The organism is Streptomyces sp. NPDC048258 (assembly GCF_043201995.1).
In the GTDB taxonomy this organism is placed as follows: domain Bacteria; phylum Actinomycetota; class Actinomycetes; order Streptomycetales; family Streptomycetaceae; genus Streptomyces.
In genome coordinates this window covers 343,032-570,884 of sequence record NZ_JBICZH010000002.1, presented here as the reverse complement: position 1 = coordinate 570,884, position 227,853 = coordinate 343,032, and the positions used below count along the sequence as shown (strand labels likewise).

Below are 227,853 nucleotides of genomic sequence, written 5' to 3'. Positions count from 1 at the left end.
CTGACGTCGGTCATGGCGGTGGCGCCGAGCCCGGCGGCCGCGGGGCCGGCGTGGTACGGCGGTTCGGGGCGCCGGTGGGCCTCCACGAAGGCCCGCGGGGAGCGGAAGCCGCGCGAGAGCACGGCGAAGCCCGCCGCGGACCAGCCCAGCCAGCCGGTGACGGCGACGACGTCGCCGGGCTGGGCGCCGGAGCGCAGGACGGGTTCGTGGTTGCGCAGGTCGCCGAGGGCGGTGATGGCGACGGTGATGGTGTCGCCGCGTACGACGTCTCCCCCGACCACGGCCGCGCCGGCGACCTGGCACTCGTCGCGGATGCCGTCCATCAGCTCGGTGGGCCAGGTGACCGGGAGTTCGGCGGGGACGACGAGGCCGAGGAGCAGCGCGGTCGGCACCGCGCCCATGGCGGCGATGTCGGCGAGGTTCTGGGCGGCGGCCTTGCGGCCGACGTCGTAGGCCGTGGACCAGTCGCGCCGGAAGTGCCTGCCCTCCAGCAGGATGTCGGTGCTCGCCACGACCCGCCGGTCGGGGGCCGACACCACCGCGGCGTCGTCGCCCGGACCGAGCCGGACCGCCGGGGTGGTGGTGAGCCGTGAGGTGAGCTCCCGAATGAGCCCGAACTCCCCCAGCTCGCCCACAGTGCCCTTCATCGCTGTGCCCCTTCTTGCCCAGTCCGCTTGCGGTCGCGAGCCGTCACAGCTCTGGGTACCGTCAACAGATACGTCAACTTCTGCTCTCCGTACGCCCCGCTGTGCGTGGCGCCGGGCCCGCAGGTCTCCCCGCGGCGCACGGCGACGCGGTACCGTGGCGTCTCTTCTTCCCCCGGGAGTCCCACCCGAAGGTTAGGGGAAATGATCCTCGTGGCCGCCCTGGAGGTTCCGTGGTACAGGCGTACATCCTTATCCAGACCGAAGTGGGCAAGGCGTCGTTCGTCGCCGAGTCCATCGGCCAGATCCCGGGGGTGATCCAGGCCGAGGACGTGACGGGCCCGTACGACGTGATCGTGCGCGCCCAGGCCGACACCGTGGACGACCTCGGCCGCATGGTCGTGGCCAAGGTCCAGCAGGTGGAGGGGATCACCCGCACCTTGACCTGCCCGGTGGTCCATCTGTAGCCCCCGTCTACTCTTGGCCGGTGATGTCCCTCCACCGCCGGCCCGTCCGTCTGCCCGCTCTGCTGGCCCTGCTGGCCCTCGCGGGCTGTACCCCGGGCGATTCCGAGGCCCGGGTGGACCCGCCGCCCACGCCGCCCGCCGACGTCGCGGGGTTCTGTGCAGCACTGCACAAGGAGCTCCCGGAGACGGTGGCCGGCCTGGCGCGGACCCCGACCGAGCCGGAGTCCGGTCTGACCGCCGCGTGGGGCGGCTCGGCGATCGTACTGCGGTGCGGTATCCCCAAGCCCCCCAAGATGGCTGATCCGAAGCAGGAGGGCGTCCACGTGAACGGGGTGGCCTGGCTGCTGGAGAAGCTCCCGGACGGCGGTTTCCGGTTCACCACCGGGCTGCGGCTGGCGTACACGGAGGTCCGGGTCGACAAGGAGCATGCCACGGACGCGGGGATGCTGGTCGGGCTGTCCGCCGCCGTCGCCGGGACCGTGCCCGAGGGCATCTCGTCCTACTGAGCTCCTGCCGAGCGCACCGCCGCCCGCCGAACCGTGCTTTTGAGGGCGGGCTCGGCGGGCGGTCGGCTGTACGGGCGTCCCGGGCGGCTAGCGCAGCCCGGTGGAGCGGCGCAGAGCGGCCTGGATCAGCAGGTCCACGAGCTCCTGGTACTCGATGCCCGACTCCTGCCACATCCGCGGGTACATCGAGATCGGGGTGAAGCCCGGCATCGTGTTGATCTCGTTGATGACGAACTCGCCGTCCTCGGTGAGGAAGAAGTCGGCGCGCACCAGGCCCTCGCAGGACGCGGCCTCGAAGGCCTCGATCGCGAGCCGCTGCACCTCGGCGGTCTGTTCCGGGGTGAGCGGGGCGGGCACGATCCCGGAGGCGGAGTCGATGTACTTCGCCTCGAAGTCGTAGAAGTCGTGGCTGGAGACCGGCGGGATCTCGGCGGGCGCGCTCGCGCGCGGACCGTCCTCGAATTCCAGGACGCCGCACTCGATCTCGCGGCCGCGCAGCAGCGCCTCCACGATGATCTTCGGGTCGTGGCGCCGGGCCTCGCGGACCGCCGCGTCCAGGCCGGAGGCGTCGTCGACCTTGGTGATGCCGATGGAGGAGCCGGCCCGGGCGGGCTTGATGAACAGCGGCCAGCCGTGCTCGGCGGCGAAGTCCAGGATCTTCGCCTCGGCGGCGTCCCGGTCGGCTTCCCACTCGCGGGGGCGGATGGTCACGTACGGGCCGACGCGCAGCCCGAAGGACGTGAACACCCGCTTCATGTAGTCCTTGTCCTGGCCGACGGCCGAGGCGAGGACGCCCGAGCCGACGTACGGGACCCCGGAGAGCTCCAGGAGGCCCTGCAGGGTGCCGTCCTCGCCGTACGGGCCGTGCAGGACGGGGAAGACGACGTCGACCTCGCCCAGGGCCTTGGGGACGGCGCCCGGCTCGGTGTAGAGGACCTCGCGGCTGGCGGGGTCGACCGAGAGCACGACGGCGCCGTCGTCGGAGTCGGCGAGCTCCTCGACACTCGGGAGCTTGCGGTCGGCGATGGCCATCCGCGCGGGCTCGTCGGCGGTCAGTGCCCACCGGCCGTCCGTGGTGATGCCGATGGGCAGCACCTCGTACTTGGAGCGGTCGATGGAGCGCAGCACCGCGCCCGCCGTGACGACCGAGATGGCGTGTTCCGAGCTGCGGCCGCCGAACACGACGGCCACGCGGGGCTTGCGGCCCTGCTGCTCAGGGGTCTGGGGGAGGTTCTCGCTGCTCATATCGCCACGAGGGTACCCGCTCAGACGTCCGGAATGGAGTCAGCGGCGTTCCGGTTTGGCGCTGCGTCCCATCAGTTCCTTCAGCGCGACCAGGGTCGGCTTGCCGTGGTGGACGATGTCCACGACCGTCTCGGTGATGGGCATGTCCACTCCGTACCGGTGGGCCAGATCGGCCACGGACTGGCAGGACTTGACTCCCTCGGCGGTCTGCTTGGTGACCGCGATGGCCTCCTCCAGGGTCATCCCGCGGCCGAGGTTGGTGCCGAAGGTGTGGTTCCGGGAGAGCGGCGAGGAGCAGGTGGCGACCAGGTCGCCGAGGCCCGCGAGGCCGGAGAAGGTGAGCGGGTCGGCGCCCATCGCCAGGCCCAGCCGGGTCGTTTCGGCGAGGCCGCGGGTGATGAGCGAGCCCTTGGTGTTGTCGCCCAGGCCCATGCCGTCCGCGATGCCGACGGCGAGGCCGATGACGTTCTTGACGGCGCCGCCGAGCTCGCAGCCGACGACGTCGGTGTTGGTGTACGGGCGGAAGTACGGGGTGTGGCAGGCGGCCTGAAGGCGCTGCGCCACGGCCTCGTCCACGCAGGCGACGACGGAGGCGGCGGGCTGCCGGGCGGCGATCTCGCGGGCCAGGTTGGGGCCGGTGACTACGGCGACGCGCGCCGAGGGGACCTTGGCCACCTCTTCGATGACCTCGCTCATCCGCTTGGCGGTGCCGAGTTCGATGCCCTTCATCAGGGAGACGAGCACGGTGTCGGGGGCCAGCAGGGGCGCCCATTCGGCGAGGTTTCCGCGCAGGGTCTGGGAGGGGACGGCGAGGACGGTGAAGTCGGCGCCGCGCGCGGCCTCGGCCGGGTCGGTGGTGGCGCGGAGGTTCTCGGGGAGTTCGATCCCCGGGAGGTAGTCGGGGTTGGTCCGGCCGGTGTTGACGGCGTCGGCCAGCTCCTGGCGGCGGCCCCACAGGGTCACCTCGCAGCCGGCGTCGGCGAGCACCATGCCGAAGGCCGTGCCCCAGGAGCCGGTTCCGAATACGGCTGCCTTCACGGGACGTGTCACTTCTTGCCCTCCCCCGCGGCCTTGCGCCGCTGTTCCGCCCTGGCCTTGCGATGGTCGTACGGCCGCTCGGGCGCGGTCTCTCCCCGCACCTCCTCCAGCAGCCCGGTGATGGCCGCCATGATGACCTCGGTGACCTCCTTGAGCACTTCCGGGGTGGGTTCCCGGTCGTAGTAGGCGGAAAGGTCGACGGGCGGTCCGGCCAGCACCTGGAGGGTCTTGCGGGGGAAGAACTGGACCTTGTTCTCCCGCGCGTAGGGCGGCATCGCGAGATTGGCGCCCCACTGGGCCACCGGAATGACGGGAGCCCTGGTGATCAGCGCGACCCGGGCGGCGCCGGTCTTGCCGGCCATCGGCCACATGTCGGGGTCGCGGGTGAGGGTGCCCTCCGGGTAAAAGGCCACGCATTCGCCGCGCTCGATCGCGTCCACCGCGGCCCGGAATGCGTCCAGGGCGTTGGTGCTCTCCCGGTAGACCGGGATCTGCCCGCTGCCGCGCAGGATCGCGCCGACAATGGGGACCTTGAAGAGGGCCGCCTTGGCGAGCAATCGGGGTACCCGGCCGGTGTTGTACTGGAAGTGCGCGTAGGAGAGCGGGTCCAGATACGAGTTGTGATTGACGGCGGTGATAAATCCGCCCTCGGCCGGAATGTGATCCATTCCCCGCCAGTCCCGCTTGAAGAGCACTACCAGCGGCGGTTTTGCGATGACCGCCGCCAGGCGGTACCAGAAGCCGATTCTGCGGCGGGACACTCGGACACCTTCCTCTAGGACCGGTGCGCAGCTTGGGCACCTCGTCGGCCGGACAAGTGTCGCCCCAGGCCCGGTCTCTGTCGAGAACACCGTACGCCCCGCTCAGGCCACCGGACCCCCGGGCTGCCGGGGCGGAGGGGACAATGGGCCGACGCATGACCCGGCCATGACCTGACCATGGGCTGTGGTTGTGCCGGAGCTCGCCGGAGGGAAGGGGTCGGTCACGAACGCCGTCTGGAGCCTGGTGGTCCCGCTGAAGCCTCTGGCGGTGGCCAAGAGCCGTCTCGCGACGGCCGTGGGCGCCTCCCGCCCGGGGCTCGCGCTCGCCTTCGCCCAGGACACCGTGGCGGGGGCGCTGGCCTGCGCCGCGGTCGCGGATGTGGTGGTCGTCACGGACGACGCCGAGGCCGGTGCGGAACTGGCCCGCCTCGGCGCGCGGATCGTCGCGGACTCCCCGGGGGCCGGGCTCAACGCGGCGCTGGCCCACGGGGCGCGGGCGATACGGGCGGGCCGGCCCCGGGCGGCGGTGGCCGCGATGAACGCGGACCTGCCGGCGCTGCGGCCGCCCGAATTGCTACGCGTGCTCGAAACCGCCTCGGCATTTCCCCGGGCATTTCTGGCGGATGCGGCCGGAATCGGTACGACCTTGCTTTCCGCTGCTCCGGACGTGGAATTGGCACCCTCGTTCGGCGGTCCCTCACGGGCCAGGCATTCGGCGTCGGGAGCGGTGGAAATCGCCCTGTCGGGAGTGGACAGCGTGCGCCGGGACGTGGACACGGGGCGGGATCTGCGGACGGCGCTCGCCCTCGGGGTGGGGCCCCACACGGCCCGATACAGTGCCGGTATGCAGGCGACCGCGTACACGTACGACTCCCAGACCCGCAGCGGCAGTGTGCTGCTGGACGACGGCACCCCGGTGCCCTTCGAGGCCCCGGCCTTCGACGCGGGCGGCCTGCGGCTGCTGCGACCCGGGCAGCGGGTGCGGATCGAGACGGACGGCGAGGGCGCGAGCCTGCGGATCACCCTGGTCACGCTGCAGACCTTCTGACGTCTGGCCTTCTGCCCCTCTGGCCTTCTGACCTGCGAAGAACGCACCGCGGGCCGGTTTCCCCCGGCGGGGAAACCGGCCCGGCGTGTGTGACTCGTGCCCTTACTTCTTGCGGGCGGTGGTCTTCTTCGCGGTGGCCTTGCGCGTCGCCGTCTTCTTGGCGGGCGCCTTCGTCGCTGCGGTGGCCTTCTTGGCGGCCGGAGCGGTCTTCTTCGCGGTGGCGGTGGTCTTCTTCGCCGCCGGGGTGGCCTTCTTGGCGGTGGCGGCCTTCTTCGCCGTGGCCGTCGCCTTCTTGGCGGTGGCCGTGCTCTTCACCGCCGCCTTCTTGGCGGTCGCGGTGGTCTTCTTGGCGACGGCCTTCTTCGCGACCGTGGTCTTCGCCGCCGCCTTCTTGGCGGTGGTGGCCTTCTTCGCGGCGGCCTTCTTGACCGTCGCGGAAGCGCCACCGGTGAGGCTGCCCTTGGGCGCCTTCTTCACCGACACCTCGCCGCCCTTGGGCAGCTTCTTGGTGCCGCTGACCAGGTCCTTGAACCCCTGGCCCGCACGGAAGCGGGGCACCGAGGTCTTCTTGACCCGGACGCGTTCTCCGGTCTGCGGGTTGCGGGCGTAACGGGCCGGACGGTCGACCTTCTCGAACGAGCCGAAGCCCGTGACCGAGACCCGGTCGCCCGCGACGGTAGCGCGGACAATGGCGTCCAGTACCGCGTCGACAGCGTCCGCGGCCTGCTGACGGCCGCCCAGCTTGTCGGCAATCGCTTCTACGAGCTGCGCCTTGTTCAACGTCTTCCCCTTCGGAGACTTCGCCAGAACGAATGTGTTCAAGCTTATTTCGCACGTTAGGCGGATATATACCGCAAATCAAACACGAAACGGGCTAATCACCCTAGTGCCGCAACGCTGTAGGCCGTTACGGAGTTCCTTCGCATCAGTCGCCTTCAGGGAATCGACCCTCGTCGAGGTCCTTCATCAACCTGTCCAGGCGCCTTGCCGCATCGGCGAGATCGTGCTTCGCCACGGCCGTGACGACCAACAGCTTCCGGGACAGCGCCATCCTTACGCCCTCCGGGACTTGCAGTGAGCGAACCCTTGTGTGTGCTTCTTTCAACCGGTCCGCGACGAGTTCGTAGAGCTCAAGTTGACTGTCGCGTTCCATGCACAGATTGTGCCATCTGGGGCGAGTTGTCGCCTCACGGGGCCTCAACACACAGCTGTGCCCCCCACCATCCGGTGGGGGGCACAGTGTTGTCGATGTGATCACCCAAAGGTGAATAAGCGCTGATCAGGCTGGAATCAGGCCTGAATCGTGCGCGGCTTGAAGCCCGGTCGGGCGCTTTCGTACGTGGCGATGTCCGCTTCGTTCTGAAGGGTGAGCGAGATGTCGTCCAGCCCCTCCAGCAGCCTCCATCGGGCGTTGTCGTCGAGTTCGAACTCCGCCTCGATGCCTTCCGCCCGCACCTGGCGGTCGACCAGGTCGACGGTGATCTCGGCGGTGGGGTCGGCCTCGGTCAGCTTCCACAGCCGGTCGACGGTCTCCTGGGGCAGGAGGACGGTCAGCAGGCCGTTCTTCAGCGAGTTCCCGCGGAAGATGTCGGCGAAGCGGGAGGAGATGACCGCCTTGAAGCCGAAGTTCTGCAGGGCCCAGACGGCGTGCTCGCGCGAGGAACCGGTGCCGAAGTCGGGGCCGGCGACCAGTACGGTCGCGCCGGCGCGCTCCGGGCGGTTGGTGATGAACTCCGGGTCCTTGCGCCAGGCCTCGAAGAGTCCGTCCTCGAACCCGTCGCGGGTGATCTTCTTCAGCCAGTGGGCCGGGATGATCTGGTCGGTGTCGACGTTGCTGCGGCGCAGCGGTACGGCCCGGCCGGTGTGGGTGGTGAAGGCTTCCATGGTTCTCAGACTCCGGCGGTCGCGTGGGCGGCGGACAGGTCGGCGGGCGAGGCCAGATGGCCCAGTACCGCGGTGGCGGCGGCCACCTGCGGGGAGACCAGGTGCGTGCGCCCGCCCTTGCCCTGGCGGCCCTCGAAGTTGCGGTTGGAGGTGGACGCGGAGCGCTCACCAGGGGCCAGTTGGTCGGGGTTCATGCCCAGACACATCGAGCAGCCCGCGTGCCGCCATTCGGCGCCGGCCTCCGTGAAGACCTTGTCCAGGCCCTCTGCCACGGCCTGCAGGGCGACCCGGACCGAGCCGGGGACGACCAGCATCCGTACGCCGTCGGCGACTTTGCGGCCCTCGATGATCCCGGCGACGGCGCGCAGGTCCTCGATGCGGCCGTTGGTGCAGGAACCTACGAAGACGGTGTCGACCTTGATGTCGCGCAGCGGCTGTCCGGCGGTCAACCCCATGTACTCCAGGGCCTTTTCGGCGGCGTGGCGCTCCGAAGCGTCCTCGTACGAAGCGGGGTCGGGGACGTTGGCCGAGAGCGGCGCGCCCTGGCCCGGGTTGGTGCCCCAGGTGACGAACGGGGCCAGCGTCGTACCGTCGATGACGACCTCGGCGTCGAAGACCGCGTCGTCGTCGGTGCGCAGCGTCTTCCAGTACGCGACCGCCGCGTCCCACTCCTCGCCCTTCGGGGCGTGGTCACGGCCCTCCAGGTAGTCGAAGGTGGTCTGGTCGGGGGCGATCATGCCCGCGCGGGCGCCGGCCTCGATCGACATGTTGCAGATGGTCATGCGGGCTTCCATCGACAGCTGCTCGACGGCCTCGCCGCGGTATTCCAGGATGTACCCCTGGCCGCCGCCGGTACCGATCTTGGCGATGATCGCCAGGATCAGGTCCTTCGCGGTGACACCCTCGGCCAGCGCGCCGGTAACGGTGATCGCCATCGTCTTCGGGCGGGCCAGCGGCAGCGTCTGGGTGGCCAGCACGTGCTCGACCTGGCTGGTGCCGATGCCGAAGGCCAGCGCGCCGAAGGCGCCGTGCGTGGAGGTGTGGGAGTCACCGCAGACCACGGTGGTGCCGGGCTGGGTCAGGCCCAGCTGCGGTCCCACGACGTGGACGACGCCCTGCTCGACGTCGCCGAGCGAGTGCAGCCGTACGCCGAACTCGGAGCAGTTCTTGCGCAGCGTCTCAAGCTGGGCCCGGGAGACCGGGTCCGCGATCGGCTTGTCGATGTCCAGGGTGGGGGTGTTGTGGTCCTCGGTCGCGATGGTGAGATCGAGGCGTCGGACCTTGCGGCCGGCCTGGCGCAGGCCCTCGAAGGCCTGGGGGCTGGTCACCTCGTGCAGCAGGTGCAGATCGATGAAGAGGAGGTCGGGCTCGCCTTCGGCGCGCCGGACGACATGGTCGTCCCAGACCTTCTCCGCGAGTGTCCTACCCATCGCTTTCCCTCCGGCTCACCGTCCCGGACCCATTGGTTCGTGGACCCGTACATACAGACTCGCTGTTTCTTGGAAAATTTGAACTTGCGTTTCACAGTGTGAGACGTGAATATCGTTTCATGGACAACTCTAGCGGCGTCGGCGTTCTCGACAAGGCAGCTCTGGTATTGAGCGCACTGGAGTCCGGTCCGGCCACCCTCGCCGGGCTGGTCGCGGCGACAGGGCTCGCACGACCCACGGCACATCGCCTTGCCGTGGCACTGGAACACCACCGGATGGTGGCGAGGGACATGCAGGGCCGGTTCATCCTCGGACCGCGGCTGGCGGAGCTCGCCGCCGCGGCCGGCGAGGACCGCCTGCTGGCCACGGCCGGACCGGTGCTCACCCACCTCCGTGACGTGACGGGCGAGAGCGCGCAGCTCTACCGCCGTCAGGGCGACATGCGTATCTGCGTGGCGGCCGCCGAGCGGCTGTCGGGCCTCCGGGACACCGTCCCGGTGGGCTCCACGCTGCCCATGAAGGCGGGCTCGGCCGCGCAGATCCTGATGGCCTGGGAGGAGCCCGAGCGGCTCCACCGCGGCCTGCAGGGCGCGCGCTTCACGGCGACGGCGCTCTCGGGCGTACGGCGCCGCGGCTGGGCGCAGTCGATCGGCGAGCGGGAGCCCGGTGTGGCCTCCGTCTCGGCGCCGGTGCGCGGGCCGTCGAACCGCGTGGTGGCCTCGGTGTCGGTCTCCGGGCCGATCGAGCGCCTGACCCGCCACCCGGGCCGGATGCACGCCCAGGCCGTCATCGACGCGGCCGCCCGCCTCACGGAGGCGCTGCGCCGCTCCGGCTGACCTGACCTGCCCCTTTCTCAACCCCCGGGCCCGGGGGCGCGTACGACGCCGCACACGTCCGAACACGCGCCTCCGGGCCCGTACTTACGTCGCCGCAAACGCCTGCGCCCACGTCGGCGCGAACGACGAAGAGGCCCTCCGCGATGAACGCGGAGGGCCTCTTCGATGCGTACCCCCGACCGGATTCGAACCGGCGCTACCGCCTTGAGAGGGCGGCGTGCTAGGCCGCTACACAACGGGGGCTAGCTGGTGCTGCTGTTACTGCGCTGGGCTACCAGGACTCGAACCTAGAATAAGGGAACCAGAAACCCTCGTGTTGCCAATTACACTATAGCCCAAAGTGGTCTAGACCAGACCAACAGTACCCCCGACCGGATTCGAACCGGCGCTACCGCCTTGAGAGGGCGGCGTGCTAGGCCGCTACACAACGGGGGCCCTAGCGATCCTGCATCAAGACGTCCGGGTGCGACCCTGGAGATCTCGCGGGAAGGATCTGTACCCCCGACCGGATTCGAACCGGCGCTACCGCCTTGAGAGGGCGGCGTGCTAGGCCGCTACACAACGGGGGCAAAGCACTGCGTTACTACTGCACTGCGCTGGGGTACCAGGACTCGAACCTAGAATAAGGGAACCAGAAACCCTCGTGTTGCCAATTACACTATACCCCACCAAAAGTCAACCCCCTGCGGGGTTTTCTTTCTTTGGTGTTGCCCCCGTCCGGCCTTTCGGCCCGCTCCGGCGGCGCAGAAAGAACATTACCGGATGCCTGACCGTGCTCCAAAACGGGTATCCCGTGCCAGCAGCTCCGGGAGTCCCTCAAGTCCGGCGATGCGGTGCACGCCGTCGGGCCCGTCCCCACGGCGGCCGTCGCGGTCGAGCCAGATCGCCAGCAGTCCGGCGTCCCGTGCCCCGCGCGCGTCGATCTCCGGCTGGTCACCCACGTACGCCACCTCGCCCGGCGGCAGCGCCATCGCCTCGCAGGCGGCCAGGAAGGCCCCGGCCTCGGGCTTGCTGACCCCGAGCTCGACGGCGCAGACCAGCACTTCGAAGCGGTCGCGCAGGCCGAGGTCACGCAGCTTGGGGTCCTGGTTGACGGTGGAGGAGTTGGAGAGCACCCCGTGCCGGTAGTCGGCGGCGAGGGCGTCCAGCGCGGGCACCACGTCGGGGAAGACGGACCAGGCGGTCTTGTAGTGCTCGATGTACCGGTCGAACCAGGCGTCCGCCTCGTCGGCCGTCATCCCGGGCTCCCCGAGGAACTCCCGCACCCGCTCCTGGCGCTGCCCCTGGAAGGTGCCCTCGCCGGCGGCGAAGCGCGCCCAGTGCCGGTCGGTGATCCGCCGCCACAGCGCCAGCGCCTGCGCGGCGGTCCCGTACCGCTTTGCGATCCCGTCGGACTCCAGCTGGCGCGCGAGCCCGGCGGCGTCGGCCCCCGTGTAGTCGAAGAGGGTGTCGTCGATGTCCCACAGCACGGCGCGGATCGGCATGGGGCCGAGCCTACGCCGGACGTCCGTCCCCCGTGGGCGGGACGGGAAAGAAAGATCGCGAACTGCCGCCGGGAACGCCGCAGGGGGCGGCGGCCGGAGATCCGGCCGCCGCCCCCTGCGGGACTACGGGTACTGGTGCCGCCTAAGCGGCGAGCCTGGCCAGGGCCGCGTCGATGCGGGCCAGGGACCTCTCCTTGCCCAGGATCTCCAGGGACTCGAAGAGCGGCAGGCCGACGGTGCGGCCGGTGACGGCCACGCGCACCGGAGCCTGGGCCTTGCCGAGCTTGAGGCCGTGGGCCTCGCCGGCGGTCAGGACGGCCTGCTTGAGGGACTCCGGGTCCGACCAGTCGGCGGCCTGGAGGGTCTCGCGCGCGGTGGTGAGCAGCGCCGCCGGCTCGCCCTTCATCGCCTTGTCCCACGAGGGCTGGTCGAAGACCGGCTCCTTCAGGAACAGGAAGTCGACGTTGGCCGTGATGTCCGACAGGACGGTCACACGGGTCTGGGCGTACGGGGCGATGCGCGCCCAGGCCTCGGCGTCGAAGTCCTCGGGCGCCCAGTTGGCGTGCGGGGCCCGGAGCCACGGGGTGCAGGCGTCCGCGAAGGCCTTCGGGTCGAGCAGGCGGATGTGGTCGGCGTTGATCGCCTCCGCCTTCTTGATGTCGAAGCGGGCCGGGTTCGCGTTGACGTCCGGGATGTCGAACTTCGCCACCATCTCCTCGATCGAGAAGATGTCCTGGTCCTTGGAGAAGGACCAGCCGAGGAGCGAGAGGTAGTTCAGCAGGCCCTCGGGGAGGAAGCCGCGCTCGCGGTACAGGTTGAGCGAGGACTCGGGGTCCCGCTTGGAGAGCTTCTTGTTGCCCTCGCCCATCACGTACGGCAGGTGGCCGAACTCCGGGACGCCGGTGGCGATGCCGAGCTCCATCAGCGCCTTGTAGAGCGCGATCTGGCGCGGGGTGGAGGACAGCAGGTCCTCGCCGCGCAGCACGTGCGTGATCTGCATCAGCGCGTCGTCGACCGGGTTGACCAGCGTGTACAGGGGGGCGCCGTTGGCCCGCAGGATGCCGAAGTCCGGCACGTTCTCCGGGGTGAAGGTCAGCTCGCCGCGGACCAGGTCGGTGAAGGTGATCGGCTCGTCGGGCATCCGGAAGCGGACGATCGAGGGGCGGTGCTCGCCCTGGTACGCCTCCAGCTGCACGGTGGTCAGCTCGCGGCAGTGGCCGTCGTAACCGGAGGGCTTGCCGGCCGCGCGGGCGGCGGCGCGGCGCGCGTCCAGCTCCTCGGTGGTGCAGTAGCAGTCGTACGCGTAACCGCCATCGCGCAGCCGCTGGGCGACGTCCGCGTAGATGTCCATGCGCTGGGACTGGCGGTACGGGGCGTGCGGGCCGCCGACCTCGGGGCCCTCGTCCCAGGTGAAGCCGAGCCAGCGCAGCGAGTCGAGCAGCTGCTCGTACGACTCCTCGGAGTCGCGGGCCGCGTCGGTGTCCTCGATGCGGAAGACGAACGTACCGCCGTGGTGGCGGGCGAACGCCCAGTTGAAGAGGGCCGTCCGGACCAGGCCCACGTGGGGGTTGCCGGTCGGGGAGGGACAGAAACGTACGCGGACGTTCGCGTTAGCCACGCTTGATCACCTTGTTGGTGAGAGTGCCGATGCCTTCGATGGTGACGGCGACCTCGTCGCCGACGTTGAGGGGGCCGACTCCGGCCGGGGTCCCCGTGAGGATGACGTCGCCCGGGAGCAGCGTCATGGCCTCGGTGATGTGGACGATCAGGTCCTCGATGGAGCGGACCATGTCACTGGTGCGGCCCAGCTGACGCTGTTCGCCGTTGACCGTGCACTGGATGGCGAGGTCGCTCGGGTCCAGGTCGGTCTCGATCCAGGGGCCGAGGGGGCAGGAGCTGTCGAAGCCCTTGGCGCGGGCCCACTGCTTCTCCCGCTGCTGGACGTCGCGCGCGGTGACGTCGTTGGCGCAGGTGTAGCCGAGGATCACGTCCTTGACGCGCTCCTTCGGGACCTCGCGGCACATGCGGCCGATGACCACGGCGAGCTCCGCCTCGTGGTGGAGGTCCTGGGAGAAGGAGGGGTACGTGATCGGGTCGCCCGGGCCGACCACCGAGGTGGAGGGCTTGAAGAAGGTGATGGGGGCCTCGGGGACCTCGTTGCCGAGCTCCGCCGCGTGCTCCGCGTAGTTGCGGCCGATGGCCACGACCTTGTTCGGGAGCACGGGCGGCAGCAGCCGGACCTTGCTGAGCGGGACCTTCGTACCGGAGAGCTCGAAGTCCGCGAACGGGATGCCCTTGATGATGTCGAGGACGAGCTCTCCCTCGGCGCCGGGGGCGGCGTTGCCCTCGACCGCGCCGAAGGCGACATTGCCGTCGATCGAGAACCTGGCGATGCGCACGTGTTGCGTCTGCCCCTCTGTATTTCCGCTGGCTGGAGTCTGCGGCTCCAGGCTAACGCGGCGGGCAGTGGCGCTTCGCTCTCTTTTGGCCGGGGCTACTGCGCGGCGGCCGCCACGGGCGCGTCCATCAGGATCGTGCGCCGCGGGTTGGCGGTCTGCGTCGGCAGCTCGACGGCGTGCTCCGGGGTGGCCGGGGCCGCCTGCAGGTCCTCCGCGTCCTTGAGGTGCGCGAGGGTCGTGCGGCGGGGGTTGGCTATGTTGCGGAACATCGTCGTCGTCTTCATCGGAGTTTCGGGCCCTCGGCTCGCTCGTGGTGTGGTCGGTCGGCGACGTGCGCCAACCCTTTAAGGGGCAAGGCTAAACATCTGAATCCCCCACCGAACCGGGAAGTAATGGCCACGGCTATGTGAGTTTGCTCACCACTGACCAGGCATTACCGGCATAACGGACAGCCAACTTCACCTCGCGAAACGGACATTGCGCCACTGAATGCGCCATTCCGCTCCTGATCATCTCGACTGGGACACCTTGCCAGCCGCGGTGTTTGGATGATGTAAGTCCGGTTTACCCCGAAAGCAGTCGCACGTGCTGTAGCGCCCCCGTCACGAGCCGTAGCCGACTCTCCGAGCCGGTGCTCGCACCTTGTTGGAGATCCCCCACTGTGCTGGAATTCGCGGGACCGCCGCGGGAATCAGCCGGCGCGCAGGTGGCGCGACACAGCGCCGAGCGCGGTGGCAAGGAGAGGGAGACGCGCCGGTCACCGACGACCACCATGGGGCCGTTAGTGCCCCACGACTCGACACCGTCCCACCGGTCGCCCGGCGGGACGCCTGGTCCAGAGGTTGCGACGCTAGTGCAGGGACGATTCAAGAGGGATGGCAGCGCTGCGGCGGAGCAGGAGCCGCGCGGCGGGACCGACCGTGGCTCCTCGCCCCAGCACGCCCAGAACCGCGGGCCGGCTGTCGAAGGCGCAGGCCCCGACTCCTCCGCCACGGTGAAGGCGAAGGGCCGAGGGAAGTCCGTCAAGGCCGCCAAGGCCAAGGCCGGGTCGGTCGAGCAGGACGTGGCGATACCGAAGGCCCCCAGTGGGCCCGGTTCCCGTCTCGCCATGCAGAACTGGCGCATCAGCACGCGACTGGTGTCGCTGCTGACCCTGCCGGTCGTCGCCGCCACCACGCTCGGTGGCGTCCGCATCAACGACTCGCTCAACGACATCGCGCAGCTGGAGCACATGCAGCTGCTGACGACGATGACCCGGCAGGCCACCAACCTGGCCGCCGCGCTCCAGGAGGAGCGCGACAAGTCCGCGGGTCCTCTGTCGGTCCCGGGTGCGGCGGGAAAGCCCAACAGCACCGTCACGAACGTCCGTGACACCACCGACGCCGCCGCCAAGGCCTTCACCGCCGCGACCGACAAGGTCGACAGCACGGAGGACAAGGACGAGACGCTCAAGTCGATCCGCAACAACATCCTGCAGATCGGCCGCCAGCTCACCCTCATCGAGGACATCCGCAGCAAGGCGTACGCGAACGGCGCCCAGCAGACGGTCACCGAGTACAACAGCCTGATCGTCTCGCTGCTCTCGCTCTCCCAGGACATGGCGCAGGCCACCTCCAGCCCGGAGATGATCAAGCGCACGCGCGCCCTGGCGGCCTTCTCCGCCGCCAAGGAGTACGCGTCCGTCCAGCGCGCGATCATCGCCGCCTCGCTCCCCGACAGCGCCGAGAGGCAGGGCGAGCTGAAGGAGAACGACCGTCTGTACGCCCTGTCCGCGCTCAAGGGCGAGCAGCAGTCCAAGAAGACCTTCGAACTCGTCTACCAGGGCAAGTCCGAGGAGCTCCTCGCGTCGCTCGGCGACGGCAACACGGAGATCGGCACCGCCGACCACTACGCGCGCCGCGTCCTGAGCACCAAGGACCAGTTCCTCAAGGAGAAGAACCGGTCCTGGATGGACTGGTACGACGCCGACGACACCAAGCTCCAGGCGATGAAGGTCATCGAGCTGACCCTGCTCGAGGACATGGAGCAGAAGGCCCGCGAGCTCAAGAACGAGTCGCAGCAGGACGCCATCATCAACGGTGCCCTGATCCTCCTCGTCCTCGGTGTCTCCCTCGTCGGCGCCTTCGTCATGGCCCGCTCGATGATCCGCTCGCTGCGCCGCCTGCAGGACACCGCGACGCGCGTCGCCCAGGACCGGCTCCCCGAGCTCGTCAAGCAGCTGTCCGAGTCCGACCCGCAGGACGTGGACACGTCCGTGGAGTCCGTCGGCCTGCACACCCGCGACGAGATCGGCCAGGTGGCCGCGGCCTTCGACGACGTGCACCGCGAGGCCGTCCGCCTCGCCGCCGAGCAGGCCCTCCTCCGGGGCAACGTCAACGCGATGTTCACCAACCTCTCGCGCCGCTCGCAGGGCCTCATCCAGCGCCAGCTCTCGCTCATCTCCGAGCTGGAGTCGCGCGAGGCCGACCCGGACCAGCTGTCCTCCCTCTTCCGGCTCGACCACCTCGCGACCCGCATGCGCCGTAACGGCGAAAACCTCCTCGTCCTCGCGGGCGAGGAGCCGGGCCGCCGGTGGACCCGCCCCGTCCCGCTCGTCGACGTGCTCCGTGCCGCCGCGTCCGAGGTGGAGCAGTACGAGCGCATCGAGCTGGCGTCGGTGCCCGGCACCGATGTCGCCGGCCGCGTCGTCAACGACCTCGTGCACCTCCTCGCCGAGCTGCTGGAGAACGCCACCTCGTTCTCCTCCCCGCAGACCAAGGTCAAGGTCACCGGTCACGCGCTGCCCGACGGCCGCGTGCTCGTCGAGATCCACGACACCGGTATCGGCCTCTCCCCCGAGGACCTCGCCGCGATCAACGAGCGGCTCGCGTCGCCGCCGACCGTGGACGTCTCCGTCTCCCGACGCATGGGCCTGTTCGTGGTCGGCCGCCTGTCCCTGCGACACGGCATCCGCATCCAGCTGCGTCCCTCCGACTCGGGCGGCACCACGGCCCTCGTCATGCTTCCGGTGGATGTCGCCCAGGGCGGCAAGAAGCCGGCTCCGATGGCGGGCCAGGGCGGTCAGGGCGGCCCCGGTGGCGCTCAGGGCGGCCCGGGCGGTGGCCAGGCTTCCGGGCCGGGTGCGGGCGCACGTCCGCCCGTCGGCGCGGCTCCGCAGCGCGGCCAGGTCTCCGGCAGCGGTCAGCGTGCCGCCCTGCCGGGACGCGACGGCGGCCCCGGCCAGCAGCGCCCGCAGGGCGGCCCGGGTGCTCCCGGCGGCCGCCCGCAGGCGGGTCAGACGACCACGGGTCAGGGCCAGGGCGGCTTCGGCGGCGGTGCTCCGCTGCCGGGCCGCGGCCCGCAGGCCCGTCCGGTGTCCGCGCCCTCCGCTTCCGGGCCGTCCGCTTCCGGGCAGGGCGGACTCCCGCAGGGCAACGGCTTCGAGCGTCCCCAGCAGAACCAGCAGCCCCAGCAGGCTCCGCAGAACCAGCAGGCTCCGCAGCAGCGTCAGCAGCCGCCGGCCGCCCCCGCGGCTCCGGCTTCCCGCGGCGCGCGGCCGCAGCTGCCGCCGCGCGGTGGCGCCCCCCGCCCCGAGCTCCCCGGTCCGCAGACCACCAGCTGGGGCGCCGACCAGGCCCGCGGCCACGACGAGCTCTCGGGCCCCGGCTCGACCTCCGAGTTCCCCCGCCCGGACTTCAACGCCCCGATGCCCCAGGCGGACAACCTGGGCAGCACCACCGGTCAGTTCGAGCGTCCGGACGTACGGGGCCCCCTGGACCCGTCGGCCACCGGGCAGTTCGAGCGCCCCGGCGGCTACCAGCCCCAGCGTCCCGGCGGCCCCGGTGTCGGCGGCTTCGCCCGCCAGCCCCAGGCCCCGCAGCAGCCTCAGCAGCAGCAGTACCAGCAGCCGCAGGCTCCGCAGCAGGGCGGCGGGTACGCCCCCGTACCGCCCCGGCGCACGGAGGCTCCCGGCCTGCCGCAGGCCCACCGGCCCGAGGCGCTGCCGCCGGCGGGGAGCTCCGGCGACGCCCGCAGCCCGATCTTCGACACGCTGGAGTCGAACTGGTTCCGCGAGGAGGGGCAGCAGCCCCCCGCGCAGGCACCGGCAACGGCGACACCCCAGCAGGGCCGGCAGCCGCAGCAGTCCGCCCCGGCTCCGCAGCAGCACCTGCCGCAGCGCGGCCAGGAGCACGCGGCCGAGCCCGCGGCGACCGGCAGCATGCCGACCGTCAGCTGGAAGTCGTCTCCGAACGACGAGCTGATGCGGCAGGCCGAGCGCGTGCGCCAGCCCGCCGCCGGCGGCATCACGACCTCGGGGCTGCCCCGCCGGGTCCCGCGGGCGAACCTCGTGGCCGGCACGGCGCAGCAGCAGGCCGACGCGCAGGCCGGTCCGCAGGTCTCGCGGGCGCCGGACGACGTCCGCGGCCGTCTGACCAACCTCCGACGCGGTATCCAGCAGGGCCGCCAGGCCGGCAACAGTGGTCCGGCAACCGGCAGTTACCACATCGACCCCACTTACCAGCAGGAGCGATAGTTGAGTTCGATGAGCCAGGCGGCACAGAACCTGAACTGGTTGATCACCAACTTCGTGGACAACACCCCTGGGGTGTCCCACACCGTGGTGGTCTCCGCCGACGGACTCCTTCTGGCGATGTCCGAAGGTTTCCCCCGCGACCGCGCCGATCAGCTGGCGGCCGTGGCCTCCGGACTGACCTCGCTGACCGCCGGAGCCTCCCGCATCTTCGAGGGTGGCGCCGTCAACCAGACCGTGGTGGAGATGGACCGGGGATTCCTCTTCCTCATGTCGGTCTCCGACGGGTCCTCCCTCGCCGTACTGGCGCACCCCGAGTGCGACATCGGCCTCGTCGGCTACGAGATGGCCCTCCTCGTGGACCGTGCCGGCAGCGTCCTCACCCCGGACCTGCGCGCGGAACTGCAGGGCAGCCTGCTCAGCTGACTTCCCCACTCCCGGCCGGACGGTACTGCCGGCCGGGGGACCGGGGCCCCGGCCCCGGAACCCAGTACCACCGACAGGCCGTCATACCGTCCCCCCACCGGCCGCCCCGTCAGACGGCACGCTGACCACTGCTGTCCAGCCCGGAGGATCAATGACCCCGCCCCCCGCCTACCCCGATGCGTACGGAGACTCGTACTCGGAAGGCGACCAGCCGCTGGTGCGTCCGTACGCGATGACCGGTGGCCGGACCCGGCCCCGCTACCAGCTCGCCATCGAGGCCCTGGTCAGCACCACCGCCGATCCGATGCACCTGTCCGGCCTGCTCCCCGAGCACCAGCGCATCTGCACCTTGTGCCGCGAGGTCAAGTCGGTCGCCGAGGTCTCCGCACTGCTGTCGATGCCGCTCGGTGTCGCCCGGATCCTCGTCGCCGACCTGGCGGAGGCCGGAATGGTGGCCATCCACCAGCCGGGCAATGGAGAGGCCGGCGGCACGCCGGATGTAACGCTGCTCGAAAGGGTGCTCAGTGGCCTTCGGAACATCTAGCGGTGGAGCGGCTCCCCGCTCCACCACCTCCGCGAAGATCGTGGTGGCGGGCGGCTTCGGCGTGGGCAAGACCACGTTCGTCGGAGCCGTGTCCGAGATCAACCCGCTGCGTACCGAAGCGGTCATGACCTCCGCGAGCGCGGGGATCGACGACCTCACGCACACCGGTGACAAGACGACCACGACCGTCGCGATGGACTTCGGCCGCATCACCCTGGACCAGGACCTGATCCTGTACCTCTTCGGTACGCCGGGCCAGGACCGCTTCTGGTTCATGTGGGACGACCTGGTCCGTGGTGCCATCGGGGCGATCGTGCTCGTGGACACGCGCCGGCTCGCCGACTGCTTCCCCGCCGTCGACTACTTCGAGAACAGCGGCCTGCCTTTCGTCGTGGCCCTCAACGGCTTCGAGGGACACCAGCCGTACACCCCCGAGGAAGTCCGCGAGGCCCTGCAGATCGGCCCTGGCGCCCCCATCATCACCACCGACGCCCGCCACCGCGCGGACGCCAAGAGCGCGCTCATCACGCTCGTCGAGCACGCCCTCATGGCGCGTCTCAAGTAACACCACACCGGCAGCCCGGCTCAAGCGGCACCACTCAAGTCCCACGGGTTCTTCACAACGTGAGAGGGCGGGCTGTGTCATAGGACACGGCCCGCCCTCTTGGTTCATAACGTTTCGACAGACAATTGCCGCCAGTTGGCCACGGGGTGCGTTCGGTTGGTGCCCCTACGCGCACAACTCCCCCTATTTTTGCCGCAGGAAGCTCTTTATGTCCGATTTACGTGGGGCATAAGGCTCTGGGAATGGCCGGTTTCAACTGTTTGGAACACGGCCGTTAACCGTGCTGGAATTCAACGAACTAGCTAGTAGCACCGCCGGAAGGTTGTTGGTCGAGTGAGGCGAAGCATCGCAAGCCCCGCGGATGAACCCGCGCGCGGCAACTTCACCCCGCCGCCGCGAGCGGCCGCGTCGCCCGTAGACGTGCCCGTGGAACCACCCGTGAGCAGTGGGAGCACCAGCAGGTTCTCCCCCCGCAACTGGCGTGTGCCGACCCGTCTGAACGCCATCCTGCTCGTGCCCGCCCTCGTCGGGCTGGTCATGGGCGGCTTCCAGGTGAAGGGATCCGTCGACACCTGGAACGAGGCCAAGGACGCCGAGCAGATAGCCAGGGTCGTCCAGGCCGCCTCGGAATACGGCCAGGCGCTGCTCAACGAGCGTGACCTCACGGCGGAGCCGCTGCTGAGCGGAAACGCCAACAGCGAGATCGTCACCAAGGCCCGCGGCGCGACCGACGCGGCCAAGGTGAAGTTCGACAAGGTCGTCCAGGACATGCCGAAGAACCAGGGCATGGAACGGCGTCTGGACCTCTTCCGCGCGGAGGAGCCGAACCTGAAGCTCGTCCGCGAGAAGGCGTACCTGGCCGCGGCCGAGAGCCCCAAGAAGAACCCCCCCACGGCGTTCGGGCCCATCCCGACCGAAGAGGGCTATGTGCTGGTCCAGCACTACCTCATGCAGTTCGCCAACGAGCTCGGCCTCGGCACCGGCAACGTGACCTCGTACGGCCGCATGGTCTACGCGATCCAGCTGGCCAAGGCGGCGAACTCGCTGCAGCGCTCCGTCGGCACCCACCTGCTGGTCCGCCCGAGCACCAACGAGGACATCCGCAAGGCCCAGCTCGTCGCGTTCTCCTCGTACGCCTACCTCGAAGAGATCGCCCAGGGCGAGTACGTCGCCGCGGGCACCGAGGAGGACGTGAACCGCCTCCGCGAGGTCATGCAGAAGAAGTCCGACGAGGGGGCCGCCAAGCTCGCCGAGGCCAAGCGCCAGGCCGAGCAGGCCGGCGTCCGCTTCGTGCCCCCGCCCGTGGTCAACAAGTCGGCGCTGACCGGCATGACCGAGGCGATAGCCAGCGGCGAGAACAAGACCAAGCTGGCCGCCAACGGCACCACGCCCCAGTTCTGGCAGGCCGCGGCCACCGCGAAGTTCGACGGCTACGACGAGATCGAGAAGGAACTCCTCGACAAGGCCGTCAAGGACGCCGTCGCGGTCTCCGACGAGGCCCGCACGGACGCCATCACCAACGGCGCCATCGTGGTCGTGTCCCTGCTCGCGGCCTTCATCCTGGCCGGTCTCATGGCCCGCCAGATGGGCCGCGCGATGCGCCGCCTGCGCTCCGCCGCCTTCGACATCGCCGAGCAGCGCCTGCCGATGCTCGTCGACCAGCTCTCGCGCACCGACCCGGGCAAGGTGGACACCCGCGTCCACCCGATCCCGATCGACTCCCAGGACGAGATCGGCGAGGTCGCCCGTGCCTTCGACCAGGTCCACCGGGAAGCGGTCCGGCTCGCCGCCGAGCAGGCGCTCCTGCGAGGGAACGTCAACGCGATCTTCACCAACCTCTCGATGCGCAACCAGTCCCTGATCGAGGGCCAGCTGACCCTCATCACCGACCTGGAGAACAACGAGGCGGACCCGGACCAGCTGGAGAACCTCTTCCGCCTGGACCACCTGGCCACCCGTATGCGCCGCAACGGCGAGAACCTCCTCATCCTCGCGGGTGAGGAGCCGGGCCGCCGCTGGGACCAGCCGGTGCCCCTCGTCGACGTCCTGCGCGCCGCCTCCTCCGAGGTGGAGCAGTACGAGCGCATCGAGCTCTCCGGCGTCTCCGACGCCGAGATCCACGGCCAGGCCGTGACCGACCTCGTGCACCTGCTCGCCGAGCTCCTGGAGAACGCCACCACGTTCTCCTCCCCCCAGACCAAGGTCCGCGTCAACGCGACCCGTCTGCCGGACGGCCGCGTGATGGTCGAGATCCACGACAAGGGCATCGGCCTGACCGCCGAGGACTTCGCGGACATCAACCACAAGCTGGCCAACCCGCCGACCGTGGACGCCGCGATCTCGCAGCGCATGGGTCTGTTCGTGGTCGGCCGGCTGGCGGACCGCCACAGCATCCGCGTCCAGCTGCGCCCCTCGGGCGAGGCGGCCGGCACCACCTCGCTGGTCATGCTTCCCGACGCCATCACCCACGGTGGTGGTGGAGAGGGCATACCGGACGACGACTTCACGGTCTCCTCGATCATCCCGGAGCAGAAGGCCCAGCTGCAGGCGCCGCTGCGTACGGCCGCCGAGCTCGGTTTCGACGACTCCCGCTACGACCAGCAGGGCGGCGACGCCCAGCTCGACCCGGTCGGGCGCTCGCTCCTCGCCGAGGAGCGGCGGGCCGCGCTGAAGGCCCAGGCCTCCTACGGGCAGGACGAGCAGGAGTACGCCGACCACGCTGCGCAGGAGTATCCGGAACCTCAGCCTGAGCACGGGTACCAGCCGTACCAGGGCTACGAGCAGCAGCCCGAGCAGGGCTACGACAGCTCGTACGAGGCCCAGCAGGGTCAGCAGGGCTTCGACGCCTACCCGCAGCAGGGCTACGCCTATCCGGAAGCCGGCTACGAGGACGGCCGGCAGACCGGCCAGGGCTACGACAACGGGTACGAATCCCAGTCGGGACAAGCCGAGTGGCCCGGTCAGAACACGTATCCGGCCGGCTACCAGCAGGATTACGGGACCGAATCGGAATCCCCCGCCGTCCCCGAACGGGCCGCGGACCGCGTAGGCTTCGACCGTCCGGGCGCCGCTTCCGACACCGGTCACCAGATGACCGGAGCGGGCCTGCCGCGCCGCGGCAGCCAGCAGCAGTGGCAGCCGGCACAGCAGGAAGCGGAGTCCACCGGATCCCTCTTCGAGCAGCGGCCGCAGCGTCAGCAGCAGCCCGCTGAGACGGAGCGGGCGCCGGAGGCGAAGGAAGGCAGCACGGGCTGGCGTTCGGGCAATGACGAGCGCTGGCAGCAGGCCGCCAAACTCCGTGAGCCGAAGGCGGGCGGGGTCACCCCGTCCGGTCTCCCTCGGCGGGTGCCCAAGGCCAACCTGGTCGAGGGCGCGGCGGAGACGACCCCGCAGGGCGGCCCCCAGGTCTCCCGCGCACCGGAGGACGTCCGCGGCAGGTTGAGCAACCTGCGGCGCGGTGTCCAGCAGGGACGCAGCGCGGGTTCTGAGCAGTCAAGTAACAGCTATGACCAGGAGCGTTAGTGTGAGCCCGATGAGCCAGGCGGCACAGAACCTGAACTGGTTGATCACCAACTTCGTGGACAACACCCCTGGGGTGTCCCACACCGTGGTGGTCTCCGCCGACGGACTCCTTCTGGCGATGTCCGACGGGTTTCCGCGCGACCGCGCCGATCAGCTGGCGGCCGTGGCCTCCGGTCTGACCTCGCTGACCGCCGGAGCCTCCCGCATCTTCGAGGGTGGCGCCGTCAACCAGACCGTGGTCGAGATGGACCGGGGATTCCTTTTCCTCATGTCCGTCTCGGACGGATCTTCGCTCGCGGTGCTCGCGCACCCCGAGTGCGACATCGGCCTCGTAGGCTACGAGATGGCCCTTCTGGTGGATCGCGCGGGCAGTGTCCTCACCCCGGACCTGCGCGCCGAGCTGCAGGGAAGTCTTCTCAACTAGCAGACAGGCAGTGCGTTTCGCGCCATCGCACCATAGGGTGCGGTGGCGCGGTTCCACAGGGAGTACTGCGTACTTGGAGTCGGAGGAGGAAACGTGACAACACCCGGAGGACATCCTTATGGCGGCGCGCAGCAGCCGCAGGGTGGGCACGACCAGAACCGCTTCAACTTCCCCTCCTCCCCCAGCCGGCCCGTGCCGGAGCACAACCCCTACCAGCAGCAGCCGCCGTACGGCCAGCCGCAGCAGCCGTACGGGCAGCCGCACGTGCCTCCGCAGCAGCAGCCTCCGCGTGCCGTGCGGCAGCCGGCGCCGAAGGCGCACAACCCGCTGGTGCGTCCGTACGCGATGACCGGCGGCCGTACTCGGCCGCGCTACCAGCTCGCCATCGAGGCGCTGGTCAGTACCACGGCCGATCCCGCGCGACTGCAAGGGCAATTGCCCGAGCACCAGCGCATCTGCCGTCTGTGCCAGGAGATCAAATCCGTCGCGGAGATCTCGGCACTCCTCTCCATTCCTCTTGGTGTCGCCCGCATCCTCGTCGCCGACCTGGCGGAAGCGGGCCTTGTCGCCATTCACCAGCCCGGCGGCGATGAGTCTGCCGGCGGCCAGCCAGATGTGACACTGCTCGAAAGGGTGCTCAGTGGACTTCGCAAGCTCTAACGGCGGAGCGGCTCCCGCCCGCTCCACCACCTCCGCGAAGATCGTGGTGGCGGGCGGCTTCGGCGTGGGCAAGACCACGTTCGTGGGCGCGGTCTCCGAGATCAACCCGCTGCGCACCGAAGCCGTCATGACCAGCGCCTCCGCCGGCATCGACGACCTCACCCACACCGGTGACAAGACGACCACCACGGTCGCGATGGACTTCGGCCGCATCACGCTGGACCAGGACCTGATCCTGTACCTCTTCGGTACGCCGGGCCAGGACCGCTTCTGGTTCATGTGGGACGACCTGGTGCGCGGTGCCATCGGCGCCGTCGTGCTCGTGGACACGCGCCGGCTCGCCGACTGCTTCCCCGCCGTCGACTACTTCGAGAACAGCGGCCTGCCGTTCGTCGTGGCCCTCAACGGCTTCGACGGGAACCAGGCCTACACCCCGGAGGAAGTCCGCGAGGCCCTGCAGATCGGCCCGGACGCCCCCATCATCACCACCGACGCCCGCCACCGCGCGGACGCCAAGAGCGCGCTCATCACGCTCGTCGAGCACGCCCTCATGGCCCGCCTGCGGTAGCGGCCGCCACCGAACAGCCGTAAGGCCCCCGTGTCCCTGACGCGGGGGCCTTCGCCGTATGCGGTGTGCGGTGTGCGGTGTGCCGCGCGCCGCGCTGCGCGCCGTGTGAGGCGGGGACGCGCGAAGGCCCCGCACCCTGTCGGGTACGGGGCCTTGCGTGGGGCTCGGGGCTCAGCCCTGCCAGCTGTGCGGGGCGCGGAAGCCCGGGGTGCGCTCCAGGCGGCGCCAGCCGGCCTGGGAGCGGCCGGCGGGGACCGCGGTGTCCTCGGGGGCGGCGGCGGCGCGGGCGAGCAGGATCGCGGTGATCGCGGCCAGCTCCTCCGGCTCGGCGTTGCCCTTCTCGACGCGCAGCAGCATGTCGGTGCTCATCGGTGGCTTGTCTCCTTACTGCGGCGGGTTGCCGTGCTTGCGGGACGGCAGGTCGGCGTGCTTGTTGCGGAGCATCGCGAGGGCGCTGACGAGGACCTCGCGGGTCTCGGCGGGGTCGATGACGTCGTCCACGAGGCCGCGCTCGGCCGCGTAGTACGGGTGCATCAGCTCGGCCTTGTACTCCTTGACCATGCGCACGCGCATGGCCTCGGGGTCCTCGGCGTCCGCGATCTGCTTGCGGAAGATGACGTTGGCCGCGCCCTCGGCGCCCATGACGGCGATCTCGTTGGTGGGCCAGGCGTAGGTGAGGTCGGCGCCGATGGACTGGGAGTCCATGACGATGTACGCGCCGCCGTAGGCCTTGCGCAGGATCAGCGAGATCCGCGGGACGGTGGCGTTGCAGTACGCGTACAGCAGCTTGGCGCCGTGGCGGATGATGCCGCCGTGCTCCTGGTCGACGCCCGGCAGGAAGCCGGGGACGTCCAGCAGGGTGACGATCGGGATGTTGAAGGCGTCGCACATCTGGACGAAGCGCGCGGCCTTCTCGGAGGCCTCGATGTCCAGGACACCGGCGAGGTGGCCGGGCTGGTTGGCGACGATGCCGACGACCTGGCCGTTCATCCGGGCCAGGGCGCAGATGATGTTGCGGGCCCAGCGCTCGTGGATCTCCAGGACGTCGCCCTCGTCGACGATCTCCTCGATGACCTTGAGCATGTCGTACGGGCGGTTGCCGTCGGCGGGCACCAGGTCCAGCAGGACCTCGCTGCGGCGGTCCGCCGGGTCGCTCGTCTCGTGGACGGGCGGGTTCTCGCGGTTGTTGGAGGGCAGCATCGAGATGAGGTAGCGGACCTCGGAGATGCAGGTCTCCTCGTCGTCGTACGCGAAGTGCGCGACGCCCGAGGTCTCGGCGTGCACGTCCGCGCCGCCGAGGCCGTTCTGGGTGATCTCCTCGCCGGTCACCGCGCGGACCACGTCCGGGCCGGTGATGAACATCTGCGAGGTGTCCCGGACCATGAACACGAAGTCCGTGAGGGCCGGGGAGTACGCGGCGCCGCCGGCGCACGGGCCCAGCATGACCGAGATCTGCGGGATGACGCCCGAGGCCTTGGTGTTGCGCTGGAAGATGCCGCCGTAGCCGGCGAGGGCGGAGACGCCCTCCTGGATACGGGCGCCGGCGCCGTCGTTCAGGGAGACCAGCGGAGCACCGGCCGCGATGGCCATGTCCATGATCTTGTGGATCTTCGTGGCGTGGGCCTCGCCCAGGGCACCGCCGAAGATGCGGAAGTCGTGCGCGTAGACGAAGACCGTGCGGCCCTCGACCGTGCCCCAGCCGGTGATGACACCGTCGGTGTAGGGCTTCTTGCCCTCCAGGCCGAAGCCCGTGGCGCGGTGGCGGCGGAGCTGCTCGACCTCCTTGAAGGAGCCTTCATCGAGGAGCAGCGCGATGCGCTCGCGGGCGGTCAGCTTGCCCTTGGCGTGCTGGGTCTCGGTCGCGCGGTCACTGGGGCCGCGCCGCGCCTGCTCGCGCAGGGAGTGCAGCTCGGCCACGCGCCCACGGGCGTCCGTCGGCTCGCTCGGGGTCTGGTCCACAACGGTCATGTACCGACCTTACGAAGCGCGGGGTCAAAAACCTCCGTTGATTCCACACAGTCTCCGGTGTCATCAGCTGTCCGGCCCGCACAGAACGGTTCGGGGATGTGCCGAGTCCACCAGCGGGGGCCATCGTCCTTTGTCACTCCTCCACAAATCGGCATGACACCCCGCCTAGAAGTTGAAATTTAAACGGAATGGGTCTAGCGTCAATCTCGTTGAAAGTTCAACGAACATCACTACCGAGGAGGAAGCCATGGGTCTCTTCACCCGCCGCAACCAGACCGCATCCGTCCAGGGGTCCCACGCCGCCGTCGCCACGCTCGAAGTGGACCCGGCCCTCGCCGCCCTCACCGGCGACTACGTCATCGACGCCGGCCACAGCAGCATCGGCTTCACCGTCCGCCACGCCATGGTGACCAACGTCCGCGGCAGCTTCGCCGAGCACGAGGGCACCCTGCACCTGGACGGCGGCGACCCGTCCCGCTCCACCGCCGCCATCGACGTGAAGATCGCCTCGGTCAACACCGGGATCGCCGACCGCGACGCCCACCTGCGGAGCGGCGACTTCTTCGACGCCGAGGCCTTCCCGCTGATGACGTTCCGCTCCACCGGGGCGGCCCGGCTCGGCAGCGACACGTACCGCATCACGGGCGAGCTGACGATCAAGGACGTCACGCGGCCGCTCTCCATCGACCTGGAGTTCGCCGGCTCCGCCACGGACGTCTACGGCAACGAGCGCGTCGGCTTCGAGGGCTCCGCCGAGATCCTGCGCTCCGACTGGGGCCTGACCTGGAACGCGGCGCTGGAGGCCGGCGGTGTCATGGTCAGCGACAAGGTGAAGCTGTCCTTCGACATCTCGGCCATCAAGCAGGCCTGACCGGCCGGGGGCGGAACCCCGGTGGGGGTCCCGCATGGCCCCAGGGCCATGGGGCGAGGTCAGAAGCCGCCCCCGCCGTCGAAGCCGCCACCGCCGCCGAAGTCACCGCCGCCGAAGTCGGACGGGTTGAAGTCGGCCCCCGAGACGTCCCCGCCGTCGTACCCGCCGCCCATGCCGCCGCCGAAGTCCGAGGCGTAGGCGGGGCTGGACATCATCGAACCGAGCATCGTGCCCATGAGCAGGCCGGGCAGGATGCCGCCGCCGAAGTAGCCGCCCGCCCAGGGGCCGTACGCCGGGCCCGCGTCGTAGTACGGGCGCCGGCCGTACTCGGTGTCGACCGTGCGGACCGCCGGGTCCAGGCCGTCCCTCAGCCGGACGGCGTCCGCCGTGCAGACCGGCACGGTACGGGCGGCCCCGCCGGCCGGGGCCCACGCGGCGTCCTCGGTGCTCGGCCCGTGCCGCGGGTCGAAGAAGCAGGGCGAGCGGCGCTCGGGCACCGGCCGCCGCTGCCGGCGCGCGTCCAGGCAGGCCAGGGCGTAGCGGCCGTCCTCCAGCGCCTCGGTCACGCCCTGGACCTCCTCGGGCCGCTGCACGGAGGCCATGATCTGCTTCGCCTTCTCGTACGAGTCGAGCCCCTGCTCGTAGTCCTTGCGCATGGCGTCGTCGGCGCCGGGCTCACCGGGGTGGAAGTCGAGGCGGTCGAGTTCCTCGCCGAAGGCCGTGATGTCCTCGTCGACGACCACGCTGAGCCGCTCGATGGCCTCGCGCCGAACCTCTTCCTTCTTCTTCCGGTTGCGGCGGACCAGCGCGTACGCGCCGCCGCCGCCGACCGCGGCCACCACGCCGAGGGTGATCAGGCCGCCGACCGGGGCGCCCTGCTCGTCACCGACGCTGCCCCAGGAGGCCGGGGCGCTGCCCTTCGCCTGGCTCAGGGCCTGGTCCACGAAGTTGTTGAGCTGCGTGCTCGCGTCCACCGGCGTGCCGGTCTTCACGGCCTCGGTGAGATTGCGTACGGCGTTGGTCGGCATGACCGCCCTGTCGGCGCCGGCGTTGAAACCGTCGCCGAGCCGGATCGCGTAGAGCCCGGTGATCCCGGTCTCGGCGCGGACGGCGCTGAGCACCTTGTCCTGCGGGAACTCGGCAGTGGCCGGCAGCACGGCGACGAAGACCGGCTTCCCGGCGTCCTTGATCTTCTGCGCGAGCGCGTCCGCGTCCGCCTTGGGCAGCTGCGACTCCGCTCGCGGGTCGACGTAGACGGGGCCCTCCTTGAGGGCCTCACCCACGGCGGCGACCCCGGTGGCGGCCGACGCCTGCGGGGCGGCCACCAGGGCGGTCCCCGACAGGGCCAGCAGCAGACCGGCCAGCAGCGATCCACAGCGAACTGAGATAAGCCTGGTCCTCATACCCACGACGCTACCCGAACCAGGATTTTCCTGTGTGAGCTGGACATAAGCCCGTCCGGGCCCGCCGGCGCCCCGCGCCGACACGTGCCGGCGGCCGCGGCTACTCGGCCGGTTCCACGCCCGCGTGGAGGAGGCCGTACGTGAAGGCGTCCTCCAGGGCCTGCCAGGACGCCGCGATCACGTTCGGGGCCACGCCGACCGTGGACCACTCGCGGACGCCGTCCGTCGTGGCGACCAGCACGCGGGTCGTCGACTCCGTGCCGTGCTTGCCCTCCAGGATGCGGACCTTGTAGTCCACCAGCTCGAACTTGGCGAGCTGCGGGTAGAACCGCTCCAGCGCCACCCGCAGCGCCCGGTCCAGCGCGTTGACCGGGCCGTTGCCCTCCGCCGTCGCGACGATCCGCTCGCCCTTGGCCCACAGCTTGACCGTGGCCTCGTTGGCGTGGGTGCCGTCCGGGCGGTCCTCGACGATCGCCCGCCAGGACTCGATGCGGAAGTACTTGCGGGCCCGGCCCTCGGCCTCGGCGCGCAGTAGCAGCTCGAAGGAGGCGTCGGCGGCCTCGTACGTGTAGCCCTGGAGCTCCCGCTCCTTGACCCGCTCCACGACCCGGGAGATCAGCGCCCGGTCCCCGCCCAGCTCGACGCCGAGCTCCTTGCCCTTGAGCTCGATGGAGGCGCGCCCGGCCATGTCGGATACCAGCATCCGCATGGTGTTGCCGACCCGCTCGGGGTCGATGTGCTGGTAGAGGTCCGGGTCGACCTTGATGGCCGAGGCGTGCAGGCCCGCCTTGTGCGCGAAGGCGGAGACGCCGACGTACGGCTGGTGCGTGGAGGGCGTGAGGTTGACGACCTCGGCGATCGCGTGCGAGATCCGGGTCATCTCGGCGAGCGCGCCCTCGGGGAGCACCTTGCGGCCGTACTTGATCTCCAGGGCGGCGACGACGGGGAAGAGGTTGGCGTTGCCCACGCGTTCGCCGTAGCCGTTCGCCGTGCACTGGACGTGGGTGGCGCCCGCGTCCACGGCTGCCAGGGTGTTGGCGACGGCGCAGCCGGTGTCGTCCTGGGCGTGGATGCCCAGGCGCGCGCCGGTGTCGGCGAGGACGGTCGCGACCGTCGCCGTCACCTGGGCGGGCAGCATGCCGCCGTTGGTGTCGCAGAGGATGACGACATCGGCGCCGGCCTCGTGGGCGGCGCGTACGACGGACTTCGCGTACTCGGCGTTGGCGCGGTATCCGTCGAAGAAGTGCTCGCAGTCGACGAAGACCCGGCGGCCCTGGGCGACCAGGTAGGAGACCGTGTCCCGGACCATCTCCAGGTTCTCGTCCAGGGTGGTGCGCAGGGCGAGTTCGACGTGGCGGTCGTGGGACTTGGCGACGAGCGTGATGACCGGGGCGCCGGACTCCAGCAGGGCCCGCACCTGCGGGTCCGCGGCGGCCGAGCCGCCTGCCCGGCGGGTCGCGCCGAAGGCGACCAGCTGCGCGTTCTTGAAGTCGATCTCGGCGCGGGCGCGGGCGAAGAACTCGGTGTCCCGGGGGTTGGCGCCCGGCCAGCCGCCCTCGATGAAACCCACCCCGAACTCGTCCAGGTGACGGGCGATCGTCAGCTTGTCGGCGACCGTGAGGTTGATGCCCTCGCGCTGGGCGCCGTCGCGCAGCGTGGTGTCGAAGACGTGGAAGCTGTCGTCCAGGCCCCCTGAGCGCACAGTTGCCGCCTCTGGTGTCGTCGTCATGCTGATCTGACTCCTGTCGGATGAGTGGTTTCCGGATACCCGGGATCCACTGCCCCCATCATCGCGCGCAGGCCGGTCCCGGCAGGGATGGGCCGGGAAACGAAAAAACCTCTCGCGGGTAGCGAGAGGTCTGCGCGCGGGTCTGAGGCACGGTGGCCGCTTCCGCGAAGTTCTTCCACGGTTCAGCGGCCACTGGGGACCGGCGCGCTGCTGGCGATAATCATGAGCTGAGCAGGCACGCTCGCAGTGTGCCACAACGCTCGCCGCGGATGGACAGGGATCTCAGCATGCGGGCAGCGGCCCGCCATCCGCACGTGGATCGCCGACCGGGTGCGGCACCGTTGGACAGGACCTAGTCGTGCGGGGTGAGGGATTCCGTCAGGAACTCGTGTACGTGGTCCAGGATCGCCTCCCGGTCCAGCGTCGGCAGGCCCACCGCGAGCTGGATGCTGAATCCGTCGAGCAGGGCCCGGATGCGGGCCGCGACGCGGTCGGGGTCCACCCTGCGGAACTCGCCGCGCGAGATGCCCTCCGCGAGCAGCGCCACCAGGTCGCGGTGCCAGGCGCCCTCGATGGCCGCCTGGCGGTCGCGCTCCTGCGGGCCGGCGTTCTGGGAGCGGTTCCAGACCTCCAGCCACAGCGTCCAGTGCGGGTCGCGGGCCTGCGTGGGCACGTACAGGTCGACGTACGCGCGCAGGCGCTCGGTCACCGGGCCGCGCCGGGACAGCAGGGCCCGGCGCTGGGTGCCCAGTTCCGCCTCGCTCCACTCCAGGGTCTGCAGCAGGAGTTCGTCCTTGCTGCGGAAGTAGTAGAGGAGGTGGCCGCTGCTCATGCCGACCTCGCGGCCCAGACCGGCCATGGTCAGGCCTTCCAGGCCCCGCTCGGCGATCGTGGCCATGGCGGCGACGAGTACGTCCTCGCGCGGGGGCGCGTTCTTGCGCGCCGCCCGTACCGGTACTCCACCCGCCACCATGGGCCCACTCCTTGTCCGGATCCCGAAGGTCAGACCTTCGGCTGCTGCTGGGTGATGCAGTGGATTCCGCCACCCCCGGCGAAAATCGTACGTGCGTCAACGAGTGTCACGGTCCGCTCGGGGAACAGTCCGCGGAAGATCTCGGCGGCCTCTTCGTCGCGCGGGTCGTCGAAGGAGCACAGCACGACACCGCCGTTGCACAGGTAGTGGTTGATGTACGAGTAGTCCACCCACTCCCCGTCCTCCTCCAGCACGGTCGGCGCCGGGATCTCCACGACCTCCAGCTGCCGGCCCCGGGCGTCGGTGGACGCCCGCAGGATGGCGGCGATGGTCTTGCAGCGCTCGTGGTCCGGGTGGGCCGGGTCGGGCTGGGTGTGCACCATGACCACGCCGGGGCGGGCGAAGGCGGCGACGATGTCCACGTGGCCCTGGGTGCCGTAGGTGCCGTAGTCGCCGGCCAGGCCGTACGGGAGCCAGATCGCCTTGGTGGTGCCCAGGTGGGCGTGGATCTCGGCCTCCACCTGCTGGCGGGTCCAGCCGGGGTTGCGGCCCTCGCCGAGCTGCACGGTGTCGGTGAGGAGCACGGTGCCCTCGCCGTCGACGTGGATGGCGCCGCCCTCGTTGACGAGCGGGGTGCTGTACGTACGGGTGCCGGCGAGGTCGGAGACGGACCGGGCGATCTTCGAATCGTGGTCCCAGCGGGCCCACTCCTGGGCGCCCCAGCCGTTGAAGGTCCAGTCCACCGCGGCCAGCTCGCCGGCGTCGTTGGTGACGAAGGTCGGACCGATGTCGCGCATCCAGGCATCGTCGAGCTCGCGCTCGACGAGCTGCACGTCGTCGCCGACGACGGCGCGGGCGCTCTCGGCGTCGCCGGGCGAGACCACCAGGGTCACGGGCTCGTACGAGCGGACCGCGCGGGCCACGGCGCCCCAGGCCCCGCGGGCCTCGGCGAGCTCCTGCTCGTTGGTGAAGGTGGGGTTGGGGCTGGGCCAGGCCATCCAGGTGCGCTCGTGCGGCATCCACTCGGCGGGCATCCGGAAGCCGTCGTTCACGGGCTTGGCGGGCTGTGCAGTCATGGCAGGGGTCCTAACGGGCTTACAAGCTGTGCTTGCTCACAAGAAGTACAGGCGGTTGAGGGAGACCGAATCGGCCGCTTCGGAGCGCAGCGGTTCCCCGTCGAGGGAGACGAGGCCGCTGCGCGCGTCCACATCGACCGCGCCCACCCGGGAGTTGAGGAGCAGGTCCTTCGGGCCGATGCCGCGGGTGCCGCGGACGGCCACCCGGCGCCGGCGGGTCGGCATCTCGTCGGAGCCGAGCGCGGCGGCCGCGGCGGAGACGAAGGCGACGGAGATGTCGGCCGCGGTGGCCCCGTACGAGCCGAACTGCGGTCCGAGGACGAGCGGTTCACAGGTGTCGGTGGCGGCGTTGGGGTCGCCGGTGACCCCGTACGCCGGGAAGCCGGACTTGAGGACCAGCTGCGGCTTGGCGCCGAAGAACTGCGGGCGCCACAGGACGATGTCGGCGAGCTTGCCGACCTCGATGGAGCCGATCTCGTGGGCCAGGCCGTGGGCGATGGCGGGGTTGATGGTCAGCTTGGCCATGTAGCGCAGGACGCGGGCGTTGTCGTCGCCCTCGCCGTCGCCGGCCAGCGGGCCCAGCTCGCCCTTCATCTTGGCGGCCATGGCGAAGGTGCGGCGGATGGTCTCGCCCGCGCGGCCCATGCCCTGGGCGTCGGAGGAGGTGATGCCGATCGCGCCCAGGTCGTGCAGGACGTCCTCGGCCCCCATGGTGCCGGCGCGGATCCGGTCGCGGGCCATGGCGGCGTCGCCCGGGAGGTCCGGCTTGAGGTCGTGGACGGAGACGATCATGCCGTAGTGCTCGGCGACCGCGTCCCGGCCGAAGGGCAGGGTGGGGTTGGTGGAGGAGCCGATGACGTTCGGCACGCCCGCCATCTTCAGGACGTTCGGTACGTGCCCGCCACCGCAGCCCTCGATGTGGAAGGCGTGGATGGTGCGGCCGTCCAGGACCCGCAGGGTGTCCTCGACGGAGAGGCACTCGTTGAGGCCGTCGCTGTGCAGGGCGACCTGTACGTCGTACTCCTCTGCCACGCGCAGGGCGGTGTCCAGGGCGCGGGTGTGCGCGCCCATGTCCTCGTGGACCTTGAAGCCGGAGGCGCCGCCCTCGGCCAGGGCCTCGACCAGCGGGGCCGCGTCCGAGGAGGAGCCGCGGGCGAGGAAGCCGATGTTGACGGGCCAGGCGTCGAAGGCGTTGAAGGCGTGCTTCAGCGCCCACGGGGAGTTGACGCCGACGCCCCAGACCGGGCCGAACTCCTGGCCGATGACCGTGGTGACGCCCGCGGCGAGCGAGGCCTCCATGATCCGGGGGGAGAGCAGGTGCACGTGGGTGTCCACGGCGCCGGCGGTGGCGATCAGGCCCTCGCCGGAGACGATGCTCGTGCCGGTTCCGACGACCACGTCGACCCCGTCGAGGGTGTCGGGGTTGCCGGCCCGGCCGATGGCGTGGATGCGGCCCTCGCGGATGCCGACGGAGACCTTCCGGATGCCCAGGACGGCGTCGATGACCAGCACGTTGCTGATGACGACGTCGCAGGTCTCGCGGACGGCGGCGGCCTTCAGGTGCAGGCCGTCGCGGGCGGTCTTGCCGAAGCCGGCCAGGAACTCGTCGCCGGGCTTCTGGGCGTCGGACTCCACCCGCACGGTGAGCCCGGAGTCGCCGAGCCGCACCCGGTCACCGGCGCGGGGGCCGAAGACGGAGGCGTACTCGTGCGGGTCGATGTGCCGGCTGCCGGGCGCGCAGTGATCGCTGTGGGGGGTCTGGCGGCTCACGCCTGTGCTCCTTCGCTACCGGTGTCGCGTACGCCGAGGTAGCCGCAGGCGGCGGCCCGGCGCAGGGCCTCTTCCTTCGCGCCGGGCGCGTCCAGCGGCCCGTCCACCAGGCCCGCGAAGCCGACGGCGATCCGGTCGCCGCCGATCGGGACCAGACCGACCTCGCCCCCGCCGTGCGGGTCGAACCGTACGGACGAGCCCGCCGGCACGCACAGCCGCATGCCGTAGGCCGCGGCGCGGTCGAAGTCGAGGCGCGGGTTGGCCTCGAAGAAGTGGAAGTGGGAGGTGACGCTCACCGGCACGGCGGCGGTGTTGCGCACGCTCAGGTGCAGCACCGGCTCCGGCTGGGGGACGCCGGGTCCGGGGACGACCGCCCCGGGGGCGTCGTCGCCGAGCGGTACCGCGCCCCGGATGGGGGACGAGACCACCGCGAGCCGGGAGCCGTCGTCGAAGACGGCCTCGACGTGCACCTCGGTGACCACGTCGGCCACGCCGGGCAGGACGTCGTCGGGGCCCAGCACGCCGCGGGCCTCCTCGATGGCCTCCGCGAGCCGCTTGCCGTCGCGCGCGGCCTCGCAGACCGTGTCCGCGATCAGCGCGGTGGCCTCCGGGACGTTGAGCTTCAGGCCCCGGGCCCGCCGGGCCCTGGCCAGTTCCGCAGCGCTGCGGAGCAGCAGCCGGTCGCGCTCCGTAGGGGTCAGCCGCACGCCGATCCACCACCTCTTGAGTCGATGGGTTAGAGCATCACTCTAACTCTTCATTTCGTTGCAGGGAATCATTGACCTGGGAGCAGGGCTTGAGTCACATTGAGTGTCGCTCAAACAAATGCGCAACCATCCCCCGCCCTGCCAAGGGAGTCCCCCCATGCCCATCGAACAGCGCGGAGTCGACACCATCCCCGAGGAGGAGCGGACGAGCGGTCCCCGTGACCTGATCTCGATCCTGCTCGGCTCCAACCTCTGCCTCGGCGTGATCGTGTTCGGCTGGCTCCCCCCGTCCTTCGGGCTGGGTCTGTGGCCGTCGGTCACCGCCATCGTGACCGGCACCCTCGTCGGCATCGCCTTCACCGCGCCGCTGGCGCTGGTCTCCCTGCGGACCGCCACCAACCTCTCCACCTCCAGCGGCGCGCAGTTCGGCGTCCGCGGCCGTCTCGTCGGCTCGGTGGTCGGCCTGCTGCTCTCGCTCGGCTACACCGCGCTGACCCTGTGGATCGGCGGCGACGTGATGGTCGGCGTCCTGTCCCGGCTCACCGGGCTCCCGGACACCGGCGTGTCGCGGGCCGTGATGTACGGCGTACTGGCCGCGTGTACCGTCGTCGGGGCCGTCTTCGGCTACCGGCTGCTGCTGCGCATGAGCAAGATCCTGTCCATCGGCATGGTGGTCCTGCTGGCCGTCGGGCTCTTCGCCTACGCCCCGGACTTCACCGCCGTCGCGCCGCCGGACACCGAGTACCTGCTCGGCTCCTTCTGGTCGACCTGGCTGCTCGCCGCCGTCGCCGCCGGGCTCAGCGGGCCCGTCGCCTTCATCACCCTGCTCGGCGACTACACCCGCTACATCTCCCCCCGCAGGAACAGCTCCCGCAAGGTGTTCTGGGCCACCGGCCTCGGCCTGCTGGTCGGCCTGCTGATACCGCAGCTCTTCGGCACCTACACCGCGCTCGCCGCCAAGGCCGGCGCCGAGTACGCCGGGCCGCTGGTCGAGGCCGCGCCGTTCTGGTACCTGGTGCCGCTGCTCGCCGCCGCCGCGGCCGGTTCGGTGGGCAACGCCGGCCTGATGCTCTACTCCATGGGCCTCGACCTCGACGCGATCGTCCCCAGGGCCACCCGCACCACGGCCACCGTCATCGCCGCGGCCGTTGCCACCGCCTTCGTCTTCGTCGGCTCCTTCGAGTGGGACGTGCAGTCGGCGATGACCTCGTTCGTCCTGCTGCTGACCGCGATCGGCACCCCGTGGGCCGTGATCACCCTGATCGGGTACGTGCGCTGCCGCGGGCAGTACGACGCCGACGCCCTCCAGGTCTTCAACCGCCGCTCGGTGGGCGGGGTCTACTGGTACCGCGGCGGCTGGAACGTGGCCGCCACCGCCTCCTGGGCCGTCGGCGCGGGCGTCGGCCTGCTCGCCGTGACCACCCCGTTCTACGAGGGCCCGCTGCTCGCCCTGACCGGCGGCCTGGACTGCTCCTTCGTCCTCTCCGGCCTGACCGGCGGGCTGGTCTACACGGCCCTGACCGCCCGCTCCGCACCGGCGGCCGTTCCCGCCGAGGAGCCGGAGCCGGTGGCCGCGGCCGCCTGAATCGCCCCGTACGTACGCAGGGCCCGCCTCCCTTGATCGGGAGGCGGGCCCTGCGTACGTACGAGCGTCTACGCGTCCACCGCTCGCGCCAGTGCGAAGCCGCCGCCCTGCATGTCCTCGCACAGGGCGCGGCAGCCGCCGAAGTGCTCGGCGAACTCGGGCTTGTCCTGCCAGGCCTTCATCGCGTCCACGTCGCGCCAGGAGGCGAAGGACACGTAGTGGCCCGGGTTGCCCAGGTCACGGATCAGGCGGGCGAACAGGAAGCCCTCGTTCGCTTCCTTGGTCCAGGTCAGGAAAGCCGTCCAGCGGTCGGCGAACTCGTCTTCCTTGCCCTCGGAGACCTTCCAGTTCCCGGAAGCCCAGTAGCTGCTTGCCTCGGACATCGCACACCACCTCGGTACGGGCCCCACTCCAGGTTAGGCCCGTACCGATCGGTCGCATCCGGGCTCAGCCCAGCGGGTGCATCCAGCCGTGGTGGTCGGCCGCGTGGCCGGTCTGGAGTTCCAGCAGGGCCTTGCGCAGCCGCATGGTGACCTGGCCCGGCTGACCGTCGCCCTGGGTCCAGTCGGCGCGCTCGGACTTGACCGAGCCGACCGGGGTGATGACGGCGGCGGTGCCGCAGGCGAACACCTCGGTGAGGGTGCCGTTCTCGTTGTCGCGCTTCCAGTCCTCGGTGGTGATCCGGCCCTCCTCGGCGGTGTAGCCGAGGTCGCGGGCGATGGTGAGGAGGGAGTCGCGGGTGATGCCGGGAAGCAGCGAGCCGGTGAGCTCCGGGGTGACGATGCGGTCGCCGTACACGAAGTACAGGTTCATCCCGCCCATCTCCTCGATCCAGCGGTGCTCGACGGCGTCGAGCCAGACCACCTGGTCGCAGCCGTGCGAGGCGGCCTGGGCCTGCGCGACGAGGGAGGCCGCGTAGTTGCCGCCGGTCTTGGCGGCGCCGGTGCCGCCCTTGACGGCGCGGACGTACTCCTCGGAGAGCCAGACGGAGACCGGCTTGACGCCGCCGGGGAAGTACGCGCCGGCGGGCGAGGCGATGACGATGAAGAGGAACTCGTTGGCCGGGCGGACGCCGAGGCCGACCTCGGAGGCGAACATGAACGGCCGCAGGTACAGGGAGGCCTCGCCGGAGTCCGGCACCCAGGCGCGGTCCTGCTGGATGAGGGCGTCGCAGGCCTCGATGAACAGCTCGGTGGGCAGCTCCGGCATGGCCATGCGGCGGGCGGAGGCCTGGAAGCGTTCGGCGTTGGCCTGCGGGCGGAAGGTCGCGACGGTGCCGTCGGGCTGGCGGTAGGCCTTGAGGCCCTCGAAGATCGTCTGCGCGTAGTGCAGCGTCATGTTCGCCGGGTCGATCGCCAGGGGCGCGTACGGGACCAGCTCGGCATCGTGCCAGCCGCGGCCCTCGGTCCACTTGATCGTCACCATGTGGTCGGTGAAGTGGCGGCCGAAGCCGGGGCTGGCCAGGATCGCCTCGCGCTCCGCGTCGGACAGCGGGTTCGAGGAGGGCTTGAGCTCGATCGTGGGCGTCGTCATGAGTGCTTGTCCTTCACCGGTTGTGTATGGCGGACCGCGCTCACGGCGTACTAGGACGTCCGAGCTTCCCCGCATTCCGCGGCCTCGCGTTCGATTATCGCGCGCACGGAGGCTTCGGAGAAGCGGGGGTTGCGGCCCAGGGGAGATGGTGGCACCCGGGGCCGCACAGGGAAAGCCGCCGGGTCCCCTATCCGACCCGACGGCTTCCTGGAGTGGTGCTGCCGGGTCAGCCGGCTACGCGCGCGGCAAGGGCGTCGCCGATGGCGTCGGTGGAGCGGAAGGTGCCGTCACGCTCCGCGAGGTCGGCGGAGACCGCGTCCTCGATGCGGACGGCCTGGGCCTCGTACCCCAGGTGGCGCAGCAGGAGGGCGACCGAGAGGATCGTCGCGGTCGGGTCGGCCTTGCCGGTGCCGGCGATGTCCGGGGCAGAGCCGTGTACGGGCTCGAACATGGACGGGAAGGCGCCGGTCGGGTTGATGTTCCCGGAGGCGGCCAGGCCGATTCCGCCGGTCACGGCGGCGGCCAGGTCGGTGAGGATGTCACCGAAAAGGTTGTCCGTGACGATGACGTCGAAGCGCTCGGGCTGGGTGACGAAGAAGATCGTCGCGGCGTCGACGTGCAGGTAGTCGGTGGTGACCTCGGGGTACTCCTGGCCGACCTTGTCGAAGATGTTCTTCCACAGGTGGCCGGCGTACACGAGGACGTTGTTCTTGTGGACCAGCGTCAGCTTCTTGCGGGGGCGTGCGTTGGCCCGCTCGTACGCGTCACGGACCACGCGCTCCACGCCGTAGGCGGTGTTGAGGCTGACCTCGGTGGCCACCTCGGCGGGGGTGCCGGTGCGCAGCGAGCCGCCGTTGCCGGTGTAGGGGCCTTCGGTGCCTTCGCGGACCACGACGAAGTCGATCTCCGGACGGCCGGCCAGCGGGGTGGCGGTGTTCGGGAAGAGCTTCGACGGGCGCAGGTTGATGAAGTGGTCGAAGGCGAAGCGGAGCTTGAGCAGCAGCCCGCGCTCCAGCACGCCCGACGGGACCGACGGGTCGCCGATGGCGCCCAGCAGGATCGCGTCGTGGTGCTTGAGGGCTTCGAGCTCCGCCTCCGGGAGGGTCTCACCGGTGCGGTGCCAGCGCTGGGCGCCGAGGTCGTACTCCTTGGTCTCCAGCTTCACATCCTGGGGCAGGACCGCGGTAAGGACCTTGAGTCCCTGAGCCACGACTTCCTGGCCGATGCCATCACCGGGGATCACTGCGAGATTGATGCTGGTCGACATGGCGAAACCGTACTCCCTGTCCCAGCCCTCAGACATATTGCGTCCAGCATTTGGACCAACGCGAACGCAACACGTCCGGGCCGGGCGTCGGCTCAGTGGCCGGTCGAGCCGCCGTTGTCACGGCGGTCGAGGGCCCGCTGGAGGGCCGCGGCGGCGTTCTTGCGGTCGGCGTCGGCGGAGGAGGAGTGGCGGACGCGGCGGACGGCAGCGGTGGTGGGGGTCATGTGGATCGACTCCTTGAGATCACGGCGTGGCGAAGCCACGGATGAGGGGTTCCTTCAAGGCGCCGGAAGAGGCGGGGAGCGGTGCGCCGCAGGGGTTGCCTGCCAGGGGCGCGCGCTCTCGACCGCCATTCGCCTGATCGGCGAGACGTTCGGCTTCTACAAAGCTAGGGCAGGTCCCGCTGTATGTCTCCGCAATTACTCGGACTTCCTACTATCTGAGACGCCGAACCCACCGGAAAGCGGCTCACATGGCTCCGTTTTCAGCTGCCCTCGGAACGAAGTTCCCTGATCAGAGCCCGGACAACGAGGGTCGAAGCGGATTCCGGTGTGGTGACGTAGCCCACGCGCCTCATCGGCCCCCGCGGACCCAGACCGGTGATGTCGACGGCTTCGGTCGCCTCCCGGAGGGACAGCTCGGGCATGATCGCCATGCCGAGGCCGCGGCCGACCATGGTCAGCACCATCGCGTCGTCCTCCGCCTTCACGGTCGCCCGCGGGATCCAGTCCTGCGCCTGCCACCAGGTGCGCGTGTAGGAGCCGCAGTTCTCGTCCCAGTCCATCAGGGGCAGCGCCTTCGGGTCGGGATGCCCGGCCGGGTGCACCAGGGAGTACGCCTCCTCCACGAGCACCCCGCTCAGCAGGCCGGGCGGTATCCCCTGCGCCACGCCCAGGGTGGCGATGCCCAGGTCGGCGCGGCCGGCCGCCACCTCCCCGGCCGTACCGGGGCCGATCTCGCGCACCACCCGGACCTCGGGGCGGATGCCGGGGTGGCGGGCCGTGAGCCGGTCCAGCGCGGGCGGCAGCAGGTGCAGGGCCGCGCTGCGGAAGGCGGCGATCCGGAGCACGCCCTCGACCGTGTCCCGATGCGGCGCGCCCCGGCCGGCGCCGCGCACCTCCGCGCCCATGACCTCGTACAGCCGAAGGATCCTGCGCGCGTGGCCGACGGCCCGCTCCCCCGCCGGGGTGGGCGAGGCCCCGGTCCGGCCGCGCTCGAAGAGGACCGCGCCCATCTTGGCCTCGCTGCCGCGCACGGAGTGCGAGACGGCCGACTGGGTGACGCCGAGCGCGGCGGCCGCCGCGGAGAAGCCGCCGGACTCGGCGACGGCGACCAGGATCCGCAGTTCCTGCGGGAGGAGTTCGGACATCGGGGCCCCCACCTCGTTCTATGAGCGTCGTTCATGGATGTGCGGCTTTCATGAGCGCAACCCCCTGCCCGGCCCCGGGATTCCTTCCTAACGTCTGGGACATGACCACGAACACCGCTTACGCCGTCCACCAGATCGCCCGCCCCAGCGGCTTCCCCGCCGCCACCGACTTCGCCTACGCCTCGTATCCGGTCCCGGAGCCGGGACCCGGCACCGCCCTGGTGGAGAACCTGCTGCTCTCGGTGGACCCGTACCACCGCGGGCTGATGGACGGCGGCGAGGACGGCTTCGAGCTGGGCACCCCGCTCGAAGGCCGCTCGGTGGGCCGCGTGATCGCCTCCCGCGACCCCGGCCTGGCGGAGGGCGACCTCGTCTTCCACCGCGAGGGCTGGCGTACGCACTCCCTCGTCACCCTCGGCGCGGCCGGAACGCGCAAGCTGCGCGGCCACGGGGGCGTCCCGCTGGAGGCCCACCTCTCCATCCTCGGCGGCACCGGCCTCACCGCGTACGCCGCCCTGACCCGGACCGCGGCCCTGCGCGAGGGCGAGGACCTGTTCGTCTCGGCCGCCGCGGGCGGGGTCGGGGTGGCGACCGGCCACATCGCCCGTCTGCTCGGCGCCCGCCGGATCATCGGCAGCGCGGGCTCGGCGGCCAAGGTCCGCCACCTGACCGGGAACCTCGGCTTCGACGCGGCCTTCGACTACCACGACGGCCCGGTCGGCGAGCAGCTCGCGAAGGCGGCTCCCGAGGGCATCGACGTGTACGTGGACAACGTGGGCGGCGACCACCTGGAGGGCGCGATCGACGTGCTGCGCGAGTACGGGCGGATCGCCTGGGTGGGGGCGATCTCGATGTACAACGGCGACCGGTCCCCCGCCGCGCCCCGCAACCTCTTCGAGGTCGTGCACAAGTCGCTGCGCCTGGAAGGGGTATTGGTTCGCAACCACACCAATCTGCAGGACGAGCTTGAGGACTTCCTCGTCCCTCATCTGCGCAGTGGCCGGATCGGCACGGATACCACCGTTGTGCAGGGATTCGACCACACCGTGGACGCCTTCCTGGGCATGCTCCGGGGCGACAATCTGGGCAAGATGCTCGTCCGGGTCGACGGCTGATTCCAGCCACCCGGATGTTCACCGATTTCTTACTGCACGGATGTAGACCTTTGGCGCCCCTCCCGCCACTCTTGCCGACAATGTGCCAGCGGGGCACTTGAGTTGGAGGCGAGGGTCCAGTGACACCGATCAGCCGAAGAGGATTCGTGGGAATCGGCGCCGGGCTCGTGGCGGGGGCGGCCCTGCCCGCCGTCGCGCCGACGACAGCGGCCGCGGCCGCCGCGACCGGCACGATCACCGATGTGAAGCACGTGGTGATCCTGATGCAGGAGAACCGCAGCTTCGACCACTACTTCGGAAGGCTGAAGGGTGTCCGCGGCTTCGGCGACCGCGCCGCCGGCAACATCCCCGGCGGCTGGGGCATGTTCAACCAGCCCAACTGGGGCGGCCGCCAGTACCCGTGGAAGCTCTCCGCCACCCCGCCGGCGGGCGGGGTCGACGGCGAGACCCTGGCCCAGTGCAACGGCGACCTCCCGCACAGCTGGACCTCGCAGCACGCCGCCTGGAACAAGGGCCGGATGGACAACTGGGTCACCGGCGTCGGCAACACCCGCACCCTCGGCTACCTGGACCGCGGGGACATACCCTTCCACTACGGGCTCGCAGACAACTACACGATCTGCGACGCGTACTTCTGCTCCACGCTCAGCGCCACCGGCCCGAACCGCACCTTCCTGTGGAGCGGCAAGATCGACGCCTCCAGCAAGGACGGCGGCGACGAGTCCGGGCTGACCTGGGAGACGTACGCGGAGGCCCTCCAGCGCGCCGGCATGAGCTGGAAGGTCTACCAGAACGCCCAGGACAACTACGGCGACAACGGTCTGGCCTACTTCAAGAAGTTCACGGACGCGGCCCCCGGCAACCCGCTGTGGGACCGGGGCATGGGCTCGGTGCCCAAGGTCACCGGATCCACCCCGGACGACATCGCGGCCGCCATCCGCGCGGACGTCGTCGCCGGCACCCTCCCCCAGGTCTCCTGGGTCGTGGCGAACGAGGCCTTCTCGGAGCACCCGTACGCCCCTCCGGGCGACGGCGCGCACTTCGTGGACCTGGTCTACCGCGCGCTCGCCGCCGATCCCGAGGTCTTCGACTCCACCGTCCTCTTCCTCAACTACGACGAGAACGACGGCTTCTTCGACCACGTGCCGCCGCCGGTCGCCCCGCCCGGCACGCCGGGCGAGTACCTCGACGGCACCCCGATCGGCCTCGGCTTCCGCGTCCCGATGATCGTGATGTCGCCGTGGACGCGCGGCGGCTGGGTGAGCTCCGAGGTCTTCGACCACACCTCGGTCCTGCGGTTCATGGAGAAGTGGACGGCCGCCCTCGGCACGCCCGCCACCTGCCCGAACATCAGCGCGTGGCGCCGCAAGGTGACCGGCGACCTGACCGGCGTCTTCGACTTCGCGCACCCGGTCTACGGCGTCCCCGCGGGCCTCCCCTCCACGGCCAAGGTGATCGGCCAGGCGACCTGCGGCCCGCTGCCCAACCCGGCGCCGCAGGACAACGCCCTCCCGGCGCAGGAGCCCGGCACGCGCCCGGCGCGGGCCCTTCCGTACCAGGTCAACGGCAACCTGGACCGCTTGGAGTTCGGCGCGGCCGGCAAGATCCTGGCCTGGTTCTCGATGACCAACCAGGGCGCCGAGGCGAAGCAGGCCGCGCACTTCTCGATCCACCCGCACCAGTACCGGGACACGGCGGCCTGGCAGTACACGGTGGACGCCGGTGCCACGTCGACGGACTACTTCAACATCGGCACGGGCTACGGGTCCGGCAAGTACGACATCTCGATGTACGGCCCGAACCGTTTCCTGCGCCGCTTCCTCGGCGACGCCACGAAGCCCGGCAAGGACCTGGAGGTGGCGGCCCGCTTCGCGGTCGAGCCGGGCACGGGCAAGACGGCGGTCTACTTCAAGATGACCAACGCGTCCGCCGCGGCGGTCACCTTCACGATCCGCTCCAACGCCTACCGTACCGACGGCCCGTGGACGTACACGGTCCCGGCGAACTCCTCGCGCGAGGACTACTTCAACGCGGTGGCGTACAACAACGGCTGGTACGACTTCACGGTCCTGGCCGGCTCCGACGGCACCTGGTCCCGCCGCTACACGGGCCACATCGAGTCGGGCGCGGCGAGCATCTCGGGGTCGTAGCTACAGGACGTCCCCGTTCCGCCAGTCGAAGTCGAGCCGCCCGGCCGGGTCCGGAAGGGCCCCGCCGGGCGGCACCCACACGTAGGTGCTGCCCTCCTCCTCGGGGAGCCGCTCGGGTCCCTGCGGGCCGAGCACCCCGATCGGCCCTCCCCACACCGCCCACCCACGGCGCTCGTACAAGGAGGCTCCGTCCTCGGACGCCGACAGCGCGCCGAGCACATAGGCCCGTCCGATGACCGCCTCCAGCCCGGCCATGACGGCGCTCCCGATCCCGCGCCGGCGCCGGTCGGCCCGTACGCCCACCCCCTCGACGTACCCGACCCGCAGCGCCCGCCCCCGGTGCACGACCCGCCGCTGCACGACGCTCCCGTGTCCGACGAGTTCCCCGCCCTCGCGGACCAGCACGTGCATCCCCCCGAGCCCGTGCTCGAAGTCCTCGTCGGAGAAGTCCCCCTCGAACGCGCCGTCGAGGAGGGCCCGGATCTCCCCGAGCTCCCCCTGCTCCAACTGCGAGGTGTGCGCGGTCCGCGTGCCCATCACTGCTCCAGCCAGTCGGTGTACCAGGTGCGGAAGTCCGGACTCTCGGGCACGCGGCTGCGGCTGCCGGTCCTCCTGCCACTCCGCCTCCGCGGCCCCGTCCTCATCGGCGTCCGCACGCGGGGTGATCGGGGGCATCAGCCCGTACCCGGGACCGTACCAACGCACGCATTGCGGACGCGAGGTGGCCTGGGCCGCCGGGAATCGGCCGACGTGGCTCTGGCGGTCTGGACCATTGCCTCGGCAGACTCGACGCATGTCGCCCGATACCCAGCAGTGGACCCCCATCCACGGCCTGCCGTACCGACCCGCCGCCTACCGGCCCGCGCGGATGCCGAGCGGGGAATCCCTCGCCCGCGCCGCCGAGTTGCGCGCCCGGATGGACGAGCGGCGGACCGTGCGCCACTTCTCCCCCGACCCCGTGCCCGAGCAGGTCGTCCGGGACGCCGTCGCGTGCGCCGCGACCGCCCCTTCCGGTGCGCACCAGCAGCCGTGGACGTTCGTCCTCGTCAAGGATCCCGCGGTACGGCAGCAGATCCGCGCCGCCGCCGAGCAGGAGGAGGCGCTCTCCTACGACGGCCGCCTCGGCGACGAGTGGCTGGCGGCCCTGCGCCCCCTCGGCACGGACGCCGTGAAGACCCACCTCACGGACGCCCCGGCCCTGATCGTGGTCTTCCAGCAGCGCTACTGGCTCGGCCCGGACGGCACGAAGCGCAAGCACTACTACGTCGACGAGTCGGTCGGGATCGCGGTGGGCATGCTCCTGTCCGCGCTCCACCTGTCCGGCCTGGCGGCCCTGATCCACACGCCGAGCCCGATGCGCTTCCTCTCCCACGTCCTGGACCGCCCGGAGAACGAGAAGGCCTTCGCGGTGATCCCGGTCGGCTACCCGGCGGACGACTGCGAGGTCCCGGACCTGCGCCGCAAGTCCCTGGACCAGGTCATCGTCGAGGTCTGAGGGGCTACCGTGGGGTCTTCCACAAGATCGACAACGGGAGGTCCCCTTGCTCCGCATCCGCTACGAGGTCAACGGCGGCCCCGAGGTCCTCTTCGCCGAGCAGGCAGCCGTGCCCGAACCCGGGGCCGGGGAGCTGCTGGTCCGGGTCGAGGCGATCGGGGTCACCCTGCCTTCGGTGCGGAAGGTGCGGGAGGGCAGCGAGCCCATACCGCTCGGCGGGGAGGTGGCGGGGACCGTGGCCGCGCTCGGCGAAGGGGCCGAGGGCTTCGGCCTCGGCGACCGCGTCACCGGACTCTGCTTCGCGCACGCCTACGCCGAACACGCCGTCGTGCACACCGCCATGGCCTCCCGGATCCCCGACGGGGCGAGCGCCGTCGAAGCCGTCGCGCTGGTCCGCAGCGGGCTGGTGGCGCGCGGTGCGTACGAGGCGGGGTGCGTCCGGCCCGGCGAGTCGGTCCTGGTGACGGCGGCGGCCAGCGCGGTCGGCACGTACGCGCTCCAGTACGCCAGGGCAGGCGGGGCGGGGCGGGTGGTCGCCGCCGTCGGGAGCGCCGGCAAGGCCGGCTTCGTACGCGGCCTCGGCGCCGACGAGGTCGTGCTGTACGAGGACGCCGATCGGGGTGCCCCGTACGACGTGATCCTCGACGGCGTCGGCGGTGACCTGCTCGCCCCGGCCGTGCGGACGCTGGCGACCCGGGGTCGGCTGGTGGCCTTCAGCTCCGGCGGCGGCACCGTCGAGGCGTACGAACTCCTGGTCCGCGGCGCGTCGGTGATCGGCTTCCAGATGCGGGCCCTCGCCCTGGGCGAGCCCGAGCTGTACGACCGCTGGCTGCGCGAGCAGTGGGACCTCCACCGCTCGGGGTCGCTGCGGATCGCCGTGCACGGGGAGATCCCGCTCGCCGAGGCCGGGCGCGCGCACGAGCTCATCGAGAACCGGCGCAACCTCGGCAAGGTCGTCCTGGTGCCGTAGCGCGCCGGAAACTGGAACCGCCCCCGCTCCGGACTTGGGGGTACCGGAGCGGGGGCGGGGTTCAGCCGGGCTGGGATCAGCCCATGTGGGGGTAGCCGTACTCGGTCGGCGCGACCAGGGTCTCCTTGATGGAGCGGGTCGAGGTCCAGCGCTGCAGGTTGGTCGCGGCGCCCGCCTTGTCGTTCGTGCCCGAGGCACGGCCGCCGCCGAAGGGCTGCTGGCCGACCACGGCGCCGGTGGACTTGTCGTTGATGTAGAAGTTGCCCGCCGCGAAGCGGAGCTTCTCCATCGCGTCCGCGGCCGCGTACCGGTCCGCCGCGATGATCGAGCCGGTCAGGGCGTACGCCGAGACGGACTCCATCTGGGCGAGCATCGCGTCGAAATCGGCGTCCTCGTAGACGTGCACGGCGAGGATCGGGCCGAAGTACTCGGTCGTGAAGACCTCGTTCTCCGGGTCGGTGCACGCGATGACGGTCGGGCGGACGAAGAAGCCCTCCGAGTCGTCGTACGTGCCGCCCGCGACGACCTCGCAGGTCGGGTCGGCCTTCGCCCGGTCGATCGCGGCCTTGTTCTTCGCGAACGAGCGCTCGTCGATGACGGCGCCGATGAAGTTGGTCAGGTCGCGGACGTCACCCATGGCGATGCCGTCGACCTCGGCCGCGAAGGCCTCCTTGAAGCCGTCGTTCCAGATCGAGGCCGGAACGTAGGCACGCGAGGAAGCCGAGCACTTCTGGCCCTGGAACTCGAAGGAGCCGCGGGTCAGCGCGGTCTTCAGGATCGCGCGGTCCGCGGACGGGTGCGCGACGACGAAGTCCTTGCCGCCGGTCTCGCCGACCAGGCGCGGGTAGGACTTGTACTTCTCGATGTTGTTGCCGACCGTCTTCCACAGGTACTGGAAGGTCTTGGTCGAGCCGGTGAAGTGGATGCCGGCCAGCTCGGGGTGGTTGAGGGCCACCTCGGAGACGGCGATGCCGTCGCCCGTCACCAGGTTGATGACGCCCTTCGGCAGGCCGGCCTCCTCCAGGAGCTCCATCAGGAGGACCGCGGAGTGGGTCTGCGTCGGGGACGGCTTCCACAGGACCACGTTGCCCATCAGGGCGGGGGCGGTCGGCAGGTTGCCGGCGATGGCCGTGAAGTTGAACGGCGTGATCGCGTAGACGAAGCCTTCGAGCGGGCGGTGGTCGCTGCGGTTCCACACGCCGGCGGAGTTCGCGACCGGCTGCTCGGCCAGGATCTGGCGGGCGAAGTGGACGTTGAAGCGCCAGAAGTCGACGAGCTCGCACGGGGTGTCGATCTCGGCCTGCTGCGCGGTCTTCGACTGGCCCAGCATGGTGGAGGCGGCGAGCTTCTCGCGCCACGGGCCGGACAGCAGCTCGGCGGCGCGCAGGATGATCGCGGCGCGGTCGTCGAAGGACATCGAGCGCCAGGCCGGGGCGGCGGCGAGGGCGGCGTCGATGGCCTCCTGCGCGTCGGCCTGGGTGGCGTTGGCGTAGGTGCCGAGCACCGACTTGTGGTCGTGCGGCTGGACCACGTCGAAACGCTCGCCGCCGCCCATCCGCTTGACGCCGTTGATCGTCATCGGGAGGTCGATCGGGTTCTCGGACAGCTGCTTGAGCTGCGTTTCGAGCCGCGCGCGCTCCGGGGTGCCGGGGGCGTACGAGTGGACCGGCTCGTTGACCGGAGCGGGGACCTGGGTCACAGCATCCATGGGGCTGGTAACTCCTTGACCTAGTTCTTGGCTAGTTCTTGGTGATCATCGAGCGGAGGAAGAACAGCAGGTTGGCCGGCTTCTCCGCGAGGCGGCGCATGAAGTAGCCGTACCAGTCGGTGCCGTACGCGGTGTAGACCCGCATCCGGTGGCCCTCGGCGGCCAGCCGCAGGTGCTCTTCGCTGCGGATGCCGTACAGCATCTGGAATTCGTACTCGTCCAGTTTGCGCCCGGCCTGGCGGGCGAGCTCCTGGCCGATGGCGATGAGCCGCGGGTCGTGGGACCCGATCATCGGGTAGCCCTCGCCCTCCATCAGGATCTTCATGATCCGGACGTACGCCTTGTCGATCTCGCCCTTGTCCTGGTACGCGACCTCGGCGGGCTCCTTGTAGGCGCCCTTCACGATCCGGACGCGGCTGCCGGCGGCTGCCAGGCGGCGGGCGTCGGCCTCGGTGCGGAACAGGTAGGCCTGGATCACGCAGCCGGTCTGCGGGAAGTCCCGGCGCAGTTCCTCGTGGATGGCGAACATCGAGTCGAGGGTGGTGTGGTCCTCGGCGTCGAGCGTCACCGTGGTGCCGATGGCGGCGGCGGCCTCGACGACGGGGCGGACGTTGGCGAGGGCGAGCTCGTGGCCGCCGGGGAGGGCCTGGCCGAACATCGACAGCTTGACCGACATCTCGACGGTCTCGCCGAGGCCGAGCTCCGCGAGGCGCTCGATGAGCTGGAGGTAGGCGTCACGGGCGGCGTGCGACTGCGCCACCTCGGTGATGTCCTCGCCCACGACGTCGAGGGTGACCTCCAGGCCCTTCCGCGTGAGGTCCTCGACGATCGGGATGACCTGGTCGACGGTCTCGCCGGGGATGAACCGGTTCACCACGGGCTTGGTCACCGGGGCGGCAGAGACGATACGACGCATCTTGTCGCTGCGCGAAGCGGCGAGGATCACGGGACCCAGCACGGGGGCACCTCCAGCGGGTGGCAGAAGAAAAGCGCAAGTAAAACCACCGTGAAACCTAAGGATCGGTTTGATCCTCTGCCATCGACAGCTGTCACGCATCCGTGGCCCCGATCTCATACATCTGTCTGAAGAGCCGGTGCCGGGGTGGGAGAATGCTCGGGTGAAGGGCGATTACCAGGACCTGGTGGACGAGATCTCGGCGCTGCTCGGCGCCCCGGCGACCCTGGAGAACCGGGACTTCCGGCTCATCGCCTTCGGCGCCCACGACAGCGACGACGATCAGGCGATGGACCCGGTACGGACCCGCTCGATCCTGACCCGCCAGTCGACCGCGGCCGTCCGCTCCTGGTTCGAGGGCTTCGGCATCGCCCGCGCCACCGGTCCGGTCCACATCCCGGCGGCGCCCGAGGCCGGGGTGTTCCGGGGGCGGATCTGCCTTCCGGTGCGGTTCCGGGGCATCGTGCAGGGCTACGTGTGGCTCCTCGACCAGGAGCCGGGCCCGGGTCCGGCGGAGCTGGCCGCGGCCATGGAGGTGGCCCAGCGGATCGGGGTCCTGCTCGCCGAGGAGGCGAAGGCGGGGGCGGACCTGTCGCGGGAGTTCCTGGCGGTGCTCACGGCCGGGCGGGGCTGGCAGCAGGACATGGCGGTGGCCGCACTGCGGGTCGCCCTGGGCCCGGGCGGGGACGGTCTGCACGCGGCGGTGTGCGTGGCGCCGTGGTCCGGGGAGGCTCCGGCGTCGGTGCCGGGCGCGGCGGCGCTGTGCGTCGTACCGCGGCACGGCGGCGATGCCGCGGGCGGGGTGGCGGGCGCGGGCGGCGACGCGGGCGGAGGCGGCCTGGCGCTGGCGGTCCTGCTCCGGCTGCGCTCGACGGACGCGCTGGCTCCGGCCCTGACGGCGGTGGCCCGGCTGCTGCCGCGCGCGACGGGACCCGCCACGGACAGCGGGGCGGCGGCCCCGAGGACCGTGACCGCCGGGGTCGCCGATCCCTTCCGGACCCTCGCGGCACTGCCCGACGCCTGGGAGCAGGCCGTCGCGGCGGCCCGGGCGGCCGCCGCGCAGCCCCGGTTCGGCCCGGTCGCCCAGTGGTCGGCGATCGGCCCGTACCGGCTGCTGGCGGCCCTGGCCGCCGACCCGGTGGACGATCCGGCGACGCGCGCCCTGCTGGGCCCGGCCCACCGCGAACTCGCCCGTACCGCCGAGGTGTTCCTGGACTGCGCCGGCCAGGCGGGCCGCGCCGCGGCGGCCCTGGGCATCCACCGCCAGACGCTGTACTACCGCCTCGCCCGGGTGGAGCAGCTCACCGGCCTCGACCTGGACGAGGGCGAGGACCGGCTGCTGCTCCACATGGCCCTGAAGGCCGCCCGCCTGGGCTGACCGCGGCCCGATCCCGGGCCGTCACGGTCTGACGGACCGCCGGACCGCCGGACCGACGGACCGACGGCGCCGACGCGCCGCTGGTCACGCGATCTGCCCGGCGGCGAAGGCGAGTTTGCCGGGGTTGAGGACCGTGCGGACCCCGACGACCAGGCCCTCCCGGACCTCCGGTACGACGACGCCGACCAGCGCCCCGTCCGCGAGGAGGAGGGCCGCCGGCTCGCCGTTCGCCTCGCCCGACTCGATGCTGAGGAGTGCCGCCTCCGGCCGGGCCCCCAGGCCCAGCAGGAAACGGAGCACCTTCGCACGTCCGGTGACCGGCCGGCGTGCCGCGGACACCTGGCCGCCTCCGTCGGACCAGGCGACCACCTCGTCGGCGAGCAGCCGCTCGAGGCCGGCCACATCGCCTCCGAGGGCGGCGGCGAAGAAGCGCTCGACGATCTTCGCGCGCTGTCCGTCGTCGACGTCGAAGCGCCTTCGCGGGTGGCCGAGCCGTTCGCGGGCCCGGCGGTGCAGCTGCCGCGAGTTGGCCTCCTCGATGCCCACGGCCTCGGCGACCTCCCGGTGGCTGTGACCGAACGCCTCACGCAGGACGAACACCGCCCGTTCGGCCGGAGTGAGCCGCTCCATGAGGGTGAGCAGCGCGAGCGACACCGACTCGCGCTGTACGACGCTCTCCAGCGGGCCGAGCGGTTCCGCGGCGCCGGCGCCGGCGTGGGTGAGCACCGGCTCGGGCAGCCAGGGCCCGACGTACGTCTCCCGGCGGGCGCGGGCGGAGGTGAGCCGGTTGACGCAGAGGTTCGTCATGACCTTGGTCAGCCAGGCGACCGGGACGAGGACGGAGCCGGGCTCGGCGGCGTTCCAGCGCAGGTACGTGTCCTGCACGACGTCCTCGGCCTCGCTCGCCGACCCGAGCATCCGGTACGCGAGCGAGAAGAGCCGGGGCCGGTGCGCTTCGAACTCCGCGGCGGATTCCGCGGCTTCGGCGGCTTCCGTAGTCATGTCCGTAGCATGCCACGCGCATCAGGGGGCTTCGCCAGGCGGCAGCGGGGGCGCCCGTCGCCGCGTCGAGGAGGATCCTGCCGCCCACCGGCCGGGGCAGCGTGACCGGGACGCTCTGCGGGCACAGGACGGCCACGCAGCCCTCGCCCGGCCCCAGTTGGCCGCCGGGCCTCCCCCGCGCTCAGCAGCGGCAGTTCGAGCTCGCCGCCGTCGGACCGGCGGATCGGGGTGGCCGGCGCCGCCGGACCGCACGCCGCTCGCCTGACGTTCGATGCCATAGCTCTCGCCATCGCGACTCCCCCTCGTCCCGGGCCGATCCGGGGGTGGGACGGGCGGCGCCCGGCGGCGGTTCGGGCTCCGCTTACTCCGGCCCCCCGGCCGGCTCCGGCCGCGAGTGCTTCAGTCCTTCGGCCGCCGCCCGCATGCCCTCGGTGAACTCCTCCGCGCTCGCCGCCGTCTTCGGGTCGAACAGCCACTGGATCATCAGGCCGTTCAGCAGCGCCTGGTAGAAGGCCCCCAGCGTCCGCTCCTCCCGCTCGGTGATCTCCTCCTCCGGGGTGCCGGTCAGCATCGCGATCAGGCCGCGGCGCCCCTCGGCCTGCGAGGCCGCGAGCATCGCCCGCAGGTCCGGCATCCGGTCACGGCTCAGCGCGACCTCCAGGCTGGCCGACCAGACCGGACCGGCCTCCTCGCGATGGGTGAGGAAGCCCTCCCAGACCGCGCGGAACCGTTCCAGCGAGCCGCCCTCCCCCTGGACGCCGTCCTGGAAGACGGCGCCCAACTCCTGCATCAGAGCGATGAAGGCTTCGGTGAGCAGGGCGTCCTTCGAGCCGTAGTGGTAGCCGATGGAGGCCAGGTTCGCGCCCGAGGCCTTCACGATGTCGCGCGCCGTGGTGCGCACGAATCCCTTCTCGACCAGGCACTTCTTGGCGCCTTCGAGCAGATCTTCACGATGTCCCATGGCGCCACGGTAGCAAGACGCATGTCATAGACGGAAGTTTCAGACGCATGTTCCATACGATCGTCATAGACAAACGTTTATGACGTCTGTACATTGCTTCTCATGACGAACCCCGCCGCCACAGCGCGCCTCGCCGGCCGCCGCGAATGGACCGCCTTCACCGTCCTCGTGCTGCCGCTGCTCCTGGTCTCGATGGACGTCTCCGTCCTCTACTTCGCCATCCCCGCCATCACCGAGCAGCTCGACCCGAGCGCCACCCAGCAGCTCTGGATCTTCGACAGCTACGCCTTCGCCCTCTCCGGCCTGCTGATCACGATGGGCTCGCTCGGTGACCGGATCGGCCGCCGCAAGCTGCTGCTGATCGGCGCGACCGCCTTCGGCCTCGCCTCGGTCGGCGCCGCCTACGCCACCAGCGCCGAGATGCTCATCGCCTGCCGCGTCCTGCTCGGCATCGGCGGCGCGACCCTGATGCCCTCCACGCTGGCCCTGGTACGGAACCTCTTCCAGGACGCCAAGCAGCGCGGCCAGGCCATCGCCATCTGGTCCGGGGCCATGACCGGCGGTATCGCCCTCGGCTCGGTCATGAGCGGAGTGATGCTGAATCACTTCTACTGGGGCTCGGTCTTCCTCATCAACGTGCCCGCGATGCTGCTCCTGCTGGTGCTGGTCCCGGTCCTGGTCCCCGAGTTCAAGGACCCGGCCCCCGGCCGCTTCGACCTGCTGAGCGTGCCGCTGTCCATGGCCGCCGTGCTGCCGGTCGTCTACGGGCTCAAGGAGATCGCCGCCGAGGGCTTCGAGCCCCTCTACCTCGGCTGCCTCGTCGTCGGCCTGGCCTTCGGGTTCGTCTTCGTCCGCCGCCAGCGCACCCGTGAGGACGCCATGGTCAGCCGGGCGCTGTTCCAGGGCCGCGGGTTCGGCGCGGGCGTCGGCCTCAACACGATCGCCGCCTTCGCCATGATGGGCTCGGCCTACTTCACCACCCAGTACCTCCAGTCCGTGCTCGGCATGGGCACCCTGGAAGCCGCCCTGTGGAGCCTCGCCCCCTCGGTCGTCATCGGCGCCGCGGCGCCGATCTCCGCCGCCCTGGCCCAGAAGGTGGAGCGGGCCTACGTCATCGCCGGCGGGTTCGTCCTCGCCGCCGCCGGATTCGCCCTGGTCAGCATGGTCGACACCGACTCCCTGTGGCTTCTCCTGACCGGCGCCGGCGTACTGGCCTCGGGCATCGTCACCGTCATGTCCCTGGTCTCGGACATGGCCCTCGCCTCGGCCCCCGCCGAGAAGGCCGGTTCCGCCGCCTCCCTGCTGGAGACGGGCCAGGAGTTCGGCGGCGCGCTCGGCATGGCGGTACTGGGCAGCCTGGGCACCGCGGTCTACCGCAGCGACCTGGCCGGCTCCGAGCCCGCCGTACGGGAGACCCTGGGCGGGGCCGTGGCCACCGCCCACCAGCTCGGCGGGGCGGCCGGCGAGCAGGTCCTCACCCTGGCCCGCGAGGCCTTCGTCCACGGAATGCAGTACGCGGCCTGGGGCGGTACGGCGCTGCTGCTCGCGGCGGCGGTGCTCGCCGCGGCTCTGATGCGGGGTGTCGAAGCCCCTGCCCCGCCCGCGGCGGAGCGGGCCCCGGCTCCCGGAAACGGCGTGCAGGAGCCGACGTACAACTGATTCCGGCGTACGGGGTGAGCGGTGGAACGCGAAAGGGCCCGGGGGTCTCCCCCCGGGCCCTTCCCCTGTGTCCTGCGGGTCAGCCGAGGCTGACCGTGCGCGCCGAGACGGCGCCGATCTCGGTGGCGATGTCCGCGAGGACGTTCGCCGGGACCTCGGCGTCGACGGTCAGGACGGCGAGCGCCTCGCCGTGCTCCTCGGCGCGGGCGACCTGCATGCCCGCGATGTTCAGACCGGCCTCGCCGAGCAGCTGCCCGACCTTGCCGACCACGCCCGGGCGGTCGGTGTAGCGCAGCACGACCATGTAGTCGGCGAGCGCCAGGTCCACGTCGTACTCGCCGATGCCGACGATCTTCTGCAGGTGCTTCGGGCCCGCGAGCGTGCCGGAGACCGAGACCTCCTGGCCGTCGGACAGGGTGCCGCGGACGGTCACCACGTTGCGGTGGTCCGGGGACTCCGAGCTGGTGGTCAGGCGGACCTCGACGCCGCGCTCCTGCGCGAACAGCGGGGCGTTGACGTAGGAGACCGTCTCGTCGACGACGTCCTCGAAGACACCCTTGAGCGCGGAGAGTTCGAGCACCTTGACGTCGTGCTGGGTGATCTCGCCGCAGACCTCGACGTCGAGGCGGACCGCGACCTCGCCCGCGAGGGCGGTGAAGATGCGGCCGAGCTTCTCGGCGAGCGGCAGGCCCGGACGTACGTCCTCGGCGATGACGCCGCCCTGGACGTTGACCGCGTCCGGCACGAGCTCACCGGCGAGCGCGAGGCGCACCGACTTGGCGACCGAGACGCCGGCCTTCTCCTGGGCCTCGTCCGTGGACGCGCCGAGGTGCGGGGTGCAGACGACCTGGTCGAGCTCGAAGAGCGGGGAGTCCGTGCAGGGCTCCTTCGCGTACACGTCGAGGCCGGCGCCGGCGACGCGGCCCTCCTTGATGGCCGAATACAGCGCGGCCTCGTCCACGATCCCGCCGCGGGCGGCGTTGACGATGCGGACGGACGGCTTCACCTTGTGCAGGGCCTCGTCCCCGATGAGACCGAGGGTCTCGGGGGTCTTGGGGAGGTGCACGGTGATGAAGTCGGCGACCTCCAGCAGCTCGTCCAGCGTCAGCATCTTGACGCCCATCTGGGCGGCGCGCGCGGGCTGGACGTAGGGGTCGTACGCGACGACCTTCATGCCGAAGGCCGACATGCGCTGGGCGACCAGGACGCCGATGCGGCCGAGGCCGACGACGCCGAGGGTCTTCTCGCTGAGCTCGACACCCGTGTACTTGTTCCGCTTCCACTCGCCGTTCTTCAGGGCGGTGTTGGCCTGCGGGATGTTGCGGGCGGTGGCGACGAGCAGGCCGCAGGCGAGCTCGGCGGCGGTGACGATGTTGGAGGTCGGGGCGTTCACGACCATCACGCCGGCCTTGGTGGCGGCGGAGACATCGACGTTGTCCAGGCCGACACCGGCGCGGGCGACGACCCTCAGCTTCTTGGCGGCGGCGATGGCCTCGGCGTCCACCTTGGTGGCGGAGCGGACGAGGATCGCGTCGACGTCGACGATCGCGGGGAGCAGCTCGGCGCGGTCGGCGCCGTTGCAGTGCCGGATCTCGAAGTCCGGGCCGAGCGCCTCGACGGTGGCAGGCGACAGCTCTTCGGCGATGAGTACGACAGGTTTCGAGCTCACGTGGGTCCTCACAAGTCCAGTGCGGACGGCCGTCCCGACGGCCGCAGGCGGTGGAGGGGGTAGCCGCGTGGAAGACGCACGACACTGTGGGCCTGACGCGTATGTGTTGAGCAGTGTAGTGGCGCCGACGGGCCGGATTTCCGCCTGTACGGAAGGATCACCCTTCCGTGGTTGGCCGGGTTGGACAACCCGGGCTCGCAGATGCCGCGCGCCCGGCCTTCCCGGCCGTCCGTGATGTACGGCGGGGCCCGGTGCGGCGGGGGCCGGGACGCACCGTCCCGGCCCCCGCCGCACACGCGATCAGCTCTCGCTGCTGTCGACCCAGCTCATCAGCTTGCGCAGCTTCTTGCCGGTGGTCTCCAGCAGGTGCGCCTCGTCGGCCTTCTTGTACTCGTTGTACTTCGGCAGACCGGCCTTGTACTCGGCCATCCAGGTGTTGGCGAACTCGCCGCTCTGGATCTCCGCGAGGACCTTCTTCATCTCGGCCTTGGTGGCGTCGGTGATGACGCGGGGGCCGGTGATGTAGTCGCCCCACTCGGCGGTCTCGGAGACCGACCAGCGCATCTTCTCCAGGCCGCCCTCGTACATGAGGTCCACGATGAGCTTCAGCTCGTGCAGGCACTCGAAGTACGCGATCTCCGGCTGGTAGCCGGCCTCGGTCAGGGTCTCGAAACCGGCCTTGACGAGGGCGGAGGCGCCACCGCAGAGGACGGCCTGCTCACCGAACAGATCGGTCTCGGTCTCCTCGGTGAAGGTGGTCTTGATGACGCCGGCGCGGGTGCCGCCGATGCCGGCCGCGTACGAGAGCGCGAGGGCGAAGGCGTTGCCCGAGTGGTCCTGCTCGACGGCCGCGATGCAGGGAACGCCGCGGCCCTCCTCGTACTGGCGGCGGACCAGGTGGCCCGGGCCCTTCGGGGCGACCAGGGCGACGTCCACGTTGGCCGGGGGCTTGATGAAGCCGTAGCGGACGTTGAAGCCGTGGCCGAAGAAGAGCGCGTCGCCGTCCTTGAGGTGGTCCTTGATGGACTCCTCGTAGATCTCGGCCTGCAGCGGGTCCGGGGTCAGGATCATGATGACGTCGGCCCACTCGGCGGCCTCCGACACGGAAACGACCTTCAGGCCCTGCTCCTCGGCCTTGGCCTTGGACTTCGAGCCCTCCTTCAGGCCGACGACGACGTCGACGCCGGAGTCACGGAGCGACAGCGCGTGGGCGTGGCCCTGGCTGCCGTAACCGATGACCGCGACCTTGCGGCCCTGGATGATGGACAGGTCGGCGTCGTTCTCGTAGAACAGCTCGGCCACTGGGATATCTCCTTGGTGCGCTGGTGTTGCACCCACCGTACGGCGGGGAACGGAATCTGAGTCTGTCGGTCTCGCCATGCGAGCGTGAGCGTGTCCGACGTGTCTTGCGTGTCTTTTGCGTGAGGCGGTGTCAGGCCCGTCAGGCGCTGCGGTCGAGCGCCCGCAGGCTGCGGTCCGTGATGGACCGTCCGCCACGCCCTATGGCGATCGTGCCGGACTGCACGAGCTCCTTGATGCCGAAGGGCTCCAGCATCTTGAGCATCGCGCCGAGCTTGTCGGTGCCGCCGGTGGCCTCGATGGTGACGGCCTCCGGGGAGACGTCGACCGTCTTGGCGCGGAACAGCTGGACGATCTCGACGATCTGCGACCGCGTCTCGTTGTCGGCGCGGACCTTCACCAGGACGAGTTCGCGCTCGATCGCGTTGTGCGACTCCAGCTCGACGATCTTGAGCACGTTGACCAGCTTGTTGAGCTGCTTGGTCACCTGCTCCAGCGGGAGGTCCTCGACGTTCACGACGATGGTGATGCGGGAGATGTCGGGGTGCTCCGTGACACCGACCGCGAGGGAGTCGATGTTGAACCCGCGGCGGGAGAACAGCGCGGCGATCCGGGCGAGGATGCCGGGCGTGTTCTCGACCAGGACGGAGAGCGTGTGCTTGGACATGTGAGGCGTTCTCTCTCTCGGCTCTCTCGGCTCAGTCGTCTTCGTTGTCGCCGAAGTCGGGACGGACGCCCCGGGCTGCCATGACCTCGTCGTTGGAGGTGCCGGCGGCGACCATCGGCCACACCATGGCGTCCTCGTGGACGATGAAGTCGATGACCACCGTACGGTCGTTGATCGCGTTGGCCTCGGCGATGACCTTGTCCAGGTCGGCCGGGTCCTCGCAGCGCAGGGCGACACAGCCCATGGCCTCGGACAGCTTGACGAAGTCCGGGACGCGGGTGCCCTTGCGGGGGGCGATCGACTCGCCCAGCTGGGAGCCGACCGCGTCGTGGCCGGTCTCGTCCGCGTGCAGCACCGTGCTGGAGTACCGCTGGTTGTAGAACAGCGTCTGCCACTGGCGGACCATGCCCAGCGCACCGTTGTTGATGATCGCGACCTTGATCGGGATGTTGTTCAGCGCGCAGGTGACCAGTTCCTGATTGGTCATCTGGAAGCAGCCGTCGCCGTCGATCGCCCAGACCGTGCGCTCGGGCATGCCGACCTTGGCGCCCATCGCGGCCGGGACCGCGTAGCCCATGGTTCCGGCGCCGCCGGAGTTCAGCCAGGTGCGGGGCTCCTCGTACTTCACGAAGTGCGAGGCCCACATCTGGTGCTGGCCGACGCCCGCCGCGAAGATCGTGCTCTTCGGCGCGAGCGCGCCGATCCGCTCGATGACCTGCTGCGGCGAGAGGCTGCCGTCCGCGGGCAGGTCGTAGCCCAGCGGGTACGTGTCGCGCCAGCGGCTGAGGTCCTTCCACCAGGCGGTGTAGTCGCCCGCGTTGCCCTCGGTGTGCTCGGCCTGGACGGCCTGGATCAGGTCGGCGATGACCTCGCGGGCGTCGCCCACGATCGGGACGTCGACCTCGCGGTTCTTGCCGATCTCGGCCGGGTCGATGTCCGCGTGGATGACCTTCGCGAAGGGGGCGAAGCTGTCCAGCTTGCCGGTGACGCGGTCGTCGAAGCGGGTGCCGAGAGCGATCAGCAGGTCCGACTTCTGCAGCGCGGTGACGCCGGTGACCGAACCGTGCATGCCGGGCATGCCGACGTGCAGCGGGTGGCTGTCGGGGAAGGAGCCGAGCGCCATCAGGGTGGTCGTGACCGGAACCCCGGTCAGCTCGGCGAGGACCTTCAGCTCGGCGGTCGCGCCGGACTTCATGACGCCGCCGCCGACGTAGAGCACCGGGCGCTTGGCCTGGCAGATGAGCTTGGCGGCCTCGCGGATCTGCTTGGCGTGCGGCTTGGTGACCGGCCGGTAGCCGGGGAGGTCCATGGCGGGCGGCCACGTGAAGGTGGTCTTCGCCTGCAGGGCGTCCTTGGCGATGTCGACCAGGACCGGGCCCGGGCGGCCGGTGGCGGCGATGTGGAACGCCTCGGCGATCGTCCGGGGGATGTCCTCGGCCTTGGTGACCAGGAAGTTGTGCTTGGTGATCGGCATCGTGATGCCGACGATGTCCGCCTCCTGGAAGGCGTCGGTACCGATCGCCTTGGAGGAGACCTGGCCGGTGATCGCGACGAGCGGGACGGAGTCCATGTGCGCGTCGGCGATCGGGGTGACCAGGTTCGTGGCGCCCGGGCCGGACGTGGCCATACAGACGCCGACCTTGCCGGTGGCCTGCGCGTAGCCGGTGGCGGCGTGGCCGGCCCCCTGCTCGTGGCGGACCAGGATGTGACGGACCTTCTTGGAGTCCATCATCGGGTCGTACGCGGGAAGGATGGCGCCGCCCGGAATGCCGAAGACGGTGTCGCACCCCACCTCTTCGAGAGAGCGGATGAGGGACTGCGCACCCGTGACGTGCTCAACGACGGCGGACTGCTGTCCGCCGGAACGGGGCCGCGGCTGCGGATGGTGGGCCCCGGTGGCCTGCTCGGTCATCGGCATTCTCTTCTCGAAGCTGAGGGTTTTACGAGGATTCGACTCTGTGCCAGTGCAACAAAAAACCCCTCGTGCCTGGAGGCAAGCGAGGGGAGCGCGTCGGGTGCGTTGAGCGGGGACATGCTGGTCCCGGCTTCAGCCGACGCGCTTTCCAAGTACGAGAATTCGGGTGCGCATGGCATTGACCCTCCCTCCGGCGGGAGGGTGATGTCAAGTAGGTGGGACGGGCGTCTCATTATGTGAGCCCCTATGGATGGCCATCGATCCCCCTGGCGAACCACCGGCCAGGGCGGGCTGCACCGCTCCACCCGGTACTGGGAAACTACCGCGCACGAGGGCACGCCGCAGCCTGTATTCGTCGAGTGGCCCGGAGAAGGCCATTCCCTGGCCATGGGTGCACCCCATGGCGCGCAGGGCCATGACCTGCTCGGGGAGATCCACCCCGTCGGCCACCGACTGCATGCCCAGGTCGTTTGCGATCCGCAACAGACCTGCGGTGATCTTGTGCAGCCGGGCGGACTCGACGACGCCCTCCACGAGCCCCCGGTCCAGCTTGAGCATGTCCACCGGGAGGCGGCGCAGGGCGCTGATCGCCGCGTAGCCGCTCCCGAAGCCGTCCAGCGCGATTCCCACCCCGAGCCGGTGCAGGGCCGTGAGGCGGCGCTCCAGGTCGTCGAAGGGCACTCTGGGGTCGGAAACGGCGAGCTCCAGGACCAGGGCCCCGGAGGGCAGCCCGTGCCGGGTCAGCAGGGCCTCCACGGAGCCCACGGGGACGGCCCGGTCGAGGAGCCGCTGGGCGGTCATCCGGACGGCCACGGGCACGTCGTGCCCGGCTCGGTGCCGGTCGGCGGCCTGCTCCACGGCCTGCTCCAGCAGCCAGCGCCCCAGCTCGGCGGTCCGCGACGCCTCCTTGCCGGCCGTGGCCGCGGATCCCTCGCTGCACTCCGCCACCCGGAGGAACTCGGCCGGGGTGAAGAGGATCCCCTTGGCCGAACGCCAGCGTGCCTGCGCGGCCACGGCGGAGACCTCTCCGGTGGCCAGTGAGACGACGGGCTGGTGCAGCAGGGCGAACTCGCCCTCGTGCAGTGCGGTCCGCAGCCGCCCCGCCAGCTCGGCCTTGCGGACGACCTCGGCCTGCATCTGCGGCGCGTACATCTCGACGCGGTCCTTGCCTCCCGCCTTGGCCCGGTACATCGCGAGATCCGCGTTGCGCATCAGGTCCGAAGGGGTGATGCCGGGGTCGGCGAAGGCCACGCCGATGCTGGCGGCGACCCGGACCTCGTTGCCCGCGATCCGGTACGGCTGGGAGAGGGTGGTGCGCAGCCGGTCGGCGATCTCGCGGGCATGGTACTCGCGGGCGCTGCGGTCGCGGCTGCCGTCGCCCAGGATCAGCGCGGCGAACTCGTCGCCGCCGAGGCGGGCCGCGGTGTCCCCGGCCCGGACCGAGTCCTGGAGCCTGCGCGCGGCCTCGATGAGCAGCTCGTCGCCGGCCTGGTGGCCGATGGTGTCGTTGACCGCCTTGAAGCCGTCGAGGTCGATGAAGAGCACGGCGGTGCTGTGGTCGCCGGCGCGCCGGCCGGTCAGGGCCTGGCGGACGCGTCGGGTGAACAGGGCCCGGTTGGGCAGGTCGGTCAGCGGATCGTGCTCGGCGCTGTGCTGGAGCTGCGCCTGGAGGCGGACCCGCTCGGTGACGTCCCGGCTGTTGAGGATGAGCCCGCCCTGGTGCCGGTTGACGGTGGACTCCACGTTGAGCCACTCCCCGTCGCCCGACTTGAAGCGGCATTCGATACGGGTGGTGGGCTCCTCGGCCGGCGGCGCGGCGAGGAAGCGGCGGACCTCGTGGACCACCCTGCCGAGGTCGTCGGGGTGGATCAGGGTGGCGAGCTCGGTGCCGACCAGCTCCTCCGCCTCGCGGCCGTAGACCCCGGCGGCGGCGGGGCTCACGTAGCGCAGGGTCCCGGTGGGTGCGGCGATCATGATGACGTCGCTGGAGCCCTGGACCAGGGAGCGGAAGTGGTTCTCCTTCTGGGCCAGTTCCTGCGTCAGCGCGATGTTGTCGAGGAGCATGATGCCCTGGCGGATGACGAGGGCGAGCACGACGGTGCAGCCGGTGAAGACGACCATCCGGTCGACCTTCCGGCCGTCCACGACGTTGTAGAGGATGCCCAGGGTGCACACGGCGGCCGCGAGGTACGGGGTGAGGGCGGTCAGCGAGCCGGTGATCGGGCGGCTGTGCGGGCGTTCCACGCGCGGGGGGCCGACGGGCTCCGGTCCCGGGTGGATGCGCCGGGCGCCCCAGGGCGCGTACGCGAGGAGCAGCGAGCCCGCGAACCAGCCGGCGTCGAGCAGCTGTCCGGACTGGTACTCCGCGCTCAGCAGCGGCGAGGTGAACAGGGCGTCGCTGAGGACGGTCAGGGCGAGCGCGGCGATGGCGGTGTTGACGGCGGAGCGGTTGGTCTCGGACCGCCGGAAGTGCAGGACCAGGACCATCGAGACCAGCGCGATGTCCAGGAGCGGGTAGGCGAGGGAGAGTGCGGCGCGCGGCACGCTGCCGGGAGCGCCGGACTGGGCGGTCCGCGCCGCGTGGGCCAGGGCCAGGCTCCAGGAGAGGGTGAGCAGGGAACCGCCGATGAGCCAGGAGTCGAGCCCGAGGCACACCCAGCCGGCGCGGGTGACCGGGCGTTTGGCGAGGACGAGGAGGCCCACGATGGCCGGCGGGGCGAAGCAGAGGAAGGCGAAGTCGGCGAGCGAGGGCTTCGGCACGGCTTGGCCGAGGACCACCTCGTACCAGCCCCAGACCGCGTTGCCGCCGGCCCCCATGAGGGAGGAGAAGGCGAAGAGCAGCCAGGCGGGCCGTTCACGGCTGTCGATCGCCCGTGCGTAGGAGTAGCAGGAAACCGCGGCGAGCAGTCCGGCGGCACTGAGCCCGAAGTCACCCATGATCTCGGCGACTTCCTCCGATCCCCAGTTGAGGGCCGCGCCGACGGCGTACCCGCCGCAGACCACCGCGAGGAGCAGCTGTATGGCCAGGCACTTGCCGCCGCCCGAAAGGGACGGACGGTTCAGGAGCGCCGCCCCCGGGGCACTCACCGGCCCCCCTTGCGGGCTGGTTCCGGCGCACCCCATCGTCGCCTCCGGCGGCTGTACCGCGTCGGATCCTTCGTCCATTGGCCGTGCATCGCCCGTCGCCCCCCAAAGTGTCCGATCACTCCCCAGCGCCAGACGTTCGTGGCGCAGCCCCTTCTTCCGGACGATACACCACTTTCGTCACTCAGCGACATACCTTCTCTACGCTCCGTTACCACGAGAAGGGGTGTACCCACGGGGTGCATTCGAGTGACTTCGGAGCGTGCGCAGCGTGCGTCACTCGGTGATCAACACCGTGTGTTCCACGGGCTCTCCGGCGGCGAACCGGGTGAGCTGGCGCGCCAGCAGGCGCTTGGCACGCGGCTCGAAAGCCGAGCTGCTGCCGCCCACATGAGGCGTGATCAGGACATTCGGAGCATGCCAGAGCGGGTGGCCCGCGGGCAGCGGCTCCGGGTCGGTGACGTCCAGCGCCGCGCGCAGCCGGCCCGATTCGACCTCCGCCAGGAGGGACTTGGTGTCGACGACGGGGCCGCGCGCAACGTTCACGAGCAGGGCGCCGTCCTTCATGCGGCTCAGGAATTCGGCTCCGGCCAGGCCGCGGGTGGCTTCGGTCAGCGGCGTCGTGAGGATCACCACGTCGGCCCGCGGCAGGAGTTCGGGCAGGTCGGCCAGGGCGTGGACGGGCCCGCGCGGCGACGTCCGCGCCGAGCGGGCGACGCGGGCGACCGGGCCGCACTCGAAGGGCACGAGCCGGTCCTCGACGGCCGAGCCGATCGATCCGTAGCCGACGATCAGGACGGACTTGTCGGCGAGGGCGTCGTAGAAGCCCCCGCGCCACTCCTCGCGGTCCTGGCCGCGGACCATGCCGGGAATGCCGCGCAGGGAGGCGAGGACCAGGGCGAGGGCGAGCTCGGCGGTGCTGGCCGTGTGAACCCCGACGGCGTTGCACAGCCGTACGCCGGGGCGCAGGGCGCCGAGGCCGCCGAGGACGTGATCGATGCCGGCGGTCAGGGTCTGGACGACCTCGACGACGGGCATGGCCGCCAGCGGGCGCACGGTGACCTCGGGGGACCCCATGTAGGGGGGCACGTAGAAGACGCAGTCGGCGGGATCGGCGGGGAAGGCGTCCTCGCCGTCCCAGAGGCGGTACCGGAAGGAGTCGGGCAGGCCCTCGATCTCCGCGGCGGGGAAGGGGAGCCAGACGTCCCGGTTCTTTGCAGTCATGATCACGAGGCTATGCCAAGCCATCGCGATCAAGCCGTTACTTTGTTTGCCGGACCGGGAGGGGCGGGAGGGGACGCGGGAGTGGAGCGCAGGTCGATCGGGGCGGGAGCGCTGACGGTGGGCGCCGTCGGGCTCGGCTGCATGCCGATGAGCTGGGCGTACGCGCCTTCGCGCCGGCGGGGGCAGGAGTCGGAGGCGGCGGTGCACACGGCCCTGGACCTGGGGTCGAACCTGCTGGACACGGCCGATGTGTACGGGCCGTTCACCAATGAGCTGCTGCTGGGGCGGGTCCTGCGGGAGCGGCGGTCCGAGGCGTTCGTCTCGGCCAAGGTCGGGCTGCGGGCGGGCGACCAGCACGTGGTGGCCGACGGCCGGCCCGGCTATCTGCGGCGGGCCTGCGACGCCTCGCTGCGGCGGCTGCGGACCGATGTCATAGACCTCTACCAGCTGCACCGGGTGGATCCGGAGGTGCCGGTGGAGGAGACCTGGGGGGCGATGGCGGAGCTGGTGGGCGCGGGGAAGGTGCGGGCGCTCGGGTTCTGCGCGCTGGGGGCGGGGGCCGGGCCGGGGGCCGGCCGGCGCGGGGACCGGGCGTACGGGACGACCGTGCGGCACCTGGAGCGGGCGCAGCAGGTGTTCCCGGTGAGCGCGGTGCAGGCGGAGCTGTCTGTGTGGTCGCCGGAGGCGGCGTGGCAGCTCCTGCCGTGGTGTGAGGCGCGCGGGGTGGGCTTCCTGGCGGCGATGCCGCTGGGCAGCGGGTTCCTGACCGGGACGCTCACCCCGGGCGAGGGCTTCGAGTCGGAGGACGTGCGGGCCAGGCATCCGCGGTTCACGGCGCACGCGATGGCGTCGAACCAGGCGCTGGTGGCGGGGCTGCGGCGGGTGGCGGGGCGGCACGGGCCCGAGGTCACGGTCGCACAGGTGGCGCTGGCGTGGGTGCTGGCGCAGGGGCCCCAGGTGGTTCCGGTGCCGGGGGCCGACCGGGCGCGGTGGGCCGCGGAGAACGCGCGGGCCGCGGAGGTGCGGCTCACGGCCGGGGACCTGGCCGAGATCGCTGCCCTTCCGGTCGCGGTGGGGGCCTGGGACTGACCGGGAGGGGGGCAAGGGTCGGGTCGGGGGCGAGGGTCGGGTCGGGGACCCGGGCGGGGCCCGGCCCACAACCACTCGATCGGGTGTACGAGTGGTGGAACTTCGGGAACCTCTGCGGCTGTTGAGACGGGTGAAGGGGCAGGATCGGAGCACGGGAAGGGAGCAGGCGATGCGTTACGGAAGTTCTCGCGGGCGGCAGGTGGGGTACGAGGGCCCGGGCGCGCGGCGTCGGAGCGTGTTGACGGCGGTCGCGCTGGCGGGGTGCGGCGCCCTGCTGGCGGCGGGATGCTCGCCGGCGGGCGGCCCCGGCGCGGTGCCGGGCAGCTCTCCACCGGGCACGGCCCCGGCCGGCTCCGGATCACCCGGCCCGTCGGGGAGCCCGTCCGCCTCACCGGAGGCATCGGGCCCGCCGGCCAAGGGCGCGGTGACGGTGACGGGCGAGGTCGCCAAGGGCTTGGAGTCCCCATGGGGGGTGGCCCCGCTGCCCGGCGGGGACCTGCTGGTCGCCTCCCGGGACAAGGGGACGATCAGCAGGGTCGCGGCGGGCTCGGGCGCGGTGACGCAGATCGGCAAGGTGCCGGGGGTGGCCCCCGGCGGGGAGGGCGGGCTGCTGGGTCTCGCCCTGTCGCCGTCCTTCGCCTCGGACCGGCTGGTGTACGTGTACTTCACGACGGAGTCCGACAACCGCATCGCCCGGATGCGCTATGACGAACAGAGACCTGCCGGGCAGCAACTGGGCGCTCCGGACACGGTGTTCCGGGGCATCCCCAAGGGTCTCGTCCACAACGGCGGCCGGATCGCCTTCGGTCCGGACAAGATGCTCTACGCGGGGACGGGCGAGACCGGTGACAAGGGGCTCGCGCAGGACAAGAAGTCGCTGGGCGGCAAGATCCTGCGGATGACCCCGGACGGGGATCCGGTGCACGGCAATCCCGAGGCCGATTCGGTCGTCTACTCGTACGGGCACCGCAATGTGCAAGGCCTCGCGTGGGACAAGGACAAACGGCTGTGGGCGGCCGAGTTCGGCCAGAACACCTGGGACGAGCTGAATCTGATCGAGCCCGGCGCGAACTACGGCTGGCCGGAGGCCGAGGGAAAGGCGGGCAGACCGGGCATGCGGGACCCGGTGGCCGTGTGGAAGACCGACGAGGCCTCCCCGAGCGGGATCGCCTGGGCCGAGGGGTCGGTGTGGATGGCCGGGCTGAAGGGCCAACGGCTGTGGCGGATCCCGCTGGCCGGGGCGGAACTCGCGGCGGAGCCCGAAGCGTTCCTGGAGGGGAAGTACGGGCGGCTGCGCACGGTGCTGGCGCTCGGCGGGGACAAATTGCTGCTGGTCACGAGCGAGACGGATGGGCGCGGGTCGCCGGAAGCGGGCGACGACAGGATCCTGACACTGACGGTGCGATAGCCGGCCCGGACAGGGCCTTGGCCCCCGCGGGGGACGAAAGGCACGGTGGACGCGGTGTTCAACATGATCGAGGAGCTTTTCAACCCGGGACGCAAGCACACGGACGACGAGAAGAAGCGGCTGGAGCTGTCCCGGGTCGACGTCAATGACGGGGACCCGGGACGGGGGCCCATAGACCTGGACTCCGGCCAGGCGCTCATACGCCTCGGCGAGCGGCCTCCGGCCGGGGAGCGGCCGACCCGGTCGGGGTGAAGAGGCGCAGCCGGTGGGCGAGGGCGGCCGCCTCGCCGCGGCCGGCGACGCCCAGCTTCGCCAGGATGTTCGAGACGTGCACGCTCGCCGTCTTCGGGGAGATGAAGAGCTCCTCGGCGATCTTGCGGTTGGTGCTGCCGGCCGCCACCAGGCGCAGGACCTCCCGTTCGCGGCCGGTCAGGCCCAGCGCCTCCACGGGATCGGCCTGCGGTACGGGCGGGGCCTCGGGTGTAGTGGCGGTGGACAGCGGGAGGCGGGCGCGCTGCGCGAGCAGGGCCAGGTCCTCACGCAGCCGGCGTGAGCCGAGCCGGTCGGCGGTGGCATAGGCCTCGCGGAGCAGGTTGGCGGCGGGCGCGCGATCGGCGCCGGCGGCCAGCATGGACTCGGCGAGCCGGTGGCGGGCCCGGGCCAGCAGGTACGGGCGCTCCAGCGGGCGGACGGCCTGCTCCACGGCGCTCCAGTCGGCGACGGTGTCCCGACCCTCGGCCCGCAGCAGCTCGGCCCGGAGGTACTCGGCGTGGGCGGTCCACACCGGTACCGGGGTGGCGAGGTGGCGGGCGGCGGTGCGCAGGACATCCAGGGCGGCGTCCCGGCCGGCCTCGGCGGCGGGGAGCCCCCGGGCGTCCGCCTCGGCCGTGGCAGCGGCGAGCAGCAGCGGCCAGGCGTAGCGGTGCTGGCCGAGGGGGAACCCGTGGTCGACGGCGGCGGCGGTCTCGGCGCGGACGTCGGCGATCCGGCCCTCCCCCGCGGCGATCCCGATCGCGAGGCGGTACAGCGGTATCCGGTGCTGGGGCTGGGTCTCGTGGGTGCCGAAGTGGGTGTGGGCGGCGGCGAGCTGGTGGGCCGCCTCGGTCAGCTCGCCCCGGGCCAGGGCCACATAGGCCAGCCGCGCGGAGGCGGAGCCGCGCGGGGAAGTGCTCTGGCCGACGAGCAGGGTGCGGCGGGCCTGTTCGGCGGCCTCGTCCCAGCGGCCGAGGCTGTAGAGACTCTCCGCCATGTTGCCGCGCACCCATGCCTCCGTGTCCAACAGTCGTGACTTGCTGACCAGTTCGACTCCTTCCACGGCCAGCTCCACGGCTTCCCGTGAACGTCCCATGCTTTCCAGCTGAGAGGTGAGATTGATATGCGCACGTCCCGCGAGCATCGTGAGTCCGAGTTCGGTCGCCCGGTCCTTGACCTTGTGCAGCTCGGCGAAACCGGCCTCGCCGGTGCCGGAGTCGGTGAGCAGGCAGCCGACGGTGATCCGGGCGTTGAGCTCCGTGTCCTCGGCGCCGACCATCTGCGCGTAGGCGACGGCTCGTTCGGCGGCGACGAGGTTGCCGGGCCCCGGGTTGTGGAGCATGCCCCAGCCCGCGGCCCTGACGAGGACCTCGGCGTGCACATGGGACGGGGGCAGCCCCTGGACCAGTTCCTGGGCCTTGGCGATCTCCTCCCAGCCGTCACCGCGGCCGAGGCCGGCCACCAGCCGGGAGCGCTCGGTCCAGAACCAGGCGGCCCGCAGCGGGTCGGAGTCCTCCTCCAGCAGCCGCAGCGCCGTCTTGGTGATCTTCAGGGCGCGTTCCCGCTCCCCGCCGTAGCGGGCCGCGACGGTGGCCTCGGCCAGCAGGTCGAGCCGCTGCAGCGGGGTGGTGGCCGGGTCGCAGCCGCACGGCGGGTACACATCGGTGTAGTCCGCCGGGCGCAGCGCGTCGCGGACGTCCTCCGGGGCGCTCTCCCACAGGTCCATGGCCCGTTCCAGCAGGCGCAGCTGCTCGGAGTACGCGTGCCGGCGGCGGGCGGCCACGGAGGCGGCGAGCACGGCGGGCAGCGCCTTGGACGTGTCGTTCGCGTGGTACCAGTAGCTGGCCAGCCGGATGACCCGCTCCCCGGCGCGGATCAGGGACTCGTCGGCCTCCAGGGCCTCGGCGTAGCGGCGGTTGACGCGGGAGCGCTCGCCGGGCAGCAGGTCGTCGCTCACGGCCTCGCGGACCAGCGAGTGGCGGAAGCGGTAGCCGTCCCCGTCGGTGGTGGCGAGCAGGATGTTGGCGCCGACGGCGGCCCGGAGGGCCTCGATGAGCTCGTCCTCGCCGAGCCCGGCGACGGCACGCAGGAGCGGGTACTCGACGGTGGAGCCGCCCTCGGCGACCAGGCGTACGACGCCCTGGGCCCGTTCGGGGAGGACTTCGACACGGACGAGGAGCAGATCGCGCAGGGATTCGGTGAGTCCGGCGAGGCAGCCGCTCGCCCGGGAGGCGACGAGTTCCTCGACGAAGAAGGCGTTGCCGTCGGACCGGTCGAAGACGGAGTCCACGAAGTCCTCGTCGGGCTGCGAGGCGAGGATGCCGGCGAGCTGGCGGCGCACCTCGGCCCGGTTGAAGCGGGGCAGCTCGATGCGCTGGACGGTGCGGAGCCGGTCCAGCTCGGCGAGGAGGGGCCGCAGCGGGTGGCGGCGGTGGACGTCGTCCGCGCGGTAGGTGGCGACGACGACGAGCCGGCCGCTGGAGAGGGTGCGGAAGAGGTAGGAGAGCAGGTGCCGGGTGGAGGTGTCCGCCCAGTGCAGGTCCTCCAGGACGAGGACGACGGTGCGGTCGGCGGCGAGCCGCTCCAGCATCCGGGCCGTCAGTTCGAAGAGCCGGGCGGTGCTCTCCTCGTCGTGCGGGCCGCGCGGGGTGTCGCCGAGTTCGGGGAGGATCCGGGCGAGTTCGTCCTCCTGGCCCGCGGCCGCGGCGGCGAGCTCCTCGGGGAGCCGGCGGTGCAGGGTGCGCAGGGCAGTCGAAAACGGGGCGAAGGGAAGTCCCTCCGCCCCGATCTCCATACAGCCTCCGACGGCGACCACGGCCCCGCGGCGGGCCGCTTCGCCGAGGAACTCCTCGGTGAGGCGGGTCTTGCCGACCCCGGCCTCTCCCCCGATGAGCATCGCCTGCGGCTCACGGCCGGCGGCGCGGGTCAGTGCGTCGGTGAGTACGGCCAGTTCGTCGGCTCGGCCGACGAACACCGGGCTGACAGATCTGGTCTCCACGTCGCCGAGCATCGCACAGACGTCCTGTCCGGCGGCACTCGTTATCGCTGCGCTTCTCATCACGTGTCAGTTCACGCGGCCTGCGCGGGTTACGCGGCGCGGGCGAAGCGGCTCCGGTGCCCCCTCACCGCCCCTTCGGGTTCCTGGGTGCGCGAGTTGGCGCGGCGCGCCTTCTCGGCCACCCGCACCAGGCGGTACGCGTCGGCCTCGCGGATGAGGTCGGCGTTGCGGGCGGCTGCGATCTCGTACTCGAACATCTCGTACTCCCTGGTTGCGTTTCTCGGGCACCTCGTTCGGTGTGATCCAAGATTCGCGTCCCAGGGGGGTACCGGCACATCGGTCGCATGCCGCATCTGCCGGGGGCAGGGGGCCTTAGTCCAGGGCCGAAGGTTCCTGAGCAGAGCCGAGGAGGCCTAAGGCAGTGCCTAGCCGGCTGCCTTCGGGATGGTGAGGAGGAGGTCGAAGTACATGAGGACGAAGAGCAGGATGCCGAGGGCGCCCAGCGCGATGGCCGCCCAGGAGACGGACCGCACCCAGGCGGGGAGGGTGCGCTCGGGGGTGCCGAAGGCGGGGAGGGCCAGCACGAAGACGGCGATGATCAGAGCCAGGGTGGCGAAGATGCCGTTGACCAGGGCGGTGGAGTGCCACGGGCCGATGAACTGGGCGGCGATCTGCGCGTTGGCGTCGGCGGCCTGGGTCAGCTCGAGGCGGCCGGTGATGCTCTTGCGCTCGGACACGATGCCGGCGACCCAGCTGCCGCTGAGCGCGACGACGGAGAGACCGGCGGCGACGATCGCGGAGGCCGCGGCGCCGACGTGGCTCGGCTGCTCGTCGCCGGCCAGGTCCTCGGCGAACGTGTCGTCGTCGAGGTCCGCGTCGGTGAGTGCGGCGTCGGCCTCGGCCTCGGCGGGCTGGGGGATCTCGGCCTTCTTGAGGTCGGCCGGGGTGGTGTCCGCCTCGGGGGCGTTCGGGGCGGGGGTCTTCGTGGTGTCCATGCGGGGCACCGTAAGCGGCGAGTCTGAGAGGTTCATGAGAATTACGGCGGGCCCCGCTGCCGCGGGGCCCGGACAGGGCTCAGGCGGGACGGGCCGCGGACCACTCGTGGGCGAGGACCGCCCAGATCTCGGTGCTCTGGCGCACGCCGCGGTGCAGGTGGTTCTCGCGCATCACGCCCTCGCGGGTCAGGCCGAGGCGCTCGGCGACCGCGATGCTCTTCTTGTTCTCGGTGGCGACGTGCCACTCCACGCGGTGCATGCCGCGCCCGTTGAAGGCCCAGTCGATGAGCACCCGGCAGGCGGCCGTGACCAGCCCGCGTCCGGCGGCGGCGGGCTCCAGCCAGCAGCCGACCTCGCAGTTGCCGCCCGCGGCGTCGAAGGCCGGGTAGAGGACTCCGCCGACGAGCGTGCCCTCGACCCAGATGCCGAAGAAGCGGGTGCCGTCGTTCGCGGCCTTCTCGGCGTTCGAACGGAGCAGCTCGCGCGCCGAGTCCAGGTCGGTGGCGCGGTCGGGGAAGCCGACGTACTGGCCGATGAACTCGCGGCCGCGGTCCATGTGGGCGAGGAATTCCTCGGCGTGCCACACCTCCAGCGGCTTGAGCTGGGCGTCTTCGGCCAGGTCTATCGCGAACATGCGTTGAGTCCTTACAGCTGGTCAGCGGGACACGGGTACGGAGTCAGCCGGCTCCGCGCTGTGTTCGCTCGGCCGCCGTGCCGGAAGTTTCGCATGCGGGCGGCTTTCCGGGGGCTCGATGCTGATCCGGGGCAGCCGCCGGTCGAGCCAGCCGGGCAGCCACCAGTTCGCCCCGCCGAGCATGTGCATCAGGGCCGGGACGAGGAGGGTGCGCAGCACGAAGGCGTCGAGGGCCACGGCCGCGGCGAGCGCGATGCCGAACATCGCGATGATCCGGTCGCCGCTGAGGACGAAGGCCAGGAAGACGGAGATCATGATGACGGCGGCCGAGTTGATGACCCGGCTGGTCTCGGCGAGGCCCACGCGGACGGCCCGCCTGTTGTCGCCGGTCTCCAGCCATTCCTCGTACATCCGGCTGACGAGGAACACCTGGTAGTCCATCGACAGTCCGAACAGGACGGACACCATGATCACGGGCAGGAAGGGTTCGATCGGCCCGGCGCTGCCCAGGCCCAGCAGCTCGCTGCCCCAGCCCCATTGGAAGACCGCCACGACGACGCCGAAGGAGGAGGCGACGGCGGCGACGTTCATGACCGCCGCCTTGACGGGGATGCCGATGGACCGGAAGGCCAGCAGGAGGAGCACGCAGCCGAGGGTGATGACCACTCCGACGAAGAGCGGCAGTTTCCCGATGATGACGTCGGCGAAGTCGTCGTAGCCGGCCGTCACGCCGCCGACGTGGACCTCCATGGAGTTGCCGTGCCCGGCGCGCGGGATGACGTCCTCGCGGAGCCTGTCGACGAGGTCGCTCGTGGCCCGGGACTGGGGGGCGGAGTCCGGTACGACGGTGAGGACGGCGGTGTCCCCACTGCGGTTGAGGACGGCCGGGCCGGTGGAGGCGACGCCCTTCGTCGTACGGAGCGCCTCGGCCAGGCGGTCGACGGCGAGCCGGTCGCCGGCGCCGTCCAGGCGGGCGACCACCGCGAGCGGGCCGTTCGTGCCGGGCCCGAAGCCCTCGGCCAGCAGGTCGTAGGCCTGCCGGGTGGTGGAGCCGGCCGGGTTGTTGCCCTGGTCGGAGGTGCCGAGGTGGAGGAAGAGCGTGGGCATTGCCAGCACCAGCATGACCGCGGTGGCGACGCCGCCCAGCAGCTTCGGGTGCCGCTCCACGAAGGCGGACCAGCGGGCGGCGAAGCCCGTGGTGTGCTCGGGCCGCGGACCGTCGACGGCGAGTCTGCGGCGCTCGCGACGCGAGAGGGCGCGCGTGCCGATGTACGAGAGGAGGGCGGGCAGCAGCGTGACCGAGGCGGCGACCGTCAGGACCACCGTCACGGAGGCGGCTATCGCGACGCCGCCCAGGAAGTTGAGCCGCAGCACCAGCATGCCGAGCAGTGCGATGCAGACGGTGGCTCCGGCGAAGACGACGGCCCGGCCGGTGGTGGCGACGGCGTTCTCGGCCGCCTCCTCGACGGGGAGTCCGCGCGCGAGGCCCTTGCGGTGCCGGGTGACGATGAACAGCGCGTAGTCGATGCCGACGCCGAGACCGACGAGGGTGCCGAGCATCGGGGCGAAGTCGGCGACCGGCATCGCGTGGCCGAGCAGGGTGATGCCGAAATAGGCCGTGCCGACGCTGACCAGAGCGGTCGCGATGGGCAGCAGGCTCGCGGCGAGCGAGCCGAAGGCCAGGAAGAGGACCAGGGCCGCGACGGCGACGCCGATGACCTCGGCGAGGTGCGCGGTGGGCGCCTCGGTGAGCTGGATGGCGCGCCCGCCGAGTTCGACCTGGAGGCCGTCGGTCTCGGTGGCCGGGTTCTTCGCCGCGTCGACGACCGCCTCGGCCTGGGCCTTGGGTACGGCATCGGCCGGCCGGTCGAAGGTCACCACGGCGTAGGCGGTGCGCCCGTCGGGGCTGATCCGGGCGGCGCTCTCGGCGCCGGGGCCGTAGGGGCCGGCGACCGATCCGACGCCGGGCAGCGCGGCCACGGCGTCGAGGGCCCGGGTCATGCGCTGCTGGACGTCCGGGGTGCGGGCGCTCTGATGCTCCGGGGCCCGCCACACGATGGTGTCGGTGTCTCCGCCCTGGCCGTGGAAGCCCTCCCGCAGGAGGTCGCCCGCGTGGCCGGATTCGGTGCCGGGGACCTCGTAGTCGTTGGAGAACGCCGTCCCGGCGGTCCCCGCGGCCGCGGCAGTGCCCCCGAGGGCCAGCAGCCAGATCATGACGGCGAGGAGTCGGTGCCGCATGCACCAGCGTGCGAGTGCTGCCAACGGACGTGCTCCCTGGTGGTTCGGATCTTTACCGGGAGACAGCCCGTCGCAAGGATCGCTTGAACTCGTGAAGGCCCGGCCGACTGCCCGGGGGGTCACCCCAGGGGTCCGGCCAAGATGGTCTACACCTCGACGATCTCAGCGTTTCGTGATCGTTGGCCCCTTTCGTGTGCATCATCACAGGGGACCGGGAGGTGCGGAACGCCGGTCACCCCGAGAGGTGGCCGGACGGCTCGGGGCGGTGCCGGTCATCCGGTTCGTCGACCCGGTAGCCGGGGATCGAGGGCCAGCGGACGGTGAGGACCACCGCGTCCTCCTCGGCATACCAGGAGTGGTCGACGCCGCGCCCCCAGAGCACGTAGTCGCCCTGCTCCGCGAGGACGACGGTCCGCCCCGGGAACTCCAGCCGGAAACGGCCGCTGATCAGCACCAGCAGCGCGGTCCGCTTCTCCGCGGTCGCCCAGCGCTCCCGCTCGTCGCCCTTCGGGTGGACACCCCATTTGATCTCCACGTCCTCACTGTGGCGGGGGTCGGCGGGGTCCTTGAAGTGGCCGAGGAGCCAGCCGCGGTCGGCCGCGGCATCGGGGGTGGCCTTGCCGGTGTAGATGGTGGAGTCGTCGTTCACGGGGTGAGGTTAATGCAGTTGTCGGACCGGTCGGCCACTGATGAGCTGGTCGGATGACGATGCAGACGGATCTTGACGAACTCCGCCGGGTACGGGCCGAGTACGACGCCCAGATGCGCCGCGGCGCGCAGCCGGACGCGGCGTCGGCCCGCGTGGAGCGGGTCGGTGCGGTGGTCCGGCAGACCGTGCCCGGGGCCGGCTGGAACGGCGTGCTCTGGTCGGACCTCGACGAGGAGACGGCGGACGCGGAGATCGCGGCGCAGGTCGCGCACTTCTCGGCGCTGGGGACGCCCGAGTTCGAGTGGAAGCTCTACGACTACGACCGGCCGGCGGACCTCGGGGACCGGCTGCGGGCGGCGGGCTTCGTGCCGGAGCCGGCCGAGACGCTGATGGTCGGGCGCACGGAAGATCTCGCCGCGCTCCCGGCGGAGCCGCCGGAGGGCATCACCCTGCGGGTGGTGACGGACGAGGCGGGCGTGGACCTGATGATGGACGTCCACACGCGGGCCTTCGGAACCGAGCGGCCGCAGATCCGGGAGCAGATGCTGAGCCTGCTCCGGGACGAGCCGGACCGCATCGAGGCCGTCCTGGCGATGGCGGGCGACACCGCGGTGAGCGCAGCCCGGATGGAGATGCCGCCGGGTGCCTCGTTCGCCGGTCTGTGGGGCGGCGGTACGGACCCGCGGTGGCGCGGCCGCGGCATCTACCGGCTGCTGGTCGCCCACCGGGCCCGTGTGGCGGCCGCGCGCGGGATCCCGTACCTCCAGGTGGACGCCTCCTCCGACAGCCGCCCGATCCTGGAGCGGCTGGGCTTCGGCGTGCTGGGCGTGACGGTGCCGTACATGTGGACGCGCGGGTGAGGCCCGCGCCGCCGATCACCGCGGCCTCGTCGCCGGGCTTCCGGCCCGCGGGAGCAGCGGGCATGATCACCGGCATGGAACGCATCGACCCGCCCCTCACCGGCAGCGAGCGCGAGACCCTCCGGGCCTACCTCGACTACCACCGGGCCACCCTCACACGGAAATGCGAGGGCCTCGACGACGAGCAGCTGCGCCGCACCTCGATGCCGCCATCCACCCTGTCCCTGCTGGGGCTGGTCCGGCACATGGCCGAGGTGGAGCGGCACTGGTTCCGCCGCGTCCTGAGCGGCGAGGAGCTCCCCCACCTGTGGTCGGACACCCACGACTTCCAGGCCGCCTACGACGCCTCCGGGGCGGGCCGTGCCGAGGCGTTCGCCGCCTGGGAGGCCGAGGTGGCCCACGCCCGCCGCATCGAGGCCGCCGCCGAGTCCCTGGACGTGACGGCGTACGTGCCGAGCTGGAAGGAGGAGGCCTCGCTGCGCCTGCTCATGCTCCACCTCATCCACGAGTACGCGCGCCACAACGGCCATGCCGACCTCCTCCGCGAGGCGATCGACGGCGCCACCGGCGCCTGAGCCCGCCCCTGGCCCGGCCCGTCCGGCCCGTCCGGCCCCCTGCCCCCTGCCCCCGGCTCGGAGCGACTCGGGGACCGAGCTCTTCCCCGGCACCTCTATAGTTAGGCCAGCCTAACCTAATGCACCGTGGGGGAAGAGTGTGAGCAGCGTGAGCAGTGTGAGCGGCGAGAGCATCGGCGCGGGCGAGCGGTACGGGGAGTTCGGGGAACACGAGGTCTACCGCGATCCCTGGGGCATCCCCCACCTCCGCGCCGCCGACGACCTCGCCCTCGCCTACGCCCAGGGACGCGTCACCGCCTTCGACCGCGCCTGGCAGCTGGAGGTCGAACGCCACCGCGCCCAGGGCTCCAGCGCCTCCTTCCTCGGCGCGGACTCCGTGGCCTGGGACCGGTTCGCCCGCCAGTGCCGGATCGAGGACACCGCCCGGCGCTGCCACGAGGCCCTCGACGCGCAGACCGCCGCCTGGGTCGGCGCGTACGTCGACGGCGTCAACGACGGGCTGACCGCCGGCGCCGCCCGCGACGAGCGCTTCGCCCGCACCGGCCTCGCCCCCACCCCCTGGGAGCCGTGGGTGCCGCTCGCCGTCTGGACCGCCACCCACGTCCTGTTCGCCGGTTTCGCCACCAAGCTGTGGCGCGAGCGCGTGGCCCGCGCCCTGGGCGAGGACGCGGTCACCCTCTTCGCCACCGACGGCCCCGGCACCGCCGGCAGCAACGGCTGGCTGGTGCCGGGCGACCGCACCGCCACCGGCGCCGCGATCATCGCGGGCGACCCGCACCGGTTCATCGAGGACCCGGGCGTCTACCAGCAGATACGTATCTCCTGCCCGGAGTACGACGTCCTCGGTCTGGCCGTCCCCGGTGTCCCGGGCCTCGCCCACTTCGGGCACACCGGCACCGCCGCCTGGGCCATCACCAACGCGATGGCCGACTACCAGGACCTGTACGCCGAGCAGCTGCGCGGGGAGGGCCCCGCCCTGGAGGCGCTGGGCCCGGACGGCGTCTGGGAGGCCGTCGCCCGCCACATCGAGACCATCGCCGTGGCCGGCGGCGAGGACGTCGAGGTCGAGGTCCTGGAGACGGCCCGCGGTCCGGTCGTCGTCCGCGAAGGCGAGGACACCCTCTCCCTGCGCTACCCGCCCCGCGTCCGCCGCGACCTCGGCTTCGCCGCGCTCCCCGCCCTGCTGCGCGCCCGCACCGTCGCCGACATCGACCGCGCCCTCGACGGCTGGGCCGAGCCCGTCAACGTCGTCCACGCCGCCGACTCCGCGGGCGGCCTGCTGCACCGCGTCGCGGGCGCCGTGCCGCTGCGCCACCCCGCCAACCGGCTGCGCCCCGTACCCGCGTGGGACCAGCGGTACGCCTGGCAGGACTGGGCCCCGACCCCCGCCGAGCCCGTGCAGGGCTTCGCCGTCATGGCGAACGCCCGCGGGATCGCCTCCCCGCTCGGCGTGGAGTTCGCGCCCCCGCACCGCGCCGACCGCATCCGCGAGCTGCTCAGCGGCTCCACGGACTGGTCCCCGAAGGCGATGGCCGACATCCACGCGGACACGCACCTGGCCTCCGCCGAGCCGCTGCTCGCCCTGCTGCCCGCGCTCGACGGACTGTCCCGCGCGGCGCAGGCCCTGCGCGCCCGGCTGCTGGCCTGGGACCGGCACATGGCGGCCGACAGCACCGACGCCACCGTCTTCTCGGCCCTGCGGACCGCGACCGTACGCCGCCTCGCCGCCGATCCCGTCTTCGCGGACCTGGCGGGCGCCCCCACCGGCCCTGAGGTGTTCCACCCCTGGCTGTACCTGGTCCCCCGGGTCGGCTACGCCCTCGAAGGCCTGCTCACCACCTCCCTCCTCCCGGACCTCGACCGCGCCGCGCACGTCCGCGCCGCCCTGGAGGAGACGGCGGCGAACGGCGCGCCCGACACCCCCTGGGCGGAGGTCCACCGCCTCGCCCCCTGGTCGGCGCTGCCGGACCCGGAGGCACAGTGGCCCGGCCTCGGCGGCGACCACGACTGCGTGAACGCCACCTCCTCCGTCCCCGGCTTCACCGACCTCACCGCCCGCGCCTCGGCGGCCCGTTACGTCTGGGACCTCGCCCGCCGCGAGGACAGCCTCTGGGCGGTGCCGCTCGGCGCGGACGGCGTCACCGGCTCACCCCACCACCGCGACCAGCTCCCGCTGTGGGCGCGATGCGAACTCGTCCCGGTCGTCACCGACTGGGCCCGGCTCACCAAGGAATCCGCATGACCGCCACCACCCCTGCCTCCACCCCCGCTTCGGCCCCCGCGTCCACCCGGCAGCCCGTGTACACCCACCTCGTCGAGGGCTTCGGCACGGTCACCATCACGCCGGTCGACCCGGCCGCCGACTCCGCCCTCATCCACAGCTGGGTCACCCAGGAGCGCGCCCGCTTCTGGGGCATGGGCGAGGCCAGCCGCGAGCTGGTCCAGGAGATCTACGAGGACGTCGACCGCCGCACCACCCACCACGCGTTCATGATCGCGCGGGAGGGCGAGCAGGTCGCGCTGTTCCAGACGTACGACTGCGCCGAGGACCGGGTCAGCGAGTGCTACGAGGTCCAGCCCGGGGACGTCGGCGTGCACCTGCTGATCGGCCCGACCAAGGGCGAGGCCCAGCGCGGCTTCACCGCAGGCCTGTTGAGCGCCTTCGTCTCCTACCTGTTCTCCGACGGCGGTGCCCGGCGCGCCGTCGCCGAGCCGGACGCCAGCAACGCCAAGGCCATCGCCCTCCTGGAGCGCACCGGCTTCGTACTCGGCCCGGAGATCGAACTCCCGGAGATCGACCTGCCCGAGGTCTACCTCCCGGCCAAGGCGGCCCGCCTGGCCTTCCTCGACGCACCGGCGCCACTGCCGGAAACCCGGTGACGGTGGCCGCGGGTCCGATCGTCACCCTAAAGGGATGACCATTCCCATTGACCCCGCGTGTCCGGCGGCTCGAAGCTGATCCCCACTCAAATCATTGGCGCTGGGGGGAAATTGACCAGCCAGAATCTGCACATCGGGCCGGACGCGGCGGCGGACCGCTACCGGTTGCTCCGGTCGATCGGGCGCGGCGGGGAGGCCGTGCTCTATCTCGCGGAGATAGAGCTCGCCGGCGGATCCGAGCCGGTGGTCGTCAAGGTGCTCGACTCCAAGACGACCATCACGCCCGAGATCTTCGACCGGATCAGCCAGAAGTGGAACGAGCAGGCCGAGCTGCTGCGCTTCGTCCACCGGCCCGGCGTGGTGGGCGTACGCGAGCACTTCGAGGGACCGCCGATCCACCGGCCCGGCGAGTCCTCGACCCTGACCGGGCGGGCGCTCGTCCTCGTCATGAACCACGTCGACGGGCTCGACCTGCGGGACTGGCGGGCGGAGCGGACGCTCGCCACCGCCGCCGAGCGGCGCGAGGTGATGCGCACGCTGGAGCAGCTGGCCGACGTACTGGACTGGCTGCACTCGGGGAAGGCCACCCCGTCCGGGCGCCAGGTGATCCACGGTGATCTCTCCCCCGGCAATGTGATGGTCGACGCGCACGGGCAGGCCACGCTGGTGGACTTCGGCCTCAGCAAGCTGACCGCCGACCACCAGACGGCGGAGGTCTGGTTCACGCCGGGCTACGCGGCGCCCGAGGTCTTCGACGGGAAGCGGACGCCGGGTACGGACCGGTACGCGTTCGGTGCCATCGCGTACTTCCTGCTGAGCGGGCAGTCGCCGCCCGCCACTCCGGAGCAGCTGTCCCAGGCCCTGACGGCGCTGCCGCAGATCGCCGTGCTGGACGCCGAACAGCGGGCGCGGATCGCCTCGATCTACTCGGCAGATCCGGGGAACCGGCCGGTGAGCCTGGCCGGCTGGATGAAGGACGTCCGCCACGCGGTGGTGTCCACGACCACCTCCACCTCGCAGCGGGTGGTGGAGGACGCGGCCCCGACCTCGGCCCCGGCGGCCCCGACCTCGGCCCCGGCGGCCCCGGCCCCGGTCCCGGCGAAGCCGGTGACCCCGCCCCCGCCCGCGACCCCGCCGCCACCGGTCCACACGCCGGCCTTCGGCCCTCCCCCGCAGCCGGAACCGGAGCCGGAGCCCCAGCCCGTGCCCGTGCCCGTGCCCCAACCCGTACCGCAGCCCGTGCCCGCCGCGTACGCGCCGACGTACCCCTTGCAGGCGACCCCGCCTCCGGAGCCCCGGAAGAAGCGCCGGACCGGGCTGGTGCTGGGCAGTGTCGCCGCCGTCGTGGTCATCGCCGCGCTCGCGGTGGTCGGCGTACGGCTGCTGCAGGACAAGGAGGACAAGGCAACGGACCGGACCGCGAGCGACAAGCCCGCTGCTTCCGCCTCCGACAGCCCCGGACCGGAGTCCCCGAGCCCGACGCCCACGCCGTCGGACAGCGAGAGCGCGGACACGACGGCGGAGCCCACGGCCGGCGGTTCCAGGCCCGCGGGCATCGCGCCGGACATCAAGGCCGCCGACCTGACCGTGATGACGCCGGTGTCGGGGCTGGGCAACTTCAAGATCGGTTCGGCGAAGATCAACACCAAGCAGTACGGGGCCGCCTTCATCGCGCAGCCCGACTGCAACGACGAGGCGATCACCGAGTTCGATCTCAACCGCGAGTGGAAGCACCTGGAGTTCACCGCCGGCATCGACGACGGCTCCACGCACGAGAAGGGGCGGGTCAGCATCTCGGTGGACGGCAAGCCCGCGGCCTTCTCCGAACTCGTCGAACTCGGCAAGCCGGCCACCCAATCGGTGGACGTGACCGGCGCCCTGCGGCTGCGCGTCAAGGTGGACATGGGCTGCGACAACGGCACGGTGGTCATCGCCGCCCCGCAGCTCACCCGCTGACGGGAACGCACGGCGGCCCCGCACCGGACTTCCGGTGCGGGGCCGCCGTCGTACGCGTTACTCGGAGACGCCCAGCTTCTCCAGGATGAGCTCCTTGACGCGCGCCGCGTCGGCCTGGCCGCGGGTGGTCTTCATGACCGCGCCGACCAGGGCGCCGACGGCCGCGACCTTGCCGCCGCGGATCTTGTCCGCGATGGCCGCGTTGCCCGCGATGGCCTCGTCCACGGCCGCGCCGAGCGCGCCCTCGTCCGAGACGACCTTCAGGCCGCGCTTCTCGACGACCTCGTCCGGGGTGCCCTCGCCGGCGAGGACGCCCTCGATGACCTGGCGGGCCAGCTTGTCGTTGAGGGAACCGTCCGCGACCAGGGCCGCGACCCGGGCCACCTGGGCCGGGGTGATCGGCAGCTCGTCGACGACGACGCCCTGCTCGTTGGCGTTGCGGGCCAGCTCGCCCATCCACCACTTGCGTGCGGCGGCCGAGTCGGCACCCGCCTCGGTCGTGGCGACGATGGAGTCCACCGCGCCCGCGTTGAGGATCGACTGCATGTCGTGCTCGGTGACGCCCCACTCCTCGCGGAGCCGGTTGCGGCGCACGCGCGGCATCTCGGGCAGGCCCCCGCGCAGCTCCTCGACCCAGTCGCGGGCCGGGGCCACGGGCACCAGGTCCGGCTCCGGGAAGTACCGGTAGTCCTCGGCGTTGTCCTTGATGCGGCCGGCCGTGGTGGAGCCGTCCTCCTCGTGGAAGTGCCGGGTCTCCTGCACGATCGTCCCGCCCGACGAGAGCACCGCCGCGTGGCGCTGGATCTCGAAGCGTGCCGCGCGCTCGACGGAGCGCAGCGAGTTGACGTTCTTGGTCTCGCTGCGGGTGCCGAACTCGGACTCGGGCGTCGGACGCAGCGACAGGTTCACGTCGCAGCGCATCTGGCCCTTGTCCATGCGGGCCTCGGAGACGCCGAGCGCCTTGATGACCTCGCGCAGCTCGGCGACGTACGCCTTGGCGACCTCGGGAGCGCGCTCGCCCGCGCCCTCGATCGGCTTGGTGACGATCTCGATGAGCGGGATGCCGGCGCGGTTGTAGTCCAGCAGGGAGTGGGACGCGCCGTGGATACGGCCGGTGGCGCCGCCGACGTGCAGCGACTTGCCGGTGTCCTCCTCCATGTGGGCGCGCTCGATCTCCACGCGGAAGATCTCGCCGTCCTCCAGCTGGACGTCCAGGAAGCCGTTGAAGGCGATGGGCTCGTCGTACTGGGAGGTCTGGAAGTTCTTCGGCATGTCCGGATAGAAGTAGTTCTTCCGGGCGAAGCGGCACCACTCGGCGATCTCGCAGTTCAGCGCGAGACCGATCTTGATGGCGGACTCGACGCCGATCGCGTTGACGACCGGCAGGGAGCCGGGCAGACCGAGGCAGGTCGGGCAGGTCTGCGAGTTGGGCTCGGCGCCCAGCTCGGTGGAACAGCCGCAGAACATCTTGGTCTTGGTGCCGAGCTCGACATGGACCTCAAGGCCCATGACGGGGTCGTACGAGGCGAGAGCGTCCTCGTACGACATCAGTTCGGTGAAGGTGGTCACGGTGAAACTTCCCTCTCAGCCCAGCAGGACGTCGTCGTCGCCCAGGCGCTTCAGCTCGCGGTACAGGATCGCGAGGCCGGTGACGATGGCGGCGGCGGACACGACGGCATCGACCAGCTTCAGCGTGTCGTTCTCGCTGCGGGCCTTCTTGGCCTGCTTGATCACGCTGAGGGCGCCGAAGGCGGTGGTGCCGATCGACAGGTAGGTGCCGGTCTTGGACTTCTTGAAGCCCTTGGCCTTGGACAGTGCACTGGTGCTCACAGCGACGGTGCCTCCTCAAGCAGCGGGTGACCCCAGCGCGCGACGAAGGCGGCCTCGACGGCCGCGCCGACCTTGTACAGCCGGTCGTCCTTCATCGCCGGGGCGATGATCTGCAGCCCGACCGGGAGGCCGTCCTCCGGCGCCAGGCCGCAGGGCAGCGACATGGCGGAGTTGCCGGCCAGGTTGGTCGGGATGGTGCACAGGTCCGCGAGGTACATCGCCAGCGGGTCGTCGGTGCGCTCACCGATCGGGAAGGCGGTGGTCGGGGTCGTCGGGGAGACGATCACGTCGACCTGCTCGAAGGACTTCTCGAAGTCCTTGGTGATGAGCGTGCGGACCTTCTGGGCGGAGCCGTAGTACGCGTCGTAGTAGCCGGAGCTGAGCGCGTACGTGCCGAGGATGATGCGACGCTTGACCTCGTCGCCGAAGCCCGCTTCGCGGGTCAGGGCGGTGACGTCCTCGGCGGACTTGGTGCCGTCGTCGCCGACGCGCAGGCCGTAGCGCATGGCGTCGAAGCGGGCCAGGTTCGAGGAGCACTCGGACGGCGCGATCAGGTAGTACGCGGCCATCGCGAGGTCGAAGGACGGGCAGTCCAGCTCGACGATCTCGGCGCCGAGCTCCTTGAGGAGCTCCACCGACTCGTTGAAGCGCTGGACGACGCCTGCCTGGTAGCCCTCGCCGGCGAACTGCTTGACCACGCCGACGCGCATACCGGCGACCGAGCCGTTGCGGGCGGCCTCGACGACCGGCGGGACCGGGGCGTCGATGGAGGTGGAGTCGAGCGGGTCGTGCCCGGCGATGACCTCGTGGAGGAGGGCCGCGTCCAGGACCGTACGGGCGCAGGGACCGCCCTGGTCGAGGGAGGAGGAGAAGGCCACCATGCCGTAGCGGGAGACACCGCCGTACGTGGGCTTCACGCCGACCGTGCCGGTGACGGCGGCGGGCTGGCGGATGGAACCGCCGGTGTCCGTGCCGATGGCGAGCGGGGCCTGGAAGGCCGCCAGCGCGGCCGCGGAGCCGCCGCCGGAGCCGCCGGGGATCCGGGTGAGGTCCCAGGGGTTGCCGGTGGGGCCGTAGGCGCTGTTCTCGGTGGAGGACCCCATGGCGAACTCGTCCATGTTGGTCTTGCCGAGGATGACGACGTCGGCTTCCTTGAGCTTGCGCGTCAGGGTGGCGTCGTACGGCGGGATCCAGCCTTCGAGGATCTTCGAACCGACGGTGGTCGGGACCCCGACGGTCGTGAAGATGTCCTTGAGGGCGAGGGGCACGCCGGCCAGCGGGCCGAGCTTCTCGCCGCGCTCGCGCTTGGCATCGACGGCTGCCGCCTGGGCGAGGGCGCCTTCGCGGTCGACGTGCAGGAAGGCGTGGACCTTCTCGTCGGTCGCGTCGATGCGGGCCAGGTGGGCCTCGGTGACCTCGACGGCCGTGAGCTCGCCGGAGGCGATCTTCTCGGCGGTCTGTGCGGCCGTGAGCTTGATGATGTCGGTCATGGTTGTTAGTCCTCCCCCAGGATCTGCGGCACCTTGAATCGCTGCTGCTCCTGGGCGGGAGCGCCGGAGAGCGCCTGCTCGGGGGTGAGCGAGGGACGGACCTCGTCCGCGCGCATGACGTTCGTCAGGGGCAGCGGGTGGGAGGTCGGCGGAACGTCTTGGTCGGCGACCTCGGATACGCGGGCGACCGCGCCGATGATGTCGTCGAGCTGTCCGGCGAAGTGGTCGAGCTCTTCGGCCTTGAGTTCCAGACGTGCCAGCCGAGCGAGGTGGGCGACCTCCTCGCGCGTGATGCCAGGCATGCAGCGATCCTCTGGGGGTGGTGAGTGTGTAGGTTTCGGGCCCAATCCTATGGGGCCGGGCCCGCTCACCACGAAACGGTTTGCCGCCGCCCGTCCGGGAGCCGCTGTACGGGGCCCCGCCCGGGCCCGCTGCGCGGCGCCTCCGGGCTCCGCCCGACCCCGCGCCTCAAGCGCCGGCGGGGCTTGATCGTGGTGCGGCCGAGTGGGCCCGCGCCCCTCAAAGATCCGGGGCTCCGCCCCGCACCCCGCGCCTCAAACGCCGGCGGGGCTGGCGGGCGGCAGCAGCCGAATCCAGCCTCGCCGGCGTTTGAGGCGCGGGGTCTGGGGCGGAGCCCCGGGAGCGGCGCCGCAGCGGCCGGATCAGCGCTCACCGACGGAGTCACACGGCGTCGGCTTCGGCGGCGGCCAGTTCCGCCGAGATGTCGGCCGGGCGGCGCCAGCCGCGCTCGCCGCGGGCCAGCAGCCAGGCCGTGGCCTCCTGCGGCGGCATGGCGGCGGCGACCAGCCACCCCTGCACCGCGTCGCAGCCCAGGTCCCGCAGCCGCTCCCAGGTCTCGTCGTCCTCGACGCCCTCCGCGACGACCAGCAGGCCGAGCGAGTGCGCCAGGTCCACCGTGCAGCGGACGATCTCCGCGTCCTGCGCGTCGACCGCCAGCCGGCCCACGAACGAGCGGTCGATCTTCAGCTCGCTGACCGGCAGGCGGCGCAGGTGGACGAGTGAGGAGTAGCCGGTGCCGAAGTCGTCCAGGGACATCTTCACGCCGTGGCCGGTGAGCCCGGCCATGGTGTCCGCCGCCCGCTGCGGGTCCTCCAGAAGCACGTGTTCCGTTATCTCCAGCTGGAGGCCGCTCGCCGGGACCCCGTGCCGGGCCAGCCTCGCGGCCACCGCACCCGCGAAGCCCGGGGTGTGGACGTCGCGCGGCGAGACGTTGACGGCCACCGGGACCTTCAGGCCCTGGGCGCGCCACCGCGCCGCCTGGGCGAGGGCCGTCTCCAGCACGTACTCCGTCAGGTGCGGCATCAGGCCGGAGGTCTCGGCGATCGCGATGAACTCGTCCGGGGACACCCGTCCCCGCTCCGGATGCACCCAGCGCACCAGGGCTTCGAGCCCGGCGACCTGGCCGTCGAAGCGGACCTTCGGCTGGTAGTGGAGTTCCACTTCACCGGCGTCGAGGGCCCGGCGGAGATCACCCAGGAGGCCCAGGCGGTCGGGAGTGTTGCTGTCCCGCTTGGACTCGTACACCTCCACGCCCGTGCGGTCGCGCTTCGCCTGGTACATCGCCACGTCCGCGCGCCGCAGCAGCCCCTCCGCGTCCAGCGCGTGGTCGGGGAAGACGGCGAGGCCGGCGCTGGCCTCCAGGACGAGGGTGAGGCCGTCCAGGTCCAGTGGGGAGCTGAGCTCCGCGACCAGGTGGCGGGCGATCCGCTGGGCGCTGGTGGTGGAGTCGGCGACAGGGAGCAGGACGGCGAACTCGTCGCCGCCGAGCCGGGCCGCCTCGGCGTCCTCGGGCAGGGCCTGACGCAGCCGGTCGGCGATCTGGAGGAGCAGCCGGTCGCCCGCCAGGTGGCCCAGGGTGTCGTTGACCGCCCGGAAGCGGTCCAGGTCGATCAGCACAAGAGCTGCCCGGGTGCCCAAACGTTCAGCCTCGTCCAGGGCGCTCCAGGCGCGTTCCAGCAGCCACTGCCGGTTCGGCAGCCCGGTCAGCGGATCCCGCAGCTGCTCCTCGGCGCGCGCCCGGGCGATCCACAGGGTGGAGTCCAATGCGATCAGCGGTACGGCGAACAGCGGCAGCAGCACCGGCTGTGAGACCGCGACGACGCAGATCAGCGGGGCGATGCCGAGCAGGGCGACGGCCACTAACGCCTGCCGGAGCAGGGCCGTACGGGCGACCGTGGGCAGGCCGCCGCCGCGCGGGACCAGCGCGATCCACAGCAGGACCCGGGTGGCGAGCAGGTAGGCGACGGCGACGAGGACGACCTCGGGCACCGCGTCCAGGCCCCAGGTGGTGGGGTTCCACGGGGTCTCGACGGACGGGGCTTCGCCGAAGGCGGCGAGTACGAGAGCCCCCGCGCCGATGCCGAGGATGTCCACGGAGCCGTGCAGCAGGCCCTGCCGCCAGCGGTGCCGGCGTGCGGCCCCGACCAGCGAGACGACCGCCAGCGAGACGAGGCCGGCGGGCACCCACCCGTAGAGGATGAGCACGCCCAGGGTGAGCGCGGCGCCCGATCCGGTGCCGCCCCACCAGCGGTCGCGGCCGAGTGCGACGAGGTGGCCGACGATGATGCCGGTGAGCAGGGCGAGCGCCCAGCCCACCGCGCCGCCGGGGAACAGGGCGTGACGGTCGGTCAGGGCAGAAACGATCCCGGCGGCGAGCACCACGACGGACAGGCCCACGACGGCGAAGGACAGCACGCCGCGCCGCCCCGCTCCGGGGCCGCCGGTCGCGAGCGGCCGGGTCTCCGGTGTCCTGGCCCCCAGGACACCCATCCGCCCCGCCCGCATGGACGGGATGTCCCCGCCGAATTCATGTGACGGGTCGGCGCTTTCGGTGGGTTTCATGCCCGTCCCTCTCACAGCCGGCGATGCCGATGTCACGCAATGGCCCCGATGTCGTGCCATCACGGCTGGAATCGCATCCTGCAGCCGTGCACGAGGGGCGCACCCCTCAACAGTAGGACGCGAGAGGGGCCCAGGGGCAGCGGTCGGCGGTGGTTGCCCGAATGCGACCCAGCCATCCTCATCAGTACGGTATCCGCCGAACGGGTGAGTTTGAACCAGGGCCCCCTGGTCACCCATCCGATGATCCGACAGGTCACCGCCCTGCCACCAGCCTTGTACCGGCCGTTTACCACCGTCCGCCGCGCCTGGCGTGCGCCCGCCCGTACGGCCGCACGCCACGCATCCGTTCGCCTTCGCTACTCCCGTCGGGCCTGTCCCGCGATCGCCTGTAGGGGTCTTACTCCGTTCCGCCGTCGCCGTCCACCGGAAGCGCGGCCTCCCGTGCCGCGTCCGGGCCCTGCTCCAGCAGCACCTCGAACCCGGCGTCGTCGAGGATGGAGAGCTTCAACTGCACGGCCTTGTCGTACTTCGAGCCGGGGTTGTCGCCGACCACGACGAAGGAGGTCTTCTTCGAGACGGAACCGGTGACCTTGGCGCCGCGGCTCTGCAGGGCCTCCTTCGCGCCGTCCCGGGTGTGGCTCTGCAAAGTGCCGGTGACGACGACGGTCAGCCCCTCCAGCGGGCGCGGCCCCGCCTCCTCGGCGGAACCTTCCTCCTCCATCCGGACCCCGGCCGCCCGCCACTTGCGCAGGATCTCCTGGTGCCACGGCTCCTTGAACCACTCCTTGAGGGAGGCCGCGATGATCGCGCCGACCCCGTCGGTGGCCGTCAGCTCCTCCTCGGTGGCCTTCTCGATGGCCTCGATCGACCGGAACTCGCGGGCGAGGGCTTCCGCCGCGACCGGACCGACATGACGGATCGACAGGCCGTTGATGATGCGGGCCAGCGGGCGGGACTTGGCGGCGGCGATGTTCTCCAGCATCGCCAGGGCGTTCTTCTTCGGCTCGCCCTTCTGGTTGGCGAAGACCGTGACGATCTTCTCCTCGCCCGTCTTCGGGTCCCGCTTGGGCAGTCCGCTGTCCTGGTCCAGGACGTACGCCTTGATGGGCAGCAGCTGCTCGATGGTGAGGTCGAAGAGGTCGCCCTCGTCCAGCAGCGGCGGCTGGGCCGGCTCCAGCGGACCGGTCAGCGCGGCCGCCGCCACCATGCCGAAGTTCTCGATGTCCAGGCTCTGCCGGCCGGCGAGGTAGAAGAGCCGCTCGCGCAGCTGGGCGGGGCAGGTCTGCGCGTTGGGGCACCGGACGTCGATGTCCCCCTCCTTCATCGGCCGCAGCGCCGTCCCGCACTCGGGGCACTCGGCGGGCATCACGAACTCCCGCTCACTGCCGTCCCGCAGGTCCACCACCGGGCCGAGGATCTCGGGGATGACGTCGCCCGCCTTGCGCAGTACGACGGTGTCCCCGATCAGCACGCCCTTGGCCTTGACGACCTCCTGGTTGTGCAGCGTCGCGAACTCGACCTCCGAGCCCGCCACCGTCACCGGCTCCACCTGCGCGTACGGGGTCACGCGCCCGGTCCGGCCGACGCCGACCTTGATGTCGATCAGCTTGGTGTTGACCTCTTCGGGGGCGTACTTCCAGGCGATCGCCCAGCGCGGGGCGCGGGCGGTGGAACCGAGGCGGCCCTGGAGCGCGATCTCGTCGAGCTTGACGACGACGCCATCGATCTCGTGCTCCACCGAGTGCCGGTTCTCACCGAAGTACGCGATGAACTCCCGGACCTCGCCGAGCGTCGAGACCACCTTGTTGTGCCGGGCGGTGGGCAGACCCCACTCGCGCAGCAGCTCGTACGCCTGCGACTGGTGCTCGATCTCGAAGCCCTCGCGGGCGCCGATGCCGTGCACGACCATGTGCAGCGGGCGGCTCGCGGTGACCTTCGGGTCCTTCTGGCGCAGCGAACCGGCCGCCGCGTTGCGCGGGTTGGCGAAGGGCTTGCCCTCGGTCTCGACGAGCCGCGCGTTGAGCTCCTCGAACTTCTCCATCGGGAAGAAGACCTCGCCGCGGATCTCGACGAGCGCCGGGATCCGGTCGCCCTTCAGCCGGTCCGGGATCTCGGCGATGGTGCGGACGTTGGGCGTGATGTCCTCACCGGCGCGGCCGTCGCCGCGGGTGGCGGCACGGGTCAGCCGGCCGTTCTCGTAGGTGAGGTTGACGGCGAGGCCGTCCACCTTCAGCTCGCACAGGTAGTGGTAGTCCGAGGTGTTCACGTCCCGGGCCACCCGCTCGGCCCAGGCGGCCAGTTCCTCGTCGTCGAAGGCGTTGTCGAGGGAGAGCATCCGCTCCCGGTGCTCGACGGAGGCGAAGTCCGTCTCGTACGCCCCGGCCACCTTCTGGGTCGGCGAGTCGGGGGTGCGCAGCTCCGGGTACTGCTCCTCCAGCGCCTCCAGCGAGCGCAGCAGCTTGTCGAACTCGGCGTCGCTGACGACCGGCTGGTCGTTCACGTAGTACCGGAAGCGGTGCTCCTCGACCTGCTCGGCCAGCAGCGCGTGCTGCTCACGCACCGCCGCCGGTGCTGCCGTGTCCTGCTGTTCGGCTGCCATGCCGTTTCCTCCCGTGCCCCGTCTCGACCGTCACTCAGGGTTGTCGGCGAGCGACCTCGCCGCCCTGACGCAATGCGCCTGCACCGCACGCGCGTAGGCGGGTGAAGCACCCGCCAGACCGCACGACGGGGTGACCACGACGGACTCCGCCAGAGTCCCCGGGGCCAGCCCCAGCCTGCGCCAAAGCTTCCTGACACCCATGACGCTACCGGCAGGGTCTGACAACGGGACGTCGGTGCCCGGCACCACTCCGGCGAAGAGTTTCGTACCGCCTTCGACGGCCTCTCCGATGGCGTCGTCCTCGCGCTCGGTGAGCAAGGAGAAATCGAACGACACCCCCGCGGCGCCGGCGCGCCGCAGCAGCCCGAAGGGGACCTCGGGCGCGCAGGAGTGGACGACGACCTCCCCGTCGTGGACGGCGAACAGGTCCCGCAGGGTGCCCTCGACGACCTGCCGGTCCACGGCGCGGTAGGTGCGGTAGCCGCTGGCGGAGCGGACCCGGCCGAGCAGTACGGCGGTCAGGGACGGCTCGTCGAACTGCAGCACGACCTCGGCGCCGGGGATGCGCTTGCGGACGTCGGCCAGGTGCCCGCGCAGGCCCTCGGCCAGCGATCCGGCCAGGTCCCGGCAGGCGCCCGCGTCCTGGAGCATCGCCTCGCCGCCGTGCAGCTCCAGGGCGGCGGCCAGCGTCCACGGACCGACGGCCTGGACCTTGAGCTTGCCGGTGTACCCCTGGGTGAACTCCTCCAGGGCGTCCAGGTCCTCGCCGAGCCAGGACCGGGCCCTGCGCGTGTCGCGCCCGGGGCGGTCGCTGATCCGCCAGCCACTGGGTTCCACGTGCGCGTACATCTCGACCAGCAGCCCGAGGGAGCGGCCGATCATGTCGGCGCCGGGCCCGCGGGCGGGCAGCTCGGCGAGGTACGGGAACTCCTCGAAGGACCCGGTGACGGTCTTCGCGGCCTCGCGGGCGTCGCCGCCGGGCAGCGAGCCGACGCCGGTGGCGCTCGCGCTCATCGGCCGGGCCTCACGCTCAGGTCGTTCACCTCGGCGTCGCGCGGCAGGTCGATGGCCATGACGATGGTGGTCGCCACGGACTCGGGGTCGATCCAGTCGGCGGGGTCGTACTCCTTGCCCTCCTGCGAGTGCACCTTGGCCTGCATCGGGCTGGCGGTGCGGCCGGGGTAGACGGAGGTCACGCGGATGCCGTGGGGCTTCTCCTCCTCCCTGAGGGAGTCGGCGAGCGCCTTGAGGCCGTGCTTGGAGGCGGCGTACGCGCTCCAGTCGGCGTGGGCGTGGAGCCCGGCGCCGGAGTTCACGAAGACGATGTCGGCGTGCGAGGCGCGCAGGGTGGGCAGCAGCAGCCGGGTCACCTCGGCGGGGGCGATCAGGTTCACGTTGAGCTGCTGGTGCCAGGTCTTGGGCCGCAGATCGCCCACCGGTCCCAGGTCCACGATCCCGGCGACGTGCAGGAGCGAGTCGATCCGCTCGGGAATCGGCTGCTTGGAGAAGGCCCACGAGAGGCGGTCGGGGTCGGCGAGGTCGCCGACGAGGGCCCGCGCCCCGGGGTACCGCTCGACGAGCTGCTTGCCGCGGCCGGCGTCGCGGGCGAGGAGGACGAGGTCGTCGCCGCGGGCGTGCAGGCGGGCCGCGACGGCGGCGCCGATGCCGGACCCGGCACCGGTGATCAGGTGAGTAGCCATACCGCCCATGCTCGCACCCGCCAGACGCCGACGGCCTCGCGGTACGCCGCCTCGCTCACGGCGAGCGCGTGGGCGACGTGGTACGTCAGAGCCCGGCGGCCGCGCGCAGGGCGGCGGCCGTCTTCGAGGCGTCGTAGTCGGCCGGGACACCCTCGACCAGGATGACCTCTCCCTGGATGTGGTCGGTGCGCAGCGGGAGGAGCTCCTGATAGGCGGGCGAGTCGTACCAGGCGCGGGCCTTCTCGATGTCCGGGAAGCCGATGACGACGACCGTGCCGGGCCAGGGGCCCTCCTTGACCTCGACCTCCTTGCCGTGGACCAGGAAGCGGCCGCCGAAGGGGTCCATGGTGGACTGGATCTCCTCGATGTAGCGGAGGACGTCCTCGTTCATCGTGTCGGGGCGGATGTGGCCGATGGCGTAGGCGGTCATGACGATCTCCCCTCCAACCGGCCCGCCGGTTCGGGCCGTTGACCAGATCCTTTCAGCCGCGGCCTCGGGGGGCGATTACTCCGGAGGTCATGCCGGGACGGGACTCTGCGGCTGGAAGGTGCGGCGGTAGGCGATCGGGGAGATCCCGAGGGCGGTCCGCATGTGCTGGCGCAGGGAGTTGGCGGAGCCGAAGCCGGCCCGGTGGGCGACCAGGTCGACGGGGAGGTCGCTGGACTCCAGCAAGTGGCGGGCGATCTCCAGCCGTTGGGCGGTGAGCCACTGGACCGGGGTCATGCCGACCTCGTCACGGAAGCGCCGGGTGAAGGTGCGCAGACTCATCCGGGCGTGGGCGGCCAGCTCGCTCAGGGTGACCGGCTCGTCGAGGCGTTCCAGGGCCCAGGCGCGGGTGGCGGTGGTGGTGGCGACGGTGGGTTCGGGGACGGGCCGGTCGATGTACTGGGCCTGCCCGCCGTCGCGCCAGGGCGGTACGACGCACATGCGGGCGGCGCGGTTGGTGACGGCGGCTCCGTGGTCGCGGCGGATCAGGTGCAGGCAGAGGTCGACGCCGGCGGAGACCCCGGCGGAGGTCAGGATGTCGCCGTCGTCGACGAAGAGGACCTCTTCGTCGAGGAGGACCCGGGGGTAGGCCCTGCGGAATTCGGGGGCGAGGTTCCAGTGCGTCGTCGCGGGGCGGTCGTCGAGGAGTCCGGCGGCGGCGAGGACGTAGGAGCCGGTACAGATCGAGACCAGGCGGACGCCGGGGCGGATGCCGGCGATGGCCGCCGCCACCTCGGGCGGCAGCGGCCCCCCGAGGGCCAGCTCGGGCATGGCGTGTGTGGGCGGGATGATCACGGTGTCGGCAGCGGCGAGGGCCTCGGGCCCGGCGGCGGGCTGGAGGGTGAAACCGGAGTCGCTCATCACCGGGCCGCCGTCGGCGGTGCAGACGACGACCTCGTAGAGGGCCTCGCCGTGCTCGTCCACGGCGCTGCCGAAGACCCGGGAGGGGATCCCGAGCTCGAACGGCGGGAAGCCGGGCAGGGCGAGCACCGCGATCCGGTGCCGGTCGTGGGCGCCACTGCCCCGGGCTGCCGTCATGCTTGCCGTCGTCCCTGCCGCACTCACCTCGGTCATGGCCAGATCCTGTCACATAGTGGCCATCCGGCCAACACCACGCCCGGCGCGCCCGGCCGATGCTGGAGGCACATCAGCGGTCGGAACCGACCGGGAACTGCGGAAACCGTTCGAGGAGAAGAAGAAATGCGTGCTGTCGTCGTAAGCGAGTGGGGCGGCCCCGAGGTCCTGACCGAGACCGAGATCGAGCGGCAGGAGCCGGGCCTGAACGAGATCCTGGTGCGCGTCCACGCGGCAGGCGTGAACCCTGTCGACTGGAAGACGCGGGCCAGCGGCGGACTGATCGCCTGGGGCGAGACCCCGATCGTCGGCTGGGACGTCTCGGGCACCGTCGAGGCGGTCGGCCCCGGCGTGACCCTGTACCGCGCGGGCGACGAGGTGTACGGGATGCCGCTCTTCCCGCGGCAGGCGGGCGGCTACGCCGAGTACGTGACGGCTCCCGCCCGGCACTTCGCCCGCAAGCCCGCCTCGCTGGACCACGTGCAGGCGGCCGCGCTGCCGCTGGCGGCGCTGACCGCCTGGCAGGCGCTGGTGGACACCGCCGGGGTCTCGGCCGGACAGCGCGTGCTGGTGCACGCCGCGGCCGGCGGGGTCGGTCACCTGGCCGTGCAGATCGCCAAGGCCCGGGGCGCGTACGTGATCGGCACCGCGAGTGCGGGCAAGCACGACCTGCTGCGCGACCTCGGCGCCGACGAGGTGATCGACTACCGCACCACGGACTTCGAGGACGCCGTCACGGACGTGGACGTCGTGATCGACGCCATCGGCGGGGACTACGGGCAGCGCTCGCTGAAGGTGCTGAAGCCGGGCGGCCACCTGGTGACCCTGCCCGGCCCGGACGGCATCCCGGCCGACACGCAGGGCGTGCAGGCCTCCTGGGTCCTCGTGGAGCCGGACCTGAAGGGCCTGGAGGAGATCGCGGCCCTGGTCGAGCAGGGCCTGCTGAAGCCGCTGGTCGACACCGTGCTGCCCCTGGAGCAGGCCGCGAAGGCCCACGAGATCGGCGAGCAGGGCCGGACGACCGGCAAGATCGTCCTGACGGTCGCCTAGGCCTGGGCCTGGGCCTGGGCGGAGGCAGCGGCCGCGCGGGTGGTCGTGGCGATGGTGGCGGAGCCGACCACGCGCGTGCCGTCGTAGAGCACGATCGCCTGGCCGGGAGCCACGCCGCGGACCGGCTCGGTGAAGGAGACGCGCAGCTCGCCGTCCACCAGCTCGGCGAAGACCTCGGTCTCGCCGCCGTGGGCGCGCAGCTGGGCGGTGTACGTGCCGGGGGCGGCGGCCGTGGAGCCGCACCAGCGGGGGCGGATCGCGGTCAGGGCGGTGACGTCGAGGGCCTCGACGGGGCCGACGGTGACGGTGTTGTTCACCGGGGAGATGTCGAGGACGTAGCGCGGCTTGCCGTCGGCGGCCGGGTGGCCGATCCGCAGGCCCTTGCGCTGGCCGATGGTGAAGCCGAAGGCGCCCTCGTGGGTGCCGACCTTCTCGCCGGTCTCGTCGACGATGTCGCCCTCGGCCTTGCCGAGGCGGTGCGCGAGGAAGCCCTGGGTGTCGCCGTCGGCGATGAAGCAGATGTCGTGGCTGTCGGGCTTCTTGGCCACGGCGAGGCCCCGCTCCTCCGCTTCGGCGCGGATCTCTTCCTTGGTGGTGAGGGTGTCACCGAGCGGGAAGAGGGCGTGGGCGAGCTGCTTCTCGTCGAGGACGCCGAGGACGTACGACTGGTCCTTGGCCATGTCGGAGGCGCGGTGAAGCTCCCGGGAGCCGTCCTCGTTCAGTACGACGGTGGCGTAGTGGCCGGTGCAGACGGCGTCGAAGCCGAGGGCCAGGGCCTTGTCGAGCAGCGCGGCGAACTTGATCTTCTCGTTGCAGCGCAGGCAGGGGTTCGGGGTGCGCCCGGCCTCGTACTCGGAGATGAAGTCCTCGACCACGTCCTCGCGGAAGCGCTCGGCGAGGTCCCAGACGTAGAAGGGGATGCCGATGACGTCGGCGGCGCGGCGGGCGTCGCGGGAGTCCTCGATGGTGCAGCAGCCGCGGGCGCCGGTCCGGAAGGACTGCGGGTTCGCGGAGAGCGCGAGGTGGACACCGGTCACGTCGTGCCCGGCTTCGACCGCGCGGGCGGCGGCGACGGCGGAGTCCACGCCGCCGGACATGGCGGCCAGGACGCGAAGGGGACGGGCGGTACGCGGCAGGTTCTCAGTCATAGCACCGTCCAGAGTACGGGGGAACCGAGCGGGGTCACAGCGCGTTATCGGGTACGGGGGGTGGATCACATCGTCAAGCAGGGGAACAAGGAGAAGAAGCCGCCGGGCCGGACCCGCAGGGCCGTGCTGTTCGGCGGGCTCGGGGTCCTCGCGGTGGCGGCGGTCGCCGGGCGGGACGAGATCGGGCGCGCGTGGTGGCTGCTGCCGGGGGTGGCCAAGCCGCGCAAGGAGGGCGAGATCGACCACGCGGGCGCGAGCTGGACCGCGGCCTCGCCGGCGAACTGGCGGCTGGCGGACCGGCCGGACGACTACCGGGTGGACCGGATCGTCGTCCATGTCACGCAGGGCGGCTTCGAATCCTCGGTGGACGCCTTCAGGAACCCGTGGCACAAGGCGTCGGCTCACTACATAGTCCGCGGGGACGGCCATGTGGAGCAGATGGTGCGCGAGCTGGACGTGGCCTTCCACGCGGGCAACCGCTCGATGAACGAGCGCAGCGTCGGCATCGAGCACGTGGGCTTCGTGGACCGCCCGCAGGACTTCACGGACGCGATGTACGCGGCCTCGGCCCGGCTCGCGGCCGACGTCTGCCGCCGGTACGGCATACGGGCGGACCGCACCCACATACTCGGGCACTCCGAGGTGCCGGGCGCCGACCACACGGATCCCGGCCGCCACTGGGACTGGGACCGGTACCTACGCATGATCCGGGCAGAGCTCGACGGAACGGGGCCCGGCGCGGGCAAGGCATGATCCGAAGGAGACGGCCCGGTCACGGCCCGGACAGGGCCTAGCTGAGGCCCGCCGTGCGAGCGCGTTCCACCGCCGGGCCGATGGCCGCGGCCACGGCTGCGACGTCCTCCTTGGTGGAGGTGTGGCCGAGGGAGAAGCGCAGCGTGCCGCGGGCCAGCTGCGGGTCGGTGCCGGTGGCCAGCAGGACGTGGCTCGGCTGGGCCACTCCGGCGGTGCAGGCCGAGCCGGTGGAGCACTCGATGCCCTGGGCGTCGAGCAGGAGCAGCAGGGAGTCGCCCTCGCAGCCGGGGAAGCTGAAGTGGGCGTTGGCCGGGAGCCGGTCGTCGGGGTCTCCGCCGAGGACGGCGTCCGGCACGGCGGCGCGGACGGCGGCGACCAGCTCGTCCCGCAGGGCGCCGATCTCGCCGGCGAACCGCTCGCGCCGCTCGGCGGCGAGGACGGCGGCGACCGCGAAGGCGGCGATGGCCGGCACGTCGAGGGTGCCGGAGCGGACGTGCCGCTCCTGGCCGCCGCCGTGCAGTACGGGTACGGGGCTCTGGTCGCGGCCCAGCAGCAGCGCGCCGATGCCGTACGGGCCGCCGACCTTGTGGCCGCTGACGGTCATCGCGGCGAGGCCGCTGTCGCCGAAGGCGACGTCGAGCTGCCCGAAGGCCTGGACGGCGTCGGAGTGCAGCGGGATCCCGTACTCCCCCGCCACGGCGGCCAGTTCGCGGACCGGCATGACGGTGCCGATCTCGTTGTTGGCCCACATCACCGTGGCCAGGGCCACGTCGTCGGGGTTCCGCTCGACGGCCTCGCGGAAGGCGTCGGCGTGCACGCGCCCGTAGTGGTCCACCGGCAGGTATTCGACCTGGGCGCCCTCGTGCTCGGCGAGCCAGTGGACCGCGTCGAGCACGGCGTGGTGTTCGACGGGGCTGGTCAGGACCCGGGTCCGGGCGGGGTCGGCGTCGCGGCGGGCCCAGTAGAGGCCCTTGACGGCGAGGTTGTCGGCCTCGGTGCCGCCGGCGGTGAAGACCACCTCGCTCGGGCGGGCACCGATCGCGTCGGCGAAGGCCTCGCGGGCCTCCTCGACGGTGCGGCGGGCCCGGCGGCCGGCGGCGTGCAGGGAGGACGCGTTCCCCGTGGCGGCGAACTGCGCGGTCATCGCCGCGGCGGCCTCCGGCAGCATCGGGGTGGTGGCGGCGTGGTCGAGGTAGGCCATGATCCCCCGATTCTACGAGTGCCCTGACGCGCTGCTGCGCCGCGGTCCCGGCAAGTAGGCCCCTCCGGGGCCCCAGGAGCTTCGCCCCGGACCGCGCGCCTCGGACTCCGCCGGGGCTGGAGGTGCCCTGCGGGCACCGTCCGGCCCCGGCCGGGGATCGGCGGACGGGGTACGACGCGCGGTGCGAGCCACGCGTCGAGAGGGGGTCAGGACCGGCGCGGGGCGCTGGCCAGTTGGCGGGACTGGGCGACCAGGTGGTCCGCCGAGTCCCAGACCTCGGCGTCCTCCTCCAGGAAGCCGCCGGCCAGGTTGCGGGTGGTGATGGCGACCCGCAGCGGGCCCGGGGCCGGGCGGCGGCGGATGTGGGTGGTGAGTTCCACGGTCGGGGCCCAGCCGATCAGGCCCAGGTCGAAGGCGGTGGGGGGCAGCGCGTCCACGGCGAGGAGCATGGACAGCGGGTCGGCGTCGCGGCCGTCGGCCAGGCCGAACCAGGCCCGCATCTCACCCTTGCCCGAGGGCGCGCCGACGGCCCAGCCCGCGGTCGCGGGGTCCAGCCGCAGCCGGAGCCGGTCGACGATCGCGGAGCTCCCGGGGATGGGAGCCGGGCCGGCCTCGGCGCCGAGGCAGTCCTCGTAGGCCGGCATGGCGGGCGGCACGGCCACCGTCCGCACGTCGTCCGGCAGGGACGAGAGGTCGCCGTAGGAGGCGAGGACGCGGATGCGCTCGACCTCGGCGCCGCTCTCGTCGTACTGGAACAGCGAGGCCTGACCGGTGGAAAGGGTGCGGCCGACCCGTACGACCTGCGTGCGGATCACGGCGGGGCCGGGCACGGAGGAGGTCAGGTAGTGCGCGGAGACGGTGAAGGGGTCCGGGTGCGGGAGGGCCGCCGACAGGGCCCGGCCGACCAGGGCCAGCAGGTAGCCACCGTTGACGGCGGTGATGATCGTCCACCCGGCGGAGAGCTCCGCGTCGTACACCCCGGGCTCGCCCGCGCGCGCGGTGATCGTGGTGTCGCGGTCGAACTCGCTGTCGCCGATGGTTGCCTGGGCAGCTGCGTTTGACATGAAAACGACGGTACACCGCGAAGCTACTAAGCGGTAGCTTTCTCTTGTTACGGCTCTTCGGCCACCGACGACCGCCGGTTCCAGGCCAGCGGCGCCCGCCAGTGGTAGCGCATGGCGAGGAGGCGCAGAACGAAGGTGGTGACGATCGCCAGGCCGGTGGTGACGGCGTTGAGGGAGTCCAGGGCGATGAAGACGGCGACCATCGCGGCGCCGACGGTGGCGGGCACGGCGTACATCTCGCGGTCGCGCAGCAGCGAGGGCACCTCGTTGACGAGCACGTCGCGCAGAACGCCCCCGCCGACGGCCGTGGCCAGGCCGAGCGCGGCGGACGCGGTGAGGCCGAGGCCGTACTCGTACGCCTTGGTGGTGCCCGTCACGCAGAACAGCGCGAGGCCGGCGGCGTCGAAGACGTTGATGGCCCGGTTGATCCGCTGGACCTCGGGGTGCAGGAAGAAGACGAGCGCGGCGGCGATCAGCGGCGTGACGAAGAAGCTGAGCTCGCCGAAGGCGGCCGGCGGGACGGCGCCGATGACGAGGTCGCGGAAGAGGCCGCCGCCGAGGGCGGTGACCAGGGCGAGGACGGCGATGCCGAAGACGTCGAAGTTCTTGCGGACGGCGAGCAGCGCGCCCGCGGTGGCGAAGACGAAGATGCCGGCGAGGTCCAGGGCATGCTGGATCCCGGGCGGGAAGAGATCGTGGAGCACCGGGCCATTGTCGCCTGCGGCGGGCTCGGCGGAGTCCGGGGCTCGGCCCCGGCCCGGACCGCGTCGGCTGTGGCTCCGCCATAGGACCGGGCTGCGCCCGGTCCCTGGGGCTCCGCCCCAGACCCCGCGCCTCAAACGCCGGCGGGGCTGAGGTTGCCCCGCCGGCGTTTCAGCACTTACTCCGAGACCGTGACCACCGCGTCCGCCGCGCCCGGGAGGGGCTGGTCGCCCGGGGCCTGGTCGGGGGCGTTCTCCGGGTGATGGCAGGCCACCTGGTGGCCGGTCTTCAGCGCCAGCATCGGCGGTTCCTGCGTCGTGCAGACCTGCGTCGCCTTCCAGCACCGCGTGTGGAAGCGGCAGCCGCTCGGCGGGGAGATCGGCGACGGCACGTCGCCCTTGAGCAGGATGCGGCCGGTCGCCGCGCCCCGCCGCCTCGGGTCGGGCACCGGTACGGCCGACAGCAGGGCCTTGGTGTACGGGTGCATCGGGTTCTCGTAGAGCGACTTGCGGTCGGTCAGCTCCACGATCTTGCCGAGGTACATCACCGCGATGCGGTCGGAGACGTGCCGGATGACCGACAGGTCGTGCGCGATGATCACGTACGTCAGGCCCAGCTCCTCCTGGAGGTCGTCCAGCAGGTTCACCACCTGGGCCTGGATCGACACGTCCAGCGCCGAGACCGGCTCGTCTGCGACGACCAGCTTCGGCTTCAGGGCCAGGGCCCGGGCGATGCCGATGCGCTGGCGCTGGCCGCCGGAGAACTCGTGCGGATAGCGGTTGTAGTGCTCCGGGTTCAGGCCGACCAGCGACAGCAGCCGCTGCACCTCGGCCTTGAGGCCGCCCTCCGGGTTCACCCCCTGCAGCTTGAAGGGGGCACCGACGATCGTGCCGACCGTGTGCCGCGGATTCAGCGAGCCGTACGGGTCCTGGAAGATCATCTGCACATCCCGGCGCAGCGGCCGCATGCCCGCCACACCCAGGTGCGTGATGTCCTTGCCCTCGAACTCCACCGTTCCGCCGGTCGGTTCGAGCAGCCGCGTGATCAGTCGGCCCATGGTCGACTTGCCGCAGCCGGACTCGCCGACCACGCCCAGCGTCTCACCGCGCCGGACCTCGAAGTCGATCCCGTCCACGGCCTTGACGGCCCCGACCTGCCGGCGCAGCAGCCCCTTGTTGATGGGGAAGTGCTTGACCAGGCCGGTCACCTTCAGCAGCGTTTCCGCGGGCGCCTTCTCGGAGGCCTTCTCAGGGGCCTTCTCGGAGGCCTCCGCCGCGCCGGTCTTCTTCATGTCGGTCACAGCTTCGGCGCAATCTCTTCGGTCCAGATCCGGGTCCGCTCCTCCTGCGACATGTGGCAGGCGGACCAGTGCCGGCTGTCGTCCTGGGTCAGCTCGGGCCGCTGGGTGCGGGTGATGCCGCCCTTGGGGATGTCGGCGTACGGGCAGCGCGGGTTGAAGGCACAGCCGCTGGGGATGTTGATGAGGCTGGGCGGCGAGCCCTTGACCGGGATGAGGCGCTCGGTCTGGTCGCGGTCGATGCGCGGCATCGAGCCCAGCAGGCCCCAGGTGTACGGGTGGCGGGGCTCGTAGAAGACCTTCTCGGCGGTGCCCCGCTCGACGCACCGGCCGCCGTACATGACGAGGATGTCGTCGGCCATCTCGGCGACCACGCCGAGGTCGTGCGTGATCATGATGACCGCGGAGCCGAACTCCTTCTGCAGATCGCGGATCAGGTCGAGGATCTGCGCCTGGACGGTGACGTCCAGTGCGGTGGTCGGCTCGTCCGCGATGAGCAGCTCGGGGTTGTTGACCAGGGCCATCGCGATCATCGCGCGCTGGCGCATACCGCCGGAGAACTCGTGGGGGTACGCGTCCACCCGCCGGTCGGGCTCCGGGATGCCCACCCGGTCGAGCATCTCGACGGCCCGCTTGCGCGCCGTCTTCTTGTCGACGTCCTGGTGGGTCCGGTACGCCTCGATGATCTGCTTGCCGACCGAGTAGTACGGGTGCATCGCGGACAGCGGGTCCTGGAAGACCATGGCCATCTTGCGCCCGCGGAGCTTGCGCACGTGGTCCGCGTCGGCCCGTACGAGGTCCTCGCCGTCGAGCAGCACCTCGCCCGCGATGTGGGGGCGGCTGCGCGCGTTGCCGGTGCGGTGCAGACCCATGATCGCCAGCGAGGTCACCGACTTGCCGGAGCCGGACTCGCCGACGATGCCGAGGGTCTTGCCGCGCTCCAGGTCGAAGGAGAGCCCGTCGACGGACTTGACCAGACCGTCGTCGGTCGGGAAGTGCACCTTCAGGTCGCGCACGGAGAGGAAGGCCTCGGACCGCGGGCCGGCCTGCTCGGGCACGAAGGCGGGTCGGCTGGAGGAGGGGGTGTCGGTCACGTCAGCCTCACGCGCGGGTCGATGACGGCGTACAGCAGGTCCACGATCAGGTTGGCCATCACCACGAAGAGCGCGGCGATCAGGGTGACTCCCATGATCACGGGGAGGTCGCCGGCGCCGATGGCGGCGACGGCCGCCGTTCCCAGACCCTGGAAGTTGAAGGTCGTCTCGGTGAGCACCGCGCCGCCGAGGAGTCCGCCGAGGTCGAGGCCGAACATCGTGACGATCGGGGTGAGCGTGGAGCGCAGGGCGTGCTTGCGGATGACCACGCCCTCCTTGAGCCCCTTGGCTCGGGCCGTGCGGATGTAGTCCTCGCCGAGGACCTCCAGCATCGTGGCGCGGGTGATGCGGGCGTAGGTGGCGGCGAAGAGGAAGGCCAGGGTGACCCAGGGCAGGATCAGGCTGTTGAGCCAGGCTCCTGGATCCTCGGTCAGGGGTTGGTAGTTGGACACGTCCAGCCAGCCGAGGCTGTAGACGAAGATCGCGGGGGCCACCATGCCGGTGAAGAAGATCGGCAGGGAGACGCCGGCGAGCGCGCCGACCATGACGGTGCGGTCGATGGCGGTCCGGCGCTTGAGCGCCGAGATCACACCGGTGGCCACACCGGCGATCACCCAGATCACGGCCGCCCCGAGGGCGAGCGAGAGGGTGACCGGCATGCGGTCGAGCATCGTCTCCCAGACGGGCGCGTCGGTCTTGAAGGAGTACCCGAAGCAGGGCGCCGCACAGTGCGTGACGTCGGTGCCGCCGTCGTAGTCACGGCCGGCGAAGATGCCCTTGAGGAAGAGCAGGTACTGCTCGGAGATGGGCTTGTCGAAGCCCATCTTCACGCGGATGCCCGCCAGGGCGGTCTCATTGGTCTCGCGTCCGGCGTACATGAGCGCGGGATCGCTGCCGGTCAGCTTCGGGACCGCGAAGAAGATGCCGAAGGTGACCACGGAGACCACCAGCAGCGTGGCGGCGACGTTGAACAGCCGCCGTATGAGGTAGACGAGCACTGCAGTCGGCCGCCCGGGGCGGGTGGCCGCCGCCCCTTGTGGGGACGGCGGCCACCGCCTGCGGCCTTCACCTGCCCTTCGGACTAGCGCATGTGCGGTGAAGGCACTTACTTACTTGCGTGCTGGGTTGATTCTCTGCACCGGACCGCTACTTGGCGGCGATACCCACGGTGGCAAGGTCGATCTTGCCCATGGAGTCGTTGAAGTAGACGTTGGTCAGACGCGGGTTGTGGTAGACGAAGGCCTTGTCGAAGTTGATCGGCAGGTAGAGCGCCTTCTCCATGACCTTCTTGTTGATGTCCGTGTAGACCGGCGCGGCGGCTTCCGGCGTGGCGGCGGCGGCGGCCTTGTCGAAGAGGCCGTTGATCTCGGCGTCGTCGAGCATCGAGTAGTTGTTGTTGCCGTTCGGCAGGATGAACGATCCGTCGACCAGGGGCTGCAGGAAGCCCGCGCCGGAGTTGTAGTCGGCGCCCCAGCCGTGGACGATGATGCCGTAGTTCTTCTTCTTCACGTTCTCGGGCGAACCGACCGTGGAGGAGGAGAGCTTGCCGTCGTACTGGTCGATCGTCGCCTTGATGCCGACCTTGGCGAGCGCCGCCTGGAGGGACTCGGCGGTCTTCACCTCGGGGGCGCGGTTGTTGCGCACGGCGATGGTGGTTTCGAAGCCGTCCGGCTTGCCACAGGCCTTGAGGGCCTCCTTGGCCTTGGCCTCCTGCGGCTCGCCCTTCGTCAGACCGTAGGGGTCGTAGGACTTGTCCGAGCCGGGGATGCCCGGGGGCAGCATGTTGGCGCCGAGGTCACCGCTGGTCGGACCGCCGCGGGCGGTCTGCAGGGACTTCGCGTCGGCCGCGTAGATGACGGCCTTGCGGCACTCGATGTTGTCGAACGGCGCGACGGTCTGCGGGAAGGCGAAGTAGCGGATGTAGCCCGTGAACGGGTTGTCCGCGTTCGCCTTGAGCTTCTCGTCCTTGAGGATCTTGTTCTTCGCGGCCTGCTGGACGCCGGTGCCGTCGACCGCGAGGTCGATGTCGCCCGACAGCAGGCGCTGGTCCATGTCGTCCGGGTTGGTCGTCACCGTGAAGGAGACCTTCTCCGGCAGACCCTTGCGGATCGTGTCGGTCTTCGGGTCCCAGTTCTCGTTGCGGACGAAGGTCGCGCCCTTGCCGGCGGTGAAGCTCTCCACCTTGTACGGGCCGGTGGAGACCGGCTTGTTGGTGTAGGTGGCGCCGGTGTCCTTGGCCGCCGGGACCGGCGAGGAGGACGGCATGGCCAGCAGGTAGCTGAAGTCGGAGTTGGCGCTCGCCAGGTTGAAGACGATCGTCTTGTCGTCCGGCGTCTCGACGGACTTCAGACCCATCTTGTTGGGGTCGGTGTCCTTGTACGGGCCGGGGTACTTCTGGCCCTGGTCGAGCAGGTCGATCAGGTAGGTCGGACCACCGGACAGCACGTCCTGCGCGAAGTTGCGCTCGACGCCGTACTTGATGTCCTTCGAGGTGATCGGCGTACCGTCCTCGAACTTCACGCCGTCCTTGAGCTTGAGCGTGTACGTCTTGCCGTCGTTGCTCAGGACCGGCAGCGCCTCGGCGAGGTCCGGGACCAGCTTGGTGCCGTCCTTGCCCGGCTTGCTGTCGTAGGCGAGCAGCTGGCGTATGTACAGGCGCTGCATGTTCCAGACGAAGCCGTAGTAGGCACGCGCCGGGTCGAGGTAGTCGACGTCCTGCGGCGACCAGAGCTTGAGCTCACCGCCCTTGGCGTCCGACGGGTTCACGACGCCGGTGGTGGCGGCGTTGAACGCGGCGGCGCCGGAGCCCTTCCCCTCGGTCTTGCCGTCGTCGCCACCGCACGCGGCGGTCAGCGACAGGGCGGCGATCACGGCGGTGATCGCGAATGCCTGCTTTCTGCGGATCACGGTTGTCCAACCTCCATGGTGGGTGAATCGATGAAGCGGTTCAGTTGCCCTTGGGGTCGAGTGCGTCACGCAGCCCGTCCCCGAAGAGGTTGAACGCCAGGACGGTGATGAAGATCGTGATACCGGGGACCACCATGTACATGGGGTCGTCCTGGTAGATGGGGACGGCGTCGGACAGCATCTTTCCCCAGGAGGCCGTGGGCGGCTTGACCCCGGCGCCGAGGAAGCTGAGGGCTGCCTCCGTAAGGATGTTGGTCGGGATGATCAGCGTCGCGTAGACGAGGATCGGGGCGACCAGGTTGGGCAGCAGCTCCTTGATCAGGATGTAGCCGCGGCCGGCCCCGAGGCTGCGCGCGGCCTCGACGTACTCGCGTTCCCGCAGGGAGATCGTCTGGCCCCGGACGATACGGCCGATGTACGGCCAGCCGAAGAAGCCGATGACGACGATCAGTACGCCCATGCGGACGCCCGAACCCTCGAATCCCCAGAGGGAGTTGGGGACCACGGAGACCAGGGCGATGGTGAACAGCAGCTGCGGGAAGGCCAGCAGCAGGTCCATCGTGCGGCTGATGAGGCCGTCGACCCAGCCGCCGAGGAACCCGGCGAGCGCGCCGAGCAGGCTGCCGATGACGACCGACACGAAGGCCGCCAGGAAGGCGACGACCAGCGAGATCCGGGCGCCGAAGACGATCCGGCTGAAGACGTCGCGCCCGTTGGTGGGTTCGACGCCCAGCAGGAAGTCGGAGCTCATGCCGCCGAAGGAACCGAGCGGTGTGCCCAGGTCCGGGTCGATCAGGTCCTCGTGGAACTCGTTGGGCGGGTGGCCCAGCAGGCTCACGATCTGCGGCGCGAAGACCGCCACCAGGATCAGGAGGATCACGACCACGCCGCCGGTCAGCGCGACCTTGTCGCGCTTGAGCCGCATCCAGGCGATGCGGCCGGGCGAGCGGCCTTCGATGGCCTTGGCAGGGACGTCGGCTACGGACACAGGTGCGGGTGTTTCCGCGCTCGTGTCATGCAGTGGTGCCGTCATCGTGGTGGGGACCCCTCTCGGCCGACGGGTGGCCGGCCCATGCCCGCCGCTGTGGCGGCGTTGGTGCGGAGTGGCGCTCGGAGTGCGTGGGATACACAGGACGCGTGTGAAGTGCAGGAATTGCCGGAATTGCCGTGCGGAACAACAAGCGAGGTGCACATGCTGAGCCGGGTCTCTCAGGACTGGACCGGCTCTTGGGTGGGGAGTCTTCATCGGGCGCTCAATCGGCCGCCAGACCTGCCGGGGATGTGATGCGCAACCGTGATCTGCGTCTACACCTTCCGTTATCCGAACCATGAGCTCTGTTGAGCGGTGAAACACCTCCCCTTCGGCGCGGAACGGACATCCGGCCCAACTGCCATGTGAGACATGATTCTTGGGTCGATTCAGCGGATATGGCGAAGGCCGCACCGATGGGGTCCGGTGCGGCCTTCGAAACAGATGTCTCGATATGCGGATGTCTGGGAACGGGGGCGGGACCGGTCGGCGGGACACCCGGTCGGGCGGTGCCGGTCAGTAGGGCGGCGCCTGGCCCTCGCGGTCGTAGAACGGGCGGGTCTGCGCGCGCAGCCACATCGCGACGGGGTCGTGCTCGTCCGCCAGCGCGACCGTGCACACCGGGACGCCCTCGGGGACCACGCCGACCGACTGGCGCATCATCTCCCGTACGGATTCCAGCGCGGGCGCGGAGGCGTCGTACAGGTCGAGCCCGACCGCGAGGTACGGGGACCCGAGCGCGGGCTGCACCCAGGCGCGGCGCAGCGACCGGACGGCCGGGGTGCGGTGCGCGTGCTGGGTCAGCAGCCCGTAGAACTGCGGGAGCTCGATGGCGGGCTCGGACAGCCGCAGCGGCCCGGCCGGCATCCGGTCCAGGCCGGTCGCGATCCGGCGCAGGTCGGCCCAGGGGATGCCGAGGCCGCCGCCCTGGGCGTGCGGGTTGAGCCACAGGCCCCAGCGGTCCGGATAGAGCGCGCGGGCGATGTCCCGCCCGGTGACCACCTCGTAGCCCCGGTTCCAGCCGCTGGCGGCCAGCTCCTGCGGGGAGGTCACGCAGGGCGCGTACCCGAGGCTCTCGATCTCCATGCCGCCGTACTGGGCGTCCGGGGAACCCGGCTGCCCCTGCCAGAGCAGCATCCACAGCCGGCCCTCGGAGAGGGCGTGCAGAAGCGACTCGTAGCTCTCATACCGCCCGGGTGTCACCTGGCGCAGCATGTGCTCGACCTGCCCGGCCGCGGCCGTGCCTGACGCACTCACCCGGTACCCCTCTTCGTCCGCCCGTCGTCCACACGTACCAACAGCTTAAGCGGCGCTACGGGAGGTAGAAGGGGCGTACGCGCTCACGAATCCAGTCCGTGACCGGGTCCTGGGCGGCGTCGAGGAGGATCAACTGCACGGGCCAGGGCGCCGGTACGCGGGCCAGGGCCCGGCCGAGGGCCTCCATCGGGGCGTTTCGCATCCCGGCTTCCCATCCCACCAGGCGGACGCCGATGAACAGTTCCGGGTCCGCGCCCTCGACGCTGGCGAGGCAGCGGTGTGCGGCGGCGACCACGCCGGTGGCGCGGAACTCCTCGGCGGCGGCGGCCAGGAAGTCCACCGGGTCCTCCTGCCAGTCGGGCTCGTAGAGCCGGACCCGACCGCCGGTGGACGGGCCGTCGAGCGGGGTCCGGCCGGTGCGGCAGAGCTCCGCGACCGCGGGAGGGGGCAGGGGGACGCCGACGGCGCCCTCGGGGTTGAGCGCGATGCCGAGCTGCGGGGGCAGGCCGCGGGCGAACTCGACGGCGGGGGCCACGGCGAAGTCCATGCCGGGGCCGACGCAGGCGAGGAACTGGGCCTCGGAGCTGTAGACCGGGACGTACGCGGCGCCGCCGATGTCCATCGTGGGCAGGTCCAGGGCGGCCGAGTCCTGCCCGCCGCCGCCGGGCAGGGGCACCCACACCTGGCTGCGCCCGAGCACCTCCAGGATCCGTCCGCCGGCGTCCGGCTGCCCGAGCGCCGCCCCGAGCACCTGCTCCAGCTCATTCCCCGGCCAGCCGCTGCCCTGCATGTGCCCCTGCCTCCGCGTGTGTTTCCCGCCGAATGTCGTGCCGAGGCTATCGCTCCGCCGGTCCCGGCCCCGCCGCAGGGGCTCCGCCGCCAGGGCTCCGCCCGTGTACCCGCGCCTCAACGCCAGCGCGGCTCAAAGACCGGGGCTCCGCCCCGAACCCCGCGCCTCAAACGCCGGCGGGGCTGATTGTGCCTGCGCTGCCGCGTTCGGGTGCGGCTCCGGACACGGCGCTCCGCGCCCGCGCCTCAAACGCCGGCGGGGCTGACATTGCCAGCCGAACCCAGCCTCGCCGGCGTTCGAGGCGCTGGGGGTACCCCCGGACGGAGTCTGGGGGAGGGTCCGGGGGCGGCGCCCCCGGCAACGGCGCCGCACCGGGACGCGGTGGCTCGGCCACGGGGTCCGGGGCGGAGCCTCGGCGCGTCAGGCGTGGAAGGCGATCCGTGTCACGGCGGCCGCCGAGGCGCGGTCCAGGAGGGTCACCGAGGCGCAGCCCGGTGGGGGGTGGCCGGCTTCCGCGGAGCGGAGGAGGCGGGTCACCGCGCCCCGGTGGCGGCCGAAGGCGTACGCCGACACCCGGCGCCCCCGCGCCGCCTGCCCGGCCAGGGCCTCCGCGGGGCTGCTGTCCAGCAGGAGCAGGTGCAGCGCCCGGCCCCGGCGGCGCGCGGCCGCCGCGAGCAGGCCCCGTACCCAGCTCTGCGTACCGCAGTCGTGCACGACGACCGACGCCCCGGAGCGGAGGGTCCGCCACAGGCCCCAGTAGTGCGCGGCACGCACCAGCGGCCGGTAGACGGCGTACGGCAGCGCCCCCGGCATCCGCTGCTCCCAGCGCTCACGGGTGTCCTGGGAGTCGATCGCCGCGCCCTCGGCCGCCGCCCGCTTGATCAGCGTGCTCTTGCCGCCGCCCGGCAGGCCGGACACCACGACGATGTCCCCCGCGGCGAAGCCCAGCCGCCGCGGGCCTCGTACGCCCAGGCCGCGGAGGTCACGTACGGGCCCTGCCGCCTCGCTCCGCACGCGCGCACCCCGCTGCGCCGGCACCGCGTCCACGGTCGCCGCCGCCGCCACTACTCCGAATCTCCGCACAGTGATCGCCTCCCCCGAATCGGGTCGCCAGGACCCTTGCCCACTGAGTGTAAAGAGACGGTAATCCGGCAGCCCCGGTTCCGGTCCGGCCGCTTGAGCGCCGCACGAACTTTCGGGGCCCCACCCCCGATCACCGCGGTGGCGTGCAATGATGTGCGCCATCTGGACCAACTGCATACCGGCCGCTTGAATCCGCGCGGGAGAGTCCCGGGCACGCCGCAAGGCCGTGCGCGGGCGCCGAAGGAGCAAGAACCTCCCTTGAATCTCTCAGGCCCCGTACCGCGTGGATGAGGCAGATCTGAAAAGCGAGCTGCTCGACAGCTCCACCCAAGGTGCAAGCCGACGATCCCTGGCAACCAGGAACTCTCGGCGAACCTCTCAGGTTCCGATGACAGATGGGGAGGACCCTCCTCGTCATGTCATGCCCTGGGACTCGGGAGCCACACCCATGAGCACTGCCCCCCGTCTGACCGCCCTCGATGCGCTGCACCGTTCCCTCGGTGCGACCATGACCGACTTCGCGGGCTGGGACATGCCGCTGCGGTACGGCAGCGAGCGCGACGAGCACAACGCCGTACGCACCAAGGCCGGCCTCTTCGACCTGTCCCACATGGGCGAGATCACCCTGACCGGCCCGGAGGCCGTCAAGGCCCTGGACTACGCGCTGGTCGGCAACATCTCCACCGTCGGCGTCGGCCGCGCCCGCTACACGCACATCTGCCAGGCGGACGGCGGCATCGTCGACGACCTGATCGTCTACCGCCTCGGCGAGACCGAGTACATGGTCGTCGCCAACGCCTCCAACGCCCAGGTCGTCCTCGACGCCCTGACCGAGCGCGCCGCCGGTTTCGACACCGAGGTCCGCGACGACCGCGACGCGTACGCGCTCATCGCCGTCCAGGGCCCGGAGTCCCCCGGCATCCTCGCCTCGCTCACCGACGCCGACCTGGACGGGCTCAAGTACTACGCCGGTCTGCCGGGCACGGTGGCCGGGGTGCCGGCGCTGATCGCGCGTACGGGCTACACCGGTGAGGACGGCTTCGAGCTGTTCGTCGCCCCCGAGCACGCCGTGGAGCTGTGGCAGGCGCTGACCAAGGCCGGCGAGGGCGTCGGCCTGGTCCCGGCCGGCCTCTCCTGCCGCGACACGCTGCGCCTGGAGGCGGGCATGCCGCTGTACGGGCACGAGCTGACCACCTCCCTCACCCCCTTCGACGCGGGGCTGGGCCGGGTCGTGAAGTTCGAGAAGGAGGGGGACTTCGTCGGCCGCGCCGCGCTGGAGGCCGCCGCCGAGCGCGCCGCCACGAACCCGCCGCGCAAGCTGGTCGGCCTGATCGCCGAGGGCCGCCGCGTCCCGCGCGCCGGTTTCCCGGTCGTGGCCGGCGGACAGGTCATCGGCGAGGTCACCTCCGGCGCCCCGTCCCCCACGCTCGGCCGGCCGATCGCGATGGCGTACGTGGACGCGGCGCACGCCGCGCCCGGCACCTCCGGCGTCGGCGTCGACATTCGCGGTACGCATGAGCCGTACGCGGTCGTGGCCCTGCCCTTCTACAAGCGGCAGAAGTAACACTTCGCACGACCCGACGCGCAGGCCGTCGTACGGACATCCGTACGGCGCCGTCTCAGTACCCAAGACCACTGTTCGTATCCACTCCCCCGCATCCAGGAGAATCAGGTCATGAGCACCCCCCAGCAGCTGCGTTACACCAAGGAGCACGAGTGGCTGTCGGACGCCGTGGACGGCGTCGCGACGGTCGGCATCACGGAGTTCGCGGCCAACGCGCTCGGTGACGTCGTCTACGCCCAGCTCCCCGAGGTCGGCGACACCGTGACCGAGGGCGAGACCTGTGGCGAGCTGGAGTCGACGAAGTCGGTCAGCGACCTCTACTCCCCCGTCTCCGGCGAGATCGTCGAGTCCAACCAGGACGTCGTCGACGACCCGGCCCTGGTGAACTCCGCTCCCTTCGAGGGCGGCTGGCTGTTCAAGGTGCGCATCTCGGAGGAGCCCAAGGACGTGCTCTCCGCCGAGGAGTACACCAAGCTCACCGCCGGTAACTGACCCCAGGGGATCCTGATGTCCGTACTGAACACCCCTCTCCACGAGCTCGACCCCGACGTCGCCGCAGCCGTCGACGCCGAGCTCGTGCGCCAGCAGTCCACCCTGGAAATGATCGCGTCGGAGAACTTCGCTCCGGTCGCCGTCATGGAGGCCCAGGGCTCGGTCCTGACCAACAAGTACGCCGAGGGCTACCCCGGCCGCCGCTACTACGGCGGCTGCGAGCACGTCGACGTGGTCGAGCAGATCGCGATCGACCGCATCAAGGCGCTGTTCGGCGCCGAGGCCGCGAACGTCCAGCCGCACTCCGGTGCGCAGGCGAACGCCGCCGCGATGTTCGCGCTGCTGAAGCCGGGCGACACGATCATGGGCCTGAGCCTGGCCCACGGCGGTCACCTGACCCACGGCATGAAGATCAACTTCTCCGGCAAGCTCTACAACGTGGTCCCGTACCACGTCGACGAGACCGGCCAGGTCGACATGGCCGAGGTCGAGCGCCTCGCCAAGGAGTCCAAGCCGCAGCTGATCGTCGCCGGCTGGTCCGCCTACCCGCGCCAGCTGGACTTCGCCGCCTTCCGCCGCATCGCGGACGAGGTCGGCGCGTACCTCATGGTCGACATGGCGCACTTCGCCGGCCTGGTCGCCGCGGGCCTGCACCCGAACCCGGTGCCGCACGCCCACGTCGTCACCACCACCACGCACAAGACCCTCGGCGGTCCGCGCGGCGGTGTCATCCTGTCGACGCAGGAGCTGGCCAAGAAGATCAACTCCGCGGTCTTCCCGGGTCAGCAGGGCGGCCCGCTGGAGCACGTGATCGCGGCCAAGGCGGTCTCCTTCAAGATCGCGGCCTCGGAGGACTTCAAGGAGCGCCAGGTGCGCACCCTGGAGGGCGCGAAGATCATCGCCGAGCGCCTGGTGCAGCCGGACGTCACCGAGGTCGGCGTCTCCGTCCTCTCCGGCGGTACGGACGTCCACCTGGTCCTGGTCGACCTGCGCAACTCCGAGCTGGACGGCCAGCAGGCCGAGGACCGGCTCCACGAGATCGGCATCACGGTCAACCGGAACGCCATCCCGAACGACCCGCGGCCGCCGATGGTCACCTCGGGTCTGCGGATCGGTACGCCGGCGCTCGCCACGCGCGGTTTCGGCGCCGAGGACTTCACCGAGGTCGCGGAGATCATCGCGGCCGCGCTGAAGCCGGCCTACGACAGCGAGGACCTCAAGGCGCGCGTCTCCGCGCTCGCCGCGAAGTTCCCGCTGTACCCGTCGCTCTAGTCAGCGCTGGGAAGGGCCCGGCCTTGCTTGTGCGCAGGCCGGGCCCTTCCCATGACCAGGGCCGCGGACGGCCTGCACGCGGGCGTCAGGGCCCGGTCCCGGAGGCAGGGGAGGCCGGCGTACGGGAGGGTGAGCCGACACCCGTGTGACCCCCCTCCGTCCCCTTCCGGCAGACGAGACGTTCATTTCGCCGCGTTAAGCTCGTCTGTCGGACAAAATCCGAACAATCCACCTCTCCCGCCCCCTCCCACCCCACGAGCAGACAAGGGAGTCCGCCAGTGGCCATCTCCGTCTTCGACCTCTTCTCCATCGGCATCGGCCCGTCCTCCTCCCACACGGTCGGCCCGATGCGCGCCGCACGCATGTTCGTGACGCGGTTGAAGAAGGACGGTGTCCTCGCCCAGACCGCGTCCGTCCGCGCCGAGCTCTTCGGCTCCCTCGGCGCGACCGGGCACGGCCACGGCACCCCCAAGGCGGTCCTGCTGGGCCTGGAGGGCCACTCCCCCCGCACCGTGAACGTGGAGACGGCGGACGACGAGGTCGAGCGCATCCGCAAGAGCGGCCGCCTGCGCCTCCTCGGCACGGAGATAGGCGATGGTCACGAGATCGCCTTCGACGAGCCGAATCAGCTGATCCTGCACCGCCGGCGCTCGCTGCCGTACCACGCGAACGGCATGACGCTCTTCGCGTACGACGCCGCCGGCACCCCGCTGCTGGAGAAGACCTACTACTCGGTCGGCGGCGGCTTCGTCGTGGACGAGGACGCGGTCGGCGAGGACCGGATCAAGCTCGACGACACGGTGCTGAAGTACCCCTTCCGCTCCGGCGACGAGATGCTGCGCCTGGCGAACGAGACCGGCCTGTCGATCTCCTCCCTCATGCTGGAGAACGAGAAGGCCTGGCGCACCGAGGACGAGATCCGCGAGGGCCTGCTGGAGATCTGGCGCGTCATGCAGTCCTGCGTCGCGCGCGGCATGTCCCGCGAGGGCATCCTTCCGGGAGGCCTGCGCGTCAAGCGCCGCGCCGCCTCCACGGCGCGCCAGCTGCGCACCGAGGGCGACCCGATGCTGCACCGCAGCGAGTGGGCGACCATCTACGCGATGGCGGTCAACGAGGAGAACGCGGCGGGCGGCCGGGTCGTCACCGCTCCCACCAACGGCGCCGCCGGGGTCCTGCCCGCCGTCCTGCACTACTACATGAACTTCGTGCCCGGCGCGGACGAGGACGGCGTGGTCCGCTTCCTCCTCGCCGCGGGCGCGATCGGCATGCTCTTCAAGGAGAACGCCTCGATCTCCGGCGCCGAGGTCGGCTGTCAGGGCGAGGTGGGCTCGGCCTGCTCGATGGCGGCCGGCGCCCTCGCCGAGGTCCTGGGCGGCACCCCGGAGCAGGTCGAGAACGCGGCCGAGATCGGCATGGAGCACAACCTGGGCCTGACCTGCGACCCGGTCGGCGGCCTCGTCCAGATCCCGTGCATCGAGCGCAACGGCATGGCGGCGGTCAAGGCCGTCACGGCGGCCAAGATGGCCATGCGCGGCGACGGCAGCCACAAGGTCTCCCTCGACAAGGTCATCAAGACCATGAAGGAGACCGGCGCGGACATGAAGGTCAAGTACAAGGAGACCGCCCGCGGCGGCCTCGCGGTCAACGTCATCGAGTGCTGATCCACGACAGGTGACAGGAAGGGGCCCGGCGCACGCGCCGGGCCCCTTCCGCTGTCCGCCCGCGCCGTCCGCCGCGCTATCCGCGGCGCAGGGCCTTGAGGACCCCCTTGGCGAAGTCGTCCACCGACGTGTCGTACGCCTTCAGGCTCTCGGGGGTGGGCGGTGTGCGCGCCTCGGCCGTGACCGTCACGTCGATCGTCAGGTTGCTGTCCCGCAGGCGCAGCTCGCGCACCTGGCGCAGCTCGGTCGGCTTGTTGTACGCGAACCGGTAGGCCTCCTTGCCGACGCCCTTCACCTCGGTGAGGCCGTCGTCCGGAATGTCCTTGCCCGTGTTCTCCCGGCCCCTGGCGAAGACGTCCTTCGCGAAGTCGACGCTCTCCGTGTAGGCGAGGTCCAGCTCGACCTTGACGTTCCCGTACTTCGCCGGGCCGGACGCGACGAGCGGCTGGACGCACTGGACGCCCGGGGCTCCCCCGCCGGACCGCTTGATCCGGTCCGCGGCCTCCTCGCGCGCGCCCAGCGGGTCGGCGAGCTCGCCGTACGGGAGCACGTTGCAGATCTCGTCCGTGGCCGCCCAGCGGTAGCCGCCCTTGCCCTCCTGCGAGACCTCACGGTCCGCGTCGCCGCCGCAGGCGGTGGCCGCCAGGACGAGGGCCACAGCGACCGTTCCATGGCGAGGAAAGCGGTGACGGCGCATCCGGTTCTCTCCTGGGTCGAGCGGCTCGGGTTCCACTCAACCACCCTGCCACCAAAGGCAGTTGCGTACCGGGGAAATTACGGAAGGGAAAGCGGAACTGCGGGGTCCACTACGGCGTCCTAGGCTGTGTCACAAGTCCCCGCCTCCCGAGAATCGAGGGGACGTCATGATCCACCCGCGTTTCCGCCGGATCGTGGCCCTGGCCTCCGGCGCCCTGCTCACAGCCGGACTCTCGTTCGCCGCGCCGGCCTCGGCCGTGATCGCCACCCACACCCCGGCCCGGACCCAGATCCAGACGCCGCTCGTGGTCAATGCCCGCTGGGGCGGGCACCCCGCGTACGACCGGATCGTCATCGACCTGCAGGGATTCGTCCCCCCGGTCACCGTCACCTCCGTCCCGCAGCTGCGCTACGACGGGTCCGGCGAGCCCGTACCGCTGACCGGCAAGCACTTCCTGGAGATCCGCCTCAACCCCGCCGCCGCGCACGACGACGCGGGCCACAGCGTCTACCAGGGGCCCAAGCTCCAGAAGATCTACCTCAGCACGCTGAAGGGCCTCGCCCTGACCGGCGACTTCGAGGGCTACGTGACCTTCGGCGCCGCCTTCGACACGGTGCCGTACTACCGCACCTTCTCCCTGCACTCGCCGGAGCGGTTCGTCGTGGACATCGCGCACCCGGACCACTGCTGAACGGCCGGGCCGGGCGAGGACGCACCCGGCCCGAAATGTCCCTAAGGTCGATGGACAGGGATGCGCCGCAGGAGAACCCGGTTCCCCTCCACCGACGGCGTCGACCCCCCGATCCCGCCAGGAGATGATCCGCATGACGACTGCGTCCGACACTCCTGTCCTCGACACCCTCGCCGCCATGACGCTCGACTCGCTCGAGCGGTGCGGCCTGTCCGCGGACACCCTCATGCTCACCCGCATCGCCGCACTCGTCGCCATGGACGCGCCTGCGATGTCCTACGTCGCCCACATCGGCCCCGCCATGGACTCCGGGGTGGATGCGGGACAGCTCCAGGACGTCCTGGTGGCCATCGCGCCGATCGTGGGCACCGCCCGCGTGATGTCGGCAGCCACCCACATCACGGAGGCTCTGGGGATCGCCATCGCCGTGGCCGAGTCCGACACCGAGTCCTGAGATCCGCCCGCCACGGGTCCGCACGGGCCCGCGCCCATGGCGGGCGCGGGATGCCCGTGCGGCCCCGCGGCGGCGTCACCCCGGCCCGCGCCGCACCGGCAGGCCGGCATGGACCAGGACCGGTCGAAGGACGTGAGGACGATGTCCCTGTCGCCCCGTTCCGGCGCGCCGGCGCGCGCACGCACGCCGGCCCGCCTGGCCTTGGCCTGCGCCCTGGGTGCGGCGGTGTCGCTGGTGGCGGCGAGCGGGCTCGGCGGTCTGGTCGTCCTCGCCGCCGCGGTGGCCTGCTCGGCGCTCACGGCGATGGGTACGTGGTGGGCGCTGTCCCGTCGCGGAGCGGCGCGGGTGGCCGGTGCGCTGCTCGCGGTGGCCGCGCCCGTGGCCGTCCTGGTGCTCTACACCCGGGCGGGCCTGTGGCCCGCGGTGCTGGTCGCGGCCGCACTGTGGGCAGCCGCCGTGGCGTGCTCGCGGTGGGCACTGCTGCGTGCGCGAGAACCCGAAGGCATGCGTGCGGTCCCGTGCCCGCTCCCCCGGCATCCGGTGCTGATCATGAACCCGAAGTCCGGCGGCGGCAAGGTCGGCCGTTTCGGTCTGGTCGAGAAGGCCGAGGCACTGGGCGCCCGGGTCGTGCTGCTGGGCAGCGCGGGCGAGACGGACCTCGCGGCGATCGCCCGTCGGGCGGTCGCCGAGGGCGCGGACCTGCTGGGGGTGGCGGGCGGCGACGGCACACAGGCCCGGGTGGCCGAGGTGGCCGCCGAGCACGACCTGCCGTTCCTGGCGATCTCCGCGGGCACCAGGAACCACTTCGCCATGGACCTCGGTCTGGACCGCGAGGACCCGGCCCGGTGCCTCGACGCGCTGACCGACGGGGAGGAGCTCCGGATCGACCTGGGCGTCGTGGGGGGCCGCGCCTTCGTCAACACGGCCTCGTTCGGGGTCTACGCGCAGGTCGTGCAGCGCCCGGACTACCGCGACGCCAAGGCGGGCTCGATTCTGGACGCGCTGCCGGACCTCCTGCTCGGATACTCCGGTCACACGCTCGACGCGCAGACGGACGAGACGAAGCTGGAGTCCCAGCAGGCCCTTCTGGTGAGCAACAACCCGTACTCCACCCCCGAACCCACGTCCGCGGGCGGCCACAGACCCCGGCTGGACCTGGGATTGCTGGGTGTCGTCGGGATCCGGGTGGGCAGTGCGGCCCAGGCGGCGGACATCGCGGTCAGAGGCGCCCGGGCAGCGGGTCTGCACGTACTGGCCTCACGCCGGATCGTCATCACCGCGCACACCGACCGCATCGCGGTCGCCGTGGACGGAGAGGCCCTGTCGCTGCCCGCCCCCGTCACCTGCACCGTCCGCCCGGGCGCCTTGCGCGTTCTGGTACCGAGGCACCGGCCCGGGTCCCGCACGCCCGCTCCGCCTCCCCACTGGCGTGATGTCGTCGCACTGGCCTTCGCCCGGTCGCGGCCGGGCGCGGCGGCGGAGGACCGGGCCGACGGCGCGGACCCCCCGTGATGCCGGCGCCTCCCATCGGGATGCCCGAAATGATGCCCAGCGTCACAATTGACGGTGTCTGCCGTTCCCGTTCCTCCCAGGTTGGAGACATCCGTGAAGGACCTCGAATTCGAGCAGAAGAGTTCGCTGTCACGCCTTGAGGCCGCCGATCGGCTCTCCGCGCTCGCGGACGCACTCAGGCGCGGCGGCAAAGCCGAACTGGAACTCGGACCCGGGACGCTGACCCTGCGGATCCCCGACGAACTCCTCAGCGAGATCGAGGTCGAGGTCGGCGACGGGCAGATCGAGCTGGAGATCGAACTCAAGTGGCCGACCTCGAAGGCCGGCGCCACGGAGGAATAGGCCCCGCCCGCGATCCGCCGTCCCGCCGTCCAGGCCGGGTGCGGAGCGACAAGGAGCAGACCATGACCAGTCCAGCCGATCGGGCCCGGACCGGGCGCGCGGTCCGCAAGCAAGTCGGACGGGCCTCGCACGGCCGGTGGACACCGGCCGCGGACCGGGCCGATCCCCTGTGGGTGCTGCGGCGGCAGGCCGCCGACCGGGTGGCCGAGCTGCTGCCGATCCGCTACGGGCGAATGGCGGTCTCCCCGTTCACCTTCCTGCGCGGCGCGGCCGCCGTCATGGCCGCGGACCTCGCCGCCGTACCGAACACCGGTCTGACCGTCCAGCTCTGTGGTGACGCGCACCTGCTGAACTTCGGCGTCTTCGCCTCACCCGAGCGCGCGTTGCTGTTCGACCTCAACGACTTCGACGAGACCCTGGCCGGCCCGTTCGAGTGGGACGTCAAGCGGCTCGCCGCCAGCGTCGCCGTGGCCGCCCGCGACCGGGGGCACGGTGACGAACGGGCGTGGCGAGCCGCCCGCGCCGCGGCCGCGGCCTACCGGCGTGCCATGCGGCAGCTGGCCGAGCAGGGCGAACTCGCCGTCTGGTACGAGCGGATCGACCCCTACGCGGTACTCCCCCTGATCCGCGAGCGCAAGCGGCGCGGACGGGCCGAGGCGAACCTGGAACGCGCCCGCGGGCGCACCAGCCTGCAGGCACTCGACAAGCTCACCGAGATGCGGGGCGGCCGCCGGCGCATCATCCACGACCCCCCTCTGCTGGAGCCCGTCGGCAAACGCGCGACACGGGCCGTCGACGCGATCTTCAGCCAGTACCGCAGCACCCTCCCCGAGGAGCGCCGCCTCCTGCTGGACCGCTACCGGTTCGTCGACGCGGCCCGGAAGGTCGTCGGCGTGGGAAGCGTCGGCACACGCTGCTTCATCGTCCTGCTGACCGGTCGCGACGAGCGGGACCCGCTCTTCCTCCAGATCAAGGAAGCCACGCGGTCCGTACTGGAGGACCACCTGCCGGCCGAAGGCGCTGGTCATCACGGCCACCGGGTGGTCGCGGGACAGCGGCTGATGCAGGCCACCGGCGACATCTTCCTCGGCTGGACGACCGGACCGGAGGGACGCCACTTCTACTGCCGACAGCTGCGTGACATGAAGGGATCGGCGCTGGTCGAGACCATGGGCCCGGCCGTGCTCCGCCAGTACGCCGAACTGTGCGGCATCGCCCTGGCCCGCGCCCACGCCCGCTCCGGCGACCGCGTCGCCATCGCCGGTTACCTCGGCAACGCCGACACCTTCGACCGGGCCATCGCCGACTTCGCACTCCACTACGCCGACCAGACCGTCTCCGACCACGCCGCGCTCACCGCTGCCGTCGCCGACGGCGACATCATCGCCACCACCGGAGTCTGAACCGAACCCGCTCAGCGCCGTTTCGCTTTCCTGTCCGGCCGGAAGCGGGAGATCTTCCCCCGGGTTGTGTGCCAACGCTCCCTCATCTGGTCGACCACGTTGTCCCATTCACGGCGGATCTCGTCATCGGGCGGTCGCTCGCCCTGGCGGATGCGGCCGAGCTCGTCACGCACCTCCCGGCCGAGCGCCGCCGACCCCACCACGACCAGCACGATGCCGAAGAACGCCGAGAGCATCGCGAAGACCACGCCCACCGCGCCGTAGCGGTCGGCGTAGGAGTTGAACAGACGTGGCAGATAGAAGTCCGCGCCCACGGAATAGAGCGCCGTCAGAACGGACGCGATGACACCGAACGGCAGGAGATCACGCCAGGCGACCCTCTTCGCCGAGAGGATCCAGCCACCCCAGACGAGGAAGAGCCCGGTCAGCGACGCTTCGAGCAGGGTCGCCGCCGGCGTGAGGTGCCCGCCGCCGGTGGCGGCGAAGAGCCAGCCGCTCACCGGCACGTAGACCAGGAAGACGAGGGCCCACTTCAGGTCGTTCACGGTGTTGCGCACGCTCAGGGGCTTGAGCTGCCACGTCTGTTCGAACAACCGCTGCACCGCTCGCGCGAAGCTCAGCGTGGAGATCAGCAGGAACAGGGCCCCGAGGACGCCGATGCTCGTGTCCGTGGTCGAGGCGAAGACCTGCCGCACGGCATCGGCTCCGGCCCCGGTGAGGCCGTACCGGTCGATGATCCGGTCGGCGACGTCCTTGTCGCCGATGCCGGCCAGAACGGCACCGCAGAGGATCGCGAGGGAGATCATCGCGGTCAGCATGCTGGACGCCAGCGCCATCGAGCGATCGAACCCCGCGATTCTCTGGAATCGGTTCACCACGCGAAGCGCGAATGCCGGACGCAGCCAGAACGTCAGCGTCCTCATGAATCGCTCGCGATCGATGAGAGCCGCCCTCCCCTCCGTGGATCCCGGGAGCCCGTGGCCGGGTGCCTGCCGGAACGTCCCTCACCTGTGTTCGGGGTTCTCGAAGTCGAAGCGGCACCCCGCGTCCCACAGCGAGCGCTGGTTCCCGTGCGCCGGGAAGCCGCCCGAGCGCTTGAGGAGCGCGGCCAGGTGCATCAGGTTCCAGCTCATGAACGCCGTGTTCCGGTTGGTGAAGTCGTTCTCGGGGCCGCCCGAGCCCGGGTCGAGGTAGGAGGGGCCGGGCCCGGCCTCGCCGATCCAGCCGGCGTCGGCCTGCGGCGGGATCGCGTAGCCGAGGTGCTGGAGGCTGTAGAGGACGTTCATGGCGCAGTGTTTGACGCCGTCCTCGTTGCCGGTGATCAGGGCGCCGCCGACGCGGCCGTAGTAGGCGTACTGGCCCTGCTCGTTCAGGAGGGAGGAGCAGGCGTAGAGCCGCTCGACGACCTGCTTCATCACGGAGCTGTTGTCGCCGAGCCAGATGGGCCCGCACAGGACGAGGACGTCGGCGTCCATGATCTGGCTGTAGAGGACCGGCCACTGGTCGCTCTCCCAGCCGTGCTCGGTCATGTCCGGCCAGACGCCGGTCGCGATGTCGTGGTCGACGGCGCGGATGAGCGAGGTCCGGGCCCCGGCCGATTCCATGACGGCGCGGCTCTTGTCGATCAGGCCCTCGGTGTTGCTGGTCTCGGGCGAGCGCTTGAGCGTGCAGTTCACGTAGACGGCGGTTAGGTCTGAGTAGTCGTACTCGGTGTCGGCAGCCACGGTCCCAGCCTGTGGAGGCCGGGCCGGGGCCGCCACCCGGCCGCGCCCGTACGGGGACCCACGCCGATCGGGGCGGGTTGGTGCCGGTCCGCGCGGCCGACTAGGGTCAGTGGGCCTTGGTGTTCGGGAAACCGGTGTGAAACCGGTGCGGCCCTCGCCACTGTGATCGGGAAGTCCGGCTCCACCTCCCCCAGACCCCGTCTGGGAGGTGCCCCCCAGCGGGGAGCCACTGGGCCCGCGCGGGACACCGCACGGCCCCGGGAAGGCGGAGTCCGGGCATCGGCACCCGTGAGCCAGGAGACCGGCCGGGGCGCGCTGTCCATCCACGAGGTGCTGGAGAGGTCTTCCCCACTCATGCATATTGCCGAGGGGTTTCTGCCCCCGTTGCACGCGGTCGCCTGGGGCGCCGCGTCCGCTCCCTTTGTCGTACACGGAGTACGCGCCCTCACCCGCGAGGTGAAGGCCAATCCGGAGAGCACGCTGCTGCTCGGAGCCTCCGGGGCGTTCACTTTCGTCCTGTCCGCCCTGAAGATCCCTTCTGTGACGGGCAGTTGCTCCCACCCCACCGGTACCGGGCTCGGGGCCATCCTCTTCCGGCCGCCGATCATGGCGGTGCTCGGCACGATCACCCTGCTCTTCCAGGCGCTGCTGCTGGCGCACGGCGGGCTCACCACCCTCGGCGCCAACGTGTTCTCGATGGCGATAGCCGGGCCCTGGGCGGGCTACGGCGTCTACCGGCTGCTGCGGAAGTCCGGCCTGCCGCTGATGGTGACCGTGTTCTTCGGTGCCTTCTTCGCCGACCTGGTGACGTACTGCGTGACCTCCGTCCAGCTGGCGCTGGCCTTCCCGGACGCGAGCGGCGGATTCGTCGGCTCGCTGGAGAAGTTCGCCGGCATCTTCGCGGTGACGCAGATCCCGCTCGCGGTCAGCGAAGGGCTGCTGACCGTGCTCGTGATGCGGCTGCTGATGCAGTCCAGCAGGTCGGACCTGGTCCGGCTCGGCGTCGCGAAGCTCACCGGATCCGGGACGAAGCAGGAGGCGTCGGCCTGATGACCAGGAACGCGAAGATCAACACCCTGCTGCTGCTCCTGGTGGCGGCGCTGGCCGTGCTCCCGCTCGCGCTTGGCCTGGGCGAGGGCAAGGAGGAGCCGTTCGCCGGCGCCGACGCGCAGGCGGAGGCGGCCATCACCGAGCTGAAGCCGGACTACGAGCCCTGGTTCTCGCCGCTGTACGAGCCGCCCTCCGCGGAGATCGAGTCGGCGCTGTTCGCCCTCCAGGCGGCGCTGGGGGCGGGCGTGCTCGCGTACTACTTCGGCGTCCGCCGGGGTCGCCGTCAGGGTGCGGCCGCCGCCGCTGCCGACGCGGTCCCGTCCGCGTCCCCGTCCGCCACGGAGTCGTAGGCGGTGCTGCCGATCGACGCGGCGGCGCACAGCAGCCGTTGGCGCCATCGCCACCCTCTGGAGAAGGCCCTGCTGGGGATCGGGCTGACGGTCGCCGCGGTGTGCCTGCCCCCGTGGCCCGGCGGGCCGCTGGTCGCCGCGGCCACGCTCGCCGTGCTCCTCGGCCCCGCCGGGGTGGCCCGGCGGCAGCTGTGGCGGGCCTTCCGGATCCCGCTCGGCTTCTGCTTCACCGGGGCACTGCCGCTGCTGTTCGCCGTCGGGGGGCCCGCCGGGTTCGTCTCGCTGGCCCCGGACGGCCCACGGCACGCCGCGGAGCTGCTGCTGCGCACCTCGGCGGCCTCGCTCGGCGTGCTGCTGTTCGCGTTCACCACCCCGGTCTCGGACGTGCTGCCGCGGCTGGTCCGGGCGGGGGTGCCGGCTCCCGTGGTGGACGTGGCCCTGGTCATGTACCGGATCGGGTTCCTGCTGCTCGACTCCCTCGCCCGGGTCCGGCAGGCCCAGGCGGCCCGGCTGGGCACCACCGGCCGGGCGGCGGCGTGGCGTTCGGTGGGCGGGCTCGCCGCGACCTCGTTCGTACGCGCCTTCGACCGCGCGGCGCGGCTCCAGTCGGGCCTGGCCGGGCGCGGCTACGACGGCGCGCTGCGCGTGCTCGTCCCCGAGGCGGCGCTGTCCTGGCGCTTCCTGGCCGCGTCCGCCGCGCTGCTGACCGGGCTGACCGCCGTGACCCTCGTACTGAAGGAGCTGTACCTGTGAGGCCGTTGGTGGAACTGGTGGGCGCGGGCTACGCGTACGAGGACGGGCCCGCCGTGCTCTCCGGCGTCGACTTCGGGATCGCCGAGGGCCGGGCGCTGGTCCTGCTGGGCCGCAACGGCAGCGGCAAGACCACGCTGATGCGGCTGCTCAGCGGAGGCCTGCGGCCGGGGTCGGGCGCGCTGCGCCTGGACGGCGCGGCGGTCACCTACGACCGCGCCGGCCTGACCCGGCTGCGGACGGCGGTCCAGCTGGTCGTGCAGGACCCGGACGACCAGCTGTTCGCGGCCTCGGTGGAACAGGACGTCTCCTTCGGGCCGATGAACCTGGGCCTGCCGGTGCCGGAGGTCCGCGAGCGGGTCGACTCCGCCCTCGCCGCGCTGGACATCACGGCGCTGCGGGACCGCCCGACGCACCTGCTCTCGTACGGGCAGCGCAAGCGCGCGGCGATCGCGGGCGCGGTGGCGATGGCCCCGCGGGTGCTGATCCTGGACGAGCCGACCGCCGGGCTGGACCCGGACGGCCAGGAGCGGCTGCTGGACGTGCTGGCGGGGCTGCGCGCCTCGGGGACCACGGTGGTGATGGCCACCCACGACGTGGACCTGGCCGTCCGGTGGGCCGACGACGCGGCGGTCCTGGCCCCGTCGGGCATCCGGGTCGGCCCGGCCCCGGCGCTGCTCTCGGATCCGGCCCTGCTCGCCGAGGCGGGCCTGCGCCAGGCCTGGTCCCCGGCCGTGACGGCCTTCCTGCGCACCCGCGGCCTGCTCCCCGCCGACGTCCCGGGCCCCCGCACCCCGGAGGCGCTGTCCGCATGGGCGTAGACCGGCCGGAGCCACGGCAAACCTAGGATGGCGTCATGTCGCTCCCGCACGCCATCCTCACCGCCCTGCTCGAGAAGCCCTCGTCAGGGCTTGAGCTGACCCGGCGGTTCGACAAGTCGATCGGGTTCTTCTGGTCGGCGACGCACCAGCAGATCTACCGCGAGCTCGGCAGGCTGGAGGAGTCCGGGCTGATCCGGGAGCTGCCGAGCGAGGTGCCCGTACGGGGGCAGAAGAAGGAGTACGAGGTCCTGCCGGCGGGCGGCGCGGAGCTCGCGCGGTGGGTCGCCGAGAGCCAGGACCCGAAGCCGATGCGCGATCCCCTGCTGCTGCGCATCCGCGCGGCGGGGGTGGTCGGGCCACAGGAGCTCGGCCCCGAGCTGCGGCGCCATCTGGAGCTGCACCAGCGGCAGCTGGCCCAGTACGAGGCCATCGAGGAGAAGGACTTCCCGCCGGAGCGGGACGCCGTGGAGGACCGGCTGCGCCGTCTCGTCCTGCACGGCGGGATCGCCCTGGAGACGTTCTGGCTGCACTGGCTCCGGGAAGCCCTGACCGAGGTCGAGGACATGACGCCCCCGGGCGGCACCACGGCATGACCGCGCCCCCGCCCGGCAGGTGGGGCGGGGGCGGCGCGGAGGCCCGCTGCGCGCAGGCCCGCTTCGCGGGGGCCTAGTTGTTCAGGGCGGCCCAGAACTCGTCGAAGCTCAGCAGGCCGTCGCCGTTGGCGTCCTTGGCGGCGAGCACGGCGTCCGCGACCGCGCCGGTGACGTACGCGTCGCCCATCGCCTTCATGGCCGCGCTGTACTCGTCGGCCGTGACGAAGCCGTCACCGTTCACGTCGAACTTGTTGAACGTCGCCCGTGCGCTCTCGATGTCCGCCACTGGGTCCACCCCTTCTCGGTGCTTGTTGACCGGCTCAGGGTAGCGGCCCCCGGAGCCGGCCTCCGCTCCGGGTCCCGTTCGGGCGGCAGATAGATATTCAATTACTCTTCCGTAAGGCGGAAGCGATAATTCCAGCCAACAAATCCGGCCCGGACTTGTCACGCTCCGGCACCACCGCATAACGTACCGACATTGCCGCCACACCAGGAGCGCAGGGCTCCCAGGGACAAGCGGCAACAAGGGCGATCACACAGGTGACGATCACAGCTGACGCATCATTCGAAGTTCTGCCCTTCACACGCACCTGCCGCCATATCTGGGAAGACGGCGACCATGTGCTCATCGGAGTGAGTCCTGGAAACAGCTACTTCAGCTCCGAGCGCATCACCCGTCTTGCCCAGTGGGCCACGACCCGCTTCGCGCAGGTCGACTTCGTCTACGCAGACCTCCACGTGGACCGGATGTTCGCCGCTTTCGGCTACACCCAGGAGCACGCGGAGAAGCGCGCCACGAAGGAGATAAAGGCAGTACGGCGGCGGATCCTGAAAGGCGTGGAGGAATCAGGACCGCCCCAGGGAGAAATCCGCGTGAGGGCACTTTCGGAGTTCCAGGAGAACCCCGTCTACCAACTACTGCACCGGCGCGTACTGCATTTCTTGGAGACCGACGACGAATTCCGCAAGGGCTGCGAGAAGATGGCCTTGCACTTTGTCGGCTCCAAGTTGCCGGAAGGTGAATCCATCACAGACGAGCAGTTGCAGGTCTGTTTCGATTACATGGCGGCCGAGCTGCCGTTCTTCGTGGACACCCCGAGCATTCTCGACGTGCCGTCCTCGGTGGCGGCCTACCACGTCAAGATGCCGCTGACGGATGTCCTCTTCGCGCGCGGCGGGGGCCTGCGCGCCACCCGCAACCAGGCGTATGCCGTCGTACGTCCCGAGGCGGCCGGGACCGTGCACGAGCACCCGGCGCCCGAGAGCAACACGAACCACGTACCAACCGAAAGGAACGTCGATGAGCGTCGAGCAGCTTGAGGGCCAGGAGACCCAGGAGCGGCCGCTCCTCGACTTCCCGCTCTCGCGGCGCGGTGACGTGCTCCCGGAGGAGTGCGCGTGGCTCCGCGAGAAGGCCCCGGTGGCCAAGGTGCGCACCCTCACCGGGGACCCGGCCTGGCTGGTGAGCAGCTACGCACTGGCCAAGCAGGTGCTGGAGGACGAGCGGTTCAGCCTCAAGGACACGGCGAACGCCGGAGTCCCGCGCCAGTACGCGCTGACGATCCCGCCCGAGGTCGTCAACAACATGGGGAACATCAACAGCGCGGGCCTGCGCAACGCCGTGATGAAGGCGCTCAACCCGCGCCAGAACGGGCTCCAGGACTGGCTGCGCGCCAAGGCGGGCGAGCTGATCGACCAGCTGGTGGCCGAGGGCGGTCCGGCCGACCTCCGGGCGGGGTTCGCCGACCCCTTCTCGGCGGCGCTGCACTGTCAGGTCCTCGGGGTCCCCTTCGAGGACTGGCGCCGGCTGATGTCGGGTCTGGACGTCGCGTTCATGACCGCTCGCGAGCCGTTCGCCGACTCGGCCCTCAACTGGTACAAGGACGTGGGCTACTTCGTCGAGCAGCTGAACGTCCAGCTCGCACTGCCTTCCGAGGAGCGTACGGGGCTCCTCGGCAAGTTCGCCGACCTGAAGGAGGCGGACCCGGAGTCGGCGCACCTGACCGACGACATGTTCGCGACGGTCGCCGTCTCGCTCTTCGGCGCGGGCGCGGTCTCCACCTCCGCGTTCCTGGTCCTCGCGGTCCTGGCGCTGCTCCAGAAGCCCGAGCTCATCGGGTACCTGCGCGAGCACCCTGAGCGCATGGGCAAGGCGGTCGACGAGCTGCTGCGCTGGAACCTGTCCGTGGGCGACGGACTGCCGCGCATCGCGTTGGCGGACATCCAGGTCGGCGACGTCCTGGTGAAGGAGGGTGAGCTCGTCCTCGTCCTGCTGGAGGGGGCCAACTTCGACCCGGAGGCCTTCGACAACCCGGACGAGCTGGACCTGGAGCGCGAGAGCTCCAACGCCAACCTCGCCTTCGGAGCGGGCCGGCACTTCTGCCCGGCCTCCGCGCTGGGCCGGGCGCACGCCGAGATCGCGCTGGAGGTGCTGGTCGAGCGGCTGTCCGGGCTGCGGCTCGCGGTGCCGGCGGAGAACCTCGTCTGGCGTACCGGCTTCATCAAGCGGCTGCCGGAACGGCTCCCCGTGGCCTGGTAGTCCGGACGCGGACACGGACGCGGACGCATACCGGCGGCGCCCCGGGAGCTGTGCGAGCTCCCGGGGCACCGCCCTGTCCGCGCGGCCCTGTCCGCGCGGCCTCCACGCGCGGCCTACCGGAAGATGCCGGTGTGCCCGAGCGAGTAGCGGCCGGGCTGCGGGTACACGGCGAGTCCGTGCGGTCCGCTGCCCACCGGGATCCGGGCGAGCTGCCTGCCGGTGGCGGTGTTGATCGCGTAGACCTCGGAGTTGTAGCGGCCCGACAGCCACAGCACCTTGCCGTCGGCGGAGACGCCGCCCATGTCGGGGCTGCCGCCGTCGGGCAGCTCCCACTTCTTGGTCAGCTTGTTCTGCGGGAAGTCGAAGACGGAGATGCTGCCCTCGCCCCGGTTGGAGACGTACATCTCCTTGGAGTCACGGCTCACGTACAACCCGTGGCAGCCCTTTCCGGTGGGCAGCAGCTTCGGGATCTCGAACTTGTCGCCGCTGAGCACCCACATGCCGTCCGCCATCATGTCCGCGACGTAGAAGGTCTTTCCGTCCGGCGAGACCTTGACGTCCTGCGGCATCGCGCCCTCGAACGGCAGTTTCTGCTGACCGATGACCTCCATCTTCTCGGTGTCGACCTTGAGGAGTTCGCCGGAGAACTCGCAACTCACGATGAAGTAGCGGCCGTCGGCGGAGAAGTCGGCGTGATTGACCCCGAAGCAGCTCACCGGGACGGTCTTCACGCGGTCCATCGTGTGCGGATCGCGGAAGACCAGCTCTTTGTCCATCGAGGCCATGACGACCGCGTACTTGCCGTTCGGCGTGAAGTACAGGTTGTACGGGTCGTGCACCTCGACGGGCTCTCCGGCCTCGCCGGTGGCCGGGTTGATCGGGGTGAGCGTGTGGCCGCGGTTGTTGTTGACCCACAGGGTCTTCATGTCCCAGGAGGGCACCACGTGCTGGGGCTGGACGCCGACCGGGATGGTGTCGATGACCTTGTACGTCACCGGGTCGATGACGGACACCGTGTTGGAGCTGGTGTTCGGCACGTAGACGCGGGACGGGAAGTCCTTGACCACCGGGGACAGCTGGTTCGGCCGGTCCGCCGCGTACACGTCGTTCGGATCGAGGAGCGGTGGCATCCCGGCGAGGCCCGGCGGCACGGCCTTGACGGGTTTGGCCGGACCCTTCGTACCGAGCGCCTCGGCGGGTCCCTTGTCGGCCGATCCGCAGCCGGCCAGGGCGGCGAGGACCAGACCGGCCAGCAGCACGGCGGCCTTCCGGGGAAGGCGGGTGGTCTTCATGGCGTCAGCAGCTCCGTGGTGGTCACCGCGCGCAGCTTGCGGCGCGCGAGTTCTTCGAGGAGGGGCGGCATCGCGTCGACCGTGTCCGCGTAGCCGAAGTGCAGGCTCACCACCGATCCGGCGTGGATCGTCCCGGTGACGGTGCGGATGACGGCCGCGGCGCCGGGCGAGGTGAAGTCGAGGGAGTCCACGTCGTACGAGAGGACGTGGGGATAGCCGGCCCGCTGGGCCAGCTTCTGGACGAGCGCGGTGGCGTACTGGGTCTGGGAGGGCCGGAACCAGGTGCCGATGGAGCCGGTCAGCCGCTTCAGCCGCTGGGCGCAGCCGGTGATCTCGGCGTAGGCCTCCGCCTCGGGCATGGTGTTGATCGCGAGGTGGCGCTGGGTGTGGTTGCCGAGCTCGTGGCCGCCGTCGAGGATCCGGCGGGCCATGTCCGGGTGCGCGTCGAGCCAGCTGCCGATCGCCAGTACGGTGACCCGCGCGCCCGCCTTCTCGGCCTCGGCCAGCACCGCCTTGGCGATGGCGGGTTCCCCGTTGCCGTGGAAGGTGAGGGCGACCCGGGGGCGGTCGCGCGGACCGTGGCCGATCTCTACGGGCTGCCCGGCGAACCGGCGCGGGACGGCCGGGGCCGCCTGGGCGGAGCGGACCGGTCTGGCCGGGCCCGGGGGCGCGGAGGCGGGCACGGAGGCGGGGCGGCCCGGTCCGCAGGCGGCGGTGAGGCCAGCCGTGGAGGCACCGATCGCCCCGAGACTGGCCGCGCGCAGGACCGCGCGGCGGCCTGGATGTGAGAGCACCTGCCCATTTAAGGGGCGGAAGGACCGGAAGGTAATGATTGACCCAATTCGGGACGTTCGCCGAAGGGGCCCGACAGGGCGACCCGTCCGCTATGTGATCAACGATTTACACAGAGCGGTCGATAGTTATTCATGGATTGCGAGGCGAGTGGCCCACCTCACCTAGGATTTAGCTAGAAACTCTCACTATTTGCACACTTATGTCCGAGTAGGGACTTTTGGTGTTCGGGCCCACGTCTGCCATAGTCGGAACCACGACTTCCCCATTGACCCGAGCGAAGTCGCCACGCCGAGGATCACACCCCAATCGATCCTCGGCGCACCCATGAAGCCCCCGTACCGCCCCACCACGGCGACCAGGGGGCTTCAGGCGTTCTGGCGGTCGGCGACGCGCATCTCGAACCATGTGATCTTTCCGCGGGGCAGCAGGTCGGCGCCCCAGCGGTCGGAGAGTTTGTCGACGAGGAAGAGCCCGCGGCCGGTGACGTCCAACTCGTGGACCGGCATCAGACAGGGCAGTCCGCGCGAGGGATCGCGCACCTCCACCCGGATCCAGCCGCGCCGCCGCTTCATGTGTAAGCCGAAGGTGCGGGCCCCGGTGTGCCGGACCGCGTTGCCGACGAGTTCCGAGACCAGCAGGACGGCGTGCTCGGCGATCTGCGGGGAGAGGCCCCAGAGCCGGACCACCACGCACTGGGTCAGCCTGCGCGCGGTGCCGGCCGATTCGGGCATGGACGGCAGGGTCACTTCCCCCTCGGCCGGGTTCCCGTACAACTCCAGCGCCTTGAGGCCCTGTTCGTCCTCGACCGCCGCCGTGAGCCGTACGGCCGAAGCGCTGCTGCGCTGCCGCGGCTGTTCCACACCCTCCAGGCCCGCCATGCACCCATCATGGACGGCCGCCCCGCCCCTCCGGGCCGTTCCACGGGAAAACACCCCCCGGATCCGGCGAACCCGAGGGGGTGTCCCGTCATATGCGCGAGGCAACCGGAAGGCGGCAAGACGCACCTGACCTGCCGTGACGCAGCGCACGGCGGTGATCACCGTGAGTGGATCACCGATTTCGCTTAAGGCTCCTTTAAGGCCTGGCTAATCCACCCACAGGGAGGACCTGTACGACTGCGCCCTGTACGGCCGCGCCTGATAACGCGCCTGAGACGACTGCGCCTATACGAACTTGGCCTTGCCCGGGCCCTCCTCGACGAAGCTGCGCATGCCGCGCTCGCGGTCCTCGGTGGCGAACAGGCCCGCGAACCAGTTGCGTTCGATGGTGAGCCCGGTGTCGATGTCGGCCTCCAGGCCCGCGTCCACGCATTCCTTGGCGGCGCGCAGCGCGATCGCCGGACCCTGGGCCAGCTTGGCGGCCCAGGCGTGCGCCTGCTCGTACACCTCGGCGGCGGGGACCACCCGGTCGACCAGGCCCAGGGAGAGCGCCTCCTCGGCCTTGACCATGCGCCCGGTGAAGATGAGGTCCTTGGCCTTGGACGGGCCGATCAGCCGGGACAGCCGCTGGGTGCCGCCCGCGCCCGGGATCAGGCCGAGGAGGATCTCGGGCTGGCCGAGCTTCGCGTTGTCGGCGGCGATCCGGTAGTCGGCGCACAGCGCGAGCTCGCAACCGCCGCCCAGCGCATAGCCGGTGACGGCCGCGACGACGGGCTTGGGGATACGGGCCACGGCGGTGAAGGCGTCCTGCAGCGCGCGGGACCGGGCGATCATCGCCGCGTGGTCCATCGCCTGCATCTCCTTGATGTCCGCGCCCGCCGCGAACACCTTCTCGCCGCCGTAGAGGATGACCGCGCGGACGTCGGCCCGGTCGGTCGCCTCCACCGCGAGCTCGCGCAGCCGGTCCTGGGTGGCGATGTCCAGGGCGTTCATGGGCGGCCGGTCCAGGCGGATGGTGCCGACGCCTTCGGAGACTTCGAGAGAGATGGTCATACGAGGAAGGTTAGCGCCGGTTAACCGACGGTGGCCCGGTGCTGTGTGTCACAGCACCGGGCCACCTGGAACTACGTACGGGGGACTACTTGATCCACTCCGCCCAGTCCATGTTCCAGCCGTTGAGGCCGTTGTCCGGGGCGATCTGCTTGTCCTTGGAGTTCTTCACGACGACCACGTCGCCGATCAGCGACTCGTTGAAGAACCAGGCGGCGGGCTGGTTGCCGTCGCCGGCGCCGCGGACGTCCTTCAGGCCGACACAGCCGTGGCTGACGTTCTCCGAGCCGAACGTGCCCGAGGACGCCCAGTAGTTGCCGTGGACGAAGGTGCCCGAGTTCGACAGCCGCATCGCGTGCGGGACGTCGGAGATGTCGTACTCGCCGCCGAAGCCGACGGTCGCGCCGTTCATCCGGGTCACCTTGTACTTCTCGCTGATGACCATCTGCCCGTTGTACGTGGTCGTCGACGGGGCGCCCGCGGTGATCGGGATGTTCTTGAACACCTGGCCGTCGCGGACGACCTCCATGGTGTGCTCGCTCGCGTCGACCGTGGAGACCTGGGAGCGGCCGACGGTGAAGGTGACCGTACGGGTCTGCTTCCCGTAGACGCCGGGGCGGCCTTCGACTCCGTCGAGGGCGAGCTTCACGGTGACCTTCGTGCCCGCGGCCCAGTACTTCTCGGGGCGGAAGTCGAGACGGTCGTTGCCGAACCAGTGGCCCTCGACCTGTACGGCCGGCTCGGCCGTCACGGTGATGGCCTTCTCGACGGCCTCCGGGTTGGTGATCCCGCGGCTGAAGTTGATCGAGACCGGCATGCCCACGCCGACGGTGGAACCGTCCTCGGGCGTGTAGTGGCCGACGAAGGTGTTCGTCGGGGTCAGCGTGGTGAAGGTGGTGTCCTTGGCGGACTCCCGGCCGGCCTCGTCCTTGGCGACCGCGTGCACCTTGTACTCGGTGGCGGAGGCCAGGTGGCGGGCCGGCTCCCAGCTCGCGCCGTCGTCGGCCAGCTTGCCGTCGACGGCGTTGCCCTTCGTGTCGGCGACGGTCACCGTGGTGAGCTTGCCGCCCGTGCTGGTTATCTTCAGGACGCCGCTGGTCGCGACCTCCTTGGAACCGTCGTCGGGCTTGACGTTCACCACGGCCTTGGACGCCTCGGTGCCGGTCTTGCCGCCGCCCCCCGCGTTGTCTCCACCGCTGCCGCTGCTGTTGCCTCCGCCGCCACTGCACGCGGTGGTCAGCAGCAGGGCCGCCCCCAGCAGAAGGGCCGGCAGGCCGGTGCGGGCGCGGCCGCGTATCGGCTGCAGGTTCACTCGTGTTCTCCCCATGTCCCCCGCGCGCGGGCAGTCGCGCGCTTGTCGACAGGTAATCACATGGGGAGAACACGAAAAGCCACGGTCTTGTCACTGTTCCGTCCCAACCGTCGGGGAACGGACGGTGACGGCGTCGCAGGTCAGTCCTCGGTTCCGGGCTTGGCGCCCCAGACGTAGACGGCGTCGCCCTCGGTCAGCAGGTTCCAGAGGCGTTCGGCGTCGGCGACGGTGAGGTTGACGCAGCCGGCGGATCCGCCGTGGGCGTAGAGGTAGCCGGTGCGGCCGTGCAGCGCCTGGCCCCCGTCGAAGAACTGCGAGTACGGCATGGGGGAGTCGGCGTACAGCGTGGACGTGTGGTCCTTGCTGCGCCAGTACACCTCGTGCCAGCCGCGCCGGGTCTCCTGGGTGTCGCGGCCGGTGCGGATGGGCACGACCGGGAAGACGATCCGGCTGCCCTGCTGCACCCAGAGCAGCTGCCGGTCCATGTCCACGCACGTCACGCGGTACGAGCGGACGGGGCAGTCGCCCTCGGCGTTGGGGTCCGGGCGGGCGGCCACGACGAGCATCGTGCGGTAGGTGGCGACGCCCGGGTAGCCGTCCGCGGGAGTGACGCCGTTCTTCCGCTGGAAGGCGCGGACGGCGAAGCAGTCCGCCGAGGACTGCACCCCGTCGACGGGCCGCCCCACGTGCTCCTCCAACTGCCGCTGGTAGGGGCCGGTGCCCGCCGCGCACGCGGTCTCCGGCTCCGGCGCCGCCGCCGCCGCCGCCAGGGACGGGTTCAGCCCCGCCAGTACGAGCAGGGCGCCGAGCACGGCCGTCCTCCCGGCGCCCCGGACACCACCTCGGGGGCTCGTCGCCTGACCTGTAGTCATCCGGGCCTCCTCGGGCCCGCCAGCCGGACCCTCGCAGCCCAGCTAACCCGCGGGGCGGGCGTACGGCCCGTGCTGCTGCGCCGAGGGGGTGAGCAGGCCACTCCACCGGCGCACCCGGCGGGCGTCCTCGTCCGGGTCCTTGACGGGGACGCCCGCGTACGCGTCGCGCTCGTTCTCGAGGGTGACCACGCGCCGGCCCCCCGGGGTCTCGTCGTCCAGGCTCAGCGGGCCGGTCACCCGCGTCGCCGGCAGCACGTACCCCTCGGGCACGTCCGTCTCGACCAGGTAGTACTCGCCGTCGGGGAGCCGGTCGAAGTCGCAGACGCCGTCCTCGTCGGTGGCGCAGCCGGGCCTGACCCGATGGTCGGCGTTGATGCCCCGGGTCTGGAGCCCCTCGGTGCTGTTGGTCTCCTTCCAGAGCTCGAACACCGCACCGCCCAGCGGCGACCCGGTCTTGGCGTCCTCCTTCAGGATCCGGATGCGGCCGCTGTACTCCGCGCCCTGCTTCCGGTGCGGGACGTCGAGGACGATTCCCGCCCCGGCGTCGGCCTCGTTCACGGTGAAGGCGGTGACCGGGTCCTCGGGGGGCTCGTACCCGGCGGGGACGGCGGCCTCCCGCCAGTAGTAGGTCTCGCCGACCGGCAGCTCCACCGTGCAGCTGCCCTTGGCGTCGGTCACGCAGGCGCCCTCGTGCTTCTCGTCGGCGGCCGGTCCGGTGGCCTGGAGCCCCGGCTGGTCGTTGACCTCCCGCCACAGCTCGAAGCGGGCCCCGGTCAGAGGCGCTCCGGTGTCCAGGTCCGTGTTCCGCAGCACCACCTGGGCGCTGTGGACGGGCCCGTCCACGCCCGCGGCACCGGCCGGCGCCGCCGCCGCGAGCACCGCCGCGGCGGCGAGGCCGAGCGGCCACACCCTTGCTGTCCTGGCTGCCATGACACTCCGTCCGTCGCCTGGGGCTGTCGCGCCCTGACAGGCTGGGGGAGTTTCGTACGGGAGTACGGGAGGACACTCGGCCGCTACGGCATTCCGGTCATACCGATCACCCTCCCGTGGCCGCGGGAGGGTGATCGGCGGCGGTGGCGGTCGGCGGGCCGTCAGGCGATGGCGGAACCGGCGACCCAGTCGGCCCAGGACATGTTCCAGCCGCCCAGGCCGTTGTTCGGGGCCACCGTCTTGTCCTGCGAGTTCACCACCTCCACGACGTCCCCGACCAGGGTCCGGTCGAAGAACCAGCCGGCCGGGGTGTCCGAGCCGCCGCCCTTGTCGTCGCGCAGGCCCACGCAGCCGTGGCTCATGTTGCTGCTGCCGAAGGTGTCGGGGCTGAGCCAGTAGTTCCCGTGGAGGAAGGTCCCGGAGGAGGTGAGCCGCATGGCGTGCGGGACGTCGGGGATGTCGTACTCGCCGCCGAAACCGACGGTCTGGCCGTTCATCCTGGTGACGTCGAACATCTCCATCACCACCATCTTCCCGTTGTAGGTGGTGGTCTTGGGCGCTCCGGCGCTGATCGGAACGGTCGACAGCAGCTCCCCGTCCCGGCGTACCTCCATGGTGTGCGCGGCCGCGTCCACGGTGGAGATCTGGGAGCGGCCCACGGTGAAGGTGACCGTCTTGTCCTGGATGCCGTAGGAGCCGGGCGCGCCTTCGATGTCGCGCAGCTTCAGCTTCACGGTGACCTTGGTGCCCGCCTTCCAGTACTGCTTGGGCCGGAAGTCGAGCCGCTCCTTGCCGAACCAGTGGCCGACGACCTGCACGGCCGGCTCGGAGGTGACGGTGATGGCCCGTTCCACCTCGGCCCGGCGTTCGATGGGCCGGTTGAAGTTGAAGGAGAGGATCATGCCGGTGCCCACGGTGGAGCGGTTCTCGGGCTTGAAGTAGCCGATGAACCGCTCCTCGGGGACGTAGGTGGTGAAGCTGGTGTGCCGGGCCTGGCGGCGGTCGTGCCCGTCGAGGGCGACGGCGTCCACGGTGTACTTGGCCGCGAGCGAGAGCCTGGCGGCCTCGGGGTCGGGGCTCCAGCTGAGCCCGTCGGCGGCGATGGAACCGGGGACCTGCTCCTCCTGCGCGTCCTCCACCTTGGTGACGACGACCCGCTCCAGCCGGCCCTCGGGCACGGTGACGCTCAGCCGTCCGTCCGCGGGGACCCCCTTGGCGTTGTCGTCGGGGGTGATCCGGATGGCCTCGTCCGGCGAACGCGGTTTGCCCGGCAGTTCGATCTCGACCGGGGACCGGCCGTCCTGGGTGCATCCGGTCAGGCCGCCGAGGAGGCCCGCCCATGCCGCCACGGCGGCCAAGCCCGCCCCTGCCCGCCTCGTCAGAAGTGTCACGATCTCTCCAACGACCGGGCCCCTCCGGGGGAAACGTGAGCGGGACGCACGTTCCGGGCGGAACAGTCCGGGCAGAACACTGGGAAGGACCAGACGGGGGCGGGCCCAGGCCGGGACGCCGGGGCCGCACTCCCCTCCCCCGCAGGTACCCAGGAGCCGTGGAGGCGGGCAGTGTCGAGCGCAGCCGAGCAGGAAGAGGCGGTGGAAGCCGTCGGGAACGCGGTGGACGCCGTGGACGCGGTGGATGCCGTTGATGCCGTTGATGCCGTGGACGCGGTGCGCGGCGCCCGCGCCGCGCCCGCGCCGCGGGTGGACGAACCACCGGGCGGGCGGCCGAACGGCCAGGTCAGAGGGCAGGTGTTACGGGCACCAGCCCGCCCGGGACCACCCGTGTGGCCCGGGTCCTCGCATCCCCTGGGGGCCCGGTTCCGCCAGGGCGCCGACGGAACCGACGGGACGGCGGGCACCAACTTCGCGCTGTGGGCCCAGGGCGCGGAGGCGGTGGAGGTGTGCCTGTTCGACGCGGGCGGGGCCGAGACCCGCTGCGCCCTGACGGAGCTCACGCACGAGATCTGGCACGGTTTCGTGCCGGGCGTGCGCCCCGGACAGAGGTACGGATTCCGGGTGCACGGGCGCTGGGACCCCTGGACGGGCGCCCGGCACAATCCGGCGAAGCTGCTCCTGGACCCGTACGCCCGCGCCGTGGACGGTGACTTCACCCTGCCGCCGGAGGTGTACGGGCACGTCCGGGACTGGCCGCAGCAGTACATCGCCGACACCGTGCGCGACGACCGGGACTCGGCGCCGTTCGTGCCCAAGGGGGTCGTGGTCCACGATGACGACGACTGGTCGGACGACGTCCGGCCGAAGACCCCCTGGGCCGATTCGGTGATCTACGAACTGCACGTGCGCGGCTTCACGATGCGCCATCCGGGGGTTCCCGAGGAGCTGCGCGGCACGTACGCGGGCCTCGCCCATCCGGCGGCCGTCGAGCACCTGGTGAAGCTGGGCGTGACGGCGGTCGAGCTGCTGCCGGTGCACCAGTTCGCGCACGAGGACCACCTGCTGCGCAGGGGGCTGCGCAACTACTGGGGCTACAACTCGGTCGGCTACTTCGCCCCGCACGCGGGGTACTCGTCGAGCGGTACGGCGGGCCAGCAGGTCGGGGAGTTCAAACGGATGGTGCGGGCCCTGCACGCGGCGGGGATCGAGGTCATCCTCGACGTGGTCTACAACCACACGGCGGAGGCGGGCGAGCTCGGTCCGACGCTGTCGCTGCGCGGCATCGACAACCGGGGCTACTACCGGCTCCAGTCGGACCAGCGCCGGTACGCCGACTACACGGGCTGCGGGAACACCCTGCACGCGGGGCGCCCGCACGTGCTGCGCCTGATCACGGACTCGCTGCGCTACTGGGTCACGGAGATGGGCGTGGACGGCTTCCGCTTCGACCTGGCGGCGGCGCTGGCCCGCTCGATGCACGACGTGGACATGCTGTCGCCGTTCCTCGCGGTGATCGCCCAGGATCCGGTGCTCCGGCGGGTCAAGCTGATCGCGGAGCCGTGGGACGTGGGCTCGGGCGGCTATCAGGTGGGGGCGTTCCCTCCGCTGTGGACGGAGTGGAACGACCGGTACCGGGATGCCGTACGGGATTTCTGGCGGGGCGCGCTGCCCGACGTACGGGACCTCGGCTACCGGCTGTCGGGGTCCAGCGACCTCTACGCGTGGGGCGGGCGGCGGCCGTACGCCTCGGTGAACTTCGTGACCGCGCACGACGGTTTCACCCTGCGGGACCTCGTGAGTTACGAGCGCAAGCACAACGAGGCGAACGGGGAGGCGGGCCGGGACGGGACCAACGACAACCGGTCGTGGAACTGCGGAGCGGAGGGCGACACGGACGATGCCCGGATCGCCGCGCTGCGCCGCCGGCAGCTGCGCAACCTCCTCACCACCCTGCTGCTGTCGACGGGGGTGCCGATGCTCGTCGCGGGGGACGAGTTCGGGCGCACCCAGGGCGGCAACAACAACGCGTACTGCCAGGACAACGAGACCGGGTGGGTGGACTGGTCGCTGCTGGAGGACCCGGCGTGGCGGGAGCTGTTCGCGCTGACGGCGCGGCTGATCTCGCTGCGCCACGCCCATCCGGTGCTGCGTCGGCGGGCGTTCTTCTCGGGACGGCCGCAGGGGGTGGACGGGCTGCGGGACCTGGCCTGGTTCACGCCGGCGGGTGCGGAGATGACGGAGCGGGACTGGTACGCGCCGGGCGCCGCGCTCGGGATGTACCTGTCGGGGCGGGACATCCCGGGCCGCGACGAGCGGGGCCGCCAGGTGACGGACGACAGCTTCCTGGCCCTGCTGCACACCGGGGACCGGCCGGTGCCGTGGGTGCTGCCGGGGGCGCCGTGGGCCGAGGGCTACGAACTCGTCCTGGACACCTCGCGCGAGGACCAGTCCGCCGCCCCGCTCACCCGCCACCGCGGCGGCGAGGCGGTGACGGTCCCGGCCCGGTCGGTGCTGCTGCTCAGGGTGACGGGGTGAGCCGGGCGGGCGTCAGCGGGATTCGACCTGGAGCAGCATCCGCTTGAGGAGGGCGGAGAGCGCGGCGCGCTCGGCCTCGTCGAGGGGTTCGACCATCTCGGCCTCGGCGACGCCGCGCCAGCGCATGGCGTCGGTCCAGCGCCGGTGGCCCTCCTCGGTGAGTTCCACGTCGACCCGGCGGCGGTCGCCGGCGGAGCGCAGCCGGCGGATCAGGCCGGACTTCTCCAACGTGTCGAGGCGGCCGGTCATCCCGGCCGGGGAGAGCAGCAGTTCGGCGGCGAGTTCGGCGGAGGGGGCCCGCCAGGGCGCTCCGCGGGATGCGAGCCGGTGCATGGTCTCGAACTCGAAGGCCTGGAGCCCGGTCTCGGAGAGCGCCCGTTCCTTGCTGTGGGACAGGTGCTTGGCGAGGAGCTGGATCCGGGTGATGACGGCCTCGGTGGGGACGTCGAAGGGCACCTTGCCGGTCCATCGGGCGATGTGCCGGTCGACGGAGTCCTCGGACGGCGTCTCCGGGGCCGTGCCCGCCTCTGTGCCCCTGCCCGAAGTACCCATGCCCGAATTATGGCCCGCCGCCGGCCCGTCACCGGCCCCTCACCGGTCCCACCCCGAAAGTTATTTCGTTGACGAATGATTCGTTGGCGAAATACCTTCCCGTATGACCCCGACGATCCGGCGACTGCTCGCCGGCCGCGCCTTCGCCGCCTTCGGGCTGCGGCTGCCGACCCCGGTCGCCGCGGCGGCGTACTTCCTCGGCATGGGCGGGGTCGGGCTGCTGAGCCCGCTGTGGGAGACCGAGATCCAGCGGCGCGTGCCGGCCGAAGCCCTGGGCCGGGTCGGATCCTTCGACACCCTCATCTCCTTCGCCGCCCGCTGGGCCTGGCGACGGCCGCCCCGCTCGCCGCCGCGACCGGGACCACGGCCCCGCTGCTGTGCGCGGCCGTAACTGACCGCCGCCGCGAATCTCTCCGTACTGCTGCTTCCGGACGTACGCGAACATCCGGAGCCGACACTCTCGTTCGCCCTGCGATGATGTGTTCGACATCGTCACTGAGGGGGTCCGTGCATGGGCAGAGTCGGAACCGCGCTGCGGGAGCTGCGCGGAGCGCAGAAGTCGGCGAAGGGGGTGTCGCTCTACTCGCGGTTCGTCAACCGGCCCGCCGGGCGCTACCTGGCCGCCGGGTCGTACGCGCTCGGGCTCACCCCGAACCAGGTGACGCTCGTCAGCGCCGCCTTCAGCTTCGCCGCCGCGGCCGCGGTCGCGCTGGCCGCGCCCTCCTGGGGGCTCGGGATCGCCGTCTGGGCCGCGCTCGCCGCCGGGTTCGCCTTCGACTCCGCCGACGGGCAACTCGCCCGGCTGCGCGGGGGCGGCAGCGCGGCGGGCGAGTGGCTCGACCACGTCGTGGACTGCGCCAAACTCACCGCGCTGCACTCCTGTGTGCTGATCGCCTTCTACCGCTTCCCCGACGCGTACGGGACCGGAGGGGCCGGATCGGGCGGCGACGGCTGGCTGCTCGTGCCGCTCGGCTTCCAGTTCGCCGCGATCGTGACCTTCTTCGGCGGACTGCTGACCGAGAAGCTCAAGCCCAGGCCGGCTCCGGGAAGTCCCGCCGCCGCGCCCTCGACCGTCCGTGCGGTGGCGCTGCTGCCCGTGGACTACGGGGTGTTCTGCCTGGTGTTCCTGCTGCTCGGCGGCGGAGGGCTGTTCCGATGGGCGTACGCGGGCCTCGGGGCGGTCGCCGGACTGTTCCTGCTGGCGTTCCTCGCCAAGTGGTACCGGGAGCTCAGCGCCGTTCCGCGGTGAACGGCTCCGCGAGGGGTTCGGCGAGCGCGTCCAGCGCCCGGCGCAGCTGCGTGCTGGAGGTGTGGACGGTGTACGGGAAGTACACGACGTCGACGCCGTGGGCGGCGAAGTCCTTCTCCAGCTTGTCGCCCTTGGGGGTGCCCCGCCAGTCGTCGCCCTTGAAGATGACGTCGAAGCGGACCTGCTTCCAGGTCTCCACCTTGTCCGGGACCGTCTCGACGAAGGCGGCGTCCACGTACTTCACACTGCGGACGATCTCCAGCCGCTCGACGAGCGGGATCATCGGGCGGCGCCCCTTGGCGAGTTCGGCCATCTCGTCGGAGACGACTCCGGCCACCAGGTAGTCGCACTGGCTCCGGGCGTGCCGAAGGATGTTGAGGTGCCCGATATGAAACAGATCGTAGGCACCCGGCGCATATCCGACTCGGTACGGCCTGCGCGCGGGCGCGCCAAGTTCGGACATGTCCCGCTCCGTCATCTCTTACCCCCCAGCAGCCACACCCCCCGGTGTAGCGGATTAGCAGACAATAGCGTGCACGTTCCGCACCGTGCGGGTGAACGAATAGGGTGACGTGCGCATCATCCAGGGGAGAAGGGGACGTTCAGTGTCGAGATCCGGTCACCGGCGCATGCTGCTGGTTTCCACCAATTACGCTCCCGAGCACGCGGGGATTGGGCCGTACGCCACCCAGATCGCGGAGCACTGGGCAGATCTCGGCCACGAGACCCACGTCCTCGCCGGTATGCCGCACTACCCGGCGTGGTCGCTGGAGCCGGAGTACCAGGGGGCGCTCCGGCGCACGGAGCAGCGCGCGGGGGTCACAGTGCACCGGCGTGCGCACACCGTGCCGCAGGAGCAGACCGCCGTGAAGCGGGCCCTTTTCGAAGGATCGATTCTGCTGCACGGCGCCGTGGCCCCGCCCAAGATGCCGAAGCCGGACGCGGTCCTCGCCCAGATGCCCAGCCTGGCCGGCGGGGTGCTGGCCGCCCGGCTCGCGGCGCGTTGGAAGGTCCCGTACGTCCCGGTCGTCCAGGACCTGATGGGCGCCGCCGCCGCGCAGAGCGGGATCAGCGGCGGCGACAAGGCGGCCGCGGTCGCCGGCCGCGCCGAGGCGTACGCGCTGAAGCGGGCCACCCTCGTCGGCGTCATCCACGAGACCTTCGTGGACCGGGTCGTCGGCATGGGCGTGGACCCCGGCAGGATCCGCCTCGTCCCCAACTGGTCCCACGTGGCGGTGCCCACCAAGCCGCGCGGCGAGACCCGCCGCCACCTGGGCTGGGCCCCCGACCAGACCGTCGTCCTGCACTCCGGGAACATGGGCCTCAAGCAGGGGCTGGAGGTCCTCGTGGGCGCCGCCCGGCTGGACCCGGGCGTGCGCTTCGTCCTCATGGGTGACGGCAGCCAGCGCTCGGCCCTCGCCGAGCTCGCCGCCGACGTCCCGAATCTGGACATCATCCCCCCTGCCGCTGACGGCGAGTTCCCCGATATCCTCGCGGCGGCGGACGTACTCGCTGTCACCCAGCACGCCGCCGTGCTGGACATGAGCGTTCCGTCGAAGCTCACCTCCTACTTCCAGGCGGGCCGGCCGGTCGTCGCCTCCGTGGCGGCGGAAGGCGGAACCGCCCAGGAGGTGGAGCGTTCGGGGGCAGGGGTGCTCGTACAGCCGGAGGACCCCGAGGCGCTGTTGAAGGCCGTACGGGCCCTGGCCGAGGACCCCGAAGGCGCGGACGCACTGGGAGCGGCCGGACCCCGCCACGTGGCGGCCCATCTGAGCCGTGAAGCGGGCCTGGCCCGCATCGACGCACTGATAGACGAAGCACTTGGGGGTCCCCGGCCGTGATCGAGACGAACCGCCCTGCAGCGGCACCGGCCGAGGACGAACCGGACCTCCTCCGGGATCAGTTCCGCCAGCTCCTGCGCTACCGCCGGCTCATCGGCGCGGGCATCGGGGTCGGCCTGCTGGGCGGCGTCTACCTCGGCATCTCCACGGCCGACACCTATGTCGCCACCGCCGACGTCGTCCTGCGCGCGCCCACCGACGACCCCTTCAACCCGAGTCTCGCCCCCGACAAGGCGATCAACATCGGCTCGGAGCGCCAGGTCGCGCTCAGCTCCTCCATAGCCAACGAGGCCGCGAAGAAGCTCGGCGTGTCCGCGTCCGGCTTCGCCGCCCTGCGCAGCGGCCTCCAGGTGACCAACCCGCCTCAGACGATGGTGCTCCGCTTCACGTACACCGCGTCCTCCCCCAAGGAGGCCGCCAAGCGCGCCAACGCGATGACCGAGGCGTACCTGCTCAAGCGGCAGGAAGCCCTCGACGCCACCCGCGACAAGATGGTCAAGGGATACAAGGAGCAGCGCGATCCGATCGCCAAGCAGCTCGACGAACTCTCCAAGGAGATCGCCCGGATGCCCGCCGGCGCCGGGCGCGACGCGGCCAGCTCCGCCAAGACCGACCTGCAGAGCGAGGTCGGCGGCTACAACACCAAGATCACCAAGCTCGAAGCCCTCGACATGACCCCGGGCCGGGTAACCAGCGCCGCGACCGCGCCCACCGCGACCGACGGGCCCGGCATCGTCATGTCGCTCGCGCTCGGCGCGGCCGTGGGCCTCGCACTCGGCCTGCTGGCCGCCTGGGTCCGGCTGGTCTTCGACCCGGCGCCGCGCTCCGAGGGCGATGTGGCGCGGTCCCTGCGCGCGCCCGTACTAGGCTACCTGCCCCGGGACAGGACGGGCGGCGGACCGCTGCTCGCCGCCGGCGAGGCCGATCCCCGGGTCGCCGAGGAGTACCGCTCGGTGGCCTTCCGGCTCGCCTACGACTCCCGCTTCGCCGACCGGCGCCGGCTGCTCGTCGTCGCCCCGCGCGGCAGCAGCGAGACCGCCGCCGCGGTCGCCGTGAACCTCGCCGCCTCCTTCGCGGAGACCGGCAAGGACGTCCTGCTCATCGAGGCCGACCTGCGCACGCCGGTACTGGCCAGCCAGCTGCCGACGGACGCCGGCGGCCGGCCCCGGTGGAGCCGGACCCCGGGCAGCCCGACCGCCGGCGGACGCCACGCCGACTCCGAGTGGCCCGACGGACGCCAGCTCGTCGTCGACGCCGGGGAGTCCGGCTCGTTCGACCTGATTCCGGGCGAACGGGCGCGCAACGTCCCGCGCGCGCTGACCTCCGCCCGCGCCACCCAGCTGATCTCCGAGGCCGACTCCCCCAACTCCACCGTGGTCGTGCTCGCGCCGCCCGTGCTCTCGTACGCCGACGCCCTCGCCCTCGTCGACCGCGTCGACGGCGTCCTGGTCGTCTGCAACCCGCGCGCCGTCCACCGCACGGACCTGTCCCGGATCCGCGAGCTGATCAGCGGCGCCGGCGGCACGGTGCTCGGTGCGGTGCTGCACGCGCCGCTGCCCGGCGAGAAGCGCGGCCGGGCCAAGGACAAGATCGTCCCGGCCTCCACGGGGCCGGCCGCCGGATCCGGAACGTCCGGGAAGGCCGCTCCGCAGCCCCAGCCGATTCCGTACGAAGTGGCCGAACCCGAACAGCACATCCCCGGTGACGGCACGGACACCGTCGCGCTGCGCACCGTCCGCATGGGCCGCAGATGAGCCGACGCGGCCGCGCGGCGGTCGCGTCGGTCCTGGACCAGGCCGCCTCCAGCGCCACGAACATCCTGGTGCTGGTGCTGGCCGCCCGGCTGTCCACCGAGTCCGGCTTCGCCGACTTCTCGATGGTGTACGTGACCTTCACCGTGCTCCTCGGACTGAACATGGCCTACGTGGGCCAGAGCGTCGTCCTGGAGAAGGGCGAACTGGGCGCGGTGTGCCGGTCGGCCGTGGGCTTCACAGGAGCCGCCTCGGCGGCGGTCGGGGCGGTGCTGGCGGCCGTGGGCCTGGCCCTGTCCGGCGCCACGGGGCGGGCGTTCCTCGCGCTGGGCCTCGTACTGCCGCTGGTGCTCCTCCAGGACGGGCTGCGGTACTGCTTCTCGGCGCTGCGCGCCCCCGAGCGGGCTCTGGCCGCCGACGCGCTGCGGCTGGTGTGCGTGGTCGCGGCGCTGGCCCTTCAGCCGTCGGGGGCTTCCGCGGGGCGGCTGGTGCTGGTGTGGGGGGTCTCCGCGCTGCCGGCGCTGGGCCTCGGGCTGTGGCTGCTGCGACCGTACATGCGCGGGGCGCGGGCCGATCTGCGGCCGTACGTGCGGCGCGGGCACCTGGGGCAGCGGTTCGTGGTCGAGTTCGCGGTGGGCAACGGCTCCAGCCAGCTCGCCGTGCTGGGCCTCGGCGTCTTCGCGACGCCGCTGGCCGTCGGTGCGCTGCGGGGTGCGACGACCCTCTTCGGGCCGCTGAACGTGCTGTTCAACTCGGCGAACTCCTTCGGGCCGCCGGTGCTGTCGCGGCTCGGCGGCAAGCGGGCCACGGTCCGGGCGACGGCGCTGCTGGGGGTGGTGCTGGCCGTGCTCGGCGCCGGGTGGGGGGCGGTGCTGTACGCGCTTCCCGACCGGGTGGGCCGTCAGCTGCTGGGCGACACCTGGGCCTCGGCGTCCGGGCTGCTGCCGGCGACGGGGGCCCAGTACGCGGTGATGGGGCTGGGCACCTGCGCGCTGCTCACCCTGCGGGTGCTGGCCCCGAAGGCCACGCTGTCGTTGCAGGTCGTCTTCTCGCTGCTGTCGGTGGTGTTCCTGCTGGCCGGCTACGCGGCGTTCGGGGTGGCGGGCGCCGCCTGGGGCCTGGCGGCCGGCTCCGCGGCCAAGGCCGGCGCGGGCTGGCTCCGCGTCTCCCGCCTCCGGGCCCCCGCGCCCCACCCGGTCCCGGCCTGATCCGCTGCCGCGTTCGGGTGCGGCTCACAACACGGCGCTCCGCGCCCGCGCCTCAATCGCCGGCGGGGCTGAACTTGCCCTGCGGGGTTCGAGCGCAGCCAGACCGAGCCCCGCCGGCGTTTGAGGCGCGGGGCGCGGGGCTGAACTTGCCCCGGCAGCGGCGGCGAGCCCGGTCAGCGCAGGGTGGTGGACTTGTCCGTGCGGTAGGTCGCGACCAGCGCCAGGCACAGGGCCGCGATCGCGACGCGCCCCGACGCCTGGAGGAGCGGACCGCGCAGCAGGATGAAGGAGTAGCCCGCGACCAGCGGGACCACCACCGAGATCAGACTCCCCGGCGGCGCCCGCCGCGTGGCGCGCTTCGCGTAGCGCCGGTCCACGCGGGCCGAGGCGTACCCCATGGCCAGCAACCCGCCGCCCATGCCCAGCGGGCCGAAGTCGATCCACAGCTCCGCCCAGATCGGGGAGGAGAGGTTGGTGTTGACCGTGCCCATCCACTGACCGACCATCACGCCCGTGTCCCGCGGCTTGCCCGGCCACACCGACCGCGGCACGGCGAAGAAGACCGACCCGGCCAGCTGACGGCCGTAGAAGTGCCCGGGACCGGAGTTCGAGAAGGTGATGGTGTTCGCGAACATGCCGATCTGGTCGTAGTCCTTGAGCGCCATCGGCTCCAGGAAGGACGTGGTCTCGACCGGCCGGTAGTTCTTCTCGTCGTACCGGAAGCGGTCCGCGAACGGGAAGACGAGCAGGGCGATGACCACGGCCATCGACAGCGCCACCCGGTACATCGCCGCGCTGACCGGGAAGACCGTGAAGAGCATCGCGAACATGACCGTCAGGAACCAGTAGCGCGGGTTCGAGATCGGGTTGTTGACCACCAGGTTCAGCACGGCGAGCGCCGACCAGGTGACGATGATCGAGACCTTGCGGCGGGCGAACTTCGAGGTGATCAGCCAGCGCGTGTAGAGCAGCAGCGACAGCAGCGCCGGCACCGTGCCAAAGCCGCGCAGCAGGGCCTGCCCGGCCTGGCCGTCGCCGTTGGAGACACCCGCCTCCTGGATCCCCGCGATGATCTCCTGGCGGCTGGAGAAGAAGACCGCCGGACCGCCGAGCTTCATCACGAAGACCGCGCTGCACGCGAAGGACAGGACCGTGAGCAGCTGGAGCCGCCGCCGGTGGGCCATGACGGGGCGCGACTGCTTCTGGGAGCCGCCCGCGCGGCCGGCCGGCCGGTGGCGGGCGAGCAGCACGCCCACGTCGAAGGCGGTGCAGCCGAGCAGCACCAGGCCGATGGCGACGGTGAGGTCGGAACGGGGCCCGACGACGGGAGTCGGGACCTGGCCGAGGACGGCCTGCGCGAGGGGGGCCACGCCCATGGCCATGTAGACGAAGAGCCAGAAGGAGCCCTGGAGCAGCTTGCGGCGGCTGGTCAGCACCATCGCGGAGAGGCGGGCGCCCGCGTACATGGTGAGCAGCAGCTGGAGCCAGAACGCCGCGTCGCGCTGGCCCGCGCCGGACTGGACGGCGACGAAGAGCGGCAGGAAGACGGTGAAGCCGAGGGCGAGCGGGACGGACAGCGCGCGGGAGAGCAGGGTGCGCGGGGTGGTGACCCGGCCCCACAGGGTCTCGTCCTCCAGGGGGTGCGGCGCGGGCGCTACGGAGGGCTTGCGTATGTCCGTTGCCACTGCCGCCCCCACCCCATGTGCCTGGTCCGGGCGCAGTCTAGTCTGAGCGGGCGGCGCCCGGGGAGGCGCCGGGGGTCCCCCCGACGATGTCAGGGGGAGGGTGGATGATCGGGGCTTCCGTTGCGTGACCTTCCTGCCTTCACTCTGGCCGGATACGACAAGGGGCGCGGGCTGCTGACGCAGGCGCTCTGGTTCGCCGTGATGAACACGCTGTTCATGAGCTGGTTCTGTCCCGCGCGGCTGCGGGTCGCGCTGCTGCGCGCCTTCGGCGCGAAGATCGGCGAGGGCGTGCTGATCCGGCACAGGGTGCGGGTGCTGTGGCCGTGGAAGCTGACCGTCGGGGACCACACGTGGATCGGCGAGGGCGCCTGGCTGCTGAACCTGGAGCCGGTGACGATCGGTTCGCACGTGTGCCTCTCGCAGGAGGCGATGCTGTGCACCGGCTCGCACGACCACCGGGCCGCCGACTTCCGCTACCGCAACGCCCCGATCACGGTCGAGGACGGCGCGTGGGTGGCCGTGCGGGCGACCGTGCTGGCCGGCGTGACGGTGGGCCGCTGCGCGGTCGCGGGCGCGGGTGCCGTCGTACACAAGGACCTGCCGGAGCTGACCCTGCAGACCCAGGACGGGCGGCGCCGCCCGGTGGAGGAGCCGAAGTGAAAGTCCTGCACGCCGTCACGCTGCACTCCCCCTCGCACGCCTTCGGCGGGCCGGTCCGGGTCGCACTGAACCTGGCGAAGGGGCTGCGGGCCCGGGGCCACGAGGCGCGGCTGCTCGCACTGGGCGAGGGCTTCGAGGAGTGGCCCACCTCCGTGGAGGGCGTCCCGGCGAAGCTGTTCCCGGCCCGCAGGCTGCTCCCCCTCGGCTTCAGCGGGATGACCTCGCCGGCGCTGCTGGCGTCGGCCGGCCGCCTGGTCCGGGAGGCCGATGTCGTCCACGTCCACCTGGCCCGGGACCTGGTGACCCTGCCGGTGGCCCTGGCGGCGCTGCGGGCCGGCAGACCCCTCGTCCTGCAGACCCACGGGATGGTGGACCCGAGCGAGAAGCTCCTGGCCAAGGTGCTGGATGCGGTGGCGGTACGCCGGCTGCTGCGCGGCGCGGACACGGTGCTCCACCTGACCCCGCACGAACGGGAGGGCCTGGAAGCGGTGGTGGGGGCGCCGCCCCTGGCGAACGCGGTCCGCCTGGTCAACGGCACCCCGGCGCAGGAGGAACGTCCCGCCCTGTCCGGCCCGCCGCGCGTCCTGTACTCGGCGCGCCTGCAGGCCCGTAAGCGGCCGGTGGACTTCGTGGACGCGGCCCCGGCGGTCCTCGCGGCGCACCCGGACGCGCACTTCGTGGTCGCGGGCCCGGACGAGGGTGAGCTGGCGGCCGTCCGCGCCCGCGTCACGGCGCTGGGCCTCTCGTCCCGCTTCACCGTTCCGGGAGCCCTGTCCAGCGAGGAGGTCCTGGCGGAGCTGCGCCGGGCCCACGTCTACGTACTGCCCTCCGTGGACGAGCCGTTCCCGATGTCGGTCCTGGAAGCCCTCGCGGTGGGCGTCCCGCCGGTGGTGACCCACTCCAACGGCCTGGCCCGCGACATCGCCGCGGCGGGCGCGGGACACGCGGTGGACCCGGGCCCGGCGAGCGTCTCGGCGGCGGTCCTGTCCCTGCTGGACCCGGCGGCGAACGCGGCGGCCTCGCGGGCGGCGCGCGAACTGGCCGCGGAGTCCTTCTCGATGGACGCGGTCCTGGACACCCTGCTCCCGGTGTACGAGGCGGCCCGCCGCAACTAGGTCCTGTCCCGGACCGACAGGACCCGGCCCCCTCTAGTGCTGTGGCCGGAAAGGTTTGCCGGGGCGCGGCTCCCCCAGCTACCTCCCCCAGACTCCGTCCGGGGGGACCCCCAGGGAGGTGCCCCCAGGTGCGGTGCATCGCAAGGCGGAGGGCCGCGGCTCGTACTGGACGTACTTGCGCGGTCCGACAACGCGGCGAGGTGCCGTGCCGGGTGTCGCGACCCGGTGAACCTTGCCGGTCACAGCACTAGACGCCGTCCCGGCGGCGTTCCTCCACCACCGGGATGGCGCCCGCGGCGCGACGGCGTTTGAGGACGCTGGAGTACACGGCGAGGCCGATGGCCCCCGCCGCCATCATGATGAGGCCGACCAGGTCGAGGTCGACGCTGCGCATCTCCCAGTCGGTGGCGAAGGTGAGGATGGCCCCCACCACGATCAGGCCGATGCAGCCGCCCAGGCCACTCATAGGACTCGCCTCCGCATGCCGGTGTCGTGGTCGCGTACTGGCACGCGGCTACCCCGCCCCGGCACACGAAAACGCCCCCGGGGACCGGCGGTCCGGACCCGGGGGCGTTCTCGTACGGCAGTGGCCGCCCTTACGCGGGCAGCCAGGCGTAGCAGCCCGAGGAGTTGAACTCCGCCGTGCCGGACGGGATCGTCGCCGTGATCTTGTCGCCCGCCTTGGGCGGGGTCTCGGGGCCGGAGGCCAGGACCGAGCCGTCCTTGGCCTTGGCCTCCCACGTGCAGGTGGTGGCCTGGGTCAGTGCCCGGTACGTGCCCGCCGCGGGCGACTGGCGGGGGCCCTCGGGGAAGCCCTTCTCGGCCGCCGCGAGGATCGGCTTCTGCTCCGGGCACAGGAGGGTGATCGCATCCTTGGCGCCCGGGATCTCCCCCGTGATGACCGCGCCGGTCGCCGCGTCCTTGTCACGCTTCGCGGTGCGCTCCACGCGCTGGCAGGCGTCCTGGCCGCTCTGCAGGACGGCCGCCGGATCCATCTTCTCCGGGACGCGCCCGCTCAGGTACTTCTTCTCCTGCGCCGTGAAGCTGCCCGTCTTCGGGGTGAGCTTCGCGTCGGGCAGGACGGGGCCGGCCGGCTTCGCGTCGGGCGCGGGCGCCGAGGGCGCCGCGCTGTCCGCGGGGTCGGGGGCCGCCGACGAGGCCGGGGGCTTCGCCTCCGCGCCGGAGTCGGCCTTGCCCCCGCCCGAACTGCAGGCGGTCAGCGTCAGGGCGGCGGTCAGCAGAACAGCAGCCGCTGCGGAGCGTCGGTACATCGGATGGCTCCCGTACTTACTGGGTGGGACAGGAGTGCGGGGCCCGGCCGCGTAGACCGGGCCCCGCACTCCGTCAGGCGGTTACTTCGGTTCTCGTCGCTACTTCGCGCCGAAGGTGAGAACCAGCTGCGGGATGCCGTCCGCGGCCGTGGACTCCGAGGACCAGATCCACAGCGGGTCGGTGCCCGTGCTCGTCAGGCCCAGGCTGTAGCTGGTGCCCAGCACCGCGGAGACCGCGGCGGTGTCCAGCTCGACGTTGTGGACCGCCGAGCCGTCCGGCACGCCCGTGATGGTGCCGAGCGGGGTGGTGCCGAGGGTGGGCTTGGTGTTGAAGGTCGTGCCCGCGCCGCTCCAGGTGCCGGTGACCGGGACCACGGACACGGTGTCGGCGGTGCCGGCGCCCGTCTGCGTGGTGGTCTTGACCTGGAGGGAGGCGGACTTGAGGACCTGGCCGGCCGGCGCGGCCGGGAGGGCGAAGCGCAGGTACGTCTCGTACGCCGAGGTGCCGCGCACCGCGAGCGAGGTGGACGTGCCGTACGCCGTGCTCGGGGCGCCCTGGTTGATGTAGGTGTCCTCGGTCGCGTTGACCTTGGAGACCGTGTCGGTGGCCGCCTTGGCCAGGGTGAAGTGGTTCTTGACCTGGGTCTCGGTGAGCGCCGACGGGTAGACGGCCGTCTCGTCGATCTGACCGGCGAAGAAGTTGCTCGTCGGACGGGACGGCCAACCGTTCAGGTTGTCGCCACCGACGTGCCAGTAGCCCGCGTAGGTCTGCGTGCTGGTGCGGTTCGTCGAGTCCTTCTTCTGGCCGTCGACGTACAGGGTGATGCCGCCGGGGCCCTGGGTGGCGACCACGTGGTGCCACTTGTTGTCGTTGTACGTGTCGAACAGCCCGGTGGAGACGGTGCGGGCCGAGCCGTCGGAGACGCCGAAGAACAGGCGACCGGTGTTGGTCATGTAGATCTGCCGGTCGTACGAGCCGCTGCTGCGGTCGGTGTTGCTGCCGAAGCCGATCAGCTTGCCGCCGCGGGTGCTGCTCGTCTTGAACCAGGTCTCCAGGGTGAACGCGGCACCGACCGTCTGGCGGTGGTCGCTGTAGACCTGCTGGCTGGTGCCGTTGAAGCCCATCGCCGTGCTGGTGCCGGAGACCGCGCCGGGGGTCTGGCGCAGGGCCGGGGCGTTCAACTGGACGCCGCTGGTGTTGCCGCTGACCGAGGAGTCGGCGACGTACGGGCTGACGGTGTCGTCGTAGCGCCAGTACAGGTTGGCGCCGTCCGCGCGGACCTGGTTCGGGTACGCCTGGGCCGAGGCCGGGACCGTCACCGACACGCTGGCCGACAGGGAGCTGGTGTTGCCCGCCGCGTCGGTCGCGGTCAGGCGGTAGCTGTACGACTGGCCGGCCTTGACCGTGGTGTCGACCCAGGAGGCCTGGGGCCGCTCGAACTCCAGGGAGTCCGCGTTCACCGTGGCGGCGGGCGTGGCCGAGCCGTTGCGGTAGATGCGGTAGGTCAGCTTGCTGTCGTCCGCGTCGTAGCTGGTGCGCCAGCGGACCTGCGCCTCGCCGGGCTTGACGCTCGCGGCGCTGACCACCGGGGTGGTCGGGGCGCCGACGTCGCCGGTGGAGGCGAAGCGGGTCAGGGCCTGCTGCGGCTTGCCGTTGATGAGGGTGAACTCACCGCCGACCCACATGTACTTGACGTCGTTCTTCTCCGCGACGGACATGACGCGCGGGCCGATGCCCTCGCCGAGGCCGTCGTTGGCGGTGGGGAACCAGCCGAGCTTGCGCGGGCCGCGCACGAAGCCGTTGACGGGCGCGGGGGCGGCGCCGGTGTGGTCGGTCGGCTGGGCCAGCAGGAAGTGGCGCTTGCCGTCGGGGTACTCCAGCTCGGTGGAGCAGTCGTGCGCGTGCGAGGAGCTGTAGAGCACCCCGTCGTACGGCAGCACGTACTGGGTGGCGCCGAGGCAGCGGTCGCGCCACTTCTCGTTGAAGTCGGTGCTCAGACCGATGCGGCCGTCGAAGACGCCGCCGCCGGAGCCCTCGCTGCCGGTGTAGTAGCCCGTCGCGTCGGCCGAGATGTCCTTGACCACGGAGTTGGACGGGATGCTGGTGTACGTCTTGGTGACGGCACCGGTGGTGGCGTTCACCACGGCCAGCGCGTGCGTGTTGGCGCCGTTGACCGAGAAGAAGTCGCCGCCGAGCAGGACGTTCTTGCCGTCGTTGCTGATCTCGATGGCGCGGCCGGGCTCGTCGGCGTTGGCGACGAAGGGCTTGAGGGCGCCGGAGGAGGCGTCGACCGCGGCGAAGCGCTCGCGGGTCTGGCCCTCGACGGCGGCGAAGTCGCCGCCCACGTACACGGTGTCGTCGGTGACGGCGAGCGCGCGCACGGTGGCGGGGACGCTCGGGTGGAACGCGGCCTTGGGGGTGCACGTCTCGATGTCGACCGCGGCGAGGCTGGAGACCGGAGTGCCGTTGACGGCGCCGAAGTAGCCGCCCGCGTAGAGGGTCTTCTTGTCCTTCGAGACGGCCAGCGTGCGGACCGTGGCGGTGCCGTCGCCGACGGTGAAGGCGAGCTTGCACGAGGTCGGGTTGCCGGTCGCGGCGTCGAGCGCGACGAAGTTCACGGCTTCCTGCTCGGTGCCGGCGGCGCCGTCGGGCGGGCGGACGGCCGAGAAGGTGCCACCGGCGAAGACGGTGCCGTTCGCCTGGGCCATCGCCCACACGATGCCGTTGGGCTGCCACGTCGGCAGGTTGTCGGCGGTGAATGCCACCGGCGCCGTGATGGCGGAGGCCTGCGGCATCAGCACGAGGCCTATACCGGTGCCGGCACCGGCCAGTGACAGGACGAGGGCAGCAGTCAGCCCTCTGGATCTACGCATGAGCCCCCCAGGGCAATCGCCCGGTTTGATGGCTGGAACTATCCGAACAGCCATATGTACTGGCGCAGACTAGGGCTCACGTGAGGGCCCGGTCACCTCACTTGACCCATTGCATACCAACTTGGAATCAACAGGGTTCAGCATGGAGGGTGCACTACGGACATACAGCAGGTTTGACCCGGTCGCACCCGCAGGGACCTGCGGAGTATGACCGGGACACGGCAAATCGTAGGGGAAATATAAGGCCTCAGCGGTCGATGCGTACCGTCACGCCCGCCAGTTGGTCCTCGACCTGGCGGATGTCGGCGTCGACCATGATCCTGGCCAGTTCGTCCACCAGGACCGTCGGCTTCCAGCCGAGCCGGTCATGGGCCTTGGAGGCGTCGCCGATGAGTGCGTCGACCTCGCTGGGGCGCTCGTACTTGGGGTCGTAGCGCACGTGCTCGTTCCAGTCGAGACCGGCGTGCCCGAACGAGGCCTCGACGAACTCGCGGACGGTCGCGGCCACACCGGTGGCGACCACGTAGTCGGTGGCCTCCTCCTGCTGGAGCATCCGCCACATCGCGTCCACGTACTCCGGGGCGTAGCCCCAGTCGCGGACGGCGTCGAGGTTGCCGAGGTAGAGCTTCTCCTGGAGACCGGCCTTGATGCGGGCGACCGCACGGGTGATCTTGCGGGTCACGAAGGTCTCGCCGCGGCGCGGGGACTCGTGGTTGAAGAGGATCCCGTTGACGGCGAACATGCCGTAGGCCTCGCGGTAGTTCACCGTGGTCCAGTAGGCGAAGACCTTGGCGGCGCCGTAGGGGCTGCGCGGGTGGAAGGGGGTGCCCTCGTTCTGCGGCGGCGGGGTGGCGCCGAACATCTCGGAGGACGAGGCCTGGTAGATGCGGGTATCGATACCGCTGGCCCGGATCGCCTCCAGCAGGCGCAGCGCGCCGAGGCCGGTCACGTCGCCCGTGTAGAGGGGCGCGTCGAAGGAGACGCGGACGTGGGACTGCGCGCCGAGGTTGTAGACCTCGTCGGGGCGTATGTCGCGGAGCAGGTTCACCAGGGCGACGCCGTCGGAGAGGTCGGCGTGGTGCAGGACGAAGGACCGGTTGGCGGTCTGCGGGTCCTGGTAGATGTGGTCGATCCGCTCCGTGTTGAAGCTGGAGGACCGCCGCACCAGACCGTGCACCGTGTAGCCCTTGGAGAGCAGGAGCTCGGCGAGGTACGAGCCGTCCTGCCCGGTGACGCCGGTGATCAGTGCGGTCTTGCCCATGGGGTCCCCCTGGTGATGGTTGCTGTTCGTTGTCTTGAGCGGGCTGCACCCCCGGCAGCGCCCGGCCCGCCGGGGCGCGTGCCCGGGGACTGGATGCGTACCGTACACGCCCGGTCCGGCCGTCTTTGCGGCGGATTCCGCGGTGCGCCGGACTGCTGCCACCTCCGCGGGAGCGGACTGGCATCATCGGCTGTATGACAAGTTCGCTGCCGCTGCTGCCCCCGAACGCCCGCGTCTTCGTCGCGGGCCACCGCGGCCTCGTGGGGTCGGCGGTCGCCCGCCGGCTCACCGCCGACGGCCACGAGGTGCTCACCCGGGGCCGCGCCGACCTCGATCTGCGTGACGCCGCCGCGACCGGGGCGTACCTCAGGGACGTCCGCCCGGACGCCGTCGTGCTGGCCGCCGCCAAGGTCGGCGGGATCATGGCCAACAGCACGTACCCGGTGCAGTTCCTGGAGGACAACCTCAAGATCCAGCTCAGCGTCATCGCCGGCGCGCACACCGCCGGTGTGGGTCGGCTGCTGTTCCTCGGCTCGTCCTGCATCTACCCGAAGCTGGCCCCGCAGCCGATCAGCGAGGACGCCCTGCTGACCGGCCCGCTGGAGCCGACCAACGAGGCCTACGCGCTCGCGAAGATCGCCGGCATCGTCCAGGTCCAGTCGTACCGCAAGCAGTACGGGGCCTCGTACATCTCGGCGATGCCGACGAACCTGTACGGCCCGGGCGACAACTTCGACCTGGAGTCCTCGCACGTCCTGCCCGCCCTCATCCGGCGCTTCCACGAGGCCGCCGCCGAGGGCCGCGAGGAGGTCACCCTGTGGGGCAGCGGCACCCCGCGCCGGGAGTTCCTGCACGTGGACGACCTCGCCGCCGCCTGCGTGGTGCTGCTCAGCGGCTACGACGGCGACGAGCCCGTCAACATCGGCTGCGGCGAGGACCTGACGATCAGGGAGCTGGCCGAGACCGTCGCCGAGGTGACGGGCTTCCGGGGCAGGCTCGCCTGGGACACGTCCAAGCCGGACGGGACCCCGCGCAAGCTGCTCGACGTCGGCCGGCTGACCGCCCTCGGCTGGAAGCCCGGCATCCCGCTGCGGGACGGCATCGCCGCCACCTACCGGTGGTGGCGCGAGCAGAACGGCTGATCCCAAACCCGGAGCCTCTCAGTACGCTCCGCGACCGTCGACGACGGCGCGGAGCGTGCGGCCCATCACGTCGACGTCACTGGTGAAGGACCAGTTGTCGACGTACTGCAGATCGAGCTGGATCGTTTCGTCCCAGGACAGGTCGGACCGCCCGCTGATCTGCCACAGCCCCGTCATGCCCGGCCGCACGGTGAGCCGGCGCAGTTCGACCTCGTCGTACTTCGCCACCTCCTCCGGCAGCGGCGGGCGCGGGCCGACCAGCGACATGTGGCCGGTCAGGACGTTGATCAGCTGCGGCAGTTCGTCCATCGAGGTACGGCGCAGCAGCCGGCCCACCCGGGTCACCCGGGGGTCGCGGCGCATCTTGAACATCAGGCCGTCGTGCTCGTTGGCCCCGGCCAGCTCGGCCTTGCGGGAGTCGGCGTCCACCACCATGGTGCGGAACTTCCACATGACGAACGGGATCCCGTCGCGGCCGATGCGCCGCTGCCGGTAGAAGGCCGGGCCGCGCGAGCCGAGCCGTATCGCCAGGACGATCCCGAGGAAGACCGGGGAGAGCAGCAGCAGCCCGGCCGCGGCGCCCGCCCGGTCCAGGGCCGACTTGAGCAGGGTCTGCACGCCCCGGCCGACCGGCGGCAAGACCCGCAGCACGGCGAGTCCGCCCGCGGACAGGGTCTCCAGCCGCTTGACGGAGACCTCCACCAGTCCGGGGAAGACGGCCAGTTCCAGCCCGGCGTCGTGCAGGGCCCAGGCCACGCGGCGCAGCCGCTCCCCGGCGATGCGCGCGCCGGGGGCCACCAGGACCAGGTCGGCGTGCTGGCTGCGGACGGCGCCGAGCACGGCCGCGGAGTCTCCGTTGGGTGCCGTGGGCATCGCCGCGTCGAGCCGGGCCGCCACGGGCACCCCGCTGGCGAGGGTCCCGCCGCCGACCGGGACCACGCCGACGACCACGTACGGATGGTCGGTGCGCGCGGCGAGGTGGGCGATGACGTCCTCGGCCGCGTCGGGCTCCCCTATCACCAGGACGCGGCTGACGGCGTGGGCCTCGCGGCGGGCGGCCGTGAGGTGGCGGTAGGTCAGCTTGTGGCAGGCTACGGTGATCAGCAGGGCGGGCAGCAGGGCCCCGAGGGCGGAGAGCCGGGGGGTGTCCTCCTCGGTCACCACGCGGGCCACCGCGAGCACACCGATCAGAATCAGCCAGTCGTGTACGACGGGCAGCACTCCGCGGGATTCTCCGAGCGCCCGGGCCGCGTACCGCCGGCGCAGCAGCTGCACCCCGGTCCATGCCAGCGCGGCGCCGAGGGCGCAGTAGAGGGGCCGGACCTGCTGGGCGGCCGCGAAGACGAGCCCTACGGGAACGGCGGCGCCGAAGAAGTCGGCGGTGACGGCGGCGGGCAGGTACCAACGGGCCTTGTCGCCGAGGCGCCGTGCGGGCAGGAAGGACGCCTGGGCCGTTCCGGCCACTCTTTGCGCAGGAAAATGGACATGCCTCATGGGCCCCCCTGGCACGTGGTCTATGACAGCGGCGACTGTCCACGGCTTCCCCTGGCAGTGAACATCTGTCGCACCGGGAAACAGTACGACAAACACCCGTTCGCCAGATGCCGTTCGGGACATCATGACCTCTTGTTGCTCAAGTGTTAGCAACCGGTATCAGGCGTTCCGAATGCCGGACGTCTCTTTCGCACGCAAAGGTGAATGGTTCGCATACCGGATACGTCTGATCGGACAACGAACCGTTTCCGGCCAACCTTTTGACACGCTCCTGACATCATGGCCCGCAGGTGGCACTCTTCGACCGTTCATCGCACCAGCCCTGATCTGCCCGGAGGCCCACCCAGCCGTCCGGAACCCCCCTTGCAGAAGGAGTCTGCGTTGAGAGCCACCCCCCAGAGGCGTGCCACCGCGGCCGGCGCGCTCGTTGCCGCGGCAGCCCTGCTCGCCGTAGGCATACAGACCGGTACCGCGACCGCCGACGCCACCGCGTCGCAGGCCCGCCAGGCCGTCCAGTCCAACCCGGGCGCGGCCAACCGCGTACTCAGCGCTTCGGAGCGTGCGACGCTCCTCGCCGAGGCCAACTCGACCACCGTGCAGGCGGCCAAGGCGCTCGGCCTCGGCGGTGGCGAGAAGCTCGTCGTCCGCGACGTGGTCAAGGACGCCGACGGCACCACGCACACCACGTACGAACGCACCTACAACGGCCTCCCGGTGCTCGGCGGTGACCTCACCGTCCACGCCAAGGACGGCGTCACCAAGAGCGTGACCAAGGCGACCCACCACGAGATCAAGGTCGCGGACACCGACGCCACGGTCGCCCCGTCGGCCGCCGAGGGCCAGGCGGTCGCCGCCGCCAACGCCGCGGGCTCCAAGGAGGCCAAGGCCTCCAAGGGCGCCCGCAAGGTGATCTGGGCGGCCGAGGGCGCTCCGGTCCTCGCCTTCGAGACCGTCGTCGGCGGCCTCCAGGACGACGGCACCCCGAGCGAGCTGCACGTGGTGACCAACGCCAAGACCGGTGCGAAGATCACCGAGTGGCAGGCCATCGAGACGGGCACCGGCAACACGCAGTACAGCGGCCAGGTGACCCTCGGCTCGTCCCAGTCGGGAAGCAACTACACGCTGACCGACGCCGGGCGCGGCAGCCACAAGACGTACAACCTCAACCACGGCTCCTCCGGCACCGGCACGCTCTTCACCGGCACGGACGACATCTGGGGCAACGGCCTGGCCTCCAACCTGGAGACCGCCGGCGCGGACGCCCACTACGGCGCCCAGGTCACGTGGGACTACTACAAGAACGTGCACGGCCGCAACGGCCTGCGCAACGACGGCGTGGCCCCGTACAGCCGGGTCCACTACGGCAACGCGTACGTCAACGCGTTCTGGGACGACTCCTGCTTCTGCATGACCTACGGCGACGGTGAGGGCAACAACAAGCCGCTCACCTCGATCGACGTGGCCGCGCACGAGATGACCCACGGTCTGACCTCGGTCACCGGCAACATGACCTACAGCGGTGAGCCCGGCGGTCTGAACGAGGCCACCTCCGACATCATGGCGGCGGCGGTCGAGTTCTACGCCAACAACCCGCAGGACGTCGGCGACTACCTCGTCGGCGAGAAGATCGACATCAACGGCGACGGAACCCCGCTGCGCTACATGGACAAGCCGAGCAAGGACGGCGGCTCCAAGGACTCGTGGTACTCGGGCATCGGCTCCATCGACGTCCACTACTCGTCGGGTCCGGCCAACCACTGGTACTACCTGGCCTCCGAGGGCTCGGGCGCCAAGGTCATCAACGGGGTGAGCTACAACTCGCCGACCTCCGACGGCCTCCCGGTCACCGCGATCGGCCGCGACGCCGCCTCGAAGATCTGGTTCCGCGCGCTGACCACCGGTCTGTTCAAGTCGAACACCAACTACGCGGCCGCCCGTACGGCCACCCTGCAGGCCGCGGCCGACCTGTACGGTGCCGGCTCGGCCACGTACAACAACGTCGCCCACGCCTGGGCCGGCATCGGCGTCGGCGCCCGCCCCCAGGTCGGCGTCTCGGTCACCAACCCGGGCAACCAGACCACCGTCACGGGCAGCGCGGTCAGCCTGCAGATCCAGGCCACCAGCAGCAACGCCGGTGCGCTGAGCTACTCGGCGACCGGTCTGCCGGCCGGCCTGTCGATCAACTCCTCCACCGGCCTGATCTCGGGTACCGCCACCACCGCGGGCACGTCCAACGTGACCGTCACGGTGCGGGACTCGGCGAACCAGACCGGTACGGCGGCCTTCACCTGGACGGTCGGCACCACGCAGCCGAACGTCTTCGAGAACACCACCGACTACCAGATCGCGGACAACTCCACGGTCGACTCGCCGATCACCGTGAACCGCGCGGGCAACGCCCCGAGCACCCTCAAGGTGGACGTGAACATCGTCCACACCTACCGCGGTGACCTCCAGATCGACCTGATCGCCCCCGACGGCACGGCGTACCGGCTGAAGAACACCTCCAGCTCGGACTCCGCGGACAACGTCGTCGCCTCCTACACCGTGAACGCCTCCTCCGAGGTCGCGCAGGGTGTCTGGAAGCTGCGGGTCAAGGACGTGTACGCGGCCGACACCGGCTACATCAACAGCTGGAAGCTCACGTTCTGACCCCCACCGGGGCCGTGTGAGAAGAAGCTGACCAGATAGACCACGGGGCCGCCCGGGAGAAGACCTCCCCGGGCGGCCCTGTTCCATGGCCGGGCCCGTGCGGGGCCCGTGCGGGGCCCGTGCGGGGCCCGCGAACGCACCAGCCGCGCCGCGCCCGCGGAATGACGCAGGCCCGGCGCCCCCGCGCCGGGGTGCCGGGCCTCGTCGGTCAGGGAGCCGCCGGGTCAGCCGATGGTGCGGAAGACCCGGTCGAGGAGGTCCTCCTCGTCCTCGCGGTCCTCCAAGTCGTCGCGGGCCTGGTCCTCACGCGCGTGGTCCTCGCGGCCGTTCGAGTCGCCCCGGCCCTCGTCGTCACGGGCCTGGTCGTCCTTGGCCTGGTCGTCCTTGGCCTGGTCGTCGCTGGGCTGGTCGTGCTTGGCCTGGTCGTCGCGGGCCTGGTCCTCGCGGCCCGCGTTCTCCCCGTCGACCGGCTCGAAGACGACCGAGACGGCCTCCACGTCCTGCGCCCGCTGTCCCGGCTCCAGGACGCGCTCGGCCTTGCCGTCGCACGTCCGGTTGTCGAAGAGGACGGCCAGCGACTCCGTCTCGTTGCGCACCTCGATGGCGGGCTCGGCGTCGGAGGCGCGCGTCAGCACGTAGCACTTGTTGTTCTCCGCGGGCCGGATCTGCGCGCTGCGCTCGTCGCCGTCGTCGTCGACGAACTGGTAGTGCAGCGTGCCGAGGGTGCGACCGCTGTGGTCGTCGGCCAGCGACTGGCCGGCGGTGGGCAGGACGAGCGCGAGGGCGCCGGCGAAGACGACGGCGGTGGTGCGAAGACGCATAGGAAGTCCATTTCTCGGGGTCCTCGGATACCGGGTCCGGTGGCATCCGCGAGCAACCGTAGGAGCGGACGAGGATGGAGAAACGATTCGGCGGGCGCAGCGCGTTCGAAGGTTCACCCGTGAGGTACCGGGTCACCCGCCTTATGGCGGCGTGCGGTTACCGCCGGGCCGCCGGACTCCCGGCCGCCGGGGCCGCCTGGCCCGGGACCGCCGCGGGGGCACCCGGACCCGGGCGCGGACCGGTGCGGACCAGCAGGAACACCGCCAGGGCGCCGGCCAGGCCCATCGCGGCCGAGACCAGGAACGTCTCGCGGAGCCCGCTCGCGAAGGCCGAGTCCACCAGCGCGTTCAGCGTCTCGCGCGCCGCTCCCGCCGGAGCCCCGGCGAGCAGCCGCCCGGCGCCGCCGGAGGCCAGCGGCTCCGACAGCCCCCGGCCGCCCTCGCCCAGGCCGTCGCGGAGCCCGGCGTGGAAGACCGCGCCGAGCACGGCGATCCCGAGGGCCGTGCCCAGCTGCCGTGCGGTGTTCAGGGCTCCGCCGGCCATACCGGCCCGGGCCGGGGCGACGGCCTCCATCGCGGTCGCGGCCAGCGCCGGGGTCGCGACGCCCACCCCCACGCCGGTCACCAGCAGCCCAGGGACCATGGCCGACCAGCCGTCACCGGCGTCCAGCATCCAGGCCTGGAGCAGCGCGCCCACCCCGATCAGCAGCAGCCCGCCGCCGATGGTCAGCCGCGCCGGCATGGCGTGCAGCAGCCGCCCGGCCACGGCCGAGACGAGGAACGCGGCCGCGCTCATCGGCACCAGCACCAGGCCCGTGCCGACCGGGCTCATCCCCTCGGCGGACTGCAGCCAGAGGGAGACGTACATCAGGTACGAGAAGGCGGCGCCCGACAGCAGCAGCCCCGCGGCCATGACCGCGACGAAGGTGCGGCTGCGGAAGAGCGAGAGGTCCAGCATCGGGCGGGAGCTGCGCAGTTCGACGAGGACGAAGGCGGCGAAGGCGGCGCCGCCGAGGCCGAGGAGGCCCAGCGTGGTGGGCGAGCTCCACCCGTTCTCGCCGACGCGGATCATGGCGTAGGTGACGGCCCCGGCGCCCGTGGTGAAGGCGGCCATGCCCGGCAGGTCGAGGCCCTTGGCGTGCGGGTCGCGGGACTCGGCGACGGCCTTCAAGGTCACGTACACGGCCAGCGCGCAGACGGGCAGGTTGATGAAGAAGATCCATCGCCAGCCGAAGTGGTCGGTGAGCAGCCCGCCGATGATCGGACCGGCCGCGGCGGCGGCTCCGTTGACCGCGCCCCAGACGCCGAAGGCGATCCCGCGGTCGCGGCCCTGGTAGGCGCCGCTGAGCAGGGCCATGGTGGTGGCGAACATGGCGGCCCCGCCGATGCCCTGGACCGCACGGAAGGCGATCAGCTCCCCCGGGCCGGTGGCCAGCCCGCAGGCGAGCGAGGCCGCGGCGAAGAGCGCGAGCCCCCCGAGGTAGACGCGGCGGCGGCCGATCCGGTCGGCGAGCGAGCCCGCGCCGAGCAGCAGGGCCGCCAGCGCCAGCGCGTAGACGTCCATGACCCACTGGAGTCCGGCGAAGTCGGTGCGCAGGTCGGCGGCCATGCCGGGCAGGGCGACGGTCACGATCGTGACGTCGACCAGGAGCATGAAGGCCCCGAGGCCCACTGCCGTCAGCGGCAGCCATTTACGCATGGGAGTTCTCCTGGGGTTCTTTGTGGGAAGGGCCTCGGACGGAGGCGCGGCCGGGCCGGATGCCGACGCCCCAAGGTCCCAGCCTCCGACCCCGTTCCCCACCCAGCGGCCCCCTCCTGCCGGATTTCCCCTACCAGAGCCCCTGTCATGATGGAAACCATGCAGCAGAGCGTGAACGAGACCGTGGAGCTGGACCCCCTCGACCGTGCCCTGATCCAGGCCCTCGTGATCGACGGCCGGGCCGCCTTCAGCCGGCTCGCCGAGGTCCTGGAGGTCTCCGACCAGACCGTCGTACGCCGGTATCGGCGCCTGCGGACCAGCGGCCTGATCCGGGTGGTCGGACTGCCGCTGGGCAGCCGCGTCGGGCTGTTCGAGTCCTGGCTGCGGGTCCAGTGCGCCCCCGACGCGGCGCTCCCGGTGGCCGAGGCGCTCGCCCGCCGCCCGGACATCGCATGGGTGACCCTGAACTCGGGCGGTACCGAGATCCACTGCATGACGCGGGCCCGTACCCGCAAGGACCGGGACACGCTGCTGCTGGAGAAGCTGCCGCGCACCCGCCGGGTGACCGGCATCAGCGCCCACACCATCCTGCGGAAGTTCTTCGGCGGTCCCGACTCCTGGGTCGGTCTGGACGAGCTGCGCCCCGACCAGATCGCGGCCCTGGAACCGCCACCGGTCGAGCCGGGGCCGGAGCGGTACGCGCTGGACGAGGCGGAGTTCGCGCTGCTCGCGGTGCTGGGCCGGGACGGCCGCGCCGGGTATCCGGAACTGGCCCGCGCCACCGGCCTGTCGGAGTCCACCGCCCGCCGCCGGCTGGAACGGCTGCGCGACCTCGGGGCGGTCTTCTTCGACGTGGAGTTCGTCCCGGCGCACCTCGGCTACGAGGCCGAGGCGACGCTGGTGCTGACCGTCCCGCCGGCCCGGATCGCGGAGGTGGGGGCGGCGCTGGCGAGCCACCGCGAGGTGGCGTTCGCAGCGGCCGTGACGGGGTCGGCCGCTCTGATGGCCGTGGCGGTGTGCCGGGACACCGACGCGCTCTACACCTACCTGACCGAGCGGATCGGCTCGGTGGACGGCGTGGGCCAGGTGGAGCTGATCCCGACCCTGCGCAGCGTCAAGCGGGCCGGGATGCTCGTGGAGGGCGGGCGGCTGGTGGACCCGCCGCCCGCCCCGTGACGCCGTACTTCGCCGACACGGCCTACCGCAGGAGTACGCCGCCTCCCGCGTCCGTGTCCACCGGGGCGGCGACCAGGCCCAGTTCGGCCGGGTTCGCCAGCAGCGGATGCGCCGGCAGGATGCGCACCGTGTACCCGAAGGGCCCCGTACGTTCGAGGGCGAGCGGGCCCTCGTACGCCCAGCGGCCCTCCAGGTCGGGCCCGGCGGTCGGCTTGAGCGGGAAGCTCCGCCCGTCCCGGATCACGTCCTGCGGGTCCACCCGCCCGGCGAAGGCCTGCACCTCCACGTCCTCGGGCGCGAGGGTGTCCAGCGACACCTGCACGCGCAGGGTGAGGGTGGCCCCGAGCTCGGCGGTGCCGTTGACCGGGGCCGCGGCGAGGGCTTCGACGTGTTCGACGCCGACCCGCGGCCAGGCCGCCCGGACCCGCCCCTTCCACCAGGCCAGATCCCGTGCCGCCTCGGGGGTGAGGGCGCGGTGGGCGAGCGCGGCCGGCGTGTACAGCCGCTCCACGTACTCCCGCACCATCCGCCCGGCCAGTACCTTCGGCCCCAGCGAGACCAGCGTGCGCCGGACCATCTCGATCCACCGCACCGGGAGCCCGGTACGCCCGACCCGGTCGTAGAACCGGGGCGCGACCCGGCTCTCGATCAGCTCGTAGAGCGCGTTCGCCTCCAGGTGGTCCCGGCGGTCCTCGTCCGCGCCGAGCCCGTCGGCGGTCGGGATGGCCCAGCCGAAGTCGGGCTCGAACCACTCGTCCCACCACCCGTCCAGGACGGACAGGTTGAGGCAGCCGTTGAGCGCGGCCTTCATCCCGCTGGTCCCGCACGCCTCCAGCGGCCGCAGCGGGTTGTTCAGCCAGACGTCGCAGCCCGGGTAGAGCTTCTGCGCCATGGCCATGCCGTAGTCGGGCAGGAAGACGATCCGGTGCCGCACCCGCGGGTCGTCCGCGAACCGCACCAGCTCCTGCACGAGCCGCTTCCCGCCGTCGTCGGCCGGGTGCGCCTTGCCCGCGACCACGATCTGCACCGGCCGGTCCGGGTCCAGCAGCAGCCTGCGCAGCCGGTCGGGATCACGGAGCATCAGGGTCAGGCGCTTGTACGAGGGCACGCGCCGGGCGAAGCCGATGGTGAGCACGTCCGGGTCCAGTACGGAGTCCACCCAGCCCAGTTCGGCGTCGGCGGCCCCGCGCTGGCGCCACGAGGCCCGCAGCCGGTCCCGTACCTCCTGGACCAGCTGCTCGCGCAGCACCCGCCGCAGGTCCCACACGTCCTGGTCGGGGATGTCGGCGACCGCGTCCCAGCGGGGGGAGCCGCCGACCGACAGGGCGTCCTCGGTGCGGCCGGCGCCGATCTGCCGGGCGCCGAGCCGGACCACCTCCGGGGCCACCCAGGACGGGGCGTGCACCCCGTTGGTCACGGAGGTGATGGGCACGTCGGACGGGTCGAAGCCCGGCCACAGACCGGCGAACATCTCCCGGCTGACCGCGCCGTGCAGGGTGGAGACCCCGTTGGCGCGCTGGGCCAGGCGCAGCCCCATGACGGCCATGTTGAACACGCCGGGGTCGCCCCCGGGATAGGACTCGGCGCCCAGCTCCAGGATCCGGTCGACCGGTACGCCGTCCAGCTCCCCGCCGTCCCCGAAGTGCCGGGCGACCAGGGCCTGCTCGAAGCGGTCGATGCCGGCCGGGACGGGGGTGTGCGTGGTGAACACGGTCCCGGCGCGCACCGCCTCGACGGCGGCGTCGAAGCCGAGTCCCCGCTCCCTCTCCAGTTCCCTTATGCGCTCCAGCCCCAGGAACCCCGCGTGCCCCTCGTTGGTGTGGAAGACCTCGGGCTCGGGGTGGCCGGTGATCCGGCAGTACGTGCGCACCGCACGCACCCCGCCGATGCCGAGCAGCATCTCCTGGAGCAGCCGGTGGTCGCTGCCGCCGCCGTAGAGCCGGTCGGTCACCTCCCGGGCCGCGGCGTCGTTGTCCTCGACGTCGGAGTCCAGGAGCAGCAGGGGCACACGGCCGACGCGGGCCTGCCAGATGTGCGCGTACAGGGCCCGGCTGCCGGGGAGGGTGAGCGAGATCCGGGCCGGGGAGCCGTCGTCCTGGCGGAGCAGGGCGAGCGGGAGTTCGTTGGGATCGAGCACGGGATAGTGCTCCTGCTGCCAGCCGTCGCGGGAGAGCGACTGGCGGAAGTACCCGTGCCGGTAGAGCAGTCCGACGCCGATGAGCGGGACGCCGAGGTCGCTGGCGGCCTTCAGGTGGTCCCCGGCGAGGATGCCGAGGCCGCCGGAGTACTGGGGCAGGGCGGCGGTGATGCCGAATTCGGGGGAGAAATAGGCAATGGCGGCGGGCAGTTCGGGGCCGTTCTCCTGGCCCTGGTACCACCTCCCGCCGTTCACGTAGTCATCGAGGTCGGCGGCGACGACGGCGAGCCGGCGCAGGAAGCGGCGGTCGCCGGCCAGCTCCGCGAGCCGGGCGGCGGAGACGGTGCCGAGCAGCCGGACGGGATCGCCCCCGGCGGCCTGCCAGCCCTCGGGGTCGACGGATTGGAAGAGTTCGCGGGTCTCCGAATGCCACGACCAGCGCAGATTGCGCGCGAGGTCGGTGAGCGGCAGCAGGGTCTCCGGGAGGACGGGGCGCACGGTGAATCGACGGATAGCCTTCACGTGTTCCACCTTCGCAGGGGATTACGGATCGGAGCGGCCGCACCACGCTGTGCATCCGCGCATCACCCCCGGAAGGCTAGCGCCGCCCCGGCGCCTCGGCCATGCCGCCTCGGGCGGGCCCCTGTGGCAGGGTCACCGGTATGAACGGTGGGGTGGATGTGGCGCGCGACAGCCTGGAGGGCCTGGTCCTCGGGGACGCCTTCGGGCAGAGCTGGTTCGTACGGGACGCCGAGGCCGGGGAGCGGTGGCTGGCCGGGCGGGCGCCGCGGCCGGGGCCGTGGAAGTGGACGGACGACGGGGCCATGGCGATCGTGCTGTACGGGCACCTGGTCCGGTACGGAGAGGTCCGCGAGGACGCGCTGGCCGCCGGTTTCGCCGCCGAGTACGCGCGGGACCCGTACCGGCAGTACGGGGCGTCGATGCACGAGGTGCTGGAGCGGATCGGGGCCGGGGAGGACTGGCGGGCCGTCACCGGCGAGCAGTTCGGCGGCCAGGGTTCGTGGGGCAACGGGGCGGCGATGCGGGTGGCTCCGCTGGGGGCCTGGTTCCGGACGGACCTCGGGACGGTCGTCGAACAGGCGCGGCGCTCGGCGCTGGCCACGCACGCGCACCCGGAGGCGGTGGCCGGTGCGGTCGCCGTGGCGGTGGCGGCCGCGCTGGCGGCCGCCGGCCGGGGCCGCGCGGCGCCGGAACGCGAGGAGTTCCTGCGGGAGGTGGCGGCCCGGGTGGCGCCCTCGGAGGTACGGACCCTGCTGCTGGAGGCCGCCGCCCTGCCCGCCGGGACCACGGTCCGGGAGGCCGCCGAGCGACTGGGCTCGGGCTGGCGGATCTCGGCGCCGGACACGGTGCCGTTCGCCCTGTGGTGCGCGGCGGGCTCCCCCGACGACCTCCCCGAGGCGCTGTGGCGCACGGTGGAGGGCTGGGGCGACCGCGACACCACGTGCGCGATCGTCGGCGGCGTCGTCGCCGCCCGCACAGGCCTGTCCGCCGTCCCGCCGGACTGGCGCACCCACACCGAACCGATCCCGCTCCCCTAGGTCGGGTCCGCCCGGGTCCGCCCGGGTCCGCGGCACGCCCGCCTCGTCCGCCACGTAGGTGCACGGCTCGGCGAGACCGTCGTCCCACTCCGTGAGATCGCCGACTGTGCGTGCCGGCCGCCCCCGGACTCCGGATCGCACGGGACCGGCCAACTCCGGCGATCCCGCGTACCGGTACACCCGCGCTCCGGCAGCCACGATTCGTCCCCGTTCTCCCCGTTCGTCCCTGTGGCCCGACGGGCCGGGGGCGACACGTGGGAGGGGTGAGACGGGCGTGGCCCGTCACTACATCAGGTAGTCCTGGCCGACTTGACGGAGACCCGGCGGATGTCGATCCGGGGCTTGGTATCCGCCGTGCCACTACGTACGAGTAGTTAACCAAGCGCGCGGATTGGGCGGGGAGAGAGTGGGAAGGGCTCACCGGGTACACGTCGTACACGCACGGCGCACCCGCCCCCAACCTCTCCCCGCCACCCGAGTGAACGCGGACAGGAGCGGCCATGCCCGCAGCCCAGCCGTCCACCGAGCGGCTAGAAACAGAGCGAACAGAGCGTGCACTACCAGCCGCGATACCGGCTGGCCTGTTGTCACCGAGCCCTGCGAACTGCCCCCAGGTGAGCCCATCATGATCGGTCGCATTCCCGTGCTGGACGTCCGCCCTGCCGTCGACTGCGGCGCCAGACCCGCCAAGGCGGTCGTGGACGAAGTCTTCGAGATCTCAGCCACCGTGTTCCGTGAGGGACACGACGCCGTCTCCGCGCACGTCGTGCTCCGAGACCCGAACGGGCGGCTGCGGCCCCCCGTGCCCATGCGCGAGCTCGCCCCCGGTACCGACCGGTGGGGGGCCCGGGTGTCCGCCGAGGCCGAGGGGAGGTGGACGTACACCGTCGAGGCGTGGAGCGACCCCGTGGCCACCTGGCGGGCCCACGCGGCGATCAAGATCCCCGCCTGTATCGACACCGGCCTCACCCTCCTCGAAGGCGCCGAGCTCTACGCGCGCGCCGGCGCCCGGATCCCCAAGCGCGACGGCCGCGAGGCCGTACTGACCGCCGCCGAGGTGATGCGCGACGAGGACCGGCCGGCCGCCGAGCGGTACGCGGCCGCCCTCGACCCGGCCGTGGACGCGGCGCTCGCCAAGCGTCCGTACCGGGAGCTGGTCACCTCCGCCAAGGCGCTGCCCCTCCTCGTCGAACGCAAGCGGGCCCTCTTCGGTTCCTGGTACGAGATGTTCCCCCGCTCCGAGGGGGCCGTCGTCGAGCCCGGGGAGGCCCCGGTCAGCGGGACCTTCCGGACCGCCGCCGAGCGGCTGCCCGCGATCGCCGCGATGGGCTTCGACGTGGTCTACCTGCCGCCCATCCACCCGATCGGGAGCACGTTCCGCAAGGGACCGAACAACACGCTGTCCGCCGGTAGTTGGGACCCGGGCGTGCCCTGGGCCATCGGCTCCACCGAGGGCGGCCACGATGCCGTGCACCCCGAGCTCGGCACCATCGAGGACTTCGACGCGTTCGTCGCGCGCGCCCGCGAGCTGCGCATGGAGATCGCCCTGGACTTCGCCCTCCAGTGCTCCCCCGACCACCCGTGGGTGGAGAAGAACCCGCAGTGGTTCCGCCACCGCGCCGACGGGACGATCGCGTACGCCGAGAACCCGCCGAAGAAGTACCAGGACATCTACCCCGTCCACTTCGACACCGACATGGCAGGCATCGTCGAGGAGACCTGCCGGATCCTGCGGCACTGGATGGACCACGGCGTCCGCATCTTCCGGGTCGACAACCCGCACACCAAGCCCGTCGTCTTCTGGCAGAAGGTGATCGCGGACATCAACAAGTCCGACCCCGACGTGATCTTCCTGGCCGAGGCCTTCACCCGTCCCGCGATGATGCGCGCCCTGGCCGCCGTCGGCTTCCAGCAGTCCTACACGTACTTCACCTGGCGCAACACCAAGGCCGAGATCACCGAGTACCTGACCGAGCTGTCCGACACCCCGTCGGCCTCCGTGATGCGGCCGAACTTCTTCGTCAACACCCCCGACATCCTCCACGAATACCTTCAGCACGGCGGCCGTCCCGCCTTCGAGGTGCGCGCGGTGCTCGCCGCCACCCTGTCCCCGGCCTGGGGCGTCTACGCCGGCTACGAGCTCTGCGAGAACACCCCGGTGCGGGAGGGCAGCGAGGAGTACCTGAACTCCGAGAAGTACGAGTTCCGGCCGCGGGACTGGGCCGCCGCCGACCGCGAGGGCCGCACCATCGCCCCGCTGATCACCGCCCTGAACCGGATGCGCCGCCGCAACCCCGCCCTCCAGCAGCTGCGCGACATCCACTTCCACTCGACCGACAACGAACAGGTGATCGCCTATTCGAAGCATGCCGGCGCCAATTCCGTACTGGTGGTCGTCAACCTCGATCCGCACCACACCCAGGAGGCGACGGTCTCGTTGGACATGCCGGTACTCGGCCTCGACTGGCACGGGTCCCTCGCGGTGCGCGACGAGCTCACCGGCGATACCTATCACTGGGGCAGGGCCAACTACGTGCGCCTAGAGCCGGGCCGTACGCCCGCGCACGTACTGGCGGCTCTGCGACCGTCCCCGCCCACCGGAGGGTCACCCACCACATGATGATCAACGATCCCGTCCACGACACGTTCGAGGACACCCCCGCCAAGGACCGCGATCCCGACTGGTTCAAGCGGGCCGTCTTCTACGAGGTCCTCGTCCGCTCCTTCCACGACAGCAACGGCGACGGCGTGGGGGACCTCAAGGGGCTCACCGCCAAGCTGGACTACCTCCAGTGGCTCGGCGTCGACTGCCTCTGGCTGCCGCCGTTCTTCGCCTCACCCCTCCGCGACGGGGGCTACGACGTCTCCGACTACACCTCGGTGCTACCCGAGTTCGGCGACCTCGCCGACTTCGTGGAGTTCGTGGACGCCGCGCACCAGCGCGGCATGCGGGTGATCATCGACTTCGTGATGAACCACACGAGCGACCAGCACGAGTGGTTCCAGCAGTCCCGCAAGGACCCCGACGGTCCGTACGGCGACTACTACATGTGGGCGGACAACGACAAGCAGTACCAGGACGCCCGCATCATCTTCGTCGACACCGAGACCTCGAACTGGACGTACGACCCCCTGCGCAAGCAGTACTACTGGCACCGCTTCTTCTCGCACCAGCCGGACCTCAACTTCGAGAACCCGGCCGTGCAGGAGGAGATCATCTCCGCCCTCCGCTTCTGGCTGGACCTCGGCATCGACGGGTTCCGGCTCGACGCCGTCCCGTACCTGTACGCCGAGGAGGGCACCAACTGCGAGAACCTGCCGCGCACCCACGAGCTGCTCAAGCGGGTGCGGGCGGAGATCGACGCGCACTACCCCGACACCGTGCTGCTCGCCGAGGCCAACCAGTGGCCCGAGGACGTCGTCGACTACTTCGGGGACTTCACGAAGGGCGGGGACGAGTGCCACATGGCCTTCCACTTCCCCGTCATGCCGCGCATCTTCATGGCCGTGCGAAGAGAGTCCCGCTACCCCGTCTCCGAAATCCTGGCCAAGACCCCGGCGATCCCGGACCGCTGCCAGTGGGGCATCTTCCTGCGCAACCACGACGAGCTCACCCTCGAAATGGTCACGGACGAAGAGCGCGACTACATGTACGCCGAGTACGCCAAGGACCCGCGGATGCGGGCCAACATCGGCATCCGCCGCCGCCTCGCCCCGCTCCTGGACAACGACCGCAACCAGATGGAGCTGTTCACCGCCCTGCTGCTGTCGCTGCCGGGTTCGCCGGTGCTCTACTACGGCGACGAGATCGGCATGGGCGACAACATCTGGCTGGGCGACCGCGACGGCGTGCGCACCCCCATGCAGTGGACCCCGGACCGCAACGCCGGTTTCTCCTCCTGCGATCCGGGCAGGCTGAACCTGCCGGTCATCATGGACCCGGTCTACGGGTACCAGGTCACCAATGTCGAGGCCGCGATGGCATCGCCCTCCTCACTGCTGCACTGGACCCGCCGGCTGATCGAGATCCGCAAGGCGAACCCCGCCTTCGGACTCGGCTCGTACACCGAACTGCCCTCGTCCAACCCGGCGGTGCTCGCGTTCCTGCGCGAGTTCGGGGACGACCTGGTGCTGTGCGTGCACAACTTCTCGCGCTTCGCGCAGCCCACCGAGCTGGATCTGCGGTCGTTCAACGGGCGGGTCCCGGTGGAGCTCACGGGTGATGTGCGCTTCCCGCCGATCGGCGAGTGGCCGTACCTGCTGACCCTGGCGGGACACGGCTTCTACTGGTTCCGCCTGCGCACCGAGCAGCGCGCCGAGCAGTAGCCGGGTACGGGGCGGGCAGCGCGAATGGGTCAACCGCCCGCCCCTGTACGGATCATCCTGACCCGACACTCGCACACGCCGGAGAAGCAACTGCCGCACATCCGGGACACTCTGCGCACTCTGTGACGGCCCGGGGAAAGGACGCGACGCCATGTCGGAGGCTGCATCCGCCCGGAGCCGGCTGACGGCCGACCGGGCCGCCGGGATCACCGGGACGGCCGGAATCGGCCCGCTGGAACCGATGCTGCGGGCCTGGCTGCCCGCACAGCGCTGGTTCGCGGGCAAGGGCCGCACCATCAGCACGCTCAGGACCGTCTCGGCCGCCGAGCTGCTGCCGCCGGGGTCCACCCCCGGCCTCCTGCACCTGCTCCTCGACGTCGACGGGGACTGCTACCAACTCCTGCTGGGCATCCGCCCGTCCCTGCCGCCCGCGCTCGCGCACACGTTGATCGGGCACGCCGAGGACGGCCCGTACGCGGGCCGCGCGGTGTACGAGGCACTGGGCGACCCCCGGCTCGCCGCCATGCTGCTGGAACGATTGCGCTCCCCCGGCAGCCTCGGCCCGCTGCGCTTCGACCGGGACCCGGACGCGCCCGTCCCGACCGGCCTCGCCCCCCGGCCGCTGTCCGGCGAGCAGACCAACTCCTCGCTGATCTACGGAGATTCGTACATCCTGAAGGTGTTCCGCCGGGTGGGCCCCGGGGTCAATCCGGACCTGGAGCTGCCCCGGGCACTGGCCGCCGCCGGCTGCGCCCGCGTCCCGGCGCCCGTCGCCTGGTACGAGGCCGAGCTGCCCGGGAGCGAGCCGCTGACCCTGGGCGTGCTGCAGCCGTACCTGCGCGGCTCCGACGACGGCTGGCAGCTCGCCCTGCGCCGGCTGGACGCCGGGGAGGACTTCACCGCCGAGGCGTACGCGCTGGGCCGGGCCACCGCCGAGGTGCACAGCGCGCTCGCCGCCGCCCTGCCCACCGTCGCCCTCGGCCCGGAGCAGACCGCCCGGCTCGCCGCCGGGATGACGGCCCGGCTGGCCGCCACCGCCCGGGAGGTGCCCGCGCTGCGGCCCTACGAGGCGGGACTGCGGGGGGCGTTCGACGCGCTGGCCGCCTCCCGCGGGGCCGGGGTGCCCGCCCAGCGGATCCACGGCGACCTCCATCTGGGGCAGACCCTGCGCACCCTCGACGGCTCCTGGTCGTTGATCGACTTCGAGGGAGAGCCGGCCCGGCCGCTGGCCGACCGGCGCCGCCCCGAACCGGCCGTGCGCGACATCGCCGGGATACTGCGTTCCTTCGACTACGCCGCGCGCTCGCACCGGCCGTTCGCCCCCGCCTGGGCGGACGACTGCCGGGCCGCCTTCTGCGAGGGCTACGCCCGCACCACGGGCCGCGACCCCCGCGAGGACCCCGTACTGCTGCGCGCGTACGAGACCGACAAGGCGGTGTACGAGGCCCGTTACGAGTCCCGGCACCGCCCCGACTGGCTGCACGTCCCGATGGCCGCGATCCGGCGGCTCTCGGAGCCGCAGCGGCCCGCGCACCGGATGCCCCCGACCCCGCCCGCCCCCGGCTCCATCTCCGCCCACCCCCAACCCCATCAGAAGCCCCCGAGGAGGCCGCTCGCGTGAGCGCCGCACGACAGCCGTCACCGACCGTCCGCGACGAGACCGCCCCCGTCCCGGCGCCCGCCAAGAAACCACGCGCGCCCCGGGCCCGCCGCGCCGCCCCGCCCCGCGGGGTCCGCCCGGCACCCGCCCTCGGCGGGGAGGAACGGGCCCGGCTGCTGGAGGGCCGCCACCACGACCCCCACGCGGTACTGGGCGCCCGTGCCCAGCGGGGCGGGGTGGCCTTCCGCGTGCTGCGCCCGTACGCCAAGACCGTCACGATCCTCGCCAAGGGGCTGCGGACCGAGCTGTTCGACGAGGGCGACGGGCTGTTCTCCGGGCTGCTGCCGCTGACCGGGGTGCCGGACTACCGGCTGCTGGTGGCGTACGACAGCGACGAGATCGAGATCCACGACCCGTACCGTTTCCTGCCCTCGCTCGGCGAGCTGGACCTGCACCTGATCGGCGAGGGCCGCCACGAGCAGCTCTGGAAGGCGCTCGGCGCCGAGCCCATCGAGCACCAGGGGGTGGCCGGCACCCGGTTCACGGTGTGGGCGCCCAACGCCCAGGGGGTCCGGGTCGCCGGTGACTTCTCGTACTGGGACTCCGTCGCCTACCCGATGCGCTCGCTCGGGTCGACCGGCGTGTGGGAGCTGTTCCTGCCCGGCGTGGGCGCCGGGGCGCTGTACAAGTACGACATCACGCGCCCCGACGGCAGCCACACGCTGCGCGCCGACCCGATGGCGCGCTCGGCGGAGGTCCCCCCGGCGAACGCCTCACGGGTGACGGCCTCCGCCCACACGTGGCAGGACGCGGAGTGGATGGCGAACCGCGGCGCCCGCGCCCCGCACCAGGCCCCCTTCTCGGTGTACGAGCTGCACCTGGCGTCCTGGCGGCCCGGGCTCTCCTACCGGCAGCTCGCCGAGCAGCTCCCCGCGTACGTGAAGGAGCTCGGTTTCACGCACGTGGAGATGATGCCGGTCGCCGAGCACCCCTTCGGCGGCTCCTGGGGCTACCAGGTCACCGGCTTCTACGCGCCCACCTCGCGGATGGGCACCCCGGACGACTTCCGCTGCCTGGTGGACGCGCTGCACCGGGCCGGGATCGGGGTGATCGTCGACTGGGTGCCCGCGCACTTCCCGCGCGACGACTGGGCGCTCGCCGAGTTCGACGGGCGGCCGCTGTACGAGCACCAGGACCCGCGGCGGGCCGCGCACCCGGACTGGGGGACGCTGGAGTTCGACTACGGCCGCAAGGAGGTCCGCAACTTCCTCGTCGCCAACGCCGTGTACTGGTGCGAGGAGTTCCACGTCGACGGGCTGCGCGTGGACGCGGTGGCCTCGATGCTCTACCTCGACTACTCGCGCGCCGAGGGCGAGTGGGCGCCCAACGAGCACGGCGGGCGGGAGAACCTGGACGCGGTGGCGTTCCTCCAGGAGATGAACGCCACCGTGTACCGGCGCTGCCCGGGCGTGGTGACGATCGCGGAGGAGTCCACGGCGTGGGCGGGCGTGACCCTGCCGACGGACGCGGGCGGGCTGGGCTTCGGCCTGAAGTGGAACATGGGCTGGATGCACGACACGCTGCGCTACATGTCGAAGGAGTCGGTGCACCGCAAGTACCACCACCACGACATGACCTTCGGGATGGTCTACGCCTTCAGCGAGAACTTCGTGCTGCCGATCTCGCACGACGAGGTGGTGCACGGCAAGGGCTCACTGGTGTCGAAGATGCCCGGCGGGGACTGGTGGCAGCAGCGGGCCGCGCACCGGGCGTACCTGGGCTTCATGTGGGCCCACCCGGGCAAGCAGCTCCTGTTCATGGGGCAGGAGTTCGCCCAGGGATCGGAGTGGTCGGAGAGGTACGGGCCGGACTGGTGGCTCCTGGACGACTCCTATTCGGCGGCCGGCGACCACCGGGGCGTGCGCACCCTCGTGCGCGACCTGAACCGCACGTACACGGCGGCGCCCGCCCTGTGGGAGCGGGACTCCGTTCCGGAGGGCTTCGCCTGGGTGGAGGCGGACGCCGCGGAGGACAACGTCTTCGCCTTCCTGCGGTACGCGCAGGACGGCTCGCAGCTGCTGTGCGTGTCGAACTTCTCGCCGGTGGTCCGGCACGGGTACCGGATCGGCGTCCCGGAGGACGTCGCGCTGTGGCGGGAGGTCCTCAACACGGACCAGGAGCAGTACGGCGGCAGCGGCGTGCGCCTTCTGCAGCCGCTGCGGCCCGAGCCGGTGCCCGCGCAGGGCCGGCCGGCGAGCCTGCGGATGACGCTCCCGCCACTGGCGACGGTCTGGCTCAGGCCCTAGACGCCCTGGGCGCCCTGGACCGAGCTCGCCGTCAGCTGCTCCTCCAGTTCCTGGAGGAGCCGGCGCTTGGCCCGGGCGCCGACCATCTGCTGCACGGGCTCGCCGTCGCGGAAGACGAGCAGGGTCGGCATGGACAGCACCCCGTACCGCGTGACGGTGGCGGGGTTGCGGTCCGCGTCGATCTGCACGACCTTGAGGCGGTCGGCCTCCTCGGAGGCGATCGCGGACAGCACGGGGGCGAGCTGGCGGCAGGGGCCGCACCAGTCCGCCGTGAACTCGACGAGGACGGGCCTCCCCCGCTCGCCGAGCACCTCCGTCCCGAAGTCCGCGTCGGTCACTTCCGCGACACCCTGTGCGTGGATCATGTCGTGTCCCCTCTCGTGTCGGTCGTGTGTGCGGGCTGTCAGCCCGTCATCTCGCAGCGCGGGACGGCCGCCTCCCCGGCGGCCTCCTCGGCGTCGGCCAGTCGGCGGGCGACCTGCTCCCGTACGTTGGCGAGCTGGCCGATCAGTCCGTCCAGCTCTGCGAGCTTGCGCCGGTAGACGGCGAGCGAGGCCGGGCAGGAGTCCCCGTCCGGGTGGCCGGCCCGCAGGCAGTCCACGAAGGGCCGGGTCTCCTCCAGCTCGAAGCCGAAGTCCTGGAGCATGCGGATCTGGCGCAGCAGCCGCAGGTCGTCCTCGTCGTACGTCCGGTAGCCGTTGTCCGTCCGCCGCGCGGGCAGCAGCCCGCGCGACTCGTAGTACCTGAGCGTCCGGGTGCTGGTTCCGGCCCGCTCCGCCAGTTCGCCGATGCGCATGGAGCGACCGTATTCCTTGACGCCGACGTCAAGGCAAGGGGAGGCGAGGGGCGGGGTGGGGGTGGGTGGTGCGGGGGCCCTCGCCACCCCCGTATGCGAGGGCCCCCTTCAGGGTTCACGCACGGGATGGACGTCCGGTTCAGGTTTGTGTGGGGCCTGTGAGGGCTCTTGCGCGGGGAGGCGTTGGCTGGAACCGTACGGGTGTAGTCGATCTTCGGGTGCACCGATTACCGGACAGTCGCAGAGGAACCCGATAAAAGCCCTTAACTCCATAGGACTTTCCTACGAGTTATGGGCTTGTTTGTTTGGTCTGTAGGCGCCACAGCCTGCCCACTTCTACGGTGTGCCGTGTGCACTCCAGCCCACCTTTCAATGCCCCCGCCGCGCGTCGCCTGCGCGCGGCCCTGGGCATGGCTCCCGGTCATGTCGCCTATGGCCTGCGTGCCCAGTACGGACTGATCGTCGCGCCCGAGACCGTGATGGCCTGGGAGCGTGGCGAGATATCGCCCACCTCGGCCGAGCTCACGGCGCTCGCCGGCGTCCTGTGGTGCTCGCCCGGGGAGCTGCTGGCCGAGCCGGTCACCCTGCGGGAGCACCGGATCGCCAGGGGGCTGGCCGCGGAGGAGCTGGCCCGGCGGATCGGGCTGGAGACGAACGCGTACCAGAAGATGGAGGACACCGGGCGCTGGAAGGGCAACGAGCGGCAGTCCGCCTCCCTCGCGACGGTGCTGGGGCTGACGCTGGCCCAGTTCGTGACGGCCACCGGCAAGCAGGAGGAGCTCGCGGACCTGCTGCGCAGTGCGGTGACCACGCGCTGGCAGGCGTACGTGAAGCCGCTGGGCAAGCTGCTGCCGATCCCCAAGGCCAATCTGGAGCGGGTGCTGGAGCACCTGCACGCGGACTACCAGTCGCGGATGGTGGCGACGCTCAGCTGGGGCGGCGGCCAGGGCGAGGCGGGCAGCGGGGACGCGGGCCGGGAGTTCCTCGCCGAGATCGTGGACCGGTTCTGGCACGTCGCGGGCGGCGGGCGGTAGTCCGGGCTCAGGACGACGGAAAGGACCCGGAGCGCTGGGCTCCGGGGCCTTTCGGCACGGAATCGGTGCCGGAGGTCCCGCCGCGAAGACGCGGAGGTCCCGCGCCGAGGGGCCGGAGGTCCGGGTCGCGGGGCGGTCAGAAGACCGACTCGGCCTCGTACATGCGGTTCTCGGGGACGGTCTTCAGCGCGGTGACGGCCGAGGCCAGCGGGGCCATCACGATGTCGGTGCCGCGCAGTGCGGTCATGTTGCCGAAGTCGCCGCGGTGGACGGCCTCGACGGCGTGCCAGCCGAAGCGGGTCGCGAGGACGCGGTCGTACGCGGTGGGGGTGCCGCCGCGCTGGACGTGGCCGAGGATGACCGGGCGGGCCTCCTTGCCCAGGCGCCGCTCCAGCTCGACCGCGAGGCGGTTGCCGATGCCGGCGAAGCGCTCGTGACCGTACGCGTCGATCGCGCCCTTCTCGTACGGCATGGAACCCTCGGCCGGGTGCGCGCCCTCGGCGACGCAGATGACGGCGAACTTCTTGCCGCGGGAGAACCGTTCCTCCACCATCTTCACCAGGGCGTCCACCTCGAACGGGCGCTCCGGCAGGCAGATCCCGTGGGCGCCGCCGGCCATGCCGGACTCCAGGGCGATCCAGCCCGCGTGGCGGCCCATGACCTCGACGACCATGACGCGCTGGTGCGACTCGGCGGTGGTCTTGAGGCGGTCGATGGCCTCGGTGGCGACCATGACGGCGGTGTCGAAGCCGAAGGTCCGGTCGGTGGAGGAGATGTCGTTGTCGATGGTCTTCGGTACGCCGACGACCGGCATCCCGGCGTCCGACAGCATCCGGGCGGCGGTCAGGGTGCCCTCGCCGCCGATCGGGATGAGGGCGTCGATGCCGTACCGCTTCGACAGTTCCTGCGCGTTCTCGGCGGCCTCGTGCAGGCGGGCGCGCTCCATGCGGGCGGAGCCGAGGATCGTGCCGCCGCGGGCCAGGATGCCGCTGACCTCGTTGATGTCGAGTGGGCGGAAGTTGCCGTCGAGGAGGCCCTTGAAACCGTCCTCGAACCCGATGACCTCATCCCCGTGCCCGACCAGGGCACGGTGTACGACCGACCGGATGACAGCGTTGAGGCCCGGACAGTCGCCGCCTGCGGTGAGAACTCCGATACGCATCGTGCTGTGTCTCCTGCCGTACATATGAAGGGCGTAATGGTGAAGCCTGTCCGATTGTTCCACGGGCCCGGGGGGCCGCGCGCCTTCTGCTGCTCCGCCTCCCGGGCCTTTCGGCCCCTCCGGCCAGGCCTTTTCCCGGGGGGCGCCCTATCCAGCGGCAGAGGTATTGTCAAGAGGCCAAGCCAGACTAAACAGACATTCACAGCAAGGGACGGAGAGCACGCGTGACGCGCAGCGTGTACGTGACCGGCATCGAGCGGGGGGACGGCCGCCAGGTCGTCGAGCTGGGGATCATGGAGCTGCTGACCCGGCAGACGGGCCGGGTCGGCGTCTACCGCCCGTTGCTCCACGACGGACCGGACCGGCTCTTCGATCTGCTCAAGGCCCGCTACCGGATCGATCAGGACGCGGCGACCGCCTACGGCATGGAGTACGACGAGGCCTCGGTGATCCTCGCCGAGAAGGGCACCGACGAGCTGGTCTCCCGGCTGGTCGACCGCTACCACCGGGTGGCCCGCGACTACGAGGTCATGCTCGTCCTCGGCACCGACTACGCCGACACCAACCTGCCCGACGAGCTGGCGCTCAACGCCCGCCTCGCCAACGAGCTGGGCGCGGTCGTCGTTCCCGTCGTGGGCGGCACCAAGCACCCCGCCGAGGCCGTGCGCGCCGAGGTCCGCAACGCCTACCGCGCCTACGAGAGCCTGGGCTGCCACGTCGTCGCGATGGTCGTCAACCGGGTGGCCGCCGAGGACCGCGACCTCATAGCCGGGCGCCTGGCCGCCAGGCTCCCCGTGCCCTGCTACGTGCTGCCGGACGACAAGTCGCTGTCCGCCCCGACCGTCGCCGAGATCACCCGCGCGCTCGGCGGCGAGGTGCTCCTCGGCGACGAGGCCGGGCTGGCCCGCGACGCGCTGGACTTCGTCTTCGGCGGCGCCATGCTGCCGAACTTCCTGAACGCCCTGACCCCCGGCTGTCTGGTCGTCACCCCCGGGGACCGCTCCGACCTGGTCATCGGGGCGCTGGCCGCGCACACCTCGGGCACCCCGCCGATCGCCGGCGTGCTGCTCACCCTGAACGAGCGCCCGGGCAAGGACATCCTGACCCTGGCCTCCAAGCTGGCGCCGGGCACGCCCGTGGTGTCGGTGGCCGGCAACAGCTTCCCGACCGCCGCCGAACTGTTCTCGCTGCAGAGCCGGTTGAACTCCGCGACCCCGCGCAAGCTGGAGACCGCGCTCGGCCTGTTCGAGCGGCACGTGGACACCGCCGAGCTGCGCGACCTGCTGTCGGTGGCCCGCTCGGAGCGCGTCACCCCGATGATGTTCGAGCACGAGCTGCTGGAGCGGGCCCGTTCCGAGCGCCGCCGCGTGGTGCTGCCCGAGGGCACCGAGGAGCGCGTGCTGCGGGCCGCGGACGTGGTGCTGCGCCGGGGGGTCTGCGACCTGACCCTGCTGGGCGAGGAGCCGGCGATCCTGAAGAAGGCCGCCGACCTCGGCATCGACATCTCGGGCGCACAGCTCATCGACCCGGCGACCTCCCCCCTGCGGGAACGTTTCGCCGAGTACTACGCCAAGGTCCGCGCCCACAAGGGCATGACCGTCGAGCTGGCCAACGACGTGGTCACCGACGTCAATTACTTCGGCACCCTCATGGTTCAGGAGGGCCTGGCCGACGGCATGGTCTCCGGCTCGGTGCACTCCACCGCCGCGACCATCCGCCCGGCCTTCGAGATCATCAAGACCAAGCCGGAGGCCTCGATCGTCTCCTCGGTCTTCTTCATGTGCCTGGCCGACCAGGTCCTCGTCTACGGCGACTGCGCGGTCAACCCGGACCCGAACGCCGAGCAGCTCGCCGACATCGCCGTCCAGTCGGCCGCCACCGCCGCCGCCTTCGGCGTCGAGCCGCGGATCGCGATGCTCTCGTACTCGACCGGCACCTCGGGCAGCGGCGCGGACGTGGAGAAGGTCCGCAAGGCCACCGAGCTCGTCCGCGAGCAGCACCCCGAGCTGGCCGTCGAGGGCCCGATCCAGTACGACGCGGCCGTGGAGCCCTCGGTCGCCGCGACCAAGCTGCCCGGGTCCGAGGTGGCCGGCCGCGCGAGCGTGCTGATCTTCCCCGACCTCAACACCGGCAACAACACGTACAAGGCCGTGCAGCGCTCGGCGGGCGCCGTGGCGGTCGGCCCGGTGCTCCAGGGTCTGCGCAAGCCGGTCAACGACCTCTCGCGCGGCGCACTCGTCCAGGACATCGTCACCACGGTGGCCATCACCGCGATCCAGGCCCAGGGCGCGCCGGCGCCCACCGCCTGACCCCTCCCACCGCACCACGACCGCGACAAGGAAAGACCTCCACCGTGACCGCATCGCGCGTACTCGTCCTCAACTCCGGCTCCTCGTCGGTCAAGTACCAGCTCCTCGACATGGCGGACCGCTCGCGGCTCGCCGTGGGCCTGGTGGAGCGCATCGGGGAGGAGACCTCCCGGCTGGTGCACGAACCGCTGGCCGGGCCGGGCGCCGCCGGCGGCAAGCGGGAGACGGCCGGCCGGATCGCCGACCACGGGGCGGCGCTCCGGGCCGTCGCCGCGGAGCTGGCCGCCGACGGGATGGGCCTGGACTCCCCCGAACTGGCCGCGGTGGGGCACCGGGTGGTGCACGGCGGGACGAGGTTCACGCAGCCGACCGTCATCGACGACGAGGTGCTGACGGAGATCCGCAACCTGATCCCGCTGGCCCCGCTGCACAACCCGGCGAACGTGACGGGCATCGAGGTGGCGCGCGAGCTGCGCGGGGACATCCCGCAGGTGGCCGTCTTCGACACGGCCTTCCACTCCACGATGCCGGAGTACGTGGCGCGGTACGCGATCGACGCCGCGACGGCCGAGAAGTACGCCATCCGGCGGTACGGCTTCCACGGCACCTCCCACGCCTACGTCTCCCGGGCGACGGCCGCGCTGCTGGGGCGGCCGGTGGAGGACGTGAACGTGATCGTGCTGCACCTGGGCAACGGCGCCTCGGCCTCGGCCGTCCGCGGCGGGGTGTGCGTGGAGACGTCCATGGGCCTGACCCCGCTGGAGGGTCTGGTCATGGGTACCCGTTCAGGCGATCTGGATCCGGCGGTCGTCTTCCACCTGGCGCGGGTGGGCGGCCTCTCGGTGGATGAGATCGATTCGCTCCTGAACAAGAAGAGCGGTCTGCTGGGCATGTGCGGCGACAACGACATGCGCGAGGTGCTGCGGCGGGCGGGCGAGGGCGACGAGGCGGCGCGGCTCGCCTTCGCGGCGTACGTCCACCGCCTGAAGAAGTACATCGGCGCCTACTCGGCGGTGCTCGGCCGGGTGGACGCGGTGGTTTTCACGGCCGGGGTCGGCGAGAACGCGCACCAGGTCCGGGAAGCTGCGGTGGAGGGCCTCGCAGAGCTGGGGCTCGCCCTGGACCCGGAGGCCAATGCCGTGCGCTCCCCGGAGCCGCGGCTGGTGTCGCCGGAGTACGCACGGGTGGCGGTGGCCGTGGTCCCGACGGATGAGGAACTGGAGATCGCCACCCAGGCGTACGCCCTCGTTACCGTTACTCAGTAGCCGCGTCTTGGACTTTCCACCAGACGGAATATTCCGCTACGAAACAAACCGATAGGATCCAGTCATGCGCCGTTCCAAAATCGTCTGCACGCTGGGCCCCGCCGTCGACTCGTATGAGCAGCTGAAAGCGCTCATCGAGGCAGGTATGAACGTGGCCCGATTCAACTTCAGCCACGGATCCCAGGCAGAACACCAGGAGCGGTACGACCGCGTCCGGAAGGTCTCCGAGGACACCGGGCGCGCGGTCGGCGTCCTCGCCGACCTCCAGGGTCCGAAGATCCGTCTGGAGACCTTCGCCGAGGGTCCCGTCGAGCTGGTGCGCGGTGACGAGTTCACCATCACCACCGAGGACGTCCCGGGTGACAAGTCCATCTGCGGCACCACCTACAAGGGTCTGCCGGGCGACGTCTCCAAGGGCGACCAGATCCTGATCAACGACGGCAACGTCGAGCTCCGGGTGACCGAGGTCGAGGGGCCGCAGGTCAGGACCATCGTCATCGAGGGCGGTGTCATCTCGGACCACAAGGGCATCAACCTGCCGGGTGCGGCCGTCAACGTCCCCGCCCTGTCGGAGAAGGACGTCGACGACCTCCGCTTCGCCCTGCGGATGGGCTGCGACATGGTCGCCCTGTCCTTCGTCCGCGACGCCAACGACGTCAAGGACGTCCACAAGGTCATGGACGAGGAGGGCCGCCGGGTCCCCGTCATCGCCAAGGTGGAGAAGCCGCAGGCGGTCGAGAACATGGCGGCCGTCGTCGCCGCCTTCGACGCCGTGATGGTGGCCCGTGGCGACCTGGCCGTCGAGTACCCGCTCGAAAAGGTCCCGATGGTCCAGAAGCGCCTCATCGAGATGTGCCGCCGCAACGCCAAGCCGGTGATCGTCGCGACCCAGATGATGGAGTCGATGATCACCAACTCCCGCCCGACGCGCGCGGAGGCGTCCGACGTCGCCAACGCGATCCTCGACGGCGCGGACGCGGTCATGCTGTCGGCCGAGTCCTCGGTGGGCGCCTACCCCATCGAGACCGTCAAGACGATGTCGAAGATCGTCACGGCGGCCGAGGAGGAGCTCCTCTCCAAGGGCCTCCAGCCGCTGGTCCCGGGCAAGAAGCCCCGTACCCAGGGCGGCTCCGTCGCCCGCGCGGCCTGCGAGATCTCGGAGTTCCTCGACGGCAAGGCGCTCATCGCCTTCACCCAGTCCGGTGACACGGCCCGCCGCCTGTCGCGCTACCGCGCCACGCAGCCGATCCTGGCCTTCACCACGGACGTGAACACCCGCAACCAGCTCTCGCTGAGCTGGGGCGTCGAGTCGTACGTCGTCCCGCACGTGGACAACACCGACGCGATGGTCGACCTGGTGGACGGCGAGCTGCTCAAGCTGGGCCGCTACAACGAGGGCGACACCGTGGTCATCACCGCCGGCTCGCCCCCCGGCGTCCCGGGCACCACCAACATGGTCCGGGTCCACCACCTGGGCGGCGCCGCGCGCGACTGACGTCGTATCCGTCGCTTGAACTCTGCCGCACAGAGACCGAGGGCGGCACCCCGATCCTGAGAAGGATCCGGGGTGCCGCCCTCGGTGCTTGGCGGGGCCGGGTCAGTCCACCGGATCCGCCCAGACCTCGGTCCCGACGTCGATCCCGCCGTCCTCGACGACGCACTCGTCGTAGCCGAGCCTCTCGCCGAGATCCTGGTACCGCGCGAGTCGGGGTTCGCCGATCGTGATCTGGTAGGCCTTCAGGACCCTCAGGAGCATCCTGAACCCCAGATCCGGATCAACGTCCGTCACCGTCCTCCCCAGCGTGCGCACCACGTCCGGCACCCCGTAATGCGGGTGCCCCTCGACGGAGCGCACGGCGGCGGCGACGGACCCGACCTCGGCCAGCACCTCGTCCGCGAAGGACGCCGCCGGGGCGGGGCCCGCCGGGACGACCGCGAAGGACGGATCGTCCTGCCGGATCCGCTCCGCGCAGACGTCCGCGACCCGCCCCAGCCACGCCCGCCCCTCGACGCCGAAGAAATCAGGCCGGTAGGAGCGCTTCGAGGCCGCGCACCACAGGATGTCCACCTCCCTGGAGGAGAGGTCCGACTCCAGCACGCGTAGCGCGTCCTCCAGGAGGGTGGGGGCGTACGCGCCGTCACCCCAGTCGGCGACGGCCGCCACGATCTCCAGCGGAGTCGTGCCGGAACTCCATCCGGCGTCGACCATCCTGGTGAGACCGCTGAGGCCGAAGTCGATGTAGAACTGCTTCCGGTCGTCTCTCATCGGCGTCAGTCCACCGGGTAGGCGGAGTAGACCATGTATCCCTTGTGCGAGGACCTCTTCAATACGATGGTCACCGTGTTCCCCGCGTCTCGCACGTCCCCATTGGCCTTGTAGATCTTGCCGAGCGAGCCCGGAGTGTCAAGCCGCACCGTGATCGACAGGTGATGCGCGGCATTGTTCGAGTCCACCGGAGTCTTCTGCATCCACTTCTGCAGCTGCTTCCTGTGCGCCTCGCTGGAGTGCCACTTCTTGAACGCCGCGTCCACGGACTTCTGCGCGGTGTCGAAGTCCGTCCACAGGGAGGACTCGCCCCGGCTGGTCTCCGGGTGGTCCTGAAGGTCCTTCTTCGCCTTGTCGACCGCCTCCTGGGGCGTGGGGTCCACGTGGTCCTTGATGGTGTGGGCTCCGCGGTCTCCCTCGTGCAGCCTGAGGTTCAGGCAGTTGTGGACCAGGACGTCCCGTGGGAGGTCTCCCTCCGTGCGCACGAAGAAGCTGTGGAGTCCGTCGACCGTGATGTCGTGGACCCTGCGCGTCCCGGTCACGGGAAGCTCGTTCAGCGAGGTCACCGTACGGACCGAGCCGTCCGGTTCTTGCAGCTGGTCGCCCGTTCGCAGGTCGGCGGCCACGGTCCAGCCGCGTCCGACGACGAAGAACTTGTGCCCCGGTGTGGTGCTCAGTGTGCCGGTGCCCGCCACCTCGACGCTCAGCAGACGGCCTGCGTCGTGCTGGAAGGTGTCCGTCACCCGCTGGGGCCGGACGGTCCCGGTCACCGGACCGCCCGCCATGACCAGATCGTTCTCGCGCACCTGGTTGATGGGCTTGTACGTACCGTCCGCCATCAGCACGGGGGTCGCGGCGGGGAAGCTGTTCGTAGCGCAGCTGGTGAGCGCGTCGATGGCCGCGTCCGCCTCACGTTCGAGGGCGGCGACCGTGCTCGGATCCATCTCGGCCTTCGCCGCCAGCGCCCTGGCGTCCGCCAGGCCCACGCCCGTCCTCATGACGGCGCGGTAGGCCAGCATCGAGTCCATCAGGAGTTCCAGGCGCTTCTGCTTTGCTCCCATGGCCAAGTCGATGCCCACCGACGTGCACGCTTTAAAGTCGCCCTTGGCACAGTTGAAGTAGTCGTCCGTGACCATGTGCCAGAGGGTCTTCAGGAACATCTTGTCGAAGATGAGGGCGAGCTCCAGCCGGCTGAAGTACACGTCCTTGTAGTACGTCTGCAGGCCCATGTTCTCGGCGTGCATCCAGGTCACGTACTCGGCCGGGCAGTTCGCCTCGGTCACGTTCTCCGGGGCCGCCGGGTCCGTGCACAGGTAGAAGTCGAGCGTGAGGTTGTAGGTCAGCTTGAACTTGACCCAGCAGCCGTCGAAGCCGATGTCCAGGACGCACTTGTTCTGGTCGACCGGGTCGCCGATCGGTTCGATCTTGGAGCGCGTGAACACGCCCTTGAAGCCGGTCACACCGCCCGAGGCGATGGCATCGCGGCTCTTCTGGTTCTCCGCGCGGGTCGCCGCGTCCTGTGCCTCCTTCGCCGCTTCCTGGGCCCGGGTCGCCGCCGCCTCCGCCGTCTTGGCATCGGTCTCGGCCTTGGTCGCCACCGTGTTCGCGGTGGTCGCGTCGGCCTCCGCCGCCGTTGCCGCCTTACGGGCCGAGGCGGCGTCGCGCTCCGCGTCCGTGGCGGCCGCGTCCGCGGCGGACGCGTAGGTGCCCGCCGTGGTGGCCGCGCTCTGGGCCGCCGCAGCGTCCTGCGTGGCCTGCCGGTTGTACTCGACCGTCCTGGTCTCGGCGGCCTTCGCGGCCTTCGCCGCCTTCGCCGCCTCGTTGGCGGAGGCCTGTGCGGCCTGCGCCGACTTGGCCGCCTTGGCAGCCCAGTCGGCCGCCTGCAGCGCGGCCTCCGCCGCCGCCTTCGCGTCCGCGTCCGCCTGCTCGGCGAGCTTCTTCGCCTCGGCCGCCGCCTTGGCCGCCTGGTCCGCCTTGGCCTGGGCCAGGGCTGCCTGCTGTTCCGCCGCCGTCTTCGCGGCCTGACCGGTCAGCACGGCCAGACCCGCCGAGGAGTCGGTCTCCTTGTACGGAGAACCCAGCTCGATGGCGTCGTTGGCCGGCTTGACCACCTGCATAGCCGACTCACTTGCGGCCACGGCCGCCTGGGCCGTGGAGAAGGCAAACCCGGCCGTACGGATGGATTCGGCTCCGGCAGCCACCGCTTCACTGCGGGCCACCGAGGCATCCGTCTTGGCCTTCTCCGCCTGCTGGTGGGCCGTCTCCGCCTGCGACTTCGCGGTGATCGCGTTCCACTTGGCCGCGTCCGACGCGTCGATGGCATCGGCCGCCGCCGCGTGGGCCTTCTGCACCGCGGCTTCGGTGACCGCGACGTCCCTCTTGGCCGCGTCCGCCGCTGCCTGGGCGCGCTTGGCCGCCCCGTGGGCCCGGGTCGCCGCCGCTCTCGCGTTGGTCGCGGCCTCGGTCGCCGTGTCCGCCTCGGCGCGTGCGGCCGTGGCCGCCGCGCCCGCGTTGTCGGCGGCGGTACGTGCGGCGGTGGCCGCGGTACGGGACCCTTCGGCCGCGCTCGTGCCCTCGTCGGCTGCGGCCTTGGACTCCTTGGCGTAGGCCTTGGCCTCCAGGGCGTCACGCTGCTGTTCCGCGTCGATCGCCTTGTTCCGGGCCGTCACGGCCTTCTTCTCGGCGTCGACCGCGTCCTTCATCTTGTTCTCGGCGGTGGTTCCCGCGGTCTGCGCCGCGGTCAGCTGGTTGCCCGCCTCGGTCCGCTGGGTCTGCGCCCTCGCTTCCGCCGTCGCGGCCTTCGCCCGCTCCGATTCGGCGAGTTCCTTCTGCGTCTTGGCGTAGTCCCGCTCGGCCTCGGCCTTCTCCCGCTTGGCCTTCGCGTCCTGGGCCGCGGTCTTGGCCTCCTTCTCCGCGTTCTCCGCCTTGACCTGCGCCGCCTTCGCCTTCGCGGCGTTCTCCGCGGCCTTCACCGCCTGCGCCGCAGCGCCCTCCGCCGAGGCCTTCGCCTGGGCGGCGGCCTCTTCGGCGGCCTTGCGCCGGAACTCCGCCTTCGAGGCGTGCGCCTGCGTCATGGCCAGCGAGTTCAAGGTCTTGCTGTCGGCTGCCGAGGCACGCGTCGCGTTCAGCGCGGTCTCGGTGGCCTTGGCCGCCGCCTGGGCCGCGGCGGCGGACGCCTTCGTGATCTGCGCGGCCTGCTGTCCGTAGAGCAGGCCACGGCCACGGGGCAGACCGGCCTTGTCGGCGATGGTGTACGCGGCGCTCTGCGCGGCCGTCACCTTTCCGGCCTGGGCCTGGGCATCCTGGGCGGCGCGAGAGGCGACGTACAGCCGCCCGGTCGCGCGGGCCTGGGCCTGCTCGATCCCCGTGCGGGCCTTGGTGAACTCACTCGCCGGCGGCCGTCCGCTGCCTGCCGGAACCTTCAGGAAGTGCGCCTCCCAGTCGGTCAGCCGGCTCGCGATCATGGACTGGCCGAGTGCCTCGGCCATGGCCTGCGCGGCGATCTGCAGGTCCTTGGAAGCGGCCTGCTCGGCACCGAGGATGATGTCGCGCTGGGTGTTCTGGCCCGCGATCTCGGTCTGCCACTCCTGGGCGGCGACGGCCACCTCGGCGTTCAGGACCTTGTGCGGGTCGATCGGGTTGCGCGTCGCGCAGGAGGCGAAGCGCGCCTTCAGCTGCTCCACGTCGATCCGGAACTCCATCGAGTCCAGGTCCGGGGCCTTGGTGGGGAAGCCGCCGTTCTGCAGGAAGATGCGGGCGTCGTCGGCGTACATGGGGGTGGACCCCGCCATGTGCCATTCCCACTCTTTGCGGTCCTCGTAGTTCGCGGAGGTCTCCGGGTAGTAGCGGGCCTTCGCGATCTTGGTGGCCGCGTCGACGGACTCCTTGCCGGCCAGCGGGTGGGTATCCGTGTAGAAGTCGCCCTCACCCGTCCAGAACCGGTCCGCGATCCAGCCTCCGTAGCCCGTCTCCATGAAGATGGTCGGGTTGTCCGGTGGCCACTGGAACCCCGCGTTCGTGTAGCCGGGCGGGATGTCGTGCATGTAGAGAGAGGCCTGCCAGGCCTTCCTGCGGTCGTCCATCTCGGTGAACTTGGCGTTGGCCGCGGCATGGTCCTTGCCGTACGCCGCCGACAGCGGCGTTCCGTCCCAGTAGTTGCGCGCCGCGGCGGCGAGCAGCTCGGGCTCGGTTCCCTTCAGTCCCTTTCGGGCGACGGACTTCATCTCCGCGCCGCCCTTGCGGAGCACGTTGCCGAGCAGGCACTGGGCCTCGCGGACCTTCTGCGCCGCCTCCAGGTCGTAGGGGGCGGGCTCTGCGGCGGCGGCCGAGCGCAGGCCGTCGAGGGGCTGCACCCCGCTGCCGGTGAGCGTGACGGCCGCGGCGGTGGCCACGGCCGTGGTGGTCAGGAAGCTCGTCCAGTTGCCGAAACGACGGCGTCTGGGCGGCTGTGCGTTCGTGCGCATACCCGTATCAGCCGTTCTGCTCAGAAGAGGACATCGAAGGCGGCCCAGCCCGAGGTGCCGATCTGCACCCGGGGGGCGAAGGGGGCGGCGGCGTTGCCGGTGCCCTTGAACAGCCACAGTGCGCCCGCGGTATCGGCCCCGATCAGGTCGGTCTTCCCGTCGCCGTCGGTGTCGCCCGCGGAGGCGAGTGTCTTGTACGCCTCCCAGCCGGTGCCCACGACGTACCGCGTGCCGACCACGGCGTCCACGGTGGCCGCGCCCGTACCGGCGTAGATGGTGAGCGTGCCGTCGCTGGAGCGGGCGAGGACGTCGGGCTTGCCGTCGCCCGTGTAGTCGCCGCGGCCCACGAGCGTCATGCCGTTCCACCCGGTGCCGACCCTGATCCGGGCCGCGAGGGTGCCGTCGGGCTTGCCCTGGTACAGCCAGAGGTCGCCGGCGGCATCCCGGGCGATCAGGTCCACGTCGGCGGAACCGCCCATGTTCCCCACCGAGACGATCGTGTTGTAGATGTCCCAACCGCCGCCGACGACCTTGGTGTCGTTGCCGTGCTCGGCGGTGTAGTAGAGCGTTCCGGCCGCACGGTGGTAGAGGTCGTTGCCCCGGCCGCCCTCCGAGACGTTGGCCTGGACGAGTGCGGTCGCGTCGCCGAAGCCACCGCCCAGCTCGTAGGCGGACTTCAGGCCGCCCGTACCGTTCGGCTCGTACGCCCGGAGCTTGCCGGTGCTCGCGTTGCGCGCGAGGAGCGGGAACGTCTTCAGGGGCGGGCCCACGGGTTGGGCCCCTATGGAGCCGGCGTTGGCGGTCCTGTCCCCCCAGAGCGGTGGCGCCGCACCGGACACCCCGACCGCGACGGCGGCCAGCACCAGGCCGATCGCGCCGATCACCGCCCGGCGCGCCGAGCGGTTCATGGTTTGCAGCATCGAATTGTGGTTCCTCACGGGAGTCACGAGCGGCGGGCGTGCCACAGGCACACCGAAGAGCTCGGAATTCCCCCCTGAGACAGCCGACGCACCGCGTTCGACAGCGGTGGTGTCACGCTACTCGAATGTGTAACTCCTGTGAAGATCAATAGAGTTGGTCGCCCCATAGCGGACGGCCCGCCCCTCGGACCGAGGGGCGGGCCACCGCAGGTACAGCCGGTCAGCCGAAGTGGTACGCCTACTCCGGCGGGCCGATGTAGTTCTTCAGGCCCGGGACGGTCAGGGTGCCGCCGAACTGGCCGGCCTGGACGACCTTCACGTCCGTGAAGAACGCGAACGGGACGTTCAGCGGCGGCGGGCTGTTCGGGGTGAACTCGATCGGGATCAGGCCGAAGAGGTTGCCCTTGAGGCTCTCGGTGTACATCGTCACCGTGCCGCCGCGGATCTTGGACGTGGAGCCCGGACGGGACTTCAGGTGGGCGACGTTCCCCTCCTTGCCGACCGTCTGGTACAGGTCCTTGATGTCCAGCGAGTCCGCGGTGAACTTCAGGACCTTCTTGGTCTTGCCGCCGGCCGTCTTGACCTCGACGATGCCGTGGTAGTCCAGGCCGTAGAGGGTCAGCAGGGAGCTGTCCAGGTACCAGGGCTCGTCCGGCAGGAGCGGGACGCCCTGCTCCAGCTCGGCGTCGGCCAGCGCCTTGGCGTCGTAGGTCGGGCAGGGGAAGGGTTCCTTCCCGTCCGCGTCCTTCGTCTCCTCCGACGTGGACTTGTCGTCGGCCTTGTCCTCGCCCGTCTCGTCCTTCGGGGTCTTGGCGGTGTCCTTGACCTCGTCGGACAGCTCCTTGACGTCGACGCCGGCGTTCTTCGCCGCGTCGCGGATCGCGTCCGCCGCCGGGTCCGGGGTCGGGGCCGGGGCAGGCGTCTGCGGAGCGGTCGTGGAGGGCGCGGGCGTCGGGGTCGCCTTCGTCTGCGCGTCCTTGATCGGATCGACGAGGCCCTTGAGCGCGTCGCCGATACCGAGCGGGTCCAGCGGGTTCGTCGTCTTGGTCGGCGACGGAGTGGTGGACGGGGTCGTCTTCGGCACCGGGGCGTCGGCCTGCGTGTCCGCCGCGGGCTTGGTCGCCGACGGGGACGGGGAGGTGCTCGGCTTCGGCTTCGCGGACCCCGACGCGGACGGCGAGGGGCTCGCGCTGGCCGACGCGCTCGGCGAAGGGGACGCGGAAGGCGTAGGGGACGCCGACTCGGCGGGCTCGTCGGACCGCGTCACACACGGCCCGGGTGCGAAGGGGATGTCCTTCTCGTCGGCCACGGCCAGCTTCGGCGCCATGCCCATCCCGACGAACACGGCCGTCGGCATGGCCGCCAGCGCCATCGTCTTGCCGACGGGTATCTGGAGCTTGTTCAGCAGCGATTTCCTGGGTGCCGCGTGCCGCGGTCCCTTGATCTCGCGGGACTCTGCGCCTGGGGCCACGCCCCGCTGCGTCTCGTCACCCCGCACTGTTCCTCCCGCCATCGGCGTGGGCAGTCGTCTCGCTCGCGTATGCCGTTTCCGTCTCGCGGGGTCCGGGGATGCCCTGGGGACCCGCCGTCGACTCCGCCTTGCCCATGTCCACCGCGGTCGGACTCTGGTCGGCCGGGTCCTCTTCCACCGGCTGGCCCGGAGCCCAGGCCAGCGCGAGCGCGCCGCCGAGCATGGAGCAGATGAAGCCCATGAAGAAGCCGCCGAGGTTGGACACCGGCAGCGAGACCAGGGCCAGCAGGATCGCTGCGACACCGGCGAAGACGCGGATGGCCTGCTGGAACCAGAGGGCCAGGCCCAGCGTGATCAGCAGTACGCCGATGATCAGCGCGCCCGCGCCACCCGTGGTGGCCATCGCCAGACTGACGTTGCCCAGCCGGAGGTCCGCGTACGGGAAGTACGCGATCGGGAAGCCGCCGAGAAGCGTGAAGAGCCCGGCCCAGAACGGACGGCGGCCGCTCCACGCGTGGAAGCGGTAGTACACCGCGGTGAGCCAGGCGTCGTCTTCGGCGCGAACGTAAACCGGGGCCTGGGGGTTCATGGACAACAGCTCCCTGGAAACGGTGGTACTTGAGAACTCTGTGGAGCCCGGACGGGCGGCGACGAGTGCCGTCACCCGCCCGTCCGGTCACGCATCAGGACGGATCAGTCCTTGATGTCCTGGTAGCACGGCTGGTCGCCACCGAGCAGACGCAGCTTGAGGTCGGGCAGCTTGAAGGTGCCCGCCGTCGTCGCCCACGCCTTCTGACGCACGTTCGTCAGGATCGCCTTGTCCGCGCGCTGCGAGAACGCGTACGGGCTGGCGACCGTGCCGGCCTGCGGCTTCGTCTTGTGGCTCGCGTCGCCGACGGCGACACCGATGTCCAGGTTCTTGAACTCGGCGTCGGTGTCGAGCTCGGCAACATCCAGGTAGATGTTGTCGGCGATGGCCGGCTTGCCCTTGTGGCCGGTGCGCAGCTGCAGCGTGATGTTGCCCAGCGGCGTCGGGGTCACCAGGGACTGGCACATGTTGGTGATCTCGGCGTGGCTGAACCCGGAGATGGTGACCGGGTGATGCTGCGCGTTGCCCTTGAGGTCGTGACCCTCGGCAATGCCGCCGTACTGGATGAGGTTGTCACCGTCGAGCTTGTCGGCCGAGACCTTGAAGTCCTGGCCGGAGACGCTGAAGGACGCCGCGAGGGCACCCTGCGCCAGACCCACACCGACCGCGGCCGTGGCCGCGATGCTCGGCACCATGACGAGCGCGAAGCGCTTCCATCTGGTCCCGCCACGAACCTGAGAACTCATTTTCGTTCCTCCTTCTCGGACGTACATCTCCGGTCCGGGCCGTACCCGTCCTGGGATGGGAGAAGTGCTACGTCCTCGGGAAGGAGCGCAGGCGGCCCGGCCGCGGCTGTGCCACGTCCCGTACACCGGCGATCACCCCCGAGCGACAACCACTGGGCCACGCGTTCGCGCAACCTGGAGGACAGGCCCTGCCGTGTGGCAGAGACCCCCCTGTCCCACGGCCGGTGCCACTGCCACCGGCCGGCTCGGTGGGGACCCTCCACCGCGGCTCCGGATGAGCGGCTCTGCGGGAAGGACCGAGCGTCGCCGATCGTGGTCCATTCCCGGCCGGGGCACAAGGGGGTTCGTTACTGGCGGGTAACGGCCAGATAACCGGGGTACTGCCTCCTGTCGTCGGGCAGCAACACAGGGTGTCACCGAGGGCCACGACAGAACGGGGGAAGTATGAACACACCGGACAGTTCACGGGGTTCGGCTTACTGCGAGTAACAGCGGCCGCGATTACCAAGTTTTGGCAAAGTGCGGCCGCTGTTCGTCTACGTGTCAATAAATCGCCGGTGGTCCGCCGGCCTGCGCGGCGCCTGTCGACGCCGCGTTTCGGCGGCCTCTAGAACAGCACCCGCGCCAGCGCCGTACGCGCCGCCGACACCCGTGGGTCGTCCGCGCCGATGACCTCGAACAGCTCCAGCAGGCGCAGGCGTACGGCGTCCCGGTCCTCACCGAACGTCACGCGCACGGTGTCCACCAGGCGCCCGAAGGCATCCTCCACGTGCCCGCCGACCAGGTCGAGGTCGGCCGCGGCGATCTGCGCCGCCGGGTCGCGCGGGTTCTCGGCCGCCGCGGTGCGCACGGCCTGCGGGTTCATGTCCTGGACCCGGACGAGGAGTTCCGCCTGGGCCAGGCCCAGCTTGGCCTCGGTGTTGCCCGGGTCGTCGGAGAGCACGTTCTTGTACGCCTGCACCGCGCCGCCCAGGTCTCCGGCGTCGAGCGCGGCGACCGCCGCCTCCAGCAGGGCGTCGTACGGACCGGCCGGGACCTCGGCCTCGGCGGCCGGGGCCACGCCCTCGGCGGTCGGGTCCACCTCGATGCCGATGATCCCGAAACGCTCCTCGGCGACCTGGACCAGCTGGGCGAGGGTCTCACGGATCTGCTGCTCGGGCGCCACGCCCTGGAACAGCGGCAGCACCTGGCCGGCGACCACGGCGAAGACGGCCGGGATGCCCTGGATGCCGAACTGCTGCATCAGCGTCTGGTTGGCGTCCACGTCGACCTTGGCCAGCACGAGGCGGCCGTTCGCCTCGACGGTCAGGCGCTCCAGGAGCGGGCTGAGCTGCTTGCACGGCTCGCACCACTCGGCCCAGAAGTCCAGGACGACCGGGACCTCGGCGGAGAGCTGGAGCACATCGCGTTCGAAACCGGCCTCGTCTACGTCGATCACGAGGGCCGACGGGGGCACGGCGCCGGCGGCCGGGACGGCCCCGCCGCCCTGTGCCGCCTGCCGTGCCGCTTCGGCGCGGGCCTGCTCGGCCTTGGCCTTGGCCTCGCCGGCCGCCTTCACCGCGGCGAGGTCGACGACGCCGCTCATGGACATGTTTCTGGGCTGCATGCGTACATCCTCCCCCGTGTGCGCGCGCCGACGAAAAAGATCGCGAGAATTTGCCTCGCCGCGACCGTCAAAACGTTGCGGCGCCGGGTCCCCACCTGGCGCCAGTAGCTCTTCGCGTGGTTGTCGCTCTTACGCTACGAGTCGTAGCGTAACTCCTCCCGGCCCCGCGGCGCGCGGTGATCTGAACCACAGCGGCCCGGTCGGCTACCGACGGGTATGGTCTCGGCCATGCGCAACCCCAGCCCTGGCCGGACCGGCCGCCCCCGCAGCGCCGCCGCGGACGCCGCCATCCTCGCCGCGACGCGGGACGCGCTGGTGGAGCTGGGCTGGTCGAAGCTGACGATGGGCGACGTCTCGGCCCGGGCCGGGGTGGCCAAAACCACCCTCTACCGGCGCTGGGCGGGCAAGAACGAGCTGGTCGTGGACGCGGTGGCGGAGCTCTTCGACGCGCTGGAACTCCCCGACCGCGGCTCCCTCGAAGCCGACATCGAGTACGTGGTCCTGCAGTTCGCGGAGCTGCTGCGGCGCCCGGAGGCCCGTACGGCCCTGATGGCGGTGGTCGCGGAGTCCACCCGGGACGAGGCCCTGCGCGACCGGATCCGGTCGGCCATCGTGGACCGGCAGAAACGTCTCGTCGTACTGGGGCGCGAGCGGGCCCAGGCGCGCGGGGAACTCCCGTACGAGGAAGACGAGTCCCTCGCGGGCCGCACCACCGACCTGATCTTCGACGTGATCGCGGGCACGGTGGTGCACCGCGCGCTGGTGAGCTCCGAACCGGTGGACGAGCTCTGGGTGTCCACCTTCACGGCGCTGCTGATGCACGGCCTCCAGGGCCCGTCCCTGACCTGACCTGACCTGGCCCTGACCTGACCGGCCTGGCCTGGCCTGGCCCGGCCTGACCGGTTCCGCTCGCCCGTCCCGCGTTCAGAAGGTCCAGGCCCCCGAGCGGCGCCGGGATTCCCGGACCTGCTCCGCCAGCGCGGCGGCCCGGGGGTTGTCCCCCGGCCAGGGCCGTCGGCGGCCCGGCCAGCTCGCCCAGCGCAGCGCGTCCGCCTCCTCCGCGGGCCGCAGCCCGGCCGCGACGAGAGCGCCCCGGGCCACCTGCGCCCCGGCCGTGCGGTAGCCGATGTCACGGGCGTCCGGCCAGTAGACGCCGCCGTCGGTGATCAGGACGGCGGCCGCCACCCCGTCCAGCCCCACCTCGATGCCGTCACGCACCGCCGCGAGGAACTCGGCGGGCAGCCGCTCCTCCGAGGCCAGGTTCAGGATCTCGGTCCCTTCCGGCCCCGGCGGCTCGAAGTCGGCGACGACATAGGCGTAATGGCCGCCGCAGCCGCCCTTGTTCATCACCACGCGCGCGCTGACGCCCCGTACGGATGCAGAAAGGCCGGTCATGAAGCCCACGGTACGGGCGCCACGACCGGCCGTTCCGGCGGACGGGGGGTCAGAAGCCGGGCGGCTCGGTGTAGGTGCCCCACTCCTCGCGGAGCACGTTGCAGATCTCGCCCAGCGTGGCCTCGGCCCGCACCGCGTCCAGCATGGCCGGGATCATGTTCGACCCGTCCCGGGCGGCGTCCAGCATCGCGGCCAGCGCGCCGGACACCTTGGCGTCGTCGCGCCGGCCCTTGCGCTCGGCCAGCTCCCGTACCTGTACCTTCTCCACCTCGTGGCTGACCCGCAGGATCTCCAGGTCCCCGGTGACGGACCCGTGGTGGACGTTGACGCCGACGACCCGCTTGTCGCCCTTCTCCAGCGCCCGCTGGTACTGGAAGGCCGACTCGGCGATCTCCCCGGTGAACCAGCCGTCCTCGATGCCGCGCAGGATGCCCGAGGTGATCGGTCCGATGGGGTGCTGCCCGTCGGGGTGGGCGCGCAGCCCGCGCTCCCTGATCTGCTCGAAGATCTTCTCGGCGTCCGCCTCGATGCGGTCGGTGAGCTGCTCGACGTACCAGGAACCGCCCAGCGGGTCGGCCACGTTGGCGACCCCGGTCTCCTCCATCAGCACCTGCTGGGTGCGCAGGGCGATCTCGGCGGCCTGCTCGCTGGGCAGCGCGAGGGTCTCGTCGAGGGCGTTGGTGTGGAGGGAGTTCGTGCCGCCGAGGACGGCCGCGAGGGCCTCGACGGCGGTGCGCACGACGTTGTTGTACGGCTGCTGGGCGGTGAGGGAGACCCCGGCGGTCTGCGTGTGGAAGCGCAGCCACATGGACTTCTCGCTCGATGCTCCGTAGACCTCCTTCATCCAGCGGGCCCAGATCCGGCGGGCGGCGCGGAACTTGGCGATCTCCTCGAAGAAGTCGAGGTGCGCGTCGAAGAAGAAGGAGAGGCCGGGCGCGAAGTGGTCCACGTCCATGCCGCGCGAGAGCCCGAGCTCCACGTAGCCGAATCCGTCGGCGAGGGTGTACGCGAGCTCCTGCGCGGCCGTCGCCCCGGCCTCGCGGATGTGGTAGCCGGAGACGGACAGCGGCTTGTAGGCCGGGATGCCCTTCGCGCAGTACTCCATGAGGTCGCCGATGAGGCGCAGGTGCGGCTCGGGCTCGAAGAGCCACTCCTTCTGGGCGATGTACTCCTTGAAGATGTCGGTCTGGAGCGTGCCATTGAGGAGGGCGGGGTCCACGCCCTGACGCTCGGCGGCGACCAGGTACATGCAGAAGGCGGGCACGGCGGGGCCCGAGATGGTCATCGAGGTGGTGACGTCGCCGAGCGGGATGTCCCTGAAGAGGACCTCCATGTCGGCGGCGGAGTCGATGGCGACCCCGCAGTGGCCGACCTCGCCGAGGGCGCGGGGGTCGTCGGAGTCACGCCCCATGAGGGTGGGCATGTCGAAGGCCACGGAGAGCCCGCCGCCGCCGGCGGCCAGGATCATCTTGTAGCGCTCGTTGGTCTGCTCGGCGTTCCCGAACCCGGCGAACTGCCGGATGGTCCAGGTCCGGCCGCGGTAGCCGGTGGCGTGCAGGCCACGGGTGTACGGGTACTCGCCCGGCCACCCGATCCGCTCGAATCCCTCGTACGCGTCGCCGGGCCGGGGCCCGTAGACCGGATCGACGGCATCGCCGGAGAGCGTGGTGAAGTCGGCCTCGCGCTTGCGGGCCTTGTCGTAACGGGCCTGCCAGCGAAGGCGGCCTTCCTCGATGGCGTCTGCGTCCATACCCATGAATTTACTAGGACGTCCTAGTAAATGTCGATGGCAAACCCCCGGGGAGATGCCCCGGGGGTGGCGAGGATCAGGCCTCGGAGGTCGCGAGACCCTCGCTGACCAGCGGCTCGACCTCGGCGCGGACCTTGCGCTCGACGAAGAACGCGGCCAGCGGGATCGTGCCCGACGCGAGGACCCAGAGGAGCTTGCCGAACGGCCACCTGGCCTTGGAGCCCAGGTCGAAGGCGAAGACCAGATAGACCATGAAGAGGACACCGTGGGCCTGCGAGACCGCGAAGGTCAGGTCGGCGCCGGTGTCGAAGCCGTACTTCGCCACCATGCAGGCACAGAGGATCAGGAGCATGACCGCGGTCACGTAGGCCATGACGCGGTAGCGGGTCAGCACGCTTCGTTTCATGCGGACGAGCCTAACCGTCCGTTTTGAGCGATCTTTACCCGGGCTTACTTCTCCTCGAAGTCCGCGGCGGCCACCCGCAGCGGGCGCAGCAGCGCGAAGATCTCCGCGCACTCCTCCGCGTCGTACGCGCCGAGGCCGAAGTCGATCTCCATCAGGTCCCGGGTGGCGGCCTCGACGACCTCGCGGCCCTTGTCCGTGATGGAGGCGAGGGTGCCGCGGCCGTCGTTCGGGTTGGGCCGCTTGTCGACGAGACCGGACCGCACCAGCCGGTCCACGGTGTTCGTCACCGAGGTCGGGTGGACCATCAACCGCTCGCCGATCTTCGACATCGGCAGTTCGCCGGCCTTGGAGAAGGTGAGCAGCACCAGCGCCTCGTACCGCGCGAAGGTCAGACCGTACGGCTTGACCACCGCATCGACCTCGCCGAGCAGGATCTGGTGCGCCCGCATGATCGAGGTGATGGCGGCCATCGAGGGCACCGGCCCCCAGCGCTGCCGCCAGAGCTCGTCGGCGCGGGCGATGGGATCGAAGGGAAGGCTGAGCGGCTTGGGCACGGACCAGACCCTACCGGGCGGTCATTTGGCGGCGAGTCCCGTCTCACTCCTCGGCCGTTCCCGCTCCGCGGCGCGGGCGCAGGCGCGGAGTTCGACGAGGAGCAACAGGACGACGGCCGTGCCGAGGATCCCGGAGCCGGTGACGACCTGGTGCACGGGGAGGAACTCGGCGGCGAGGCCGGCCAGGGCCATGCCGACGCCCTGGAGCGTCATCAGACCGGTGCCGAGCAGGGTCATCGCGCGGCCGCGCAGCTCCTCGGGGACGGCGTCGAGGTACCACTGGTCGAGGCCGAGGGTGTAGGCGTGGGCCAGCCCTGCGAGCAGCAGCGCGGTGAGCGCGAGCGGTACGCCGGGCCGGGCGGCGTACAGCAGGAGCGGCAGCAGTCCGGCGGCCACGAGCGGGCCCGTGATCCGGGAACGCGTTCGGGCGGTGAGTGCGGAGCCCGCCCAGAGCTCACCGGCGATGGTGCCGACGGGCAGCGCGCACATCAGCAGCCCCAGCACCCCGGTCCCCGCGCCGAGGCCGGCGGCGTACGGGGCGAGCAGGGCCTCCGGTACGACGACGAAGACGGGCGGCAGCCAGAAGAGCAGGGTGAGCACCCGGATCCGGCGGTCCCCGAGGACGGCGCGCAGCCCGCCGAGCGGGGACTCGTGGGAGCCCCCGCGGGCGGGGCGGGCGCGGGTGCCGAGGCCCAGCAGGAGTGCGGAGCCCAGGAATCCGGCGGCGGTCAGGGCGATGGCCCCGCGCGGCGCGAGGACGGTGAGCAGCAGTCCGCCGAGGCCGAAGCCGATGAGCTGGGAGCTCTGGGCCACCATGCGCAGCAGGGATCGGCCGAGGACGAAGGCGTCGCCGGTGCCGAGGATGTCGGCGAGGGAGGCGGCGCGGGCGCCCTGGAACAGCGGCGCCACGAAGGCCGTCGCGCAGCGCAGTACGAGGAGCAGCGCGACGGGGGTGCCCGGCAGGGCCATGGCGGCGGCGCATGCCGCGCAGACGAGGTCGCAGCCGACGAGGACCCGCCGGGCGGGGTGGCGGTCGGCGACCCCGGCGAGCAGGGTGCCGCCGAGGGCGTACGGGAGGAAGCCGAGGGCGAAGGTGAGCGCGCTCATCAAGGGCGAGCCGGTGACGCGGTAGACGAGGACGGTGAGGGAGATCTCGGCGACGACCACGCCGAGTACGGAGAGCAGGTGCGCGGCGAAGACGGGGCGGAACTCCCTGATCCGGAAGACGGCCCGGTAGCCGGTGGAGGCGGGGGTGACGGTTGCCATGCCCGGCAGCTTCGCCGCGGCTACCGTGGGCCCATAGAGATTCGTCCCAGCACGAATCCGGCGCGCGTCGGCGCGAGGCCGACGCGGTCGGCGCGAGACCGGCGCGGGTCGACGCGAGACCGGCGCGGGTCGACGCGAGACCGGCGCGGGTCGACGCCAGGCCGACGCGGGTCGGCCCGAAGCCGGAGCCAGGCCGGCGCGGTCGGCGCGAAGCCGGCGCCAGGCCGGCGCGGGTCGGCCCGAAACCGGCGCCAGGCCGGCGCGGTCGGCCCGAAACCGGCGCGGGTCGGCGCGGGTGGGCCGGAAGCCGGCGCGAAGCCGGCGCGGATCGTCGACCGACGTGGAGGGGACGGGGAGCGGCGCGATGGGGTTCCACTACCGGTTCGGACCCGGCGACCTGCTGCGGTGCCGCTTCGCCGTGTCTCCGCGCTGGGAGACGCAGGAGGCGGTGCGGACCCTCCTGCGGCCGCACCGGCAGGCCTACCACCTGCCGTGGCTGCGGCAGGTCCGGGCTGCCGCCGAGGGGCTGGACCTGCGTCCGCTGTGGCTGCTGATGCCGCGGGCCGGGCACCATCCGGACTTCCTCAGCCCGTCGCCGCTCGGCCCCGCCGTCACCTTCGAGGAGGAGCAGGCGCGGGTGCGCGCCGCGGACCCGGAGGCGGCGCGCGAGGACCTGCGGCTCTCCCTGGTGTGCACCCCGGGCGCCCTGGAGAGCGACATCGGGCAGCGGATGCTCGCGGATCCGGCGCGGGCGGTACGGGAGTTGGCCGATCTCACCGAACGGGCCTGGGAGGCGCTGGTCGCCCCGCACTGGCCGCGGCTGCGCGGGCTGCTGGAGGCGGACATCGTCTTCCACTCGCGCCGCCTCGCGGCGGGCGGGCTGGAGGCGCTGTTCGACGGGCTCCACCCGGACCTGCGGTGGTACGAGGAGACGGCGACGCTGACCATCGAGCGGCCCGCGCACCACGACCGCTCGCTGGACGGGCAGGGGCTGCTGCTGATGCCGAGCGCCTTCGTCTGGCCGGAGGTGGTCGGCGGCTACGACCCGCCGTGGCAGCCGACGCTCGTGTACCCGGCGCGGGGCGTCGGCGCGTTGTGGACCGCCTCGACGGGACCGACCCCGCAGGCACTGGCCCGCCTGCTGGGCCGGGCGCGGGCCGACGTGCTGTGCGCCCTGCACGAACCGGCCTCCACCACGGCCCTGGCCCACCGGCTCGGGCTGGCCCCCTCCACCGTCTCGGCGCACCTGACCGTCCTGCACGCGGCGGGCCTGCTCGTCTCCGCCCGCCACGGCCACCAGGTCCTGTACGAGCGCACCCCGCTGGCCATCGCCCTCACCACGGGCGACCCGGCTCCCTGACCCGCCCGGTGTCGTACGGGGACGGCAACTGACCGTCGTGCCACGATATGCCGGTCCGCTATCCGCCCCTTCGCCCCTTCGCCCCGAGGAAGCAGGATGCCCCAGGCGCGGGGTCCGGGGCAGAGCCCGGCAGCGGCGCCGCACACGAAAAAGCGCCCCCGGCCGGGCAGGCCAGGGGCGCTGGGCGAGGACAACGGCGGCGGAGCACGGTTCCGTGCCGGCGCTGCGGCAAGCCCTTGGTCCTCAAGTTGGTGATGGCGTGTGCCGTGCCCGCAGGCACGTCCGGCGCACATCCGCCCGTTTTCAACCCTGGGGCGGACGCCCCTCCCCGGAGGTGGGGGGCTCGTTGCCGATCTGCTCGTTGAGCTTCTGCTGCGCCGTGTCGACCTGGCTCTGGTACTTGCTCCCGGTCTTCGCGTCGAAGGCATCTCCGGCCTTCTCGACTCCTTGGCGGGCCTGGTCAGGGTGTCCCTTGATCAGACCTTTGAGCTTGTCGAGCATGGACATGAGTCGTCCTCTCTACGGAATGCCTGTCGCTCCCAGCTTCTCCGCAAAGACCGGTGTCCGCACCCGGGGCGTCCGCAGACCGCGTCGGCGACCTGCTCCCCGGCCTCTTCGCCGACCCCCGGCGGGGTCACGGAGAGCGCGACGATCAGGCGTCGACCGCCGCACGCGCGCGGGCCGCGATCACGCTGTCGGCCTCGTCCCGCTTGAGCAGCCGGTCGCCGTACAGGCCGCCGAACGGCAGCAGCGCCAGCACGAAGAACAGGGCGACCTTCTTGACCGGCCACTTCGCCTTGTTCCAGACATCCAGCAGGAAGACCGCGTAGATGACGAAAAGGATCCCGTGGATGATGCCGAGCGGCATCATCAGGTAGTCGATGTCCGAGATCCGGCTCAACAGCGAGCCGAAGATCAGCAGAGCCGGGAACGACAGCGCCTCAGGGACGGAGATGAGGCGCAGCCGGTGCAGGGCGGAGGCGGTCTTGATGTCCACGGGGAACCTTCGGGGTGGATGTCAGGGCGTTCCAGTGTCTCAGCCGCTTTGCGGGATCTTGACCCCGGCCCCGCTCCACGGACGGCGGAAACGCCCCCGCGTGACGCCCGTTACCGCCCGGGTGTGGCGTATATCGGCCACGGGACCCTGTTCGCGCCCGCCCGCTGCCGATAACGTCATCCCGTGGCTCAGTTCCGACTCCAAGGCAGCAAGGTGCTCGCCGTCGACCTGACCGGGGATGCCGTGAAAGCGAAGAACGGCTCCATGGTCGCGTACGACGGGCAGATGGCCTTCAAGAAGATGACCGGCGGTGGCGAAGGCCTCCGCGGAATGGTGACCCGCCGGCTGACCGGCGAGCAGATGACCGTGATGGAAGTGCAGGGGCACGGCACCTGCTTCTTCGCCGACCGCGCGAGCGAGATCAATCTGGTCGATCTGCGCGGCGAGAAGCTCTACGTCGAGTCCAGCAACCTGCTGTGCACCGACGCGGGGCTGCGCACCGGCACGACCTTCACCGGTCTGCGCGGCGCGACAACGGGCAACGGCCTGTTCACCACGACCGTCGAGGGCTCGGGCCAGGCGGCGATCATGTCCGATGGCCCGGCGGTGGTGCTGCGCGTGAGCGCCCAGTACCCGCTCTCCGTCGACCCGGGGGCGTACATCGCGCACACCGGCAACCTCCAGCAGTCCTTCCAGTCCGGCGTCAACTTCCGCACGCTGATCGGCGAGGGCTCCGGCGAGTCCTTCCAGATCCGCTTCGAGGGCGAGGGCCTGGTGTACGTGCAGCCCAGCGAGCGCAACACCATCGGGGGCGACATCTGATGCCGTTCCGCGAGATCAACTCGAAGATGGTCGAGGCCCAGGTGATCCCCGGGCAGAGGATGTACAGCCAGCGCGGCGCGATGCTCGCGTACCGCGGCGAGGTCTCCTTCACCCCGAGCCTGACAGGCGGTCAGGGCGGGGTGATGGGCATGATCGGGCGCCGGGTGGCGAACGAGCAGACCCCGCTGATGACGGTCGAGGGCAGCGGCACCGTGATGTTCGGCCACGGCGGCCACCACATCCAGGTGATCAGCCTGACCGGCGAGACGCTCTACGTCGAGGCCGACCGGCTGCTGGCCTTCGACGGCACCCTGCAGCAGGGCACGATGTTCATGGGCTCGCAGGGCGGGGTCATGGGCATGGTCCGAGGCCAGGTGACCGGCCAGGGGCTGTTCACGACCACGCTCAAGGGTCACGGCGCGGTCGCCGTGATGGCCCACGGCGGGGTCATCGAGCTCCCCATCACCCCTCAGCGCCCGGTCCACGTGGACCCGCAGGCGTACGTCGCCCACCACGGGGACGTCCGCAACAAGCTCTCCACCGCGCTCGGCTGGCGGGACATGGTGGGGCGCGGCTCGGGTGAGGCGTTCCAGCTGGAGCTGTCCGGCCAGGGCGCGGTGTACGTACAGGCCTCGGAGGAGAAGCTGTGAACTTTGGCCCCGTGACGGGCGGACCCGGCGGCGCCGGCGGTCCAACGGTCTTCGACCCGTACACCCTGCCCTCCGACGACAACGTGAACGCGTACACCTTCTGCGTGGAGCTCAAGGGGAGCCAGTGGTTCCTGCAGAAGGGCAAGATGATCTCGTACTACGGGAGCATCGAGTTCAACGGCATCGGCAACGGCCGCTTCGACCGGCTGCTGCGCACCAGCTTCCACTCGCCGCTGCACGCGAGCGACTGGGTGGTCGCCGAAGGCCAGGGCAAGATGCTGTTGGCCGACCGGGCCTTCGACGTGAACTCGTACGACCTGGAGAACGGGAACCTGACGATCCGGTCGGGCAACCTGCTCGCGTACCAGCCCTCCCTCGCCCTGAAGCAGTCGATCGTCCCGGGCTTCCTGACGCTGATCGGAACGGGCAAGTTCGTGGCGGCGTCCAACGGGCCGGTGGTGTTCATGGAGCCGCCGCTGCGCGTGGACCCGCAGGCGCTGGTGGGCTGGGCGGACTGCCCCTCGCCGTGCCACCACTACGACCACGGCTACATGTCGGGCGTGATGGGCGGGCTGCGCTCGCTGACCGGCATCGGCGGCACCTCGGGCGAGGAGCACCAGTTCGAGTTCGTGGGGGCGGGCACGGTCCTGCTGCAGTCGTCCGAGATGCTGATGGCGGAGCAGGCGGTCGGCGCGGTCGGCGCCGGCGCGGCCGCGGGCAACGCGCAGGGCGTCCCGGGGGCCGGGGCGGGCCAGGGCCCGCTGGGGCAGCTGGGCGTGCCGCGGATGCCGGGGCAGCTGGGTGATCTCCAGCGCCGCTTCGGCCTGTGACCCGCCAGTCGCCCCATTTTTGTACGTAATTCAACTTCTTAGGTAGAGTTCAGTCATGGAGACCATGGAGACCGAGACGGCCACACGCTGGCTGACCGACGCCGAGCAGTGCGCCTGGCGCACCCACCTGGACGTCAGCAGACTGCTGATGCACCAGCTGGAAAAGGACCTCCAGCCCTTCGGTCTCACCAACAACGACTACGAGATCCTCGTGAACCTCTCGGAGTCGCCGGAACACCGGATGCGGATGAGCGATCTCGCGACCGCCACCCTGCAGTCCAAGAGCCGGCTGTCCCACCAGATCACGCGCATGGAGGCGGCGGGCATGGTCCGCCGTGTGAACTGCGAGTCCGACCGCCGTGGTCTGTTCGCGGTGCTCACGGACGAGGGCATGGAGACGATGCGCAAGGTCGCCCCGCACCACGTGGCGTCCGTCCGCCGGCACTTCATCGACCTGCTGCCGCCCGAGGCCCTGGCGGCGCTGCGCGAATCGCTGAGCCCGGTGGCGGAGCACCTGCGGGGCAACCGCGGCAAGGCCTGACGCCGGCCGGCGCCCGATCCGGGGTGCCGTCCCCGGCGGCAGCCCGGAGAATGGGTGGTAACGCTCGCTCGCCGGCCGCCCGCCGGGCAACCGCAAGCGCATGGCCGGCCTGAGGAGGTCAGCCATGCACTGCAAGCACCAGGCGTACATCTCGTCGGCCGCGGCCGTGGCCCTGATGATCGGGGGCCCGGTGGCGGCCGCCGCCGCGAACACCGCCGACGCGGCGAGATCCGCCCCCGCGGCCGCGGCGGCCCGCTCCGACATGGACGCCGAGGGGGCAGCCGCCGCCGCGCTGAAGAAGTACCCCGGTGTCGTGGAGTCCCTCGACAAGGACGACGCCGTCTGGCACGTCGACATCATCGGCAAGAACGGCAAGCACGCGGAACTGACGGTCGACACCCGCAGCGGCAAGGTGTTCACCGAGAACGCGGACGACGACAGCGACGGCAGCGGCGGGAACAAGGCGCTGCTCTCCGCGAAGGTCACCGCCCAGCAGGCGATGAAGGCAGCCCTCGCCGCCCACCCCGGCCAGGTCTCGTCGGTGGAGTGGGACGACGATGACGACAACGGCGCCCGCTACTGGAACGTCGAGATCAAGTCCGGCGACAAGTCCACCGACGTGCACGTCGACCCCACGTCGGGGAAGGCGACGGTGTCGCAGTCGGACTCGGACTCGGACGACAACGGCTGACACCCACCCACCGGCCCGCGGGATCTGATGCGGACCGGATCCGGCGCCCCTAGACTGGCGAGCGCCCGGATTACCCCGATCTTCGAGGGAGTGGCTCATGGCCAAGCGCGGCAACAAGAAGCGAGCACGCAAGAAGAAGAAGGCGAACCACGGCAAGCGTCCCAACGCCTGACCGGTCCGCCCCACAGACGCACGAGAGCCGCGCCCCGGACGAACGGGGCGCGGCTCTCGCGTACGGCGTAAGGGCGCAGGGCGTACGAACGACCCCTCAGGCCTCCGTCAGCGTCTCCAGGAGGACGTCGGCGGCCGCGTACGGGTCCAGCTCGCCCCCGGCCACCCGGGCCGCCAGCGCTTCGAGCCGGGCGTTCCCGTGCAGATCGGCCATCCGGGCCCGCAGGGCCGTCACCGCGATCGTCTCCACCTCGTGCGCGGCCCGCGCCGTACGCCGCTCGGCCAGCACCCCCCGCTCGTCCATCCACGCGTGGTGCTTCTCCAGCGCCTCGACCAGTTCGTCGATGCCCTGTGCCCGCGCGGCGACGGTCTTGATGATCGGCGGACGCCAGTCCCCCGGCCCGCGGGACTCGCCCAGGCCCAGCATGTGGTTCAGCTCCCGGGCGGTGGCGTCGGCCCCGTCGCGGTCGGCCTTGTTCACCACGTACACGTCGCCGATCTCCAGGATCCCCGCCTTCGCGGCCTGGATCCCGTCGCCCATCCCGGGCGCCAGCAGCACCACCGAGGTGTCCGCCTGCGCGGCGATCTCCACCTCCGACTGCCCGACCCCGACCGTCTCGACCAGGATCACCTCGCAGCCGGCCGCGTCCAGCACCCGGATCGCCTGCGGGGCGGCCCAGGCGAGACCGCCCAGGTGGCCGCGGGTGGCCATGGATCGGATGTAGACCCCCGGGTCGGAGGCGTGGTCCGACATCCGCACCCGGTCGCCGAGCAGCGCCCCGCCGGAGAACGGCGAGGACGGGTCGACGGCGAGGACGCCGACCCGCTTCCCGGCCTTCCGGTACGCCGACACGAGCGCCGAGGTCGAGGTCGACTTGCCGACGCCCGGCGACCCCGTCAGCCCCACCACGTACGCGTTGCCGGTGAGCGGGGCCAGCGCCGCCATCACCTCGCGCAACTGCGGGGACGCCCCCTCCACCAGCGAGATCAGCCGGGCCACCGCTCTCGGCCGGCCCTCACGGGCCTGGGCCACCAGCTGGGGGACGTCCACCGCCGTCATACGTGCTGCGCTCCTCGGGTTCTCGTACGGGTACGGGCGGGTGCTGGACCCTCGCTACGCCTTGGGCACGCGGACGATCAGGGCGTCGCCCTGGCCGCCGCCGCCGCACAGCGCGGCCGCGCCGACCCCGCCGCCGCGGCGCTTGAGCTCCAGCGCCAGGTGCAGCACCACGCGGGCGCCGGACATGCCGATCGGGTGCCCCAGGGCGATGGCGCCACCGTTGACGTTCACCTTTTCCGGGGTCACGCCGAGGTCCTTCATTGACTGCACGGCGACCGCCGCGAAGGCCTCGTTGATCTCGATGAGGTCCAGGTCGGCGACCTCCAGGCCCTCCTTCTTCAGGGCGTGCTGGATGGCGTTCGACGGCTGCGACTGCAGCGAGTTGTCGGGGCCGGCCACGTTGCCGTGGGCGCCGATCTCGGCGAGCCACTCCAGGCCCAGCTCCTCGGCCTTCGCCTTGCTCATCACGACCACGGCGGCCGCGCCGTCGCTGATCTGCGAGGAGGTGCCGGCCGTGATGGTGCCGTCCTTGGCGAAGGCCGGGCGCAGCTTGCCCAGGGACTCCGCCGTGGTCTCCGGGCGGATGCCCTCGTCCTTCGAGAACACGACCGGCTCGCCCTTGCGCTGCGGGATCTCGACCGGGGTGATCTCGGCCTCGAAGACGCCGTTCTTCTGCGCGGCCGCGGCCCGCTGGTGCGAGGCGGCGGCGAACTCGTCCTGCGGGGCGCGCTCGATGCCCAGGCGGGTGTTGTGCTTCTCGGTGGACTCGCCCATCGCGATGTTCTCGAACGCGTCGGTGAGACCGTCGTAGGCCATCGCGTCGAGCATCTCGACGGCGCCGTACTTGTAGCCCTCGCGCGACTTGGGCAGCAGGTGCGGGGCGTTCGTCATGGACTCCTGGCCGCCGGCGACCACGATGTCGAACTCGCCGGCGCGGATCAGCTGGTCGGCGAGCGCGATCGCGTCCAGCCCGGAGAGGCACACCTTGTTGATGGTCAGGGCGGGCACGTTCATCGGAATGCCGCCCTTGACCGCGGCCTGGCGGGCGGGAATCTGGCCCGCACCGGCCTGGAGCACCTGCCCCATGATCACGTACTGCACCTGGTCGCCGGAGATTCCGGCCCGGTCCAGCGCGGACTTGATGGCGAAGCCGCCGAGGTCGGCACCCGAGAAGGACTTCAGCGAGCCGAGCAGCCGCCCCATGGGCGTGCGGGCCCCGGCGACGATCACTGAGGTGGTGTTGTTCGATCCGGACATGAGGCACAGCCCCTTGAGGATGAGGAGTGAACGAGGGTTTACCTGAATGTACTGAGCGGTACCCGCGCCGTCACCGGGCTGCCGGTGTGATCGCTGGCACGTTGCGTAACCACCCTCTTCGGCAGTGCACTGGTCCCATGCTGACAAGGATCGACCACATCGGGATCGCCTGCTTCGACCTGGACAAGACCGTCGAGTTCTACCGTGCCACGTACGGGTTCGAGGTCTTCCACACCGAGGTCAACGAGGAGCAGGGCGTCCGCGAGGCCATGCTCAAGATCAACGAGACGTCGGACGGCGGCGCCTCCTACCTCCAGCTGCTGGAGCCCACCCGCGAGGACTCCGCGGTGGGCAAGTGGCTGGCGAAGAACGGCGAGGGGGTCCACCACATCGCCTTCGGCACCGAGGACGTCCAGGGCGACTCGGAGGCCATCCGCGGCAAGGGCGTCCGCGTCCTCTACGACCAGCCCCGGACCGGCTCCATGGGCTCCTCGATCACCTTCCTGCACCCCAAGGACTGCCACGGAGTCCTCACCGAACTGGTCACCTCCAACCCCGAGCACTGATGGACCACTGATGGCCCGTTTCCCCGGCCGGTAGAGTGGCCATGGCTCGGCCGGGGTTCGGTGCGGAGACGGGGGTCGGGGCCTGTGACCCCTGCCCCGGTATCTGACACCATTCCCCCGGGGGCGTCGTTCAGCGGGCGAGCGATGCTCATTTGGGAGTGAGCTTGCGACCAGGGGACGGATGGGACCGCGCTGTGCGGGGCTACGAAAGCCAGGAGAGCCATCAGGCCGAGGCCGACCATCTCTCGCGCTTCGAGGCCGAGATGGAGCGGCTGAAGAAGGAGCGCGGGAAGGCCGTCCAGCACGCTGAGGACCTGGGATACCAGGTCGAGGTGCTGCGCGCCAAGCTCCACGAGGTACGCCGCAGTCTGGCGTCCCGCCCCGCCTACGACGGCGCGGACATGGGATACCAGGCGGAGCAGCTGCTCCGCAATGCCCAGATCCAGGCCGACCAGATGCGCTCCGACGCCGAGCGCGAGCTGCGCGACGCCCGGGCGCAGACCCAGCGCATCCTCCAGGAGCACGCCGAGCACCAGTCGCGCCTCCAGGCCGAACTGCACGCCGAGGCCGTCAACCGCCGCCAGCGGCTGGACCAGGAGCTCAACGAGCGCCGCCAGACCGTCGAGGCGCACGTCAACGAGAACGTGGCCTGGGCCGAGCAGCTGCGCGCCCGTACCGAGTCCCAGGCGCGCCGGCTCATGGAGGAGTCCCGCGCCGAGGCCGAGCAGTCGCTGAACGCCGCCCGCGCCGAGGCCGCCCGGGTCGCCGAGGAGACCCGGCGCCGGATGGCCGCCGACGCCGAGGCCGCCCGCACGGAGGCCGAGGCCACCCTGCTGCGCGCCCGCAAGGAGGCCGAGCGGCTGCTGACCGCCGCCTCCGCGCAGGCGCAGGAGGCCACCGAGCACGCCGAGCGGCTGCGCTCCACCACCTCCGCCGAGGCGGAGCAGACCCGGCAGCAGACCCTCGACCTCGGCCGCGTGGCCGAGCAGCGCGTCCAGGAGGCCGACGGAGCGCTGCGCGAGGCACGCGCCGCCGCCGAGAAGGTGCTCGCGGAGGCCAAGGAGAGCGCCGCCCGGCAGCTCTCCTCGGCGGAGTCCGTCAACGAGCAGCGCACCCGTACCGCCAAGGAGCAGGTCGCCCGGCTGGTCGGCGAGGCCACCAAGGAGGCCGAGGCCCTCAAGGCGGAGGCCGAGCAGTCCCTGGCCGACGCCCGCGCGGAGGCCGAGCGGCTGCGCACCGAGGCCGGCGAGCAGGCCCGTACGGCCGCGGCCGAGGACACGGCGGCGCAGCTGGCGAAGGCCGCCCGCACCGCCGAGGACGTACTGAACAAGGCCTCGGAGGACGCCCGGGCCACCACCAAGGCCGCGTCCGAGGAGGCCGAGCGGATCCGCCGCGAGGCCGAGGCGGAGGCCGAGCGGCTGCGCCTGCAGGCGGCGGCCACGGCCGATGAGCTCAAGGGCGCCGCGAAGGACGACACCGAGGAGTACCGGGCCCGTACGGTCGAACTCCAGGAGGAGGCCCGGCGGCTGCGCGGCGAGGCCGAGCAGCTGCGCGCGGAGGCCGTCGCCGAGGGCGAGCGGATCCGCGGCGAGGCCCGCCGCGAGGCGGTCCAGCAGATCGAGGAGGCGGCCAAGACCGCCGAGGAACTCCTCGGCAAGGCCAAGGCGGACGCGGACGAGCTGCGCGGCGGGGCCAACGCCGAGAGCGAGCGGGTCCGCGCCGAGGCCGTCGAGCGGGCCACCACCCTGCGCCGGCAGGCCGAGGAGACCCTGGAGCGGACCCGCGCCGAGGCGGAGCGGCTGCGCGCCGACGCCGAGGAGCAGGCGGAAGCCGTACGGGCCGAGGCGGACGCGGCGGCTCTCGCCCGGCGCGCGGAGACCGAGCAGGCCATCGCCGCGAAGCGGGCGGAGGCCGACGAGGAACTCGTACGGCTGCACACGGAAGCCGAGAACCGGCTGGGCACGGCCGAGCAGACGCTGCGCGACGCCCGCTCCGCGGCCGAGAACATCCGCCGGGAGACCGGCGAGGAGACCGACCGGCTGCGTGCCGAGTCGGCGGAGCGGATCCGGACCCTCCAGGCGCAGACGGAGGCCGAGGCCGACCAGCTGCGCACCGACGCGGCGCAGGACGCCGGCCGGGTGCGCGCGGAGGCCGAGCAGGCCGCCGTACGGCTGACCGGCGAGGCCGAGGCCGAGGCCGAACGGGTGCGCTCCGAGGCGCAGGAGACCGCGGACCGGCTGCGTGCCGAGGCGAAGGCGGCGGCCGAGCGGGTCGCCGCGGAGGCCGCGGAGGCGCTGGCCGCCGCGCAGGAGGAGGCCGCCCGGCGCCGCCGGGAGTCCGAGGAGACCCTGGCGTCGGCGCGGACCGACGCGGAGAACGAGCGGGCCCAGGCCCGGGAGCAGAGCGAGGAACTGCTGGCGCAGGCCCGCAAGCGCTCCGAGGAGGCGCAGGCCGAGGCCGTCTGGCTGACCGAGGAGGCCGAGCGGCGCGCGTCCGAGGTCGTGGCGGCGGCGGAGGCCACCGCCCAGCAGGTACGGGACTCCGTGGCCGGGCTGCACGAGCAGGCCGAGGAGGAGGTCGCCGGACTGCGCAGCGCGGCCGAGCACGCGGCGGAGCGCACCCGGACCGAGGCCGAGGAAGAGGCCGGCCGGGTCCGCGGCGACGCGTACGCGGAGCGGGAGCGGGCCACCGAGGACGCCAACCGGATCCGCACCGAGGCGCGCGCCGAGACGGACGCGGCGAAGGCGCTGGCCGAGCGGACGGTCGGCGACGCGATCGCCGAGGCCGAGCAGCTGCGCGGCGACACGGCCGAGTACGCGCAGCGGGTGCGGACCGAGGCCACGGACGCGCTGGCGGCGGCCGAGCGGGACGCCGCCCGTACCCGGGCGGATGCCCGCGACGACGCGAACCGCATCCGCGGCGAGGCGGCGGAGGCCCTGGAGGCCTCGCGCGCCGAGGGTGCCCGGATCACGGCCGAGGCGACGGCGGAGGCCGAGCGGCTCACCGAGGAGACCCTGGCGGCGAACGCGGCCACGGTCGGCGAGGCGACCGCCGAGGCCGAGCGGATCACCGCCGAGGCGGCAACCGCGGCGGAGGCCACCCGCGCCGAGGCGGCGCGCACGCTGGACGAGGCGCGCGCCGAGGCCGATCGGCTCAGCGAGGAGACCCGGGCGGCGAACGCCGCGACGGTCGGCGAGGCGACGGCGAAGGCCGAGCGGCTCACCAGGCAGGCGGCGGACACGCTGGCCGCGGCCGAGCGGGACGCGGCGAGGGTGCTGGTCGACGCCCGTACCGAGGGCGACCGGCTGGTCGACGAGACCCGCGCGGCCAACGAACTCACGGTCGGCGAGGCCGCCGCGGATGCCGAGCGGCTGCGCGCCGAGGCGGCGCGGACCCTGGACGACGCCCGCGCGGAGGGCGGCCGGATCATCGGCGAGGCCACCGCGGAGGCGGACCGCGTCACGGTCGCGGCGAACGAGACCCTGGCGAGCGCCGAGCGGGAGTCCGAGCAGACGCTGGACGAGGCGCGCGCCGAGGCCAACCGGCTGCGGACCGAGGCCGCCGAGCAGGCGGACCGGCTCATCACCGAGGCCGCGTCGGAGGCGGACAAGCTCACCGCCGAGACCCGCAAGGCGAACGACCGCACGGTCGGCGAGGCAGCGAACGAGGCCGAGCGGCTGCGTGCGGAGGCGTCCGAGGCGCTGTCCTCGGCGCAGGAGCACGCGACGCGGACCCGGTCGGAGGCCGAGCGGGTCAAGGCGGAGGCGGCGACCGAGGCCGAGCGCATCCGTACGGAGGCCCGTACGGAGTCCGAGCGGCTGCTGGACGAGGCCCGCGAGGAGGCCAACAAGCGCCGCAGCGAGGCCGCGGAGCAGGTCGACCGGCTCATCACCGAGGCCGCGTCGGAGGCCGACAAGCTCACCGCCGAGGCGGGCAAGCAGGCGCTGGCCGCCACCACGGCCGCCGAGGAGCAGGCCGACGCGATGGTCGACGCGGCCCGCAAGGAGGCCGCGCGGATCACCTCGGAGGCGACCGTGGAGGGCAACTCCCTGGTGGAGAAGGCCCGTACGGACGCGGACGAGCTGCTGGTCGGGGCGCGTACGGACGCGTCGGCCATAAGGGAGCGGGCGGAGGAGCTGCGCGGCCGCGTCGAGGCGGAGGTCGAGGAGCTGCACGAGCGGGCCCGCCGGGAGTCGGCCGAGCAGATGAAGTCGGCCGGCGAGCGCGTGGACAAGCTGGTGCGGGCGGCGACCGAGCAGAGCGTCGAGGCCGAGGCGAAGGCCAAGGCGCTGGTGTCGGACGCGAGCAGCGAGGCGAGCAAGGTGCGCATCGCCGCGGTGCGCAAGGCCGAGGCGCTGCTGAAGGAGGCCGAGCAGAAGAAGGCCGAGCTGGCCCGCGAGGCCGAGAGGGCCCTCGCGGAAGCGAAGGCGGAGGCCGAACGGCTCGTCGAGGAAGGCCGTCGTGAGCTGGAGGTCCTGGTGCGTCGGCGCGAGGACATCCAGGCGGAGATCTCCCGTGTCCAGGACGTTCTTGAGGCGTTGGAATCATTCGAGGCGCCTTCGGGTGGCGGAAAGCCCGCGGTCGGCGGCCAGGGCGCGGGGGGCGTGAAGGCCGGCGCGGCAGCGGGTTCCACTCGATCGGGTGGGAAGTCGTCGGAGGGGTAGTCAGCGTGCGGATTGTGTGGTCCTGATGAAGGTTCAGGCGAACGAGTGACAAGCATTCTGTCGCCTTGCCACTCAAAAGGGGTGTCATTGTCCAGATCAAACGTGGATTGACTCGATGACACGCCGCCCTGGCGCCTAGGATTCCCCTTAACACCTCACGTAGCACCTCATCGGTCTCATTCGACAGGAACCCCATGAGCGACACTTCCTCCCCCTTCGGCTTCGAGCTCGTGCGGCGTGGTTACGACCGCGGTCAGGTGGACGACCGCATTACCAAGCTGGTCTCCGACCGCGACAGCGCCCTTGGACGTATCAACTCTCTGGAAAAGCGGATCGAGGAGCTGCACCTCGAGACGCAGAACGCCCAGGCCCAGGTGAACGACGCCGAGCCGTCGTACGCCGGCCTCGGCGCCCGGGTCGAGAAGATCCTGCGCCTGGCCGAGGAGGAGGCGAAGGACCTGCGCGAGGAGGCCCGTCGCGCGGCCGAGCAGCACCGTGAGCTGGCCGAGTCGGCTGCCCAGCAGGTGCGCAACGACGCCGAGTCGTTCGCCGCCGACCGCAAGTCGAAGGCGGAGGACGAGGGCGTCCGCATCGTCGAGAAGGCCAAGGGCGACGCCTCCACCCTGCGCGCCGAGGCCCAGAAGGACGCGGCCTCCAAGCGCGAGGAGGCCGACGCCCTGTTCGAGGAGACCCGCGCCAAGGCCGCCCAGGCCGCCGCGGACTTCGAGACCAACCTGGCCAAGCGCCGTGAGCAGTCCGAGCGCGACCTGGCCTCGCGTCAGGCCAAGGCCGAGAAGCGCCTCGCGGAGATCGAGCACCGCGCCGAGCAGCTGCGCCTGGAGGCCGAGAAGCTGCGTACGGACGCCGAGCGCCGTGCCCGTCAGACCGTGGAGACCGCGCAGCGCCAGGCCGAGGACATCGTGGCCGACGCCAACGCCAAGGCGGACCGTATCCGCAGCGAGTCCGAGCGCGAGCTGGCGGCGCTCACGAACCGCCGCGACTCCATCAACGCGCAGCTGACCAACGTCCGCGAGATGCTGGCGACGCTGACCGGTGCGGCCGTCGCGGCGGCCAACCCGATCGTCGACGACGAGCCGGTCTCGCGCGGGGTCCCGGCGCAGCAGAGCCGCTAGCAGCGCCTTCGGAGGGCCGGCGTCTACTCGCTGGTAGCGAAACGGGCATGTGAGGGCCGTATGTCACCTGTTTGAGGTGGCGTGCGGCCCTTCGGCGTTCTAGCGTGGCCCGCATGATCGAGCTTGAGGGCCTTACGAAACGATTCGGCGCGAAGACCGCCGTGGACAACCTCAGCTTCCAGGTCAGACCGGGGGTGGTGACGGGCTTCCTCGGCCCCAACGGGGCGGGGAAGTCCACGACCATGCGTATGATGCTCGACCTCGACAACCCGACCAGCGGTACGGTCCGGATCGACGGGAAGCACTACCGGGACCTGCCGGAGCCGCTGAAGTACATCGGGGCACTGCTGGACGCGAAAGCGATGAACGGTGGCCGAACTGCATACAACAACCTTCTCTGCCTTGCCCAGTCGAACCGGATCCCGCAACGCCGGGTCGCCGAGGTACTGGACCTGGTCGGCCTGACGGCCGTCGCGAAGAAGAAGTCGAAAGGATTTTCGCTGGGAATGGGCCAGCGGCTGGGAATCGCCTGTGCGCTGCTCGGTGATCCCCAAATCCTGATGTTCGACGAACCCGTCAATGGTCTGGACCCGGAGGGAATTCTCTGGATCAGGAATCTCATGAAGGGGCTGGCGTCGGAGGGAAGGACGATCTTCGTCTCCTCCCACCTCATGAGCGAAATGGCCCTGACGGCGGACCATTTGGTCGTCATCGGTCAGGGAAAGCTGCTGGCAGACCTGTCGATGGCCGATTTCATCCACCAGAACTCGCGGAGTTACGTCCGGCTGCGCTCGCCCCAGCAGGAGCGGCTCAAGGACGTCCTGCACGAGGCGGGCATCGACGCCATCAGCGTGCCGGCCACCGGCGCGCTGGAGATCGACGGCGTGGGCCCGGAGCGGCTCGGCGAGCTGGCCGCCCAGCACCAGATCGTGCTGCACGAACTCAGCCCGCAACGGGCTTCACTGGAGGAAGCGTTCATGCGCATGACGGCGGACTCCGTCGAGTACCACGCCCACGCGCCGGGCGTCCTGGGGGCACCCGTGCCGCCCGTCCCGGCCGTCGGCACGGCGCCGTTCGACAACCCCGCCCGGCCGGCCGACGTCCCCGCCTGGGGCGCCGGCTACGAGGCGACGCGCAAGGGTGGCGAGTGACCATGGCCTTCTCCGCCGTCCTCCAGTCCGAGTGGACCAAGATCCGCACGGTCGCCTCCACCGCCTGGACCCTCGCCACCGCGTGGCTGGTCACCGTCGCCATGGGTGCCGGACTGTGCGCCGTGGTCAACGCGACCTTCGAAGACTTGCCCAAGGACCAGCAGTTCACGTTCGACGCCACACAGATGAGCTTCTCCGGGATGCTCTTCGGCCAGGTGGGGATTCTCATCTTCGGGTCGATGGTGGTCGGCAGCGAGTACAGCACCGGCATGATCCGTACCTCCCTCGCAGCCGTGCCCCGCCGCGCCAACCTGCTGCTCGGGAAGGTCACCGTGGCGACCGCCCTGACCCTCGTGGTGGGCCTGGCCACGGGCTTCGTGTCCTTCTTCCTCGGGCAGGCCCTCCTCGGCGACCACAGCATCGGGCTGGACGGGGAGAACGTGCTGCGCGCGGTGATCGGCGTCGGCCTGTACATGGCGCTGCTCGCCCTGTTCGCCATCGGGGCGTCGATGATGCTGCGGAACACGGCCGCGTCGATCGCGATCCTGATCACCTTCATCGTGGTCCTGCCCATCGTCCTCAGCGTCGTCGACGCCACCCGCAAGATCGCCTACTACCTGCCGAACCAGGCCGGTGCCGCGATCATGCAGACCGTGTCGGCGTCCCCGAGCAGCTCGGACGTGCCCTACGGGCCGTGGGGCGGTCTCGGGATCATGGCGCTGTGGGCGCTCGCCGCGGTGATCGGCGGCTACCTCGTCCTCAAGAAGAGGGACGCCTGACGTACTACGGGATATACCCGGGTCGGACTCAGGGGCAGCTCAGGGATCCGGCCCGGGACGGAACCGTAGGAGACTCGATATCCTCTTAACCCTTACGCGGGCGAGAGTCGTCCCGGCCTGGTAAGGGGCAGCAAGATGATCGAGGCAGTCGGCCTGACCAAGCGCTTCGGCGCCAAGACCGCCGTCGACCAGCTGTCGTTCCAGGTCAGGCCAGGTCACGTGACTGGTTTCCTGGGGCCCAACGGCTCCGGGAAATCCACCACGATGCGCATGATCGTCGGTCTCGACCGGCCCACTTCCGGTCATGTCACGATCAACGGCCTCCCCTTCCGGGAGCTGCCGAACGCCCAGCGGCACGTCGGTGCCCTGCTCGACGCCAAGGCCGTGCACGGCGGCCGCCGGGCCCGTACCCACCTGCTCTCGATCGCCCAGCTCTCCGGGATCCCGGAGAGGCGGGTGGACGAGGTGCTGGCCGTGGTCGGCCTCCAGGACGTCGCCCGGCAGCGTACGAAGGGCTTCTCGCTCGGCATGGGCCAGCGGCTCGGCATCGCCACCGCGCTGCTCGGGGACCCCCAGGTGCTCCTGTTCGACGAGCCGGTCAACGGGCTGGACCCGGAGGGGATCCTCTGGGTCCGCAATCTCATGCGGCGGCTCGCCGCCGAGGGCCGTACCGTCCTCGTCTCCTCGCACCTGATGAGCGAGATGGCGCTGACCGCCGACCACCTGATCGTGATCGGCCGGGGACGGTTGCTGGCCGACATGGGCACCCAGGAGTTCATCACGCACAACTCGGCCGGATTCGCTCGGGTACGCGCGGCCGACACTGATCCAGATGGCTGGGACACGCTGGGTGCGACCCTCACCAAGGCGGGCGGCCGGGTCCTCCAGGAGCCCGACGGAGCACTGCGCGTGACCGGGCTGGAGCTCCCCCGCATCTCGGACCTCGCGCACGAGGCCGGCGTACGGCTGTGGGAGCTCTCGCCGCACCGGGCCTCGCTGGAGGAGGCCTACATGCGGATGACCCAGTCCTCCCTGGAGTACACCTCCACCGACGACCCGCGGGCCGAGCTGTGGGAGCCGGAGCCGCTGACCGTCCCGGCCTGGGAGGACGGGCCGGCCGCCCCGGAGATCCCCCGGACGGGGTTCTTCGCGCCCCCGCCGCCCGGAGCGGGCGGCAGGCCCTTCCTGATGCCGGACAGCCCCGGCGAGCTCGCCCAGGCCGCCCAGAACGACCCCGAGGAAGCCCGATGACCCCGCCGACGACCGCGGACCAGCCGAAGAGCTACAGCTCGCCGCTGCCGACACCGCGGCCGCACCTGGGACACGCACTGGCCTCGGAGTGGACCAAGCTGGTCTCGGTCCGCTCCACGCTGTGGACGCTCGGCTCGCTCGTGCTGATCGTCGTCGGCGCCGGGCTGCTGTTCGTCGTGCAGACCCGGGACCAGGACTACGTGGGCATCTCCTTCACCACGCCCGCCCTCTTCGGCCTGCTGATCGGGCAGCTCGCGGTGATCGTCCTCGGCGTCCTGACGATCACCTCGGAGCACGCCACCGGACTGGTGCGGACCACCTTCACCGCCGCCCCGGAGCGGCACCGGGTGCTCACCGCGAAGTACCTCGTCTTCAGCATCACGGCCTTCCTCGTCACCGCCGGGTCGGTCTTCCTGGTCGGCCTGGCCGCGGCGCTCGTGCACAACGGCTCCGCCGCCGGACCGCACGCGGCCTCCGAGTGGTTCGGCGCCCTGGCCGGCGTCCTCTACGTCACCCTGCTCGGCGTGCTCGCGCTCGCCGTCGGCGCGCTGGTGCGGCATTCCGCCGGGGCGATCGCCGTGATGCTGGGCGTCGTCACGCTGCCGCCGGTGATAGGCGGGATGCTCAGCGCCTGGGAAACGGCCGCCCCCGTGGGACGGTTGATCCTCCAGTACAACGCTCCGGTGGCCCTGATGCAGCTGTTCGGGATGTCGGAGACCGGCTCGGAGAGCACCCCGGTGCCCGGCGGCCTCGCGCACATGACGCTCATCGTGCTGGTCGCGGGCGGCGCGGTGGCGGCCTCGTACGTGATGGTCGGCCGCCGGGACGTGTGAACCGGCTCTGGGACAGGACCCGGGACGGGGCGGGGCCTAGTACCTGGGTGCGTTACGGGACCGCTGCACCTTCGAGGTGCGGCGGTCCTTCGCGTTCCAGCAGGCCTTGTGCCAGTGCCGCCGGTCGTCCACGCCGCCGTACTCCGGCCAGGCCACCAGGTGCGGGGTGCCCGAGGGGATCTCCTGGTCGCAGCCCGGGCAGCGGTAGCGCTTGCCCGCGGCGCTCGCGCCCGCGACGTGCCGGACCTTCCACTCCTCGCCCTGGTACTCCTCCGTGCGCTCCAACCCGTAGCGGTCGAGGCCGGTGCTGGGGCGTTCGTCCGGAGTCTCGCCGCCCCTGGGGCGGTTGTGGCGCGGTGACACGTATACCTCACGGATGGGCGGACGGCAGTGACTTTCCCCCAGACTACGCGCAGCGAGGCCGGGTACCCGCAGGGTGGCTACCGGAGCCAGGCCCCGCGAAGAGGAATGGCCCGACAATCCCAATAACTTTCGTGTCAGCCCGTGCCTTTGGCACGTGTCACACGTTGTTGCCATAGGAAGAACCGGTCAGCCTGGGGAGGCCGCGTCAGCCGCGAGGAGGCTAAAGGCGATGCGCGTAGGAGCGTTTGTACTGGCGGCCCAGTTCCCGGGCCAGGGACAGGGCGAGGCACTGCACCGTGCGGTGCGGACGGCCGAGGTGGCCGAGGAGTCCGGGCTCGACTCGGTCTGGCTCGCCGAGCACCACTTCGTCCCGTACGGGGTCTGCCCCTCGGCGGTGACGCTGGCGGCCCTGCTGCTGGGCCGGACCCGGCGGCTGCGGGTGGGCACGGCGGTCAGCGTGCTGCCGAGCACGCACCCGGTGGCCCTCGGCGAGCAGGCGGCGCTGCTGCACGTGACCTCGGGCGGGCGGTTCAGCCTCGGGGTCGGCCGCGGCGGGCCGTGGGTCGACCTGGAGGTCTTCGGGGGCGGGCTGGACTCGTACGAGAACGGCTTCCCCGAGGCCCTGGACCTGCTGCGGCGCTGGCTGACGGAAGCGCGGGTGGCGGCCGACGGCGAGCGGTACGGCTTCCGCGAGGTGGCCGTCGTACCGCGGCCGTCGGAGGCTCTGGAAGCGGACGGGCCGGGCCCGGAGGTCATCGTGGCCTGCACCTCCCCCGCGTCGGTACGGCTGGCCGCGCAGCGGGGGCTGCCGATGCTGCTGGGCATGCACTGCGGGGACGAGGACAAGGCCGCGATGGTCGCGCTGTGGCGCGCCGCGGCGCTGGCGGCCGGCCACTCCCCGGAGTACGTGGCGGGCGCGGGCCATGTCTCCGCCGGGGTGTGCCAGCTGGCGGACCGTACGGCGGACGCCCGCGAGTCGCTGCTGAAGGCGATGCCGGGCTGGCTCAAGCAGGGCCTGGACGCGCACGTGACGGTGGACGGCCGGGTGCGCTCGATGCGGGACCCGGTCGCGTATACGGAGCTCCTGTGCGATCTGCACCCGGTGGGCACCCCGGCGCTGGCGGCGGACCGGCTGGCGGCCACCTCCGAGCGGACCGGGATCACGCGCTTCGCCCTCCTGACGGAGGGTTCGGGCGATCTCGCCGCGACGGAGGAGAACGTACGGCGCCTCGGCGCCGAAGTCCTGCCCCGCCTCGGCTGAGATCGGCCGTCGTTGCTAACAGTCCCGCAGTTCGGGCGACTGGTTGAGCAGCTGGCCGCGGATCGAAGTGAACTTGGCCAGCCGGTCGTCCACCGAGGGATCCAGCGGGAACACCGCCAACCGGTGGCAGTTCTGGAACGCCAGGCGCACTCCGAAGTGCCGCTGCAGCGCACCGCGTATCGCGTCACTCGCGAGGGCACGCAGCAGCTGCCCACGCGCCTGCTCGTCGGGCGGCGGCGTCTGGTTGTCGGCGAACTGTCCGCCGTCGACCTTCAGCTGGGCCACCAGCGAGCTGATCATCTCCCATGCGTAGGGCAGGGAGGTCCGGACGCAGTCGACGAAAGCGGCTTCGTCGACCTCGCCTCGCTCGGCCTGTTCGAGTAGGGCCGGTGAGACGTCGAGCGACATGGGTTCTCCTCTCGTGACCCCGGCGGACTGGGTTGCCGGAGTCTTACGGGCAGGGAAGGAGGCCGCGACGCTGCGTACACGCTCGGCAACCTCCCGCTCACCACGGTAGGCGTCCCATGGGTGGCGCACCAGGAGAATGCGCATACAACGCGCCATCGGCGAACGGGGCTTTCAGGGGCGAATCGCGTGGAGCCCCGTCGGTCGAGTAGCGTTGCCGACCATGCGTCTCGTCATTGCCCGCTGCTCCGTCGACTACGCGGGCCGGCTCACCGCCCATCTGCCCTCGGCACCCCGTCTGATCCTCGTGAAGGCCGACGGCAGTGTCTCGATCCACGCGGACGACCGGGCGTACAAACCGCTCAACTGGATGTCGCCCCCGTGCACCCTCAAAGAGGGGAGCGGCGACGAGGCCGGTGTGTGGACCGTCGTCAACAAGGCGGGTGAGAAGCTCATCATCACCATGGAGGAAGTCCTCCACGACTCCTCCCACGAGCTCGGCATCGACCCCGGGCTCATCAAGGACGGCGTGGAAGCACACCTCCAGGAACTCCTCGCGGACCGCATCGAAACGCTGGGCGAGGGCTACACCCTGATCCGGCGCGAGTACATGACGGCGATCGGGCCGGTCGACATCCTGTGCCGGGACGCCTCCGGCGCGACGGTGGCGGTGGAGATCAAGCGGCGCGGCGAGATCGACGGCGTCGAGCAGCTGACCCGCTACCTGGAGCTCCTGAACCGCGACCCGCACCTGGCCCCGGTCCGGGGCGTCTTCGCGGCGCAGGAGATCAAGCCCCAGGCCAAGGTGCTGGCGACGGACCGCGGGATGGACTGCGTGGTCCTCGACTACAACGCGATGCGCGGCATCGAGGACGACAAGCTCCGCCTGTTCTGACCTTCCGGCTTCCCGGCTTCGGCACGACGGCTCCGTCCACGAGGACGGAGCCGTCGTCGTTGTCTAGTGCTGTGGCCTTGCCGGTCTAGCTGCTGGTCGTGCCCGGGCCGGTCGCCGTGGCGGTGGCCGTGCCCGTCCCCGTGGCGGTGGCCGTCGGGGACGGAACGACCGAAGCCGAGGGCGACTCGGTCGGGGTCGGCCCGGCGGAGGTGGGCGGTACCGGGGCCGACGACGAGGCCGGGGGCTGCGGCGCGGTCGACTGCGGGCGGCGCGACGGCGTGCGGGAAGGGGTCCGGCCCGGGGCCGGGGCGCCGGCGGTCTCGCCCGGGGCGGGGGATTCCGGGGGCGGGGCCGCCGCGGGGTCGGACGGCTCCGGTGCAGGATCGTTCCCGCTGGTTCCCGGCGCCGTCGGCGGAACCATCCGCGTCGGGCTGGTCGATACCGCGGGACCCTGCGCCGGCGGCGTGGCGTCCGAGGAGGCCAGTGCGAGGCTCACCACCGTGCCCAGCGCGACCACGGCCAGCGCCCCCGCGCCGGCCAGCATCGCCCGTCGGCGGCGGCCGGAGTCCGGAGCGGGTCCGGCGGGTCCGGCCACGAACTCGGTAGCCGTGGCGGGGGCCGGCTTCGGCGACAGCGGGAAGGCGTCCTCGAACACCTCCGACAGCGTCGTGGGCGGCTCCTGGCGCCGGGTCACGGGCACCACCGGGGCCACCCGCGTCACCGCCTCCGAGGCCGCGGACGGGGTCACGGCCGCCACGGGCGCCACGGACCCGACCACCGGCCGGGCGCCCGGCCGTGCGACCGGTCCGGCCACCGGCCCGGCGACCGTGACGGCCTCCGAAGCCCCGGAACCCCTCGGCAGGGCCGGCGCCGTGACACCGGCGGCCGGCGAGGCGACCGGCGGCTCCAGCCGCAGCGGCGGCGACACCGCCACCTCCGCGGCCTCCCGGTCCGCGACCAGCGCCAGCGCCCGGCGGCCCGCGACCGTGCCCCGCTTGTCGGCCAGCGCGCCGCGCAGCCCGATCGAGGTCTCCAGTTCGGCCCGCGCCCGGTCCAGTCGTCCCTCGCACAGCGCGAGCACGCCCAGTTCGTGGTGGAAGTACGCCTGCTCGGCGACCTCTCCCGCCTTGCGCGCGGCCTCGGCGCCCGCGCGCAGCACCCGCTCCCACGCCTCCCAGTGCAGCGAGGCGGCGAACGCCGGAGCCGCGGTGCGCGCCAGCAGCACCGCCGCCACCACGTCCGCACCGCCCAGCGCGGCGAGCACCGCGTCGGCCTCCGCCGCGACGCGCTGCGGGTTCACCGAGGTGTGGCCGGTCCACCATGCGTAGTGCCGGGCGGCCGTACGGGCCCCCTCGGCGGCGGTGTCCCCGTACCCGACCTCCTCCAGCTGCCGGGCGACCCCGGCGGCCAGCCGGTAGCGCGTGCCGATGGGGGTCAGCAGCCCGCAGCCGAGCAGTTCCGCCACCGCGGAGTCGGCGTGGGTGTCCCCCACCAGCGCGGGCAGGTGCGCGTGGTGCGGCAGCTCCCCGCCCAGCGCGCACGCGATGCGCAGGGCCGCGCGCGCCGACTCGCTGACGCGGGAGGCCAGCAGCTCGGCCGGGGCCGCGCCCTCGGCGAGCGTCGGCAGCGGCACCTCCGCGGTGTCGCGGGGGCGCTCCTCGAAGACGCCGGGCTCCTCCTCGTCGTCCACCTCGTCGGTGTGGTTGAGCTCGTCCCGCTGCCGCAGCAGCGCGGCGGCCTGTACGAAGCGCAGCGGGAGCCCCTCGGAGGCGAACCGCAGGTCGGACGCCCAGGCGGTCTCCGCCTCCGTCAGCGGCCGGCCGAGGCCCGCCTCCAGCAGTTCCAGGCAGTCGTTCTTCCCGAGCCCGCCGAGGAAGACCTCTTCGATGTGCGAGTCGTCGGGGGCTCGGGTGTCGGGGGTCGCGGCGAGCAGGTAGGCGCATTCGGGGGTGGCGCGCAGCAGCTCGTCGAGGGCGGCCCCGCCCATCTCCAGGTCGTCGAGGAGGACGACTGCGCCGATGTCGCGTACGCGGGCGAGGAGCTCGATCCGGTCGGGCCGCGCGTCCGAGGCCTCGTACACGGTCGCGTAGAGCGTGTGGAGCAGCTCGGCGGGCTGCTGGTGCCCGTAGCCGGAGAGCCGTACGACTCCGTCGGGGGCGAGGCCGGCGCACTGGGCGGCGACCGCGTCGAGCAGCGAGCTGCGGCCGGATCCGGCGGGCCCGGTCAGGCGGACGGACCGGCCTCGGCCCAGCAGCCGTACGAGTCGCTCCAGCTCGTCCTCGCGCGCCCGCAGGGGGCGGGCGGATACGGGAGCCCCGGGCAGTACGGGCGGCCGTGCGGCGGTGTCCCGGGCGCTGCGGGCGGCCGCGTCGCGCTTGGCGGGACGGCCGGCCCGGGTGCCGGGCCGGAGCGGTTCTATCTCGCTGCCGTCGACGGGGTTGACGGTGAGGGTGAAGTCCGCCGCGGTCAGGGTGACCACCCGGGCGGGCACCACGGGCGCGGGTGCGGGCAGCTCCCCCAGACTCCGTCCGGGGGGACCCCCAGCGGCACCTCCGGACTGTGCCTCCGGATCGGCCTGCCCCTGTATGCGGTCCATGACCAAGTCCCCCGATCGCGCCGTGCGCCTCGCCGTCGTACCACCCGGCCTTCGCACACGCCGCTGCCGCTACTGGTCCGGTTTCCGCCCGAACCCTAGACCGTGGCCGGTCCTGCGGGGAACCGCGGGGGTGCCATCACCACCGGACCGTTACGTTTCCGCAGGAAAACGGAAGGCGGCGTTCACACTCTGGGAAGGGACTCCGCTTCCAGTCCGCCCTCGATCGCGAGGATCCGGTGCAGCCGGGTGGCCACGAGCAGCCGCTGCATCTGCGGCGGCACCCCGCGCAGGACGAGGCGCCGTCCGGTCCGGCCGGCCCTGCGGTGCGCGCCCATGATCACGCCGAGGCCGGTCGCGTCCCAGGAGTCGAGCCCGGTGAGGTCGAGCACGAGGTCGCCGTGGCCGTCGTCGAGGGCGGTGTGGAGGACCGTACGGGCGTCCGCCGCGCTGCGCACGTCGAGGCGGCCCCCGACAGCGAGTTCGGCGTGGTCGCCCCTGATGTGCATGTGTACTCCCGGCGGTACTGCGTACGTATGGTCCGACTGGTCCGTGGTCGGCAACTCTCACTGCAACTGACTGCCTCGCGGGCAGGGAAGTTGCCGACCGTGAGCGAACCGATACCTAATTCACCCCGACGGGTGAAGGCATTCGAACGGTGGTGCTCAGTGGCCCGGCCTCAGTGCTTGTAGAAGCCCTGCCCGCTCTTGCGGCCGATGTCCCCGGCGTCCACCATCCGGCGCATCAGCTCCGGCGGCGCGAACTTCTCGTCCTGGGACTCGGTGTAGATGTTGCTGGTGGCGTGCAGCAGGATGTCGACGCCCGTGAGGTCCGCGGTGGCCAGCGGGCCCATCGCGTGCCCGAAGCCCAGCTTGCACGCGATGTCGATGTCCTCGGCGGAGGCCACGCCGGACTCGTACAGCTTGGCGGCCTCGACGACCAGCGCGGAGATCAGACGGGTCGTCACGAAGCCGGCGACGTCGCGGTTGACGACGATGCAGGTCTTGCCGACGGACTCGGCGAACGCCCGGGTGGTGGCGAGGGTTTCGTCGCTCGTCTTGTAGCCGCGTACGAGCTCGCAGAGCTGCATCATCGGGACGGGCGAGAAGAAGTGCGCGCCGACGACCCGCTCCGGACGCTCCGTCGCGGCCGCGATCTTGGTGATCGGGATGGCGGAGGTGTTGGAGGCGAGGACGGTGTCCTCGCGCACGATCTTGTCGAGGGCGCGGAAGATCTCGTGCTTGATCTCGATCTTCTCGAAGACGGCCTCGACCACGATGTCGACATCGGCGACCGCGTCCAGGTCGGTGGTCGTCGTGATGCGCGCGAGGGCCGCCTCGGCGTCCTCGGCGGTCAGCTTGCCCTTGGAGACGAACTTGTCGTACGAGGCCTTGATCCCGTCCGTGCCGCGGGTCAGCGCGGCGTCGGTGACATCGCGCAGTACGACGTCCCAGCCCGCCTGAGCGGAGACCTGAGCGATCCCGGAACCCATCAGTCCGGCACCGATGACGGCAAGCTTCCCAGCCACTGCACACCCCACGTTCTTGATACGGCCCAGCCTCGAATCGGCCCAGTCTCCTGGCCCCTCCGGCGGAGACTAGCGTCCGGGCGGTGCGGTGTGACCGCGAAGTAACACGCGTCACGTCTCAGATGACGGACATCACACCGGGACGGGTCAGTCGTCCCCCGGTTCCCCCAACCGCTCCTCGATCGCCCGCAGTCGCTCGACCTCACGCACGACCGCGCCCGCCAAGACGTCGACCCGCTCGGTCAGTTCGGCCCGCTGCCGGATTCGGAACATGTCGGTCAAACTGCCACCTCTTCACTCTTCGGGGCCCCTTTCGGGCCCGGCCGCGGACGGGATCGGGCACGTGAGCGGCTCCGCGTGCGATTTTCCACCGGGCCTCACTACGCTGGCGGCATGGTGAACCTCACGCGCATCTACACCCGTACAGGCGACAAGGGCACGACCGCCCTGGGCGACATGAGCCGCACGGCCAAGACCGATCTGCGGATCTCCGCGTACGCCGACGCCAACGAGGCCAACGCGGCCATCGGGACGGCGATCGCCCTCGGCGGCCTGCCGCAGGACGTGGTGAAGGTCCTGGTCCGGGTGCAGAACGACCTGTTCGACGTGGGCGCGGACCTCTGCACCCCGGTGGTCGAGAACCCGCAGTACCCGCCGCTGCGCGTGGAGCAGTTCTACGTGGACAAGCTGGAGGCGGACTGCGACGTCTTCAACGAGCAGCTGGAGAAGCTGCGCAGCTTCATCCTCCCCGGCGGCACCCCGGGCGCGGCCCTGCTGCACCAGGCCTGCACCGTGGTCCGGCGCGCCGAGCGCTCGACGTGGGCGGCGCTGGAGGTGCACGGCGAGGTCATGAACCCGCTGACCGCCACCTACCTGAACCGGCTCTCCGACCTCCTGTTCATCCTGGCCCGGACGGCCAACAAGGAGGTCGGCGACGTGCTCTGGGTGCCCGGCGGCGACCGCTAGGGGGTCTAGGAGACCTGGCCCGCCGGGGCCTTCTTCGGCCGCACCGTGTACCCGACGGCGACCAGGCCGTGGATGCCGACCGCGCGCAGGGCCGCGAACTGCCACGCCTTGAGCGAGCTGACGTCGCCCGCGTCGCCCACGTACCAGATCGCCGTCTGGAGCAGGCCGAGGGCGACGGCGGCCGCGATGACGGTGCGCACCCACAGCCTCCACTCGTGGGCGGCCCTCGCCTTCCCGTACCCGGCTCCGGGCGGCTTGGGCCCGCCGGCCAGCCGGTGTGCGGCATGGCCGTCGAGCCACTTGATCGTGTAGTGGCCGTAGGCGACGGTGTAGCCGATGTACAGGGCGGCGAGGCCGTGCTTCCAGTCCGGCGCGGCGCCGTTCCTGAGGTCGAGCGTGGTGACGACCAGCAGGACCAGCTCCATCAGCGGCTCGCACAGCAGGACCGCCGCGCCCAGCCGGGGCATCTTCGCGAGGTAGCGCAGGGCCAGTCCGGCGGCCAGCAGTACCCAGAAGCCGACCTCACAGGCGATGATCAGCGCGACGATCACGGGACTCTCCGTTCCGTTCGGGGTGTGCGGTGTGCAATCACCGAAGTGCGATGTGCTCCCAGCCTCCCGCCCGGACCGGCCCCGTACGTCGTCGCCAGTGACGACCTGCGGCTGCATCCTTCGATGTACCGACAACTCGGCCTCTCCGCCGAGGTCGGCGGCCCGCACACCCTGTTGGATGGGACCGTGACCGAGAAGAGCCTGCGCCCCCACCGCGACGACGTCCTGCTCGCCGTGGTCAGCGTCCTCGCGGGCCTGGCGATGTGGTCGCTGGGCGTCTACAGCAGCGGCGACCGGCACCTCCTGCCCGCGTGGGCGGCCCTGGTCCCCCTCGTCGTCCTGGGCGCGATGGAACTGCTGCGCCGCACCAAGCCGCGGCTGACGCTGGCGGTCGGCACCGTCGGCGTGATCGCCGACCAGTTCACGGTCGGCAGCCTCGCCACCGTCGTGATCTTCACCGACCTGATGTACGCCGCCGTCGTGTACGGCAAACCCGCCATGGCCCGGCGGCTCCCGGTCACGACCGGGCTGATCACGGTCGTCGTCACCATCGCCTCGGTGGCCTGGCTGCGCACCCCGCAGGCCCTGCTGATCGGTGTGGTCACCGGCATCGTGAGCTTCGCCCCGGCGCTGACCGGCGCCACCCTGCGCAACCATCGCGAGGCCGCCGTGGCGGCCCGGCTGCGCGCCGAGCAGACCGCGCTGCTGGCCGAGATGGACCGCGAGCAGGCCGTCGTCGCCGAGCGCGCCCGGATGGCCCGGGAGCTGCACGACATGGTGGCCAACCACCTTTCCGCCATCGCCATCCACTCCACCGCCGCGCTGTCCATCGACACGGCCGAGACCAGCCGCGACGCCCTCGGGGTGATCCGGGAGAACAGCGTCCAGGGCCTGGCCGAGATGCGCCGGCTGATCGGGCTGCTGCGGGATGCCGGGGCGGAGCACGAGCCGGCCGCCGTACCCACGCTGGACGGCCTGGAAGCCCTGCTGGGCCAGGCCCGGACCAACGGCTCGGCCAGCGGGCTGGACTTCGTACTGCACGACGAACGGCCGCCCGGGGAGCCGACGGCGGCCCCGGTGGAGCTGGCCGCGTACCGGATCCTCCAGGAGTCGCTGACCAATGCCCTCAAGCACGCCGCCCCGGGCACGGTCACGGTCCGTGTGGCGCGCGCGGCCGGGCTGCTGACCGTGGCGGTGGACTCCCCGTACGGGGAACGGCCCGGTCCGCGCGCCCCCGGCTCCGGGGCCGGGCTGATCGGCATGCGGGAGCGGGCGGAGCTGCTGGGCGGGGAGTTCACGGCCGGCCGGGCCGGTCGGGTGTGGCGGGTGCGGGCGACACTGCCCGCGGAGGAGAGGGCGGTGAAGGCATGACCATCAGGGTGGTGGTGGCGGAGGACCAAAGCGCGGTACGGGCCGGGCTGGTGCTCATCCTGCGCAGCGCGGGCGGCATCGAGGTGGTGGGCGAGGCGGCCGACGGGGAGGAGGCCGTGCGCCTCGCCCGCGAGCTGCGGCCGGATCTCGTCCTCATGGACGTGCAGATGCCGAGGCTCGACGGGGTGTCCGCGACCCGCGAGGTGGTCGCGGAAGGGCTGGCCGATGTCCTGGTGCTGACCACCTTCGACCTCGACGAGTACGTCTTCGGGGCGCTGCGGGCGGGGGCCGCGGGCTTCCTCCTGAAGAACGCGGAGGCCGCGGAGCTGATCGAGGCGGTACGGACCGTCGCGCGCGGGGAGGGCCTGATCGCCCCGGCGGTGACCAGGCGGCTGATCGCCGAGTTCGCGGCCCCGCGTCCGGCGCGGGCCTCGGTGCCCCCGGAGACGGCCGCGGCCGTGGCCTCCCTGACCCGGCGGGAGCGGGAGGTGCTGGCCGCGCTGGGCGAGGGCCTGTCGAACGCGGAGATCGCCGTACGCCTGGAGATGGCGGAGTCGACGGCGAAGACACACGTCAGCAGGCTGCTCGGGAAGCTGGAGCTGCGCAGCCGGCTCCAAGCGGCGGTACTCGCCCAGGAGTTGGGGATCTAGATCCTGATCCCTACTGGCTCTGCGGCTCCTGGGGCAAGGGCTCGGCGGGCGGAGGCACGGCAGGCGGGGGCGGTTCAGCGGGCGGAGGCACGGCGGGCGGCGGCTCGGCCGGAGGCCGCACTGCCGGAGGCGGCTGCGGATGCACGGGCTGAGGCGGAGGCTCGGCGGGCGGAGGCACGGGCGGAGGCACGGCGGGCGGCGGCTCCGGATGCACGGGCTCGGGCTGAGGCGGTACTGCCGGCGGCGGCACGGGATGCACGGGCTCGCGCGGAGGCTCAGCGGGCGGAGGCACGGCAGGCGGCTCCGGACGCACAGGCTCAGGCTTGGCAGGCGGCGGCTCAGCAGGCGGCACCTGACGCGGAGGCTCGGCGGGCGGCGGCTCAGCAGGCGGCGCCACCGGGGGCTGCTCCGCAGGCGGAGGCTCAGCAGGCGGGACCGCGGGCGGCTGGTCCGCGGGCGGCGGCACAGCCGGCACCTCTCCCGGCGGCACGGCAGGCGGCGGCACAGCCGGCACCTCTCCCGGCGGCACGGCAGGCGGCGGCACGGCGGGCACCTCTCCCGGCGGCACGGCAGGCGGCGGCTCAGCAGGCGGCGCCACCGGCGGCTGCTCCGCGGGCGGCACTTCCGCCGGTGGGAGTTCGCCCGGCGGCACCACCGGCGCCGGCGCCGTAGGCGGGTGGTCGGGGGCGGGTGTATTGGAGCCACTCAACGCCCAGGCGCCGACACCGGCCAGCGCGAGCAGGCCGACG

Annotated in this window: 199 protein-coding genes, 5 tRNA genes, 1 pseudogene and 2 riboswitches (2 of these 207 running past the window's edge); of the genes and pseudogenes, 86 read left to right on the top strand and 119 right to left on the bottom strand. The window is 71.5% G+C overall.

Going from position 1 to position 227,853, the window contains the following annotated elements:
• Positions 1-647 carry the 5' portion of a thiamine-phosphate kinase gene (locus ACGFYQ_RS06770; RefSeq protein WP_393740643.1) on the bottom strand. 337 nt of this gene lie to the left of the window's left edge, so only the first 647 of its 984 coding nucleotides appear in the window; the start codon lies at positions 645-647; its stop codon lies off the left edge, out of view.
• Positions 648-877: 230 nt separating this feature from the next.
• Between ACGFYQ_RS06770 and ACGFYQ_RS06765 the strand changes: the two genes are divergently transcribed.
• Both ACGFYQ_RS06765 and ACGFYQ_RS06760 read left to right on the top strand, forming a co-directional pair.
• The gene (locus tag ACGFYQ_RS06765) at positions 878-1,111 is read left to right on the top strand and encodes an Lrp/AsnC family transcriptional regulator (protein ID WP_030011290.1); all 234 of its coding nucleotides are present in this window, start codon (positions 878-880) and stop codon (positions 1,109-1,111) included.
• A gap of 23 nt (positions 1,112-1,134) precedes the next feature.
• Complete coding sequence (locus ACGFYQ_RS06760) at positions 1,135-1,617, top strand: DUF3515 family protein (protein ID WP_393740641.1); 483 nt, start codon at positions 1,135-1,137, stop codon at positions 1,615-1,617.
• A gap of 87 nt (positions 1,618-1,704) precedes the next feature.
• Here the strand turns inward: ACGFYQ_RS06760 and ACGFYQ_RS06755 are convergent, their stop codons facing one another.
• The 3 genes from ACGFYQ_RS06755 to ACGFYQ_RS06745 are packed head-to-tail and all read right to left on the bottom strand — an operon-like array spanning position 1,705 to position 4,661.
• The gene (locus ACGFYQ_RS06755; protein WP_393740639.1) at positions 1,705-2,862 is read right to left on the bottom strand and encodes a D-alanine--D-alanine ligase family protein; all 1,158 of its coding nucleotides are present in this window, start codon (positions 2,860-2,862) and stop codon (positions 1,705-1,707) included.
• A 39-nt stretch (positions 2,863-2,901) separates the two neighbouring features.
• Positions 2,902-3,912, bottom strand: a complete 1,011-nt coding sequence (locus ACGFYQ_RS06750; protein WP_393740637.1) for an NAD(P)H-dependent glycerol-3-phosphate dehydrogenase — start codon at positions 3,910-3,912, stop codon at positions 2,902-2,904.
• Complete coding sequence (locus ACGFYQ_RS06745) at positions 3,909-4,661, bottom strand: lysophospholipid acyltransferase family protein (protein WP_393740635.1); 753 nt, start codon at positions 4,659-4,661, stop codon at positions 3,909-3,911. The genes ACGFYQ_RS06750 and ACGFYQ_RS06745 overlap by 4 nt, the downstream gene beginning before the upstream one ends.
• Before the next feature lie 190 nt (positions 4,662-4,851).
• Here ACGFYQ_RS06745 and cofC point away from each other — a divergent pair.
• A pseudogene (gene cofC, locus ACGFYQ_RS06740) lies at positions 4,852-5,508 on the top strand (2-phospho-L-lactate guanylyltransferase); the annotation flags it as partial.
• Between the two features lie 303 nt (positions 5,509-5,811).
• Here the strand turns inward: cofC and ACGFYQ_RS06735 are convergent.
• The 4 genes from ACGFYQ_RS06735 to leuC all read right to left on the bottom strand — a co-directional run bounded on the left by ACGFYQ_RS06735 (position 5,812) and on the right by leuC (position 9,023).
• The gene (locus ACGFYQ_RS06735) at positions 5,812-6,489 is read right to left on the bottom strand and encodes an HU family DNA-binding protein (RefSeq protein WP_393740633.1); all 678 of its coding nucleotides are present in this window, start codon (positions 6,487-6,489) and stop codon (positions 5,812-5,814) included.
• A gap of 145 nt (positions 6,490-6,634) precedes the next feature.
• Positions 6,635-6,862 (bottom strand): hypothetical protein, encoded by a 228-nt coding sequence (locus tag ACGFYQ_RS06730; RefSeq protein WP_385406642.1) that lies wholly within the window; start codon positions 6,860-6,862, stop codon positions 6,635-6,637.
• A gap of 137 nt (positions 6,863-6,999) precedes the next feature.
• Positions 7,000-7,593, bottom strand: coding sequence for a 3-isopropylmalate dehydratase small subunit (gene leuD / locus ACGFYQ_RS06725; RefSeq protein ID WP_393740630.1), 594 nt, complete (start codon positions 7,591-7,593; stop codon positions 7,000-7,002).
• A 5-nt stretch (positions 7,594-7,598) separates the two neighbouring features.
• Positions 7,599-9,023, bottom strand: coding sequence for a 3-isopropylmalate dehydratase large subunit (leuC, locus tag ACGFYQ_RS06720; RefSeq protein WP_393740628.1), 1,425 nt, complete (start codon positions 9,021-9,023; stop codon positions 7,599-7,601).
• Positions 9,024-9,142: 119 nt separating this feature from the next.
• Here leuC and ndgR point away from each other — a divergent pair, with 119 nt between their 5' ends.
• Positions 9,143-9,859 carry an IclR family transcriptional regulator NdgR gene (gene ndgR / locus ACGFYQ_RS06715; RefSeq protein WP_007266782.1) on the top strand — a complete coding sequence of 239 codons (717 nt, stop codon included), beginning with the start codon at positions 9,143-9,145 and terminating at the stop codon, positions 9,857-9,859.
• A gap of 170 nt (positions 9,860-10,029) precedes the next feature.
• Here the strand turns inward: ndgR and ACGFYQ_RS06710 are convergent.
• The 9 genes from ACGFYQ_RS06710 to ACGFYQ_RS06670 all read right to left on the bottom strand — a co-directional run bounded on the left by ACGFYQ_RS06710 (position 10,030) and on the right by ACGFYQ_RS06670 (position 14,026).
• Positions 10,030-10,102 (bottom strand) — tRNA-Glu (locus tag ACGFYQ_RS06710).
• Positions 10,103-10,125: 23 nt separating this feature from the next.
• Positions 10,126-10,197: transfer RNA gene (locus tag ACGFYQ_RS06705), tRNA-Gln, on the bottom strand.
• A gap of 24 nt (positions 10,198-10,221) precedes the next feature.
• Positions 10,222-10,294 (bottom strand) — tRNA-Glu (locus ACGFYQ_RS06700).
• Between the two features lie 61 nt (positions 10,295-10,355).
• Positions 10,356-10,428: transfer RNA gene (locus tag ACGFYQ_RS06695), tRNA-Glu, on the bottom strand.
• Between the two features lie 27 nt (positions 10,429-10,455).
• Positions 10,456-10,527: transfer RNA gene (locus tag ACGFYQ_RS06690), tRNA-Gln, on the bottom strand.
• Between the two features lie 87 nt (positions 10,528-10,614).
• On the bottom strand, positions 10,615-11,343 hold the full coding sequence (locus ACGFYQ_RS06685) for an HAD family hydrolase (RefSeq protein WP_393740626.1): 729 nt from the start codon (positions 11,341-11,343) through the stop codon (positions 10,615-10,617).
• Positions 11,344-11,485: 142 nt separating this feature from the next.
• A complete protein-coding gene (gene gltX / locus ACGFYQ_RS06680) occupies positions 11,486-12,961 on the bottom strand; it encodes a glutamate--tRNA ligase (RefSeq protein ID WP_393740624.1) in 1,476 nt (491 codons plus the stop codon).
• On the bottom strand, positions 12,954-13,742 hold the full coding sequence (locus ACGFYQ_RS06675; RefSeq protein WP_393740622.1) for a fumarylacetoacetate hydrolase family protein: 789 nt from the start codon (positions 13,740-13,742) through the stop codon (positions 12,954-12,956). The genes gltX and ACGFYQ_RS06675 overlap by 8 nt, the downstream gene beginning before the upstream one ends.
• 95 nt (positions 13,743-13,837) lie before the next feature.
• Positions 13,838-14,026, bottom strand: coding sequence for a hypothetical protein (locus ACGFYQ_RS06670; protein ID WP_362393999.1), 189 nt, complete (start codon positions 14,024-14,026; stop codon positions 13,838-13,840).
• Positions 14,027-14,595: 569 nt separating this feature from the next.
• On the opposite strand from ACGFYQ_RS06670, the gene ACGFYQ_RS06665 reads away from it, so the two are divergent.
• The 8 genes from ACGFYQ_RS06665 to ACGFYQ_RS06630 all read left to right on the top strand — a co-directional run bounded on the left by ACGFYQ_RS06665 (position 14,596) and on the right by ACGFYQ_RS06630 (position 24,961).
• Positions 14,596-18,255, top strand: a complete 3,660-nt coding sequence (locus ACGFYQ_RS06665) for a nitrate- and nitrite sensing domain-containing protein (RefSeq protein ID WP_393740620.1) — start codon at positions 14,596-14,598, stop codon at positions 18,253-18,255.
• A 9-nt stretch (positions 18,256-18,264) separates the two neighbouring features.
• Entirely contained in the window at positions 18,265-18,678 is a 414-nt protein-coding gene (locus ACGFYQ_RS06660; protein ID WP_150212026.1) for a roadblock/LC7 domain-containing protein, read from the top strand.
• Between the two features lie 151 nt (positions 18,679-18,829).
• On the top strand, positions 18,830-19,222 hold the full coding sequence (locus ACGFYQ_RS06655; protein WP_030037344.1) for a DUF742 domain-containing protein: 393 nt from the start codon (positions 18,830-18,832) through the stop codon (positions 19,220-19,222).
• A complete protein-coding gene (locus ACGFYQ_RS06650) occupies positions 19,203-19,787 on the top strand; it encodes an ATP/GTP-binding protein (RefSeq protein ID WP_328927838.1) in 585 nt (194 codons plus the stop codon). Before ACGFYQ_RS06655 ends, ACGFYQ_RS06650 begins: the two co-directional genes overlap by 20 nt.
• 333 nt (positions 19,788-20,120) lie before the next feature.
• Complete coding sequence (locus ACGFYQ_RS06645) at positions 20,121-23,309, top strand: nitrate- and nitrite sensing domain-containing protein (protein ID WP_393740617.1); 3,189 nt, start codon at positions 20,121-20,123, stop codon at positions 23,307-23,309.
• Positions 23,310-23,319: 10 nt separating this feature from the next.
• Entirely contained in the window at positions 23,320-23,733 is a 414-nt protein-coding gene (locus ACGFYQ_RS06640; RefSeq protein WP_030037347.1) for a roadblock/LC7 domain-containing protein, read from the top strand.
• Between the two features lie 93 nt (positions 23,734-23,826).
• Positions 23,827-24,393: a DUF742 domain-containing protein gene (locus ACGFYQ_RS06635; protein ID WP_393740615.1), complete on the top strand. Its 567-nt coding sequence runs from the start codon at positions 23,827-23,829 to the stop codon at positions 24,391-24,393.
• On the top strand, positions 24,374-24,961 hold the full coding sequence (locus tag ACGFYQ_RS06630; protein WP_215149809.1) for an ATP/GTP-binding protein: 588 nt from the start codon (positions 24,374-24,376) through the stop codon (positions 24,959-24,961). Before ACGFYQ_RS06635 ends, ACGFYQ_RS06630 begins: the two co-directional genes overlap by 20 nt.
• Positions 24,962-25,132: 171 nt before the next feature.
• Here the strand turns inward: ACGFYQ_RS06630 and ACGFYQ_RS06625 are convergent, their stop codons facing one another.
• Both ACGFYQ_RS06625 and ACGFYQ_RS06620 read right to left on the bottom strand, forming a co-directional pair.
• Positions 25,133-25,330: an acyl-CoA carboxylase subunit epsilon gene (locus tag ACGFYQ_RS06625; RefSeq protein WP_393740612.1), complete on the bottom strand. Its 198-nt coding sequence runs from the start codon at positions 25,328-25,330 to the stop codon at positions 25,133-25,135.
• A gap of 15 nt (positions 25,331-25,345) precedes the next feature.
• Positions 25,346-26,929, bottom strand: coding sequence for an acyl-CoA carboxylase subunit beta (locus ACGFYQ_RS06620; protein ID WP_393740610.1), 1,584 nt, complete (start codon positions 26,927-26,929; stop codon positions 25,346-25,348).
• A gap of 247 nt (positions 26,930-27,176) precedes the next feature.
• Here ACGFYQ_RS06620 and ACGFYQ_RS06615 point away from each other — a divergent pair, with 247 nt between their 5' ends.
• Positions 27,177-27,800 (top strand): YceI family protein, encoded by a 624-nt coding sequence (locus ACGFYQ_RS06615; RefSeq protein WP_393740608.1) that lies wholly within the window; start codon positions 27,177-27,179, stop codon positions 27,798-27,800.
• A gap of 59 nt (positions 27,801-27,859) precedes the next feature.
• Here ACGFYQ_RS06615 and ACGFYQ_RS06610 read toward each other — a convergent pair whose 3' ends face one another.
• The 6 genes from ACGFYQ_RS06610 to ureA form a co-directional block, all read right to left on the bottom strand.
• Positions 27,860-29,203, bottom strand: a complete 1,344-nt coding sequence (locus tag ACGFYQ_RS06610; RefSeq protein WP_393740606.1) for a hypothetical protein — start codon at positions 29,201-29,203, stop codon at positions 27,860-27,862.
• A 100-nt stretch (positions 29,204-29,303) separates the two neighbouring features.
• Positions 29,304-30,932, bottom strand: a complete 1,629-nt coding sequence (cimA, locus tag ACGFYQ_RS06605) for a citramalate synthase (RefSeq protein ID WP_393740604.1) — start codon at positions 30,930-30,932, stop codon at positions 29,304-29,306.
• A 352-nt stretch (positions 30,933-31,284) separates the two neighbouring features.
• A complete protein-coding gene (locus ACGFYQ_RS06600) occupies positions 31,285-31,905 on the bottom strand; it encodes a TetR/AcrR family transcriptional regulator (protein ID WP_393740602.1) in 621 nt (206 codons plus the stop codon).
• Between the two features lie 29 nt (positions 31,906-31,934).
• Complete coding sequence (locus ACGFYQ_RS06595; RefSeq protein WP_393740600.1) at positions 31,935-32,981, bottom strand: agmatine/peptidylarginine deiminase; 1,047 nt, start codon at positions 32,979-32,981, stop codon at positions 31,935-31,937.
• Between the two features lie 36 nt (positions 32,982-33,017).
• The gene (locus ACGFYQ_RS06590) at positions 33,018-34,700 is read right to left on the bottom strand and encodes an urease subunit alpha (RefSeq protein WP_393740937.1); all 1,683 of its coding nucleotides are present in this window, start codon (positions 34,698-34,700) and stop codon (positions 33,018-33,020) included.
• Between the two features lie 47 nt (positions 34,701-34,747).
• On the bottom strand, positions 34,748-35,458 hold the full coding sequence (gene ureA, locus ACGFYQ_RS06585; RefSeq protein WP_393740598.1) for an urease subunit gamma: 711 nt from the start codon (positions 35,456-35,458) through the stop codon (positions 34,748-34,750).
• Positions 35,459-35,615: 157 nt separating this feature from the next.
• On the opposite strand from ureA, the gene ACGFYQ_RS06580 reads away from it, so the two are divergent.
• Positions 35,616-37,043 (top strand): cytosine permease, encoded by a 1,428-nt coding sequence (locus ACGFYQ_RS06580; protein WP_393740596.1) that lies wholly within the window; start codon positions 35,616-35,618, stop codon positions 37,041-37,043.
• Positions 37,044-37,111: 68 nt separating this feature from the next.
• On the opposite strand, the gene ACGFYQ_RS06575 is transcribed toward ACGFYQ_RS06580, so the two are convergent.
• From ACGFYQ_RS06575 to ACGFYQ_RS06555, 5 genes are all read right to left on the bottom strand, one after another.
• Positions 37,112-37,426: an antibiotic biosynthesis monooxygenase family protein gene (locus ACGFYQ_RS06575; protein WP_393740594.1), complete on the bottom strand. Its 315-nt coding sequence runs from the start codon at positions 37,424-37,426 to the stop codon at positions 37,112-37,114.
• 64 nt (positions 37,427-37,490) lie between these two features.
• A complete protein-coding gene (locus tag ACGFYQ_RS06570; protein WP_393740592.1) occupies positions 37,491-38,576 on the bottom strand; it encodes a branched-chain amino acid aminotransferase in 1,086 nt (361 codons plus the stop codon).
• Positions 38,577-38,802: 226 nt separating this feature from the next.
• Complete coding sequence (locus tag ACGFYQ_RS06565; RefSeq protein ID WP_393740590.1) at positions 38,803-39,843, bottom strand: 3-isopropylmalate dehydrogenase; 1,041 nt, start codon at positions 39,841-39,843, stop codon at positions 38,803-38,805.
• A 92-nt stretch (positions 39,844-39,935) separates the two neighbouring features.
• Positions 39,936-40,067, bottom strand: coding sequence for a hypothetical protein (locus tag ACGFYQ_RS06560; protein ID WP_362393953.1), 132 nt, complete (start codon positions 40,065-40,067; stop codon positions 39,936-39,938).
• 260 nt (positions 40,068-40,327) lie between these two features.
• Positions 40,328-41,212: a LysR family transcriptional regulator gene (locus ACGFYQ_RS06555; RefSeq protein WP_393740587.1), complete on the bottom strand. Its 885-nt coding sequence runs from the start codon at positions 41,210-41,212 to the stop codon at positions 40,328-40,330.
• A 101-nt stretch (positions 41,213-41,313) separates the two neighbouring features.
• Here ACGFYQ_RS06555 and ACGFYQ_RS06550 point away from each other — a divergent pair, with 101 nt between their 5' ends.
• Both ACGFYQ_RS06550 and ACGFYQ_RS06545 read left to right on the top strand, forming a co-directional pair.
• Positions 41,314-42,327: an NADP-dependent oxidoreductase gene (locus ACGFYQ_RS06550; protein WP_393740585.1), complete on the top strand. Its 1,014-nt coding sequence runs from the start codon at positions 41,314-41,316 to the stop codon at positions 42,325-42,327.
• Between the two features lie 119 nt (positions 42,328-42,446).
• A complete protein-coding gene (locus tag ACGFYQ_RS06545) occupies positions 42,447-44,477 on the top strand; it encodes a phosphocholine-specific phospholipase C (RefSeq protein ID WP_393740583.1) in 2,031 nt (676 codons plus the stop codon).
• On the opposite strand, the gene ACGFYQ_RS06540 is transcribed toward ACGFYQ_RS06545, so the two are convergent.
• A complete protein-coding gene (locus ACGFYQ_RS06540) occupies positions 44,478-45,014 on the bottom strand; it encodes a GNAT family N-acetyltransferase (RefSeq protein ID WP_393740581.1) in 537 nt (178 codons plus the stop codon). It abuts the gene before it with no gap.
• A gap of 256 nt (positions 45,015-45,270) precedes the next feature.
• Between ACGFYQ_RS06540 and ACGFYQ_RS06535 the strand changes: the two genes are divergently transcribed.
• A complete protein-coding gene (locus ACGFYQ_RS06535; protein ID WP_393740579.1) occupies positions 45,271-45,972 on the top strand; it encodes a nitroreductase family protein in 702 nt (233 codons plus the stop codon).
• 46 nt (positions 45,973-46,018) lie between these two features.
• Entirely contained in the window at positions 46,019-46,942 is a 924-nt protein-coding gene (locus ACGFYQ_RS06530; protein WP_393740577.1) for a zinc-binding alcohol dehydrogenase family protein, read from the top strand.
• A gap of 76 nt (positions 46,943-47,018) precedes the next feature.
• On the opposite strand, the gene pruA is transcribed toward ACGFYQ_RS06530, so the two are convergent.
• Positions 47,019-48,650 (bottom strand): L-glutamate gamma-semialdehyde dehydrogenase, encoded by a 1,632-nt coding sequence (gene pruA, locus ACGFYQ_RS06525; protein ID WP_393740575.1) that lies wholly within the window; start codon positions 48,648-48,650, stop codon positions 47,019-47,021.
• A gap of 31 nt (positions 48,651-48,681) precedes the next feature.
• Positions 48,682-49,608, bottom strand: a complete 927-nt coding sequence (locus tag ACGFYQ_RS06520; protein WP_393740573.1) for a proline dehydrogenase family protein — start codon at positions 49,606-49,608, stop codon at positions 48,682-48,684.
• Positions 49,609-49,768: 160 nt separating this feature from the next.
• Here ACGFYQ_RS06520 and ACGFYQ_RS06515 point away from each other — a divergent pair, with 160 nt between their 5' ends.
• Positions 49,769-50,983 carry a PucR family transcriptional regulator gene (locus ACGFYQ_RS06515; protein ID WP_393740571.1) on the top strand — a complete coding sequence of 405 codons (1,215 nt, stop codon included), beginning with the start codon at positions 49,769-49,771 and terminating at the stop codon, positions 50,981-50,983.
• 84 nt (positions 50,984-51,067) lie between these two features.
• On the opposite strand, the gene sigJ is transcribed toward ACGFYQ_RS06515, so the two are convergent.
• Positions 51,068-51,985: an RNA polymerase sigma factor SigJ gene (gene sigJ, locus ACGFYQ_RS06510; protein ID WP_393740569.1), complete on the bottom strand. Its 918-nt coding sequence runs from the start codon at positions 51,983-51,985 to the stop codon at positions 51,068-51,070.
• Between the two features lie 361 nt (positions 51,986-52,346).
• Entirely contained in the window at positions 52,347-52,946 is a 600-nt protein-coding gene (locus ACGFYQ_RS06505) for a TetR/AcrR family transcriptional regulator (RefSeq protein WP_393740567.1), read from the bottom strand.
• A gap of 102 nt (positions 52,947-53,048) precedes the next feature.
• On the opposite strand from ACGFYQ_RS06505, the gene ACGFYQ_RS06500 reads away from it, so the two are divergent.
• Complete coding sequence (locus ACGFYQ_RS06500) at positions 53,049-54,605, top strand: MFS transporter (RefSeq protein WP_393740565.1); 1,557 nt, start codon at positions 53,049-53,051, stop codon at positions 54,603-54,605.
• A gap of 79 nt (positions 54,606-54,684) precedes the next feature.
• On the opposite strand, the gene serA is transcribed toward ACGFYQ_RS06500, so the two are convergent.
• The 6 genes from serA to ACGFYQ_RS06470 form a co-directional block, all read right to left on the bottom strand.
• Positions 54,685-56,274 carry a phosphoglycerate dehydrogenase gene (gene serA / locus ACGFYQ_RS06495; RefSeq protein WP_393740563.1) on the bottom strand — a complete coding sequence of 530 codons (1,590 nt, stop codon included), beginning with the start codon at positions 56,272-56,274 and terminating at the stop codon, positions 54,685-54,687.
• Positions 56,275-56,574: 300 nt separating this feature from the next.
• Positions 56,575-57,576, bottom strand: coding sequence for a ketol-acid reductoisomerase (ilvC, locus tag ACGFYQ_RS06490; RefSeq protein WP_362393913.1), 1,002 nt, complete (start codon positions 57,574-57,576; stop codon positions 56,575-56,577).
• A gap of 139 nt (positions 57,577-57,715) precedes the next feature.
• Entirely contained in the window at positions 57,716-58,240 is a 525-nt protein-coding gene (ilvN, locus tag ACGFYQ_RS06485; RefSeq protein WP_267824446.1) for an acetolactate synthase small subunit, read from the bottom strand.
• Positions 58,241-58,271: 31 nt separating this feature from the next.
• Entirely contained in the window at positions 58,272-60,158 is a 1,887-nt protein-coding gene (locus ACGFYQ_RS06480; RefSeq protein WP_393740560.1) for an acetolactate synthase large subunit, read from the bottom strand.
• 204 nt (positions 60,159-60,362) lie between these two features.
• Positions 60,363-63,242 (bottom strand): putative bifunctional diguanylate cyclase/phosphodiesterase, encoded by a 2,880-nt coding sequence (locus tag ACGFYQ_RS06475; RefSeq protein ID WP_393740558.1) that lies wholly within the window; start codon positions 63,240-63,242, stop codon positions 60,363-60,365.
• Positions 63,243-63,515: 273 nt separating this feature from the next.
• A complete protein-coding gene (locus ACGFYQ_RS06470) occupies positions 63,516-64,463 on the bottom strand; it encodes a 2-hydroxyacid dehydrogenase (protein WP_393740556.1) in 948 nt (315 codons plus the stop codon).
• 81 nt (positions 64,464-64,544) lie between these two features.
• Here ACGFYQ_RS06470 and ACGFYQ_RS06465 point away from each other — a divergent pair, with 81 nt between their 5' ends.
• From ACGFYQ_RS06465 to ACGFYQ_RS06455, 3 genes are all read left to right on the top strand, one after another.
• A complete protein-coding gene (locus ACGFYQ_RS06465; protein WP_393740554.1) occupies positions 64,545-65,552 on the top strand; it encodes an aldo/keto reductase in 1,008 nt (335 codons plus the stop codon).
• Between the two features lie 169 nt (positions 65,553-65,721).
• Positions 65,722-66,960 (top strand): PQQ-dependent sugar dehydrogenase, encoded by a 1,239-nt coding sequence (locus ACGFYQ_RS06460; RefSeq protein WP_393740552.1) that lies wholly within the window; start codon positions 65,722-65,724, stop codon positions 66,958-66,960.
• Between the two features lie 54 nt (positions 66,961-67,014).
• Positions 67,015-67,212 (top strand): DUF6191 domain-containing protein, encoded by a 198-nt coding sequence (locus ACGFYQ_RS06455; RefSeq protein WP_393740935.1) that lies wholly within the window; start codon positions 67,015-67,017, stop codon positions 67,210-67,212.
• Here the strand turns inward: ACGFYQ_RS06455 and ACGFYQ_RS06450 are convergent.
• From ACGFYQ_RS06450 to ACGFYQ_RS06425, 6 genes are all read right to left on the bottom strand, one after another.
• The gene (locus ACGFYQ_RS06450) at positions 67,157-70,222 is read right to left on the bottom strand and encodes an AAA family ATPase (protein ID WP_393740550.1); all 3,066 of its coding nucleotides are present in this window, start codon (positions 70,220-70,222) and stop codon (positions 67,157-67,159) included. The two genes, ACGFYQ_RS06455 and ACGFYQ_RS06450, sit on opposite strands and share 56 nt — an antisense overlap.
• Before the next feature lie 77 nt (positions 70,223-70,299).
• The gene (locus tag ACGFYQ_RS06445) at positions 70,300-70,467 is read right to left on the bottom strand and encodes a hypothetical protein (RefSeq protein ID WP_393740548.1); all 168 of its coding nucleotides are present in this window, start codon (positions 70,465-70,467) and stop codon (positions 70,300-70,302) included.
• A gap of 168 nt (positions 70,468-70,635) precedes the next feature.
• Complete coding sequence (locus tag ACGFYQ_RS06440) at positions 70,636-71,205, bottom strand: hypothetical protein (RefSeq protein ID WP_393740546.1); 570 nt, start codon at positions 71,203-71,205, stop codon at positions 70,636-70,638.
• A gap of 79 nt (positions 71,206-71,284) precedes the next feature.
• Positions 71,285-71,839, bottom strand: coding sequence for a GNAT family N-acetyltransferase (locus ACGFYQ_RS06435; RefSeq protein WP_393740544.1), 555 nt, complete (start codon positions 71,837-71,839; stop codon positions 71,285-71,287).
• A 21-nt stretch (positions 71,840-71,860) separates the two neighbouring features.
• The gene (locus tag ACGFYQ_RS06430) at positions 71,861-74,101 is read right to left on the bottom strand and encodes an MMPL family transporter (protein ID WP_393740542.1); all 2,241 of its coding nucleotides are present in this window, start codon (positions 74,099-74,101) and stop codon (positions 71,861-71,863) included.
• Positions 74,102-74,309: 208 nt separating this feature from the next.
• On the bottom strand, positions 74,310-74,726 hold the full coding sequence (locus ACGFYQ_RS06425; RefSeq protein WP_393740540.1) for a signal peptidase I: 417 nt from the start codon (positions 74,724-74,726) through the stop codon (positions 74,310-74,312).
• A 53-nt stretch (positions 74,727-74,779) separates the two neighbouring features.
• On the opposite strand from ACGFYQ_RS06425, the gene ACGFYQ_RS06420 reads away from it, so the two are divergent.
• The 5 genes from ACGFYQ_RS06420 (at position 74,780) to ACGFYQ_RS06400 (ending at position 80,997) form a co-directional block, all read left to right on the top strand.
• Positions 74,780-75,586 (top strand): GNAT family N-acetyltransferase, encoded by an 807-nt coding sequence (locus tag ACGFYQ_RS06420; RefSeq protein ID WP_393740538.1) that lies wholly within the window; start codon positions 74,780-74,782, stop codon positions 75,584-75,586.
• A 74-nt stretch (positions 75,587-75,660) separates the two neighbouring features.
• Complete coding sequence (locus ACGFYQ_RS06415) at positions 75,661-76,161, top strand: DinB family protein (protein ID WP_393740536.1); 501 nt, start codon at positions 75,661-75,663, stop codon at positions 76,159-76,161.
• A gap of 157 nt (positions 76,162-76,318) precedes the next feature.
• Positions 76,319-78,403 carry a penicillin acylase family protein gene (locus tag ACGFYQ_RS06410; RefSeq protein ID WP_393740933.1) on the top strand — a complete coding sequence of 695 codons (2,085 nt, stop codon included), beginning with the start codon at positions 76,319-76,321 and terminating at the stop codon, positions 78,401-78,403.
• Complete coding sequence (locus ACGFYQ_RS06405) at positions 78,400-79,041, top strand: GNAT family N-acetyltransferase (protein WP_393740534.1); 642 nt, start codon at positions 78,400-78,402, stop codon at positions 79,039-79,041. Before ACGFYQ_RS06410 ends, ACGFYQ_RS06405 begins: the two co-directional genes overlap by 4 nt.
• 111 nt (positions 79,042-79,152) lie before the next feature.
• Entirely contained in the window at positions 79,153-80,997 is a 1,845-nt protein-coding gene (locus ACGFYQ_RS06400) for a protein kinase (protein ID WP_393740532.1), read from the top strand.
• A 57-nt stretch (positions 80,998-81,054) separates the two neighbouring features.
• On the opposite strand, the gene gatB is transcribed toward ACGFYQ_RS06400, so the two are convergent.
• The 10 genes from gatB to ACGFYQ_RS06350 form a co-directional block, all read right to left on the bottom strand.
• Positions 81,055-82,545: an Asp-tRNA(Asn)/Glu-tRNA(Gln) amidotransferase subunit GatB gene (gatB, locus tag ACGFYQ_RS06395; protein ID WP_393740931.1), complete on the bottom strand. Its 1,491-nt coding sequence runs from the start codon at positions 82,543-82,545 to the stop codon at positions 81,055-81,057.
• Between the two features lie 36 nt (positions 82,546-82,581).
• A complete protein-coding gene (locus tag ACGFYQ_RS06390) occupies positions 82,582-82,827 on the bottom strand; it encodes a hypothetical protein (RefSeq protein ID WP_362393861.1) in 246 nt (81 codons plus the stop codon).
• Entirely contained in the window at positions 82,824-84,317 is a 1,494-nt protein-coding gene (gene gatA / locus ACGFYQ_RS06385) for an Asp-tRNA(Asn)/Glu-tRNA(Gln) amidotransferase subunit GatA (protein WP_393740530.1), read from the bottom strand. The genes ACGFYQ_RS06390 and gatA overlap by 4 nt, the downstream gene beginning before the upstream one ends.
• A gap of 5 nt (positions 84,318-84,322) precedes the next feature.
• The gene (gatC, locus tag ACGFYQ_RS06380; RefSeq protein ID WP_010984178.1) at positions 84,323-84,619 is read right to left on the bottom strand and encodes an Asp-tRNA(Asn)/Glu-tRNA(Gln) amidotransferase subunit GatC; all 297 of its coding nucleotides are present in this window, start codon (positions 84,617-84,619) and stop codon (positions 84,323-84,325) included.
• Between the two features lie 379 nt (positions 84,620-84,998).
• Complete coding sequence (locus tag ACGFYQ_RS06375) at positions 84,999-87,122, bottom strand: putative bifunctional diguanylate cyclase/phosphodiesterase (RefSeq protein ID WP_393740929.1); 2,124 nt, start codon at positions 87,120-87,122, stop codon at positions 84,999-85,001.
• A gap of 454 nt (positions 87,123-87,576) precedes the next feature.
• A complete protein-coding gene (gene ligA / locus ACGFYQ_RS06370; protein WP_393740527.1) occupies positions 87,577-89,778 on the bottom strand; it encodes an NAD-dependent DNA ligase LigA in 2,202 nt (733 codons plus the stop codon).
• A gap of 30 nt (positions 89,779-89,808) precedes the next feature.
• Positions 89,809-90,792 carry a methionine synthase gene (locus ACGFYQ_RS06365; protein ID WP_393740525.1) on the bottom strand — a complete coding sequence of 328 codons (984 nt, stop codon included), beginning with the start codon at positions 90,790-90,792 and terminating at the stop codon, positions 89,809-89,811.
• On the bottom strand, positions 90,789-91,478 hold the full coding sequence (locus ACGFYQ_RS06360; protein ID WP_393740523.1) for an SDR family oxidoreductase: 690 nt from the start codon (positions 91,476-91,478) through the stop codon (positions 90,789-90,791). The genes ACGFYQ_RS06365 and ACGFYQ_RS06360 overlap by 4 nt, the downstream gene beginning before the upstream one ends.
• An 85-nt stretch (positions 91,479-91,563) precedes the next feature.
• Positions 91,564-91,908, bottom strand: coding sequence for a DUF1330 domain-containing protein (locus tag ACGFYQ_RS06355; protein WP_393740521.1), 345 nt, complete (start codon positions 91,906-91,908; stop codon positions 91,564-91,566).
• Between the two features lie 87 nt (positions 91,909-91,995).
• Positions 91,996-93,003, bottom strand: coding sequence for a GlxA family transcriptional regulator (locus ACGFYQ_RS06350; protein WP_393740928.1), 1,008 nt, complete (start codon positions 93,001-93,003; stop codon positions 91,996-91,998).
• Positions 93,004-93,165: 162 nt separating this feature from the next.
• On the opposite strand from ACGFYQ_RS06350, the gene ACGFYQ_RS06345 reads away from it, so the two are divergent.
• Entirely contained in the window at positions 93,166-94,089 is a 924-nt protein-coding gene (locus ACGFYQ_RS06345) for an NADP-dependent oxidoreductase (RefSeq protein WP_393740519.1), read from the top strand.
• On the opposite strand, the gene mnmA is transcribed toward ACGFYQ_RS06345, so the two are convergent.
• Positions 94,086-95,237, bottom strand: a complete 1,152-nt coding sequence (mnmA, locus tag ACGFYQ_RS06340; protein WP_393740517.1) for a tRNA 2-thiouridine(34) synthase MnmA — start codon at positions 95,235-95,237, stop codon at positions 94,086-94,088. The genes ACGFYQ_RS06345 and mnmA overlap by 4 nt on opposite strands.
• Before the next feature lie 60 nt (positions 95,238-95,297).
• On the opposite strand from mnmA, the gene ACGFYQ_RS06335 reads away from it, so the two are divergent.
• Positions 95,298-95,990, top strand: coding sequence for an N-acetylmuramoyl-L-alanine amidase (locus ACGFYQ_RS06335; RefSeq protein WP_393740515.1), 693 nt, complete (start codon positions 95,298-95,300; stop codon positions 95,988-95,990).
• Between the two features lie 37 nt (positions 95,991-96,027).
• Here the strand turns inward: ACGFYQ_RS06335 and ACGFYQ_RS06330 are convergent, their stop codons facing one another.
• The 11 genes from ACGFYQ_RS06330 to ACGFYQ_RS06280 all read right to left on the bottom strand — a co-directional run bounded on the left by ACGFYQ_RS06330 (position 96,028) and on the right by ACGFYQ_RS06280 (position 108,421).
• Complete coding sequence (locus ACGFYQ_RS06330) at positions 96,028-97,191, bottom strand: cysteine desulfurase family protein (protein WP_393740513.1); 1,164 nt, start codon at positions 97,189-97,191, stop codon at positions 96,028-96,030.
• 206 nt (positions 97,192-97,397) lie between these two features.
• On the bottom strand, positions 97,398-98,255 hold the full coding sequence (locus tag ACGFYQ_RS06325) for a thioesterase family protein (RefSeq protein ID WP_393740511.1): 858 nt from the start codon (positions 98,253-98,255) through the stop codon (positions 97,398-97,400).
• A gap of 47 nt (positions 98,256-98,302) precedes the next feature.
• On the bottom strand, positions 98,303-98,959 hold the full coding sequence (locus ACGFYQ_RS06320; protein WP_393740509.1) for a trimeric intracellular cation channel family protein: 657 nt from the start codon (positions 98,957-98,959) through the stop codon (positions 98,303-98,305).
• Positions 98,960-99,135: 176 nt separating this feature from the next.
• Entirely contained in the window at positions 99,136-100,248 is a 1,113-nt protein-coding gene (locus ACGFYQ_RS06315) for an ABC transporter ATP-binding protein (RefSeq protein WP_393740925.1), read from the bottom strand.
• A gap of 5 nt (positions 100,249-100,253) precedes the next feature.
• On the bottom strand, positions 100,254-101,348 hold the full coding sequence (locus tag ACGFYQ_RS06310; protein WP_393740507.1) for an ABC transporter ATP-binding protein: 1,095 nt from the start codon (positions 101,346-101,348) through the stop codon (positions 100,254-100,256).
• Positions 101,345-102,346, bottom strand: coding sequence for an ABC transporter permease (locus tag ACGFYQ_RS06305; protein ID WP_393740505.1), 1,002 nt, complete (start codon positions 102,344-102,346; stop codon positions 101,345-101,347). Before ACGFYQ_RS06305 ends, ACGFYQ_RS06310 begins: the two co-directional genes overlap by 4 nt.
• 148 nt (positions 102,347-102,494) lie before the next feature.
• The gene (locus tag ACGFYQ_RS06300; protein ID WP_393740503.1) at positions 102,495-104,255 is read right to left on the bottom strand and encodes an ABC transporter substrate-binding protein; all 1,761 of its coding nucleotides are present in this window, start codon (positions 104,253-104,255) and stop codon (positions 102,495-102,497) included.
• A 40-nt stretch (positions 104,256-104,295) separates the two neighbouring features.
• Positions 104,296-105,288 (bottom strand): ABC transporter permease, encoded by a 993-nt coding sequence (locus ACGFYQ_RS06295; protein WP_362405130.1) that lies wholly within the window; start codon positions 105,286-105,288, stop codon positions 104,296-104,298.
• Between the two features lie 513 nt (positions 105,289-105,801).
• Positions 105,802-106,542, bottom strand: coding sequence for an enhanced serine sensitivity protein SseB C-terminal domain-containing protein (locus tag ACGFYQ_RS06290; RefSeq protein WP_393740500.1), 741 nt, complete (start codon positions 106,540-106,542; stop codon positions 105,802-105,804).
• A gap of 55 nt (positions 106,543-106,597) precedes the next feature.
• The gene (locus tag ACGFYQ_RS06285) at positions 106,598-107,332 is read right to left on the bottom strand and encodes an enhanced serine sensitivity protein SseB (protein ID WP_393740498.1); all 735 of its coding nucleotides are present in this window, start codon (positions 107,330-107,332) and stop codon (positions 106,598-106,600) included.
• Positions 107,333-107,752: 420 nt separating this feature from the next.
• The gene (locus ACGFYQ_RS06280; protein WP_393740923.1) at positions 107,753-108,421 is read right to left on the bottom strand and encodes an AAA family ATPase; all 669 of its coding nucleotides are present in this window, start codon (positions 108,419-108,421) and stop codon (positions 107,753-107,755) included.
• A gap of 181 nt (positions 108,422-108,602) precedes the next feature.
• A riboswitch (glycine riboswitch) is annotated at positions 108,603-108,707 on the top strand.
• A gap of 156 nt (positions 108,708-108,863) precedes the next feature.
• Between ACGFYQ_RS06280 and gcvT the strand changes: the two genes are divergently transcribed.
• The 4 genes from gcvT (at position 108,864) to ACGFYQ_RS06260 (ending at position 113,404) form a co-directional block, all read left to right on the top strand.
• Positions 108,864-109,979, top strand: coding sequence for a glycine cleavage system aminomethyltransferase GcvT (gene gcvT, locus ACGFYQ_RS06275; protein WP_393740496.1), 1,116 nt, complete (start codon positions 108,864-108,866; stop codon positions 109,977-109,979).
• Positions 109,980-110,090: 111 nt separating this feature from the next.
• Positions 110,091-110,471: a glycine cleavage system protein GcvH gene (gcvH, locus tag ACGFYQ_RS06270; RefSeq protein WP_393740494.1), complete on the top strand. Its 381-nt coding sequence runs from the start codon at positions 110,091-110,093 to the stop codon at positions 110,469-110,471.
• A 15-nt stretch (positions 110,472-110,486) separates the two neighbouring features.
• Positions 110,487-111,743 (top strand): serine hydroxymethyltransferase, encoded by a 1,257-nt coding sequence (gene glyA, locus ACGFYQ_RS06265; RefSeq protein ID WP_393740492.1) that lies wholly within the window; start codon positions 110,487-110,489, stop codon positions 111,741-111,743.
• A 278-nt stretch (positions 111,744-112,021) separates the two neighbouring features.
• Positions 112,022-113,404: an L-serine ammonia-lyase gene (locus ACGFYQ_RS06260; protein ID WP_393740490.1), complete on the top strand. Its 1,383-nt coding sequence runs from the start codon at positions 112,022-112,024 to the stop codon at positions 113,402-113,404.
• Positions 113,405-113,480: 76 nt separating this feature from the next.
• On the opposite strand, the gene ACGFYQ_RS06255 is transcribed toward ACGFYQ_RS06260, so the two are convergent.
• The gene (locus tag ACGFYQ_RS06255; protein ID WP_393740488.1) at positions 113,481-114,062 is read right to left on the bottom strand and encodes a hypothetical protein; all 582 of its coding nucleotides are present in this window, start codon (positions 114,060-114,062) and stop codon (positions 113,481-113,483) included.
• Between the two features lie 205 nt (positions 114,063-114,267).
• Between ACGFYQ_RS06255 and ACGFYQ_RS06250 the strand changes: the two genes are divergently transcribed.
• The 5 genes from ACGFYQ_RS06250 to ACGFYQ_RS06230 all read left to right on the top strand — a co-directional run bounded on the left by ACGFYQ_RS06250 (position 114,268) and on the right by ACGFYQ_RS06230 (position 118,503).
• Positions 114,268-114,792 (top strand): hypothetical protein, encoded by a 525-nt coding sequence (locus ACGFYQ_RS06250; RefSeq protein WP_393740486.1) that lies wholly within the window; start codon positions 114,268-114,270, stop codon positions 114,790-114,792.
• A 133-nt stretch (positions 114,793-114,925) separates the two neighbouring features.
• Positions 114,926-115,246: a carboxymuconolactone decarboxylase family protein gene (locus ACGFYQ_RS06245; protein WP_393740484.1), complete on the top strand. Its 321-nt coding sequence runs from the start codon at positions 114,926-114,928 to the stop codon at positions 115,244-115,246.
• Between the two features lie 141 nt (positions 115,247-115,387).
• Complete coding sequence (locus ACGFYQ_RS06240) at positions 115,388-116,758, top strand: diacylglycerol/lipid kinase family protein (RefSeq protein WP_393740482.1); 1,371 nt, start codon at positions 115,388-115,390, stop codon at positions 116,756-116,758.
• 93 nt (positions 116,759-116,851) lie between these two features.
• Positions 116,852-117,100, top strand: coding sequence for an amphi-Trp domain-containing protein (locus ACGFYQ_RS06235; RefSeq protein WP_393740480.1), 249 nt, complete (start codon positions 116,852-116,854; stop codon positions 117,098-117,100).
• A gap of 62 nt (positions 117,101-117,162) precedes the next feature.
• Positions 117,163-118,503 (top strand): DUF2252 domain-containing protein, encoded by a 1,341-nt coding sequence (locus ACGFYQ_RS06230; protein ID WP_393740478.1) that lies wholly within the window; start codon positions 117,163-117,165, stop codon positions 118,501-118,503.
• 11 nt (positions 118,504-118,514) lie between these two features.
• Here the strand turns inward: ACGFYQ_RS06230 and ACGFYQ_RS06225 are convergent, their stop codons facing one another.
• On the bottom strand, positions 118,515-119,426 hold the full coding sequence (locus tag ACGFYQ_RS06225) for a YhjD/YihY/BrkB family envelope integrity protein (RefSeq protein WP_393740476.1): 912 nt from the start codon (positions 119,424-119,426) through the stop codon (positions 118,515-118,517).
• Positions 119,427-119,507: 81 nt separating this feature from the next.
• The gene (locus ACGFYQ_RS06220) at positions 119,508-120,227 is read right to left on the bottom strand and encodes a flavodoxin family protein (RefSeq protein ID WP_393740474.1); all 720 of its coding nucleotides are present in this window, start codon (positions 120,225-120,227) and stop codon (positions 119,508-119,510) included.
• A 100-nt stretch (positions 120,228-120,327) separates the two neighbouring features.
• Positions 120,328-120,552, top strand: a riboswitch (cobalamin riboswitch).
• A 29-nt stretch (positions 120,553-120,581) separates the two neighbouring features.
• On the opposite strand from ACGFYQ_RS06220, the gene ACGFYQ_RS06215 reads away from it, so the two are divergent.
• The 5 genes from ACGFYQ_RS06215 to ACGFYQ_RS06195 are packed head-to-tail and all read left to right on the top strand — an operon-like array spanning position 120,582 to position 123,791.
• On the top strand, positions 120,582-121,277 hold the full coding sequence (locus tag ACGFYQ_RS06215) for an energy-coupling factor ABC transporter permease (RefSeq protein ID WP_393740921.1): 696 nt from the start codon (positions 120,582-120,584) through the stop codon (positions 121,275-121,277).
• Complete coding sequence (locus tag ACGFYQ_RS06210) at positions 121,277-121,627, top strand: energy-coupling factor ABC transporter substrate-binding protein (protein ID WP_393740472.1); 351 nt, start codon at positions 121,277-121,279, stop codon at positions 121,625-121,627. The genes ACGFYQ_RS06215 and ACGFYQ_RS06210 overlap by 1 nt, the downstream gene beginning before the upstream one ends.
• Positions 121,628-121,630: 3 nt before the next feature.
• On the top strand, positions 121,631-122,380 hold the full coding sequence (gene cbiQ / locus ACGFYQ_RS06205; protein ID WP_393740470.1) for a cobalt ECF transporter T component CbiQ: 750 nt from the start codon (positions 121,631-121,633) through the stop codon (positions 122,378-122,380).
• A complete protein-coding gene (locus tag ACGFYQ_RS06200; protein ID WP_393740468.1) occupies positions 122,377-123,198 on the top strand; it encodes an ATP-binding cassette domain-containing protein in 822 nt (273 codons plus the stop codon). Before cbiQ ends, ACGFYQ_RS06200 begins: the two co-directional genes overlap by 4 nt.
• Positions 123,199-123,233: 35 nt before the next feature.
• The gene (locus ACGFYQ_RS06195) at positions 123,234-123,791 is read left to right on the top strand and encodes a PadR family transcriptional regulator (RefSeq protein WP_393740466.1); all 558 of its coding nucleotides are present in this window, start codon (positions 123,234-123,236) and stop codon (positions 123,789-123,791) included.
• Between the two features lie 73 nt (positions 123,792-123,864).
• Here the strand turns inward: ACGFYQ_RS06195 and ACGFYQ_RS06190 are convergent, their stop codons facing one another.
• Entirely contained in the window at positions 123,865-124,077 is a 213-nt protein-coding gene (locus ACGFYQ_RS06190) for an EF-hand domain-containing protein (protein WP_393740464.1), read from the bottom strand.
• Positions 124,078-124,331: 254 nt separating this feature from the next.
• Between ACGFYQ_RS06190 and ACGFYQ_RS06185 the strand changes: the two genes are divergently transcribed.
• Entirely contained in the window at positions 124,332-125,111 is a 780-nt protein-coding gene (locus tag ACGFYQ_RS06185; RefSeq protein ID WP_393740462.1) for a tRNA-dependent cyclodipeptide synthase, read from the top strand.
• Positions 125,092-126,330, top strand: coding sequence for a cytochrome P450 (locus tag ACGFYQ_RS06180; RefSeq protein ID WP_393740460.1), 1,239 nt, complete (start codon positions 125,092-125,094; stop codon positions 126,328-126,330). The genes ACGFYQ_RS06185 and ACGFYQ_RS06180 overlap by 20 nt, the downstream gene beginning before the upstream one ends.
• Positions 126,331-126,443: 113 nt before the next feature.
• On the opposite strand, the gene ACGFYQ_RS06175 is transcribed toward ACGFYQ_RS06180, so the two are convergent.
• The 8 genes from ACGFYQ_RS06175 to ACGFYQ_RS06140 form a co-directional block, all read right to left on the bottom strand.
• Positions 126,444-127,622 carry a YncE family protein gene (locus tag ACGFYQ_RS06175; RefSeq protein WP_393740458.1) on the bottom strand — a complete coding sequence of 393 codons (1,179 nt, stop codon included), beginning with the start codon at positions 127,620-127,622 and terminating at the stop codon, positions 126,444-126,446.
• On the bottom strand, positions 127,619-128,416 hold the full coding sequence (locus tag ACGFYQ_RS06170; protein WP_393740456.1) for a polysaccharide deacetylase family protein: 798 nt from the start codon (positions 128,414-128,416) through the stop codon (positions 127,619-127,621). The genes ACGFYQ_RS06175 and ACGFYQ_RS06170 overlap by 4 nt, the downstream gene beginning before the upstream one ends.
• 366 nt (positions 128,417-128,782) lie before the next feature.
• A complete protein-coding gene (locus ACGFYQ_RS06165) occupies positions 128,783-129,295 on the bottom strand; it encodes an ATP-binding protein (protein ID WP_362405059.1) in 513 nt (170 codons plus the stop codon).
• Positions 129,296-129,580: 285 nt separating this feature from the next.
• Complete coding sequence (locus ACGFYQ_RS06160) at positions 129,581-130,348, bottom strand: enoyl-CoA hydratase/isomerase family protein (protein ID WP_393740454.1); 768 nt, start codon at positions 130,346-130,348, stop codon at positions 129,581-129,583.
• A gap of 85 nt (positions 130,349-130,433) precedes the next feature.
• Entirely contained in the window at positions 130,434-131,657 is a 1,224-nt protein-coding gene (locus ACGFYQ_RS06155; RefSeq protein WP_393740452.1) for an Ig-like domain-containing protein, read from the bottom strand.
• A gap of 140 nt (positions 131,658-131,797) precedes the next feature.
• Positions 131,798-132,529 carry a L,D-transpeptidase family protein gene (locus ACGFYQ_RS06150; protein ID WP_393740450.1) on the bottom strand — a complete coding sequence of 244 codons (732 nt, stop codon included), beginning with the start codon at positions 132,527-132,529 and terminating at the stop codon, positions 131,798-131,800.
• A 42-nt stretch (positions 132,530-132,571) separates the two neighbouring features.
• A complete protein-coding gene (locus tag ACGFYQ_RS06145) occupies positions 132,572-133,459 on the bottom strand; it encodes a collagen binding domain-containing protein (protein ID WP_393740448.1) in 888 nt (295 codons plus the stop codon).
• Positions 133,460-133,620: 161 nt separating this feature from the next.
• Positions 133,621-134,841, bottom strand: a complete 1,221-nt coding sequence (locus tag ACGFYQ_RS06140) for an Ig-like domain-containing protein (RefSeq protein WP_393740919.1) — start codon at positions 134,839-134,841, stop codon at positions 133,621-133,623.
• 180 nt (positions 134,842-135,021) lie between these two features.
• On the opposite strand from ACGFYQ_RS06140, the gene glgX reads away from it, so the two are divergent.
• Complete coding sequence (gene glgX, locus ACGFYQ_RS06135; RefSeq protein ID WP_393740446.1) at positions 135,022-137,388, top strand: glycogen debranching protein GlgX; 2,367 nt, start codon at positions 135,022-135,024, stop codon at positions 137,386-137,388.
• A gap of 12 nt (positions 137,389-137,400) precedes the next feature.
• Here the strand turns inward: glgX and ACGFYQ_RS06130 are convergent, their stop codons facing one another.
• Complete coding sequence (locus tag ACGFYQ_RS06130) at positions 137,401-137,940, bottom strand: MarR family winged helix-turn-helix transcriptional regulator (protein WP_393740444.1); 540 nt, start codon at positions 137,938-137,940, stop codon at positions 137,401-137,403.
• 103 nt (positions 137,941-138,043) lie between these two features.
• On the opposite strand from ACGFYQ_RS06130, the gene ACGFYQ_RS06125 reads away from it, so the two are divergent.
• Together ACGFYQ_RS06125 and ACGFYQ_RS06120 are read left to right on the top strand one after the other, a co-directional pair.
• Positions 138,044-138,331: a hypothetical protein gene (locus ACGFYQ_RS06125; RefSeq protein WP_393740442.1), complete on the top strand. Its 288-nt coding sequence runs from the start codon at positions 138,044-138,046 to the stop codon at positions 138,329-138,331.
• Between the two features lie 120 nt (positions 138,332-138,451).
• On the top strand, positions 138,452-139,189 hold the full coding sequence (locus ACGFYQ_RS06120; RefSeq protein WP_393740440.1) for a CDP-alcohol phosphatidyltransferase family protein: 738 nt from the start codon (positions 138,452-138,454) through the stop codon (positions 139,187-139,189).
• Here the strand turns inward: ACGFYQ_RS06120 and ACGFYQ_RS06115 are convergent.
• Positions 139,170-139,652: an adenylyltransferase/cytidyltransferase family protein gene (locus tag ACGFYQ_RS06115; RefSeq protein WP_393740438.1), complete on the bottom strand. Its 483-nt coding sequence runs from the start codon at positions 139,650-139,652 to the stop codon at positions 139,170-139,172. The two genes, ACGFYQ_RS06120 and ACGFYQ_RS06115, sit on opposite strands and share 20 nt — an antisense overlap.
• A 166-nt stretch (positions 139,653-139,818) precedes the next feature.
• Here ACGFYQ_RS06115 and ACGFYQ_RS06110 point away from each other — a divergent pair, with 166 nt between their 5' ends.
• Genes ACGFYQ_RS06110 through ACGFYQ_RS06100 form a run of 3 tightly spaced genes read left to right on the top strand, consistent with a single transcriptional unit; the run spans position 139,819 to position 143,989 of the window.
• The gene (locus tag ACGFYQ_RS06110) at positions 139,819-141,030 is read left to right on the top strand and encodes a glycosyltransferase family 4 protein (protein WP_393740917.1); all 1,212 of its coding nucleotides are present in this window, start codon (positions 139,819-139,821) and stop codon (positions 141,028-141,030) included.
• On the top strand, positions 141,027-142,784 hold the full coding sequence (locus ACGFYQ_RS06105; protein WP_393740436.1) for a lipopolysaccharide biosynthesis protein: 1,758 nt from the start codon (positions 141,027-141,029) through the stop codon (positions 142,782-142,784). Before ACGFYQ_RS06110 ends, ACGFYQ_RS06105 begins: the two co-directional genes overlap by 4 nt.
• Positions 142,781-143,989 (top strand): hypothetical protein, encoded by a 1,209-nt coding sequence (locus ACGFYQ_RS06100; protein WP_393740434.1) that lies wholly within the window; start codon positions 142,781-142,783, stop codon positions 143,987-143,989. Before ACGFYQ_RS06105 ends, ACGFYQ_RS06100 begins: the two co-directional genes overlap by 4 nt.
• Before the next feature lie 173 nt (positions 143,990-144,162).
• Here the strand turns inward: ACGFYQ_RS06100 and ACGFYQ_RS06095 are convergent, their stop codons facing one another.
• Positions 144,163-145,662, bottom strand: coding sequence for a hypothetical protein (locus tag ACGFYQ_RS06095; protein WP_393740915.1), 1,500 nt, complete (start codon positions 145,660-145,662; stop codon positions 144,163-144,165).
• Positions 145,663-145,794: 132 nt separating this feature from the next.
• Here ACGFYQ_RS06095 and ACGFYQ_RS06090 point away from each other — a divergent pair, with 132 nt between their 5' ends.
• Together ACGFYQ_RS06090 and ACGFYQ_RS06085 are read left to right on the top strand one after the other, a co-directional pair.
• Positions 145,795-146,334, top strand: a complete 540-nt coding sequence (locus tag ACGFYQ_RS06090) for a WcaF family extracellular polysaccharide biosynthesis acetyltransferase (RefSeq protein ID WP_393740432.1) — start codon at positions 145,795-145,797, stop codon at positions 146,332-146,334.
• Positions 146,331-147,449 carry a glycosyltransferase gene (locus ACGFYQ_RS06085; protein ID WP_393740430.1) on the top strand — a complete coding sequence of 373 codons (1,119 nt, stop codon included), beginning with the start codon at positions 146,331-146,333 and terminating at the stop codon, positions 147,447-147,449. Before ACGFYQ_RS06090 ends, ACGFYQ_RS06085 begins: the two co-directional genes overlap by 4 nt.
• A 247-nt stretch (positions 147,450-147,696) precedes the next feature.
• Here ACGFYQ_RS06085 and ACGFYQ_RS06080 read toward each other — a convergent pair whose 3' ends face one another.
• The 4 genes from ACGFYQ_RS06080 to gmd all read right to left on the bottom strand — a co-directional run bounded on the left by ACGFYQ_RS06080 (position 147,697) and on the right by gmd (position 152,855).
• Positions 147,697-147,915, bottom strand: coding sequence for a DUF6458 family protein (locus ACGFYQ_RS06080; RefSeq protein WP_362402837.1), 219 nt, complete (start codon positions 147,913-147,915; stop codon positions 147,697-147,699).
• 130 nt (positions 147,916-148,045) lie between these two features.
• Positions 148,046-148,720, bottom strand: a complete 675-nt coding sequence (locus ACGFYQ_RS06075) for a hypothetical protein (protein WP_393740428.1) — start codon at positions 148,718-148,720, stop codon at positions 148,046-148,048.
• 99 nt (positions 148,721-148,819) lie between these two features.
• Complete coding sequence (locus ACGFYQ_RS06070) at positions 148,820-151,594, bottom strand: LamG-like jellyroll fold domain-containing protein (RefSeq protein ID WP_393740426.1); 2,775 nt, start codon at positions 151,592-151,594, stop codon at positions 148,820-148,822.
• A gap of 247 nt (positions 151,595-151,841) precedes the next feature.
• Positions 151,842-152,855 carry a GDP-mannose 4,6-dehydratase gene (gene gmd, locus ACGFYQ_RS06065; protein ID WP_393740424.1) on the bottom strand — a complete coding sequence of 338 codons (1,014 nt, stop codon included), beginning with the start codon at positions 152,853-152,855 and terminating at the stop codon, positions 151,842-151,844.
• A gap of 194 nt (positions 152,856-153,049) precedes the next feature.
• Between gmd and ACGFYQ_RS06060 the strand changes: the two genes are divergently transcribed.
• On the top strand, positions 153,050-153,997 hold the full coding sequence (locus ACGFYQ_RS06060; protein ID WP_393740422.1) for a GDP-L-fucose synthase family protein: 948 nt from the start codon (positions 153,050-153,052) through the stop codon (positions 153,995-153,997).
• Between the two features lie 18 nt (positions 153,998-154,015).
• Here the strand turns inward: ACGFYQ_RS06060 and ACGFYQ_RS06055 are convergent, their stop codons facing one another.
• On the bottom strand, positions 154,016-155,491 hold the full coding sequence (locus ACGFYQ_RS06055) for a sugar transferase (protein WP_393740420.1): 1,476 nt from the start codon (positions 155,489-155,491) through the stop codon (positions 154,016-154,018).
• Between the two features lie 381 nt (positions 155,492-155,872).
• Between ACGFYQ_RS06055 and ACGFYQ_RS06050 the strand changes: the two genes are divergently transcribed.
• Positions 155,873-158,143, top strand: coding sequence for a M4 family metallopeptidase (locus tag ACGFYQ_RS06050; protein WP_393740418.1), 2,271 nt, complete (start codon positions 155,873-155,875; stop codon positions 158,141-158,143).
• Positions 158,144-158,367: 224 nt separating this feature from the next.
• Here ACGFYQ_RS06050 and ACGFYQ_RS06045 read toward each other — a convergent pair whose 3' ends face one another.
• Positions 158,368-158,964, bottom strand: a complete 597-nt coding sequence (locus ACGFYQ_RS06045; RefSeq protein ID WP_393740416.1) for a hypothetical protein — start codon at positions 158,962-158,964, stop codon at positions 158,368-158,370.
• Between the two features lie 157 nt (positions 158,965-159,121).
• The gene (locus ACGFYQ_RS06040; protein ID WP_393740414.1) at positions 159,122-160,663 is read right to left on the bottom strand and encodes an MFS transporter; all 1,542 of its coding nucleotides are present in this window, start codon (positions 160,661-160,663) and stop codon (positions 159,122-159,124) included.
• A 159-nt stretch (positions 160,664-160,822) separates the two neighbouring features.
• Here ACGFYQ_RS06040 and ACGFYQ_RS06035 point away from each other — a divergent pair, with 159 nt between their 5' ends.
• On the top strand, positions 160,823-161,839 hold the full coding sequence (locus ACGFYQ_RS06035; protein WP_393740412.1) for an Lrp/AsnC family transcriptional regulator: 1,017 nt from the start codon (positions 160,823-160,825) through the stop codon (positions 161,837-161,839).
• A 22-nt stretch (positions 161,840-161,861) separates the two neighbouring features.
• On the opposite strand, the gene glgP is transcribed toward ACGFYQ_RS06035, so the two are convergent.
• On the bottom strand, positions 161,862-164,498 hold the full coding sequence (gene glgP / locus ACGFYQ_RS06030) for an alpha-glucan family phosphorylase (RefSeq protein WP_393740410.1): 2,637 nt from the start codon (positions 164,496-164,498) through the stop codon (positions 161,862-161,864).
• A 140-nt stretch (positions 164,499-164,638) separates the two neighbouring features.
• On the opposite strand from glgP, the gene ACGFYQ_RS06025 reads away from it, so the two are divergent.
• The 5 genes from ACGFYQ_RS06025 (at position 164,639) to glgB (ending at position 173,767) form a co-directional block, all read left to right on the top strand.
• Positions 164,639-165,535, top strand: a complete 897-nt coding sequence (locus ACGFYQ_RS06025) for an ADP-ribosylglycohydrolase family protein (protein WP_393740408.1) — start codon at positions 164,639-164,641, stop codon at positions 165,533-165,535.
• Positions 165,536-166,160: 625 nt separating this feature from the next.
• Complete coding sequence (locus tag ACGFYQ_RS06020; RefSeq protein WP_393740406.1) at positions 166,161-168,155, top strand: maltotransferase domain-containing protein; 1,995 nt, start codon at positions 166,161-166,163, stop codon at positions 168,153-168,155.
• Complete coding sequence (gene treS / locus ACGFYQ_RS06015) at positions 168,152-169,861, top strand: maltose alpha-D-glucosyltransferase (protein ID WP_393740404.1); 1,710 nt, start codon at positions 168,152-168,154, stop codon at positions 169,859-169,861. The genes ACGFYQ_RS06020 and treS overlap by 4 nt, the downstream gene beginning before the upstream one ends.
• 151 nt (positions 169,862-170,012) lie before the next feature.
• Entirely contained in the window at positions 170,013-171,482 is a 1,470-nt protein-coding gene (locus ACGFYQ_RS06010; protein ID WP_393740402.1) for a maltokinase, read from the top strand.
• On the top strand, positions 171,479-173,767 hold the full coding sequence (gene glgB, locus ACGFYQ_RS06005; protein ID WP_393740400.1) for a 1,4-alpha-glucan branching enzyme: 2,289 nt from the start codon (positions 171,479-171,481) through the stop codon (positions 173,765-173,767). The genes ACGFYQ_RS06010 and glgB overlap by 4 nt, the downstream gene beginning before the upstream one ends.
• Here glgB and ACGFYQ_RS06000 read toward each other — a convergent pair.
• Both ACGFYQ_RS06000 and ACGFYQ_RS05995 read right to left on the bottom strand, forming a co-directional pair.
• The gene (locus ACGFYQ_RS06000; protein WP_393740398.1) at positions 173,764-174,132 is read right to left on the bottom strand and encodes a thioredoxin family protein; all 369 of its coding nucleotides are present in this window, start codon (positions 174,130-174,132) and stop codon (positions 173,764-173,766) included. The two genes, glgB and ACGFYQ_RS06000, sit on opposite strands and share 4 nt — an antisense overlap.
• A 38-nt stretch (positions 174,133-174,170) precedes the next feature.
• The gene (locus tag ACGFYQ_RS05995; protein WP_393740396.1) at positions 174,171-174,563 is read right to left on the bottom strand and encodes a MerR family transcriptional regulator; all 393 of its coding nucleotides are present in this window, start codon (positions 174,561-174,563) and stop codon (positions 174,171-174,173) included.
• Positions 174,564-174,904: 341 nt separating this feature from the next.
• Between ACGFYQ_RS05995 and ACGFYQ_RS05990 the strand changes: the two genes are divergently transcribed.
• Complete coding sequence (locus tag ACGFYQ_RS05990) at positions 174,905-175,597, top strand: XRE family transcriptional regulator (RefSeq protein WP_393740394.1); 693 nt, start codon at positions 174,905-174,907, stop codon at positions 175,595-175,597.
• A gap of 136 nt (positions 175,598-175,733) precedes the next feature.
• Here the strand turns inward: ACGFYQ_RS05990 and ACGFYQ_RS05985 are convergent, their stop codons facing one another.
• A complete protein-coding gene (locus ACGFYQ_RS05985; RefSeq protein ID WP_393740392.1) occupies positions 175,734-176,759 on the bottom strand; it encodes an ATP-dependent 6-phosphofructokinase in 1,026 nt (341 codons plus the stop codon).
• A 224-nt stretch (positions 176,760-176,983) separates the two neighbouring features.
• Here ACGFYQ_RS05985 and pta point away from each other — a divergent pair, with 224 nt between their 5' ends.
• The 3 genes from pta (at position 176,984) to pyk (ending at position 181,828) form a co-directional block, all read left to right on the top strand.
• Positions 176,984-179,068 carry a phosphate acetyltransferase gene (gene pta / locus ACGFYQ_RS05980; RefSeq protein ID WP_393740390.1) on the top strand — a complete coding sequence of 695 codons (2,085 nt, stop codon included), beginning with the start codon at positions 176,984-176,986 and terminating at the stop codon, positions 179,066-179,068.
• Positions 179,069-179,112: 44 nt separating this feature from the next.
• A complete protein-coding gene (locus tag ACGFYQ_RS05975; RefSeq protein ID WP_393740388.1) occupies positions 179,113-180,333 on the top strand; it encodes an acetate kinase in 1,221 nt (406 codons plus the stop codon).
• Between the two features lie 64 nt (positions 180,334-180,397).
• The gene (pyk, locus tag ACGFYQ_RS05970; RefSeq protein ID WP_393740386.1) at positions 180,398-181,828 is read left to right on the top strand and encodes a pyruvate kinase; all 1,431 of its coding nucleotides are present in this window, start codon (positions 180,398-180,400) and stop codon (positions 181,826-181,828) included.
• Between the two features lie 102 nt (positions 181,829-181,930).
• On the opposite strand, the gene ACGFYQ_RS05965 is transcribed toward pyk, so the two are convergent.
• From ACGFYQ_RS05965 to ACGFYQ_RS05935, 7 genes are all read right to left on the bottom strand, one after another.
• On the bottom strand, positions 181,931-182,599 hold the full coding sequence (locus tag ACGFYQ_RS05965; protein ID WP_393740384.1) for a hypothetical protein: 669 nt from the start codon (positions 182,597-182,599) through the stop codon (positions 181,931-181,933).
• 5 nt (positions 182,600-182,604) lie between these two features.
• A complete protein-coding gene (locus ACGFYQ_RS05960; protein WP_393740382.1) occupies positions 182,605-187,062 on the bottom strand; it encodes a polymorphic toxin-type HINT domain-containing protein in 4,458 nt (1,485 codons plus the stop codon).
• A 20-nt stretch (positions 187,063-187,082) separates the two neighbouring features.
• A complete protein-coding gene (locus ACGFYQ_RS05955) occupies positions 187,083-187,982 on the bottom strand; it encodes an FG-GAP repeat domain-containing protein (protein WP_393740380.1) in 900 nt (299 codons plus the stop codon).
• A gap of 238 nt (positions 187,983-188,220) precedes the next feature.
• Complete coding sequence (locus ACGFYQ_RS05950; protein WP_393740378.1) at positions 188,221-189,480, bottom strand: hypothetical protein; 1,260 nt, start codon at positions 189,478-189,480, stop codon at positions 188,221-188,223.
• Entirely contained in the window at positions 189,470-190,042 is a 573-nt protein-coding gene (locus tag ACGFYQ_RS05945) for a DUF6114 domain-containing protein (protein ID WP_393740376.1), read from the bottom strand. The genes ACGFYQ_RS05950 and ACGFYQ_RS05945 overlap by 11 nt, the downstream gene beginning before the upstream one ends.
• Before the next feature lie 104 nt (positions 190,043-190,146).
• Positions 190,147-190,788, bottom strand: a complete 642-nt coding sequence (locus ACGFYQ_RS05940; RefSeq protein ID WP_393740374.1) for a DUF6230 family protein — start codon at positions 190,786-190,788, stop codon at positions 190,147-190,149.
• Between the two features lie 607 nt (positions 190,789-191,395).
• Positions 191,396-192,394 carry a tetratricopeptide repeat protein gene (locus ACGFYQ_RS05935; protein WP_393740372.1) on the bottom strand — a complete coding sequence of 333 codons (999 nt, stop codon included), beginning with the start codon at positions 192,392-192,394 and terminating at the stop codon, positions 191,396-191,398.
• A 228-nt stretch (positions 192,395-192,622) separates the two neighbouring features.
• Between ACGFYQ_RS05935 and ACGFYQ_RS05930 the strand changes: the two genes are divergently transcribed.
• Positions 192,623-193,243, top strand: coding sequence for a TetR/AcrR family transcriptional regulator (locus ACGFYQ_RS05930; protein ID WP_393740370.1), 621 nt, complete (start codon positions 192,623-192,625; stop codon positions 193,241-193,243).
• A 75-nt stretch (positions 193,244-193,318) separates the two neighbouring features.
• On the opposite strand, the gene ACGFYQ_RS05925 is transcribed toward ACGFYQ_RS05930, so the two are convergent.
• The 5 genes from ACGFYQ_RS05925 to ACGFYQ_RS05905 all read right to left on the bottom strand — a co-directional run bounded on the left by ACGFYQ_RS05925 (position 193,319) and on the right by ACGFYQ_RS05905 (position 197,765).
• Entirely contained in the window at positions 193,319-193,789 is a 471-nt protein-coding gene (locus ACGFYQ_RS05925; RefSeq protein ID WP_393740368.1) for a hypothetical protein, read from the bottom strand.
• Positions 193,790-193,838: 49 nt separating this feature from the next.
• On the bottom strand, positions 193,839-195,539 hold the full coding sequence (locus tag ACGFYQ_RS05920; RefSeq protein ID WP_393740366.1) for a methylmalonyl-CoA mutase: 1,701 nt from the start codon (positions 195,537-195,539) through the stop codon (positions 193,839-193,841).
• Positions 195,540-195,615: 76 nt separating this feature from the next.
• Entirely contained in the window at positions 195,616-195,945 is a 330-nt protein-coding gene (locus ACGFYQ_RS05915) for a DUF3817 domain-containing protein (RefSeq protein ID WP_393740364.1), read from the bottom strand.
• Positions 195,946-195,989: 44 nt separating this feature from the next.
• Positions 195,990-196,499: a MarR family winged helix-turn-helix transcriptional regulator gene (locus ACGFYQ_RS05910; protein WP_393740362.1), complete on the bottom strand. Its 510-nt coding sequence runs from the start codon at positions 196,497-196,499 to the stop codon at positions 195,990-195,992.
• A gap of 21 nt (positions 196,500-196,520) precedes the next feature.
• Positions 196,521-197,765 carry an MFS transporter gene (locus ACGFYQ_RS05905; RefSeq protein ID WP_393740360.1) on the bottom strand — a complete coding sequence of 415 codons (1,245 nt, stop codon included), beginning with the start codon at positions 197,763-197,765 and terminating at the stop codon, positions 196,521-196,523.
• Positions 197,766-198,129: 364 nt separating this feature from the next.
• On the opposite strand from ACGFYQ_RS05905, the gene ACGFYQ_RS05900 reads away from it, so the two are divergent.
• Entirely contained in the window at positions 198,130-199,125 is a 996-nt protein-coding gene (locus tag ACGFYQ_RS05900; protein ID WP_393740358.1) for a DUF5937 family protein, read from the top strand.
• A 303-nt stretch (positions 199,126-199,428) separates the two neighbouring features.
• Here ACGFYQ_RS05900 and ACGFYQ_RS05895 read toward each other — a convergent pair whose 3' ends face one another.
• Positions 199,429-199,632, bottom strand: a complete 204-nt coding sequence (locus tag ACGFYQ_RS05895; RefSeq protein ID WP_393740356.1) for an antitoxin — start codon at positions 199,630-199,632, stop codon at positions 199,429-199,431.
• 145 nt (positions 199,633-199,777) lie between these two features.
• Entirely contained in the window at positions 199,778-200,122 is a 345-nt protein-coding gene (locus ACGFYQ_RS05890) for a DUF3817 domain-containing protein (protein WP_393740354.1), read from the bottom strand.
• Positions 200,123-200,305: 183 nt separating this feature from the next.
• Here ACGFYQ_RS05890 and ACGFYQ_RS05885 point away from each other — a divergent pair, with 183 nt between their 5' ends.
• The 6 genes from ACGFYQ_RS05885 (at position 200,306) to ACGFYQ_RS05860 (ending at position 203,828) form a co-directional block, all read left to right on the top strand.
• Entirely contained in the window at positions 200,306-200,944 is a 639-nt protein-coding gene (locus ACGFYQ_RS05885; protein WP_328927704.1) for an AIM24 family protein, read from the top strand.
• Positions 200,944-201,594, top strand: coding sequence for an AIM24 family protein (locus tag ACGFYQ_RS05880; RefSeq protein ID WP_393740351.1), 651 nt, complete (start codon positions 200,944-200,946; stop codon positions 201,592-201,594). Before ACGFYQ_RS05885 ends, ACGFYQ_RS05880 begins: the two co-directional genes overlap by 1 nt.
• Positions 201,591-202,424, top strand: a complete 834-nt coding sequence (locus ACGFYQ_RS05875) for an AIM24 family protein (RefSeq protein ID WP_393740349.1) — start codon at positions 201,591-201,593, stop codon at positions 202,422-202,424. Before ACGFYQ_RS05880 ends, ACGFYQ_RS05875 begins: the two co-directional genes overlap by 4 nt.
• Before the next feature lie 64 nt (positions 202,425-202,488).
• Positions 202,489-202,965 carry a MarR family winged helix-turn-helix transcriptional regulator gene (locus tag ACGFYQ_RS05870; protein WP_393740913.1) on the top strand — a complete coding sequence of 159 codons (477 nt, stop codon included), beginning with the start codon at positions 202,489-202,491 and terminating at the stop codon, positions 202,963-202,965.
• Positions 202,966-203,089: 124 nt separating this feature from the next.
• Positions 203,090-203,656, top strand: coding sequence for a PepSY domain-containing protein (locus tag ACGFYQ_RS05865; protein ID WP_393740347.1), 567 nt, complete (start codon positions 203,090-203,092; stop codon positions 203,654-203,656).
• 97 nt (positions 203,657-203,753) lie between these two features.
• Complete coding sequence (locus tag ACGFYQ_RS05860; RefSeq protein ID WP_099895366.1) at positions 203,754-203,828, top strand: 50S ribosomal protein bL37; 75 nt, start codon at positions 203,754-203,756, stop codon at positions 203,826-203,828.
• Positions 203,829-203,924: 96 nt separating this feature from the next.
• On the opposite strand, the gene meaB is transcribed toward ACGFYQ_RS05860, so the two are convergent.
• Positions 203,925-204,887 (bottom strand): methylmalonyl Co-A mutase-associated GTPase MeaB, encoded by a 963-nt coding sequence (meaB, locus tag ACGFYQ_RS05855; RefSeq protein ID WP_393740345.1) that lies wholly within the window; start codon positions 204,885-204,887, stop codon positions 203,925-203,927.
• Between the two features lie 54 nt (positions 204,888-204,941).
• Positions 204,942-206,144: an acetyl-CoA C-acetyltransferase gene (locus ACGFYQ_RS05850; RefSeq protein WP_393740343.1), complete on the bottom strand. Its 1,203-nt coding sequence runs from the start codon at positions 206,142-206,144 to the stop codon at positions 204,942-204,944.
• 137 nt (positions 206,145-206,281) lie between these two features.
• Between ACGFYQ_RS05850 and mce the strand changes: the two genes are divergently transcribed.
• The 7 genes from mce to ACGFYQ_RS05815 all read left to right on the top strand — a co-directional run bounded on the left by mce (position 206,282) and on the right by ACGFYQ_RS05815 (position 216,521).
• Complete coding sequence (gene mce, locus ACGFYQ_RS05845) at positions 206,282-206,710, top strand: methylmalonyl-CoA epimerase (RefSeq protein ID WP_215020519.1); 429 nt, start codon at positions 206,282-206,284, stop codon at positions 206,708-206,710.
• 194 nt (positions 206,711-206,904) lie between these two features.
• Positions 206,905-211,374: a polarized growth protein Scy gene (scy, locus tag ACGFYQ_RS05840; protein WP_393740341.1), complete on the top strand. Its 4,470-nt coding sequence runs from the start codon at positions 206,905-206,907 to the stop codon at positions 211,372-211,374.
• A gap of 194 nt (positions 211,375-211,568) precedes the next feature.
• Entirely contained in the window at positions 211,569-212,507 is a 939-nt protein-coding gene (locus ACGFYQ_RS05835; protein ID WP_030708181.1) for a cellulose-binding protein, read from the top strand.
• Positions 212,508-212,620: 113 nt separating this feature from the next.
• Complete coding sequence (locus ACGFYQ_RS05830) at positions 212,621-213,658, top strand: ABC transporter ATP-binding protein (RefSeq protein WP_393740338.1); 1,038 nt, start codon at positions 212,621-212,623, stop codon at positions 213,656-213,658.
• 2 nt (positions 213,659-213,660) lie between these two features.
• Positions 213,661-214,437 (top strand): ABC transporter permease subunit, encoded by a 777-nt coding sequence (locus ACGFYQ_RS05825; RefSeq protein WP_393740336.1) that lies wholly within the window; start codon positions 213,661-213,663, stop codon positions 214,435-214,437.
• Positions 214,438-214,572: 135 nt separating this feature from the next.
• Positions 214,573-215,688, top strand: coding sequence for an ABC transporter ATP-binding protein (locus ACGFYQ_RS05820; RefSeq protein ID WP_393740334.1), 1,116 nt, complete (start codon positions 214,573-214,575; stop codon positions 215,686-215,688).
• A complete protein-coding gene (locus ACGFYQ_RS05815; RefSeq protein WP_393740332.1) occupies positions 215,685-216,521 on the top strand; it encodes an ABC transporter permease in 837 nt (278 codons plus the stop codon). The genes ACGFYQ_RS05820 and ACGFYQ_RS05815 overlap by 4 nt, the downstream gene beginning before the upstream one ends.
• Positions 216,522-216,557: 36 nt before the next feature.
• Here ACGFYQ_RS05815 and ACGFYQ_RS05810 read toward each other — a convergent pair whose 3' ends face one another.
• Entirely contained in the window at positions 216,558-216,884 is a 327-nt protein-coding gene (locus tag ACGFYQ_RS05810) for an ATP/GTP-binding protein (protein WP_150517804.1), read from the bottom strand.
• Between the two features lie 229 nt (positions 216,885-217,113).
• On the opposite strand from ACGFYQ_RS05810, the gene ACGFYQ_RS05805 reads away from it, so the two are divergent.
• Positions 217,114-218,145 carry an LLM class flavin-dependent oxidoreductase gene (locus tag ACGFYQ_RS05805; protein ID WP_393740329.1) on the top strand — a complete coding sequence of 344 codons (1,032 nt, stop codon included), beginning with the start codon at positions 217,114-217,116 and terminating at the stop codon, positions 218,143-218,145.
• 15 nt (positions 218,146-218,160) lie between these two features.
• On the opposite strand, the gene ACGFYQ_RS05800 is transcribed toward ACGFYQ_RS05805, so the two are convergent.
• The gene (locus ACGFYQ_RS05800) at positions 218,161-218,553 is read right to left on the bottom strand and encodes an SCO5389 family protein (protein ID WP_030386927.1); all 393 of its coding nucleotides are present in this window, start codon (positions 218,551-218,553) and stop codon (positions 218,161-218,163) included.
• 220 nt (positions 218,554-218,773) lie between these two features.
• On the opposite strand from ACGFYQ_RS05800, the gene nucS reads away from it, so the two are divergent.
• Entirely contained in the window at positions 218,774-219,445 is a 672-nt protein-coding gene (nucS, locus tag ACGFYQ_RS05795) for an endonuclease NucS (protein ID WP_376678576.1), read from the top strand.
• Positions 219,446-219,530: 85 nt separating this feature from the next.
• Here the strand turns inward: nucS and ACGFYQ_RS05790 are convergent, their stop codons facing one another.
• The 4 genes from ACGFYQ_RS05790 to ACGFYQ_RS05775 form a co-directional block, all read right to left on the bottom strand.
• A complete protein-coding gene (locus tag ACGFYQ_RS05790; RefSeq protein WP_393740326.1) occupies positions 219,531-222,041 on the bottom strand; it encodes an ATP-binding protein in 2,511 nt (836 codons plus the stop codon).
• 182 nt (positions 222,042-222,223) lie between these two features.
• Entirely contained in the window at positions 222,224-222,547 is a 324-nt protein-coding gene (locus ACGFYQ_RS05785; RefSeq protein WP_355410659.1) for an STAS domain-containing protein, read from the bottom strand.
• A gap of 170 nt (positions 222,548-222,717) precedes the next feature.
• A complete protein-coding gene (locus ACGFYQ_RS05780; protein ID WP_362393009.1) occupies positions 222,718-223,566 on the bottom strand; it encodes a 3-hydroxyacyl-CoA dehydrogenase family protein in 849 nt (282 codons plus the stop codon).
• 147 nt (positions 223,567-223,713) lie between these two features.
• The gene (locus ACGFYQ_RS05775; RefSeq protein WP_393740323.1) at positions 223,714-223,839 is read right to left on the bottom strand and encodes a hypothetical protein; all 126 of its coding nucleotides are present in this window, start codon (positions 223,837-223,839) and stop codon (positions 223,714-223,716) included.
• Positions 223,840-223,959: 120 nt separating this feature from the next.
• Between ACGFYQ_RS05775 and ACGFYQ_RS05770 the strand changes: the two genes are divergently transcribed.
• Positions 223,960-224,532 (top strand): cob(I)yrinic acid a,c-diamide adenosyltransferase, encoded by a 573-nt coding sequence (locus ACGFYQ_RS05770; RefSeq protein WP_393740321.1) that lies wholly within the window; start codon positions 223,960-223,962, stop codon positions 224,530-224,532.
• Positions 224,533-224,537: 5 nt separating this feature from the next.
• Here the strand turns inward: ACGFYQ_RS05770 and ACGFYQ_RS05765 are convergent, their stop codons facing one another.
• A complete protein-coding gene (locus tag ACGFYQ_RS05765; protein WP_393740319.1) occupies positions 224,538-225,083 on the bottom strand; it encodes a hypothetical protein in 546 nt (181 codons plus the stop codon).
• Between the two features lie 123 nt (positions 225,084-225,206).
• On the opposite strand from ACGFYQ_RS05765, the gene ACGFYQ_RS05760 reads away from it, so the two are divergent.
• On the top strand, positions 225,207-226,454 hold the full coding sequence (locus ACGFYQ_RS05760) for a sensor histidine kinase (RefSeq protein WP_393740317.1): 1,248 nt from the start codon (positions 225,207-225,209) through the stop codon (positions 226,452-226,454).
• Entirely contained in the window at positions 226,451-227,104 is a 654-nt protein-coding gene (locus tag ACGFYQ_RS05755) for a response regulator (RefSeq protein ID WP_393740315.1), read from the top strand. Before ACGFYQ_RS05760 ends, ACGFYQ_RS05755 begins: the two co-directional genes overlap by 4 nt.
• A 10-nt stretch (positions 227,105-227,114) precedes the next feature.
• Here ACGFYQ_RS05755 and ACGFYQ_RS05750 read toward each other — a convergent pair whose 3' ends face one another.
• Positions 227,115-227,853 carry the 3' portion of a hypothetical protein gene (locus tag ACGFYQ_RS05750; RefSeq protein WP_393740313.1) on the bottom strand. 827 nt of this gene lie beyond the right edge of the window, so 739 of the gene's 1,566 nt are visible here — the last part of the coding sequence; its start codon lies beyond the right edge, outside the window — the gene reads right to left on this strand; it ends in the stop codon at positions 227,115-227,117.

Bases quoted from the DNA above. Each gene is read 5' to 3' on its own strand.
- ACGFYQ_RS06760 (WP_393740641.1), top strand. From the start codon at position 1,135: ATGTCCCTCCACCGCCGGCCCGTCCGTCTGCCCGCTCTGCTGGCCCTG.
- ACGFYQ_RS06755 (WP_393740639.1), bottom strand. From the start codon at position 2,862: ATGAGCAGCGAGAACCTCCCCCAGACCCCTGAGCAGCAGGGCCGCAAG.
- ACGFYQ_RS06730 (WP_385406642.1), bottom strand. From the start codon at position 6,862: ATGGAACGCGACAGTCAACTTGAGCTCTACGAACTCGTCGCGGACCGG.
- leuD (WP_393740630.1), bottom strand. From the start codon at position 7,593: ATGGAAGCCTTCACCACCCACACCGGCCGGGCCGTACCGCTGCGCCGC.
- leuC (WP_393740628.1), bottom strand. From the start codon at position 9,023: ATGGGTAGGACACTCGCGGAGAAGGTCTGGGACGACCATGTCGTCCGG.
- ndgR (WP_007266782.1), top strand. From the start codon at position 9,143: ATGGACAACTCTAGCGGCGTCGGCGTTCTCGACAAGGCAGCTCTGGTA.
- ACGFYQ_RS06685 (WP_393740626.1), bottom strand. From the start codon at position 11,343: ATGCCGATCCGCGCCGTGCTGTGGGACATCGACGACACCCTCTTCGAC.
- ACGFYQ_RS06670 (WP_362393999.1), bottom strand. From the start codon at position 14,026: ATGAAGACGACGACGATGTTCCGCAACATAGCCAACCCCCGCCGCACG.
- ACGFYQ_RS06660 (WP_150212026.1), top strand. From the start codon at position 18,265: ATGAGCCAGGCGGCACAGAACCTGAACTGGTTGATCACCAACTTCGTG.
- ACGFYQ_RS06655 (WP_030037344.1), top strand. From the start codon at position 18,830: ATGACCCCGCCCCCCGCCTACCCCGATGCGTACGGAGACTCGTACTCG.
- ACGFYQ_RS06640 (WP_030037347.1), top strand. From the start codon at position 23,320: ATGAGCCAGGCGGCACAGAACCTGAACTGGTTGATCACCAACTTCGTG.
- ACGFYQ_RS06625 (WP_393740612.1), bottom strand. From the start codon at position 25,330: ATGAGCACCGACATGCTGCTGCGCGTCGAGAAGGGCAACGCCGAGCCG.
- ACGFYQ_RS06620 (WP_393740610.1), bottom strand. From the start codon at position 26,929: ATGACCGTTGTGGACCAGACCCCGAGCGAGCCGACGGACGCCCGTGGG.
- ACGFYQ_RS06615 (WP_393740608.1), top strand. From the start codon at position 27,177: ATGGGTCTCTTCACCCGCCGCAACCAGACCGCATCCGTCCAGGGGTCC.
- ACGFYQ_RS06610 (WP_393740606.1), bottom strand. From the start codon at position 29,203: ATGAGGACCAGGCTTATCTCAGTTCGCTGTGGATCGCTGCTGGCCGGT.
- cimA (WP_393740604.1), bottom strand. From the start codon at position 30,932: ATGACGACGACACCAGAGGCGGCAACTGTGCGCTCAGGGGGCCTGGAC.
- ACGFYQ_RS06600 (WP_393740602.1), bottom strand. From the start codon at position 31,905: ATGGTGGCGGGTGGAGTACCGGTACGGGCGGCGCGCAAGAACGCGCCC.
- ACGFYQ_RS06595 (WP_393740600.1), bottom strand. From the start codon at position 32,981: ATGACTGCACAGCCCGCCAAGCCCGTGAACGACGGCTTCCGGATGCCC.
- ACGFYQ_RS06580 (WP_393740596.1), top strand. From the start codon at position 35,616: ATGCCCATCGAACAGCGCGGAGTCGACACCATCCCCGAGGAGGAGCGG.
- ACGFYQ_RS06575 (WP_393740594.1), bottom strand. From the start codon at position 37,426: ATGTCCGAGGCAAGCAGCTACTGGGCTTCCGGGAACTGGAAGGTCTCC.
- ACGFYQ_RS06570 (WP_393740592.1), bottom strand. From the start codon at position 38,576: ATGACGACGCCCACGATCGAGCTCAAGCCCTCCTCGAACCCGCTGTCC.
- ACGFYQ_RS06565 (WP_393740590.1), bottom strand. From the start codon at position 39,843: ATGTCGACCAGCATCAATCTCGCAGTGATCCCCGGTGATGGCATCGGC.
- ACGFYQ_RS06560 (WP_362393953.1), bottom strand. From the start codon at position 40,067: ATGACCCCCACCACCGCTGCCGTCCGCCGCGTCCGCCACTCCTCCTCC.
- ACGFYQ_RS06555 (WP_393740587.1), bottom strand. From the start codon at position 41,212: ATGTCCGAACTCCTCCCGCAGGAACTGCGGATCCTGGTCGCCGTCGCC.
- ACGFYQ_RS06550 (WP_393740585.1), top strand. From the start codon at position 41,314: ATGACCACGAACACCGCTTACGCCGTCCACCAGATCGCCCGCCCCAGC.
- ACGFYQ_RS06540 (WP_393740581.1), bottom strand. From the start codon at position 45,014: ATGGGCACGCGGACCGCGCACACCTCGCAGTTGGAGCAGGGGGAGCTC.
- ACGFYQ_RS06535 (WP_393740579.1), top strand. From the start codon at position 45,271: ATGTCGCCCGATACCCAGCAGTGGACCCCCATCCACGGCCTGCCGTAC.
- pruA (WP_393740575.1), bottom strand. From the start codon at position 48,650: ATGGATGCTGTGACCCAGGTCCCCGCTCCGGTCAACGAGCCGGTCCAC.
- sigJ (WP_393740569.1), bottom strand. From the start codon at position 51,985: ATGACTACGGAAGCCGCCGAAGCCGCGGAATCCGCCGCGGAGTTCGAA.
- ACGFYQ_RS06505 (WP_393740567.1), bottom strand. From the start codon at position 52,946: ATGGGACATCGTGAAGATCTGCTCGAAGGCGCCAAGAAGTGCCTGGTC.
- ACGFYQ_RS06500 (WP_393740565.1), top strand. From the start codon at position 53,049: ATGACGAACCCCGCCGCCACAGCGCGCCTCGCCGGCCGCCGCGAATGG.
- ilvN (WP_267824446.1), bottom strand. From the start codon at position 58,240: ATGTCCAAGCACACGCTCTCCGTCCTGGTCGAGAACACGCCCGGCATC.
- ACGFYQ_RS06480 (WP_393740560.1), bottom strand. From the start codon at position 60,158: ATGCCGATGACCGAGCAGGCCACCGGGGCCCACCATCCGCAGCCGCGG.
- ACGFYQ_RS06470 (WP_393740556.1), bottom strand. From the start codon at position 64,463: ATGACTGCAAAGAACCGGGACGTCTGGCTCCCCTTCCCCGCCGCGGAG.
- ACGFYQ_RS06460 (WP_393740552.1), top strand. From the start codon at position 65,722: ATGCGTTACGGAAGTTCTCGCGGGCGGCAGGTGGGGTACGAGGGCCCG.
- ACGFYQ_RS06450 (WP_393740550.1), bottom strand. From the start codon at position 70,222: ATGCTCGGCGACGTGGAGACCAGATCTGTCAGCCCGGTGTTCGTCGGC.
- ACGFYQ_RS06445 (WP_393740548.1), bottom strand. From the start codon at position 70,467: ATGTTCGAGTACGAGATCGCAGCCGCCCGCAACGCCGACCTCATCCGC.
- ACGFYQ_RS06440 (WP_393740546.1), bottom strand. From the start codon at position 71,205: ATGGACACCACGAAGACCCCCGCCCCGAACGCCCCCGAGGCGGACACC.
- ACGFYQ_RS06435 (WP_393740544.1), bottom strand. From the start codon at position 71,839: ATGTTCGCGATAGACCTGGCCGAAGACGCCCAGCTCAAGCCGCTGGAG.
- ACGFYQ_RS06420 (WP_393740538.1), top strand. From the start codon at position 74,780: ATGACGATGCAGACGGATCTTGACGAACTCCGCCGGGTACGGGCCGAG.
- ACGFYQ_RS06415 (WP_393740536.1), top strand. From the start codon at position 75,661: ATGGAACGCATCGACCCGCCCCTCACCGGCAGCGAGCGCGAGACCCTC.
- ACGFYQ_RS06405 (WP_393740534.1), top strand. From the start codon at position 78,400: ATGACCGCCACCACCCCTGCCTCCACCCCCGCTTCGGCCCCCGCGTCC.
- gatB (WP_393740931.1), bottom strand. From the start codon at position 82,545: ATGTCGTACGAGGACGCTCTCGCCTCGTACGACCCCGTCATGGGCCTT.
- gatA (WP_393740530.1), bottom strand. From the start codon at position 84,317: ATGACCGACATCATCAAGCTCACGGCCGCACAGACCGCCGAGAAGATC.
- gatC (WP_010984178.1), bottom strand. From the start codon at position 84,619: ATGCCTGGCATCACGCGCGAGGAGGTCGCCCACCTCGCTCGGCTGGCA.
- ACGFYQ_RS06375 (WP_393740929.1), bottom strand. From the start codon at position 87,122: ATGCGGGCGGGGCGGATGGGTGTCCTGGGGGCCAGGACACCGGAGACC.
- ligA (WP_393740527.1), bottom strand. From the start codon at position 89,778: ATGGCAGCCGAACAGCAGGACACGGCAGCACCGGCGGCGGTGCGTGAG.
- ACGFYQ_RS06365 (WP_393740525.1), bottom strand. From the start codon at position 90,792: ATGAGCGCGAGCGCCACCGGCGTCGGCTCGCTGCCCGGCGGCGACGCC.
- ACGFYQ_RS06360 (WP_393740523.1), bottom strand. From the start codon at position 91,478: ATGGCTACTCACCTGATCACCGGTGCCGGGTCCGGCATCGGCGCCGCC.
- ACGFYQ_RS06355 (WP_393740521.1), bottom strand. From the start codon at position 91,908: ATGACCGCCTACGCCATCGGCCACATCCGCCCCGACACGATGAACGAG.
- ACGFYQ_RS06350 (WP_393740928.1), bottom strand. From the start codon at position 93,003: ATGACGGCAGCCCGGGGCAGTGGCGCCCACGACCGGCACCGGATCGCG.
- ACGFYQ_RS06345 (WP_393740519.1), top strand. From the start codon at position 93,166: ATGCGTGCTGTCGTCGTAAGCGAGTGGGGCGGCCCCGAGGTCCTGACC.
- mnmA (WP_393740517.1), bottom strand. From the start codon at position 95,237: ATGACTGAGAACCTGCCGCGTACCGCCCGTCCCCTTCGCGTCCTGGCC.
- ACGFYQ_RS06330 (WP_393740513.1), bottom strand. From the start codon at position 97,191: ATGGCCTACCTCGACCACGCCGCCACCACCCCGATGCTGCCGGAGGCC.
- ACGFYQ_RS06325 (WP_393740511.1), bottom strand. From the start codon at position 98,255: ATGTCAAACGCAGCTGCCCAGGCAACCATCGGCGACAGCGAGTTCGAC.
- ACGFYQ_RS06315 (WP_393740925.1), bottom strand. From the start codon at position 100,248: ATGAAGAAGACCGGCGCGGCGGAGGCCTCCGAGAAGGCCCCTGAGAAG.
- ACGFYQ_RS06295 (WP_362405130.1), bottom strand. From the start codon at position 105,288: ATGACGGCACCACTGCATGACACGAGCGCGGAAACACCCGCACCTGTG.
- ACGFYQ_RS06285 (WP_393740498.1), bottom strand. From the start codon at position 107,332: ATGCAGGGCAGCGGCTGGCCGGGGAATGAGCTGGAGCAGGTGCTCGGG.
- gcvT (WP_393740496.1), top strand. From the start codon at position 108,864: ATGAGCACTGCCCCCCGTCTGACCGCCCTCGATGCGCTGCACCGTTCC.
- gcvH (WP_393740494.1), top strand. From the start codon at position 110,091: ATGAGCACCCCCCAGCAGCTGCGTTACACCAAGGAGCACGAGTGGCTG.
- glyA (WP_393740492.1), top strand. From the start codon at position 110,487: ATGTCCGTACTGAACACCCCTCTCCACGAGCTCGACCCCGACGTCGCC.
- ACGFYQ_RS06250 (WP_393740486.1), top strand. From the start codon at position 114,268: ATGATCCACCCGCGTTTCCGCCGGATCGTGGCCCTGGCCTCCGGCGCC.
- ACGFYQ_RS06245 (WP_393740484.1), top strand. From the start codon at position 114,926: ATGACGACTGCGTCCGACACTCCTGTCCTCGACACCCTCGCCGCCATG.
- ACGFYQ_RS06240 (WP_393740482.1), top strand. From the start codon at position 115,388: ATGTCCCTGTCGCCCCGTTCCGGCGCGCCGGCGCGCGCACGCACGCCG.
- ACGFYQ_RS06230 (WP_393740478.1), top strand. From the start codon at position 117,163: ATGACCAGTCCAGCCGATCGGGCCCGGACCGGGCGCGCGGTCCGCAAG.
- ACGFYQ_RS06225 (WP_393740476.1), bottom strand. From the start codon at position 119,426: ATGAGGACGCTGACGTTCTGGCTGCGTCCGGCATTCGCGCTTCGCGTG.
- ACGFYQ_RS06215 (WP_393740921.1), top strand. From the start codon at position 120,582: ATGCATATTGCCGAGGGGTTTCTGCCCCCGTTGCACGCGGTCGCCTGG.
- ACGFYQ_RS06210 (WP_393740472.1), top strand. From the start codon at position 121,277: ATGACCAGGAACGCGAAGATCAACACCCTGCTGCTGCTCCTGGTGGCG.
- ACGFYQ_RS06195 (WP_393740466.1), top strand. From the start codon at position 123,234: ATGTCGCTCCCGCACGCCATCCTCACCGCCCTGCTCGAGAAGCCCTCG.
- ACGFYQ_RS06180 (WP_393740460.1), top strand. From the start codon at position 125,092: ATGAGCGTCGAGCAGCTTGAGGGCCAGGAGACCCAGGAGCGGCCGCTC.
- ACGFYQ_RS06175 (WP_393740458.1), bottom strand. From the start codon at position 127,622: ATGAAGACCACCCGCCTTCCCCGGAAGGCCGCCGTGCTGCTGGCCGGT.
- ACGFYQ_RS06165 (WP_362405059.1), bottom strand. From the start codon at position 129,295: ATGGCGGGCCTGGAGGGTGTGGAACAGCCGCGGCAGCGCAGCAGCGCT.
- ACGFYQ_RS06160 (WP_393740454.1), bottom strand. From the start codon at position 130,348: ATGACCATCTCTCTCGAAGTCTCCGAAGGCGTCGGCACCATCCGCCTG.
- ACGFYQ_RS06150 (WP_393740450.1), bottom strand. From the start codon at position 132,529: ATGACTACAGGTCAGGCGACGAGCCCCCGAGGTGGTGTCCGGGGCGCC.
- ACGFYQ_RS06145 (WP_393740448.1), bottom strand. From the start codon at position 133,459: ATGGCAGCCAGGACAGCAAGGGTGTGGCCGCTCGGCCTCGCCGCCGCG.
- ACGFYQ_RS06130 (WP_393740444.1), bottom strand. From the start codon at position 137,940: ATGGGTACTTCGGGCAGGGGCACAGAGGCGGGCACGGCCCCGGAGACG.
- ACGFYQ_RS06125 (WP_393740442.1), top strand. From the start codon at position 138,044: ATGACCCCGACGATCCGGCGACTGCTCGCCGGCCGCGCCTTCGCCGCC.
- ACGFYQ_RS06120 (WP_393740440.1), top strand. From the start codon at position 138,452: ATGGGCAGAGTCGGAACCGCGCTGCGGGAGCTGCGCGGAGCGCAGAAG.
- ACGFYQ_RS06115 (WP_393740438.1), bottom strand. From the start codon at position 139,652: ATGTCCGAACTTGGCGCGCCCGCGCGCAGGCCGTACCGAGTCGGATAT.
- ACGFYQ_RS06110 (WP_393740917.1), top strand. From the start codon at position 139,819: ATGCTGCTGGTTTCCACCAATTACGCTCCCGAGCACGCGGGGATTGGG.
- ACGFYQ_RS06100 (WP_393740434.1), top strand. From the start codon at position 142,781: ATGAGCCGACGCGGCCGCGCGGCGGTCGCGTCGGTCCTGGACCAGGCC.
- ACGFYQ_RS06080 (WP_362402837.1), bottom strand. From the start codon at position 147,915: ATGAGTGGCCTGGGCGGCTGCATCGGCCTGATCGTGGTGGGGGCCATC.
- ACGFYQ_RS06075 (WP_393740428.1), bottom strand. From the start codon at position 148,720: ATGTACCGACGCTCCGCAGCGGCTGCTGTTCTGCTGACCGCCGCCCTG.
- ACGFYQ_RS06070 (WP_393740426.1), bottom strand. From the start codon at position 151,594: ATGCGTAGATCCAGAGGGCTGACTGCTGCCCTCGTCCTGTCACTGGCC.
- gmd (WP_393740424.1), bottom strand. From the start codon at position 152,855: ATGGGCAAGACCGCACTGATCACCGGCGTCACCGGGCAGGACGGCTCG.
- ACGFYQ_RS06060 (WP_393740422.1), top strand. From the start codon at position 153,050: ATGACAAGTTCGCTGCCGCTGCTGCCCCCGAACGCCCGCGTCTTCGTC.
- ACGFYQ_RS06055 (WP_393740420.1), bottom strand. From the start codon at position 155,491: ATGAGGCATGTCCATTTTCCTGCGCAAAGAGTGGCCGGAACGGCCCAG.
- ACGFYQ_RS06045 (WP_393740416.1), bottom strand. From the start codon at position 158,964: ATGCGTCTTCGCACCACCGCCGTCGTCTTCGCCGGCGCCCTCGCGCTC.
- ACGFYQ_RS06040 (WP_393740414.1), bottom strand. From the start codon at position 160,663: ATGCGTAAATGGCTGCCGCTGACGGCAGTGGGCCTCGGGGCCTTCATG.
- ACGFYQ_RS06035 (WP_393740412.1), top strand. From the start codon at position 160,823: ATGCAGCAGAGCGTGAACGAGACCGTGGAGCTGGACCCCCTCGACCGT.
- ACGFYQ_RS06025 (WP_393740408.1), top strand. From the start codon at position 164,639: ATGAACGGTGGGGTGGATGTGGCGCGCGACAGCCTGGAGGGCCTGGTC.
- ACGFYQ_RS06020 (WP_393740406.1), top strand. From the start codon at position 166,161: ATGATCGGTCGCATTCCCGTGCTGGACGTCCGCCCTGCCGTCGACTGC.
- treS (WP_393740404.1), top strand. From the start codon at position 168,152: ATGATGATCAACGATCCCGTCCACGACACGTTCGAGGACACCCCCGCC.
- ACGFYQ_RS06010 (WP_393740402.1), top strand. From the start codon at position 170,013: ATGTCGGAGGCTGCATCCGCCCGGAGCCGGCTGACGGCCGACCGGGCC.
- ACGFYQ_RS06000 (WP_393740398.1), bottom strand. From the start codon at position 174,132: ATGATCCACGCACAGGGTGTCGCGGAAGTGACCGACGCGGACTTCGGG.
- ACGFYQ_RS05995 (WP_393740396.1), bottom strand. From the start codon at position 174,563: ATGCGCATCGGCGAACTGGCGGAGCGGGCCGGAACCAGCACCCGGACG.
- ACGFYQ_RS05985 (WP_393740392.1), bottom strand. From the start codon at position 176,759: ATGCGTATCGGAGTTCTCACCGCAGGCGGCGACTGTCCGGGCCTCAAC.
- pyk (WP_393740386.1), top strand. From the start codon at position 180,398: ATGCGCCGTTCCAAAATCGTCTGCACGCTGGGCCCCGCCGTCGACTCG.
- ACGFYQ_RS05965 (WP_393740384.1), bottom strand. From the start codon at position 182,599: ATGAGAGACGACCGGAAGCAGTTCTACATCGACTTCGGCCTCAGCGGT.
- ACGFYQ_RS05960 (WP_393740382.1), bottom strand. From the start codon at position 187,062: ATGCGCACGAACGCACAGCCGCCCAGACGCCGTCGTTTCGGCAACTGG.
- ACGFYQ_RS05955 (WP_393740380.1), bottom strand. From the start codon at position 187,982: ATGCTGCAAACCATGAACCGCTCGGCGCGCCGGGCGGTGATCGGCGCG.
- ACGFYQ_RS05945 (WP_393740376.1), bottom strand. From the start codon at position 190,042: ATGAACCCCCAGGCCCCGGTTTACGTTCGCGCCGAAGACGACGCCTGG.
- ACGFYQ_RS05940 (WP_393740374.1), bottom strand. From the start codon at position 190,788: ATGAGTTCTCAGGTTCGTGGCGGGACCAGATGGAAGCGCTTCGCGCTC.
- ACGFYQ_RS05935 (WP_393740372.1), bottom strand. From the start codon at position 192,394: ATGCAGCCCAGAAACATGTCCATGAGCGGCGTCGTCGACCTCGCCGCG.
- ACGFYQ_RS05930 (WP_393740370.1), top strand. From the start codon at position 192,623: ATGCGCAACCCCAGCCCTGGCCGGACCGGCCGCCCCCGCAGCGCCGCC.
- ACGFYQ_RS05925 (WP_393740368.1), bottom strand. From the start codon at position 193,789: ATGACCGGCCTTTCTGCATCCGTACGGGGCGTCAGCGCGCGCGTGGTG.
- ACGFYQ_RS05920 (WP_393740366.1), bottom strand. From the start codon at position 195,539: ATGGACGCAGACGCCATCGAGGAAGGCCGCCTTCGCTGGCAGGCCCGT.
- ACGFYQ_RS05915 (WP_393740364.1), bottom strand. From the start codon at position 195,945: ATGAAACGAAGCGTGCTGACCCGCTACCGCGTCATGGCCTACGTGACC.
- ACGFYQ_RS05905 (WP_393740360.1), bottom strand. From the start codon at position 197,765: ATGGCAACCGTCACCCCCGCCTCCACCGGCTACCGGGCCGTCTTCCGG.
- ACGFYQ_RS05900 (WP_393740358.1), top strand. From the start codon at position 198,130: ATGGGGTTCCACTACCGGTTCGGACCCGGCGACCTGCTGCGGTGCCGC.
- ACGFYQ_RS05895 (WP_393740356.1), bottom strand. From the start codon at position 199,632: ATGTCCATGCTCGACAAGCTCAAAGGTCTGATCAAGGGACACCCTGAC.
- ACGFYQ_RS05880 (WP_393740351.1), top strand. From the start codon at position 200,944: ATGCCGTTCCGCGAGATCAACTCGAAGATGGTCGAGGCCCAGGTGATC.
- ACGFYQ_RS05870 (WP_393740913.1), top strand. From the start codon at position 202,489: ATGGAGACCGAGACGGCCACACGCTGGCTGACCGACGCCGAGCAGTGC.
- ACGFYQ_RS05865 (WP_393740347.1), top strand. From the start codon at position 203,090: ATGCACTGCAAGCACCAGGCGTACATCTCGTCGGCCGCGGCCGTGGCC.
- meaB (WP_393740345.1), bottom strand. From the start codon at position 204,887: ATGACGGCGGTGGACGTCCCCCAGCTGGTGGCCCAGGCCCGTGAGGGC.
- ACGFYQ_RS05850 (WP_393740343.1), bottom strand. From the start codon at position 206,144: ATGTCCGGATCGAACAACACCACCTCAGTGATCGTCGCCGGGGCCCGC.
- mce (WP_215020519.1), top strand. From the start codon at position 206,282: ATGCTGACAAGGATCGACCACATCGGGATCGCCTGCTTCGACCTGGAC.
- ACGFYQ_RS05835 (WP_030708181.1), top strand. From the start codon at position 211,569: ATGAGCGACACTTCCTCCCCCTTCGGCTTCGAGCTCGTGCGGCGTGGT.
- ACGFYQ_RS05830 (WP_393740338.1), top strand. From the start codon at position 212,621: ATGATCGAGCTTGAGGGCCTTACGAAACGATTCGGCGCGAAGACCGCC.
- ACGFYQ_RS05825 (WP_393740336.1), top strand. From the start codon at position 213,661: ATGGCCTTCTCCGCCGTCCTCCAGTCCGAGTGGACCAAGATCCGCACG.
- ACGFYQ_RS05820 (WP_393740334.1), top strand. From the start codon at position 214,573: ATGATCGAGGCAGTCGGCCTGACCAAGCGCTTCGGCGCCAAGACCGCC.
- ACGFYQ_RS05815 (WP_393740332.1), top strand. From the start codon at position 215,685: ATGACCCCGCCGACGACCGCGGACCAGCCGAAGAGCTACAGCTCGCCG.
- ACGFYQ_RS05805 (WP_393740329.1), top strand. From the start codon at position 217,114: ATGCGCGTAGGAGCGTTTGTACTGGCGGCCCAGTTCCCGGGCCAGGGA.
- ACGFYQ_RS05800 (WP_030386927.1), bottom strand. From the start codon at position 218,553: ATGTCGCTCGACGTCTCACCGGCCCTACTCGAACAGGCCGAGCGAGGC.
- nucS (WP_376678576.1), top strand. From the start codon at position 218,774: ATGCGTCTCGTCATTGCCCGCTGCTCCGTCGACTACGCGGGCCGGCTC.
- ACGFYQ_RS05790 (WP_393740326.1), bottom strand. From the start codon at position 222,041: ATGGACCGCATACAGGGGCAGGCCGATCCGGAGGCACAGTCCGGAGGT.
- ACGFYQ_RS05785 (WP_355410659.1), bottom strand. From the start codon at position 222,547: ATGCACATCAGGGGCGACCACGCCGAACTCGCTGTCGGGGGCCGCCTC.
- ACGFYQ_RS05775 (WP_393740323.1), bottom strand. From the start codon at position 223,839: ATGTTCCGAATCCGGCAGCGGGCCGAACTGACCGAGCGGGTCGACGTC.
- ACGFYQ_RS05770 (WP_393740321.1), top strand. From the start codon at position 223,960: ATGGTGAACCTCACGCGCATCTACACCCGTACAGGCGACAAGGGCACG.
- ACGFYQ_RS05760 (WP_393740317.1), top strand. From the start codon at position 225,207: ATGTACCGACAACTCGGCCTCTCCGCCGAGGTCGGCGGCCCGCACACC.
- ACGFYQ_RS05755 (WP_393740315.1), top strand. From the start codon at position 226,451: ATGACCATCAGGGTGGTGGTGGCGGAGGACCAAAGCGCGGTACGGGCC.